The organism is Streptomyces sp. NBC_00224 (assembly GCF_041435195.1).
Lineage (GTDB): Bacteria > Actinomycetota > Actinomycetes > Streptomycetales > Streptomycetaceae > Streptomyces.
Map to the genome: position 1 here is coordinate 7972015 of NZ_CP108106.1, position 228841 is coordinate 8200855.

A 228841-nucleotide genomic window follows, 5' to 3' on the forward strand; every position below is an offset into this window, starting at 1 on the left:
CTTCGCCCCGGACGGCCACACCCTGGCGTCCGGCAGCGCCGACCGCACCGTACGTCTGTGGGACACCGCCGACGGCGCGGCGCGTGCGGCCCTCACCGGACACGGCGACGACGTCAACGCCGTGGTCTTCAGCCGCAGCGGGGACACCCTCGCCAGCGCCGGCGGCGACGGCACGGTCCGGCTGTGGGACCCGGTCAAACGCCGCCTGGCGGCGGTGCTCTCGGGCCACACCGACTACGTGCTGTCCATCGCGGCGGGCCCCGACGGCCGCCTCGCGACCGGCGGGTTCGACCAGTCGGTGGTGCTGTGGAACCCGGGCGGTCCCGCGCTGGTCGCACGGCCGTTCACCGAGGAGTGGCAGTCGGCCTTCTCGCCGGACGGCCGGCTGCTGGCCGCCGCTGCCGCGGACCACACGGTACGGCTGTGGGACGTGGCCCGGCGCCGCCCGCTCCCGCCGCTCACCGGACACGACGGATCGGTGTTCGCCGTCGCCTTCTCGCCCGACGGCCGGCTGCTGGCCTCCGCGGGCGCCGACCGCACGGTTCGGCTGTGGGACGTGGCCCGGCGTCGGCTCCTCGCCACGCTGACCGGGCACGCCGGTTCGGTGTTCGCCGTCGCGTTCTCCCCGGACGGGCGCACGCTGGCGTCCGGGAGCGCCGACCGCACGGTCCGGCTGTGGCGCGCGGCCGACGGTGCCCAGCGAGCGGTCCTGAGCGGCCATACGGACTTCGTCAACGCGGTCGCCTTCAGCCCGGACGGGCGCACCCTCGCCACCGGCAGCGACGACCTGACGGTCCGTCTGTGGGACCCGGTCGGGCACACGGTGCGCACGGTCCTGCGCGGCCACACCGGCTCGGTGCGCGGCGTGGCGTTCTCGCCCGACGGCCGCACCCTGGCCAGTGGCGGCAACGACGGGACGGTCCGCCTCTGGGACACCCGGCGCACCACCCCGCTCCGCTCGCTCACCGGGCACAGCGGTTCGGTGCGCGCGGTGGCCTTCAGCCCGGACGGGGCGGTGCTCGCGAGCAGCGGCAGCGACCGGGCGGTACGGCTGTGGCAGCCCGCCTCGGGGCACCTCGTCGCCACCCTGAGCGGACACGCCGGTGCCGTGTGGGGCGTGGTGTTCGCTCCCGGACGGCCGGGGACGCTGGCCAGCAGCAGCAATGACGGGACGGTCCGGCTGTGGTCGACGGACCTGCGGGCGCGCGACGCCGAGGTCTGCCGCCTGCTCGGGGACACCGGTCCCCGCCGCTGGGCCCGGCTGCTGCCGGGGCTGCCGTACGAACGCGTCTGCGGGCCGACGGTCTGACGACGCGTCAGACCGCTCCAGGACCCGGTGCTGTTTCCCTGGGCGTTTCCCGTTTCACGTCCGGACGGGCGACGCCCGCCTCCTCGACAGCGGCCCCGGGCGGCGGCCAGGCTCGAACCCGTCCCGACCAGCGGCGTAGGCACCCCCACCTCTCGCGAGAGCCGATCCCCGAGCCGCGGGACGCGCAAGGCACGTAAGACGCGCAGGACTCGTACGACGCGACCAAGGAGCACGCACACCATGAACGTACGCGACAAGCTCGCCCTGATGGCGTCCGCCACCATTCTGGCGGCCGGACTCACCACCGCCGTCCCCGCCGTGGCCACCACCCCGGCGAAGCCCGCCGCCGAGTGCGGGGTGCGCTCGGACGGTCGGCTGCACTGCGGCAACAAGGCGGGCGCGAAGGGCTACGCGGACCGCTCGTACCGCTCGGCGACCCGCGGCACGCTGGTCGGCACCTTCAGCTGGTTCCAGTGCTGGGGCCACGGCGACCCGCACCCGGGGCAGAACGACATCTGGTACTGGACGCAGCTCGACAACGGCGCCTGGGGCAATGTGCCCGCCGTGGACGTGAACACGGGCCAGGACCCGGCCCCCGGTCTGCGGGAGTGCTGACCGCCGGTCGTACGTGACGCCGTAGCCGCCCGCCGGACCCTCTCCGGCGGGCGGCTGCGGCGTGACGCCATTCACAGCGGAGCGATGGGTTCCAGACATCTACCGGCATTTGTTTTCAGTATGAAATAAACCTGGCTGGCGTGAAGCTTTTCGATTCAACCATGGTGTCGGTGCTGGAATTATCCATTCCAGCAAAATGAAACCGGTCACCCTCTTTTTGTTGAATGCGAATGTCACTGTTTGTGTAGTTCTCGGGGGATTGCCCGAGCTGTAGGTCGGCCCCTCGTGGCAGGTAAACGGGGGCGTTTTCGGCCCTGCGGGGAAAGATCCCCCGCGATGGACGGATGATCATGCCCCGTGAAAGCTTGAGAGTGAATTCCACGGGGCGCCCCCGAAATGAACCCTGACCAATCATTCGGAGGGTGAAATGCCGAAGACCATCGCTCTCATCACCGGTGCGAACAAGGGCATCGGATTCGAGATCGCGCGCCAGTTGCAGGACCGCGGTGTCACCGTGCTCCTGGCCGCTAGGGACGAGGGGCGGGGCAAGGTGGCCGCCGAGAAGCTGGGTGTGCCGTTCGTCCAGCTCGACGTCACCGACCCCGACAGCATCAAGAAGGCCGCGACCTGGGTCGACCTCGCCTACGGCAAGCTCGACATCCTCGTGAACAACGCGGGCATCTCCGTCCCCAATGACGGAAACCCGCCCAGCGCCACCTCCATCGACACCATGCGCGCCATCTACGACACCAATGTCTTCGGTGTGGTCGCGGTGACCAACGCGTTCCTGCCGCTGTTGCGTAAATCGCCGGCCGGCCGGATCGTCAACCAGTCCAGTGAAATGGGCTCGCTCACCTACGCATTGGACCAGGACCACCCGATCTGGCAGGTGAACAACCTGGCGTACAACTCGTCCAAGACCGCGCTCAACATGGTCACGGTGTCCTACGCCAAGGAGTTGTGGGACACCCCGATCAAGGTCAACGCCGTCGCTCCGGGCTGGTGCCGTACCGATATCACCGGCGGTGAAGGCTTCAAGTCCGCCGAGCAGGGCGCGGCGATCGCCGTGAAACTCGCCACCCTCGACGCGGACGGCCCGACCGCCACCTTCACGGAGGATCAGGGCACCGTCGCCTGGTAGCCGCATCGCGCCTCCCTTCCGCACCCCCGTCCCCAGGAAGGTCCTCCATGACACACGGCGTGTCCCGGGCGCCCGGCGAAGCGCCCAGGAGAGGTGGGCCGCCCGCCCCCGGGCTCTCCCGGCTGCCCTCGCTGACCGGACTGCGGTTCCCCGCCGCGTTCCTCGTCTTCGTCAGCCACATCGGACTCCCCGTCCCCCAAGTGCGCCTGTTCGAGGACGACAAGCTGGTTGCGCACCTCAACAAGGCCACCGAGAAGGCGGGCTCGTTGGGCGTCGCCTTCTTCTTCGTCCTCAGCGGCTTCGTGCTGACCTGGTCCGCCCGCCCGGCGGACACGGCCCGGGCGTTCTGGCGCCGCCGGTTCACCAAGATCTACCCGAACTACGCGATCACGTGGGGTCTGGCGCTGCTGCTGTTCGCCTCCGCCTACACCCCGACCCGGGTGGCGCTCGCGAACCTCTTCATGGTCCATGTGTGGATACCGGACTTCCAGTACCTCCTCAGCGTGGACGCGTCGAACTGGTCACTGGGCTGCGAGTTCTTCTTCTACGCCTCGTTCCCGCTGCTGCACCGGCTGTTCCTGCGCATCGACCCCGCGCGGCTCAAGCACTGGATCGGCGCACTGATCGCGGCGATCGTCCTCACCCCGCTGTTCACCTACAGCGTGCTGCCCGACGCGGGCGCCGTCGACCTGGCCACCTCGGGTTCCGCGGACGCCTCCGTGAAGCAGTACTGGTTCGCGTACTTCCTGCCGCCGGTGCGCATGCTCGACTTCGCGCTCGGCATGCTGGTGGCGCACGCGGTACTGAACGGACGCTGGCGGAACATCGGCGTCGTCTGGTCGAGCGTGCTCCTGGCGGGCAGCTACTGGCTCGGCCAGGAGTCGGACATGCTCTACGCCCAGCGCGCCACCTCGATCGTCCCGATCGTCCTGCTGATCGCCGCGGCCGCGACGGCCGACGTGAAGGGCGAGTTCACCCTTTTCCGCAACCGCGCGATGGTCTGGCTGGGCGAGATCTCCTTCGCGTTCTATCTCCTGCACTTCATCGTGCTGGCGTACGGCCGCAAAGTTCTGGGGCACGACCTCTACTCGACACCGGTGGCCAGTGCGCTGGTGGTCGTGCTGTTGGCGGTGAGCATTCTGACGTCCTGGGCCCTGTACGCACTCGTCGAACGGCCGATCACCCGCCGCTGGGCGACATCCCGGCGGGCCAAGGCCGCTACTGCCGTGGCGATCTGACGATCCCGGTCCCGTCGCCCCCGGCGGACTCTCCCCGCCGGGTCACACCCCCTGGAAGCTGCGCCGATACGCGTGCGGGCTGGTGCCGATGAGGCGTTTGAAGCGGTCCCGGAACGCGGTGGGGGAGCCGAAGCCGACTTGGAGGGCGATGCGGTCGACCGGGTGGGCGGTGGTCTCCAGGAGGTGCTGGGCCCGGCGGATCCGGGCCCGGTGCAGCCATTGCAGCGGGGAGGTGCCGGTCTGCTCGCGGAAGCGACGGTGCAGGGTGCGGGCGCTCATCCCGGCCCGGGCGGCGAGGTCGTCCAGGGTGAGGTCGTCGCCGGCGTTCTCCTCCATCCAGCGCAGCAGCGGTTCCATCGTCGAGCCGCGCGGGGTGGGCGGACGCTCGGCGACGATGAACTGGGCCTGCCCGCCCTCGCGTTCCAGCGGCATCACGGACAGCCGCGCCGCGTCGGCCGCCACCGCCGAGCCCAGATCGCGGCGGATCATGTGCAGGCACAGGTCGAGCCCGGCGGCGGCGCCGGCCGAGGTGAGCAGCTGCCCGTTGTCGACGTAGAGCACGGCCGGGTCGACGTCGACGGCGGGATGGCGTTCGGCGAGCAGCGCGGCGGCGGCCCAGTGTGTGGTGGCGCGGTGGCCGTCGAGCAGTCCGGTGGCGGCGAGGATGAAGGCGCCCGTGCAGATCGAGGCGATCCGGGCGCCCCTGGCGGCGGCCTGGCGCAGGGCGTCGAGGACGTCGTCCGGGACGGGTGCGACGGGGTCGGCGCAGCCCGGCAGGACGACCGTGTCCGCCTCGGCCAGCGCGTCCAGACGCCAGGGAGCCCGCAGGGTGAACGCCCCGGCGTCGACCTCCTCGACGGGCGCGCACACCCGGACGCGGTAGGCGGGGCGGCCGTCGGGCAGCCGGGTGCGCTGGAACACGTCGATCGGCGCGGACAGGTCGAAGGGGATGACTCCGTCGAGGGCGAGGACGGCCACGGTGTGCATGCCTCAACCTTAGAAGAGAACCCAGATCCCGGTCAGCCGCCTTCGATCGGAGCGCCACAGGCTGGCGCCACCCGCAAGAATCATCGTTTTCGGCCATGTGGACCGGTAGATGTTGCGGCCAACTTTGCGATTCGCGCTCCGATGTTCCATCATCGTGACCGCGCGTCAGTTCTTGGCGCGCCATCGAGGAGTCAGGGGCACGGGGAATCCCCTGTACACCGACCTATCCCGCAGGCGGCGAGCACGTGGTCTCGCCATGCCGCGGTGATTCCTGCCCTGTTCCGTACACCTAGGCAAAGGCCGCATGTCCGCCCAGCAGCTTTCGGACCTCATCCGGTTCGCCCGTCACAACTCGCCCTTCTACCAGGACCTTTACGCGTCCCTTCCGCCGGACGCCGACCGCCTCACCGACCTTCCGGTCGTGGACCAGGAGAAGTTCTGGGCGGCCAACACCCTCGAAGACAACCGCGTCCTGACCGGCCCCCTCAGTGAGGCGACCGTCTACAAGACCGGCGGCACCACCGGGGCGCCCAAGTTCTCCGTCTACACCCGCGACGAGTGGCGCACCTTCGTGACCGTCTTCGGTCAGGGTCTTGTGGACACCGGGCTGCGCCCGGGCCACCGCGTCGCGGACCTCTTCTACGCGGGCGAGCTCTACGCCAGCTTCCTCTTCGTCCTCGACTCGCTCGCCCACGCCCCCGTCGACAACGTACGGCTGCCCATCGGCGGCGCCGCGCCGCTGAAGTCGACGGTCCCGACCCTGCGCGACTTCGCGGCGCAGGTCGTGGCGGGCACCTCCACCACGCTGTGCCGCCTCGCCGAGCACATCCTGGCGGCGGGCCTGCGGCTCGACGCGGTGGAGCTGGTCCTCTTCGGCGGCGAGGCCCTCTTCGCCGACCAGCGGCGGCTCCTTGCCGCCGCGTTCCCCAACGCGGCGATCCGTTCGGTCGGTTACGCCAGCGTCGACGCGGGGCTGCTCGGCCGCCCCGTGCCCGGCCCCGACACCCGGGTCCACCGCGCCTTCACCCCGCACTCGATCGTCGAGATCCTCGACGACACCACGGGGGAGCCCATCACCGAGCCCGGACGGCCCGGCAGGGTCGTGGTGACCAGCCTCTTCCGCCGTCTGATGCCCGTCATCCGCTATCCCGCGGGCGACCGCGCCGAGTGGACCGACACCGAACTCGGCCACTTCCGCATCCTCGGCCGCGCCGAGGAGGGCGTCCGGGTGGGGCCGGTCTCCCTGTACTCGCAGGACGCCCAGGACGCCGTCGCCGAGGCGGACACCGAGGGCCGCATCGTCGGCATGCAGCTGGTCGTCCGCCGCTGGGAGGGCCGCGACGGGCTGGTGCTGCGACTCGCCACCGCCCCGGGCGACGACGACCCGGCCGCCCTCGAACTGCTCGCCAAGGCCGTCGTCACCGAGCTGGAGAGGGCCCGGCCGCTGTACCCGGACAGTGTGAGCACCGGATTCGTGCACCCGCTCTCCGTCGAGTGGGCGTGCCACCGCGACCTCGCCGTCAACCCGCGCTCGGGCAAGCTCGTCCGCGTCCTGGACGAGAGGCCGACCGCATGAGCGCCACCCTCGTGGACGAGGGCCGCCGCCGGCCGCTCGTCCTGCGCAACCGCGCCTTCGGCGCCGTGTGGCTGAGCCAGGTCCTGACCCAGGCCGCGGTCCGCATGTTCCAAGTCGGCGTCTCCTGGTGGCTGGTGGCCTACGCGGTCGACGGCGGCCGGGGTCTGGCCTCCGGCCTCTTCATGGCCGTCAGCACGCTGCCCGCCGTGGCTCTCGCCCCGGTGGTGGCCCGCGTCGTCGCCCGCACCGCCCATCGCTCCGTGCTGCGCACGGCCGCCGCGGTGGCCGGGGCCGTCGCCGTCGCCCTGGCCGCCTGGGCGTGGACGAGCGGTCTGCCGCTGCCCGCCGTCTACGCCGCGACCCTCGCCCTGGCCACCTGCCAGGCGTTCTTCGACCCCTGTCTGACCACCTCGGTGCCCGAACTCGTCGACGACGAGGACATCGAGACGGCCACCGGCTTCGAGCTGTCCACCCAGTCCCTCGCCGGTCTCGGCGGGGCGCTGCTCGGCGCCGTGACCGTCGACCGCGCGGGTGTGGCCGGTCTCGGCGCGGGCTGCGGGGCCGCCTACCTCGCCGCGGCGCTGCTCGTCGCGGGCGTCCGCTTCCGTACCGCCGCGCCCGGCGCCGACGGCGAGGCCGACGCGACGGCCGCGTCCGAGCGGCGCACGCTCCGCGACATCCTCGGCGGACTCCCGTACGTACGGCGGATCCTGATCTGCTTCACCGCGGCCAACCTCTTCACCACCGCCGTCTTCGTCGTCATCCCGCTCTACACCCGGACCGTCCTCGGCGACGGCGGCTCCACCGTGGCCCTCCTGGAGGCGTCCCTGGGGTGCGGCACGCTCATCGGCTCGTTCACCGGCGCCCGGGTGCCGGGGCGGCCCACCGTCACCGGCGCCTACTGCCTGGCGCTGATGGCGTTCGCCCTCGCGCTGCCGGGGCTCGTCGCGGGGCGACTGGTCTTCGCGGGCAGCCTGGTCGTGGCCGGCTGGTGCGTGGGGGTGATCGGGGTCCGCTTCGTGGCCCTGTTCCAGCGGCTGGTGCCCGCCGCCGACAAGCCCGGCTTCTTCGCGGTGATGCAGGCGGTCCTGGGCGCCTCCTTCCCGGTGGCCTCGCTGCTGTTCGGCCTGGCGGGGGACCACCTCTCGGCGCAGACGCTGTGCCTGGTGCAGGCCGCCGGCCTGCTGCCCGCCGCCGGTGCTCTGGCCCTGCTGGGATCCGATAACTCCCCTGAGAACAAGGTGAGTTCGGCCGAACGCATCCCCGAGCCCGTCGGGGGCGAGCGATGAGCGCCCGCGTCACACCGGCCACCGGCGCCGACATCGCCGAGCTGCGCCAGCTCTACTACGCCGTCTACGGGCCCCACTACCCGGCCGGGCTCGGCACCGACCCCGCCGAGATGGCCCGGCTCATCCAGGACCCCGACTCCCTGTGGCTGGTGGCCCGTTGCCCGGACACCGGCGCCCTGGCCGCGTCGGCCGCCATCCACGGCGAGCCGGGCAGCCGCATCGGCCGCCTCGAAGGCCTCGCCGTGCACCCCGACCACCGCTCCGGCGGCCTGGCCGCCACGCTCACCGAGGCGCTGTGCGCCGGGATGCTGGACAGCGGGCGCCTGGACTCGGTGTACGCGACGGTCCGCACGGTCAGCGCCGGACCCCAGCGCGTCGTCGCCCGCAACGGCTTCCGCCCGCTGGGCGTCCTGCCCAACGCCGTGGATCTCAGCAGCCGCGAAAGCCTCGCACTCTACGCGCGTCACTCGGCCGGTGTGCTGGAGCGCCGCGTTCCGGTGACCGAGGTGCCCGCCCCGCTGCTGCCGCTCCTGAAGGCCGTGGAGGGCTGTCTGGGCGTCAGCTACGGGGACGTCCGCGCCACCGGCCCGCTCCCGGCGGCCGGGCGCGGGCCCGTCGAGCGCCTTGAGATGATCGAGGCGCCCGCCTTCGTGCGCCGCCGCTTCCGCGAGCGCTTCCCCGACACGGCCGGGTGGTTCTACCCGCTGCACACGCCCAACGTGCTGCTCACCCCCGACGACGGCCGGTTCGAGGTCTACGCGTACTTCAACCGCACCGGCGGCTACTGCTCGCTCCTGACCGCCCACCCCGACCCCGCCGCTGCCGCCGACCACCTCGAACCCGTCACCCGGACCCTGACCCGGGCCGGGGCCGGCTATGTGGAGGCGCTGGTGCCGCTCGCGCACCACCAGGCGCTCTCGGCGTTCCTGGCCCAGGGGTTCGTCGCGGGCGCGCTCTACCCGGCGATGCGCGCGGACGGCGACGGCTTCCACGACTACGTCGTGCTCTCGCGCACCACCGAGCAGATCGACTTCCGCGGCGTCGTCGTCGAGCCGCCCCTCCAGCCCTATCTGGACTGTTACCTGTCGGCCTGGGCGTCGACCTACCTGCCCACACTTGAGGTTGCCTCATGAACCCCCATCTCGCCCCGGTCGGCGTCCCCGACCCCGCCCTCCTGCCCCGTGTGCAGGAACTGTGCGACCTGACCGACCCGTACGCCTGCGGGCCCGCCGAGGACGAGCTGTTCGCCGCGGCCATGGCGGAGACCAACGCCTGGCACGCCGAACGCTCCCCGTTCTTCCGCTCGCTGTACGAGGCGACGCCGCCCGCGCGGCCGTACCGCGCCCCGCTGGTGCACGCCAACTTCTTCAAGCGCCACGAAGTGCTGTCCATCCCGCGCGAGGACGTCGACCTGCACCTGACCTCCTCCGGTACCACCGGCCAGAAGTCGCAGATGTTCTTCGACCGCTGGACCATCCGCTCCGCCCAGCGCATGGTCGCCCGCATCTTCGAGCGCAACGGCTGGATCACCCCCGACCAGGAGGTCAACTACCTCCTCTACAGCTACGAACCGGCCCCCGCCCTCAACCTCGGCACCGCCTTCACCGACAACTACCTCTGCGACTTCGCCCCGGCCCGCACCGTCGAGTACGCGCTGCGCAACACCGGCAGCGGCCACGAGTTCGACCCGTTCGGCTGCGTCGCCGCGCTGCGCCGCTTCGAGAACGACGGCGCCCCGGTCCGCATCCTGGGCTTCCCCGCCTTCCTCTACTTCACCCTGGAGCGGATGCGCGCCATGGGGCTGCCGCCCCTGCGCCTGCCCGAAGGCTCCCTCGTGGTCCTGGGCGGTGGCTGGAAGGGGCACGCCGACCGGCGCATCGGCAAGGACGAGCTGTACGCCCGCGTCACCGAGCAGCTCGGCATCCCCGGCGACCGCATCCGCGACACCTTCGGCTCCGTGGAGCACTGCATCCCGTACATCGAGTGCGACCACCACCGGTTGCACGCCCCCGTCTGGTCCCGTGTCGCCATCCTCTCCACCAGCACCCTGGAGCCCCTGCCGTACGGCGAGACCGGCTATCTGCACCTCGTCTCCCCGTACATCACCTCCGTACCCGCGCAGAGCGTCGTCATGGGCGACCTCGCCTCGCTGCACCCGGGCGAGGAGTGCGGGTGCGAGCTGGGCACCGACTGGTTCGCCGTCCACGGACGCGCCGGAGTGAGCCGCAACAAGAGCTGCGCGGTGGCCGCCGCCGAACTGATGAAGGGCATGTCGTGACCGTGCAGACCATGGACCGTGCAGACCGACACCACTACTGGCAGGGCGCGTTCATCGGGGAGGAGGAGGCCGGGCGACGCCTCGCCGCGCTGCCCGCCGCCGTCGAGGAGGCGCTCGCGAGCCCGCTGGAGACCGAGACGGTCCTCGCCGCCTGCGACGCGCTCGCCACGGCTCTGCGCGATGTGCGGAACCCGGTACGGAACCGGCTCGCGCGGCAGCTGCCCGAGGGCGAGGACCCCGCCGTCCTGGGCGAGCTGGGCACCTACCTCAGCCGGACGGAGCTCACCCGCAAACTGCGCCGCGAACTCGGCGGCACCGCCCCGGGGCGGCTGAACCGGCCCGACGCCCGCGAGACGGTCTACGAGGCCTGGGCGCCGGTCGGCCTGGTCGCCCACATCGCGCCGGGCAACGCGGCCACCGTCGCCCCGCTCAGCATCGTCGAGGGCCTGCTCGCCGGGAACGTCAACATCCTCAAGACCAGCAGCGGCGACACCCTGCTCACCCAGCACCTGCTGGCCGAGCTCGCCGCGCTCGACACCACCGGCGCCCTCGCCGCCCGCGTCATCGTGCTGCGCTTCTCCTCCTCCCGCGAGGAGTGGCTGGAGCTGATGTGCGCGCCCGCCGACGCGGTCGCCGTCTGGGGCGGCGAGAGCGCCGTCGAAGGGGTCGCCGCCCATGTGCCGCCCGGCTGCCGCCTGGTGGAGTGGGGACACCGCATCTCCTTCGCCTACCTCACCCGCGACGCCTGGCACGAGCCCGCGACGCTGGAAGCGCTGGCGGCCGACGTGTGCCAGTACGAGCAGCAGGCCTGCTCCAGCCCCCAGGTGGTCTACCTCGACACCGAGGACGAGCAGGACGTCTTCGCCTTCGCCGAGCGCTTCGCGGACGTACTGGCGGCCCGGCCCGCCGCCGTGCCCGGCCCCGACGGTCCCGGCATCGCCGAGCAGGCCGAGCTCACCACCACCGAGCTCGTCGCCCGCCTTGAGGAACACCTCGGTCTGACCCGGGTGTTCGCCGCCCCCGACGGCTCCTGGCGGGTCATGGCCGACACCCGGCCCGCCCTCACCGCCTCGCCGCTGCACCGCAGCGTGTGGGTCAAGCCGCTGCCGCGCAAGAAGCTGATCGGCGCCCTGCGCCCCATGCGCCGGTATCTGCAGACCGCCGGTATCGCGGCGAGCCCGACCGACACCGCCGAGCTCTCCCGCGCCGCCTTCGCCGCGGGCGTCACCCGCGTCACCCCCGTCGGTGCCATGCTCAGCGGCTACTCGGGCGAGCCGCACGACGGTGTCTACGCGCTCCAGCGCTACAGCCGCCGCGTCGCGGTCCAGGCCGACGCCCGGTTCGCCACCACCGCCTGTCTGGACGATCTGGCCCGGCCGGTCGTCCTGCCTCGGCCCGGCGGCCCGCTGACCGGCAAGGAGGAGGTCCAGGAGCTCAACCGCCATGTCGCCAGGGCCGACGCCGAGCTGTACTTCCGCAGCGGCGGCAGCACCGGCGCCCCGGCGCTCTCCCTGTTCAGCTACGACGACTACGACACCCAGATGCACGCCGCCGCCCGCGGTCTGCTCGCCGCCGGCTACGACCCGATGGAGGACCGCACCGCCAACCTCTTCTACTGCGGCGGCATGTACGGCAGCTTCATCAGCTTCTTCTCCATCCTGGAGCGCCTCGGCGGCGTCCAACTGCCGCTCTCGGCCGGCCCCGACCACCGGGCCACGGCGCAGGCGCTGATCGACCACCAGGCGGACACCCTCTTCGGGATGCCCTCCTACCTGTGGCAACTGCTGCACGAGGAGGCGGACGCGCTGCGCGAGTACGGCGGCATCCGCAAGGTGTTCTACGGCGGCGAGCACTTCACCGACGCACAGCAGCGCACCCTGCGGGACGATTTCGGCATCGAGGTCGTCCGGTCCATCACGTACGGCAGCACCGACCTGGGACCGCTCGGCTACCAGTGCACCGAGAGCACCGGGGGCGTCCACCACCTCCACGCCGATCTGCACACCATGGAGATACTCGACCTCGCCGCCGACCGGCCGGTGGCGCCGGGGGAGACGGGCCGTCTGGTCTTCACCACGCACGCCCGGCGCGGCCAGCACCTCGGGCGTTACGTGATCGGCGACCTCGGCCGCGCGATCGACGGCCGCTGCCCCTGCGGCAGTCACGCACCCCGCTTCGAACTGCGCGGCAGGACCGGGGACGTGATGCGGGTGGCCACGTACTTCCTCAACCACCGCCGCTTCGCGGCCATCGCGCAGGAACGGGCCCGCTACAGCGGCGAACTCCAGACCGTCCTCGCCCGGCAGGACACCCGCGAACGGCTCACCGTCCGTGTGGAACGCTCCGGCGCGGTGAACACCGAGCTGCTGCGCGAGGCCTTCCTGGCCGACTACCCCGAGCTGCGCTCGGCCGTGACCGAGCGGCTGCTCGACCTCACGGTCGAGGCGGTCGACGGCGCGTCCCTGGACCGCAGCCCCACCAGCGGCAAGCTGCGCTCGGTGGTTGACCTGCGCGGATAGCCTCCCCGTTTTCCTCCTTTCCCTTCCCCCTTTCACCGTCGGCCCGGGCACGCACTGTGCCCGGGCCGACGGCATCAACCCGCGCCCCGCGCACCCGGCTCACCCTCGTGACCAGGCCCGTGCCCGGCGCCGCCGTGACGGCTCACAGGGCCCGGGTGTGAGCCGGTCATGATCCCGGTGCGCTCTTCGCGTGCTCCTTGCCGCCCCTATCCGCCGCGATACAGCGCCGACCATGCTCATACCTACCTTCCCGACGGCACCCGGCCCGGCTCTGTCCGCTGCTGCCGTACGCATTCCGACGCCGCACCCTGGGCCGCTTGCCCGGTCGCGACAGTCCGCGACGTTCCTTCCCTCCACTGACAGAACGGAACGCCATGACCACACGTCCAGCGCCGGCCCGTGTGCTGCGCACCGACTTCGCCGCGTCCCTCGTCGTCTTCCTCGTCGCCCTGCCGCTGTGCGTCGGCGTGGCGGTCGCCTCCGGCGTCCCCGCCGAACTCGGCCTGATCACCGGCATAGTCGGCGGACTGGTCGCCGGGCTGCTGCCCGGGAGCAGTCTGCAGGTGTCCGGTCCCGCGGCCGGTCTGACCGTCCTCGTCTACACCGCCGTCACCGAGTACGGCCTCGCCGCGCTGGGCGTCGTCGTCCTGACGGCGGGACTCATCCAACTCGCGCTCGGGGCACTGCGGATGGGCCGCTGGTTCCGTGCCATCTCGCTTGCCGTGGTGGAGGGCATGCTGGCGGGTATCGGCCTGCTCCTGATCGCCGGTCAGCTCTACATCCTCGCCGACCGCAAGGGCCCCGGCGCGGGGGTGGCGAACATCGCGGGCCTGCCGGGCCTGGCCGCCGAGGTCGCGCACTCCGCGACCGCACTCACGGCGCTCGCCGTCGGCGCGGGCACCATCGTCGTGATGGCGGGCTGGAAGAGGCTGCCCGGCCGGTGCCAACTGCTGCCCGGCGCACTGGCCGCCGTGGGCGGCGCCACCGCCCTGACGGTCCTGCTCGGTCTGCCGGTGGCACGGGTGCGGGTGAGCGGCCTCGCCTCCGCCGTCCAGCCGCCGGGCTCCTCGGAGTTCGCGAAGCTCGCGGACACGGGGCTGCTGGCCACGGTGCTCGCGTTCGCGCTGATCGCCTCCGCCGAATCCTTGTTCAGCGCGGCCGCGGTCGACCGGCTGCACACCGGGCCGCGCACCGACTACGACAAGGAGCTGATGGCGCAGGGGATGGGAAACACGGTGTGCGGGCTGCTCGGTGCCCTGCCCATGACCGCGGTCATCGTGCGCAGCGCCGCCAATGTGCAGGCAGGTGCCCGGACCAAGGCGTCGCGCGTGCTGCACGGCGTCTGGCTCCTGCTGTTCGCCGCGCTGCTGCCCGGCGCGCTCACCCACGTACCCACCGCCGCCCTCGCCGGTGTCCTCGTCCACGCCGGTTTCAAACTCCTGCCGGTGAAGGGCCTGTTGGGGCTGTGGCGATCCCACCGGGGCGAGGCGGTGGTGCTGGCGGCGACGGCGCTGGCGATCCTCCTCACCAACATGTTCGAGGGCGTCCTCATCGGTCTGCTGCTGGCCGTGGTCAAGGCCGCCTGGGAAACCTCCCACGTCCACATCGAGGTCACGGACGACGGGGCAGGGCTGGTCAGCGCCCATGTGATCGGCAACGCCACGTTCCTGCGGCTGCCCCGCATCCTGGAGACGCTGGAGAAACTCCCCAAGGACCGGGCCGTACACCTGCATCTGGCCGGACTGCGCCACCTGGACCACGCGTGTCTGAGCGCGTTGCGGAACTGGGCGGACGAACACAACCGGGCGAGCAGCGAGGAGGTCCGGCTGGTGCATCCCGCCTGAGAGGGCCACGCGTGCACCGCGGACCTGCCGACGTCTGAAACCGTGTCAGGGTGGTACGCGTCATGGTGATGTGCGGAGCGTCCCGTTCCGTGCGTCGTCGTGTCGAGTACGAGGGTGAGGAGCCCGCTGTGTCGCGTTCCCGATTTCGCTGGTCCGCCGTCGCCGTCGTGGCCGCCGGTCTGACGCTGAGCGGTTGCGGTGGCGACCACTCGGGGGAGGCGGCGGCCACCAGCGGCGTTCCGAGTGCGTCCGCCACCGGGGCCGTGCCGGACGGCGGGGGCAGCACAGGGCCGACGCCGTCGGGATCCGGCGGCGCCGCCTCCGGCGGGCGCTGCCGGACCGCCGACCTGGGCTTCGCGATCGTGCCGACCAGCCGCGCGAAGAACCCCAACATCCAGTACGCGCTGACCGTCACGCTCACCAACAAGGGCGCCAAGTCCTGTGTGATGACCGGGTATCCGGGCGTGGACCTCGCCGGGCCCCTGACGTGGTCGCTGGCCCGGCAGACCGCCGTACAGCCGCATCGGGTCACAGTGCGGCCGGGCGCCACCACCACCTTCAACATCTTCTATCTGCCCTATGCCCAGGGCAGCGGCGACGAGTTCAAGCCGACCCGCATCGTGGTCACCCCGCCGGGCGAGACCCACTCCCACACCCTGCCGTGGCCGGTCGGCTCGATCCTGCTGCAGGACGCGGCCACGCACCCCGGTACGTATGTGAGTCCGGTCGGCGCCAAGTAGGCCGGACGCGGGGGTTTCAGGAGAAGGGGCGTTGGTCCGGGGGGATCTGGACGATGATCGTGGCGCGCTTCTCCGCCGGGGTCGCCCCCTGGCGGCTGGCCCACGGCTCGTCGGAGCGCATCCACGCCGGGAGCCCCGGTGGGAGGTCCACCGAGGGAATGGTGGCGAGGTCGGCCGGGGTCAGGGTGCTGCCGTAGAGGGCGAGCGGGCGGCTCGTGTCGGGGGTGACCGTGCCGTGCAGCGCGTTGAGGGCTTCGTTCCAGTTCGCCAGCAGCTTGGCCATGGCCGCCACCGGGTCGGTCCCGGAGCCCGCCGCGCTGTCGGGGAAGGTGGGATGGATGATGTGCTGGTAGGCGCCTGTGAACGCGGCGCCTGAGGGGGTCTTCCGCCAGGTCTGGTACGCGGTGTCCGCGAGGCCGCCCAGCGCGATCACGGCCTCGATGGGCTGGTGGTCGACGAGGGCGTCCAGCCAGCCGTGCCGGTACGCGGCGATGTGCTCGTCCTTGGCGTGGGCGTTGCCGCCGCCCTGCCCGAACACGCTGTACACATACGTGTTGACCATCACGTAGCTCGTGTCGATGCCGAGTTTGGCCAGGAAACCCTGGAAGCGGCGGCCGGCGGTGCCGACGAGGATCCTGCGGGTGATGGCTTCGTGGGCGGCCGGGTCCTGCCCGATGACCAGCACGCGGGCCGTGCCGTCGAGGCGCCCGCGGTGGAAGATCGGGCCCCACTCCACGCGGAAGTCATTGGCCGGATAGACGTCGGCGCCGGGGTAGTCGCGTACGAGCGTGGCGTACGGCTCCTGTGCGTAACCGGGGTCGAAGGGGTGCATGCGCTGCTCCTACTCCATGCGGGCGATCAGTCATGACAGAAGGTGATCGCTGGATGACATTACGGCATGTTGTCTATTAAGTGATGTTCATCCGATATGCGGTGTTCATCTGTGCCTCTCGGGGGTGGCGGAAGGGATGACCGCATGTCGCCTGGAGCAGATGCCCCGGATACCGGCCGTTTCGCCCTGCGCGGCCGGATCGTCACCCTCGACGCGCCGGGCACCGTGATCGAGGACGGCACCCTCTATGTGGCCGGCGCACTCATCGAGGCGGTGCTCCCGGCCACCGCACCCGCCCCGCCGGGCTTCGAAGCGGTGGTGCCCGTGGACACCCGGGGCTCGGTCTACCCGGGGCTGATCGAGCTGCACAACCACCTGCCGTACGACGTGCTGCCGCTGTGGCAGGTGCCGAAGAAGTACGGCAACCGCTCGCAGTGGGGCGGCAGCGGCAACCCCGCCTACCGCACCCTGGTCACCGGGCCGATGAAGGTGCTCGGCCAGGACCCCCGCCTGATGCCCGCCGTCGTGCGGTACGTCGAGGCCAAGGCCCTGGTCAACGGCACCACCACCAGCCAGGGCATCGCCCTGTTCAGCAACGCGGGCGCCCGCCGTATGTACCGGGGCATCGTCCGCAACGTCGAGCAGACCGACACACCGGACCTGCCCGAGGCGGCCTCGCGCATCGCCGATGTGGAGGCGAGCGACGCCGAGAAGTTCCTGGCCCGGCTCAAGCAGCCGCACCGGCTGCTCCTCCATCTGGCGGAGGGCACCGACGCGGCCGCCCGAGCGCACTTCCAGGCTCTCCAGTTCAAGCCCGGTACATGGGCGATCACCGAGAACCTGGTGGGCATCCACTGCACCGGCCTGACGGCCGACGACTTCACCGTCTTCGCCGCACACGGCGGCTCCATGGTGTGGTCGCCGCTCTCCAACCTCCTGCTGTACGGAAAGACCGCGGACATCGCCGCCGCCAAAGCGGCCGGTGTGCTGATGGGGCTGGGCTCGGACTGGTCGGTGTCGGGGAGCAAGGGGCTGCTCGGCGAGCTCAAGGCCGCCCGGCTGGCCTCCACCGCCGCCGGATCGGTCTTCAGTGACCACGAGCTGGTCGCCATGGCCACCCGGGACGCGGCCCGGATCCTGCGCTGGGACACGGCCCTGGGTTCGCTGAGCGCGGGAATGCGCGCGGACCTCATCGTCGTCGACGGCGCCGACGGCGACCCGTACACCTCGCTCATCGACGCCCGCGACAAGGACATCCGGCTGGTCGCCATCGACGGTGTCGCCCGCTACGGGTCCCGTCGGCTCATGCACGCCCTGGACCCGGGCGAAACCCTGGAGCAGGCCCCCGGTATGTCGGCGGATCACGTACTGCATCTGCACGACGGCACGGCCGACACCATCGTGGCCGGGCTGACCATCGGCGACGCCACCGACCGGCTCACCGACGCGCTGGCCGACCTCCCGGCCCTCGCCGCCGCCCCCGTCCCGTCGATCACCGCGTCGCCCGACGGGAGTGTGCGGTGGCAGTTGGCCCTGGACGAGATCGAGCCCACCGGCGCCGAGCTGCGCCCCCGCCTGCCCCTGCTGAGCGCGAGCGGCGCGACGCACCTGTCCGGGCCCGGCATCGGCGTGCTCACCGCCGCACCGGTGGTGCTCGAACCGGTGGTGCTCGACGCTCTGACCGCCTCCGGCGACCGCACCTTCCTGGACACCCTGGCCGACGAGGCGAACCTGCCCGCCGAGTACGCCGACGCGCTGTCCCGCCTGCTGACCTGACCACCCCGTCCCCGTGGAAACCCGTTTCCGGTAGGCAAGGAGCCCCGCATGCTGGTCACCCAGCTCGCCCTCGTGTCCGAGACCGATGAGATCACCTCCTCACAGCTCACCCGGGTGGCCGCCGCCCTCCAGAAGCAGGCCATCCGGGACTTCACGCCGCTGTGGCGGATCCCCGCGTCCGTCGACGCCTTCGACAGCCTCCACGACGTGCCCGTCGGCTACTGGCCGATGATCGTCCGCGACGACATCGGTGAACCAGGGGCGGCCGGTATCCACCTGGACAAGAACGGTCAGCCGTTCTCCCTGATCCAGTACAGCGACAGCTGGTCGCTGACCGCCAGCCACGAAATGCTGGAGATGCTCGCCGACCCCTTCGGCAGCCGGGTGGTGGCGGGGCAGTCGCCGAAGAAGGACCAGGGAGTGGTGGAGTTCCTCGTCGAGGTCGCCGACCCGTCCGAGGCGCCCGAGAACGGCTACACCATCAACGGACTGCTCGTGTCGGACTTCTTCACCCCGCACTTCTACGACCCCGTCACCGCTCCCGGTGTGCGCTACAGCTTCACCGGCAAGCTCGACGGCCCGCGCAAGATCATCGAAGGCGGATACCTGAGCTGGCGCGAACCGGTCAGCGACCACTGGTGGCAGCAGATCTGGTTCGATACGAAGAAGCCCACCTTCCGCGACCTGGGCAAGCTGACCGCCCGTGCCGGCAGCCTCCGCTCCGCCATCGACGCGCATACGAGGACGAACGCCCGGATCGCCGCCAGCGGCCCGGCGTCCGACCGCTTCACCGCCGCGAGGACACTCACCGCCGCCGTCAAGGAGACCACCGCCTCCCGCGCCGACCTCTGGCGCGGCCAGATCGACGAGCTGAGGACCGGGCAGGTCATCGAGGGGACGTGGCAGGGCGGCAAGCACGACAATGGATAGCACTCCGCGTACCGGCCCGCCCGGCAAGGAGGGTTGAGATGGCCGACAAGGACAAGCGCCGCCCGTCCGGTGCGCACGAGGGCGACACGTCCGGCCAGGACGCGACCGGCCGAGAGGCCTCGGAGGACGGCCCGGCAGGGACCCCGGTGGAAGCGACCCGCCCGACACCGCCGGCACCCGGCCAGGAGAGCCTGCGCGAGGCCCTCCACCGCCGTATGCGCGAACTGGACGACCGCAGCGCCGAAGAGTCCGTCCCGGACGGCGAACTCGGACCGCAGGACGAACCTCCGGACTGACCCGCGCGCAGCGCCACGGTCCTCCACCACCGGGGGACCGTGGACCACCGAGACGCCGCGCACCACGACCGACCTCACGAGGTGACCCGATGCCTCACTCCTCGCCGCCGTCCCCGACGGCTGCCCGTCCCGCCCAGCCTGTCACGGCCAAGCGGGGGTTCCTGCGGGCCTGGGCAGCGCTCGTACCGGCGGCGCTCGGCATCGCCTACTTCCTGTGGCGCGCCCCGGACGTCGACATCGCCCGGCTCCAGCTCGCCGGTACGGCCACGGCGGCCGAGCAGGTGTACGACGGGCACGCCCCGGCTTTCCGGGAAGCGCTGGTGGCCCACATGGTGTGGGTCGCCTGCGGCAGCGCGACGCTGCTGCTCGTGTTCCTGATCGGGCACCACGCGTACTCCGGGCTGCGCGGCCGTCAGGTCTCCCACTGGGCGATGATCGCCACGTTCGCCGGTGCCGTGTTCGGGCTGGTCGAAAACGGTCTGCTCGTCGGCGCGTTGAGGGTGCACGGCCGCGTCGATGACTGGCCGTTCGCCACGGCGGCGGCGCTGGAGACCGTCAAGTGGCCGCTGCTGGGCGCCTCCACGGTCGTCGGCGCGATGGTGTGGGCCACCACGGTCTCCCGCTCGGGCAGGGGGACGTGGAAGGAGGTCGCGAGCGGGCGCGAGCAACCCGCGAACGCGGACGCCGACCACTCCACATCGGACGACGAGGCGCCCACCCCGTCGCCCCACCACGAACACCCCGCCTCCACCCCCCAGGTGGTTCCTCCGTGGCCCGTCGCGGAGGCCGACGGGCGGGTCTGGCCGACCGGGGTCGCCCATCCGCACACCGAGCCCGGCATCACCTCGGCGCACTGGCGCTACCAGAGCACGACGGCCCCCGGCCGACAGCACGCGAAGCTGGGCTTCTGCGTCTCCGGGGGCGGCATCCGCTCGGCCACCGTCACCCTCGGAGCCCTCCAGGCGCTGCGCCGGTCGCTGCGCGAGGCCCGGTACCTGGTCTCCGTCTCCGGCGGCGGTTACACCGTCGGCGCGATGCAACTCGCCCTGAACGACACCCTCACGTCCAAGGACGTGTTCGCCCCCGGCTCGCCCGAGGAGGACCATCTGCGGCGGCACTCCAAGTACGTCGCCGACGGCACCGGACAGTGGATGGTCGCCCTCGGGGTGCTGCTGCGCGGTCTGCTCGCGTCCCTGTTCCTGCTGGCCGCCGCCACCGGCACCATCGGGCTGGTGCTGAGCTGGGCGTACCACGAGGTACCGGTGACCGATCTGACCCACCTCGCCAAGCCCGGCATCCGCTTCTGCGCCCACTGCACCGCCACGCCACCGCGCCCGTCGTTCCGCGACCCGGCGGTGTGGACGGTCGCGTACGCGCTCGTCGCCGCCGCCGGGATCTGGCTGCTGTGGCTCGGCGTGTACGTCTGGGACCGCGCCGACCAGGTGGCCCGCTGGCTGGCGCGGGCCTTCCAGGCGTTCGTGGTGCTGACGCTCGCGCTGACCGCGGTGGTGGTCGTGCTCCCGCTGCTCGCCTGGTCGGCGGTCTACCTCCAGACCCGGCACCAGATCAGCCGCCCCGACGCCACGGTGGGTGCGGGCCTGACGGTACTGGTCACCTATCTCGCGGCGCTGGTGGGCACCTTGTGGCGGCGGCGCCAGACCGTGCGCTCGGGGCTGTCCAAGGTGATGGAGGTCGTGCGGGGGCGGTCGGGTCTGAGCCGTGCCGTGCCCAACGGCCTGCTGCAGTATCTGATGGTGTGGCTCGTGCTGGTCGTGCTCGTGGTCGTCTTCCTGTTCATCCTCGGCTGGACGACGGCCACCGGCTGGGCCTGGCCGCTGTGGATGCAGATCTGCGTCCCGGCCGTGCTGCTGTTCATCGGCTCGCTCCTGGACCAGACGTGGATGAGCCTGCACCCCTTCTACCGCCGCCGGCTCGCCTCCGCGTTCGCCGTACGCCGGGAGATCCTGCCCGGCACACACGGTACGCAGGTGGCCCGGCCGTACAACTTCGTCACCGAGACCACCACGCTCAGCGAGTACGGCGCGCGCAAGGAGCACTTCCCCCAGGTCATCTTCGCCGGCGCGGCGAACCTCTCCGGCAGCGACCGCACACCGCCCGGCCGCCGCGCGGTCTCCTACACGCTCTCCCACGACTACGTCGGCGGACCCGATGTGGGCTACGCCTGCACCGCCTGCCTGGAGCAGCGCTCCAAGCGGCACATCGCGCGGGACCTGACCGTCCAGTCCGCCGTCGCGATCTCGGGTGCGGCCTTCGCCTCGGCCATGGGGGCCCAGGCCCGCGCCTTCCAGACGCTGTTCGCCCTCTCCAACGCCCGGTTGGGCAGTTGGCTGCCCAACCCCGGCGCCCTTTCCGAGCAGTGGAACACCCCGCGCTGGCCGTCGCCCCCGGCGCCGCTGATCCGCCGACTGCCGTATCTGCTGCGCGAGGTGTTCGGCCGCTACCCGATGGACGACCGGCTGCTGCTTGTGACCGACGGCGGCCACTACGAGAACCTCGGGCTGGTCGAGCTCCTGCGGCAGGGTGTACGGACGGCGGTCTGCATCGACGCGAGCGGTGACATCCCGCCCTTCGCCACCACCCTCGCCCAGGCGATCGCGCTCGCCCACGAGGAACTGGGCATCACCATCACCCTGCACGAGCCGACCGGCCTGGTCCCCGGCAGCAGCGACCCGCTCCAGCCCCCCAGCGTCCTCTCCGAGCTCAACGCCCGTCTGTCCCGTACTTCGGTGGTCACCGGCGACATCACCTACCCCGAGGACCTCGACATCGACGGCCACCGGGGCCGCCACGGCACCCTGATCGTGGCCCGCACCACGCTGACGAAGGACCTGCCGTACGAACTGCTCTCGTACGCGGCGGCCAACCCGGTCTTCCCGCACGACAGCACCAGCGACCAGTGGTTCGACCACCGGCAGTTCGACGCGTACCAGACCCTCGGGCGCTGTATGGGGGAGCGGGTGCAGGAACTGATCGACGGGACGGAAGCGTCCTGAGGGGGAGCGGCTCCAAGACGGGGGAACGACGATGGTGGGCACGGCCGAACAGCAGGGCGGGCGACGTGGCACTGCGTGGCCGAGGTTGCGGGCGGAACACGTGGTGGGCGTGGGCGCGCTGCTGAGCGTCGCCGCCCTCGCCGAGCGCATACCGAGATTCGTGCCCGCACGTCAGTACGTCCTGTGCCACGCCTCACCGACCCTCGACCACCTGACCCTGACGGCGCTGGCCCTGGTGCTGGCGGCCGGGGTCGCCGCCGTGGCGGGCGGCATCATGATGCAGTCCCGGCGGACTCCGGGCAGGGTCCTCCCCGTCGTCTGGCTGGTGGTCGTCGCCGCCCTGCTGATCGCGGCGGACGGAGTCGACGCCCACGGCGAGGCGTTGGCCGCGAAGCAGGCGGCGACGGGGTTCACGGAAGGCCGGTGCGACTACGTACCGCAGGACTACACCGCGACGCCGGGATGGTTCTTCTGGTGATCCAGCGGGCCGCGTGGGTTCACGCGTGAGACCGAGGGGCTATCCGTCGCGGCGGCGCTGCCCCGCGTAGAAGATGGTGGCGATGGTGAGCAGCAACAGGCCCAGCGTGATGGCCACGGTGATCTCCGTGGTGTTCTCCTGGTCCGGGCTGTCCGGCAGCCGGGGCTTGAGCAGGCCGAGCGGGTCCTTGCGGATCTCGACGCGGTCGCCGACCTCGGCCTGGCCGAAGCAGTTCTGCTGCTGGGACACCTTGTGCACGGTGTGGTCGCCGCCGGTCTCGGTGACCGTGCAGAACATGCTCGGGCCGCGCCGGTTGTGCTCGTCGACGACCTGGGTGACCACCGCGGGCACCGGGTCCCCGGCCGTCTTCATATAGGCCTCGTACATCGCGGGCCCGGCGAAGAGCATGAGCGCGAAGCAGCTGACGGAGGCGAGCGTCGCGGCCCCGGCGCGGTGCCAGAAGCCGCCGATCAGACAGGCGGCGACGGCGGTGAAGCCGAGCATGACGATCGCGCCCGCCCAGACCATGTACTGCGCGATCGCGGCGCCCAGCGCTGTGCCACCGGGTATGAGAAGCGCCCACATCGCGGAGTTGAGCGCCCTGCGACCACGGGCACCTTCCCGCGACCGCTCCACCGCTACGACACTCATGCTGCCCTGCCCCCGTCTGTACCGTCGATCAACGGGGACAGCCTAGTCAGGGTCGCATGAGGATCCCGCGCGGCTCTGGGTGCGGGTCAGTACCCGGGTCGTACTGCCGTCGTCCTCCGTGACGTCCCGGACGTGCTCGAACCCCATCTTGTCCAGTACCGCCAGTGACGCCGTGTTCGGCGCGGCCACGGTGGCGTGCACCTCGGTCAGCCCGAGGGTGTCGAAGCCGTGGGCGACGATCGCCCGCGCCACCTCCAGGCCGAGGCCGGAACCCCACGCCTCAGGGGCCAGCGCGTAGATGATCTCGTGACCGTCGACCACATCGGTCGGCTTGATCTCGGCGTGCCCGACCAGCTGCCCGTTCCGACGAACGGCCCAGACGTCGAACCGCTTCTCCGCATACACCTTCGTGAAGATCCGCCCGAACAGGGCCCGGACGTCCGCTTCGGAAGCAGGCCCGTCCCCCATCCACCGGGACACCCTGGTGTCCTGGAACAAGGCGACGAAGTTCTCCTCGTCCTCGGGGGTGTACCGCTCAAGGAGCAGACGCTCGGTACGCAGCGTGGGCGTGGAAGCCGGAGTCGAAGTCACGAGCGGCGACGCTACGCGCGCGGCTCCCGGACGCCAAACGTTTTTCACGGCGGGAAATGCCGGTGCGTCGACCTCGGCGGTGGGATACAACGAGAGCATGGAAGAACAGCGGTTGCCCGGGGGGCGGACGGTCGGAGCGGTACGCATCGGTGACGCGGTCCACCGGGCCGCCCAGCCCTGGACACCCGCTGTGCACGCGGTGCTGCGGCACCTGGAAGCCGTGGGGTTCGACGGTGCGCCCCGGGTGCTCGGCACGGACGAGCACGGCCGCGAGATCCTGACCCATCTCGCGGGCGAGACGGTCGGGGAGGAGCTTCCCTGGCCCGGCTGGGCGTACTCGGACGCCGCGTTGGTGAGTGTCGGCCGGTGGGCCCGGCGGCTGCACGACGCCACGGAGACGTTCGTGCCGCCGCCCGGCGTGCGCTGGCTGGCCGGGCAGACGTGGCGGCCCGGCCTGGTCATCGGCCACCACGACGCCGCTCCGTGGAACGCGGTGTGGCGCGACGGCGATCTGGCCGGGTTCTTCGACTGGGACACCGCGGGGCCCTCGTCGCGCGAGTTCGACCTGGCGTTCATGGCGTTGACCTGGGTGCCGCTGCACGCCCGCGAGTTCGCCCGGCGAACCGGATTCATGGACTTCGACGACCGGGCGCGGCGCCTTCACCTGTTCCTCGACGCGTACGGCTACGACGGCGACCGGTCGGCCTTCGGGGCCGTCATGGCCCGGCGGGCCCGTACCAACGCCGAAGTGATCGACCGCATGGCGGCCGACGGCGACCCGGTGTACACAGCGCTGCTTCCCATCGCGGCCGACCTGCGCCAGGCGGCCCTCGAAGTCGAAGCGCTGCCGGATTCGTTCTGGCGTGAGCCGACGGCGTAGGGCGGGAAGCTGGTCCAGCGGGCTTTGCCGGACGGGCTTTTGCCGGATCGGCAAACAGGCTCGTGCCTGCCGTGACGTCCGCTGGATGATCGGTGGTGGCCGCCCGCCCACGACCCGGGAGAACCGATGCCGCCCACCGCACCCCCCGCCCACCGTCTCGTCCCCTCGCCCGCAGGCCGCATCCACCTGGTGGAGCAGGGCACCGGGCCCCTGGTCCTGCTGGTGCACGGCTTCCCCGAGTCCTGGTACTCCTGGCGCCGCCAGCTCCCGGCGCTGGCCGCGGCCGGGTACCGCGCGGCCGCCGTCGACGTACGCGGGTACGGGCGCTCCTCCCGGCCCGACCGCGTGGACGCGTACCGGATGCTGGAGCTCGTCGAGGACAGCGTCGCCGTGGTGCGCGCGCTCGGCGAGGAGAGCGCGGTGATCGTCGGCCACGACTGGGGCGCGACCATCGCCGCGAACTCCGCCCTCGTGCGGCCCGACGTCTTCCGCGCCGTCGCCCTGCTGAGCGTCCCCTACACCCCGCCCGGCGGGCCCCGCCCGAGCGAGGTGTTCGCGCGGATGGGCGTGGACGAGGAGTTCTACGTCTCGTACTTCCAGGAGCCCGGCCGGGCCGAAGCCGAGATCGAGCCGGACGTGCGCGGCTGGCTCGCGGGCTTCTACGCCGCGTTCTCCGCCGACACGATGCCCGCACCCGGCGCGCCGGACCCGCACTTCGTCGGCCGGGGCGGCAGGTTGCGCGACCGCTTCCCCGCCGGACGGCTCCCCGGCTGGCTCGGTGCGGACGAACTCGACGTCTACGCGGGCGAGTTCGAGCGGACCGGACTGAGCGGGGCGCTCCACCGCTACCGGAACATGGACCGGGACTGGGAGGACCTCGCCGCCTTCGAGGGCGCCGCCCTCACCCAGCCGTCACTGTTCCTGGGCGGCGCCCAGGACGCCTCCACCACGTGGCTGGCCGACGCGATCGAGGCGTTCCCCGACACCCTGCCCGGACTGCGCGCCTCGCACGTCCTCGACGGCTGTGGCCACTGGATCCAGCAGGAGCGCCCCGACGAGGTCAACCGGCACTTGACCGACTGGCTCGCCACGCTGCCCGCTTGACCCCGCCCGGTCATTGCCCTGCCCGGTCATGACCCTGCCCGGTCACAGGTGGGCGGCGGTCATCGCCATGGCGAGCACGATGGTCACCAGCGCCAGGCTCATCATGGCCGTCCGGGCGGGACTCATCCGGTCGCTCTCCCACCCCGTGCCCGAGGCGCCGGCCCGCCGTAAGGCCCGCTGGTCCGCCTCGCGCAGCCGGGTGCACCATTCGCAGTCGAGTCCCGGGCGGGCTGGTGTGGACAGCCAGTAGGCCCCGGTCAGTTCGGCCCGGTGCGCGGTTTCCGGGCCCTGTGCAGCGTCCCTGTCCATGCCGGGTTCAACGCCGGAGCGCGGCCGTGGGGAATGCGTGCGTCCGGTTTCGCGATCAAATCGTTGCCACCGCGCCTGATCGAGCGTGCGTACACGGGATCGCTCTCCGCGCCTTTGTGCGCCACCGGGGGAGCGATTGTGGCTGGCGGTTCACTGTCGGCGGGCGGGGTGCGCCTGCGATGCTGGCGGCAGGTCTTCGAAGCGGCCGCGCCTGTCCGTCGGTACGGCCGCTCGCGTGCCGGGGACGCAGGGTTCCCCTCCCCGTGCGTCCTCGACACCCGGTGCCCGCTCCGCCGTCCGCGGAGCGGGCACCGATGGCTTTCCCGGAGGTGTCAGTCCAGGAACGCGCCGGTGGCCGCCACGAACCGCTCGGCGTCGTCGAGCCAGGGGAAGTGCCCGGCCCCCGGCTGAACGACCAGCTCGGCGTGCGGGAACAACTCGACCAGCTCGGCCATCGCACGCGGCGGCGAATTGAGATCGACCTCCCCGGCCAGCAGCAGGACGGGCGAGGCGAGCCGCGCGAGCGCCGCCCGCGTGGCCTCGGGATCGAACGCGCCCTCGCCCCCGAAGGCCGCCGCGGCCTCCCCGTTCTTCTGCCCGTCCTCGGCGGCCTTGTGGGCCCGGGCCGCCTCGTCCCAGCGGCCGTACCAGAACGGCGCGACGGCAGGCCACGAGTCAGCCGTCGCCTTCCCGGCGAAGATCGCCTCCAGAGCCGCGAACGCCTCCGGGAACCACGGCTCCTCCCGGCGCAGCAGCGCCGTCTCGCGCCGAACCTCACCCGCCACCGCGATGCCGAGAGCCGTCACACTCGGCGTGATCAGGGCGAGCCTGCCGACGCGCTCCGGATGACGCTCCGCGTACCGCACGGCCAGATTGGTACCGGCGGAGTGCGCGAGCAGATCCACCCGGTCGAGGCCCAGGTGCTCGCGCAGCGCCTCGACATCGTCGACGAGCCGGTCGCAGCGGTACGAGGCGGTGTCCTCCGGAACCGAGGAATCTCCGGTTCCCCGAAGGTCCAGCATGATCAGTTGCCGATGTGCGGAGAGACCACCGAGCTCGCCGAGGTACACAGAGGCCTGCATCGGTCCGCCGGGCAGGCAGATCAGCGGGGGGCCGTCCCCGAATACGTGGTAGGCAAGCTTGGTCCCGTCGTAGGTGGAGAAGGTAGGCATGGCGGAGACTCTGTCAGGGGCGCCGGGGTCGGGCAACCGGGTTCCTCGTCCACCGGCCGTCGGCGCTTGCTGTCCGGCCCGCCGCGCCGATGGTGATCTCGCCCGGGCGGTACAGGCGCTCGTGCACCTTGCCCGCGAAGTCCAGCATCTGGGCCTGTAGGGCGCCCGTGGTCTCCCTGTACCTCAGGGTGTCGGCAGGTTCCCGTGTTCCGTCCGGCTCCCCGCGCGCCAGCCACTCGTCGACGTCCTCGATGAGCGCGAGGTGGCAGGTGTAGATCGCATTGATCAGGTGCGTCACCGCTGCCTGTTCGTCCTCGGCGAGCATGAGGCGCAGCACCCACTCGGCTGCCTGCGTGTCCCGTATGCGGTCGTGCACGGCCGCTCGGTTCGCTTCGAGGTCGTCTTCGGTGCCCCGGGGTGCCTGAACGTGTTGGCGCACGATCCGCATCTGGCGCCGGACGGTGTCCACGCACAGGATCAGGTCCGCGTACGCGGCCCGCTTGCGGGCGATCGTCTCGGCCTCCTGCTGCGAGACGAGCTGCAAACGTGCCACGTTGAGCTGCCCGCGGGCGGAAACGCGGGCACTGGCCCATGTGGTGAGGGCGCCGACGATCGCACCGCTGGCGCCCAGACCCGCGCCGACGACCACCGCCCACTGTCCGTTCATAGAGCAGACGTTAAGGTGCGGCGGGGCAGTCGCAGGGGTTGTTTGCGGACCTTCGCAGGCGTTCGGTGCCGAACGACGGGCCGCCGTCGCGGACGGCCCGCTCCCTGGACGGCCCCTACTTGTCCCCCTTGGCGTCCTTGTCCGCGGCCGCCGCTGCCGACTCCGCCGCGCCGACCTTCTGCTCCATCTGCCGCTCCGTGCCCGAGGGTGAGTCCGACCGGGCGTGGGAGTGGGAGCAGCCCGTGGCGAGCGCGGCGGTCAGAGCCACCGCCGCCACGGTGTGCAGGACCGGGCGGGCACGCATCACTTCGTTCCGTTGTTGTTGGCCTTGCACCAGGCGGCCACGTCGGTGAGGTCCTTCTGGCGTTGCTGAAGGGTCGTCACCAAACCCTTTCGGTAGGTGAGTTTGTCGCTGAGGTAGGTCTCGATGGCCGTGTGGCCCTCCTTCTTCGCGTTGTCGACCCGCTGTTGCAGCCGGGCCACCGAACCCACGGTGTTCACACCGCCGTTGAGCCGGTCGAGGGAGCGGTCCAGTCGCGCCGCCACCTTGGGTGCGCGCTTGCAGACGCCCTTGGCCCCGTCGGTGGTGGGCGCCTTGGCCGTGGTGCGCGGGGTCTTGGAGGGGGTGGCGTCCGCGAAGGCGCTCGGTGCGGTGACGGTCAGTACGGCTGTCGCGGCCAGCGCGGCCGCGGCCATCCGGCGGCGCGGCGAGAAGGGTTTGTTCATGGTTGGTGCCTCCCGGTCCAGAGGTTTGGTTCCTCAGGATTGGTTCCACAGGTTTGGTTCCACAGGGTTGGTCGAACGGCCGGAGGCTAGGAAGGCTCTTTGTGGAAACTCTGTGACCGGGCCGCCGTGAGCGTCAGCCAGTCCCGCTGGAGGGGGAGTGTGCCGCTCTGAGAGGGGGCCCGCGCGGGCAGCCGTACCGTGCAGCGGGTGCCCATGTTGCCCGGCCCCTCGCCCAGTTCGACGGTCCCGCCGTGCAGCGCCGCCTGCTGGGCGGCCAGTGTGAGGCCGAGCCCGGAGCCGGTGCTGCCGGGACCCCGGTGGAAGCGCCGGAACACCTCCTGGCGGGCTTCGGGCGGGATGCCCGGGCCCCGGTCGTCCACGGTGATCAGCACATGCGCGTCCTCCCTGCGGACGGCCACGGCGATCTCGGCCCGGCCCTGTGTGTCCCTGCCGTGCGCGCATGCGTTGCCGACGAGGTTGTCGAGCAGGATCCGGATACCGGGCTCCCAGCAGTGCACCGGCGCGGGCTCCGCGTCCAGGGTGATCCGGGCGTCCGGCGCCCGCCGCCGGGCCTCGGCCACCGCCGCGTCCGCCGTCTCCGCGACGTCGAGCAAGCGGAACGCGTCCGGCTCCACCAGATCGCCGCGCCCCAGCTCCCGCAGCGCGACCAGCATGCCGAGCAGCCGCGTGTGCTCCGCCCGCAACTCGTCGACGACCGTGGCGCGTTCGGCCTCGGGCACCCCGGGAAGGGCCAGGACGTCGAGGTTGGTGCCCATGCTCATCAGGGGATTGCGCAGCTCGTGCGAGGCGGCCGCGGAGAAGGAGCGGGCGGTGTCCAGGGCCTGCGCGGTGCGGGCGGCCTGTTCGTCGTAGCGGGCCAGCACGGTCTGGAGGGTGGCGGCCAGGTCGTCGACCTCGGTGACCCGGGTCGGCCGGTGTTCGAGCCGTACCGCGCTCGTACGGGGATCGAGACCCGCCGCACGTCGGCGCAACCGGCGCAGCGGGCGGGTCGCACCGCTCGCGACGGCCCAGGCGAGCAGCGCGGAGAGCGGGGCGGCGAGCAGGGCGGCGGTGACCGTCCGCCTTCGTACGACGCCGAGTTGGGCCCGGTTCGCGGCGTCCGGCGCGAACACCCACAGGGTGCCGGACACCTGCGCCCCCTTGACCGGCAGCGCGTACGCCCGCCAGCTGCGGCCCGCGCCCCGCACGGTCGCCGGCTCCTTTCCGGCGTCCGGCAGCGGGACGGATGCGTCGGGCTGCGGTCCGCCGCTGAACGTCCCGTCGGGCCCCGTCAGCCGTACGCCCACGTCGAGTGCCGCGTTGAAGAGCTTGCGCTGCCGGTTCTCCTCGGCGGTGGGTCGGTCGTTGGCCGCGGCGCGCAGCAGCGTGCGGGCGTCGTGGGCGATCGTGGTGGCCCGGGTCCGCAGATGGCTGTCCTCCGCGCGGTGCAGATCGCGGGCGACGAGCGTGAGCAGCAGCCAGCCGCAGGCCAGGACGAGTACCGGTACGGCCACGCCCACCGCGAGGGCGATCCGGGTGGACAGTCTCACGGCCGCTCCCGCAGGACGAAACCCACCCCGCGCACGGTGTGGAGGAGACGGGGAGCACCGTCCGCCTCCAGTTTGCGGCGCAGATAGCTGACGAAGGTGTCCACCGCGTCGGTGCGTACGTCGACGTCGTACCCCCAGACCCGTTCGAGCAGTTGGTCGCGGGTGAGGACGAGGCCGGTGTTGCGGGCGAGGACTTCGAGGAGTTCGTACTCGCGCCGGGTGAGGTCGAGGAGGCGTCCGTCGCGGTGGGCGGTACGGGCCGCCGGGTCGACGACGAGACCGCAGGCCCGGACCACGTCGTGCTCGGCGGGCGGGCGGCGGCGCAGCAGCGCGTGCAGCCGCAGCACCAGCTCCTGGAGTGCGAACGGCTTGACCAGGTAGTCGTCGCCGCCCGCCTGGAGCCCGGCGATGCGGTCGGCGGTCTCGTCGAGCGCCGACAGCATCAGCACGGGCAGGTCGTGCCCGGCGCTCCGCAGGGCCGTACACACCTCGATGCCGCTCATGCCCGGCATGGAGACGTCGAGCACCAGCACATCGGGGGGCACCTGACCGACGGCGGCGAGCGCGGCCCGCCCGCCGTCGGCGGTGCGCACCCGGAAGCCGCTGAGCCGCAGCCCCCGCTCCAGCGAGCGGCGCACCGCGTCGTCATCGTCGACGACCAGAACGTCCCCGGGACGGTTCGGACCGATCATCTGCCTCACCTCACTGCACGCTGTCGCGGGTCAGTCAGGGTACGGCCGCTTGCTGTGAGCCCCGGGCCGGAAGGCTCGACCTACAGGTCGAGCTGGTACTCGTGGGCTGCGTGCGTCGGCAGATAGCCGAGGGTGTCGTTGATGTGACGCATGTGCGGGTTGTTGTCCGCGGTGTCGGTGAGCAGGCCCGCGAGGTGGGGGTGGCTTTCACGGGCCTGGTGGATGGAGGCGGCCTTCATCCAGTGGGCGAGACCGTGGCCGCGGTGTTCGGGCAGCACGGCGGTGCCGTAGTGCTGGGCGTCGCCGGTGCCGTCGCCCGGGACCACGAGTTCGGTGAATCCGACGATCGAGCCGTCCGACTCGTCGACGGCCGCGACGGTGTGCAGTGTCTCGCCGCGCTTGGCGACGGCCGCGGCCGCCGCCTTCACCCGGTCGAGGTCCCAGACCACGGTGCCGAAGTCGGTGGTGCCCATCGGCATGTCGTCCATGGCCCGGCGCGAGGCCACGAAGGTGTCGGCGAGCTCGTCGGGCACCGTCCCGTCCCAGGACGTCAGCCGGTAGCCGGGGTGCGGCGTCCCGATGGCCTTGGTGAGCGAGGGGAGGTCCGCGTCGGCCAGCGGCAGCCGGGTGTAGGTCAGGGTCAGCACCTTGCCGAAACCGCGGGCGGCGAGGAACGCGTCGCCGGGGGAGTCCGCCGGCGCCTGCGCGATCACGCTGCGCCGGCCGTCCTGGCGCGCCGCCTCGACGGCCGCTTCGAGCAGCCGCGAGCCCACGCCCGCGCGCCGCTCGGCCGGGTGGACCTGGACGTCCAGTTCGGCGAGGTGGTCCTGCCCGGGCCGGGTGAAGAGCCGCAGGAAGGCGGATCCGACGGGCGCGCCCTCGGCCCCGGACGCCAGCCAGGCGAGCCGTCGGCCGGCGGTGTTCTCGTCGGGGTCGGTCAGAGCGGTGATGCGCAGCGACAAGGTGTCTCCATGGCGAGAAGGGGGGAAGGGAGCGCGGTCGGGGGTGCGTTGCCCGGCCGCGGGCAGGGCTCGGGCGTCCACGTCGGTCGTCCCCGTCCCTGACCTCTTATTGCCGTGCGTGCGAGGCGTTCCGCGGCCTACGCTCGCGGCCATGACATCACAAGATCAGCGGGAAGGCTCCTCAATTACCGCCCCGATTACCACCGGCGACGGTGAGTTGGTGATCCGTCACGAGACGGAAGCGGATCACCCGGCGGTACGCGAGGTCCACACGCACGCGTTCGGATCCGAGCGGGTGCCCGGCCTGGTGGAGGCGCTGCGCACGGCACCGGCGCCGCTGGCCCCGATGTCCTTCGTCGCCACCCTCGCCGGCCGGGTGGTCGGGCACGTCCTGCTGAGCGCGGTGCGCCTGGACGCCCCGCGCCGGATCGTGGACGTCATGTCCCTCTCGCCGCTCGGCGTGCACCCCGACGCCCAGGGCCGGGGCATCGGCACCCGCCTCATCGAGCACGCCCTCGCGGCGGCCGACGAGCAGGGTGTGCCGTTGGTGTTCCTGGAGGGATCACCGCTGTACTACCGCACGCGCGGCTTCGAGGCGGCGAGCCCGCTGGGCTTCCGCTCGCCGTCGCTGCGCATCCCCGACCCCGCGTTCCAGGTCGCCCGCCTTTCCGCGCACGAGCCGTGGATGACGGGCACCTTCGTCTACTCGGAGACCTTCTGGGCCTTCGACTGCGTCGGCCTGCGCGACCCCGACGCCTGACGGCGGCTGCCCAGGGCCCGCCGACCGGCGGGCCCTTTCGCGTGCCCGTGCCCGGGCGCCGATCCGCACAGAGTCACACACAACTGCCGAGGCACGTCTGGGGCCTTGACGCCTCACCGTGGCCTTCCTAGTGTTTGCTGCTGCTTACTTGAGTTCGCTTGTGATCGAAAATGTGCGTGCATGTAGTTGTTTCCCTGCCAGAAAGGGTCGCACCACGATGAGATCCCTTCCCCGCACCCTGCTCGCAGTCCTTCTGCTGTGTCTGTCGTTGACCACCGTCCCGCAGGCGGCCGCCGCGACGCGTGCCGCTCCCGGGACCGCCGCCGCCACCAACACCGACATCACCGTCGACGGCACCTCCCCCGGCCGTATCTTCGACGGCGTCGGGGCGATCAGCGGAGGCGGTGGCAACACGCGGCTGCTGCTCGACTACCCCGAGCAGCAGCGCGGCCAGATCCTCGACTACCTCTTCAAGCCCGGCTACGGCGCCGCCCTGCAGATCCTCAAGGTCGAGGTCGGCGGCGACACCAACTCCACGGACGGCGCCGAATCATCCATCGAGCACACCCGAGGTGCCGTCAACTGCTCCAACGGGTACGAGTGGTGGCTGATGGAGCAGGCCAAGGCCCGTAACCCCGGCATCAAACTCGCCGCACTCTCCTGGGGAGCACCTGGCTGGGTGGGCAACGGCAACTTCTGGTCCCAGGACATGATCGACTACCTGGTGTCCTGGCTGGGCTGCGCCAAGCAGCACCACCTCACCATCGACTACCTCGGCGGCTGGAACGAGCGCGGCTTCAACGCCGCCTGGTACAAGAACCTGCACGCGACCCTCGCCGCCAAGGGGTACGCCACCAAGGTCGTCGGCGCCGACGACGGCTGGCAGATCGCGACCGCCATGCGGGGCGACAGCGCGCTGAACGACGCGGTGGACATCGTCGGCGCCCACTACCCGTGCGGCTACATGTCCGCCATGACCAGCTGCTCGACCACCCCGGACGCGCTGGCCACCGGCAAACAGCTCTGGGCGAGCGAGAACGGCTCCGAGGACGCGGCGACCGGTGCCGCCCCGATGGCCCGTGCCATCAACCGCGGATATCTGGACGCGAAGATGACGGCGTTCATCAACTGGCCGGTGGTGGCCGCGCTCTACCCCAACCTCTCCTTCAACAGCATGGGCCTGGTGACGGCCAACCAGCCCTGGTCGGGCGCGTACAGCGTGGACCGGAGCGCCTGGGCGACCGCACAGACCACCCAGTTCACCGCCCCCGGCTGGCAGTACCTCGACACCGCCTCCGGCTACCTCGGCGGCAACCGCACCAACGGCAGCTACGTCAGCTATGCCGCGCCGGGCAAGTCCGCCTGGTCCACCGTGTTCGAGACGATGGACGCGACCGCCGCCCAGACCGTCACCCTGAAGGTCGCGGGCGGACTGCCGGGCGGCGCCCCGCACGTCTGGTCCACCGACTTCTCCAGCAACGGCGCCACCGCACACCTGGTGCCCGAACCCGACCTCACCGCTACCGCGGGGACGTACCGGCTGACCCTCCAGCCCGGTCACCTCTACACCGTCACCACCACGACCGGACAGGGCGCGGGTACCGTCGCCCCGCCGCAGCGCGCCCCGCTCGCCCTGCCGTACGCGGACTCGCTGGCCGGGAGCGCCACCGGGCAGGAGGCGCGGTACGTCGCCGCGATGAACGGCGCCTTCGAGACCGCGCCGTGTGCCGGCGGCCGCACCGGCCGCTGCCTGCGCCAGCAGGCGCCGACCACCCCCATCCGCTGGACCGACGAGTCCACGCCACAGCCCTACGCGCTGATGGGTGACGTCAACTGGACCAACTACACCGTCCGTTCGGACGCCCTGCTCGAACAGTCCGGCGCGGTGGAACTGCTCGGCCGGGTCGGCACCCAGGGCCGCAACAACAACGGCCTCAACGCCTACCACCTCCGCGTCGCGGACAGCGGCGCCTGGTCGCTGCTGCGCACCGACACGGCCTGGTCCTCCACCACTCTGGCGAGCGGTACGGTCACGGCTCCCGGTCTGAAGACCTGGCACACCCTGGCCCTCACCTTCCAGGGCGCCACCATCACCGCGAAGCTCGACGCGACCACCCTCGCCACCGTCACCGACAACAGCTACGGCGCGGGCCAGATCGGGCTCGGCACCGCGGGCTACTACGGCGCGCAGTTCGCCAACCTGAGCATCACCCCCGGCACGACGGCGCCGCTCGACGGCACGTACCAGCTGGTCAACACCCACAGCGGCCAGCTCCTTGACGCGTCCGGGCAGGGCACCGCCGACGGCACCCCGATCATCCAGTGGCCGGGCAACCAAGGCGCCAACCAGCAGTGGAAGCTCGCCTCCACGGGCGACGGCTACTACACCGTCACCAGCGTGGCCAGCGGGAAACACCTCGACGTCCCCGGCCGGAGCGTCGTGCCAGGCACCCAGCTGAACCTGTGGGCCGCCAACGGCGGGACCAACCAGCAGTGGCGGGTGACCCCGGGCGCACGCGACTGCTACGTCCTGGAGTCCCGGCTCGACGGCCATCTGGTGGACGTCAGCGGGGGCTCGCTCGCCCTGGGCGCCCAGGTGATCCAGTGGCCCGCGAACGGGGGTGCGAACCAGTGCTGGCGGCTGGTCAAGGTGGGCTGATTCGGGGGAACACTTGACCTCAACTTAACTAGAGGTCGTACGTTTCTCGTATGAGTATGGAAGCCACCGCGTGGACACAGCTCCACAACGTCATCACCGCGCAGCAGGACCGACGTCCTTTCAACCGAGCCACCCTGCGGCGCATCGCTGTGTTCGCGCGGCCCCACCGCCGCCGCATCGCCCTGTTCCTCCTGCTGAGCATCGCCACAGCACTCCTGGCGGTGGCCACCCCGCTCCTCGCCGGACGCGTCGTCAACGCGATCGTCGGCGGCGAGGAGACGGGGACCGTCACCCGTCTCGCCCTGCTCATCGCCGTGATCGCCGTCGCCGAGGCGGCCCTGGGCCTGGTCGGCCGATGGCTGTCGGCGACGCTCGGCGAGGGGCTCATCCTCGACCTGCGCACCGCGGTCTTCGACCACGTCCAGCGCATGCCGGTCGCCTTCTTCACCCGGACCCGCACCGGGGCGCTCGTCAGCCGCCTCAACAACGACGTCATCGGTGCCCAGCGAGCGTTCAGCAACACGCTCTCCGGCGTGGTCAGCAACCTCGTCACGCTCCTGCTCACCCTCGTGGTGATGCTCAGCATCTCCTGGCAGATCACCCTGCTCGCGCTGGTGCTGCTGCCCGTGTTCGTCCTGCCCGCGCGCCGCATGGGCACCCGGATGGCGCGTCTGCAGCGCGAGGCCGCCGAGCACAACGCCGCGATGGGCACCCGGATGACCGAGCGGTTCTCGGCGCCCGGCGCGACCCTGATCAAGCTCTTCGGGCGGCCCGCCGACGAGTCCGCCGAGTTCGCCGCCCGGGCCGGCCGGGTGCGCGACATCGGCGTCCGTACGGCGATGGCGCAGTCCGCGTTCATCACCGCCCTCACCCTCGTCTCGGCCCTCGCGCTCGCCCTCGTCTACGGGCTCGGCGGCTACTACGCCCTGCACGGCAAGCTGGAAGCGGGCGCGGTCGTCTCCCTCGCCCTGCTCCTCACCCGTCTGTACGCGCCGCTCACCGCGCTCGCCGGGGCGCGCGTCGAGGTCATGAGCGCGCTGGTCAGCTTCGAGCGGGTCTTCGAGATCCTCGACCTCAAGCCGCTCATCGCCGAGAAGCCGCAGGCCAAGGCGGTGCCGGACGGGCCGGTCGCGGTGGAGTTCGACGACGTGCGCTTCGGCTACCCCTCCGCCGACAAGGTCTCCCTCGCCTCCCTCGAAGAGGTCGCGAGCCTCGACACCCGAGGCGGCGCCGAAGTGCTGCACGGCGTCTCCTTCCGCGCCGAGCCCGGCCAGATGGTGGCCCTCGTGGGCTCCTCCGGCGCGGGCAAGTCGACCGTCGCCCAGCTGCTGCCCCGGCTGTACGACGCCGACGAGGGCGCGGTACGCCTCGGCGGCGTCGACGTACGCGACCTGACCGCCGACTCGATCCGCGACACGATCGGCATGGTCACCCAGGACGGCCACCTCTTCCACGAGTCGGTCCGCGCCAACCTGCTGCTCGCCCGCCCGGACGCCGGCGAGGAGGACCTCTGGGACGCCCTGCGCAGAGCCCGCCTGGACGGACTGGTCGCCTCCCTGCCCGACGGGCTCGACACCGTCGTCGGCGAACGCGGCTACCGGCTCTCCGGCGGCGAACGCCAGCGCCTGACCATCGCCCGCCTGCTCCTGGCCCGCCAGCGCGTCGTCATCCTCGACGAGGCCACCGCCCACCTCGACAACACCTCCGAGGCCGCCGTCCAGGAGGCCCTCACCGAAGCCCTGGAGGGCCGCACCGCGGTGGTCATCGCCCACCGCCTCTCCACGATCCGGTCCGCCGACCTCATCCTCGTGGTGGAGAACGGCCGCATCGTGGAACGCGGCACCCACGACGAACTGCTGGCGCTGGACGGCCGCTACCAGGAGCTGTACCGCACCCAGTTCGCACGGCCGGGAGGTACGCACGCGGAGCTCGGCTGAGGGCCGGACGCGGGTGGTGACCGTCAGAGGTGCCGCCGCCGGACACCATCGCCACGAGCGAGACGCACGTCACATGCGCGGATGTCACAGCCTGCCGGGCTGCCTTGTCATAGGGGTGACAGCGAACAACGTCCAAGGAGTACACGATGGAAGCCAGGCTGAACCTCTTCGCCAGCCCGATCGCGGCCAAGTTCGGGAAGCACCTCGTGGCCGCGGGCAAGGTGCTCGCGGACTCCACGCTGCCGGCCGCGACGCAGGAACTGGTGAAGCTCCGCGCCAGTCAGATCAACGGCTGCGGATTCTGCACCGACATGCACACCAAGGACGCCGCGCACGCCGGAGAGACCCAGACGCGCCTCAACCTGGTCGCCGCCTGGCGGGAGACCACGGTGTTCACCGACGCCGAGCGCGCCGCCCTGGAGCTGACGGAGGAGGCCACCCGCATCGCCGACGGGGCGGGCGGCGTCCCCGACGAGACATGGGCGAACGCCGCCAAGCACTTCGACGAGGAGGAGCTCGCCACGTTGGTGTGCGCCATCTCCCTGATCAACGCCTTCAACCGCGCGAACGTCATCATCCGGCAGCCCGCGGGCGACTACCGGCCGGGCCAGTTCGCCTGACCCGCAGAAGAGGCCCGTCGGCACCGCCCCGAGAGGGGGCGGTGCCGACGTGTGCTGCTACTTCGCGCTGTCCGGGTGGATGTGGCGCTGTACGAACTCGTAGGAGCGTTGGCCGAACTGCGGCCCCAGACCCGCCGAGGCCTCGACGGCCGACGGGAAGTGGACCCCGGCCCAGACCCTGGTCTTGCCGCAGGTCGTGGCGAAGTCCGTCCAGGAGTCGTACGTCAGCGTGAGGTCCTTCGCCGGTGTGACACCCGGCTCGATCACGGACGACCCCGCCTTGCGCGGAATCGCGATGTGCACCTTGTCGCTTCCGAGGAAGAGCCGCGCGGCCTGCGCATACGCATAGCAGGCGGCGGTGGAGCCGGACGGGTACTCGGGGTGGTTGGTGACGGGTAGATAGCTGCGCCACTGATTGCCCGTGATGTCGTGGACCGTTCCCTTGCCCGGGCCGCCCCAGGCGGTCACCGGTGTGTCGCCGTACAGGTAACGGATCGCGCTGAACGGCCGTACGGAGTCGTAGTTCGCCTTCTGCTGCCACACCGCGACGGTGCTGTCGAAGAGGGCGATCTCGATGGTCGCGATGAACTGCACGAACCCCTCGACGTCCAGGTGCGCGTCCTGGATCACGGCGTTGCCGGGTGCTTCCGCGAGGGCCATGAACTTGTCGCCGAAGAACTCGGCGGCCATCTTCCGGTAGTCGTTCAGCCCCGCCGACGCCGCGAGGACTTCATCGGCCTGGCGCTTGTAGCCGTGCCGGTTGTGGTGGTTGCTGTTGACCGGCGGGGGGATGTGGAACTGTGCCGGGTCCTTGTACGTGAACGGGGTGGTGAGGCGCATCTGCGGGGTGATGAACTTCTGGATCTCGAAGGTGCCGTCGTCGTGCGGGACGATGGCCGGCTGCCAGTGCGAGGGATCGCGGAGTTCGTACGCCGTGTTGACCGGCTCGTACCCGGTGTAGTCCGCGTACGGCGCCTGCTGCCGTCCGCCCTCGTCGCCGTAGCGGTTCATACCGTCGTGCCACCGGGCCTCCAGGACGCGCCGGGCCGCGAGGTTGCCGATGCCGGCCGCGGTCCGGGTGTTCTCCTGGTGGTCGTCCGGGTCGAGGCCGACCGAGGTCATCATGTCCCGCCAGGCCGCCGCGGCCTGCGGGATACGGGCGTTGAAGATGCGGTAGGAGGTGTAGAGGATGGCCGTGTTCTTGTTGCGGTTGGTGCGCTCGGCGACGGGACGACGGCCGAGATTCGCATGGATACCGACCGCTGTGCGGTGGTAGGGCGCGATGGAGTCGAACCAGGAGGTCTCCAGGAGCATGCCGTAGTCCACGATCAGCGTGATATCGGAGCCGTCCTTCGATATGACGGACCGCTCCTGCGCCTGGAGCCCCGGGTAGACCACTTCCAGCGCGGCGTTGCCGTGGTCGAAGTCGAACGAAGGTGTCTTGGCCGCGGGGTGGGATGCGGGGCGGTCCGGCGCGGGATCGGCCGACGCGACGTTGGCGAACGAGCCCAGTAACAGGGTTGCGCTGCAGGCGGCCGTCCATCGTCGCAAACGCGACCACCGCAGCCGCCTCTGGTCCCTCATGGGTCAGTCTCCCTTCGATGGGAATTGGCCAGCGAGGGAACGGTAGAACTCGGCCACTGCCCGTGGTACGGCGCTATCCGGTCGTGTTGGGGCCGCTCTCACGGCGAAGGTGCCCGGACACGTGTGCCGGAACGACGTCCAGCACGCGACTGCGCACTCCGGTTGAACCACTGGTAGGAAACCTTCCAGTCCGCTACGCTCCCCCGCGGCGGCTTGGCGCGGTGCCCGACCCCCGTGGGCATGACGCGCTCAGCGAGAGCTCTGACCCGGCTGCCGTGGCGCTGCCCTCTGCCCGCGCGGGCAGGGGCGGGGCCGCGCTCCGGTGTCCAGCTCTCGCCGTCACCAAGCCCCCCACGGAGTCCAGGTATGCGCCTGAACACCCCCGCTCAACTCCCGCTCCCGCGCGGCAGAAACCGCGCCCTCACCCTCGTCCTCGCCGCCGTGCTCGCGCTCCTCGGCGGGCTGCTGCTCGCCTGGCCCGGGCGGGCCGGGGCTGCCGCCGACCCGCTCATCTCGCGCGGGAAACCCGCCACCGCCTCCTCCGCCGAGAGCTCCTCGCTCGGCGCCAGGAACGCCTTCGACGGCGACACCGCCACCCGCTGGGCCAGCGCCGAGGGCAAGGACCCGCAGTGGATCCGCGTCGACCTCGGCGCGACGGCCACCATCAGCCGGGTCAAGCTCAGTTGGGAGGCCGCCTACGCCAAGGCGTACCGCGTCGAGGTGTCGCAGGACGGGGCGTCCTGGACCACGGTCGCCGAAGAGAAGGCGGGCAACGGCGGCACCGACGACTGGACCGCGCTCACCGGCAAGGGCAGATACCTGCGCGTCCACGGCACCGCGCGCGCCACTTCGTACGGCTACTCGCTCTACGAGGCCGAGGTGTACGGCACCGTCGACGGCGGCCCGCCGCCCGGCGGCGCCTTCACCGTGGTCGCGGCCGGTGACATCGCCGCCCAGTGCACCGCCGCCGACAGCGGCTGCGCGCACCCCAAGACCGCCGCGCTCGCCCGGCAGATCGATCCGAAGTTCTATCTGACGATGGGCGACAACCAGTACGACGACGCCCGGATCTCCGACTTCCGCGCCTACTACGACAAGACGTGGGGGGCCTTCAAGGCCAAGACCCGTCCGGTCCCGGGCAACCACGAGACGTACGACCCGGCCGGGGCCCTCGCCGGATACAAGGCGTACTTCGGGAACATCGCCTACCCGCAGGGCAAGAGCTACTACAGCTACGACGAGGGCAACTGGCACTTCATCGCCCTCGACTCCAACTCCTTCGACCAGTCCGCCCAGATCGACTGGCTCAAAGCCGACCTCGCCGCCAACGGCAAGCAGTGCGTGGCGGCCTACTGGCACCACCCGCTCTACTCGTCCGGCGGCCACGGCAACGACCCGGTCTCCAAGCCCGTGTGGAAGATCCTGTACGGCGCGAAGGCCGACCTCGTCCTCAACGGACACGACCACCACTACGAGCGGTTCGCCCCGCAGGACCCCGACGGCAAGGCGACCGCGGACGGCATCGTGGAGGTCGTCGGCGGCATGGGCGGCGCCGAGCCGTACCCCATCGAGCAGGTCCAGCCCAACAGCCAGAAGCGGATCAGTGGCCAGTACGGCGTGCTGAAGCTGGAGTTCACCGACTCCGGCTACGGGTGGACCTACGTCGGCACCGACGGGCAGGTCAAGGACACGAGCCCGAAGTACGGCTGCCACTGATGTATCTGGCCACCACCGGCCGTACGGACGCGCCGCCCCGCACCCCCGGGGCCGGGCGGCGCGTCCCCGGCACCGTCCTCGCGCTCGGCGCGGTCAGCCTGGTCACCGATGTCTCCTCCGAGATGGTCACGGCGGTGCTGCCGCTCTACCTCGTCCTGGGCCTCGGCCTCTCCCCGCTCCAATTCGGCTTCCTGGACGGCATGTTCAACGGGGCCACCGCGCTCGTGCGGCTGCTCGGCGGGCGGCTCGCCGACCGCGGCGGCCGGCACAAGCGGGTCGCCGGGGCCGGCTATCTGCTCTCCGCGCTCTCCCGGCTCGGACTGCTCCTCGCCGGGGGCGCCACCGCGGGCATCGCCGCCGCGCTCGCCGCCGACCGGCTCGGCAAGGGCATCCGCACGGCCCCGCGCGACGCCCTCATCTCGCTCAGCGGCCCGCCGGAGACGCTCGGCCGCTCCTTCGGCGTGCACCGCGCCATGGACACCACGGGTGCGCTCCTCGGGCCGCTCGCCGCGTTCGCCGTGCTCCGGGCGACCACCGACGCCTACGACGCGGTGTTCGTCGTCAGCTTCTGCACCGGGCTCCTCGGTGTGCTCCTGCTGGCGGTGTACGTACCGCCCGCGTCCGAGACGGTGCGCGTGCCCGTAACTCCCCGCCCGCGCACGGCATTTCGTGATCCCGCCTTCCGCCGCATCTTTTACGCGACCGCCCTGCTCGGCGCCGCCACGATCGGCGACTCCTTCCTCTATCTGCTGCTCCAGCGCGGCCTCGACCTGCCGACCGCCCTGTTCCCGCTGCTGCCGCTCGGCCCCGCCGCGGGCTATCTGCTGCTCGCCGTGCCGGTGGGCCGGATCGCCGACCGGACCGGGCGGCGGCTGCCGTTCCTGCTCGGGCACGCGGCCCTGCTCGGCGCGTATGCCCTGCTGTTCGCCCCGCTCGCCTGGCCGACCGCCGTGGCCGTACTCGTGCTGCTCGGCATCTTCTACGCCGCCACCGACGGAGTGCTCATGGCGCTCGCCGGGCCCCTGCTGCCCGCGCGCGGACGAGCGGGCGGGCTCGCGGTCCTCCAGACCGGCCAGGCACTGGCCCGGCTCCTCGGCGCGGCCGGGTTCGGGGCGGCCTGGACCCTCTGGGGGCAGCGGCCCGCCCTGTGGACGGCGGCGCTCGCACTGGCCGGTGCGCTCCTGGCCGCCTGGCGCGTCCTGCCCGCCACGGTCTCGGAGGCGTCGTGAAGGCCGCCCAGCGCCACCTCCGGCTCGCCGTCGTCGTGATCGCCGTGCTCCTGCTGGCGGGCGGCTCCCTCGGCTACGTCCTGCACGCCCGGCACCGCGAGCGCCCGCCCCAACAGGCCGACGCCGACGGCTCGTTCGGCCTCGACGAGCCCGGCCTGTACTTCCGGGACCCGGCCACCGGACGGGTCGCGCGGCTGCCCGCACGAGGGGCGCCGCGCGTCGGCGGCGGCCCGTCCTGCGACCGCTTCTACGCGGCGGGGGAGCGCGCCCTGTGCCTGCGCAAACTGCCGGGCCTCCCGGCCCGCACCAGGGCCCTCGTACTCGACCGGCGGCTGCGCGAAGTGCGCGGCGTGACCGTCCCCGGCATCCCCAACCGGGCCCGCGTCTCCGCCTCGGGGAACCTGCTGTCCTGGACGGCGTTCGCCGTCGGCGACTCGTACGCCACCTCCGGCTTCTCCACCCGGACCTCGGTCCTGGACCTGCGCACCGGCTATCTGATCAAGTCGATCGAAGGGATCCCGCTGACCGTCGACGGCGCCCGCTACCACGCACCGGACGTCAACTACTGGGGTGTCACCTTCGCCCGCGACGACAACCGCTTCTACGCCACCGTCTCGTCCCGGGGCCGCACCCACCTCGTCGAGGGCGACCTGCGGAACTGGTCGGCGAAGGCGTTGCGCGAGAACGTCGAATGCCCGTCGCTGTCGCCGGACAACACCCGCATCGCCTTCAAGAAGAAGGTATCCGGCGATCCCCGGGCGCCCTGGCGGCTGTACGTGCTCGACCTGGCGGGGATGCGCGAGCACCCGCTGGCCGAGCGGCACAGCGTCGACGACCAGGCCGCCTGGCTGGACGACTCGACCCTCGGCTACGCACTGCCGGGGCGCGGCGGGCGCGCGAGCGACATCTGGTCGGTCCCGGCGGACGGCACGGGCGAACCCCGCCTGGTGGTGCCGGGCGGCTCCTCGCCGGTGGCCGTGCGGTGACCGGCGCCGGGCGCGTCACGTCCCGGTGGGCGTGTACGGAGTGCCGTCGGCGGAGGTGACCGCGATGGTGGTGGTGCGGCCGCTCGGCTCGATGCGGATGACCGGGATGGCCTTGTCCCGGGGGCCGCCGTCGCCGTTGATCGTGATCCAGCCGCTCGCGCCCGCCACCCCGGTGCCCTCGCGCAGCGCGGCGAGGGTCCGGTGGACGTCGGTGGCCGTGGGATCGGACGCCATGGGGGCGCCGCGCAGCGCCCGGGCGGCGATCAGCAGCGTGTCGTACATCATGATCGCCCGTCCGTCGTCGAGGCCGGAGTGAGGGAACGCGGTGGTGAACGTGCCGTCGCGGAACGGGGCGATGGCCTGCGGGGCGAACGCCCGCGGTGCCACGTCCCAGGCCCCGGGGTGGGCGAGGCCGGTGTAGACGAGGTCGACGCGGCCCGTGCGCAGCACCGCGGCCAGGTCCCGCGGGCCGAAGCCGTCGGTGCGGGTGACCTGGGTGGCGTCGTCTCCGGAGACGACGGCCAGCGGGCGGTCCCGGCACGGCCGGTCGGCGAGTGCGGTCAGGAACGCGGGCAGTGAGGTGCCGCGGCCCGCGAAGTAGACGACGTCCGGCCGGGCGGCGCAGAGCTCGCCGACCTGGTGGCGGAAGGCGGCGGCCGGGCCGGACGCCTGCGAGTCGAACAGCACGGCGCCCGCCAGGCGGTCGGTGGGCATCCGGGCGCGGAACTGCGTGGCGAGCGTGCTGGTGTACTGGTCGCCCGCGGCGACGTCCTCGACGAGCAGGACACGGGCGCGGGCGTACGCGCCCGCCGACAGGAACCGTACGGCGGCCGCGGCCTGGTCGGCGTTGGCGGGCGCGACCCGGACCAGACCGGGCGTGCCCGCCCAGGAGTCGGCGGTGAGCACCGAGCCGAACGCGGGCAGGCCCCCGGCGGTCAGCTCGCCGACCATGTCCTGGCTGGAAGCCGTACTGCCGCCGAGGCCGACCGCGGCCACGATGTGCTCGGCGCCCCGGCGGTGGAGCACCTGCCCGACCGTGTAGGCGCGCTGCTCGGCGCTGCCGCCGGTCTGGGCGATCAACACTCTGATCCGCGGCCCGGAGGCGGAGTCGTGGTTGGCCCTGCGCTGCGCGAGATACGCGCCCTCCAGGTCGTGCCGGACGCTCGCCATCATGCTGGTGCCGTCGTACTCGGCGGTGATCGGCGTGAGGTAGACGACGGAGGCGTACGGCCGTCCGCCCGGCTCGGCGGATGCCTGGACGACCTGACGGTTCTCCGCGTAGATCAGCTCCAGGACCGGCGCGAGGTCGGTGTCGGAGGAGCCCGGGGGGCCTGGATCGCCAGCGGAGTTCGGGGAACGGGCGGAGGTTCCCGTCGGGAGCGAGGGGCCGGTCAGCAGGCCGACGCAGGTGCGCTTCGCGCCCTCACCGAGGGCGCGCTGGCCGTCGGCGCAGCCGGTGCGGCCCGACAGTACGCCGGAGGGCGGCACATCGCCCCGGACCAGCAGGGCGGCGAGTACGGCGAGGGCGACGGCCGGCGCCGTGACGCGCCACCGGCCGCGCACCCGGCACGGTGGCCCGCTGTCGCACCCGGTCTCCCCGGCCCGGGCGGCCAGGCACAGCACCTCGTCCAGGCGGGGCCGCCGGCCGGGCTCCTTGGCCAGACAGCGGGTGACGAGAGGGCGTAGCGGGCGGGGTACGCCGGTCAGGTCCGGCTCCTCGTGGACCACGGCGAAGGCGGCGGCGATCGGCTCCGCACCCGCGGCGTCGGCGTCCTCGAACGGGCTGCGGCCGATCGCCGCGAACGCCAGCACGGAGCCCAGCGCGAACACATCGGTCGCGGGGGAGATACGGTGCGGCCCGCTCAGCTGCTCGGGCGCCATGAACGCCGGAGTGCCGACCATCCCGCCGGTGTGGGTCAGCGCGCGGCTCTCCGTCACCGCTTTGGCGATGCCGAAGTCGATCACCCGGGCGCCGTCGTCCGCGAGCAGGACGTTGCCGGGCTTGAGGTCGCGGTGCACGATGCCCTGACGGTGGATGTCGCGCAGGGCCTCCGCGAGTTGGCCCGCGAGACGTGCGATGTCCGCCACCGGCAGCGGGCCGCCCGAGCGCACGCGCGCGGCCAGCGACTCGGCGGGTACGTACTGGGTGGCCAGCCAGGGCGGATCGCCGTCCGGGGCCGCGTCGACCACCGACGCGGTGAACGCGCCGCTGACCTTGCGAGCCGCCGCCACCTCGCGCCGGAAGCGGGCCCGGAAGTGCGGGTCGTCGGCGTACTCGGGCCGGATCACCTTCAGCGCGACCTGCCGTCCGGTCGGGCTGCACGCGAGGTACACCACGCCCATCCCGCCGGCTCCCAGCCGCCGTTCCAGGGTGAACTCCCCGATCTGCCGCACCTGGACAACATAGCGAAGCGGAACCCCGCGGCGGCCGGAGTCGCGGCGAGAGGTCTACGCCTCGCGCCCCGCGTCCGACTCCCCGGCATGGCCGGTCACCAGCGCGCGCCGACCTCGTCGACCTCGTCGCGGCGCAGGGCGTTCATCCGGGAGGTGCCGACGTAGTACTGGCGGATGAGCCCGGCCTCGCGCAGTACGTGGAAGTGGTGGGTGGCCGTGGACTTGCTGACCGGCAGTTCGATCGTGCCGCAGCTGAGGTCCTCGCGGGCGGCGTACAGCTCGCCGACGATCCGCCGGCGCACGGGGTCGACCAGGGCTTCGAGCACCAGCTGGGTGCTGATCGCCCGGAGGTCCGGGTGGGGCGGAATGCGCCCTCGCTCGCTCTGCCGTGCTGCTGTCATCGCGCCGTCGTCAACTCGCGGAAGGGGGAGGCGTGATGGCCAGGGCGGTGCGGTTCCATGAGCTCGGAGGACCCGAGGTGCTGCGGCTGGAGGACGTGGAGGTCGGCGTACCCGGGCCGGGTGAACTGCTGATCCGGGTGGACGCGATCGGCCTCAACCGTGCCGAGGCGCTGTTCCGCGGCGGCAACTACATCGAGAAGGTCAAGGAGTTCCCCGCCCGGCTGGGCGCCGAGGCCGCGGGAGTGGTCGAGGTCGTCGGCGCCGGAGTGACGGGCTTCGAGCCCGGTCAGGCTGTGAGCGTGGTGCCCGCGTTCTCGATGAACGCGTACGGGGTCTACGCCGAGCGTGCCATCGTCCCGGCGGCCGCGGTGGTGCACCGGCCCGCCTCGCTGGACGCGGTCGGCGGCGCGGCGGTGTGGATGCCGTATCCCACCGCGTACGGGGCGCTGGTGGAGGTCGGCGGGATGCGGGCCGGGGACACGGTCGTACTCACCGCCGCCTCCAGCAGTGTGGGCCTGGCCGCGATCAGGTGTACTGGACCTCGCCAGAGTGGTCGCCCCCGACGGCACGCTCATCGAGTTGACGAGATCGTCGAGGCCCACCGCTATATGGAGGCGGGCAGCCAGGTGGGCAAGATCGTGGTCACGGTCGACCACTGACGGGCTCGCGGCCCCACTGCCGAACGGGGGAAAAGACGGAAAATCCGGTCGGTGGGTGCGGGGGCGGTCAATGCCTCAAGGGGGTGCGTCGGCACAAGGACGCCATGCCACCGAAGGAGATCCCCATGCGCTCGTACAGGCGACCGGTCCTCACCTCCGCCCTGCTCGTCGCGGCGCTTCCGGCAGCGTTGCTCCCCGTGGCCGCCCAGGCCGCGTCCCCGCCGTCGCTGCCCTCGCGGCCGGAGGCCGACCAGCCGCGGAGCGCGGCGCTCAACTTCGACGAGCTCGACTGCGAAGGCCCGGAGGAGGACCGGCTGCCGTCGACCGACTCGGGCCAGGGGGCGGTGCACGAACCCGGCACCGCCGCGTTCGTCCCCGCCCCGCTCCCCACCGGTCTTCCTCCCGCCGTGGTGAAGTGGCCCAGGAACCTCCCCGACCTGGACGACGCCAAGCGCATGCTCGCCGAGCTGGACGTCGGGACCTTCGACAGCAAGGGATTCCAGCGGACCGCGTTCGGCGGCAAGAGCTGCTGGGTCCTGCACGGCGCCGAGAAGTGCTCCACGCGCGAACTCGCCCTGAAGGCCCTTTCCGACATCCCCGCGACCTTGAAGGACGGTTGCAAGGTGGTGGGCGGCCGCTGGCGCAGCGCGTACGACGACCTGACGGTCACCAACCCCCTGCGCGTCGACATCGACCACATCGTGCCGCTCAGAGCCGCGTGGGGCTCGGGCGCCCGGGACTGGCCCGAGTACAAGCGCCGCGCCTTCGCCAACGACCTCAGCGGCTCGCCGCAGCTCATCGCGGTCTCCACGTGGAGCAACCGCGACAAGGGCGACAAGGGCCCGGACAAGTGGCTGCCCAAGGGCTACGAGTGCACGTACAGCCGTGCCTGGATCGGTGTGAAGGACTACTACGGGCTGCGCGTCACGGCGGGGGAGCGGGGCAGCCTGGAGAAGGTGCTGGGTGGCTGCCGGGAGTAGCCCCCTGGCGCCGGGCAGGCGAGGGGGGCTCCGCCGGGCGCGCAACCCGTCCCGTGGCGCGAATACACTTCTGGGGTGAACGAGAACCTGCCCCCCTGCCCCGAGTGCTCCGGCGCGTACACCTACGAGATGGGCGCGCTGCTGGTCTGCCCGGAGTGCGGGCACGAGTGGTCGCCCGCGGGAACCGTCTCCGCGGAGGGCGAGACCGGCGGTGACGGGGTGATCCGGGACGCCGTCGGCAATGTGCTCGCCGACGGCGACACGGTGACCGTGATCAAGACCCTGAAGGTCAAGGGCAGTCCGGCCGGCATCAAGGCGGGCACCAAGGTGCGCAACATCCGCCTCGTCGACGGCGTCGACGGCCACGACATCGACTGCAAGGTCGAGGGCTTCGGCTCCATGCAGCTCAAGTCGAGTGTGGTCAAGAAGGCCTGACCGGGCGGGAAAGGTCTCCCGCGCAGTGCCCGGCCGCGCAGTGCCCCGCGCTCAGCCATGGGAGACCGTGAGCTTGTAGAAGCCGACGCGGGCGCCCTTGGTGGTGCTGTCGGAGGACGACTGGTTGTACGACCCGGCCTTGAAGTACTGCTTGTAGCCGTTGAAGGACGACGGGATCGGGTAGTGGGTCGTCGTGCCGTTGACCGTCAGGTCGATCGTGTGGCCGCCCGAGACACCGATCGTGTAGCTCCACGTCTTGCCGACCGGCACGTGACCCACCGTGTGCGGGGTCTGGCCGCCGGAGGGGGAGTTCTCCGTGCCGAGGACGATGTCGCCGCTCGACCGGTAGTACAGCTCCAGCAGCGGCTTGGTGGACGGGCCGCCCGTGCCGAGGTGGATCTGCCCGACGCAGACGTTGGACGTCACGGACACCACGCGCAGGGTCGCGTTCAGCCGGTGGGTGCCGCTGAGTGACCAGTTCGCGGGGCTGCCGTCGCGGTTCATCTCGCGCAGCTCGGAGCGGGCGTAGTGGGAGTTGGGCGTGGTGACGCCCTTCTCCGGCGCCCAGAACGTCATCGCGCCGTCGCGCGCGTCCGTGTAGAAGTACGCGTCCTGGAAGCCGTTGGCCCCCTTGAGCCGGGACGACGGGATCGTGGTCGGCGAGCCGGGGGAGCCCACCGGTTCCTGGAGCTCCCACACGGAGAGGTCGAAGTTGCCGCCCGGCGCGACCGACGGGCCGGCGAGGATCCCTGCCGTGGCCGGTGCGGGCGGGGTGGCCGACGCGGTGGGGGTGACGAAGGGCAGGCCGCCTGCGGCGGTCGCGGTGGTCACGTATATGAGCAGCGTGCGGATGCGCATGGGTGCTTCCCGTCGAGTCGGTGGGGGTCGAGGCTCGGGGCAGTGCTCTTGGTCGCGGGGTTTGGCCGCGACTGCGTGATGTTCATGTGCATGAACCTTGAGTTCTGACGTGAACTCGGAGAACCGTAGAGCTCTGGCGTGGCCGCGTCAATGGCTGGAAACAGCGGCTGTTCCGCTCACGGAACAGCCGATCGCCGGGCAGCTCGCCGTTCACTGCCAGGACAAGGCAGCCCGCGTACCCCGGCGCAAGATGGTGTTTCCGGTCTTTTCGCGGCCGGTTGGGTGCTTCGGTGCTTTCCGGTGGGGCGGGGGTTCTACCCTGCGGCTGTTCGTGACCGTCCGGCGGGTAGCGGGGCGGTTGGCCGGTGCGAGGGGGGATCGGTGTCCTACGGGGGAGTGCGGGCGGGTGAGGTCGCGGCGGGCCCGCCGGGGCTTGTCCCGGGGAGCGCGCCATGGCGGGGCGCGGCCGTGGAGTGCGCGCTGACCGCCGTCATGATGTTTCTCGTGGTGACGATGGTGCGCTGGCTGCTCGATCCGGCCTCGCCCGTCTTCATCGCCGATCTGCATCTCGCGCTGGGTGTGGTGGGGGCGCTGGTCGCGGTCCTGCTGGTGGGGCTGATCCTGAGCCCGCCGGGTCGCGGGTCGGGCGCGCACCTCAATCCGGCCGTCAGTGTGACCCTGTGGCTGATGCGAGCGTTCCCGGGGCGGGCCGTGGTTCCGTATGCCGTGGGGCAGTTGCTCGGAGGGCTGGCTGGAACGGCGCTGGCCCGGTTGGTGTGGGGGCCGGTGCTGCAGTCGGCGGCTCTCAGCGACGGACTGGCCCGCCCGGCTCCCGGCCGGTCCTCCGTGGCGGTGTTCGCCCTGGAGGCGGCGAGCTTCGCGGCGGTGGCCCTGCTCATCGGCTTCTTCGTCGCCCACCCCGGCCTTGCCCGGCCGATGCCCTATGCAGTGGGGCTGGTGGTCGGCCTGATCATCGCGCTGCTCGGCCCGGTGAGCGGCGGGGCGGCCAACCCGGCCCGCCAGCTGGGCCCGGCGGCCCTCTCCGGCACCACCACCGCGTTGTGGGCCTACCTGACGGCGCCGCTGCTCGGCGCCGCGCTGGGAGCCCTCGTGCACTACTGGTTCGTGTCGAAGCGCACGAAGTCAGCTGCGTACAGGCGCAGTTGACGGGCTCGGATTCGGACTGTGGCCGACGCTACCGTCCGTTCAGTGGCAGTACGGGCATGGCGTGGTCCTGCCAGATCCGGCGAGAGGTTTCCTCCGGGTACGCGGCGACGGATGGCCGGGTGTCGAAGAGCTGCACGAGGCGCTGCTCGGCGTCGTACGCGGGCCAGCCGGGGTCGCCGTGGGCGGCGAACGCCGTCCAGGCGGCGCGCATACGGGAGGACAGTTCCTCCGCCTCCGGTGGCGGGCCTTCGCCGATGAGCATGGCGGGTTGGCCACGGTCCAGGTTGCCGAAGACGAGCGGCACGTCGAGGCCGTGGCACGCGCCGAGGGCGCCGCCCATGCCCGGGGCAGGCCAAGTCAGCTCGTAGACGTGGGCACGGCCGCCGGCGGCGATCTGGGCCCGGGCGAGGTGGAGACTGGGCATGCGGAACAGGCAGTCGGACTGGACCAGTTCGTACAGTTCGTCCGGGGTAGCGGCCGGGAAACCGTCGAGGTATCGGCGTGCGCCGTCCTCGCCGGGGGCGAAGACGTCCAGCGCGGCAGCGGCCTGCTCCTGTGTCACCTGGCCGAGCAGACCGTCGAGCGCGGTGAGCAGCCGTTGTTCGTCGCGGGTGTGGCCGACGAGGAGTCCGATGTCCCGGCCGGCGCCGTCGGCCAGGGCCTGCCACGGGGTGACCGGCAGGGTGTCACCGCCGACGACCGGTGCGAACGGGATCGACTTGTGGGCGGCCGGGCCCCAGCGGTCCGCCCACTGGATCATCTTGGCGCCGACCGCGTCCCCGGCGGCGGACAGCCGGACCGGGTCCACCGCGGACAGGTCGGCCGCCGTGGGCCTCAGCCCCAGCTCGGCGGCGCACGCCGTGGCGATGTCGGCGGCGAGCTCCGGCGAGAAGAACGTGCCCTGCACGCTCTGCGCGACGGCCCGCCCGAAGAGCCCGGCCGCGCGGTCCATCGCCAGCAGCGCGGCGACCGATCCGCCGCCCGCCGACTGGCCGAAGACCGTGACGCGGTCAGGGTCGCCGCCGAAGGCCCGGATGTTGTCACGCACCCACCCCAGGGCGGCCACTTGGTCGAGCAGGCCCCGGTTGGCGGGCGCGCCCTCGAACTGCCCGAACCCCTCGAGTCCCACACGGTAGTTGAACGTCACCACGACGACCCCGCCCTCGCGCGCGAGGCGGCCGCCGTCGTACTCGGGAAGCCCGGACATGCCGATCACATACGCGCCGCCCTGGATCCACACCATCACCGGCAGCCCCGCGCCGGGGCCAGGCTCGGGCGACCAGACGTTGACGGTCAGCCAGTCGTTGCCCACCGTGTCCCGCGCCAGCGCGTCCATGCCGAAGTGGCCGCCCTGCGGGGGCGGCGGCCCGTACGCCACGGCCGTGCGCACCCCGTCCCATCCCCGCACCGGCCGCGGCGCGGCGAACCGCAGCGCGCCGACCGGCGGCTCGGCATACGGAATCCCCCGAAAGACCGCAACTCCCGCCTCCCGGCTGCCACGCAGCGCCCCGGCCGCCGTGCGGACCTCGGGCGCGGACTCGGACGGCTCGGACGCGGCAACGCTCATCACGGCTCCCTCTTTGGGGCAGGCGGAGCGCGATCGCAGGGATTCGCGTCGGCCCGGACGCTTCGGATGATGCCGCTGTGTGAGGGGGCGCGCCACCGATATAACGGATGGCTCGGCGAGCCCTGGCCGTCAAGGCTGGTCGGCCCGCGCGGAGACCAGAATGTCCGCCGCCAAGGACGCCAGTTCGAGGGCCTGGGTGCGGTTCAGGCGGGGGTCGCAGGCGGTGGTGTAGTGGTGGGGGAGGTCTGTGGTGGAGATGTGCTGGGGGCCGCCGAGGCACTCCGTCACGTCGGCGCCCGTGAGTTCCACGTGCAGGCCGCCGGGGTGGGTGCCCAGAGCGCGGTGCACCTCTACGAAGCCGCGCACCTCGTCGAGGACGCGGTCGAAGTGGCGGGTCTTGTATCCGCTGCGGGACTGCACCGTGTTGCCGTGCATAGGGTCGCACTGCCAGACGACCGCGTGACCGGACGCGGTGACCTTCTCCACGATCGGCGGCAGCACGCGCCGCACCTCCGCGCTGCCCATCCGGCTGATCAGGGTCAGTCGGCCGGGCTCGTCGTACGGGTCGAGGCGTTCGACGTACTCGACGGCCTGCTCCGGGGTGGTCGTCGGGCCGATCTTGACGCCGATCGGGTTGGCCAGGAGCTCGGCGAACGCGATGTGCGCGCCGTCCAGTTGCCGGGTGCGTTCGCCGATCCAGAGGAAGTGCGACGACAGGTCGTACGGCTGATGCCCGCCCCGGTCGTGGCCGTCCGCCACCCGTAGCATCGACCGCTCGTAGTCGAGCAGCAGGGCCTCGTGGCTGGTGAAGAACCCGCCCTCGTCCACCGGTCCGACCGCCCCGGTGGCGTGCAGCGCGCGTACCGCTGCCATCGCGGCCGCCGCGTTGACGTATGCGCGGAGCATGCGGTGCGGGTCGGGGGCGCGGGCCTCGGCGGTCGCCTCGCGGCCGTTGACGATGTCGCCCCGGTAGGTCGGGAGGCCCAGTGCGTCCACGGGTGAGGAGCGGGGTTTGGCGTACTGGCCGGCGAGCCTGCCGACGGTCACCACCGGCAGCCCGGCCCCGGAGGTGAGTACCGATGCCATCCGGTACAGGGTGTCGACGGTGCCCGCGATCGAGTGCTCGGTGGTCCCGGTAAAGGTTTCCGCGCAGTCGCCGCCCTGGAGCAGGAACGGCGCGCCGCCCGCCACCGAGGCCAGCCGAGTCCGCAGCCGGTCGACCTCCTCGGCGCTCACGACCGGTGCCACGGTCTCAAGGACGGCTCGCACCTCGCGTACGGCCTCGGGGTCGGGCCACTGCGGCTGCTGGGCCGCGGGGCGGGCGAGCGCGCGGTCCACGGCGGCGCGGAGGCGGTCCGGCAACGGCCCGTCAGGGGAGGGCTGGTCGGGAAAAGGCTGGTCCGGTAGCGGCTCGTCAGGAAGTGGTCGGTGCGGCGACGGCCGTGCGGGGCCGAGCCGAGGAGCCGCAGGCGCTTGTCCGTTCAACGATCCCCCTCGTACGGCTCCGCACGACTGGGTGCGGGCCGATGGCGTCATTACGGATTCGGGCGAGATGCGAGATGCGAGATGTGAGTGCGCGGCGTGGCGCGGGCGCGGAACAGTGGTGGGGTGTCGTTTCCGATCTTATCGCCTCCGCCTCGCACAACAAACGCCGTATGACCAGGCCGAGTTGGCACACCTGGACACGGTGAACAATGTCGTCCGCTTCGCTAGCGTGGGGCAGATCGGACCCGTTGTGAACCCTGGTGAAGCCTGTCGGGAAAGGACTTGTACGTGAGTGGACTGATGCGGGGCAAGGTTGTTCTGGTGACCGGCGCGGCCCGTGGGCAGGGCCGTGAGCACGTGGTGCGGATGGCGGGCGAGGGCGCCGACGTGATCGCCGTCGACCTGTGCGCGACGCTGCCGGGCGTCGCCTACGCCTCGTCGGAAACGACCGACCTCGACACGACCGTCGCCCTGGCGGAGGAGTCCGGGCAGCGGGTCGTGCCCCTGGTGGCGGACGTCCGTGACCTCGCCGGCCTGCGGGACGCCGTCGACGGGGCCGTGGAGAAACTGGGGCGCCTGGACGCCGTCGTGGCCAACGCGGGCATCTGCATACCCCGGGCCTGGGACGAGGTCACCGAAGAGATCTTTCGCGACACCATGGACGTCAACGTCACCGGTACGTGGAACACCGTGATGGCGACCGCGCCCCACCTCGTGACGGCGGGCGGCGGCTCTATCGTGCTGATGAGCTCCTCGGCTGGGCTGAAGGTGCAGCCGTTCATGATTCCGTACACGACCAGCAAGTTCGCGGTGCGCGGCATGGCGAAGGCCTTCGCCGCCGAGCTCGCGCGGTTCGGGATCCGGGTGAACAGCGTGCACCCGACCGGCGTCGACACCGCGATGGGCAGCCGTGCCATGCTCACCCAGGTCGCCAAGGCGAGCATGGCCGATCCGCGGCTGCGCGGCATGCTGGTCAACATGCAGCCGGTGGAGGGTATTTCGGTCGAGGACGTGGCCAATGCCGTGCTGTTCCTGGTGTCCGACGCCTCCCGCCATGTCACCGCGCACGCCATGGCCGTCGACGCCGGGGTCAGTGAGTTCTGAGCGGCGGAGGTTGCTCAGCCCCTCAGCTACTCAGCCTCTCAGCCCCTCGCTGACGGCACCAGGTTCTCGACGGTCTCCCGCAGATGGTTGCGCAGCACCTCGGGGCTGCTGACGTGCAGAGTGCGCATACCCAGGTCTCGCGCGACCGTGATGACGGTCGTCCGGTCGTCGATCATCAGCGCCTCGCGCGGATCGACCCCGCAGCGCTCCAGTGTTTCGGCGAAGTACTCGGCAGAGGGTTTGACCTGGCCGACTCGCCATGAGGAGCAGAGGTGGTCGAACAGCCGGTAGTGGCCGTGGCGTTGGTCCTTGAGGTGGTCCCAGTGCTCGGCCTCGTTGTTGGCCAGGACCAGGGTGAGCTCCGGACGGGCGCGGGCCACCTCGGCCAGTTCCACGACGTTGGAGCTGTAGCAGCGGACGTGGGTGGCGTACAGGCGGTCCACCCACTGTCCGTCGAACCACTCCCCGTCGGAGGCGTCCGCGAAGGGGCTGCCCGCTTCCTCCAGGAGCCCGCGCAGCACCTCGTGCGCATGGCAGGCGCCGCTCTCGTACGCATGGGCCGACGACAGTACGGCACCCAGCAGGCGGCTCTCGTCGACGCCATAGCGGCGTGCGACGTCCGGCACGAAAGAGGTCTCCTCATTGATGTTGTTGAACAGAACTCCACCTGCGTCCACCAGGAGTGCTCGAATCATTTTCTCAATCCCGTCTCGATAGTTTCGGGCCATGCGTAATTTTCGGCCATGTGTGGTGGCGGCTATTTCCGAAGTGGTGGAAAGGAGCGGAGCGATGGCGCTCTATCGCGATCTCGTCGGGCGGACCTGGGATTCCGGAACCCGGCAGTGGACATTCTCGGACACCTCCCTCTATGCGCTCGGAGTGGGCGCGGGCGGCGATGACCCGGCCCGCGAGCTGGAGTTCACCACGGAGAATTCCGGGGGAGTCATGCCCTCGGTGCTCCCGACCTTCGCGGCGACCCTCGTCTCCCGGCGCACCGAGCCCGCCCTCGGGGACTTCGACGTGTCGCAGCTGCTGCACACCCAGCAGTCCCTGACGCTGTACGGCCCGCTCCCCGTCGAGGGCACGGCGGCCACGACCTCGCGGCTGGCCGCGCTGAGGGACCGGGGGAGCAGTGCGCTCGCGGTCATCGAATCCTCCTGCGTGGACCCCGCCACCGGCCGGCCGCTCGCCGACATCCGCACCGGACTGACCATCAGGCGCGAAGGCGGCTTCGGCGGTGAGCGGGGCGAGGACGAGCCGTGGGAGCGCCCGGAGGGGGAGCCCGACCACACCGTGGACTACCGCACCGCGCCCAACCAGGCGCTTCTGTACCGGCTCAGCGGTGACCCGAACCCGCTGCACTCCGACCCCGCGATCGCCGCGCGTCTCGGCTTCCGACGGCCGCTGCTGCACGGGCTCTGCACGTTCGGCTTCGCGGGCCGGGCGCTGCTGCACGCGCTCTGCGGGGGTGACCCGGCCCGGTTCGGGACGATGTCGGCGTGCTTCACCGCACCCGTGTTTCCGGGCCAGGAGCTCTCCGTACGGATATGGGAGCGCGGCGAGTCGGCGCTCTTCGAGGTCCGCTCCCAGGGCAGGGCCGTCCTGGGCCGCGGCAGTTTCGTCCGGCGCGGCACCGGCCCGGCGGCGGGCTGAGCCGGGCGGCACCCCCGCGGGTCAGCGGCCATCGGGAGACCCACCCGGGTCGGCCAGGGTGTCGGCGTACCAGCGAACCGTGCTCCGTACACCCTCCGCCAGCCCGATTCGTGGCTTCCAGCCCGTGGCGAGCAGCCGGGAGACGTCGAGCAGCTTGCGCGGTGTGCCGTCGGGCCTGCTCGCGTCCCAGGTGATCCGGCCGGTGAAGCCGGTCGCCCCGGCCACGAGAGCGACGAGGTCCGCGATCGTGAGGTCCTCGCCGACACCGATGTTGACCGGTGACGGGTCGTCGTAGTGCGCCAGCAGGTGCAGGCACGCCGCCGCCAGGTCGTCGACGTGGACGAACTCCCGCCGTGGTGTACCGCTGCCCCAGACGACGACCTCCTCGGCGCCGGAGCGGACCGCCTCGTGGAAGCGCCGGATCAGCGCGGGCAGGACGTGCGACCGGGTCGGGTGGAAGTTGTCGCCGGGGCCGTAGACATTGGTCGGCATGGCGGAGATCCATCGGCGGCCGTACTGCCTGCGGTACGACTTCACCGCGATCACGCCCGCGATCTTCGCTATCGCGTAGGCGTCGTTGGTCTCCTCCAACGGGCCGGTGAGCAGCGCGGACTCCGGGATCGGCTGGGGGCTGTGCTTCGGGTAGATGCAGGAGGAGCCGAGGAACAGCAGCCGGTCCACGTCCGCCGCGTGTGCCGCCGCGAACAGGTTGGTCTGGATCCGGAGGTTGTCGTGGAGGAACTCCACGGGTTCGGCGTCGTTGGCGGCGATGCCGCCGACCCGCGCGGCCGCGTCGATCACCACGGCGGGCCGGAGCGAGGTGACGTGGTCGAGCGTCGCCCGGGCGTCGGTGAGGTCCACGTCCGAGGAGCGGATTCCGACAACGGAGGTGAAGCCCTCGGCTCGGAGGCGGCGCACGACGGCGGAGCCGACGAGCCCGGACGAGCCCGCTACGAGCACGGTCGCCGACGGGTCAAGGGCGGGGGAGACTGCGGGCATGGGCCTTCTCATCCTCGATCGGCTCGGGCTCGGTCGGCTCGGTCGGTGGGCGGGATGCGGTCGGTGGCGGGGATGACGCCGGCGAGCACGTGGTCGTCGAGCGCCGGGATATCCAGGCCCCGGCAGTGCAGCGCCCCCAGCAGGCGCAGCAGCGAGACCGGCTCGGGGGTCGCCCGCCGGCCGGAGGCGATCACCAGCGGATCGTCGACCCCCTCGGCCCGTAGCGTCTCGCGGATCGGCGGGATCAGGACCGGGTGCGGCCCGATCTCCACGTAAGCCCGGATGCCCCGGCGGGCCAGCGTCGACACGGCCTGGGTGAAGCGGACCGGGCGGCGCAGGTTGCGCGCCCAGTAGTCCGCGGTGGCGAGCCCGACCGGGTCCGGGTCGGCGTCGACCGTCGAGATCCATGGGATGCGGGGCGTCGCGGGGGCGAGATCGGCCAGCTCGGCGCGCAGTTGGGGCAGCACGCTGTCGACGAACGGGCTGTGCGACGCCGCGTTGATACGGATCACCCGGCACCGCACCCCCTCGGCCTCCAGCGCGCTCACCAGTGCCCGGGTGGCCTCGCTCTCGCCGGTGACCACCGTCTGCCTCGGTGCGCTGTGGGCGGCGACGACCACCGTCCCCGGGATCTGCTCGCACCGGCGCGCAACGGTGTGCCGGTCGAGGTTGACCGTCGCCATCGCCCCGCCGCCCGCGGCCTTCGCGAGCAGGCCGGAGCGTACGGCCACGACCCGCGCCGCCTCTTCGAGGGTGAGGGCGCCCGCGACATGGGCGGCGGCGACCTCGCCGAGGCTGTGCCCGACGACCGCCTCCGGCCGCAGGCCGAGGGACCACAGCCAGTGGGCGGTGGCGACCTGGACGGCGAAGATCAGCGGCTGTGTCGTGTCCGGCGGGCCGAGCTCCCCGTCGGCCGCGTTCATCAGCGGTTCGATCACTCCGCCCGGCAGCAGCGCGTCGAGTTCGGTCAGTACCCTCGCCGCCTCGGGCGCCCAGCTCAGCAGGGCGCGCCCCATGCCCGGCCACTGGCTGCCGTGGCCGCCGAAACACCAGGCGACCCGGGTGGCGGCGCCGTCGGCCCGCCCCGACACCCAGCGCGGGCTGGCCAGTCCGTCGGCGAAGAAGGACAACCCCTCGACCAGGCCCGCCGGATCGGCGGCCGCGACCGCCAGGCGCTCGATGTCGTGTTCGCTCGAAAGGAGTCGCGCGGGCAGCACCGCCTCGGGCCGGGCGCCATCGGCCAGTAATTCGGCGGCCGTTCGAGCCGTATCCGTCAGCGCGGCCCGGTCGGCGGCGGAAAACATCAGCAACCACGGCGGGGGAGGCGGCACCGCATTGGTGAGGGGCATGGGAACTCCCTGGTTCCGGAAAAGGGGATCGGACAGATCGTCGGTACTTGCTACGATCGCTGCGCTGGCAATATCGGGCCGTTGAACGGGCCGTTGGCCGATAACGCGATAAAGGAGTAGAGGAAGCATGCCGGAAACCTCCTTCCAGGGCCAGATCGTTGACACCGAACCCGCCTCCGACGTATTTCTCGTCATCGGCATTCCAGGATCGGGGAAGAGCTCGGTGTCGGCGGGCCTGGCCCGTCGGTTCCCCCTCGGTGCGCACATCGAGGGCGACCACCTCCAGGACCTCATCGTCGCGGGCGGGCATCTGCCCTCGCCGGAGGAGGACCTGGAGGCGGATCGCCAACTGCTGCTGCGGGCCCGCAACGCGTCGGTCCTTGCGCGCAGTTTCCACGCCGGGGGTGTCGTCGCGGTCATCGACGACGTGGTGGTCCGGCGCGCCCATCTGGAGTTCTATCTGGAGCAGTTGAAGGACCTGCCGCTGCGGCTGATCGTGCTGGCACCGGCGGCGGACGTCGTCTCCCGGCGGGTCGCCGAGCGGGACAAGGTGCTGGCCGACGACTGGTCGTTCCTGGACGACGCGCTGCGCAGCGAACTCGCAGGTGAGGGAACGTGGTTCGACAGCTCCGACCTGACCCTGGAGGAGACGGTCGACGCCATTCTGGCGAAGGGCTGAGCAGCTGACGGAGTCCGGCGCGGGCGATCCCGGAGGATCCCCGCGCCGGACTCCTGTTTCTCAGCCGTCATGGCCGTCGATGCGGCGCACCGCGCTCAGCCAGGTGCGCATGAGGTAGGCGCTGCGGTGCAGGAACGCCCGCGCCTCCTGCGACCAGGCCCCGCCCCGCGCCTGTTCGGCGAAGTCCTCCAGGCCGTGGCTGAGGGACTCGTACGCCTCGCGGTAGTCGCTGCCCTGGAGTGGGAACTCCCGCAGCCAGCCGAGGAGTTCGTCCATGAAGCGGATCGCGGGCAGCTCGATGGCGAGGTCGTTGAGCAGGTCGTGTTCGTTGCGCTCGTGGTTGACCAGGGGGCCGCCGAACCGGACCGCATGTCCGAGGTGTTTGGCGCACGCGGCGACGAAGTAGCCGCTGAAGATGTCACCGAACCGCTCGACCGCGGCCCCGCCGATGGGCTGGCCCATCCGCAGGAAGTAGTAGGCGGGCAGGGCGTCGTGGTGCACGGCGGTGTTCTGGGAGTTGACCGGGCACCAGGTGTCCCTGGCCAGTACGGCGGGTTGGCCGTTGTAGGCGGTCACCCTGGGCCGGACCGCGAGCCGGGTCACCGCGTCCACGTCGGGGTCGTCCAGCCACAACCCCGCGTTGACGCGCACATCGGCCACCTCTTCGGTGCTGGTGACCTCGGTCGGGCTCTCCCGGGGGCCGTACGGGAACCCGCGCGGGAAGACCCGGCAGGGGCTCACTTCGAGCAGGTCGCAGGCGTTGAACCAACCGTTGCCGGCCGACACCACGCGGTGCGGTACCGGGCCTTGCAGCACCACCCGGTGTTCGTCGAAGAAGGGGCTGTCGATCGGCAGGTTGTCGTCGTCCATGGAGACCGCCATCGCGCTGCCGTTGAGATAGGACAGCAGATAGCCGATGTTGCGGCGGTTGTCGGAGTCGTACGGGATCAGGTCGGGCACACCGAGCTTGGCCAGCAGCCGGTCCTGCTCCTCCACATCGGGGGAGACGATGGTGGCGCCGCGGCCGCGGGCCTTCTCGCAGGCTTCGTAGAAGGCCCTGGGGGTTTTCCTGTCGGGTATGACGACGAGCCGGGCGCCGGATTCGGCGAGGGTGTCGGCGTAGTGCTCCAGGAACGACCCGGAATTGATGGTTGTGATGACGATGTCGATCGTCTCAGACATGTGGTCACTCCACAGTAGGAATGTCCCGCCAGAACCGTAAGCGAGAGGACGCGGTGATGAGCGGGGCACTGAGCCAGAGGAACATCACGATGGCCAGCGCGGCCCGTGGGCCGAAGAGGGTGCCCAGGCCGCCGCCGACGAGGCCGCCGAAGAAGAGCATGCCCCGGCTGATGAACCGGACGCAGGCGACGGTCCGTTGCAGCAGATCGGGCGGTGTGAGCAGTTGTACGAGGGTGGCCTGGCCGACCGTGAACACGGAGAACCCGGCGTGGAAGAGCAGCGCGCCGCTGAAGAAGAGGAGCAGCCCCGAGCCCGGCCGGGTCATCGGCAGGAGCAGTCCCGCCGGTGCGAGGACGGCGGCGGGGATCCACACGGCGCGCGCGGTGCCGAGGCGGCGGCTGACGCGGCCCGCGCTGAACGCCCCGATCAGACCGCCGATACCCACCGACCCGAGCAGCATGCCCAGGGTGCCCGGGGCCACCCCGACGTCGTCGGCCAGGAAGATGACGACGAGGGCCTCGTACGCGGCGAAGCAGCAGTTCCCGACGGCCGAGCCCGCGATCGAGGCCAGGATGACCGGCCGCCGGGTGACGAACCGTACGGCCTCCGACAGTTCGGCCCACATACCCTTCGCGCCGGACGCCGACGAGGTGGCCTCGATGTGGGAGCGCATGAGGAGGTTGCACGTCACGGAGGCGGCGAAGCCCGCCGAGTTGAGCAGCGGAGCGTGCTCGGGGCCGAGCAACTGCACCGTGAAGCCCGCCAGTGTCGGCCCGAAGGCGAGCGAGACGGCGCGGGCGATCTGGAGGCGGATGTTGCCGTAGACGAGTTTGTCCTTCGGCAGCATCCGCGGGGGCATGGACAGATACACGATCTCGTAGAACACCGTCGCGCAACTGACCAGCACGTTGGACATGTACAGGTGCCACAGGGCCAGGTGCCCGGTCGCGGCGAGGATCGGCACCATGGTGACGATCAGCGCGCGGCCGAGGTCGGCCAGGAGCAGCATGGTTCTCGGGGGCAGTCGCCCGCTGTACACCCCGGCGGGCAGGGTGAGGATCAGCCAGGGCAGGTATCCGGCCGCCGTGATCAGACCGACCTCGCCGACCGACGCCCCGAGGGTCTGGGCGGCGAGCAGCGGGAAGGCGACCACTGTCGACATCCCGCACAGCTGGCTGATGCCGCTGCCGATCCACAGCAGACGGAAGTCCCGCTCGCGCACGGACTCGGTCGCCAGGGTGGCGGGACCGGACATGACTGGTGCCCTCTTCTTCCTCGGTCCGCGTGGGGTCCCGCTGCGGGAACCCACGGTGGGTCACGGATGTGCTTGTTCGTCAGGGGACGCGGCGATGAACGCCTCGACCGCGTCGAAGGCCTCCGAGTCGCGGTACTGCCGGGGCGGTGACTTCATGAAGTACGACGACGGCGCCAGCAGCGGCCCGCCGATCCCCCGGTCCAGCGCGATCTTCGCCGCGCGCACGGCGTCGATGATGACGCCCGCCGAGTTCGGCGAGTCCCACACTTCGAGCTTGTACTCCAGGGACAGCGGTACGTCACCGAAGGCGCGTCCCTCCAGGCGTACGTACGCCCACTTGCGGTCGTCGAGCCACGGCACGTGGTCCGACGGCCCGATGTGCACGTCGTCCTTGCCCAGGGTGTGGTCGATCTGGGAGGTCACCGCCTGGGTCTTCGACGTCTTCTTCGAGACCAGCCGCTTGCGTTCGAGCATGTTGCGGAAGTCCATGTTGCCACCGACGTTGAGCTGCATGGTGCGTTTGAGGTGGACGCCGCGGTCCTCGAAGAGGCGGGCCAGCACCCGGTGTGTGATGGTGGCGCCGACCTGCGACTTGATGTCGTCACCGATGATCGGCACCCCCGCCTCGGTGAACTTCGCCGCCCACTGCGGATCGGAGGCGATGAACACGGGGAGCGCGTTGATGAAGGCCACACCCGCGTCGAGGGCGCACTGGGCGTAGAACCGGTCCGCCTCCTCGCTGCCGACGGGCAGATAGGAGATGAGGACGTCGGCCTCGGTGGCGCGGAGTACGGCGACGACGTCGGCAGGGTCCTCGGCGGACTCCGTGATGGTCTCGCGGTAGTAGTGGCCGAGCCCGTCCAGGGTGGGCCCCCGCCGCACCGTGACGCCGGTGGGCGGGACGTCGCAGATGTGGATGGTGTTGTTCTCGGACTGGGAGATGGCGGAGGAGAGGTCCTGGCCGACCTTCTTGGCGTCCACGTCGAACGCGGCGACGAACTCCAGGTCGCGTACGTGGTAGCCGCCGAACTCGACGTGCATCAGGCCGGGGACGCGGAGTGCGGGGTCCGCGTCGGCGTAGTAGTGCACTCCCTGGACGAGCGAGGCGGCGCAGTTGCCGATGCCGGCGATGGCCACGCGGATCTTGCTCATGGTGTTCCCTTCGCAGAGTCGCCGTATCAAGGATCAAGGTTTCCATGGGGGTTGTTGGCTTGGGCCGGGTCCACCGGCCGCAGCCGTGTTCAGAGCGTCACCGGCACCGAACCCGTCCTGGCCGACCGTTCGGCCGCCAGGGCGCAGCGCAGCGCTTCGTGCGAGTCGCGCCAGCCGCCCGCCGCCGGGGTGGCGGCGCCGCCCGCGGCCATGGTCAGGAACGCCCGTACCTGTTCGCGGTAGGCGGTGGAGAACCGGTCCCAGTACCCCCGGAACCGCGAGGTCTCCACGCTGCCCGTGCCGGGTGTCTCCGCCCGGGTCAGACCGGCCTGCAAGTTGCCCTTCTCGCCCAGGACTTCGGCCCGTACGTCGTAGCCAACCGGCTGCCACCGGCCGGCCGAGAGCGCGGCCAGCGTGCCGTCGTCGAGGCGGACCGTCGCCGTGACCGTGTCGAAGTCACCGATGTCGGCGAGGTCCGGGCCGGACAGCGCCGAGCCGTCCGCGACGACCTGGACGATCCGGCGCCCGGTGAGCCACCGCACCATGTCGAAGTCGTGGAGCATGAGGTCGGTGAAGATCGAACCGCTCTCGCGCAGCCGCGCGACGGGCGGCATGGACACATCGTGCGAGACCAGCCGGAGCAACTGCACACGCCCCAGCTCCCCGCCCGCCGTACGGGCCCGCAGATCGGCGAAGCCCGGGTCGAAGTGGCGCTGGAAGCCCACCCACAGCGGCACACCGCGCTGCTCGGCCCGCGTGCCCAGCGCCTCCGTGCGGGCGAGGTCGATGGTGAGGGGTTTCTCGCACAGGGTCGGTATACCGGCGTCGATCAGCGCGCCCACCAGCTCCGGGTGGCTCGTGGTGGCGGACGTCACCAGCGCCGCGTCACAGCCGCCGGACACCAGCTCCTCGACCGAGTCCGCGACGCTCCGCGAAGGCGCGTCCTGCGCCAGCTTCTCGGCGCGGGCGCGGTCCGCGTCCACGCAGACCACCCGGTACGAGCCCAGCGCGTCGAGGTGGTCGGCGTACATCGCGCCGATCTGACCGCAGCCCACGACGCCCACGACCATCCCGGCGCTCACCGGCTCGCCTCCGTCACCGGCGAGAGGGCGGAGTGGGCCAGCGCGACCAGGTCCGTCGTCTCACGGCACTCCCGCAGCCGGGCACCCCAGTGCGCGGCCCGTTGGGTGAACGCGGGGTCGCCGAGCACCTCGGCGATGCCCTTGCGGACGTCGTCGGCGCGGACGCACGGCTGGTCGGACGGGCCGGAGTAGCGGTCGCTGAAGGTGAGGCGGCCGTACGGGGTGGTCTCACTGGTCCGCAGGAGTACGCCGGATCCGGTGTCCTCCACCAACTGCCGTCCGTTCATCTCCTGTTCGGACATGAACGGCATCACGACCTGCGGTTTGCCGTGCAGCAGGGTGGCCAGCACCGTGGCCGAGCCGCCGTGGTCGACCACCACGTCCGCCCACTCCAGCGGGGTGTCCAGGCCGGTGAAGCCCGCCACCACGACGTTGTCGGGCACCGCGAGGCCGCCCTCGAAGGCGAAGCCGCTGGACACGTACACACTCCACGGCTGGTCCGCGCAGGCGTCCAGTACGTTCTGCAGCGCCTGGCGGCCCACCGTGCCGCCGCTGCCGATGGTGACGTACACCCTCGGCCGGTCGGTGCGCGGGGGAGCGGGGCCGTCGGAGGCCACCGCCGGGTTCCAGTACATCGGCCCGACGAAGTGCAGCGCGCCCCGGTGCGGGGATCCGTCGACCGGTTCCAGGGCGGACAGGCTGGACACCAGGGTGACCTCGCCCCACAGCAGGTGCTCGGCGCGGGCCACCGGGCCGAGGCCCAGCTCGCGCGAGACCCGGTCCCACACCGGCAGGCTCGACGGGTGCGGCAGCAGATCGCGCGGCGCGACCGTGGACCACGGCATCCACCCGTTCGCCCGGGGGGTGATGAAGTCCGCGTCGGCGAGGGAGACCACGGGAATGCCCGCGGCCCGTGCGGCGAGGGCCGCGGTCGGGCACATGTCGATGACGACGAGCGTCGGCCGGTACGCCTCGATCAGGCGGGCGTCGGCGGCGATCCGGCGCTGGACGCGCTCGACGCGGTGGTAGGTCGCGGCGACCGCGAACACCCGCTCCACGTCCGCGAAGGGCAGATACGGCGGCATGGGGTGCCGGTCGGGCGGCCGCGGCGCCTCGGGCTCGGATTCCAGGACCGGGAACCCGGCCTCGCGCACCATGGCGTTGATGCCGCAGTCCGCGAACGCCACCTCGTCGCCCGCCCAGGCCAGTGCCGAGGCCAGGGCGAGACAGCGGCCGGTGTAGGCCGCGCCGCCTCCCCAGCCCCAGGGGAAGAACAACACTCGCTCGGTCACATGTCCTCCTGCTCGTCGGTCGTCCTCATACCGTCAACCCGCCGTCCACCGCGATCACTTGCCCGGACACGTAGGACGCCGGGGGAGAGCACAGGAAGCCCACCACCGAGGCGATCTCGTCGACGCGGCCCGCCCGGCCGAGCGGTGTGCGGTCGAGCACGCCGTCCCGCGCCTTGGCGGACAGGCCGTGGTAGGCGGGTGTGTCGGCGATCAGCCCGGGGGCCACGCAGTTGCAGGTGATCCCGTACCGGCCGTACTCCCTCGCGGTCGTCCAGGCCAGTCCGTGCAGGCCGGACTTGCTTGCCGCGTACGCCGCCTGGCCGGGCTGACCACGCAGTCCCGCCACCGACGAGACGAGGACGATCCGCCCGCCCCCGTGCCGCGTCATGGCCCTCACCCCGGCCTGGAGGCAGCGGAACGCGCCGCTCAGATTGACCGCGATCTGGTCGTCCCACTCGTCCTCGGCCACGTTCAGGACCAACCGGTCGCGGTGGACCCCGGCGTTGACCACCAGCGCGTCGAGCCGGCCGAACTCCTCCACGACCCGCCCGACCACGTGCTCGCCGCTGTGCGGGCGGGACAGGTCGGCGGTCACGGCGAGTGCCTCCGCGCCCGCCGCGCGCAGATCGTCGACCACGGCCACCGCGGCTTCCTCGTTGCGGTGCGCGTGCACGCCCACGGCGTATCCCGCCAGGGCCAGGGAGTGGGCGATCGCCCGGCCCAGGGGGCCGGACCCGCCGGTCACCAGGGCCACCTGCGCGCTCATGGCGCCGCTTCCTCGCGTACGGGGAAGCAGGTGCTCTCGATCTGCGCGAACCGGGCGCGCAGCCGGGCGGACGCGCCGGGGTCGGCCGGTCCCTCCCGGCCGCCCGCGGCGACCAGGGCCTCGCGCAGCCGGTCGAGCGCGGTGCGCAGCGGGCGGCCCAGCTCCAGGACGCGCGGATACACCGCGAGCGGGTCCGGCTTCTCGTGCGCCGCGATCAGCGCGATCCCGAGGCGCTTGGCGTGGACCCGGGCGTCGAGCGCGGCCGTCCGTACGGCGGCCAACTCCGGGGGCAGGGCGAGCGGTTCGCCGGGGGCGGGGGCCACGGCGAGCGCGTTGGCGTAGATGAAGAGCTGGGGCTGGATGTCGCCGAGGACCAGGACGTGCAGGGCTCTGGCACTCACCGCGCCCAGGCCGGTCCCGGTGAGTTCGTCGAGGAGGGTGCCGAGGGCGTCCGCGCCCACCGAGAGCAGTGCGGTGTCTCGGTGCAGCCGCTCGGCGAAGTACTCCCGCGGGTCCCGGTGATCCGGCGCGTCGGTGACGGTGACCGTGCCCACCCAGGTGAACAGGGCTTTGAGCGCGGGCGTCAGCCTCCAGCGCCGGCGAAAGCCGTCGGCCGGGTCGGCGTCGGTGTCCAGGACGGTCATGACGCTGTCCCGCGACGACCAGTCCACCGCGAGGACCGCGTGGTCGTGGAAGTGGAAGCGGCCCTCGTACACGTCGCCGGGAAGGTGGAAGCGGTCCGGCAGCACCATCACCGGCTCGCCCGCGCCGAGGCGCTCCAGGACGAACGGCACGTTGCGGCCGCCGTCGTCGAACTCGGTGCGGTAGTCCACCCGGCAGCCGTCGAAGTCCTTCGCCAGGTCGCGGCCGACCGGGTCGAGGGGGCCGTTGAGCGCGCGGGCGACCGCGAGCGGGTCGAGGCCCCGGAAGTGCAGGACGGATTCGACGCAGCGCAGTACGCAGTTGAGCCCGTCCAGCGCGCGGTCCTGCCACCCCAGCGCCCCCAGCTGATCGAACCGCGGGGTCATCGTGGCGGTCACCGCAGCTCTCGCCCGGCGGTCCGCGCGCGGGCGACCAGGGTGTCGGCCAGGTGCCCCAGGTTGTCGAAGGCCGTGCCGTCGGTCTCCTCGCCGCTGTAGGGCACACCCCACTTCTCCTCGAAGCGGGAGAGGACCACGATCAGGTCGAGCGAGTCCATCCCGATCTCGTCGAGCGTGGTGGTCTCGCTGAGCTGGTCGGGCAGATGGGGGCGTTCCGCGAGTACGGTCGTGATGAGCTCCATGACGTGCTCGCGGTCGATCGGCTGTGCGTCGGCACCGTTGGTCATGTCCTTCTCTTCCTGTTGCCGTTGGGTGTCTCGATGGGTCGGGTGCGAAGTGGCCCTGGTTGACGGTGTGTCAGGCGCCGTCCTCGATCAGCAGACCCCGGCGGATCTTTCCGCTGCCCGTCCGGGGCAACTGGTCGACCCGGCGGATCACCGAGGGGACCTTGACCGTCATGAGGAGTTCGCCCGCCCGGCGGCGCAGCGCCGCCGCGTCGAACTCGTCGGCGCGGGCCTCGACGAACGCCCACACCTGGCTCTCGCCGGAGGGCCCCGGCCGCCCCACCACGGCGCAGTCGTTGACCCCGGGCAGGGCGCGCAGGACGGTCTCCACTTCGAGGGGGGAGACCTTGTTCCCGCCGATGTTGATGATGAGGTCGCTGCGGCCGGTGAGCCGGAGCCCGCCGTCGTCGAGCACCCCGAGGTCGCCGGTGGCGACCCAGCCCTCGTCGTCGGCGAGCGGCACGGGGTGCCCCTCCTCCATCCGTACGGGGGACAGGCCGGGGAAGCACGCCACCACAGGCCCGGGCTCGTCCCCGCCCGCCTTGAGTTTGACGCCGGGCAGCGGGTGTCCGACGCTGCCGCCGCCTCCGGCCGGGTGGAGGGTGAGCTGGCCGAGTTCGGAGTTGCCGTAGTGGTCGTACACGGTGATGCCCGCGTCGTGCCAGGCGGTGACCGCCTGGGCCGGGAGGGCCTCGCCCGCGCTGACGCACCGCTGCCAGGAGCCCGCGTGCGGCACGCCGCCCCGGCCCCACCAGTCCAGGATCAGCGGAACGCTCTGCAGGACGGTGGGCCGGTGGCGCTCGGCGAGGGCCGCGGCCCGAGCCGGGGTGAGCGGCCCGGACGGTATGACCTGGCAGGCCCCGGCCGACAGGGCGGCCAGGGTGCCCGCCTCGATGGCGTAACTGTGGCCGAGCGGGCTGGTGGTGAGCACGACGTCGTCGGCGTCGATGCCGAGCCCGCGCGCGAAGGTGGCCGAGTTGTGCAGGGTGCCGGACCACTCGCGGGAGATCACCTTGGGGCGGCCGCTGGTGCCCGAGCTCGTCACCGCGAAGGCCGGGTCGCCTCGGCCGCGCCGGGGCGGCCGCAGCCGGGTCACCCCCATGGCGTCGATGCCCAGTTCGGCGCCGAAGTCGGTGAGCGCGGCCGAGCGTTCCGCCTCGCCCGCGCGCTCCTGGAGTACGAGCACGGCGGCGTGCAGGGAGGTCGCGGCGGCGAAGTCGACCACCGAGTCCAGTGACGACGTCAGGGTGATGCCGGTCCGGGTGCCCGGCCCGACACCCGTCGATCTCAACTCCCGTACCCGGACGGTGACGTCGCGCTCCAGCTCCGCGTACGTCACCGAGCGCCGCTGGTCCACCAGGGCGAGGCGGTCGCCCCGTCCGGCGCGGCGGTGCCCGGCGAGGACGTCCACCAGTGTGTCGTCCACGGTCATCCCTCCTTGTGCGCGGTGCAGCGGTAGCCGTGCCGCCGCCCGGCCACGGCCACCGTCGTCGTGGCGGGCGCGCCGTCGTCGGTGAGCACGGCGGCCAGCTCGGCCAGGGGAGCGGTCGCGCGGATGTCGGCCGCCCGCTCCAACGGGGGCGGACACGTCTGGACGGGGCCGAGCCGGGCCAGCACGCGGGCGCCCCGCTCACGGGCCCGGGCGGCCGTCTCCAGGACCAGGAAGGCGGCCCAGCCGGTCACCGGGTCGCTGCCCCGGGCGCGGGCGGCGGCCGGGCTGAGCATCTCGTACGCGCCGCACAGCACCGGGCCGTCGTCGGCGAGCCGGAGCCTGCGCTGCCCGAGGGCGAGGGCCTGGAGCCCCGCTCCCGGGCCGAGGACGGTGGCGCAGTAGCCGCGCAGCCGGTGACGGAGACAGATCAGCGACGTCACGCCGTGCGCGTTGAAGTACAGGAACGACTCGGGTGCCAGCGACGAGCGGGCGCCCGCGTCGAGCCGGGCGCGCATGGTCTCGGCCACGTGCCCCGCCCCGTACACCGAGCCGATGACGCAGGCGGTGTCGCCGGGGTCCGTACCGCCCGCCCCGGCGAGCGCGTGGCCCGCCAACTCCGCAATGCGCTCGGGCAGTTCCCGCGTCCACTTGTTGACGTCCTGCCAGCCGTCGGCGCCCGCCGTGTGCGCGTCCCACAGCTCCGCCGTGTCGACCTCTCCCGAGGCCACGGCGGTGATCACGACCGAGTCGTCCATCAGGGCCTCCGGAAGATGAGTGCGGTGTTCATCCCGCCCAGACCGCAGGACACGCTGAGCGCGGTCCGCAGGTCCGGCAGCTGCCGTGGGCCGTCCTCCAGGACCAGGTCCAGGTCGGCGCAGATCGGGTCGACCGGCTCGGCGCCCCAGGTCGGGGTGACCGCGCCGTGCGCCAGCGACAGCACGCAGGCCATGGCCTCCACCGCGCCCGCGCCGCCCTGGAGGTGCCACAGGACGCCCTTGACACTGTTGACCGGAATCGAGGACAGCCGGGGGCCGAACACCGCGCGCAGCGCCTCGATCTCGGCGGTGTCGCCGCGCCGGGTGCCCGGCCCGTGGGTGTTGACGAAGTCGATGTCCTCGGGGGCGAGGCCCGCGTCGGCCAGGGCGAGCCGTACGGCCAGCTCGATGCCGTCGGCTCCGGGGGCGGCGAGGTGGCCGGTGGCGTTGGTCAGCCCGCAGCCGGCCAGGACGGCCAGCGGTGCGGGGGCGTCCGGCCCGGCGTCGTCGAACGGTTCGAGCCGGAGCACCGCGGCTCCCTCGGACACGCCGATGCCGCGCCGCTCGGTGCTGAAGGGCCGGCAGCCCTCCGGGCCGAGCGTGCGCAGTGAGTTGAGGCCCAGGAAGGCCATGTCGGTCACGGCGTCGGCGCCGCCGACCACGGCCACCGGCGCCTCGCCGAGGGCCACCAGGTCGCGGGCGACCGCGATGGCAGCGGCGCCCGAGGCGGAGGCGTTGGCGATGGTCAGCGCCTCGCCGCCGAGTCCGGTCCGCTCCGCGCAGGCCCCGGCCAGGTCGCCGGTGAAGTGCCCGGGCCGGGGCGGGACCACCCCGGGGTCGGTGGTGCCCAGGACGAGGGCGACGCGCTCACGGTCGACGCCGTCGAGGGCTTCCCGTACGGCGGTCTCGGCGAGGTCGAGGGCCCGCCAGACGCCGTCCCCGCCGGTGTGTCCCGGGACTTGGCCCGCAGCTCCCAGGGTGGCCCCGGTGGCGTCGAAACCCGTGAGGGGCGGATGGTGGGCCCTGCCGGTGGCCAGTGCCTCCCACAGTGCGGATACGCCGACCCCGCCCGGGCCGCACACACCGAGACCGGTGACGGCGACCGTGGCGCGTGTGCCGCTCATCGGCGCTCTCCCCGGGTCAGTGCGGTGGCGAGCGAGCTGATGCTCGCCGATTCGAGGACGGCGTCGTCCGGCAGCGCCACGCCCAGTTCCTGTTCCAACTGGCCGACCACCGAGATGAGTTGCACCGAGTCGACTCCGGCGGGCGCCAGCGGCTCGGTGTCGCTCAGCCAGGGCAGACTCGGCTCCTCCTCCTGCAACTGGTACGCGAGTTTGGCCCGTACGCGGGCCCGCATCGCCTGCTGGGTGTCCACCACGCTCACGCCACCTTCGCCGCGGCGCGGAACGCCTCGTCGCAGGCCGCCAGGGTGTGGTCGAGGTCGGCGTCGGTGGTGGCGGCGCAGATGAACCAGTGGTGGGTCGGGTGCAGCAGCACGCCGCGGCGGGTGGTGTTGGTGAAGAACGTGTCCTGCATGAGGCGCGCGCGGGCCGGGTCGGGGTGGGAGAAGGTGAGGAACGGCATCTGCGGCACACCGCGCACCTGGGCCGGGACCCCGTGGCGGCGTATGAGCTCGTTGAGGCCGCTCTGGAGGCGGACGCCGAGCCGGCGCACCTTCTCCAGGACTGTCCCGTCCGCGAGTTGGTCCATCGTTGCCACCGCCGCGGCCATCGCCACGGTGTTGGAGTAGAACGTGGACGAGATGTGGGTCCGGCCGACCATCGCCATCACCTCGGCCCGGCCGGTCAGCGCCGACACCGCCCAACCGTTCGCCATCGCCTTGCTGAAGGTGGCCAGGTCCGCCTGTACGCCGAACAGCTCCTGCGCGCCGCCGAGGGCCACCCGGAAGCCGGAGCGCATCTCGTCGAAGACCACCAGCGCGCCGTGCTCGTGCGCCAGGTCGACCGCGCCCTGGAGGAACCCGGGCTCGGGGCTGTCGAGTTCGAACGGCATCAGCAGCAGGCAGGCCACCTGGCCGGGGTGGGCGCGGAAGACCTCCCGCAGGCTGTCGAGGTCGTTGTACCGGAAGGTGTCGACCTGGGTGCGCACCGTGTCGGGGATCCCGCCGGGGCGCTGCGCGGCCCAGTCGTGCCACCCGTTGTAGCCCCAGCGCACGACACGGTCGCGCTCGGTGTACGCGCGGGCCAGGCGGACCGCCGCGCTGGTGGCGTCCGACCCGGTCTTGAGCAGGAACACCCGCTCGGCTCCGGGGATGATCTGCACCAGCCGCTCGGCGAGCTCGATCTGCGTCCGCTTGCGGAGCGTGATCGAGAAGCCCTCCTCGATCTCCCGGAGCGCGGCCTCGGTCACCACCGGGTCCGCGTGCCCGAGGATGATCGTGCCGTACGCCAGGATGTAGTCGAGGTACTCGTTGCCGTCGGCGTCCCAGATGCGGGCGCCCTTGGCCCGCTCGCCGTAGACGGGGTAGGCGCCGTCCACCAGCCGGTCGCGCTCGATCACGTAGTCCTTCTCGGACAGTGTCGCGTCGACGAGGCGGCCGCGGGCGAGCAACTTCATGGAATTGTCGAGCCGGAGCGCTTCGGAAACGTCGGTCACGGCGTGGTCCCCTCTGTAGCTTGACGTCCTTCGTTCGCCTTGTCCGCCCGCCCTGCCGGTACGGGACGGGGGTGCGCCGTCACCGCGCGGCCCGGGCCGACCGGGTGCCGCGGACGAGCTTGCCGGGCAGTGCGCCGGTCGCCTCGCCGTCGCGGAAGGTGATCTCGCCCGCGACCACCGTCGCCGCGTAGCCGTCCGCCTTCTGGATCAGCCGTCCGCCGCCCGCGGGGAGGTCGTGGACGAACTCGGGGGAGCGCAGGCTGAGCCGGTCGAGGTCGATGACGTTGATGTCGGCCCGGTAGCCGGGGCGCAGCAGCCCCCGGTCGCGCAGCCCGTACAGCCGCGCGGGCTCCGAGGTCTGCTTCCTGACGACGTACTCCAGCGGGAGCCGCGCTCCCCGGCTGCGGTCGCGGGCCCAGTGCGTCAGCATCGACGTGGGTGTGCTGGCGTCGCAGATGAGCCTGCAGTGCGCGCCGGCGTCGCTGAGGCCGAGGACCGCCTGGGGGTGCAGCAGCATCTCGCGGATCGGGTCGAGCGTGTACTCGGTGTACCCGAGCAGCGGCCGGAAGATCATGCCGCTGGTCTCCTCGGAGGTGAGGAAGTCGTAGATCAGCGCCTCCGGGTTCTGCCCGGTGCGCTGGGCGAGGGCGTGGAAGGACCGGTCGGCCGCGGGCTCGTAGTCCGGTGCGGTCGCGTCCATCGGGAAGTGCCGCTCGTAGCCCTGCGGGAACAGCGCGGAGCGGGGGTCGGCGTTCTCCGGCTGCTCGGCGAGGATCCGCTCGCGCAGCGCGGGATCGCGCATCGCCACCCGGCGCTCGTGCGCGGGCAGATGGGCGATCTTCTTGTACGAGGGCCGTTTGTGGAAGGGGTGGGTGGAGTCGAGGCTGATGATGACGCTGAACGGGCGTCCGGCCACCTGCGGGTGCAGGTCGGCCCCGTCCGCCACCGCGTCCTCGGCGATCTGCAGCAACTCCCGCCAGCCGTCGGGGTCGTTGTCGTTCTGGAACAGCCCGAAGGTGACCGGGCGCCCGACCGCCGCCGACAGCCGGCGCATCCACTTGATCTCGCCGAGCGGGTCGTCGACCTTCTCGCCGCCCGCCCCCAGCGGCACCAGCTGGAACACCCCGGTCCCGGCCTCGCCGAGCACACCGCCGAGCGCGAACAGCTCGTCCTCGGCGGCGAAGGTGCCGGGCACCGGTGCGCCCGTGATGGCGAGATGGGTGAGGGTGCGCGAGGTGGAGAACCCGATGGCGCCCGCGTCAAGACCCTCGCGCACCAGCGCGCACATCCGGCGCAGGTCGTCCTCGGTGGGCGGCTCGTTGTCGGCGCCCCGCTCACCCATCACATACGCGCGCAGGGCGCCGTGCGGGACCTGCGCCGCCACGTCGAGCACCCGGGGTACGCGCTCCACGGCGTCGAGGTACTCGGGGAAGGTCTCCCACTCCCAGGTGATGCCCTCGGAGAGCGATGCGCCGGGGATGTCCTCGACGCCCTCCATCAGACCGATGAGCCAGTCGTGGCGGTCGGGCCGGGCGGGCGCGAAACCCACCCCGCAGTTGCCCATGACCACCGAGGTGACCCCGTGCCAGCTGCTCGGGGTGAGCTGGGGGTCCCAGCTGACCTGCCCGTCGAAGTGGGTGTGGATGTCGACGAAGCCGGGGGTGACCAGGTGGCCCTCGGCGTCGATCTCGGTGCGGCCCCGGTCGGTGACCCGCCCGACCTTGGTGATCACACCGTGGTCCACGGCGACGTCCGCGATGCGTGCGGGAATGCCGGATCCATCGCACACGGAGCCGTTTCGGATGATCAGGTCATGCATGGTGATGCGGACTCCTCGTGTCGGGTGAGTGCCACAGGCCCGCCGGTGCGAAGAGCAGGTTCTGGTACTCGTAGTGCTTCTGCGGCCGGTGGGGCACGGGGGTTCCGCCGCGCAGCTCCCACGGCTCGTACTCCGCGGCCGTCAGGGTGTCGACCAGCTCCCGGCTGGAGGGTGCGCCGGCCACGTCGAGGTCGCCCACCTCAAGGGAGATGACGGGCCGCTGTCCGGAGAGCAGGTCGCGCATGCCGGTCAGGACGTGCGCCTCCGCGCTCTCGGTGTCGATCTTGATGAAGTCGACGTCGATGCCTTCGGCGCGTACGTAGTCGTCCAGGCCGATGGCCTGCACGGTGAAGGGCTCGGAGGGGATCCGCGACCGGACGGCGTCGGGCAGCCGTGCCTCGAAGGCGGAGTTGTAGGCGCTGTAGCCGAGGCCGTGGTCGAAGAAGACGAGTTCCTCCTTCTTGGACCAGGCCGCCGCGGCCACCACCGACGCGTTGGGCAGGCGGGCGGCGTTCATCCGCAGCACCGAGAGCGTCGAGGGGGTCGGCTCGAAAGCGATCACCGTGCCGTCGGGGCCGACCAGGTCGCTCGCCCACATCGTGTAGTAGCCGATGTGGGCGCCGACGTCGAGCACGGTCGAGCCGGGGCGCAGATGGGAGAGGAGGAACGCGGTGAGGTCGTAGTCCACGAAGCCGTACCGGTGGAGGGAGATGGACACTTCCTCGGGGAGCGCGATGGACATCTCCCGGCCCCAGAAGGTCTTCGCGGTGGAAGGCGCGCCCTCGCCGCGGTGGCGTCGCGCGCGCAGTGCGCGGGTGGTCGGATACGTGGTCCTGACGGGGTGGCGCAGGCGCTGGGCGAGCCCGTGGATACCGGTCGTGCGCGAGCTCCGGTCGAGCGCGGTGCGCCAGGCGGTGCGGTCGGGTGGGGTCACAGACGGCTCCGAGTCTGCTCGTGATGGGCCCGGGAATCCGCGAAGGGGAGGGCGTTCGACGGTTCTCGGCCGTTCGCCCCGAGCCGGGCGAGCTCGGCGTCCACCATGATCTGGGCCAGCCGCTCCACCGAGGTGCGCGCGCTCCAGCCCAGTGCCGTACGCGCCTTGGAGGCGTCCCCGATCAGCGAATCGACCTCGGTGGGGCGCAGATACGCCTCGTCGTGCCGCACGTGGCTCTGCCAGTCGAGGCCGACGTGGGAGAAGCAGTGCTCGGCGAACTCCCGCACGGTGGAGCCGACTCCGGTGGCCAGTACGTAGTCGTCCGGCTCGTCGCGCTGCAGCATGCGCCACATGCCCTCGACGTACTCGGGGGCGTATCCCCAGTCGCGGACGGCGTCGATGTTGCCGAGGTAGAGGTGTTTCTCCAGCCCGCTCTTGATGCGCGCCGCCGCTCGGGCGATCTTGCGGGTCACGAACGTCTCGCCGCGCCGGGGCGACTCGTGGTTGAAGAGGATGCCGTTGACCGCGAACAGCCCGTACGCCTCACGGTAGTTGCGCGTCATCCAGTAGCTGTACACCTTGGCCGCGCCGTACGGGCTGCGCGGGTGGAAGGCGGTGTGCTCGTCCTGCGGCGGCGGGGTCGCTCCGAACATCTCCGAGGACGAGGCCTGGTAGTAACGGATGTCCCGCGCCGACATGAGGATGGCTTCGAGCAGGCGGGTGGTGCCGATCCCGGTGATGTTGCCGGTGTTCTCCGGCTCGTCGAAGCTCACCCGTACATGGGACTGCGCGGCCAGGTGGTAGACCTCGTCCGGCCGGATGCGTGCCAGCAGGGTCACCAGCCGGCTCGCGTCGCTGACGTCGCCGTAGTGCAGGATCAGCCGCCGCCCGGCGTCGTGCGGATCGCGGTAGATGTGGTCGAGCCGGCGTGTGTTGAAGGTCGAGCTGCGACGGACTATGCCGTGGACTTCGTAGCCCTTGTCCAACAGGAGGTCGGCGAGATAGGAGCCGTCCTGGCCGGTGATTCCGGTGATCAGCGCGCGCTTCACGCCGATTCGCTCCGGAGCGGGGGTGTGCTTCCGGAAGTCATCTGTATCAACCGTCCCTTTCCAGAGGCTCCAGGGTGTGACGAGGTTCCAGAGGCACGAACCTGGGGTTGAACCGTTCGTGTACGTACACCCGGCCCGCGCTGCCGCAGTCGATGATGTATTCCTTGCTCACGCACGCGGGCGAGCTGCCGCCGATCGGCCAGGTGTCCCGTGACACGGCGATCGGTTCGCGCTTCAGCGCCAGCCCCACCTTCTTCAGGTAGGGGCCCAGGAGTTCGTCCGGCGGGGGGACGAGGCGGTCGCTCTCACGACCGGCGATGACCACCCGGTTCACGCTGATGACTTCGTCGTCGGGGGTGAGGATCCTGGTCTGGCGGTCGACCACCAGGGCGTCGGGGGCGGCGCCGAGGATCTGGCACCCGATACGCCGGACGTGCGCGGCGGGCACCTGTTGCTGGTGGTCGATCCGTACGCTCAGCCGCTCGCCGACCAGGGCGTCGAGCAGCAGGGTCGTCGATCCGTCCGCGTAGACGAGCATTCTCGTCTGCGGCGGAGCCGAAGAGAATTGATTCAGCCGTTCTTTCATATCACGACCGTTCCACGCCGTAAGGCGGACCAGAAAACGTGAATCGCGCTGCCGATTTCTTCGATGATCATGTGCCGAAAGGCTAAGAGCCAAGGAAGTTGGGGGTCAAGCGGTGTTCGACTGCACAAAGTTGTGCAGTCGAACACCTGGAACGCCAACTCCTGGAACACCTACGAAAGGCCGGGGCCGGGCCTTTGTTCTACCGCTGCTCCAGCTCCGTCGCGAACTCTTCTAGATTGGCCATGCATACGCGCATGGCCCGCGCCGCGATCGCGGAGCAGTGCTCGGGGACGCTGTTCACTATGACAGTGTGGTTCTTGCTGACGGCCGCGGTCAGCCGCAGCCACTGCACCAGCATGCGGCCCGTGTCGGTGTGCCGCACGGACGGGTCGCGGGCCAGCAGTTCCAGATGGCGCAGCTGCTCCGGGCCGGAGCCCGGTCCTTCCACCGGGGAGAGGGCCGGCGGCTGCCGCGCCTGGGGGTCCGGGGAACTTCGCTGGAGCGTCGCGCGCCGGCGTACGTCCTGGGCGGTCGAAGGGGAGATGTTCGCCGCCCGTGCGATCTCCCGCAAAGAGGCGTGGGGGTTCTCCTGGAGATACTCTTCGGCAATCCTTCGGTTCTCCTTGGGGTTTACGGGTCGTGCGCGCCCGTCCACGCCGATGCGCGACGTGCCGGGCCTGGTGGGGGGAAGTTGCTGCCGAATTCTGGCGACGGTCTGCTGGGCGAGACCGGTGAACTTCGACAGCGCTCGGTCGGACATCGTCGGAAAGGCCTCGATAATCCTCTCCGCGGCGGCTCTTCGGTCCTCCCGGGTCAGGGGAAGACCGTGTTTCGTATTCGACTGGACGGCGAACAGAAACGCTTCGTTGTCGCTTCCGGTGAAGTAGCGGGCCCGGATGGTGGTGTCGCCGCGCTCGGCCCTGGCCCGCAGACGGTGCATCCCGTCGATCACCCGCATGGATTGCTGGTGCACGATGATCGGTTGCGGTTCGTCGTCCAGCTCCGCGATCAGCCGCACGTGCTCCGTGCTCTCCCCGTTGAGGCGAGGGGAATCGGCGGGGAGCAGCGATCCGATGGGCAGGGAGACACAGTGCTCACTGATGTACCGCTGGAGCGGAAGGAAGTGATCGGCGCGGTCCTCGTTCGCTAAGTCAGGAACTGTCGACATGATCCCCCATGCGTTGGTGACGTTGGTGAGAGTGTCATTTCGGCCATGGTCGGCGCCGGTGGCCGCCTTCCGGCGTGGTGGGACCGGGTGCCCTCGCACCGGTGCATGCCACGCCCGCGAGGGCGACCCGTGGAGGCAGTGGAGACCACTGAGCTCCCCTTTCGCATCGGTGAGTACTGCATTCAACTTTCGCGAGGGCGTAGAGGAGTCGCAAGTTCCGATTCGGACAGTCCTGATCATCAGGGCAACCGGATTATTTTCGGCCGGGGGTACGGACCAGAGCGGACCAGAACGGACCAGAGTCGTCCGGGGCTGTTCGGAACAGGGAACTGGACAACGGCCAAGGAGAGTTAATGTCTTTGCGGGACGCGCCAGACGCACTAGGTGGCGGAGCACGGCCTCCGTTCGACTCGAAGGGACGAGCCATGCCTCAAGCCCCCATCCGGACCGCGGTCGGCATAGTCGGCGCGGGCCCGGCCGGGCTCATGCTCTCGCACCTGCTCGCTCGCGCGGGGATCGACTCGGTGGTGGTCGACCACCGCACGCGCGCCGAGATCGAGGCCACCAGCCGCGCGGGCATGCTGGAGGCCGACAACGTCCGCCTGCTGACCGACTCCGGGGTGTCCGACCGGGTGCGCCGCGACGGCCGCCCGCACGACGGAATCGAGCTGCGCTTCGGCGGCGAGAGCCACCGCGTGGACTTCCGGACACTGGTCGGGGAGAGCGTGTGGCTCTACCCGCAGACCGATGTGTTTCTCGACCTCGCCGACGCCCGCGAACGCGACGGGGGAGACGTGCGCTTCGGCGTCTCGGACACCCGGGTGGTCGACCTGGCCGGCGAGCGCCCCGGCATCCTGTTCACCGACGCCGACGGAGTGGCGCGGGAGATACGCTGCGACATCCTGGTCGGTGCCGACGGGTCGCGCGGGGTGTGCCGATCCGCGGTGCCCGAGGCGGCGCGCACGCACTTCTTCCGCGAGTACCCGTACGCCTGGTTCGGCGTCCTCGTCGAGGCCCCGCCCAGCGCCCCCGAGCTCGTCTACACCCACTCCGAGCGCGGTTTCGCCCTGATCAGCCAGCGCACGGAGTCCGTCCAGCGCATGTACTTCCAGTGCGATCCGGACGAGGACCCGGCGGCATGGTCGGACGACCGGATCTGGGCGGAACTGCAGGCACGGGTGCGCGGCGCGGACGGCTTCAGCCTCAAGGAGGGCCCGGTCACCGACCGCTCGGTCCTGCGCTTCCGCAGCTTCGTGTGCGAGCCCATGCGCTACGGCAACATGCTGCTGGCCGGCGACGCCGCCCACACCGTCCCGCCCACCGGCGCCAAGGGCCTCAACCTGGCCCTGGCCGATGTGCGATTGCTCGCCGAGGCCGTGGAGACCGCACTGACCAAGCGCGACCGCAGCGCCCTCGACGAGTACGGCCCCCGCGCCCTGCGCCGCGTCTGGCGCGCCCAGCACTTCTCGTACTGGATGACCACCATGCTCCACCGCGCCCCCGGCACCACCGACTTCGACGTACGCCGCCAACTCGGTGAACTGGCGGCGGTGGTGGACTCCACGGCGGGCTCGACGTATCTCGCGGAGGCGTACACGGGGTGGTGCGAGAGTCGGCCGGTCGGCCGGTTCACCGCCCCGGTCGGCGGGCGCGGAGTGCAGGATGCGTGGCAATAGCAAGAACCAAGAGGCGCACCGTTGTTACACACGAATCCTAACGCGAGCTGCGGCTGCGCGGTGCGAAGTGCCTCGTCGCCTTCCGGGCGAAGAAGGGGAGCCTGGACGCCAGGATCACACTGGTTCGGGCCCGTGAGGGGGAGGGGGCAGGGGAGGAGTAGGCGGTTGACGGTCTTCCTGTGTGACGGCTGACCGGACCGCCGACTCCGCCAGGTTGACGGAAAGTCGACTTTGGCCCGGCGCGACGCCTCCGTAGATTCGTGGGGCGCTTCTGTCCGCAGTACCGCAGCAGGTTCTTCATCCTTCGCGTCGGCCGCGAGGGGGCAAGGGGACCAAGCCGGGATGAGTGACCGCGAGATCGTTGTGATGACGGATCACAGCTCGATGGAGGGCAGTCGTGCCGCTCTGGCCGCCGCGGTCGAGCTCCTGACGGGACGGCCGCCGGTGCTGGTCGACGCGCGGCACTTCCTGACCGGCGGACCCGGCCGGACGCACGTCGCGGACTCCGTGGTCCGCCTGGAGGTGCCGTCCGAGGGCCTGCTGGTCACCCCGTCGGCCGTGCTCGTCTACGAGGTCCAGCCGCCCGAGCGCCGCCGCTTCGAGCCGTTCCAGCGGCTGTTGCAGCGGTACGCGACGGTCTCGCTCGGGACGGACGCGAGCGCGTGGCGGGCGGCCACCGACAAGAACATCACGATGGCGCGGTTCGCGCTCCACGGCATTCCGCACATGGAGACCGTCACGCTGACGCGGCCGAGCGTGGACGCGGCCGCCACGGCGTTCGACAGGCTCGGCCGCAACGTCTGGGCCCGGCCCGCTCTGGGAACCTGCGGCAACGACGTCCTGCACATCACCACGTTCGAGCAGCTCTTCCAGGCGCTCGCCCGTTACGCCGACGCGGAGCAGGACTGGCTGATCTCGCGGGACGCGGAGAACTTCAACTCCGCCGGGCAGCGCCACCAGTTCCGCGTGTCGGTGCTGGACGGGCGCGCGGTGCAGGCGTGCGAACACGTCCAGGCGCGTCCCGACGCGCCCTGCAACGAGGCCCAGGGTGCGGCCTGCACCCCCCTGCCGGTGGACGACCTGCCCGTGGACCTGTGCGAGCTGGCGGTCGCCGCCACCAAGTCCGTGGGGCTGCGCTTCGGCGGCGTCGACCTCGCCGTCGAGAACGGCGGTGTGGTGTTCGAGGTCAACGTCCACCCGATGCTCGGCTCGGCGCACCCGGCGGAGTCGGTAGCGGTCCCGTACGTGGAGGCGCACCTGGCCATGCTGTGACCGGGCGGCGCGGTGCCGTCGCCCGGCAGCAGACACATCCGTACGCCATGGACAGACACCGACAGACACCGACAGTGCCGCACGGGCCCTTCAGGGCCGCCACCCATTGACCTGTGGAGGATCACTCATGGCAGCAACCGGCCCTGCGGCACCGGACGTCGACGCGATCTACTTCGACGGTGACATCGTCACCGTCGACGACGCCAGGCCCACCGCCGAGGCAGTGGCGGTCAAGGACGGCCGGATCGCGGCCGTCGGCCGCCTCGTGGATGTCCTGCCGCTGGCGGGCCCCGATACGGAGACGGTGGACCTCGGCGGGCGGACCCTGCTGCCCGGCTTCGTCGACGCGCACAGCCATGTGTCGCTGATCGGGTTCCAGGCGGGTGCGGCCAACCTGCTGCCTCCGCCCGACGGGCCGGTCGGCGATCTCGCCGCGCTGCGACGGGAGCTGGAGGCGTGGGCGGCGAGCGAGAGCGGCGGCCGGTGGGAGTGGATCGTGGGCTTCGGCTACGACGACGCCCAGCTGGCGGGCCGGGAGCACCCCACCCGCGACGACCTGGACGAGGTGTCGAGGGACCGGCCCGTGCTGGTCATCCACCAGTCCAGCCATCTGGGCGCCGTCAACAGCAAAGGGCTCGAACTCCTCGGCTTCGACGCGGACTCGCCGGACCCGGAGGGCGGAGTCATCCGCCGGCGGCCCGACAGCACCGAGCCCAACGGTGTCCTGGAGGAGTCCGCCTTCTTCCACGCCTGGGGGTGGTCGTCGAAGGACTTCGACGACGAGGAGCGGATACGGCTGGTCCTGCTCGGCCAGCGGGCGATGGCGGCCTACGGCTTCACCACCGCGCAGGACGGGCGGGTGATGTCCCTCAAGGACCTGGAGGTCCTCGAATCCGCGGCCGCGCGGGGGCTGCTGGACATCGACGTGGTGGCCTACCCCGACGTCTCGCTGGCCGAGCATCTGAAGGGCACGGACGTGTCGGTGCCCGAGTACCGGGGGCGGCTGCGCATCGGCGGGGTGAAGGTCGGCCTCGACGGCTCGCCGCAGGGGCGGACGGCCTGGCTGACCCGGCCGTATCTGACTCCGCCGGGGGACGACCCGAAATACCGGGGCTATCCGGCGATGACGGACGCCGCGGTGACGGAGGCGGTCGGTGGCGCGTACGCCAAGGGCTGGCAGGTGCTCGCGCACGTCAACGGCGATGCCGCGATCGACCAGTTCATCATGGCGCTGCGGCAGGCCACCACCCGCCACCGGCCCACCGACCCGCGCCCGGTGGCGGTCCACGCCCAGACCGCCCGGGAGGACCAGCTCGACGCGATGAAGGAGCTGGGCGTCATCCCGTCGTTCTTCTCCATGCACACGTTCTACTGGGGCGACTGGTACCGCGAGACCGTCCTGGGCGAGGAGCGCGCGGCGCGCATCTCGCCCGCCGCCTCGGCCCTTCGGCGCGGCATGGTCTACACCTCGCACCACGACGGCCCGGTGGCGCTCCCCAGCTCCTTGGCGATCCTGTCGAGCCAGGTCACCCGGACCACCCGCAGCGGTCACGTCCTGGGCGAGGACCAGCGGGTGGCACCGCTCGACGCGGTCAGGGCGACCACCCTCCACGCCGCCCACCAGTACTTCGAGGAGGCCACGAAGGGCTCGATCGCGGTGGGCAAGCTGGCCGACTTCGTGGTGCTGAGTGCCAACCCGCTCACGGTCCGCCCCGAGGAGATCAAGGACATCCGGGTGCTCCGGACCATCAAGGAGGGCAGGACGGTCTATACGCGACAGCGCTGAACCACCGCGCGGAACAGGTCAGTTGGTGATCGTGACGCAGGGCAGGCCCACGCTGTCGCCGCCGCGGAAGCCCTCCGCGCAGAGCCGGGTGCCCGCCGGGAAGTGGCGCTGGGGGTATGCCTGGTCCCGGTAGGTCCGGAACGCGGCGACGTCCTCCACCTTGGTGTTGGCGCTCCAGCCGTTGGTGGTCCAGACGCGCGCGCTGATGCGGTGCGGCTGGTTGGTGTTGATCACCGACACCTCGACCCGGCCCAGATAGGTGCCGATGTCGTACGTCTGGATGCAGACGGAGTTGTTGCACCACTTGCCATCCGCGGCGGCGGGCGGCCCGGCGGCGATGACACAGCCGAGAGCCGCGGCAGCGGTTCCGATTCCCGCGACGATCTTCTTGGTGATGGTGTGCACGGTGAGCGACCTCACGCATTCGTCTTGATCCGGCGATGGGCCGGGCACTCGGCCCGGCCCTGACCAACGCGGGAAAGGATCACGAGTTACGCGCGGGGGGCCGTCGTCATGCGCGGCGTCCGCCGTCGTCGGCGTCGCGCCCGGCCGATCTGCCTACGCCTCGGGCGGTACCCAGTAGTTGTGCACCTGGGAGATCTTAGGCTCGGGGCCCTGGGGCAGGTTGGCCTCGGCAGCCAGCGGCATCACGACGTCCATGAACTTGCGCATGGCCTGCTCGGACTCCCACAGGTCGGAGATCTGCAGGCCCCCGCCCACCGGGACGCAGATGTGCGCCAGACAGCCCTCGAAGGGGTTGCCCGGCAGGGCCTGGAGTTTGGCGTTGAGGGCGTCGTACTGGTCCGTCGTCACACCGGGCAGCTCGGCCTGCATCAGAATCGCCATCGGGTTCTCCTCCGCGGAACGGGTTTCCTGCCTCCCCACCGCCACGATGGCGGTCCGTACCCAGGGCCAGCAGAGCACGCCCGTCTCTCATGGGCATCCCGCCCGGCGCCGTACGAGTGGCCTGTCCTGCGGGGATAGCGGTGCGTGATCGTTCCGGATGCGGTGGGCACGCGGCGCTGATTCGCTGGTGGCGTCCGCTCCCCCCAGATCTCAGGAGTGATCATGAGCATTGCAGACGAGTCCGGCGGCCGTTCCCGGCAGATGCGCCAGAAGGCGGAGCAGCTGGAGCAGGCCGCCGAGCGCGCCAACGACCCCGCAGAGCGTGAGCGGCTGAAGGAGAAGGCGCGTCGGCTGCAGGAGGAGAGCAAGCAGGCGAACCAGACCGGCAGCGGCGGCATCGACCCCATGTGACGCTCCCCGCGAGGCATCAGGCCGGCCGGTGGGCACCACTCCCGTGAACGCGGGAGCGTGGTGTCACCGGCCGGCTTCTGGTGTGACGGGAAGGGTGAGCGTCGCGAGCGCGCCGCCGTCGGTGGGGTTGCCGAAGGTGAGGTGCGCGCCCAGCAGCGCGGTTTGGCCGGCCGCGATGGTGAGCCCCAGGCCGAGGCCCGTCCCCTCCGCGCCGGTACGGAAGCGCTGCGGGCCCTGCGCGATGAGGTGCTCCGGGAAACCCGTGCCGTGGTCCCGTACACGCACGGTCGGGCCGTCGACCTCGACCAGGACCGGCTCGGCCCCGTGCCGGAGGGCATTGGTGACCAGGTTGGTCAGCACGCGCTCCACACGGCGCGGATCGGTCTCCACCATGGCGTCGGTGACGACGTCGACGCGCACGTCCGGTGCGGTCCCGTCCGTGGCGGTGCGCCCCTCGGTCGCCGCTCGCACCACCCGCCGGGCCAGGGCGCTCAGCTCCACCCACCGTGGTTCGGCCGCTTCCGTGCCGCTGTCGAGCCGGGCCACTTCGAGTACGTCCTCCATCAGGTCCCGCAGCCGGCCGGCCCGCTCCTTGACCATGGTCTCGGCGCGGCCGTCCGGCAGCAGCGCGGCGGCCGCGATCAGTCCGGCGACCGGGGTGCGCAGCTCGTGGGCGATGTTCGCGGTCACCTCGCGCTCGGCCTGGAGGCGGGCGGCGAGCGCGTCGGCCATCGCGTTGACGGCGTGGGTGAGGGTGGTGATCTCGTCCCGGCCGGTCTCCGGCAGCCGTGCGGTCAGATCGCCGTCAGCGATCTCCTGGGCGCTTCGCGCGGACCGTCTCAGCCGCCGGGCGAACCGGGTGGCCAGGCCGAGCCCGATCACCGTCGCCACACCGGTGCCGACCGCGCCGGACTGCCACATGACGCGCTCGACCTCGTCGCTGAGGCCGTTGGAGGCGGTGTGCATGGCGAGCACGGCGCCGCCGTCCGACATTTCGGCGGCCCAGATCACGTTGCCGTGGCCGGTGCTCTGCACGTAGGTGGCCCGGTGGCCCCCGAGGATCTTCGCGCGCAGCGGGCCGGGCAGCTCGGGCGGGTCGACCGTCAGGCCCAGGGCGGGCCTGCCCTGCTGCTCGGTGAGCCGGGCCGCGTACTGCAGACGTTCGAGCTGTACGTCGCACTCGCGGTTGGTGAGCAGGACCGGCACCTGGCTCGCGGTCACCATCGCCGCGAGGGTGGCGGTCACGGTGATCGTGGCACCTATCTTGAGTCGCAGTCCCATGTGCCGGCCTTGTCCCCCGTGGAGCGGTAGTTCGCGGCCGAGCCTACGGAACCCGCTCCGGCGGCCTCATGGCGGGCTCGCCCCGTCCGCGGTGAACGCCAGGCGGGCGGCGCGACGCCAGCGGTTGGCGGGGAGGGAGGGGCGCAGCACGGCGAGGGCACCGCAGTACTTGGTGAAGACGGCGGGCCGCACGCGGTGGGTGTGCAGCAGGCGGTCCGCCTCGGTGAGGTGCTCGGCCGACTTCGTCTCGACGAGCACGAGGCCTCCGTCGCAGCGCACGGTCCGCCCGGTGTGGAGGTCGACGCAGATCAGCCCGGCGTCGCAGGTGATGCGCCGCCCGTCGGCCACGAACGTCGAGCGGAGGTAGTCGGTGCTGAGCGAGGGCCGCAGCACCGGCGGTGGGGCGATCTCGTAGGCGCGGCGCAGGGTGTCCGCGAGGAACGTCTGAGGGGCGGTGTCCAGCGGGGTGTCCGTGCCCGTCAGGGGGCTGCGGTGTTTGACGGTGTCGCCGCGGCCGCCCTTGAGTTTGATCTCGAACTGCCGCTCGCCGCTGTCCGCGTAGAGGCGTTCGCGGATCTTGAAACGGAGGCGGCGGCCCTGGCGGTGGTCGTGGAAGGAGCGGAGCCCGGGGGTGTCGTAGTAGACGGAGTGGTAACGGAAGGCGCGGCGGTCGTCGATGGTGCGCGGTGGGGGCCGTCAGCGGGACACGGGGGAGCGTGGGGTGGTTCTGGGCCCACTGCAGGAGCGTCTGCCCCTCGGCCCGGGCCGAGGGCGCGCTTCCCCGCAGGCGCAGCGCGTACGGAGGCGCGGGCTGGGCCTCCGCGTGGCAGCGGTAGACGAACTCGGAGCAGATCATCGGCTGTTGGCCGCGCTCGGCCATCGTGTTCAGGACTCCGGCGGCCTGGTCGAGGGCGGCGCGCACCATGCGCTTTCCGCCCAGCGGCGGCGGGATGCGGCGGGTGACGGCCAGCAGGGCGAGCAGCACGATCTGCTGGTGGGCGTAGGCGTGGCGGGCGCCGAGGTAGCGGTGGGCCACGTCGATGACCGGGGCCATGTCCGCCGGGCGGGTCAGCGTACGTCCGACGACGAGGTCGTGCTTGTCGAGTGCCTGCGCGTAGGTGATGGTGCGCAGGCCCTCGCCGACGGACTCGGCCAGGGTGTCCGGTCCGACGGCGATCGCGGCGTGGCTGACCTCGGAGCCGTCCAGCTCGGTCCCGCTCGCCAAATGGAGGCCGACCGATGGCCGGTGGAACCGTGGCTACCGTGTACGCGCCATGGCCACGAGCCGTTCGACCACCCGCACCAAGTCCGCGGGGCTGCCCGCGGTCTTGAGATCGGTCCTGTACTTCCCGTTGACGAGGAAGGTGGGGACGCCCTGGACACCGGCTCTGCGCGCCTGAGCCTTGGCGGCGGCCAACTGCCCCTGCACCCCGAAGGAGTTGAGGACCGCCAGATACCGTGCGCGGTCGACGCCGAGCCGGGCCAGGAAGTCCGCCTGCTCATCGGGCTCGGCCAGCCGCTTCCCCTCGTGCTGGACGGCCTCGTAGACGGCCCGCATCGTCTCGGTGTCGGCGTGCGCCAGGGCCTCCAGCGCGAAGTGCAGCCGTGCGTGGGCGTCCCACGGCCCGCCGAAGGGAGCCGGGGCGCGTACGAACGTCACCCCGGTCTGCCTCCCCGCCCAGCGGCGCACGGTCGGCTCGATGGCGTACGAGTGCGGATCCCCGTACCAGAAGAACTCCCACACCTCGACCGTGCCGGCCGTGGTCCTCGGGGCGGGTGGTGACAGCTCCACGTACTGCCCGCCCGTCGGAATCTCATCTGCCATACGTTGTTCTTCCTCACCAGTCCACTTGCGTTGGAGTGTGCTCCAGGATCTAGTTTCGGTCATATGGACAGCGCACAGAACTCCGTAACCACTTCCCCTGCCTCTCCCGCCGCGACCGACGCCGACGAGCGCTTCGAGCGCGGCCTCGCGCTGTTGCGGAAGGTCGGCGGCAGGGAGCGGCCCGCCGTGCTCGACAGCACCGCGGACATCGCCCCCGACCTCGGCCGGATGACGGTCTCCTTCGGTTACGGGGAGCTCATGGCGAACGACCGGCTCACCCTCCAGCAGCGCCAGGTCGCCACCGTGGCCGCGCTGTCCGCGATGGGGACGGCCGCCGCCCAGCTGCGCTTCCACATCGACGGGGCGCTGAACGTGGGCGTGACGCCGGCAGAGGTCGTGGAGGTGCTCATCCACACCGCCGTGTACGCGGGTGTGCCCGCGGCGCTCAACGGCATAGCGGTGGCGCGCGAGGCGTTCCGCGCCCGGCCCGGACTCGCCTACGAGCCGACCGGGACGGGCGAGCGCGGCCAGCGGTACGAGCGGGGGCTCGCCAAGCTCGCCGAAGTGGACGGGCACGCGGGGGACGCCGTCGTCGCCTCCCTCCAGGACATCGCCCCCGACCTGGCGCGCTACATCATCGAGTTCGCGTTCGGCGACGTCTACTCCCGGCCCGCCCTCGACCTCAAGTCCCGTGAGCTGGCCAGCGTCGCCATGTGCACGGCCCTCGGCACCGCCGCCCCGCAGCTGCGCGTGCACATCCACGGCCTCCTCAACGTCGGCGGCACCCGCGAGGAGGTCGTCGAGGTCATCACGCAGATGGCCGGATACGCCGGTTTCCCCGCGGCCCTCAACGGCATCGCCGCGGCGCGCGAGGTGTTCGCGGAGCGCGCCGAGGGCTGAACTGCCGTGTGAAGCAAGGGAGGTCAGCAGCCGGCCGGGGCCGCGCCGATCTGGAGGGTGTCGGGGGCAGCGCAGCAGCCGCCGCCCGACTCCTGGGCCTCGGGTTCGTCGAACAGGCCCGCGCCGCCGCAGACCCCGGTCTCCGGGAGGGTGAGCTCGACGCGTTCGGCGGCTTCCTGGTCGCCCGCCAGGGCCGCCGCGAGGGAGCGGACCTGCTCGTAGCCGGTCATGGCGAGGAAGGTCGGGGCGCGGCCGTAGGACTTCATGCCGACCAGGTGGATGCCGCTCTCCGGATGGGAGAGCTCCTTGACGCCGTGCGGGTACACGGTGCCGCAGGAGTGGACATTGGGGTCGATGAGCGGCGCCAGGCCGACCGGGGCTTCGAGGCGCTCGTCGAGGGCGAGGCGGAGTTCACGGAGGTACGAGAGGTCCGGTCGGAAGCCGGTCAGGCCGATGACCTCGTCCACCGGATCCAGCCGTCGGCCGTCGTCCCCGACCAGGACGAGCCCGTCGGCCGCCCGCTCCACGGCGGTGAGGCGGAACCCGGTGACCGCGTCGGCGTGCCCGTCGTCGACGGCGGCCTTGGCGGCGAGGCCCAGCGCGCCGCGCGCGGGCAGCTGGTCCGCCTCGCCGCCGCCGAAGGTGGAGCCGCCGATACCGCGCCGCAGGATCCATACGGCGTGCGTACCGGGGGCCTCCTTCGCCAGCTCCGCGAGGGAGGCGAGAGCCGTGAAGGCGGAGGCGCCGGAGCCGACGACGGCGGTGCGCCTGCCCGCGTAACGGGCGCGTACGGCAGGGTCCTTGAGATCGGGGACGCGGTACGAGATCCGGTCGGCGGCCGCACGCTCGCCCAGCGCCGGGAGGCCGTCGCCGCCGAGGGGGCCGGGCGTGGACCAGGTGCCGGAGGCGTCGATCACGGCGCGGGCGAGCAGGCGCTCCTCGGCTCCCTCGGCGTTCACTACGTACACAGTGAAGGGCTGCAGCTCGCGGTCGGCGTCGACCACGCGGTCGCGGCCGGTGCGCGAGACACCGGTGACGCGGGTGCCGTAGCGGACCCGGCCGCCCAGGACGTCGGCCAGCGGCTGGAGGTAGCGGGCGGCCCAGTCGCCGCCGGTGGGGTAGGCGGCGCCGTCCGGCTTGGTCCAGCCGGTCGGGGCCAGGAGCTTCTCGGCGGCCGGGTCGACGACCTCGGCCCAGGGGGAGAAGAGGCGTACGTGCGACCACTCACGCACCGCGCTGCCGGCGGTGGAACCGGCTTCCAGGACGAGGGGCTCGATGCCGCGCTCGACGAGTCGGGCGGCGGCGGCCAGGCCGATGGGTCCGGCTCCGATGACCACGGTCGGGAGGGCGGGGGTGGCGGGGTTCTCGCTCATCGGGTGCTCCAGTGACGGGCGGCTCGTCGATCTTCTGATTCGACGTTTATCGATGTCTTGGACATCTTCGAGCTTGCTCGATGCATCGACAGATGTCAATATTGGCGTATGTCGAATCAGGGTGTGGTGGAGCTGACGGTCCTCGATGAGCCGGTGGTGCCGTGCTGCCCGCCGCTGACCGAGCGACCGCTGACGGCGGAGGAGGCCGAGCGGACCGCGAAGATGTTCAAGGCGCTCGGGGATCCGGTGCGGCTGCGGCTCTTCTCGCTGGTCGCCTCGCATGAGGGCGGGGAGGTGTGCGTGTGTGACATCTCCGACGTCGGCGTCTCGCAGCCGACCGTCTCCCATCACCTGAAGAAGCTCAAGGACGCCGGTCTGCTCAGCTCCGAGCGGCGAGGGACGTGGGTGTACTACCGGGTCGAGCCCGCTGTGCTGGCGGCGATGGGGCAGTTGCTCACCGCCGCCGCACGCTGACCTCTTGATCAGTGGGTGGGGGTGGGCCGGGGCTCTGTGCCGGGCCGGACGAAGATGACCGCGACCAGGGCGAGCCCCACCGCCGCCCCCGCCAGCTGGGCGCCGATGAACGCCGGGACCGAGCCGGGTTCGATGCCCGCGAAGGTGTCCGTGAACGCCCGGCCCACCGTCACCGCCGGGTTGGCGAACGAGGTCGACGAGGTGAACCAGTACGCGGCGCCGATGTAGGAGGCGACCGCGACCGGGGCGAAGCGGAGGCGGTCGGTGCGGGCCAGGCCGAAGATCAGCAGGGCGAGCCCGGCCGTGGCCACCACCTCGCCGAGCAGCAGGTGCCCGGCGGAGCGGTCGTGCGTGGACCACTTCACCAGCGGCTCCCCGAACATCGCGTCCGCCAGGACGGCTCCCGCGATCGCGCCGGCGATCTGCGCGGGCAGGTAGACGGCCACCTCGCGGGCTGTGACTCCCGCCCCGTCGCGCCGGGCGGTCCACCACTCCGCCAGGGTGACGGCCGGGTTGAAGTGGGCGCCGGATACCGGGCCGAGGAGGGTGATCAGTACGCCGAGGCCGAAGACGGTGGCGATCGAGTTGGCCAGCAGCTGGAGCCCGACGTCCTGGGTGAGTTCGGTGGCCTGGATCCCGGAGCCGACAACGACCGCCACGAGGGCCGCCGTGCCGGTGAACTCGGCGGCGGCGCGGGCGGTGAGCGGGGCGCGGGGTGGGGTGGCGCCGGGCGCGGGCTGGGGTACGCCGGCGGCTATGGGCGCCTCCACGGGGGCGGCGCCGACGGGATCGATGGCGGTCAAGGTTCTCCTCGTGCGGTGTGGCGGAAGGTTATGGGCAGGACCGCTTGAGGTTCGCCTCGGCGGTGGTACGGGCCGTACGGGCCAGGTCGGCGAACTGGCCGGCGAGGGCCTCGATGACCTCCGGGCGCAGCCGGTAGTAGGTGAACCGCCCGCATGGCTCCGTGTCGACGATTCCGGCCTCGCGCAGCACCCTGAGGTGGTTGGAGAGGTTGGTCTGCTTGGCGCCGGTCTCCTCCACGAGGTGCGTGGTGCACAGCGTCTCGTGGGCGAGCAGGGTCACGATCCGGAGCCTGAGCGGGTCGGCCAGCACCCGGATCAGATCAGTGTCGACTGACGTCATCATGGGCTGATACTGTCACATCATTCGGAGCTGATACCAGTGCGTACTGATCTCCATGGGCTCCCGGACCCCGCCAGCGAACGAACGAAGTCGAAAGTAAACGAAGTCGAAAGTAGGCGTCATGTCCTCGGCCGCCCCGTCCTCCGGCAAGCCCTCCGTGCTGTTCGTCTGCGTCCACAACGCCGGCCGCTCCCAGATGGCCGCGGCCTGGCTGACCCACCTGGCCGGGGGCCGTGTCGAGGTCCGCTCCGCGGGCTCCGCGCCGGGCAGGGAAGTGAACCCGGCCGCCGTCGAGGCCATGCGTGAGGTCGGCATCGACATCTCCGCCGAGGTCCCGAAGATCCTCACCGTGGACGCGGTCAAGGAGTCGGACGTGTGCATCACGATGGGCTGCGGCGACACCTGCCCCGTCTTTCCCGGCAAGCGGTACCTGGACTGGAAGCTGGACGACCCGGCCGGTCAGGGCGTGGCGGCCGTGCGCCCCATCCGCGACGAGATCAAGGTCCTGGTGGAGGGGCTGATCGCCGAGATCGCGCCGGAGCCCACGGCTTGAGACCCGGGGTCCAGGACGTACGCTCACGCCGCCGGCAGGCCGGCGCCTGACAGGGTGACGTCACGCATGCGTCGGCCCCGGCCCCGAAGCAGCGGGGCCGGGGCCGGGGCCGACGGTTGGTGAACTCACCCGGGAGCGGGCCGCAGGCCTCAGCCTTCGGTGTCCGCGAACGCCACCCGCATACTCCGCTTCAGCGCCTTGCCCGTGACGCCCACGTGTTCGTCGGCGCCCTTGACGAGGACCCTTTCGACGGGCGGCCAGCCCCGCTCCGCCAGCAGGGCGTTGATACGTGACCGGAGATCCGCCAACTCCGCCTCGGAGGAGGGCACATCGATGGTCAGGACGGGCTCCTGGCTGTCGCTGCCGCCGTCACCGCTCTCCACTCCGACGACCGAGCAGTCGACGAGGTCGGGGAAGTGACGCAGTATCAACTCCTCCGTCTGTGCGCTGTAGAGGACGCCGTTCACGGTGGTGATCCGGTCCGTCGTCCGGTCCACGTGGTAGTAGAGGCCGTCCTCGCTGCGGTAGGCGAGATCGCCGGTGAGCCAGTATCCCTGGATCCGGTTCTTCTCGCTGAGCAGGCTGTTGTTCCAGTAACCACCCGTGATCGTGGGCGACTTGAGGGCGAGGCGGCCCACCGTCCCGTTGGCCACGGGCTCGTCGTCGGCGTCGAAGATCTCGACCTCCACCCAGGCGAACGGTCGGCCGATGCAGCGCTGGTAGCGGTCGCTCGTGGGCGTGTGAACCGTACGGAACATGGCGAAGCCGAACTCGGACGAGCCGAAGTTGTCGATGAACAGCGAACCGCCCTGAGGGTTCCCGTCCCGGTCGACATGGTTGCCGCGCGCCACCAGCTTGCGTATGTGTCGCTCGTGGTTGGCGTCGCCGGTCGACATCCACCGGGCGACCGAGGACAGGTCGTACGCGTCGAGGTCGACGCGGCACAGGTCGACGAAGGTCTTCGGGAAGCCCGCGACCAGGTGCGGCCGGAACTCCTGGATGGCGAGGGCGATGTCCTCGGGGCCCCGGCGGGTCGCAAGGAGCGTGGTGGCACGCCGGGCGACCGCCGACATCAGTACGGAGATCGCGGACGCGTGGCTCTGCGGCAGGGCGGACAGGATGCGCGTGCCGAGGTCGGCCCCGATCTGCTGCCTGACCCCGAAGAAGAACCCCATGTGGTTGAACTGCACGGCCTTCGGGATGCCCGTGGTCCCGGAGGTGTGCGCGATCAGCACCGGATCGTCGTCCTCGTGCGTGAAGAGCTTGAACGCGCCCTGACCGTACGGCTCCTCGCTGTAGTACGTGATCGGCAGCCGGTCCTCGGCGAGCCGCTCGGGGTCGGACACCACGGCTGCCGCCCCGACGTGCTCGATGAACCGCGCCGCGATCTCCGGGGGCAGCGAGCTGTTCACGAACACGGGGATCGCGCCGATCTTCGTCAGCGCGATGTAGTGCAGGAGGTAGCGCACGCTCTCCGTCACGAAGACCGCCACCGGGTCCTTGGGGCGGATGCCGTCGGCGTAGTACCCGGCGGCCACCCGGTCGGTGAGCTCGTCGAGCGCCGACAGCGAAAGTCTCTTGTGCAAGGCCCCGGAAGGAGCGCGATAGGGCTCATCGAGCTCGATCACGGTCTCGGTCGTCTCGCTCGCCGCTGCTGCCGCCAGGCGGAAGAAGTTGCCCGCGCCGAGCCCGTCGGTCTTGATCAGGCCGATCGGATCGGCCGCCCGCGCGGTGCCGGTGACGGTGCCGTCGACGCTCGTACGCGTGGGGTCCGTGCGGTCGGTCGTCATATGTAACGCTCCATCGCTGTGCGGATGTCCTGAGGGATGGGGATCGGGCCGTGGCCGTCGAGCGAGGTGGTCACCAGCACCGCGCGGATCCGGGCACGCACGTCCTGCCCCCGCGGCCCGGCGCACTCGTAACGCAGCTCGAACGACGACTTTCCGATGCGTTCGACGCTGAGCGTGATGTCCAGCGCGTCGCCGAGCCGGCTCGGGGCGAGGAAGTCGCATTCGAGACGGACGGTGGGAATGCCGATCCGGCGCTCCGCGAACAGCCCGGCATAGCCGACGTTCAGCCCCGTCTCGAACCAGTCCTGGAGCACTTCGTTGATGAGCAGCAGATACTGCGGGTAGAAGACGATTCCCGCCGGATCGCAATGATGGAAGAAGACACGCTTGTGCTGGGTGAAGCCGATCGGGCCGGGTTCAGGCGGAGGCAGGGTCACCGGTCACTCCTTCCAGCTCGGCCGACGGGCCGGAGCTGTCGGCGGTGGCGCCGCGCAGCCGGAAGCGCTGGACCTTCCCGGTGCCGGCCCGGGGGAGTTCGTCGCAGAAGGCGATGACGCGCGGATACTTGTAGGGCGCCATCTCGGCCTTGGCGAACTGCTGTAGTTCCAGGACGAGTTCGGGGGAAGGGGCGTGGCCCTTCGCCAGCACGACATGCGCCTGCACCACCGCACCGCGCTCGTCGTCGGGGGCGGCGACCGCCGCGCACTCCCGTACGGCCGGGTGGGTCAGGAGCGTGGCTTCCACCTCGACCGGCGAGATGTTGTACCCGGCCGACACGATCATGTCGTCCAGCCGGGCGTGGTAGTGGAGATAGCCGTCCTTGTCGGCCCAGCAGGCGTCGCCGGTGAGGTTCCAGCCGTTGCGTACGTAGTCCACCTGGCGGTCGTCGTCGAGGTAGCGGCAGCCCGTGGGCCCCTTGACGGCCAGCGCGCCGACTTCGCCGTACGGCAGTGGGCGGCCCGCGTCGTCGACGATCGCGGCGAGGTAGCCGGGCACGGGTCGCCCGAGCGCGCCGGGCCGGGTCGCCGCCTCGTCGCCGCGCATCGCGATGAAGATGTGCAGCATCTCGGTGGAGCCGAGACCGTCGATCAGGTCATGGCCGGTGGCCTGCTTCCACATTTTGCGCGTGACCGGCGGCAGCGGCTCGCCCGCCGAGACGCACTCGCGCAGCGAGGACATGCCGTACGGGGCCGGGTCCATGCACATGGCCCGGTACGCCGTCGGGCCACTGAAGCAGACGGTGGCGCGGAACTCGTCGATGGCGCGGGCCAGTTGCTGGGGCGAGGCGCGGTCGAGCAGCACGACGGAGGCGCCGATGTGCAGGGGGAAGAGCAGCAGCCCGCCGAGGCCGTACGTGAACGCCAGCGAGGGGGTGCCGATGAACCGGTCGTCGCTCGTGGCCCGCAGTACGTGCTGGGGGAAGGAGCAGCACACGGCCATCACGTCACGATGGGAGTGCACGGTCGCCTTCGGCATCCCCGTGGTGCCGGAGGTGAAGGCGATCAGGCAGGGGTCGGTCGCGGCGGTGTCGACGGGCGGGAACCAGTCGGAATGCTCGGCCATGGCCGTTTCGAGGTCCGCGCCCGGGTCCGCCTTCGCGTCCCAGTCCCCGCGCGCCCCGTCGAGGAAGTGCATCGTCCGCAGCGGGCGCCCGTCGGCCTCCGCCGCCTCCAGCTCGGCGCCGAGCGCGGACTCGCACAGGGCGTGGGTGATGCGCGCCTTGTCGATCACGTACGCGAGTTCCTTGGCGCGCAGCAGCGGCATCGTGGCCACGACCACCCCGCCCGCCCGCACCACCGCGAGCCAAATGGCCACCAGCATCGGGGTGTTGGCGCCCCGGAGCAGCACCCGGTTACCGGGCACCAGGCCCATGTCCTCGGTGAGCACGTGCGCGATGCGGGAGACGGTGGCGAGGAGTTCCGCGTACGTCCAGCGCACCCCGTGCGGCGAGAGCACGGCGAGCCGGCCCGCGCGGTCCGCCGGGCCCGAGGGGCCGTCGAGGAGCTCGGTCGCACAGTTCAGCCGGGGCGGAAAGCGAAGTGTGGGCAGGTCGAGCAGGGTGTCCGGCTGGAGGGACACGGGAGGCAAGTGGTCCTGGACGAAGGTGTCGAGGTGCGCGGTGCCGAGCTGGGGCGATACGGGAGGTGGGGAGGAGGACGAGGTGGAGGACGGTAAGGGAGAGGGAAAGGGGGATGGGGTGCTCAACTGCCTGCCCTTCAGTGTGACGTCCGGTCGGCGTGACTTCCGGTCTGCTGACGCCTTATTCAACGGCCGACGGCAGGTGGATTACCTTGACGATGCGTGCACGGTGCTGGCCTGATCGTGCACGGACGCGCGTACCTTCCCCTCGTGGCGTGGAGTTGCCGCTACGGGGAGTGGGGGGCAGGTGGTCGGGAGAGGGGGGCAAGTGCCGTCCCCGACACGCTAGGGCGCTTTGTACGCGGCGCGTAATCCCGCAGTTAAGGGATTGCAAAATGACGCGGAGCGTGAGGCCCTGGGGAGGGGTCCCTGGCCGAAACGCGGCCCGGAGAGGCGAGTTGACCACAGCGGCGGGTTGGCCGGAAGGGCGAATTGGCTGGAACGGTGAGTCGCCGGGAGCGGCCCGGAGCCGGGCACGGCGTGAGCCTGGAACGGTCTGGAGCCCGGTCGGCGATGCCGACCGGGCTCCAACCGCACGGAATCTGCTGCTCAGTTCGCCTTCTTGGCCGCCCGCCACTCCGGCGCGAGCACCGACCAGATCTCCTCGTCGTGCCGCTTGCCCCGGTACAGATAGCTCTCGCGCAGCACGCCGTCCTTGGTCATCCCGAGTCGCCGGGCCACGGCGATGCTCGGCTCGTTCTCGGTGGAGACCCACCATTCGACGCGGTGGACGCCCCGCTCCTCGACGGCCCAGTCGATAATCACGCGTACGGCCCGGGTCACGAGTCCCTTGCCCACCGCCGACGGCTCCAGCCAGCAACCCGCCTCGGCGGTGCCCTGGGCGATGTCCAGCTTCCGCAGCAGGACCGCGCCGACCAGCGTGCCGCCCGTCCAGATTCCGTACAGCCGTCCGGAGTCGGCCGCGGCCTTCTCCGCGTACGCCTGGAGGAACGCCCGGCTCGACTCCAGGTCGGTGACGACGTCGGGCAGGCCGTTGTGCTGCCCGATGAACTCCCGCCCCCGGTCCACGTGAGCGAGGAACTCCCCGGCCTGCCACGGCTCGACCGGGCGCAGCTCAGCGCCGTCGTCGCCCAGCGGTATCGCGTACATCGTCACCCTCCACATGGTTGGAACCGGCGCCCGTGGCGCAGTGGCCATGGCGCGAAAGCGATCCTCGCAGGTCGGTCCGGGCGGCTCCAGTGGCTTTCCGCCCGTAGGCAGTCCGAAATGGTGTGACAAACGATCAGTGGGTGCTCGACGGTGGGGGCATGAACGAACGCATCCACGTGTTCGGCGTCGGCGTCACGAGATGGCGGCTCTCGTCATGGTCGTGCGAGCTCGACCATGTCTGGGCGGAACTGGGGGATCCCGAACGCGTTCGCCTCTTGTTCACGCACTACCGGCGGGGAACGGACGGCACCATGTGCTCCGCCGGTGCGTTCGGGGCGTTCGGGCCGGTGACCGGCGAGGATCCCGCCGTACAGGCGGAGCGTCTGGCGGCCGAGTTCCTGTCGGGAGACCCGCGGGCAGCGGAGGGAGTGCGCGGCGACCCGTCCGTGGGGCCCCTCTTCGAGTGGCTGGGAACCGGATACGGCATCGGCGGACCGAGCGCGGTGCGCTGGTGAAAAGGCGCGGTGGGTGCGGTCCGGCCGAAGCCCCGATTGCCCGAAATGCGATCTTCGTACGTGTGTGCGAGCCTGGTGTCGTTCATCCTCCGGGACCCCTTGAAGGAGGCATCGTCGTGGGCAAGAAACAGACCCGACAGAACCGCGGCGCCCGCACCGGCGGCCACGAGCGCAGTACGACGGCGGAGGTCAGGGAGCCGACGAGGTCGCCCGCGGCGCAGGACATGGAACGTCCGGCCCCGCAGGAGGTCTCCCACAAGCAACCACGGAAGTTCGGGCACAACTGACCGATTGCGGGAGGAAGTGGGCCGGGGACCGGCCCCGCCGACGGGAGTTGGCGGGGGAGCCGGTCCTGCGTCTAGGCTCGCCTCCGCCAACAAACGATCATGTGGGGGGCCTACCGTGGTGGACGACAACAAGAAGGCAGTGCGGGGTTTCTTCGAGGCGGTCAGTGACCGTCGGCTGGAGGATCTGCCTCGGTTCATGGCGCACGACGTCGTGGACCACAACAAGATCATCCACGGTGAGGCCGACGAGCCGGGTGCCGCGTTCGATGGTCTGCGTCAGCAGCTCGCCGCGTTCGACCCGCTCACCGTCCGCGTCGACGAACTGATCGGCGAGGGGGACCGTGTGGTCGCCCGGGTCACCCAGCGCGGTGTCCATGGCGGGACGCACCCCAGGATGCCCGAGCCGACCGGCCGGAGCTTCGACGTCGAGGCGATCTGGATCTTCACGCTGGCCGACGGCAGGATCACCGAGATCCGGGCGGTCAGCGACCGCCTCGGCTTCTTCCTGCAACTCGGCTGGGAGTGGCCGCAGGTCTAGGGTCTGCGGGGCCGCCATGTCGGTCCTCGTAGGGTGGTGTGTCTGTCAGTGCGGCCGTATCGGGCAGCTACGCCTTGCGGCGCAGGCGCGCCGAGAGGTGGTGCTGGAGCGGCTGGCCGACCGTCGCGAGGTCGTGGACGAAGGTGAGGGTGTCGTCGTCGGTGAGGGTGTAGCGACGGCGGGTGGCGTCGACCTCCTTGGCGGTGGGGGTGAGGGCCACCTCGTGGGTGGAGAGGTCGACCGTGTTCTCGCCCGCGTAGCCGACCGCGATCTCCGCGATGCCGGTGGGCTGGGTGATCAGTGCCTCCACCCGGCCGTCGGGCTGGAGCCGCCACCAGCCGCTCTCCCGGGCGGACGGGCGCAGCGGGGTGTCGTCCGCGCCGAGCAGCCAGGCCCGGGCCTCGTAACGGAGGAAGGGGCGGCCGTCGTGGCTGAAGGTGACCTCCTGCGCGTAGGTGAAGTCCCCGCTGATCGTCGGGTACCCGCCCTGGCCCCGGCCGTGCCAGGTGCCGAGGAGCCCGAGCACCGGCGCGAGCAACTCGTGCGGTGCGGGCATGTCGTCGGGTCGGTGGCTGTCGGGGTACGGGTTCTCCGCTGCGGGGTCGAACACGGTGTGCGCTCCTGACGTCGGGATCGGCGGCCGGGCCGGTACCGGAAGCCTAGAGCGTCGCCCCCTTCGGAGACGGGCGGCCGTGCCTTCGGCCGCCACCGTCACGCAACGCTCCCGCTGCGCGTCGCGGTGACCGCCACCGTCGCGTAACGCATCGTGAAACCGCCGCCCACCGTGTCGATGGCGGCCCCGATGCCCTCCAGCACCTCGGCCAGCTTGTCCGGCGGGAGCCGGGTGAGGGCGCCGTGGGTGGGCACTTGGTCCAGCCAGGCGGCCCGGCTGTAGGACCACTCCCAGTCGAAGCGCCACTGCTCCGGTTCGCTGAACGCACCGGCCCCGCGCATTCCGTCGACGGCCTTGGCGAACAACCCCTGGTACGCGTCCAGAGGTTGCTTCGTCAGTGACTGGAGGTTGAACGGGGCGTCCGGCAACACCCGCCGGTAGACCGCGGCGAAGGCTTCCGCCACCTCTGGTGGAAGCTGGAATACGTTCCAGAACGCCGCCAGCCGACCGCCGCGCCGCAGCACCCGCGAGGCCTTGGCCGCTCCCGCCGCCGGGTCCACCCAGTGCCAGGCCTGTCCGGCGACGACCGCGTCGAACTCCCGGCCGCCGGGATCCCATGCCTCGAACGCTGCCACCTCGACCTCGACCCCGAGCCGGCGTGCCACATCGGCCATACGCGCGTCGGGCTCGACCCCGAGCACTTCGCAGCCCGCCGCCTGGAACTGCCGGGCGACGATGCCGGTCCCGCAGCCGACGTCGAGGACGCGGGCGCCCCGGGTATGGGCGGTGATCCGGTCCACCAGGGCGTCGGGGTAACGGGGTCGCGCCCGGTCGTAACGCTCTGCGTCGGAACCGAACGACTCGGCCGCTTGCCGCAGTTGATGTGTCTCGGCGGCGGAAGAACCCTGGGAACCGTGTGGCTCCGGCACTAAAGTGGGCATGCGCCCACTATGGTGGGCACGTGCCCACTCGTCAACGGGCGGGCATCGGTGAGGGAGTGAGGGGTACGGGTATGCCGACAGGCGTGGCCATGCGTGACGCGCGCCGGCAGCTGTTCGACGCCGCCGAGCGCGTCCTGCTCCGGGGCGGCCCGAACGCGCTGACCAGCAGGGCGGTCACCGAGGAGGCGGGCTGCGCCAAGGGGGTGCTGCACCGCCACTTCGCCGACTTCGACGCGTTCCTCGCCGAGCTCGTACGGGACCGCGTCGGCCAGGTCGGCCGCCAGTCCGACACCCTGCGCGAGTCCGTCGGGACCGGCACCGTCGCGGACCATCTCACCGGTGCGCTGACGGACCTGTTCGGTTCGGTCGCGGTGGCGATCGTCGGGCTCGTCACCTTCCGGGACGAGTTGCGGGCCCGGCTGCGCGGGACCACGCCGGGCGGCATCCCCGTACTGGCGGAGGCCACGTCCATGATCGCCTCCTACCTCGGCGCGGAACGCGCCTTGGGCCGCGTCGCGGCGGACGCCGACGTAGACACGCTCGCGCTCACGCTGATCGGAACCGGGCACCTGCTGTTCGCGGGGCGCGAGGGCGTCCCGCCCGAGCCGGAGGAGGTCCGCAGGGTGGTGACCACGGTGATCGCCGCGGTCGTACGGTAGAGGGCACCCGCCCCAAGGCCCGCGTTTCCGCACCCGGTACGAAGGGCTCGGCGACCTGCTGACCGTCCTGGCCCCAGCTCTCGCTGTCCCGGTGCCGGTCAAGTCCGACTGCGGTGAACCCTCCCCGTACGGGGAGGGTTCAGCCCGCCCCACCCCCGCACGGATCCACCGGCGTCAGCACGCCGAGCCGGTCCTCGACCGCCTGGGCCGCGTCCAGGCACAGGTCCTCGCGGAAGGGGCGCCCGATGATCTGCACCCCGCAGGGGAGCCCGTCGGTCAGGCCGGTCGGTACGGCCACCGCCGGTACGCCGACGAAGCTCGTCGCCGTGCACAGGCGCATCGCCGAGGCGACCCGGTCCCGGCCCGCCCGGTCGCGCGACTCCAGGCCGGGCTCGATCGGTGGCTCGGTGAACGACGGGCCGAGCACGAGCGGGTACTCGTCGAGGAACTCGGCCCATGAGCGGCGGATGTTCATCCACGTGCCCATCAGCCGCATGAGCTCGTCCGCATCGGCGACCGGCGGCGTCCGCTCCATCGCCATCTCGATGTAGCGGTTACCGCCCTTGCCGAGGAGCGTGCGTACCGTCGGCCAGTTCGGGGCGAACTCGGTCATGGTGATCCGGTCGTACGCTTCGAGGGTCTCGTCCAGCCTCGGTACGTCCGGCACCTCGCACACGTCGTATCCGGCGTCGCGGAGCGCGTCCGCCGCGGCCTGGAGGGACGCCGCGACGGTGGGGTGGACGCCGTGGCCGCCCGGGTCCGGCACGACGGCCACCTTCACCCTTCCCGGCAGCGGGTCGCCGTACGCGGGCACCGGAACCGCCCGCGGGTCGCGCGGATCGGTCCCGGTCAGCACCTCGTAGGCCAGGCGCAGGTCGGCCACGTTCCGGGCCAGAGGGCCGTCGGTGACCAGCATCTGGGAGGCCGGGCCCGGGTCGTCCGGCCCGAGGATGCGGTGGTCGGCGGGGAAGCGGCCGGTGGTCGGCTTCAGCCCCGCCACTCCGCAGAACTGGGCCGGGATCCGGATCGACCCGCCGGAGTCGTTGCCGAGGCCGATCGCCGCCATGCCCGTGGCGACGGCCACCGCGTCGCCGCCGCTGGTGCCGCCGGGCGTCCGGCCGCGGTCCCACGGGTTGACCGTGTCGCCGAACAGCTCGCTGCGGGTGTGCATTCCGGCCAGGATCAAGGTGGGTATGTTGCTGTGCCCGATCGGGATGGCACCGGCGGCGCGCAGTCGGGCCACCGGGGGCGCGTCGGCCGCCGCGACCAGATCGCGGAAGCGCTGCACGCCGAACGTGGTCGGCACGCCTTCGATCGAAGTGCTCTCCTTCACCGTGAACGGCACGCCCGCGAGCGGCCCCAGCACATCCCCGGCGGCCCGCCTGCGGTCCGTCTGCTCCGCGGCCTCGCGGGCGCGCTCGACCAGGAGCTGGGTGACGGCGTTCACCTGCGGGTTGACCGCCGCGATGCGCTCCAGATGGCTCTCGACCAGCTCGGCGGCCGACACCTCGCCACTCCGTACGGCTGCCGCCTGCGCCGCTGCCGTCCTCTGCCACAACGCGTCCTGCATGCTTCGCACTCTCCTCATGGTTGTTCCGATGCGCTTGCATCGGAACAATAGCCCGAGTACCGATGCGGGCGCATCGAATAGAATGGGCGAAGCGCGGCAGTCCGTGGCGGACGCGGCGGACACGGCAGAAGGAAGCGAGCGGGCATGCCCAGGCAGGTGGACCACGAGGGCCGACGCCGGCTCATCGCCGAGGCCGTGTGCCAACTTGCCGACGAACGCGGGCTGGAGGGCGTGACCCTGCGCGACGTCGCCGCCCAGGCACGGGTGTCGATGGGCGCGGTTCAGCGCTGCTTCCGCACCAAGGAAGAGATGCTGGTGTTCGCCCTCGGGGTCATCGGTGAGCGGATCATCGAGCGCGTACGGGCCCGCCTCGTCCGCAGCCCGGCCCAGTCGGCCGCATCCGCCCTGGGCCACGCGGCCACCGAGATCTCACTGCTCCGGGAAGAACACCGCGCCGAGGCCAGGGTGTGGCTCGCCTTCGTCGCCCAAGCGGCGGTCAGCGAGGCGCTCGCCGGCACGCTGAAGGCGAACTACGCGGCTCTGCACGAGGTGTTCGCGCGCCTTGTCGCGGAAGCCGACGAGAGCGCCGAGTACGTGGTGCCCCTCGATGCGCACCACGAAGCCCGCACCCTCCTCGCCCTGGCCGACGGCCTCACCGCACACGTCCTCATCGGCCACCTCACCGCGCGGCAGGCTCAGGACGTCCTCCACACCCACTTGGGGCGTCTGTGGGAGAGGGCTGAGCGGCCTTCCCGCTCAGGCTGAACCGGCCGGTGTGTTGCGTGGCGTGCACGTCATGTCGAGCGGGCCCGGTCCCAGCGTGCCGCGCACCTGTACGTGGAGGGTGGCCTCGGGGTCCGGGGTCAGGTCCCAGCGGGTGCAGACGGTGGCCAGGGCGAGGGTCATCTCGGTGAGGGCGAACTGGTCGCCGATGCACTTGCGGTTGCCGCCCCCGAAGGGCACGTGCGCGCCCCGGGGCAGGGCGTCGGCCCCGTCGGCGGCCCAGCGGTCGGGGTCGAAACGCTCGGGGTCGGGGAACAGGTCGGGCTGGTGTTGCAGGAGGTAGGCGCTGTAGAGGAGGGCGGTGCCCTTGGGGAGGGGGTGTCCGGCGAGGGTGGTGTCGGTCGTGGTGACGCGGGTGAAGAACCAGCCCGCGGGGTACATGCGCATCACCTCGTGGATGATGTGCTGGGTGTACGACAGGCCGTCGAGGTCGGCGGGTGTGGCGGTGCGCCCGGCCAGCGTCGCGTCCACCTCGGCGTGCAGCTGTTCCCGTACCTTCGGGTGCTGGCTGATCAACCACAGTGCGAAAGCAAGGGTGTTGGCGGTGGTCTCGAAACCTGCGCCGATCATCACCATCAGCTGGTCGCGGATGTCCTCGTCGGACATCGGCTCGCCCGTGTCGTCGTCGTGGGCGTTCAGCAGGATCGACACCAGGTCGTGCTCGCCGGGCGCGGCCCGCCGGGCGGCGATGATGTCGTCGATCGCGCGGTGCAGGCGCGTACAGGCGCGGCGGTAGCGCAAGTTGCCCGGGGTGGGCAGCCGGTAGAGCGGCCCCAGTGGCAGCATCACGCGCTGGTAGATGCCGTCGATGACCGTGTGCAGACTCTCCAGTACCTCGGCCACCGCCGAGTCCTCCGCCTCCGCGGCCAGCACGCTGCGGGTGACGATGCGCAGGGTCAGGGTGGTCAGCGCGGCGGTGACGTCCAACTGTTGACCGGGCTTCCAGGCGGTGGTCATACGGTCCACCTCCTCGCCCATGACCACCGCGTACCCGTCGATGCGGCCGGGCTGGAAGGCGGGCTGCATCTGGCGGCGCTGCCAGCGGTGTTCGCGCCATCCGGCCATCGGCAGACTGCTGCCGAACAGCACCCTCGCCTTGTCGAAGAACGGGCCGCCCTTGTCGAAGGTCCGCGAGTCGGTGAGCATCTGGTGCGCCGCGTCCGGGCGGCAGACGACATAGGCCGGCCAGGGCCCCATCCCGATCCGTACGAGGTCCCCGTGGGCCGGCAGGGAGGACAGGAACTCCAGCGGGCGGGCGTGGAGTTGCCAGGCGTGCCCGAGCAGCGGCAGGCCGCCGGGAGCCACACCGGCGCGCGGCCTTGAGGGGGTCGTGGTCACAACAGGACACCTCCATGAGGAACATGCCGGGCCCTGTGCGGGGCAGGCCGTCGGCTTCCGACTATCCTCCCCGCGCACACGTACGGGAACCCGGCGCGAAGCAGCCCGCGAGGGCGCGGCACGGACGGACAACAACCCCCGGCCGGCGGGTACGAAAGGCCGAGGTGGGAGGGCCCGGGAGCAGGTGCCCCGCACTCGCCTGGCAGGTTCACATCAGCAGGTCCCTATCCTCGCGGTATGAGAAATCGTCTGCGCATACCGCGGCTGCTGGCTGCCGCGCTGATCGGGGCGGTCCTGCCGGCCCTGTTCGGCGCGCCCGCCACGGCGGCCGCACCGACGCCCCCGAACACCTCGAAGTCGGCCGGACAGCAGTGGGAGCTGCTCTCGCTCGCCACCGGCAAGTACGTCTCGGTGGAGGCGTCCAGCACCAACGAGCTGTACGCCCGGGCGGACAGCCCCGGCATCCCGGAGCAGTTCACCCTGCACACCGACAACGCGGCCAAGGGGGCGACGGTCGCCCTGCGCTCGCAGGCCAACGGCGCCTATGTGGCGGCGGAGTTCGGTGCCGGGGCCGACGGCCGGTACGGGAAGCTGCGCGCCCGGACCGAGGGGCCGCCCGCCGGCTGGGAGAAGCTGGAGCTCGTGCCGCAGCCGCAGACCGGCGCGGCCGTCTACGCCCTGCGCTACCACCACGACGGGCAGGACCGCTATGTGTCCGCCGACGCGGGAGCGACCGGCGACGGGCTGCTCCAGGCCCGCGCCACGGCGGTGGGTTCATGGGAACGCTTCCGCCTGGTGCCCGTGGCCGCACCGGCCGACCCGACCCCGCCGCCGTCCGCGTCCCCGCGCGCCATCAAGGCGCTGACCTGGAACGTGTGCGCCGACAACAACAAGAACTGCGGCTTCTACCACACGACGGCGGGCCCGCTGGCGGACCAGATCGTGGCACGCGCGAAGGCCGCCGGAACCCCTGATGTGATCCTGCTCGAAGAGTTCTGCGAGAAGTTCGCCAAGCCCGTGGAGCAGGCGCTCGAAACACAGCTCGGCGGCGGCTGGGACGTACGGTTCGCGCCGGTTCAGTACCAGGTGCCCGGAACCGGCATCAAGGCGCGGAAGAACTGCCAACCCGACCCGTCGGGAGCGGACCGGGGAGCGTACGGCGTGGCGCTGGCCGTGCCGGAGGAGAACACCTGGTACCGGGCGTACGAGTTGCCCTCCCCGCCCGGTGTCGAGCAGCGCACCGCGCTGTGCGCCACGGTGGCCTCCTGGGCGGCGGAGGTGTGCGCCGCGCACTTCAGCACGGGCGGCCCCGGCTACGACGACCCCGACCGTACGTACCAGCCGCAACAGGCGGACACCCTGCGCCGGGCGGCGTCCCTGCCCGGCTACCGCCCGCTGCTCGGCGGTGATCTGAACGCCACGCCGTCGACGGGTGTGCTGGGCACGCTGTACTCCGCGTACGAGGAGTGCGACGCGCGTTCCGCGACGCCGAACCGGCCGACGGCGGGCACCATCAAGATCGACTACTTGTTCGGCGGGGGCACGTGGAGCGGCTGCGGCGTCGCACCGGACACCGGCTCCTCCGACCACCGGGCGGTGTGGGGCACACTCACTCTGCCCTGACGCCACTGTCCGGCGCGGGCGAAGCGGTGCTCCGCGCGGTGGCGGGCCGTGCGTGACGCAGTCGACCCGCCCACCGCGATGGCCGGTTACTTCTGGGGCGGGATGTAGTAGACGTTCTTCGGTGTGACGATGCTGGTGATCGCCTTGCCGAGGACGGTGCTCGGCTCCTCGCCCTTGTAGAGGATGTCCGTGTTGAGCAGCGCCACCAGCGTCGCCTTCTGCTCCGGCAGGTAGATGGTCAGGCTCTCGTACCCGGGCAGGGAGCCGTTGTGGCCCGTCCACCCGTTGACGTTGAAGATGCCGAGGCCGTAGCCCGCGCCGGGGACGCCGGTGGGCAGGACCTTCAGGCGCTTCGCCTGGGTGGCGGGCGAGAGCAGGGTGCCGGTGGCGAGGTCCTTGGCCCAGTGCTTGAGGTCGTGCAGGTCCGAGATCATCGCACCGGCCGCCCAGCCCCAGCTCGGGTTCCAGTGGGTGGCGTCCGCGACCTTCCCGGTGAGCGTCTGGTTGGTGTATCCGTGGGCGTGCGGGCGGGGGAACTCGGCCGCCTTCGGGAAGAGCGTGTGGTCGAGGTGGCTGGGCCGCAGGACCCGGTGCTCGATGACGTCCCGCAGGTTCTCACCGGTCATCTTCTCGACCAGCAGGCCGAGCAGGATGTAGTTGGTGTTGCAGTACTGGAACTTGGACCCCGGCGGGAACTGGTTGGGGTGCTTGAACGCGTAGGCGAGCAGTTCCTTCGGCGTGAAGGGGCGGTCGGGGTTGGTGAGGAACGCCTTGATGAACGCGTCGTCCGCGCTGTACGAGAACAGGCCGCTGCGCATGTCGAGCAGGTCGCGCACGGCGATGTGGTTGCCGTTGGGGACGCCCTTGATGTACTTGGAGATCGGGTCGTCGAGGCCGACCTTGCCGTCGTCGACGAGTTCGAGGACCGCCGTGGCGGTGAACGTCTTGGTCTCGCTGCCGATGCGGATCCGCATGTCGTCGGTCATCGGTGCGCCGGTGCGCTTGTCGGCGACACCGAACGCACGGACGTAGCTGCCCTTGCCGGGCATCCACAGGCCGACCTGCACCCCGGGGATGCCCGCCTTCTTCATGACGTCCCGCACCGCCTTGTCGAGCTTGGCCTGGAGTCCTGGGCTCAGCTCGTGGTGCGGGTAGTCGTGGTCGCCCCCCTTGGCCAGGGCGTCGACGGGCGGCGTGGCCTGCGCCTGGGTGACCGCCAGCGGCAGCAGCCCCGCGACGGCGAGCGTCGCCGCGGCGAGCGTGCGGGCCGCCGTCGACCGGCGGGACGGGGAGGGTTTTCTCATGATCGGGCCTCTCTCATTTTCCGTTCGTCTGCCGAGCCGATCGTGCGCGATGAGAGGCTCGCGTCAGGTCCGGCGGGCGTGCGGGCCGGGTGAAAACGGCACCGATCCACCCGATCGGCCCTGCTACGGCACCGGCGCGCCGGTGGGCACCGCCGCAGTGGCGGTGCCCACCGGTCGCGGATCAGCGCGGTGTCACGCGTGGGGGAGGGGGAAGTAGTTGAGCTCCTCCTCCGCCAGGGGGTGTGTGCGCCAGCCGAGGGAGACCGGCATGTCCTGGATGCGCCTGCGCCCCAGGAACGGGAAGGCCGCGGGGAAGTTGGGGACGAGACCGGGGATGAGGACGCGCAGGACGCGGAAGCCGGTCTTGGCGACGTCCTGGGTGGTGATGTCGACGTAGACGATCTCGTAGCCGCGTTGCTCGACGGTCTTCTGGTACGTGGCCAGGGTGCGGTCGGTGAGGCGGGGCAGGGAGTCGATGGGGCGGCTGGTGGGGGTGTCGACCCAGGGGCGCACGATGTCGGCGGCGCGCGGGTCGAGGAAGAGCTGCTCCTGGCAGAGCAGGTCGTTGACGTCGTGGAAGTCCTTGGCGTAGTCGTCGAGGTAGGCGCGGTCCTCGCGCCACGGCTTCACCCGGGCGCTGGTCCAGCCCGCCGCGACCGCCTCCCGGAACAGCCCGTCGGGGTCGTCGAAGTCGCGGGTGCCGTCCTGCAGGGTCAGACCCTCGCCCCAGGCCTTGCGGGCGGCCTCGACCGGGTCGGGGCGGGCGCCGAAGCCGATGGAGAACAGCTTCTCCACCTCGTTCTCGACGACTCCGGCCATGACCGGCACGTCGAACTCGTTGTCCAGGTGGATGAGCCAGCCCCGCTGGCCGAGTTCGGTGGGGCGGCCGGCCCAGAGCGCGGCGAGTTCGGGGGTGGGCTCGATCTTGGGCAGCGGGTGCCGGTTCATCCACCAGATCATGGTGGCGTCCCGTTCGATGATCTCCTCGATGCCGGAGACCAGGGCGTCCTCCACACTGCGTCCCGCGGCCAGGCCCGGGTAGTAGAGGAAGTTGGTGGGCGGCACCTCGGCGTACTGGTCCATGTACCAGTTGACGTAGACCAGGCTGGCCGGAACCCACATGGGCCGGTCCTTGGTGAGGGAGTGGCCGCGCACCCAGTGGGTGGTGCGGTCGTGGGTGAAGCGGACGAACGGGAAGCCGGGGCTGTCGTAGAGCCGGTCCGAGTAGAGCACCAGACGCTCGGGGTCGAGGGTGCGCTCGCCGGATCGCCGCATCTCGCGGTAGGAGGCCTCGCGCACCTCCACGGAGTCGGTGATGCAGTTCCCGCAGTACCGCTCGACCGCCTCGCCGATCGCGGCGCCGCGGGCGGCCCGGAAGTCGCGGAAGGCGGTGCCGCCGCAGACGACGTTGCTGGACCAGGTGTACAGGCGGCGCATGTCGGCGACGTTGGTCTGCACGGTGACCAACTGGTCCGGGATCGAGGGGTGGTGGTCGAAGACCTGGTGGGTGGCGATGAGCCCGGTGCGGTCGTCCAGCAGATACCGCTCGCTCAGGGGCGGGGTGTCGTCGTCGATGGGACGGTCCGGGAGCGGCAGCAGCGGATGCCGGGAGGTGGTCAGCTCCACCGGGTCCAGTTCGATCTCCGCCCACAGCGTCAGCGCGGTGACCCCCGCGATCCACCGCTCCACGTCGATGAGCAGGTACGAGAGCATCCACAGCAGTTCGGAGTGGGTGGGGCGGGCGGCCTCGCCGAACACCGCGTCACCGGTGAGCGCGGAGTACACGTCGGCGCGTTCGGCCACGGTCAGCCGACGGCCCAGCAGGTCCCGGTAGTCGGGGGTGCGCCCGGGCGCGACGGTGGGCCCGGCCCAGCCGCGGCCCTGACTGAGGTGGAACGAGGACCAGTTGACCGTACGCTCGGCGCAGAAGTCGTTCAGCGACTCCAGGTAGTCGAGGTCGAAGCGGTCGCGCAGCGCCAGCACCAGCGGCTCGCCGTCCGCGTACGCCTCCAGCGCCTGAGGCAGTCCGTCGGTGGTGGTGACCTCGACGGAGGCGAAGTGGGCGGCGGCCGGGCAGTGTTGGGCGATCGCGGTCAGCTCCGCGTCGCCGGTCAGGATCAACGGGGTGGCGGCCACCCGGTCGGGCTCGGGCCGGGTGCCATGGGCGAAGCGCAGCCAGCGTCCCTCGCCGTCGAGGGGGGTTCCGGAGCTGAGGGCGCCGAGCTCGGTCAGCTTGTCCAACACCTCCCGGTATCCGGCCGGGTCCGATGTGCCCTCGGTGACTTCCTCGGCCGTCCTCGTACCGTCGCAGCGGGCGAGGACCGCCGCGACGTTCTCGGGCGCGGCCTTGATCTCGAAGAGACCGCCCCTTGGGGCGATGGCCAGCGTGTGCCGTTCCGCACCCGGGCCGGGTTGCACGAGCGGCCGTAATTCGACGTTCACCAAGCGGAGCCCGCCGGCCCGCACGGAAGGACTGACTGTCACGACTTCCTCCAACCTCAAAGAGCCGGGAGCCGCCGAGACGACGGCTCCCGGAACCCGGCCACCTGGACGGTCAGTCCTTCTTCCAGGTGAAAACGGGAGCGATGCCGGAGTGGTGGTGGGCCGGGGGGTACATCCTGCGGGCCCGCTGGAACTCAAGCTGCACGATCATGGAGTTCTCCTCTCGGATACGCGGCTCACGTCAGATACGTATGCCGCCGCACGCTGCGAAGCGTCCCCGGCAGGCTATGGCAGCTCATATCGGGCCCCGTATCCCAAAATCTGGGGATGGCCAGGCCGTTGGGAGTCGACGTATACGCGAACGGATTCCGGTTCCCGCTCCCGCACGTCCACGGCCATGCCGCCGGGCCGTTCAGAGCCGGAAGACGACTCCCCGCCACGTCCATCCAGCGTCCAGGACCGCACCCCGCAGGGGGTTCTTCATCTCCGCGAAGTCGAAGCGCGCCCCCTCCGTCTTCTGGAGACGGCCGTCGGCGCCGCGCTCGATCGTCCAGTCACGGGCGACGCCGGTCACCTGCCCGCGTGAGTACTCGCGCGTCTGCGCGTCCCACTGCTCGTCGATCGCCCGCACTTCGTGCTGCGCCGGGACCAGCCGCATCCGGGTCCGCACGGTGATGCCCAGCTCCCGGACCCGCCACACCGCCACCAGGTCGGCGCGCTCGGAAGGGGCACCGTTGCGCACGGCGAACGGCACGCCCGGCCCGTTGACCGCGAGCAGCGCGGCCCGGACCTCCGCGGCCGAACGTGCCGCGACACCGGCGTCGGGGTAACGGGTGCCGGTCAGTCTGTCGAAAATGCCCATCGGGACAACTTACGGATGCCGGGTTGTCCGGCACAAGATCTCTCGTGTCGAGGAGATGAGGGAGGGGAGGTGGGCAGTGGCTGCCCTGGAGAGCGCGTCCCCGGTATCCCGGGCAACTCATCCATCCTGATGAGGCAGGTCCACCCGGACGGGGCATCCTTGCGGCGTTCCCCGGGCAACTCCTGTACGCCGCCGCTATGTTGGCCGCTCTCGTCGGCCCTTGTCGGCATCCCGGAGTCGCCTTGGAGGCGTCGTGAAACTCTTCTGGGTCCTCTTCGCCCTTCTGCTCACCGCGCTCGCGCTGGGCGGATTCATCAGCGCGGTGAAGGACGCCGACAAGGCGAGCCGCATCGGCGACCTCGTCACCAGCGCCCTGCTCGCTCTGGCGGCTCGGGGGAGCTGGAGGCGCGTCGGCGCGTGAGTGGCTTCGCCCGACGGGGGGTTCGCCGGCCAGGGGGAACGCCGTACCCGCCCTGGTCCCGGGGGAGTTGTCAGTGGCGGGTGTCACCATCGGGGCATGAGGCGATACGAATGGCGGCCGTTCCTTGAGCGCTGGAGCGCGGAGTGGGCCGATGTGTACGACGAGGATCTCGATGCGCGGGACGGCGACCGCGATGCCCACGCGGCGCGCTGGCTGGGGTTCGAGCCCGCCGACGAGGAGCGCCTCGCCGCGCTGGAGCGGCGGACAGGGCATCCGCTGCCACCGTCGCTGAGGTCGTTCCTCCAGGTCACCGACGGCTGGCGGTATGCGGGGCACTTCGTGTATCTGCTGGCCGGGACCGAGCACATCGACTGGTGCGGAGACCCCCACGGCCTGGGCGAGATCTGGCTGGAGGACCTCGACGAGGACGCGGACGACGAGGAGGTGAGGGAAGCCGGAGTGTGGGCACGGTCCCTCCAACTGGCGGTGGAGTCCGACATGGTGGACGTACTGCTGGACCCGGACGACGTGGACGAGCACGGCGAGTGGGCCGTCTACACGTATGCCAGCTGGCGCGCGGCGCCGCCTCGGCGGTACGCGTCGTTCAGGCACTTCATGGAGGACATGTACCAGGAGTTCCTCCGCATGTCCGCCGACCGGCCCGGCTTCGCCAACGACACGACGCGTTCCGTGGACGCCGGGGTGGAGCGGGCGCTGGCGGACGCGCTGAGCGGTGAGTACGAGGCGGCGGCCGAGGTGCTGGCCGAGGCGGTGGCGTGCGGGCGCCCCCGGGCCGGGCGGCTGTTGGCGCAGATACGGGCGCTGTCGGGCGCCGGCGACAGCACCGAGCGGGTGGGTGCCTCGCTGCGGGACCCGTACGTCGCCCGCGAAGCCATGCCCCTGAGCTGCGCGGAGGAGGGAGGCTCGGGACGCGACGACGACACGTGGTTCCTCGGTCGGTATCCCGAGGAGGACCGCGAGACGGTGGCGGGCGTGCTGGAGCGGATACGGCAGGGCACGTTCGCATACGAGGCGTCCGGAGCGTTCGGCGAAGCCGTCCGGGTGGCCCGCGAGCTGGCAGTACGTGCCCGGCCGGAGGCGGCATGGCGGACTCTGCTGGAGGCCGCTCCCTCATGGGTGCCCCTGACCTCCGACCACATCGCGCCGGTGGGCCTGCTGGCCGACTCCGTTCTGGGCCCTCTGCTCACGCCCGAACGGGGGCGTGCTCTGCTGGCCACGCCGCGCGGCGCCGCGGCGACCCCCGCACAGACCATGGCCGCGGAGACCGCGGCGCCGGACACCGACGGCCTGGGCTGGCTGGCCGCCCCCGGGCACACATGGCGCGGGTGCCGACTGGTGCTGGTGGAAGGGGTGCAGCCCGACGAACTGCATCGGCGCATGGGGGCGGGCGGGCCGCTGCTGCCGGCCCTGAGGGCCTGGAACGCCGACACCCGGCATTGCTCACCGGATGCCCAGACCTGGGAGAGCAGGGTGGTCGTACGCACCGGCTGCGCGGGAGCCGACTGGACCTTCGCCTACTCCGGAGCCGGGCTGGACGCGAGGGCGGACAGGTTCGTCTCCCCGGCCGTGGCCGCCTCCCACGGCACCAGGGCGCTGACTCTCGCCATCGACCACGGGTTCGCGCACCGTGACGGTGAGGGTCGAGCGGAGTCCTTCCACTTCTCGCTCGCCGAGGACGGCAAGGTCGTCCATTCCCTCACCGTCCACGGCGACGAGGTGACCGTCACGGGAGAAGTCCCCGTGTTCCTCGAACCCTGCCTCCGCCTCTTCGGTACGGATCCCAGCGGCCCGGAGGACGAGCCCGCCCCCGACCCCGTACGGCAAACCCTCGATGCGATCGCCGCCGCATTCGGTGTGACGCTTTCCGAGGAGGCTCTCGTCGACGGACGGCTGGACGCCTTCGAAACGGTCTCCTGGCTGCGAGAGCCCAGGGCCGGAGAGTCCTGGGCCTACATCACGATGGGACGACCGCCGGAGTGAGGCCGACCGCCGGACCGACCGGGGGCCGGACCGACTGCCTCGGCCGCGTCGGGCACCCCGCACCCGCTAGGTAGGGTGGGCGTACCAGCACATCGTGAAGTGGAACAAGGAGCAGACGTGAGCGAGCCGGCGTCCACCGCCCTGCAGCAGGAGATCGCCCGGGAACTCCAGGTCGCCGAGACCTTCGAGGCCGAGCGGGAGATCGAGCGCCGGGTGGCCTTCCTCGCCGAGCGGCTGACCTCCACCGGCCTGCGCTCCCTCGTGCTCGGCATCAGCGGCGGCGTCGACTCCACCACCACCGGCCGCCTGTGCCAGCTCGCCGTCGAGCGGGCCCGGGCCGCCGGGCACGAGGCACAGTTCTACGCGATGCGGCTGCCGTACGGGATCCAGGCCGACGAGCACGACGCCCAGCTCGCGCTCTCCTTCATCCAGGCCGACCACGTGCTGACCGTGGACATCAAGCCCGCGAGCGACGCCGCCCTCGGGGCCGCGCTCACCGCCGACGTGAGCTTCCGCGACGCCCACCACCAGGACTTCGTGCACGGCAACATCAAGGCGCGCCAGCGCATGATCGCCCAGTACGCGGTGGCCGGCGCGCACAACGGCCTGGTCGTCGGCACCGACCACGCCGCTGAGGCGGTCTCCGGGTTCTTCACCAAGTTCGGCGACGGCGCCGCCGACCTGGTCCCGCTGACCGGCCTGACCAAGCGCCGGGTGCGCGCCGTCGCGGACGCCCTGGGCGCGCCCGCCGAGCTGGTGTGGAAGACCCCGACGGCCGACCTGGAGACCCTCGCCCCGGGCAAGGCCGACGAGGACGCGCTCGGCGTCACGTACGACGACATCGACGACTTCCTGGAGGGCAAGCCGGTGGGCGAGCGGGCCTTCGAAACGATCGTCCACCGCTACCGCCTCACCGAGCACAAGCGCCGGCTGCCGGTCGCGCCGTAGAAGGAGCGTGTGGCCCCGGGAGTGCCCCCAGGCATTCCCGGGGCTTTTCGCATTTCTGCGCGGGAACGACGGGGCACCCGCGAAGCACACCCCAGGCACACGACAATCCTTGCCCGGCCGCGCGCCCCGAGGGTTTGATCGGAGTGCCTGGTCAGCCCGCCCATGACGGGAATGGGTCACGGGCCACCCCACGGGCTCGGCCGTCGCCGTACGGAGGCAGCCGTGGCGATCACGCCTGACCAGTCGAAGGGTGCGTCAAGAGCGGATGCCGCCGGATTCCCCGGTGCCCGCTGACGGCTTCCCGGTATGCCACCGGAGTTCGTGACGCGCCGCACGCTCCGACCGAGAGGCATCCCATGCTCGACAAGCTGGCCGCGCTGGTGACCGTACGCCGGAAACTGGTCCTTGTACTCAGCCTCCTCTTCTGCGTCGTGGCCGGTGGCCTGGGCGCCTCCGTCACGACGAAACTCTCCGCGGGCGGATTCGCCGTGCCGGGCGCCGAGTCCACCCGGGCCACCGAGACCCTCAGTACACGGTTCGGGACCGGTGAACCCAATCTGGTGCTGCTCGTCAAGGCCCCGGACGGCGTCGACGACCGGGACACGGTTCGCAGGGGCGAGGAGCTGACGGGCCGGCTCGCCGCCGAGCCCGGCGTCCAGGAGGCGGTCTCCTACTGGACCCTGGGCAAGGCCCCCTCGATGCGCGGCGAGCACGCCGACTCGGCCCTCGTCCTCGCCCATATCAAGGGCGACGAGGACCAGGTGGGCCGGTATCTGGAGAAGATACGGCCTCGGTACGAGGATGGTTTCCGAGGACTGACGGTGGAGTTCGGCGGGCGCGCCGAAGTCGACCGGGAGCTCAACGAGCAGATCCAGAAGGACCTCGTGCTCGCCGAGGCCCTGGTCCTGCCCCTCACGCTCATCCTGCTGGTCCTCGTCTTCCGCGGTGTGATCGCGGCCCTGCTGCCGCTCGCCCTCGGGGTCGTCGCGATCATCGGCACCTTCGCCGTGCTCCGGCTGCTGACGGAGGTCACCGACGTCTCGGTGTTCGCGATGAACCTGACCACGGGCCTCGGCCTCGGCCTGGGGATCGACTACAGCCTGTTCGTCGTCAGCCGGTACCGAGAGGAACTCGCCGCCGGTGCCACGGTGAGCGATGCCATCGCCACCAGCCTGCGCACCGCGGGACGCACCGTTCTCTACTCGGCCATCACTGTTGCCCTCTCCCTGTCTGCCCTGCTGCTGTTCCCGATGTACTTCCTGCGCTCGTTCGCGTACGCGGGCATCGCCGTCGTCGCCTTCGCCGCGCTGTCCGCCCTGGTGCTGTTGCCCGCGCTGCTCGCCGTCCTCGGAACACGCGTCAACAAGTGGTCCTGGACCAGGCCCAGGAGCGAGCCCGCCGGGAGCGGCCCCTGGTCCCGTCTGGCCGCCTTCGTCATACGTCGGCCGGTGCCGATGGCCACCGGCGCCATCGCCGTCCTGCTGCTGCTCGGCTCCCCCTTCCCGGGGATCAGACTCAACCTCGCCGACGAGCGGACCCTGCCCGTCGGCGCCGAGGCGCACCGGGTCAACACCGTCCTCCTGCACGACTACTCGGCCCGTGAGATGGATCCGCTCCTGGTCGTCGCCGACGGCTCGGGTGCGCCGCGCGGCCGCACCGCCGACATCGACGCGTACGCCAGGCGCCTCTCCGCGCTCGACCACGTCTCGCGGGTGGACGCCCTGACCGGTTCCTACACCGACGGCCGCCTGATCGCCCCGGCGACCACCCTCCACCGGCGCTACGCGGCGGAGAACGGCACCTGGCTGTCCGTAGTGCCCACCGCCGACCCCTACAGCGACGAGGGGCAGGCCCTGGTCCGTGACATCCGTACGGCCAAGGCGCCGTTCGACGTCAGGACGGCCGGAACGGCCCCGGCCTTCCGTGACACGCTGGACGCCCTGACCGACCGGATGCCCTACTGCCTGCTGCTCATCGCGGTCACCACGTTCATCCTGCTCTTCCTCCTCACCGGCAGCGTGGTGATGCCCGTCAAGGCGATCGTGCTCAACCTGCTCAGTCTGACGGCCACCTTCGGCGCCGTGGTCTGGGTCTTCCAGGAGGGCCATCTGCGCTGGCTCACCGGCGACTTCACCGTCACCGGGGGCATCGTCGCCACCACGCCCATCATGGTGTTCTGCCTGGCGTTCGGGCTCTCGATGGACTACGAGGTGTTCCTGCTGTCCCGCATCAAGGAGGAGTACGACGCCACCGGCGACACCGCCCGGTCCGTCGTCCGGGGTCTGGAGCGGACCGGCGGGATCGTCACCGCCGCAGCTGCCCTCATCGCCCTGGTCTTCCTCTCCTTCCTGACCTCCGGCATCACGCACATGAAGCTGCTCGGCCTGGGTCTCGCCCTCGCGGTGGTCGTGGACGCCACCTTGGTGCGCGGTGTGCTGCTCCCCGCCTTCATGCGGCTGGCGGGCCGGTTCAACTGGTGGGCTCCCGGCCCCCTCGCCCGGCTGCACCGGCGCATCGGCCTCAAGGAAGGCGGTCCACCGAGGTAGGCCGCTGACTCGTTGACGTGCTGTGCGGACATACGCAAGGGGACCGCCGCCGAGTTCATCGGCGGCGGTCCTGTGTGCTGCGGACGTCGTGGTCAGCGCAGGGACGGGCAGTCCCGGCACACACTCTTGTGCCGTCCGGTACGGCCCGCGCGGCGCCGGCCCCAGAGACGCATGGCGGGGCGTTCCACCGCGACGTACAACAGCCAGGCCAGCAGCAGCGACACGGCGAACATGGGGGCCAGGACGGTGATCTGGTCCACCAGGGCCAGGCCGCTGAAGTGCGGGATGCCGAGCACCTTGGCGCCGTAGTCGATGACCGGTTTGTGCACCAGGTACAGGGCGAAGGAGATCTCACCGAGCCGGACGAAGTACGGGTGGCGCAGCGGGGAAGGGCGCCCCTCGATGTCGGCCACCGCTGCCGCGCAGATCAGCATGCCGATCGGGACGACCGTGGCGGCGGCGAAGGAATACAGTCCGGATCCCATCGACATCCAGTAGCCGAGAACGAGCAGGACGGTGGCCGGCGCCATGCCGAGTTGGACCCACTTCCCGGCCGCGACGATGTGGGCGAGCACCATCCCGAGGGCGAATTCGAGGGCGCGCGCGAGCGGGAAGAAGTCGACGAACCAGGCGTCGTTGTCGAGGTAGGGCAGCAGCGGGGACATCGGCTGCCCGTTCGGGATGTAGTGCTCGGCGATGACCGGCAGGGTGAAGATGACCGCGACCAGGACCGCTGCCGTGCACCACAGGAATCTCGGGGGGATGCGGCGTATCCACGTCAGCATCAGGGGGAACGAGAGGTAGAAGAACACCTCGCAGGAGAGGGTCCAGCTCACGGGGCTGACGGCCGTCGTCAGGTTGAAGCCGGGAATCCACGACTGTGTGAGGGTCGCCGTGGGAAGGATCTGGGCCGCGACGATCGCTTTGCCCGTCAGGAGCATCAGACCCGCGTGGGCCGCTCCGACGACCAGGTGATTGGGGAAGATCTTCGCCGCTCGCGCGCGCCAGACGGCCCGTGCCGGAGTGCCGGGCTTGGCCGACCAGGTGAGGACGAAGCCGCTGAGGACGAAGAAGAACGAGACGGCCACCTGGCCGAGGTTGCGCCAGAAGTCCGGGTTGCCGCGGATGTAGAGGGAGAAGTGGCAGAGCAGAACGGCGGTCGCGGCCAGGAAGCGCATTCCGGTGAGACTCGGAAGCTTGTCCCAGCGGCCTTCGTGCGTCGCCGCGGCCGAGGTGCTCGGCCGTGAGAGTTCGGGTGTGGTGGACATGGGTTTCCCCCTGTCTTGTTGGACGGTCGCTTGGTTGGTTGCTGTGTGGTGTGGTGCTGAATCCCGTTCCTGTGCCGCGTATGCGCACGCGGCGCGGGAACGGGACGTCATGGGGAGGCCGACGGGCGCCGCAGCCGCCTGCGCGGACGGGGCGGGGTGGCCCACCGGCTGTTCTGGACGGCGATCGCCTCCTGGACGGTGGCGGCCAGTCCGGCGCGCGTGCACGCCGGGCCGTCGGTATCGAGGTGGTGCCGGAGGGTCCGCCGCAGCTGAGCCGCGGGGTCGTGGGCCGCGCTCGCGGGCCGGGTCGGCAGGCGCAGTACGGCGGCGACGGCCGCGGACAGCCCGGGCGCTTCGCCGCACACGACGTGCCGGATGGACGCCAGGCCGCGGGAGTGCAGCCCGGTGAGGAGACGGGACCAGGAGGCGGAGGCGTCGGAGCCCGCCAGCTCGAAGCCGATGACCTCGCGGCGCCCGCGCGCGCCGACCCTGATCGCGGTGAGGATCTGTACGGCCCCGTAACCATGGCTGCCGTGGACGACGACGGGCAGGGTGTCCAGTCGTAGGAACGCTGTACGGCGTGGGCGCTGACGGCGCGGGAGACCGGCTGCAGGGGCGAGGGCAGCCGCGGAGATGGCGGCGAGGAAGAGGACGCCCGTGGTCAGGAGGGTCGTCGTGTGCAGTGCGGAGGCGTAGTCGGCTGCGGCCGTTGCCGCGCCGGTGGCGTGGCCGGATCCGGCCGACGGCGTGGCGGCTGAGGTGGTCTGACGGGTGATCAGAGCTCCGACGGCGGCGCCGCCGAGGATGCCGCCGATCTGACGGCTGGTGTTGAGCACGCCGGAGGCGGGACCGGCGTGCCGGCTGTCGACCGCGGCCATCGCGAGGGTGGTGAGCGGGGCCAGCGCGGCGCCGATGCCGAGGTCCGCCAGGAGCATCGCGGGCAGCAGCTCCCACGGGTCCATCCCCGGCCGGGCCTGCGATCCCAGCAGAGCGAGTCCGTACGCGTAGGTCAGCAGGCCGCCGATGACGAGGGGTTTGCCGCCGATGCGGTCGGCGAGGCGGCCGGAGACGTGCGCGGCCGCCGCGGCGGCCAGCGGGGTGGGGGCGGTCAGGAGGGCGGATTGCAGCGCGGTGCGGCCGAGCTGCTGTTGCAGGAAGAGCGCGATGGGGGTGGCACTGCCGATGACCGCGAAGTGCAGGGCGGCGCCGATGCCGTTGGCCAGGACGAAGTCGCGGCGGGCGAACAGTGTGCGGGGAAGCAGCGGGGACCGGGTGTCGCACCGCTGCTGCACGAAGAACAGGACCAGGCACCCGAGTCCCGCGCAGAGCGCCTGCCCGCGCAGGGGGTGGCCGGTGCCCAGCAGGGCGAACGTGAGGGAGGTGAGTCCGACGGTCACCAGGGCCACACCGAGCGGGTCGGCTCCTCGACGGCCGCTCGGTGGTGGCGCGGGCAGCAGTACGAAGGACAGGACCAGCACGGCGATTCCGGCGGGAACGTTGATCGCGAAGATCCACTGCCAGCCGATCCCGGTCACCAGCAGACCGCCGAGCAGGGGACCGGCGACGATCGACAGGCCCATCACGCTGGTGAGCGCGCCGAAGGCCGCCCCTCGGCGGTGGGAGGGAAACAGGACGGCGACGAACGCGCCGATCTGCGGGGTGACGAGCGCCGCCCCCAGTCCTTGGAGCGCTCGCCAGGCCAGGAGTTGGCCGATGCTCCCGGCGCAGCCGCACAGGGCCGAGGAGAGGGTGAAGAGGGCGAGTCCCGTGAGGTGGATCCGTTTGGGGCCGTAGCGGGTGCCGAGCCGCCCGGCCGGGATCATGAACACGGCGTAGCTGATCAAGTAGGCGTTGACGACCCAGAGGACGTGGTCCAGGTCCGTGGCCAGGCCGTGCATCATCGCCGGAAGGGCCACGTGCACGATCGTCGTGTCGAGCACGGTCATGAAGAGGCCCGTACCGAGGACGCTCAGCGCGACCCAGGGCGCCCGGCCGTGGACTTGCTCCATCACGACTCCTTGCAGAGAGGTGTCACAGGGCGGTGAAGCCGCCGTCGACGACGATTTCGGTGCCGGTGATGAAGGACGCGCTGTCGCAGGCCAGGAACCGCACCGCGGCCGCCACTTCGTCCGGGCGCGCCGGTCGGCGCAGCGGGGTGCGCGCGGTGACGTCGGTGATGAACTCCTGCGGTGCGGCGGCCGTCATGGGGGTGGCGACCATGCCGGGGGAGACGGTGTTGACCCGTATGCCGTCGGGAGCCAGCTCGATGGCCGCCGCGCGGGTCATGGCCCGCACGGCGCCCTTGGCGGCGTGGTAGGCGAAGGAGGCGCCCGAGCCGACCATGCCGTAGATGGAGCTCACGTTGACGATGGCGCCGCCCCCGGCCGACCGCAGACAGGGGGCGGCGGCTCGCATGCCCAGCCAGGCACCGCGCTGGCAGGTGTCCACCACGCGGTCCCACTCCGAGGCGGTGCAACTCTCCAGCCCGTGGATGCCGAGCGTGCCGGCGTTGTTGACCAGTACGTCGAGATGGCCGAAGCGGCGTCGGGCGAACCGGGTCACCCGCTGCCAGGAGTCGGGGTCGGTCACGTCGAGCACGTGTCCCACCGCGTTGCCCGTGGTGGGGCCGCCGTTGAGCTTGCTCGCCGCCGCTCGGCAGGCGTCGCCGTCCAGGTCCGTGACCACCACGCCCATGCCCTCGTCGAGCAGGGCCCGGGTCACGGCCTGTCCGATGCCGCCGAGCGCCCCGGTGACCAGCGCCACCCGGCCGTACGGTCGGTGCGCGTCCATCACCGCTCCCCGTCGGCGGGGAACCAGGCGAGGGCCGCCGCGTACCCCCGAGCGTGTGTCAGCGAGACCCGGGGTGTCGCCAGGCCGTGCTCGCCCATCCAGCGCGCGAGTTCACCATGGACGCGCAGGACGGGGGCCTCGTCCGAGCGGCGCCGGATCTCCATGTCCTGCCAGGGCGGCGGGCCCGGCCAGCCAAGGAGGCGCGCGACCGCCTCCTTGGCGGCCTTGCGGGCGGACAGGTGCTCCTCGGCGCGGGCCAGGGAGAGCGCGTAGGCGCGTTCGGCGCCGGTCAGCCAGTCGCACCAGCGGGGATCGTGCCGCTCGGGGCAGTGCTGCGGCGGGCTGATGCGTACGACCGGCCCTGCCGTGCCGGGGGGATTCATGCCGCCTCCTGTGACGTGGCCGCCTCGTGCCAGGGGGCGAGGACGAGCGAGACGTAGGTGCCTCCCCAGTTGGCGGCCGTCACGACGCACGCCTTGCCGCCGGTGTGAGGGGCGGAGTCGAGATACGGGCGCACCCCGTCGAGGGGGTGGGAGAGGCTCGGGACGGAGGGGCTCCAGCCGGTGCGCAGGGTCTCGGTGGCGCAGACGGCCGACATCAGCGCCGAGGTGCTGGGCACGTGTCCCGTGTACGGGCTGAGGTTGCTCAGGCGGACCGTGCCCGGCTCCCACACCTGAGCGATCGCGGCCGCCTCGGCGCGGTCGATCGCGGCCGTGCCGCGGGCGTCGCCGAAGACCGTGCCCACGTCCGAGGCCGGCACGCCGCCGTCGGCCAGGGCCCGCCGGAAGCTCTCCGCCCAGGCCTCGCCCGAGGGGTCGTTGCCCGCGACGCGATGGCCGTCGCTGGTGATGGCGTGCCCCTTCACCTCGGCGAGGATGGTCGCGCCCCGGGCCAGCGCGTGCTCCAGGGACTCGACGACCAGGGCCGTGCTGCCGGCCCCGAGGGCGGCGCCGGTGGGGGTGGCGCTGTAGGGACGGGGGCTGTCCTCGGCGAGCAGGCCGACGCGGTCGAACCCGAAGTGCAGCAGCGGGGTGAGTTCGTCGGCGCTGACGGCGAGCATGACGTCCGCCTCGCCCCGGCGGATGAGGTCGGCTGCGTAGCCCAGGCCGCTGAGCCCGGAGGCGCAGCCGGTGGCGAGGGTGGAGAGCGGGCCGCGGATCTGGAGGGCGAGGCAGGCGTGTCCGGCGGCGGCGTTCATCACCGAGTTGGGGAACAGCCGGGGGTTGACGCGATGGGGGCCCTGGGTGCCGATGGTCTCGCTGAGCTGCTCCACGGTCTCGACCGGTCCGCTGAACGTGCCGAAGACCATGCCGATCCGGGCCGCCTCCGCCTTGGTGACGCGCAGTCCGGCGTCGTCGAGGGCCAGTCGGCTCGCGGCGAGGGTGAGCAGGCCGATCTGGTCCAGTCGGCGGGCGTAGGCGCGGTCGACGTGGCGGCGGCACTCGGTGGTGTCGACCTCGGCGGCCAGGCCCGTACGGGAGAGGCTCAGGTCGTTCAGCCGGGCCGGACCCACTCCGGTGCGGCCTTCCCTGAGTGCGTCGAGGAACACCTGGCGGCCGCTGCCGAGCGCGGTCACCGGCCCCGCGCCGGTGATGACGACGCGGTGGGCGGCGGGGGTGCGCGGCGGGGCGGGGCGGCGGCCCAGGACCAGGGAGCAGTTGTTGCCCCCGAACGCGAAGGAGTTGGAGACCACCACGTTCAGTTCCTGCGGCCGGGACCGGTTGGGAACGATGTCGCGGGGCAGTTCGCGGGTCTCGTCGACGTTGACCGTGGGCGGCAGCACGCCGTCGCGCAGCGCCATCACACAGGTGGCCGCCTCCATGGCCCCGGCGGCGCCGAGCATATGGCCCACCTGGGACTTGGTGCTGCTCATCGGGGCGGCGGTACGGCCCGCGAACAGGGCGTCCACGGCCTTGGTCTCGGCGCTGTCGTTGGTCGGCGTGCCGGTGCCGTGGCCGTTGACGTAGTCGATGTGCTCGGGACCCAGGGCGGCCTGGGCCAGGCCCGCGCGCATCGCTCGGCTGGCCCCGTCGCCCGCCGGGTCGGGGGCGGTGGCGTGGTAGGCGTCACTGGTGAGGGCGTAGCCCAGGAAGTAGCTGAGGATGTCGGCGCCGCGCCTGCGGGCGTACGACTCCGATTCGAGCACCAGGAAGGCCGCGCCCTCGCCGAGGTTGAGGCCGGTGCTGCGGGAGTAGGGGGCGCAGGGTTCGGAGTCCAGCGCGTTGAGGCTGTCGAAGCCGGCGAGCGAGAGGATGTCGAGCACGTCCACTCCGCCCGCGATCATCACGTCCGCGCGGCCCTCGCGGATCGCGTCGGCCGCGAATCCGATGGAGTTGGAGCCGGCGGCGCAGGCGTTGGAGATCACCACCTTGGGCCCCTTGAACCGGAACGCGATGCTTAGCGCGTCCGCCGAGGTGTACAGGGGGTAGTTGAAGAGCAGGTCGGCGCGCGTCGACTCGGGGCCGCCGCGCAGCAGTTCCCAGTGGAACTGCTCACCGTGGTCCAGGCCGCCCACGGAGGTGCCCACCGCGATACCCATGCGGTACGGATCATGGTCGTCCTGCGGCAGTCCCGCACTGTCGACCGCCTCCTGGGCGGCGGTCAGGGCGAGGGAGGTCGCCCGGTCGACGCGTCCGCGCAGCCGTGGGTGGGAGGAGGGGAGCGAGGCCGCCTCTCCCGTGTACTGGCAGCTGAGCGCCGACACGTCGAGGCGCTGGGTCTTGGCGATGCCGCTCTGGCCGGCGCGGATCCCGCGCCAGACGTGCTGCGCACCGTTGCCCAGCGCACAGCTGAGGCCGATTCCGGTGATGGCCACGCCTTCGAGGCGGTGGTTGCTGAGGCTCATGACTTCTCCTTGCGTGCCGAGGGGTGTGTGCCGAGGGCTCGGCGTGCTCGTGAGCGGAGGGCGCCGCGGCGGGGGCGGGGCGGGCGGGCGCCCGCCCCGCGTGCCGGGTCAGTCCAGCGAGACGTCGAGGCTGGTGGCGGTGAGGAAGGGGGCGGATATGGTGCGCAGCGCGGTGCCGCCGTCGGCGAGGGCGAACTCCTGACCCGAGGCGGCCACCGCCGCGTCGACCTGGGCGGTGCCGATCACCCTGTTGAGGCGGGGGGACCAGACGGCGTGGGTGACCACGCCCACCGCCGCGTCGCTCGCCGTCAGGGCGGTGCCGCGCGCGGGGCGGTCGGTCATCTGCTCGGCGCCCACCCAGCACACCGGCCGGCGCGGCTGGTCCGCGGCGCCGGCGGGCTCCTTGCCGGGCTCGATCATCCACTGGAGACCGAGGTCGGACGCGGTGGCCCGGCCGTCCGCGGCCTCGTGCTCCACGCTGGCGAAGCGGACTTCCATGCGGCACACGTCGACTGCGTCCTTGCCGCACTCCACGGCGCCCAGCGCGGTGAACTCGGCCCGCAGTTCCTCCCCGGCACCGGCAGGGGCGAAGAACTTGTAGCCGTACTCACCGGTCACGCCGGTGCGCGAGACGGTCAGCGGCCGGCCGTCGTGGTCGGCGGTGACGAAGCTGCGGTATCCCATGGAGGCCACCGGGAAGGGGAGGTACTTCTGCGCGATGCGGAAGGACGCGGGTCCCTCGACGGCCAGCACGTCGTACTCGGCGCTCACGTCCTGCACGGTGGTGTCCGGGGCGAGGGCGCCGCGAGCGAGGAGGTGCTCGGTGGCCTCGCTGGCCTGCGCCGGCCAGATCTCCACCAGGTAGTGGCCGGCGTGGCAGTGGACGAGCACTTCGGACAGGAGCGTGCCGTCGGAGCGCAGCAGCAGCGCGGTCATGCTCTGGCCCTCAAGGAGGAACTCGACGCCACGGGTGGCCACTTGGCCGAGGAAGTCGGTGGCTCCGGAGCCGGACACCCGCACCAGGCCGATGTCCGTGTAATCGAGCAGCCCGCACGACTCCCGCAGTACGGCGTACTCGTCGTGGGTGTTGGTGTATGCGGTCTTCATGGATTCTCCTGGTGAAGTAAGGGGTGGCGGAGGGGGATCAGGCGTCGCGTTCGGTGACGGCCAGGCGGGCGGTGAGCACCGTGTCGCGGCCGACGGACGCCTGGCCGGTGACCGAGATGAGCCCGCCGACGCGGGGGCCGCTCTGGAGGCGGAAGACCACCTGGTCGCCGGGGACGACGGGCTTGAGGAACTTCGCCTGGCGGATCTCGGCGAGGTAGCCGACGCGCTCGGCGACGTCGCCGACGATCTCGCCGGTGGCGCGCAGGGCTCCCGCGGTGCCGTAGACGACGGCGGCGAGCTGGGCCACGCATTCCACCAGCAGGACGCCGGGGTAGATCATGCGTCCGGGGAAGTGTCCGGCCAGCACGGCGTCGGACGAGGTGATGTTCTTGATCGCTTCGGCGCTCGTGCCCGGTTGCAGGGCGGTGACCCGGTCGAGCAGGAAGAACGGGTGGCGGTGGGGCAGCAGCCGGGCGATGTCGTCGGCGCTCAGGACTGCGCCGGGCGCCGCTGTGGAGTGGTCGGTCATGACTGCTCCGCCTGGATGTGGTCGAGCAGGCGGTTGAGCGAGAGCAGGCTGTGGGTGTCGTCGTCGGTGATGACGACACCGAAGGTGTCCTCGACGGCCATCGCGAGTTCGAGGGTGTCGATCGAGTCGAGCTCCAGGCCGCGTCCGAACAGCGGCTGGTCGTCGCCGATGGCCGCCGGATCGACGTCGAGCGCCAGCCGGTCCACCAGAAGTGTCTTGACCTCCAGCGCCAGCTCGTGCCGTCGTGCGGCGTGGGTGGTGGCTTCTTCCAGGGACATGACCATGAGGTGTCTCCTTTTTCGGTGAGGCGGGTGTGAGGGTGGGGGGTGTGGTGTGGGCGGGGGATCGTCGGTGGGCGGACCGCTGGTCAGCTGATGAGTCCGCCGTCGACGACGAGTGAGGTGCCGGTGATGTACGAGGCGGTGTCGCCGAGCAGGAACCGCACGGCGGAACCCACCTCCTCGGGGCGGCCGATGCGGCCCAGGGGGATGCCGTTGAGGCTCTCCGTGAGCCGGTCGGGCGGCATCTGCCGGGTCATCGCCGTGTCCACGAAACCGGGGACCACGGCATTGACCCGTACGCCGTAGCCGCCGAGTTCCTTGGCCATCGACTTGACCATCGCGAGTACTCCCGCTTTGGAGGCCGCGTAGTTGGCCTGGCCTGCGGGCGGGTTGAAGGCGCTGGTGGAGCAGATGGTGACGATGGATCCGCTGCGGCGGCTCGCCATCATCCGGCCGGCGGCCCGGCAGCACAGGAAGGCGCCGGTGAGGTTGGTGTCGATCACCTGCCGCCACTTGGCCTCGCCCATCATGACCGCGTAGCCGTCCTGGGTGATGCCGGCGTTGTTGACCAGGGCGTCGAGGCGGCCGTGCCGGCGGCGGATATCGCGGTACATCCCGTCCACCTCGTCCGGCCGGGAGATGTCGGCCCGGACGAGTTCGGCGTCCGGCCGTATGGACTGCACGGTGCGCAGGGCGGCCTGGGCCTGTTCGGGGTTGCCGCGGTGGTTGAGGAGGACGGTGGCGCCCGCGCGGGCCAGGTCGGTCGCGACGGCGAGTCCGATCCCCTTGGTGGCCCCGGTGACGAGCGCGATGCGTCCTTCGAGTTCGGTCACGAGCTGTCCTTCGTTGTGGCGGTGGTCAGGAGGGTGTCGGTGGTGCCGGGGGGTGCCTCGGGGGAAGGGGTGCGCAAGGCGTCCTGGACGCCCAGGTGTTCGGCCTCGCGGACGATCTCGCGCCCCAGTCCCGCCAGCACCCGCCCGGGTCCGGCCTCCAGGAAGAGGCCGACTCCCTGACGGCGCAGGGTGGTGACGGTGCGCCGCCACTGCACGGGGCGCAGCATCTGCCACGGCAGTTCGTCGTGGTACTCCTCGATGTCCTCGACCACCTGGCCGGTGGTGCTGGAGACGAGGGGGATACGGGGCGGGTGGAGCCGGACCCGGGCCAGTGCGGCGGCGAGGGGCGGAAGGGCCGGTGCCATCAGGGGCGAGTGGTAGGCCCCGCCGACCGCGAGCTGCCGTGCCCGCAGCGCACCGAGCGCCTGCGCCCGCTCGACGACGCGCCGCACCGCCGGTGTGCTGCCGGAGACGACGGCCTGGCGGGGGGAGTTGACGTTGGCGACGGTCACCAGGTCCGTGCCGTGGCACGCTTCGCGGCACATCCCGCGAACCAGGTCCAGGGGCAGTCCCACGATCGCGGCCATGGAACCCGGGGACAGCCGAGCCGCGTCGCGCATGGCCCGTCCCCGGCAGGAGACGAGCTCCAGTGCGGTGTCCAGGTCCAGGCTGCGGGCGGCGTACAGGGCGGTGAACTCGCCGAGGCTGTGTCCGGCGACGTACCAGGGGCGCCACCCCTGGCCGTGCAGCCGGGCCAGCGCGGCTGCCGACCAGACGAAGACCAGGACCTGGGCGATCTCGGGGTCCGCGAGCGTGTGGGCGTCGGCCGCGGCCATCAACTCCGCGACCGGCAGGCCCGTCACGTCCTCGGCGCGGGCGACCACCTGCCCGCCCTCGGCCCCGAACCGGCCGATCTCCCGGCCCATGCCGGGAAACTGGCTGCCCTGCCCGGGGAAGACGAAGGCGGTCGGGCCGCCGCTCATGGCGTGCCGCCTTCGGGCTCGTCCGGCGTGCGCGCGACGGCCCAGGCGGCGGCCATGTCGTCGCCGAGTTCGTGTGCGCCCCCCACCATCTCCACACTGTGGTCGGCTGCCCAGCGCTCCAGTTCGCCGTGGAGGCGGACGGGCCAGGCTGCCTGTCCGGGCACGGCATCGACCTCGATGTCCTTGAAACCGGTGTCCATCGGCAGGCCTCCGACGGCCTTGATGACGCCTTCCTTGACGCCGAACGCCTGGCCCAGCAGCCGCTCGTGCGGTGTGCCGGGGGCGGCGCGGCTCTCGGCGGCCCGGCGTTCGGCGAGGGTGAAGACGCGTTGCAGGAGCTCACCCTTGGTCCGGGCGACCGCCAGGTCCCAGCGGCACAGATCGACGAGGTCGAGGCCCGCGGAGTGGACGTCCCGGGGCATCGAGGCGTGAAGAATCTCTGAGATTTCCATCGACGACTCCTGTCGCTGCGCGATGGTCGGAGGAATTGAAACAACGGGACAAGGGAAATGGTGCCCGAAAAGGAAATCAGGGGTTTCGGGTGAAGCCGAGTCGCTCGTCCCGATGACGAAGTTAGATTCCGTCCGGCATTCCTGTCAACCGATCTTTCGCGGTTGTCCCTTTCTCTTACCGGGCATGAAAGTCCTCTTTTCCGGAGCGGTAAGGAATGAAAGAAGTATGCAAGATTTGGCAGCTCAACGTCATGGTGGAAGGCGCTGAGTAATGCTTTCGAAGCCTTGTTGACGGTTTGCTGTGCACCTGCATAGCCTGCGTGTGCCGATGCGGCTCGGTTCCGCATTTCGGGGCCCGTCGAGGAATTCGGAATTCCTCCGGGCGTGCCTTTTCTGAACCCCTGTGAGAGAAGAGAGGCGTCATGCCGCGCTGGGTTGAAACGGTTCGGGCCATCGAAGGCTGGAACCACATCGATACGACTGCCCGTGTCCGCTGGGGCGAATGCGATGTGCAGGGCCATGCCTACTACGCCAGCTACGTTCCCTGGTTCGACCTGGGGCGCGAGGCGTTCGCCCTCGCCGTGGGCGTCGACTTCTGGAACTACACCATCACCACGACGAACTTCCGGGCGCGCTTCCACGAGCCGGCCAAGTACCTGGACGACCTGACCATCCGGACCTGGGCGCTCACCCCGCGGCGCCATCTGGAGTGCCACTACGAGATCTACCGCACCAACGGCGGACGCCTCCTCGCGGAAGCCCACTCGGTGCACTCGCTCGTCGATCCCGCCACCGGCCGTCTGATGCGCGCCACGGACGAACTCCACGACAAGTTCGAGGAGTTCATGGAGCGCCGCCGTGCCGAGGCGGCCGCCGCCCTTGCCTGACCGTCACATCGGCGGGCAGCCGTGCCGCCCGCCTTCTCGACCCACCGCCGACAGCCACAGGAGGCAAGGCATGCGTTCCCCCGCCCTTGAGGATTCCCCCGCCATCGAGCAGCTGCGTACCGCACTGCGAGGACAGCTGATCACTCCGGCGGACCCGGAGTACGACACCGTGCGCCGCGTCTTCAACGCGATGATCGACCGCCGCCCCGCGCTCATCGTGCGCTGCCTGGACACCGCCGACGTGCTCGCGGCCCTGGCCCACGCCCGTGAGGCAGGTCTTCCCATCGCCGTGCGCGGCGGCGGGCACAGCATCGCCGGCCACGGCACCTGCGACGGCGGACTCCTCGTCGACCTGTCCCTGATGCGGGGGGTGTACGTCGATCCCGCGCGCCGCACCGTGCGCGCCCAGGCCGGGGCGACGTTGGGCGATGTGGACCGCGAGTCCCAGGTCCACGGGCTCGCCGTGCCCAGCGGCCAGGTTTCCGAGACCGGCATCGCGGGCCTCACCCTCAGCGGCGGCATGGGCATGCTGCAGAGGAAGTACGGCCTGACCTGCGACAACCTGCTCTCGGTGGACATGGTCACAGTGAACGGGGAGCTGGTGACCGCCAGCGCGGAGCAGAACACGGAGCTGTTCTGGGCCGTGCGCGGCGGCGGGGGGAACTTCGGCATCGTGACCTCCTTCGAGTACCAGGCCCACCCCGTGGGACCGATGATGCTGGCGGGCATCGTCGCCTACCCGGTCGAAGAGGCCCCCGCGGTCCTGGAGTTCCTGCACCAGGAGATCGCGGACACCCCGGACGAACTGAGCACCGACGTCGTCTTCCTGCGCGTTCCGGACCTGGAGTTCTTCCCCTCAGAGCACCGCGGCCGGCCCGTCGTGGCCTTCTTCCTGCGCTACGCGGGCGACGTCGAGGAGGGCTGGGAAGTGGTGCGGCGCTTCCGCGAGTTCGGCGAACCGCTCATCGACGTCGTCGCCCCGATGCCGCTCGTGCACGTTCAGTCCATGCTGGACCCCGCCAACCCGCGCGACCACCAGCAGTACTGGACCAGCGAGTTCCTGCCGGAGTTCGGCCCCGACGAACGGGAGACGGTGGCGCGTATCGGTGCGGACCTCCCCTCGCCCGAGACCGTCCTCCAGGTCATCCCCTTCGACGCGGCGCCCACCCGGGTGCCCGCCGACGCCACCGCCTTCGCCCACCGCGAGGAGAGCTGGCTGATCCACGTCGTCGGCCAGTGGGCGGACCCCGCGGACAACGACCGGTGCCGGGGCTGGGTGCGCGAGGCGGGGGCACAGCTGCGCGCCTTCGGGACGGGCGCCGCCTACCTCAACCTGCTGAGCGAGGACGACGCGGACATGCGGGTCAACGCGTTCTGGAACGACGCCCGCCTGCGGCGCCTGTCCCGGGTCAAGGCCCAGTACGACCCCGACAACCTGCTCCGCTTCAACCACAACATCCCGCCCACCCCGGCCGAGGACGAGCGGTGAGCACGCGGACCGCCGGGCGGCGCGTACGGGTCGCCGTCGTGGGCGCGGGATTCGGTGGACTGGGCATGGCCATCGCCCTCAAGCGCGCCGGCCACCACGACTTCGTCGTCCTCGACAAGGCGCCCGGGATCGGCGGCGTCTGGCGGGACAACACCTACCCGGGGGCGGCCTGCGACGTACCCGCCTCCCTGTACTCGTACTCCTTCGGCCCCCGCCACCCCTGGTCGCGCAGGTACGCCCCGCAGCCGGAGATCCTCGACTACCTGCGCTCATGCGTGGAGACCCACGGCCTCGGCCCCCATCTGCGGTTGGGGGAGGAAGTCACCGACGCCGTCTTCGACGACGACCGCATGCTGTGGCACCTGCGCACGGCGGCCGGGGAGACGATCGAGGCGGAGGTGTTCGTCGCCGCCTGCGGCCAGCACAGCCGGCCCGTCGTCCCCCGGATACCCGGTGCCGAGCGGTTCACCGGACGCGCCTTCCACTCGGCACGGTGGGACCACGGGCACTCCCTGAGCGGCCGGCGGGTGGCCGTGGTCGGCACCGGCGCGAGCGCCCTGCAGATCGTTCCGGCCATCGCCGACGAGGTGGAGCACCTCACCGTCTTCCAGCGGTCGGCTCCCCATGTCGTCCCCAAGTGGGACCGCGCCCTGCCCGCCCCGCGCCTGCCCGGCCGGGTGCGGGACGTGCGGCACAAGGCCGCGCGGCTGGGCTGGTGGCTGTTCAACGAGTCACTGGTCAGCGGACTGACCCGGCGCTGGCCCACCGTGGGGCTGACCCGGCGCGGCAGCGAGGCGCAGCTGAGCAAGCAGCTGACCGACGACGGGCTGCGTACACGGCTCAGGCCCAGCACCGCCATCGGGTGCAAACGGGTGGGTATTTCCAGCACGTACTACCCGGCGCTGCAGCGGTCCAACGTCACCCTCGTGACCGAGCCCATCGCGGAGATGACCGAGACGGCGATCCGCACCACGGACGGCACGCGGCACGAGGTCGACACGGTCGTCTACGCGACCGGGTTCGCCGCCACCGACTTCCTCGGACCACTGCGGGTGAGCGGACGGCGCGGCGCGGACCTGGCCCGGCTCTGGAGCGACGGAGCCCGCGCCCACCTGGGCATGACGGTGCCGGGGTTTCCCAACCTGTTCCTCGTCTACGGCCCGAACACCAACATCGGCGCCGGCTCGGCCATCTACATGATCGAAAGCCAGATCCGCTACATCAGGGCGGCGGTCCTCGAACTGGCCAAGGGCACCCGGGCCTTCCTCGAAGTACGTCCCGAGGTGGCCGAGGCCTTCGACACCGAGATGGCCCGGCGCACCCGACGCTCGGTGTGGGCCTCCTGCACCAGCTGGTACCGGCACCCCTCGGGCCGGGTGACCAACAACTGGCCCGGCCAGACGGTGGAGTACCGCCGCAGGACCGCGCGCCTGAACCTGGCCGACTTCCGCCCCGCCCTGCCCCGGCAACGCCGCCCGTGACCCCGCGGCTGCCTGCCCCACCGCAAGGAGCGCCATAGCCATGCAACCGCAATCCCATCCGAGCTCGGACTCGGAAAGCATTCTGAAAACGCTGCGGGAGCAGGGGTTCCCGCCGCTGGAGAGCGCCGACATCCCCGAACTGCGCCTGCTCGTCGGCCGGCTCCGCCAGGCCCAGGGGCCGCCGGAACCGGTGGCCCGCGTCGTCGACACCCTCGTGCCGGGACCGGCGGGCATGCTGCCGGTGCGCGTGTACCAGCCAGAGCCGCGGCCCGGGCCACGCCCGCTCCTGGTGTTCTTCCACGGCGGCGGCTGGGCGGCGGGCGACGTCGACCTGGTCGACCGGCCGCTGCGCCGGCTGGCCAACGCGACGGGCGCCGTCGTCGCCAGTGCCGGATACCGGCTCGCCCCCGAGACCCAGTTCCCCGGGCCGCAGCACGACGCGTACGCGGCCCTGTGCGCCCTCGCCGCACGGCCGGCCGAACTGGGCGCGGACCCCGGCCATTTGATCGTCGCGGGGGAAAGCGCCGGGGCGAACCTGGCCGCCGCCGCGTGCCGGACGGCGGTGGACGAGGGCGGTCCCCGCCCCGCGCTGCAGATCCTCATCTGCCCTCCGCTGGCGCCCGCGCGGAACACCCCGTTCGCGTCCTACCGCGAGAAGGCCGTCGGTTATCTGAACACCCGCGCGGCGATGGAGCGCTTCTGGGAGCTGTACGTGCCCGATCCCGGCGCGGCACGCAGCCCGCTGGCCGCCCCGCTCCTCGCCGACGACTTCTCCGCTCTGCCCCCGGCGCTCGTCCTCACCGCCGAGCACGACCCGCTGCGCGACGAGGGGGAGGAGTACGCGCGCCGCCTGGAGCGGGACGGGGTGCCCGCCACGGTGAGCCGTATGCCCGGGGCCCTGCACATCTTCTTCCTGCTCCCGCACCTTGCCGCCTTCGGTACGGCACTGCGCGACATCGAGCACGCCGTGCGGGCCCATCCGCCCACCGCGCCGCGAAGCCGCCCCGGCCCCCGGTGCGAAGTCGCTCCGTCATGACCACTCCCACCCGGCCCTCAGGAAGGGGCGACGGCATGCACCACCGCCACATCTACCTCGACGGCACCTGGACCGCCTCCACTTCGCACACCGTCATCGACGTCATCGAGCCGGCCACCGAGAAGGTGATCGGTTCGGTACCCGGCGGCACGCCCCAGGACGTGGACGCCGCGGTGCGCGCGGCCCGGCGCGCCTTCGCCGGCTGGGCGGACACCCCCGCGGAGCGCCGGGCCGCGTATCTGCGCGAGGTGGCCGACGCTCTGGAGCGCCGCGGCCCGCACCTCGCCGAGCTGATCGCCCGCGAGGTGGGGACGCCCATCGGGTTCGCCCGCATGGCGCAGGTGGGCCTGGCCGTGCTGGCCTTCCGTACCGCGGCCGAGGTGGGCGCGTCCTACCCGTACGAACACAGCCAGGCCAACTCGCTCGTCGTGCGCGAACCGTTCGGGGTCGTGGGCGCGATCACACCGTGGAACTATCCGCTGTACCAGGTCGCCGCGAAAGCCGCCTACGCGCTGGCGGCGGGCAACACGGTGGTGCTCAAACCCAGCGAAGTGGCACCCCTCAGCGTCTGGGAACTGGCCGCGGCCATGGACGAAGTCGGGCTCCCCGCCGGTGTCTTCAACCTGGTCAGCGGGGTCGGCCCAGTGGTGGGGGAGGCGCTCGCCGCCCACCCGGATGTCGACTTCATCTCCTTCACCGGTTCCACCGAAGTCGGCAAGAAGGTCAGCCGGACCGCCGCCGGCACGGTCAAACGGGTGGGCCTTGAGCTGGGCGGCAAGAGCCCCACGGTCATGCTTCCGGACGCCGACCCGGCCGACGTCGTGCCCCGGGCCGTCGCCGCGGCCTTCCTCAACAACGGGCAGACGTGCTGCGCCCTGACCCGCCTCGTGGTGCCCCGCGGCCGCAAGGAAGAGGTCGAACAGGCCGCCGCGCGGGCCGCCGAGGCGACCCGGGTGGGCGATCCCCTGGAGCCGGCCACCCAACTCGGCCCGCTGGTCTCCGCCGCGCAGCGCGAACGGGTGCGGCGCCACGTCCAGCGGGCACAGGACCAGGGCGCCACGCTGATCACCGGCGGCGTGGAGTCCCCCGAGGACCAGCCGTGCGGGTACTACGTACGTCCCACGGTCCTGTCCGACGTCACCACCGCCATGGACGTCCAGCACGAGGAGGTCTTCGGCCCGGTGCTGGTGATCGAGTGCTACGACGACGAGGACGAGGCCGTCGCGCTGGCCAATGCCACGCCCTACGGGCTCGCCGCCGCGGTGTGGTCCGCCGACCGGGACCGCGCCGTCGCCGTGGCCCGGCGCATCCGCGCGGGGCAGGTCGAGGTGAACGGCGGCGGCTTCAACCCCCGTGCCCCCTTCGGCGGTTACAAGCAGTCCGGCAACGGCCGTGAACACGGCGTCTTCGGGCTGGAGGAGTTCCTCGAAGTCAAGTCCGTCCAACTCTGACCCCTTTCCCTCCCCTTCACACCTCCGCACAGACAGGAAACCGATCCCATGCTCCGGACCATGTTCACCTCCAAGATCCACCGTGCCACCGTCACCCAGGCGGACCTCCACTACGTCGGCTCCCTCACCCTGTGCGCCGACCTCATGGACGCCGCCGGCCTGCTGCCGGGCGAGAAGGTGGACATCGTCGACATCAACAACGGCAACCGGCTGTCCACCTACCTCATCGAAGGGCCCCGGGGCTCCGGCGTGGTCGGCATCAACGGAGCCGCGGCCCGGCTCATCAGCCCCGGCGACCTGGTGATCATCATCGCGTACGGGATGGTCGAGGCGTCGGAGGCCACCAAGGTGGAGCCCAGGGTCGTCTTCGTCGACGCGGACAACAAGGTGGTCTCCCTCGGATCCGATCCGGCCGAGGCCACGCCCGACGGCACGACCGTCCGAGGCGACCACGTCTTCGTCGACTGACCCCCTGCCACCGCAACCGTCCACCGGGGCGGGGCCGCCCCCGACGCCGCCCCGCCCCGGTGGCCCTGCACCACCACCCGGAGACAAAGATGTGCGGAATCACTGGATGGGTGTCGTACGACGGTGACCTCACCGGACGGCGTCACCTGCTCGAACGGATGACGGCCACGATGACCGGCCGCGGGCCCGACGCGGGCGGCACCTGGTCCGACCGCCACGCGGCGCTCGGCCACCGCCGGCTGTCCATCATCGACCTGGCCGGCGGCGCCCAGCCGATGACCGCCACCACCGCCGACGGCACGGTGGCGCTGACCTACAGCGGCGAGGTCTACAACTTCCGCGAGCTGCGCGCCGAACTGCGCGCCCGCGGCCACCGGTTCACCACCGCGAGCGACACCGAGGTGGTGCTGCGCGGCTACCTCGAATGGGGCGACGCGCTCGTCGACCGCCTCACCGGCATGTACGCCTTCGGCCTGTGGGACGGCCGCACCGAGCGGCTGCTCCTGGTCCGTGACCGGCTCGGGATCAAGCCCCTGTACTTCCACCCCACGCCCGACGGAGTGATCTTCGGGTCCGAGCCCAAGGCGCTGCTCGCCCACCCGGACGTCCGCGCCGTCGTGGAGCTCGACGGACTGCGGGAGATCATGCTCGGCGTCAAGACACCCGGCGCCGCCGTCTGGAAGGGCATGCGCGAGCTCCCGCCGGCCCATCTGGCCGTGCTCGACCGCGCGGGGCTGCGCGAGCGGTCGTACTGGCAGCTGCGGGCAACCGAGCACACCGACGGCCGTGAGGTGACCGGCGGCCACCTGGCCGCGCTGCTCGAAGGTTCCGTGAGCGAGCAGCTCGTCGCCGACGTACCGCTGTGCACCCTGCTGTCCGGGGGACTCGACTCCAGCGCCATCACCGGTCTTGCCGCCCGTGAACTCGCCTACGGCGGCGAGCCGCTGCGCTCCTTCTCCGTCGACTTCGTCGGCCACCAGGAGCACTTCGTCCCCGACGGACACAACGTGAGCCCCGACACCGCTTACGCCCAGGCCGTCGCCGATCACGTGGGCGCCCGCCACACCAACCTCGTCCTGGACCCGGCGGCCCTCGCCGACGAGGAGGTCCGGCGCGCCTGTGTGGCGGCCCGGGACCTCCCTGTGGGCCGGGGCGACATGGACCACTCGCTGCTGCTGCTCTTCCGCGCGGTGCGCGCGCACTCGACCGTCGCGCTGTCCGGTGAGGGCGCCGACGAGATGTTCGGCGGGTACTGGTGGTTCCACGACCCGGCGATCAGCGCGAGCACGGGCTTCCCCTGGCTGACCGCCGCCACGGGCCGTGCCCGGCAGGACCGCGGGTTCCTGCGGGCCGATCTGCAAAAGGCCCTGGAGATACCGGAGTTCGCCGAGCAGCGCTACCGCGAGGCGATCGCCGCGGCGCCCGTCCTCGACGGCGAGAGCGCGGACCGGCGCAGAGCACGTGAACTGCTGTACCTCCACGTCACGCGCAGCCTCGGCGGGATGCTCGACCGCAAGGACCGGCTCAGCATGGCCGCCGGGCTGGAGGTCAGGGTGCCCTTCTGCGACCACCGGATCGTCGAGTACGCGTACAACATCCCCTGGCCCCTGCACGTCTTCGACGGGCGGGAGAAGAGCATCCTGCGCGAGGCCACCCGCCACGTCGTGCCGGAGGTCGTCCAGCGCCGCACCAAGAGCCCGTACCCCATGACGCAGGACATCCGCTATGTCGAGGCACTGCAACGCCAGGCCCGGGACGTCCTGGCGGAGCGGGACGCCGCGGTCTTCGCCCTGGTGGACCGGCAGGCCGCGATACGAGCCGCCGGCACGCCCTGGAACACGTCCGCGAACGCACCGGGACAGCGCCTGCTGCTGGAGAAGCTCCTCGACCTGCACGTCTGGCTCGACCTGTACAAGCCCGAGCTGAAGATCTGAGGCGGGATCCGCTCGCCCAACGGGCATGGAGAAGGCCCCGGTTCGGTCACACCGAACCGGGGCCTTCCCCATGTGCTGCGGGTTCTACTCGTAGAGGGATTCGTACAGTTCGCGGAAGCGGGCGTGCACGACGGGGCGCGCGACCTTCATGGAGACCGTCAGCTCTCCGGTCGCCATGCTGAGGTCGCGGTCGAGCACGTGGAACGCCTTGGCGCGGAAGTACTCCTGCAGCGTGGCGTTGGCGGCCTCCAGCGCGCGGCCCATCTCCTCACGCAGGAGCGGCTGGGCGGCCAGGGTGCGCACATCGGTGGGCAGACCCCGTTCGGCGGCCCACTGCGCGGCCCGCTCCGCGTCGAGCGTGAGAAGCGCGACCAGGTGCGGTTTGGTCTCGCCGTAGAGCACGGCCTGGGAGACGAGGGGGTGGGTGCGCAACTCCCGCTCCAGCGGATGGGGCGTGACGGCCATGCCGTTGGAGAGCTGGATGAGCTCCTTCTTGCGGCCGGTCAGGCGCAGATAGCCGTCCTGGTCCAGCTCGCCGAGGTCGCCGGTGTACAGCCAGCCGTCGCGGACGGCGCCGAACTCGCCCTCGTCGTAACCCCAGTAACCGCGGAAGACGTGGTCGCCCTTGATGAGGACCTCGCCGTCCTCGCTGATGGCTATCTCGACCCCGGGCAGGGGTTTGCCGACGGTGCCCAGACGGTTGTCGCCGGGGGAGTTGGAGGTCGCGGCGGCCGCAGTCTCGGTCATTCCATAGCACTCGACCAGGGGAAGCCCGCAGCCGACGAAGAAGGACAGGATGTCGGGGGAGACCGGTGCGCCCGACACGGTCGCGCGGCGCAGATTGCCGCCGAAGCGCTCGCGCACCGCGGCGAAGAGGGTGCTGTCGGCGTGGTCGAACCACCTCTGGAGGTCGTCCGGCACCGGTTCACCCGCGGCGCGCATCCGGCGCACGCGCAGCCCGGCACGCGCCGCGTCGATCAGCTCGGCACGCCCGGCGGCGGAGCGCGAAGCCAGGACCGACCGGTAGACCATCTCCAGTGCGAGGGGAACGAGCGGGACGATGGCGGGCGAGGCCGCCCGCAGTTCCGCCGGCATCCGGTCGGGCGAGCTCCCGCTGAAGCTGGAGAAGGTATAGCCGGACCACCAGCTGAGCAGTTGCATGAGCAGGGCGATGGTGTGGGGGCCGGTGACGACGAAGACGGTGCCGTGCGAGGTGTCCGGCTCGTCCGGTGCGCGCTGTGGTGGCGCGGGATGGGCCCGCAGGACCGCCACGTAGTTGCGGTGGGAGAGTGCACACCCCTTTTTCGGGCCGGTGGTTCCCGAGGTGTAGATGATGACCAGCAGGTCGTCGGGTGTGACTGCGGCGCGCCGCCGGGCGAGTGCGGCGGCGGGCACCGCGTGGGAGCCGGCGGCGCGCAGTTCGGCGAGCGTCGTCGGCGGGATGTCAGTGCCGGGCTCCTGGTCGATCACGATGATGTGGCGCAGCCCCGGCAGATCGGGCAGGGCGGTGCGCAGCTTGGCGAGTTGCTCGTCGTCCTCGCAGATGATCGCTTTCGCGTCGCAGTCGTTGACGACGTGGACGATCTCTTCGGGGACCGTGGTGGGCAGCAGCGACACCAGGACCAGGCCGCAGGAGGCGGCGGCCAGGAGGGTGAGGGTCCACTCGGGGCGCAGCCGGCTCTGGATCGCCACCCGGTCGCCGGGGGCGAGGCCCAGGGCCATCAGGCCGCGAGCGATCTCGTCGGTGGCTTCGCGGGCCTCGGTGAAGGTGAGCTGCCGCGGGGTTCCCCCGGCGGTGCGCCAGCGCAGGGCCGGGGCGTGCGGCCATCGTTCGGCGCCACGGGGCGCGAGGTCCGCGAGGGTGAGGGGTGTGGTGGGTGTCATTGGCGTCGGCGGTGTCGTCGGTATCGGCGGCGTCTTCATCGGGTCCACTCCCCGCCCGGCGCACAGCGGTTGGCGGCCTGGGCGTCCGGCTGGGTGTCGAGCATGTAGCCCTTGCCCCACACCGTCTTGATCACCAGGCCGAGCGGGGCGAGGCGGCGGCGCAGGCGCAGGACGCGCACGTCCAGCGCGTTGCGGCGGGGCATCTCGCCCGCGGGCCACATCCGCCGTGTCAGGTCCTCGCGGCCGACGGTCCCGCGGTACGAGGAGAGCAGCACCGCGACCAGATCGGCCTCGCCCTGCCCGAGCGGCACGGCCTGATCGGCGAAGTGCAGGATGCCGTGCTGGTCGAGCACCGGGTCGCGGGGCGCCGCCCGCACTTGCAGCGCGGCCTGCCGCGCGTGGACGTCCTGGGGATCGGCGGGAGTGCGGATCCAGTCCTCCAGCTGGTCGACGCAGTGCGGGGGCGGTGCGGTCGGCGCGACCAGCAGCAGACGGGGAACCCCTTGGGCGCGGCACTGGTCGAGCTGGTGCGCCTGCTCGGGCCAGCGCAGGATGCGGACGGGCCCGAGCGAGGTGTGCGAGGGCGCGCCGGGGGCGGGGCGGCCATAAGGCGGCAGGCGGTGGGGGCGGGGCGGGCTGGGGAGGGTGAGCGGGAGAGTCACGGTTGCCTTCCTTGGATGAGGGAGGTGATCGGCTGGGTCCGTGAAACGGGGGAGGCTGCCCGGGGCGATACCGGGCGGGGAGAGGGGGTGCGCGGCACGGACTTCACACAATCCGTTCGCGGGCGCGGATTCCAGAGGAACGGCTGTGCCCTGGGTGTGCCTGCGTGGGCACGGCCCCGGTCGGTGTGGTGTCGTACGTGAACGCGTGGCGAATGAGGGTTTCCAGCTCGGTGAGCTCCTCGTGGGGCGAGGGGTGTCCCGAGGGCGTGGGGGTGTGGCCGGGCCGTTGGCGGGGTGCGTCGTGAGCTCGCCCCAGCAGCGTGCGGGCCGCCCTGCGGCCGGCGTCCACGAGGGACGGCAGCGGGGAGTCGGTTCGCGAGGGCGGGTGGGGCGGCAGATCGGCCGGGGCCAGCAGCCGCAGGGCGTTGGCCGGGGCTCCCTGGCCCATCTGCTGGGCGGCCAGGAGCACCAGGGCCCAGCGGCCGAGCTCGTGGTCGTGGATCAGGGCGGCGGCCCTGAGAGCAGCGACGTAGGCCGCTTGTGCGCGTGCCTGGTCGTCGAGTTCGTACGCGAGCAGTCCGCTCAGACACGCGGCGCGGGCCGCGGCCGACAGCAGCCGGGTGCCCAACTCCGGTCCGTAGCAGGCGGTGTGGAGCAGCTCGGTGACCACGCGCAGCTCCGCGTCCGCCAGGAGACGGTTGGTCGAGGGCGCCTCGGTGGGACACAGCCGTCGGAGCTGGCGGTGGCGGGCTTCCAGGGCGGCCACGGTGGCGTCGGCCAGCGGGTGGCCCTCGCGTTCCGGCGGCGACGGCGGTGTACGGGTCAACTCCTGCCAGTGCACGACCAGTTGGTCCAGTGGAGCCGCGCAGACGGTGAAGAGGCCGTCGTCGAGGGCGAGGCCCTGCTGGGAGCGGGCCAGGGCGCGCAGGGAGCGCAGGGTTTCCTCGGCTGTCCAGGGGGCGCAGAGCGGCACGGACGATCCCCCGGCGATGTGCAGCCAGTGCGGCCAGCCGAGGCGGAGCACCTCGGAGCGGGGCACACCGTGGAGGCGGGCGATCGTGAACTGCGCGGTCAGTTCCGGGGTCACCTTGCCCGACTCCCAGCGGGCGACCTTCTCGCGGCGTGCGGCCATGCTGCCGAAGCCGAGTTCCGCGTGCTTGCGTGCGACGAGCTGGGCGTAGCCGGCGTGGGAGAGGCCCTCCTTCCTGCGCAGCGAGGAGAGCGGGTGGGCGAGCGGGCTCTTGCGTGTGGGGCACATCGGCAGGCACATCTCGTGGGGGGTGGGGGATGGGCTGCCGGTGGGAGGCGCTGTGCCCGGCCCGTTCGGCAGCCCGTGTCTTCGAGACTGGCAGCGGCCGTACGCCGTGTCCCTACGGTCCCCACCACAGAGATTCGCGGGGCGGCGCCGCGGCGAGGCTTCGGTACCGAAGGTGTGCGCCGCATGGGAAGGGCCCGGTCCGGCCCTGTCGCAGGCCGGTCGCGGTCGCGGCCTTGTCCGGATTACCCGCGGGTACGGAGACGTGCTGTCCGCAGCGGCCGCAGGCAGCCAGGGCCCTGCTGACCAGGACCGGAGCAATCCGGATGACGGCGCCGCGCCCCCGGCCGCACCCGCCCGGTGATCCCCCCGGGCTCTGTGCCGCTGTCAACCCTGTCGGTGCCCATCGGCCGAGGAGACGGTGAACTGCATGATCAGACCCGCTCGTTCGGCGAGTACGGCGGCCTGGACACGGTTGACCCCGCCGAGTTTGCCGAGGATCGCGCTCACATGGTCCTTGACCGTGCCGTGGGCGAGGTGCATGTGCTCGGCGATCTCGGCGTTGGACAGACCGTGCCCGAGCAGGGCGACCACTTCCCGCTCGCGGTCGGTCAGCCGGTGTATGGCGCGCTTGGCGGCCTGGGCGTGCCCCACGACCCCCGTGAAGCCCTCGACAACGGTGCCGGTGATGCGCGAGGCCCAGGGGTGCCGTGCTCCGGCCATGGTCAATGCCTCCGGCGGGGGCTGCCCGGCCTCGGGATCTCTGAGCCGGACGTTCAGCAGCAGCACATCGGGGCGGCGCGGCGGAGCGGTGTTGCCGCAGGAAGGGGTGGTGGTGTCAGCGGCTGTCACCTCCATGGAGGTGACAGCCGCCAAGACCGCCCGTAGTCCCGATTCGACCAGTTGCCCGTCATTGACGACGACGACCCGGATGATCTCTTCGTCTGCTGGCTCCACGTACCGACTCTATGGCGGGCCCCGGTGGACCGCCTGTGCTGGAAGCACCTGGTGACCCCGCCGACCGGCGGGGCGATTGCCGCCGCTGGGCGGATTCAAACGGTGCCTGCCGCGCGTGACAGTGGTGTCTGGGGGGCGAACACGGCGCGTCGGCCCATCGGCAGGCGCGGACTCCGGAAGAAAGAGTGCCCCCCCATGGCGCGTGAGCTCACCGCTCCCCGTGTGGCCATCGACCGCAGACGAAAGACACTGATCGCACGCAACGGCGCGTTCGCCCGTGCCTGGGCGGCACAACTGCTGAGCCAGAGTGCGACACGCATGTACCAGATGGGCGCCCTGTGGTGGCTCCTGGGACAGGTCGCCACCGGTGACCGGGGGCTCGCGTCAGGGCTGTTCCTGGTGTGCGCGGCTCTCCCACCCGTGGTCTTCGCCCCCCTCGTGGCGCGGGCGATGGCCACCCACCCCAGCCGCAGCGTGCTGGGCGCCGCGGTGCTCGGCGGTACGGCGCTGATGACGGTGCTGGCGGCCTGCGGGCTGCTGGTGGACATCCCCACACTGGCCGTGTATCCCGCGATGTTCGCGCTGGCTTCCTGCCAGGCGTTGTTCGACCCGTGTCTGACCAAGGCCATACCGGAACTGGTCGAGGACGAGGACATCGAGGACGCCACCGCGTTCGAGCAGTCGAGCTACTCCCTGGTCGGCATGGCCGGGGCCTTGTTCGGGGCGGTTCTGGTCGACTGGATCGGCCTGACCGGTGTGGTGCTGGTCAGCGCCTGCGCCTACGCGGCTGCGGCCGCCTTCGTGGCCACCGTCCGCCCGCGGCCCCAGGAAACCGGCTCGGGCGACAGCGTGGAGTCCGGCATCCTCCGGACGTGGCGCCGCCTCGCAGGCCTTCCGTTCGTCAGACTCGCCCTGATCTGCTTCGCGGCGGCCAACTTCTTCATCACAGCCACCTTCGTCGTCCTCCCGCTGTACACGAAGAACGTGCTGCACGCGCCGGCCCTCACCCTGGGGCTCCTTGAGGGCGCGCTGTGGCTGGGCCTGCTGGTCGGTGTGTTCACCGGCAAGTACCTGCCCGGGCACCCCCGCCTCATCGGCAGCGGGTGCGTGGCGCTGTTCGGGACCGCGGTCCTCGTGCCGGCGCTCACCGCCGAGCGCGGCGCGGTGCTGGCCGCCCTGGCCGTCGCGGGCTGGGCCGTGGGGGCGACCAACGTGGTGTTCGTCGCGGCCTTCCAGCGCGCCGTGCCGGCCGAGGCCAAGGCCGCGTTCTTCGCGGCGATGCTGGCCCTCCTCGGCGCCGGCTTCCCGGTGGCCGCCTTCTTCTTCGGCCTGGCCGGAGATCTGGTCCCGCCCCAGGCCCTCTTCCTCATCCAGGCCGCCGGTCTGCTGCCCATCGCCGCCGTCCTGGCGCTGCGCGGCCGCTCGGCCTCCCATCCCGTCCCCGGGCACTCCCACCTCCACGAGCAGGACCCGAGCACCCAGAACCAGAAGGAATCGCGATGACCGCCACACTGGCCCGGCCCACTCCGCGCACCAGGGTCCTCGTCGACACCGCCGCCGTCGGCGACGTGGCCGCGCTGCGGAGTCTGTACCAGGCGGTATACGGCGACTGCTATCCGCTGCGGCTGGGCACGGACCCGGTCGCGATGGCAGCCGCCATGACCGATCCCGCCGTGGAGTGGCGGGTCGCCCGCGACATGGCGACCGGTGAAGTGGTCGGCTCGGCACTGCTGCGCAGCGATGTGCCGCTGCGTATCGGCAAGGTCGAGGGGATCGCCGTACACCCGGGCCACGCGGGCGCCGGGATCGCCGGTTCGCTGCTGGAGGCGCTCCTGGAGTCGGCGTTCGGCGCCGAGGGCCGCCTGGACTCGGTGTACGCCACCGCCCGGTGCGTCTCGTCGGCCCCGCAGCGGCTGCTGCTGCGGCACGGCTTCCATCCGCTGGGCGTGCTGCCAGGTGCGGTCACCCTGCGCGAGGTGGAGACCCTGGCCCTGCTGGTCCGCTACCGCGACGGGATCCCGGCCAACCGCCGGGCGCCGGGAAGGGTGCCCAGGGAATTGGCGCCCCTGCTGGAAGCCGCTCGGAGCCACGGTGTCGCCTTCGACGACATCCACGCGGAGCCCGCGCCGGTCCCCTCGCGCACCCGGGCAGGCACCGACCTCCAGGTGAGCCACGACCCCGGGCTCGTCCTCCAGAGCTATGCGCGGACCCCCTCCGGGACGGCGCCCACCCTGCCGCTGCACCTCCCGAACACCCTGCTCACCTCGCCTGACGGTCGTTTCGAGGCGTACGCCGTCATCGACGCGATCGCGGGCAACGGCCTGCTTCTGGACGCTCACCCTTCGTCCGAGGAGCCCGAGGAGGCTCTCGGTGACGTCCTGCGGGCGATGGCCGACCGTGGAGCCGCGTACATCGAGGCGGTGCTTCCTCTGCACGACAGGAACCGGATAGAGCAGCACCTCGCGCACGGATTCACCCCCACCGCCCTCTACCCCGCGATGCGCCTCGAAGACGGGGTGTGGCACGACTACGTCCTGCTCAGCCACACGGCCGCCCGGGTGGACGCGGACTCGCTCCGCGTCGATGACCGGTTCTCGCCGTACGTGAGACGGCACAGCCATGTCCGGGCCCCCGAGTGCCCGGATCCTTCCGACACCACGAAGCGAGGGTGAGCCATGACCATGTCCTTGGCCCCGGACGCGCGACCCGCACACCTGAAGTACTTCGACCCGCTGCCCGTGCCGGATGCGACGGCGCTCGGACACCTCCAGCGACTGGGTGATCTGCGCGACCCGTACGCCACGGGCCCCGCCGTCGACGAACTGTTCGCCGCCGCCGTCAACGAGGTCACCGCCTGGCACGCGGAGGGCTCGCCGTTCTACCGCCGGGTGTGGCAGGAGCACGTACGGCGGGGTGCCACGGCGCTGCGGACGGCGGACGACGCCGCCACCCTGCCGCTGATCCACGCCAACTTCTTCAAGTCCCACGAGGTGACGTCCATCCCGCCGGAACACGTCGTCGCCCATCTGACGTCCTCCGGCACCAGCGGCCAGAAGTCGCAGATGTTCTTCGACAGCTGGTCCATCGGCTCGGTGATGCGGATGGCCGCGTTCGTCCTCGACCACTACGGGTTCGTCACCCCGGATCAGCCCAACAACTACCTGCTCTACAGCTACGAGCCCACCGACCGGCTCCAGCTCGGCACCGCCTTCACCGACAACTTCCTGTGCGACCTCGCCCCGGTCAACCGCCGCGCCTTCGCCCTGCGCGCGGTCGGCGACGAGCACGTCTTCGACGCCTTCGGCTGTGTCGACACGCTGCTCCGGTACGCCGAAGAGGACGTACCCGTACGGCTGTTGGGGTTTCCCTCCTTCCTGTGGTTCACCCTCGAACGGATGCGGGCGATGGGAGTGCCCCCGCTCAACCTCCGCGCCGACTCCTTCATCTACCTGGGAGGCGGCTGGAAGGGCCACTCAGGGCGCCAGATCGGCAAACACGAGCTGTACGACCGCGTCGAGGAGCAGCTCGGTATCCCGCACCACCGCGTCCGCGACAGCTACGGGGCGGTGGAGCACGGTGTCACCTACGCCGAATGCGCCCGCCACCACCTGCACGCCCCGGTGTGGTCACGCATCTTCGCCCGCGACGTGACCACTCTGCGGCCCTTGCCGTACGGGGAGAAGGGCTATCTCCACTGCGTGGCCCCGTTCATGACGTCGGTGCCGGTGCACAGCGTCGTGATGGGCGACCTGGTGTCGATCCACCCGGGCGAGGAGTGCGGCTGCGGCCTGGACACACCGTGGTTCGAGATCCACGGCCGGGCCGGGACCAGCACCAACCGCAGCTGCGCCGTGGCCGCAGCCGAACTGCTCAACAAGGAAGCGTCATGAACGAGATGAGCCACCCGAACGGCATCGCGCACGACCACCTCTGGCAGGGCGCCTGGATCGGCGACACGGAGGCGGGCAAGCGCCTGGTGGACCTGCCGGCCCTGGTCGCCGACGAACTGACCCGGCCGCTCTCCGCCCGCCAGGTCATCGCGGCCTGCGACCGGTTGAGCACTGTGCTGGGCACACCGGAGCACCCCACCCGCACGGCTCTGGCCGACCATCTGGTGGCGGCGGGTCAGGACCTCGCCTCGGCCGAGCGGAGCCTGGCCGAGATCGCGGACTTCCTGCGCCGCGACGGCCTGGAGAGAAAGGTCGTGGCAGAGCTGGGCGGCACCGCCCCGCAGAGCCTGACGCGCACCGACTTCCGCACTCCCGTCTTCGAGTCCTGGCAGCCGGTGGGTCTGCTGACGCACATCACGGCCAGCAACGACCCGATCGTGGGGATCTTCAGCGCCGTCGAGGGGCTGCTCGCGGGCAATGTGAACGTCATCAAGGTGAGTGGCGGCGATTCACTGTTCACCCACCACCTTCTGCACGCGCTGGGCACGCTCGACCCGGACGGCCGCATCGCCGACCGGCTCATCGTCCTGCGGTTCCCCTCGTCACGCACCGACTGGCTCCGGCGTGTCTGCCAGGCGGCCGACGCGGTCGCCGCATGGGGCGGAGAAGAGGCGATAACCGGAGTCGCCGCCCACGTACCGGCGGGGTGCCGGCTCATCGCGTTCGGCCACAAGATCTCCTTCGCGTATGTGACGTCCGCGCTGTGGAGCGACGAGCAGACGCTGAGCGGCATCGCCGACAGTGTCTGCCGGCTCGACCAGCAGGCCTGCTCCAGCCCCCAGGTCGTCTACCTGGACACCGCCGACCGCGAGGAACTGTCCGCCTTCGCCCGACGTCTGGGCGACGCCCTGGACCGGCGCGCCGACGCCGCGTCCGACCCTTCCGTGCACGAACAGGCCGAGATCACCACGACGGTGCTCGTCGCGAAGACGGAGGAACACCTGGGCCTCACCCGCGTCCACGAGAGCCCCACCGGAGCCTGGCGGATCCTCGTCGACCACCGCGGCGCACTGCGCGCTTCCCCGCTGTACCGCACGGTATGGGTCAAGCCGCTACCCCGTGACGAGATCATCAGCACGCTGCGTCCCATGCGCCGCTTCCTGCAGACGGCCGGTCTCGCCGCCGCACGCGGCGACGTCCCGGGCCTCGCCGCCCGGCTGTTCACGGCCGGAGCCCTGCGCGTCACTCCCGTCGGCTCGATGCTGGACAGCTACCCCGGCGAACCGCACGACGGCCTCTACCCCCTGCAGCGCTACAGCCGTCGGGTCAGCACCCGGCTCGACGACCGCTTCACCCACGACACCTGCCTCGACGACCTGCGCCGACCCGCCGACGGCGAGCCCGTGCCCCCGCTGTGGCAACGCCCCGACCCCGCGGACCCCGTTCTGGGCAAGGCCGATGTGCAGAGGCTCAACGCCTCGATCCCGCCCGAGAAGGCCCAGCTCCATCTGGCCAGCGGCGGCAGCAGCGGAACCCCGGCCGTGTCCCTCTACACGTACGCCGACTTCCGCACACAGACGCGCCGCGCCGGCGAGGGACTGGTGGCCGCCGGCCTTGACGTACGCACCGACCGGGTGGCGAACCTCCTGTACGCGGGTGACATGTACGCCAGCTTCCTCTACGGCCATGGGCTGCTGGAGGCGGTAGACGCGGTCCAACTGCCCATCTGCGCGGGCAGTGACTACGAACGCGACGCCCGGCTCATCGTCCGGCACCGCGCCAACACCCTGCTCGCGATGCCCTCGTACCTCTGGCAGCTGTTCCAGAACGCCGGTGACGTCCTGGACGCGTACGGCGGCGTCAAGAAGATCTTCTACGGCGGCGAGCACTTCAGTGCCGAGCAGCGCGCCCAGCTCCGAGAACGCCACGGCGTCGAGCTGATCCGCTCGTTCGTGTACGGCGGGACGGACCTCGGCACCATGGGCCACCAGTGCGGACACGCCGAAGGCAGCGTCCACCACCTCTTCAGCGACCTGTTCACCCTGGAGATCCTCGAAGTCGACTCCGACCGCCCGGTCGCGCGAGGGGCCACCGGCCGCCTGGTCTTCACGCCGCACACCCGCAGCGCGCCGCCCATCACCCGCTACGAGCAGGGTGACCTGGGACGGTGGGTCGAGGGCACGTGCGACTGCGGTCGCACCACCCCCCGCTTCGAACTGCTCGGCCGCACCGGGGACGTGGTCCGAGCCGGAACGTACTTCGTCAACTACCGGCGCATCGCCCGTATCGCGGCGGAACACCTCGGGTACTGCGGCGAACTCCAGATGGTAGTGGAGGCGGCCCCGAGCCGTGAGCGGATCACCGTCAGGATGGACGAGGACGGCGTGAGCGACCCGGCGGCAGCGACCCGCACCCTGCTGGCCCACTACCCCGAACTGTACGAAGCGGTCACCGCTGAGGGGCTGCTCGACCTGTCGGTCCAAGCGGTCGCTCCTGGCGACTTCGAACGCAGCGCGGCGAGCGGGAAGTTGCGCACGGTGGTGGACCGGCGACTGCCGGGGTAAGACATCGCGGGCACCGCCGGTCCGGCGGTGCCCGCGATGCTCTGGGACCTCAGCGACTGCCCGCCCCGGCCATCTCCGGGGCTTTCGGGGTTTCCGGGGCGGCGCCGATCAGGAGCAGCGGGCCGAGGCCCTGCCGCTTCACTCCCAGCTTGCGATAGGCGCTGGAGAGGTGGAACTCCACGTTGCGGACGCTGACGCACAGGTTCTGGGCGATCTGCCGGTTCGTGGCGCCGCGTGCCGCGGCGAGGCCGATCTGGTGCTCCTGCGGGGTGAGACCGTGCGGAATGTGCGCACGGCGTCCCTTGCGCCGCCCGCCACGGATCCCGGCGAGCAGCTCCTCCCCGCGCCGCGCCAGCGGCTCGGCGCCGCACTCGGACGCCAGGGGGATCGCCTGGTCCAGGATGGCGCGGGCCTCGTCGTCGCTGCCCTCCGCGTGAACCAGCGCCGCCAGGTCCAGCAGCGCCGCGGCGTGGCCGAGGCGGTAGGGGGAGGCGGCGAGCCGCGCCACCGCGGCCTTCAGCAGTTCGTGTCCCTCGCCCGCGCCCACAGCCATGGCCAGCGCGTGCTGGGCGACGCCGATGACGCGGTCGGTCCCCCAGACGAATGCCAGGGCCAGGTCTTCCTCGGCCAGCTCACGGGCGCGCTCGCGCTGCCCGAGTGCGGTGTGGGCCGCCGCGGCCCGTGAGCGCCAGGGCAGAATCGCGGGGTTGCGCATCTGCCATGCCTCCGCCCGCCGACCGCACTCCTCCAGGTCCTCGACGGCACCCTGGGGGTCCCCTTCGGCCAGGCGCAGGCGGCCTCGTGCGTAGAGGAGGAACGTGTATTCCAGGATCTGCGGCACATCGTCCTCCGCGCTCATGTGGCGGGAGAGGAGTTCGCGGGCCTCGCCCATCCGTCCGAGCGAGACGAGGACGTCGGTGAGCCAGACGGCGCAGGTGACGGCGCAGTGGTCGCGGCGCACATCGATGCCGTAGTCCTCGAACGACTTCAGAGCGGTGGAGAAACGCCGGGCCGCCTCGTGCAGGTCTCCCGAGTGGGTGGCTTTCAGGCCGTGGGCCATCTCCATGATGGCGACGGCGCGGGGCCACCCGCTGCCCTGGGCGATGCGGTCGGTGACGGCGTACACCTCGTCGATGGCGGCCGAGGCGTCGGTGCGGGCCAGGGCGAACAACGTGTAGTAGGAGGGCGGGCGGAAGAAGTTCTGGTCGGCGCCGAGGATCGCCCCACGTGCGCAGCGCACCACCTTCTCGCGGTCCTCCCCGCGCCAGGCCGTCATGGTGGCGAGCATCCCCTGCTGGTGGCGGCGCACATCGAGGTCGCCGCGGGCCGGCCGGGCCATGCGCTCCGCTCGACGCCAGGCGGTGGACACGGTCGGCAGCCGCAGGAACGCCGGCATCATGGCCGCCGCCTCCAGCCGCCAGGCGAGGTCGCGGTCCTCGCCGCCGAGGTCGGCGAGGACGGTGTCCGCGATCTGCGAGGCCTCCTCGTGGGCCGAGAGCATGCACAGCGCGGGCACGAGCTTGAGCGCCGCCTGTGCCGCCTGGCGGGCGTCGGTGGCGGCCGCCAGCGCCTCCCGCAGATGAGCGATGCTGTCGTGCGGTGCGTACGACAGCTCGGCGCTGCCGAGGTCGCACAGCACGGCGCTGTGCTCGTCCGGCGACAGCGGCTGCTTGAGGGCGTGGCGCAGATAGGTGGCAGCGACGTCCGGGGCGCCGCGGCCCGCCGCGAGCTTGGCCGCGCGACGCAGCTCCTCGCACGCCCAGGGTGCGGCGGAGGAACGGGAACGCAGGAGATGGGCGGCGACCTGCTCGGACGGGGCGTGTGCGGCGCGGAGCAGGTGCGCGGCCCGGCCGTGCGCGGTGATGCGCGCGCCCATCGGGATGCTCTCCAGGACGGCGTTGCGCACGAAGGAGTGGGAGAAGCCGAGCGGGTGGGAGTTGGGCACCACGGACATCGCCGCGAGGGCGTCCAGGGCGCGCGCGGCGTGGGCCGGTGCCAGGCCCGCGAGGTCGGCCGCGACGTCGAACTCGGCACCGTCGCCGAGGACGGCCACGGCGTGTGCCAGGGCTTCGGTGTCGGGACGGGCCCGGAACCGTGCGCGCAGCCGTGCCGCCACCGCGGGGGAGCCGAGTCGGCGCACCTCGTCGGGGCCGAGCTGCTCCGCGGGGGTGCCCGACTGACCGAGTACGCGCAGCAGCTCGGCCAGCAAGAAGGGGTTACCCCGGGTTACCTCGGTGCAGGCCGCGACCACGTCCGCGCCCGTACGCCCCAGCGACCTGTGCACGACCTCCGCCACGGTCTCGTCGCTCATGGGGGCGAGCCGCAGTTCACGGGCCTGGCTGCTCAGGGCGAGGAGGGGCTCCTCCGCGTAGGGCTGCTCACCGTCCGTGGTGGACAGGAGCAGCGTGATGGGGCGGCCGACGAGCCGGTGCGCCGCGTAGGAGAGGAAGCGCATCGAGGGGGCGTCGGCGGCGTGGGCGTCGTCGACGACGAGGAGGAGGGGCGAGCGCTCGGCGAGCTTGGTGATCAGCCGGTACAGGGCGTGGTGCGTCGCGTACGTACTGGTAGGGGGCGCGTCGAACGACGCCTCGTCCACCACGAGCCGCGCCGGCGGGCCGGCCAGGTCCAGCAGCGACTGACGGGTGGGCTCGTCGGTCTTCGCGAGGAGGTCGCCGAACATCTGGCGCACCACCCCGAAGGGGAAATCCCGCTCCAGCGGAGCACCGCACGCGCTGCCCACGAGGACGGGGACGCCGAAGCCCGCGCCGGTGAGGGCCCGGATCAGCGACGTCTTGCCGATGCCCGACTCGCCGACGAGGTGGACCAGCGCCGGGTGGCCGGCGGCCGAGGCGCGCACGGTCTCACACAGTGTGTGCAGTTCCCCCGCGCGTCCTGCGAGGGGGAGCGTGTCATACCGGTGTTCTGTCGCCGTATAACCACCTGTGTGCGACATACGGGAGCTGCCTTTCGTCGCCGGGAGGAGAGCGGGATGGCCGGGAGGGCGGCAGGCTGCGAGCACCCGGGGAGGCGGGCGGCGGTGCCTGAGGTGTGGGGAGGGACCGCCGATGAGGGGCCGTGCCGGGATGCGTACGGCGCTGCGGGGCCACGGAAACAACCATGGCCCGGGCCCGCCCGCCGACGGACCCCTCCCGTGTCGGCCCCTGCCCCCGCCACCCGGTGGGGGTAGTGCCCCGCACCTCACGGGGCGCCGTGGGCGCGGGCGCCCTAGAGTCGGGTACGTGGGATCGGAACGGGAAGATCGGGCGATCCGCGTAGTGGTCGTCGACGACGAACAGCTCGTTCGCTCGGGCCTGCGGATGATCTTGGGTGCGGCACCGGACATCGAGGTGGTCGCGGACTGCGCCGGTGGCCAGGCGGTGGACACCGTCCTCGCGCAGCGGCCCGACGTCGTGATGCTGGACATCCGGATGCCGGACGTGGACGGGCTGACCGTACTGAACCAGCTCGCCGCCGCTCTGGGGGAGCGGCTACCCGCTGTCACCATGCTCACCACGTTCGACACCGACGAGTACCTCGCCACCGCGCTCCGCGCCGGCGCGTCCGGCTTCCTGCTCAAGGACACCGAGCCCGAGCAGCTCGCCCAGGCCGTCCGTGTGCTGGCCGCCGGAGGAAGCACCCTGGACCCCACGGTGGCCCGTACGGTGATCGGTGGCTATGTGGACGGGACCGATGGCGCCCAGCCGGCGAAGCGGGCGGTGGAAGGACTCACCGACCGGGAGCGGGAGGTACTCGTGCTGCTCGGGCAGGGGCTCTCGAACGCGGAGATCGCGGCCCGCCTCCACCTCGCGCACGGCACCGTCAAGGACCACGTGAGCGCGCTGCTCGGGAAACTGGGCGGCCTCAACCGCGTACAAGCGGCCGTCATCGCCGAGCGGGCCGGGCTGGTGGAGAACCGCACGGACGAGCCCCGGCATCCCGTATGACGCTCACTCCGGCACAGTGGCGCCTGTTGTGCCTCCTCGGACCGGTGATCCTGGGCGTGGGCGACACCTTCATCTCGGACGTCCCGCTGAGCGCTGTCGAGCGGACGCTCTCGGTGGGGGCCGGGCTGGCGCTGATCTTCCGGCTGCGGCTGCCGGTCACCACGCTGCTCGTCACCCTGCCCGGTGTGTACATGGGCAGCGCCTGGCTGGCAGGGCTGATCGCCCTGTACACCATCAGCCGCCTCAGACCGGACCGTCTGCTGCTCACGACGTGCGCCCTGCTGGTGACGGCCGTGGAGGTCCTGCCCCACCCACTGGGAGCGGCAGAGCTGCGGGGCAGGCTCGCCGACCTGGTCTGGGTGGAGAAGGTGCTGGGGTCGCCCATCGCCGCGATCGCCCTGGGGCGGGCGGTCGCGTTGCGCCACGAGCTCGCGGCGCGGCTGAGGGAACTCACCGAAGGGCGAAGCAGGGAGGACCACCTGCTGGCCGAGCGGGTGCTCGCCACGGAGCGCGCTCAGCTGGCCCGTGAGATGCACGATGTCGTGGCCCACCAGGTGAGCCTCATCAGCCTGCAGGCCGGCGCGCTGCGTATGAGTACCACGGACACCGCGTCGCGGGAGACCGCCGACACCATTCGCATGCTCTCCGTCAGGACCCTGGAGGAACTGCGCCACATGGTCGGCGTGCTGCGCGCCGCGGGCGGCGGCCCCGTGGAGCGCAGACCACAGCCCCGGCTGTCGGACCTGCCCCGGCTCATCGGCGAGAGCACCCTCGACGTCGATGCCGACATCGACTACGAGGAGTGCACCGCCTGTCCGGAAGGCGTGGAGAGAGCGGCGTTCCGGATCGTCCAAGAAGCCCTGACCAACGTCCGCAAACACGCCCCTGGAGCCAAGGTCCGCATCCGTCTGCGGTGTGCGGGCCACGAGCTGCGGGTGGAGATCCGCAATGCCGCGGCCGCCCCCGGGGCCGCCCCGTTGGACCTGCCCAGCGGCGGGCACGGCCTGATCGGCCTCAGCGAGCGTGTCTACCTGCTGGGGGGTTTCTTCAGCGCGGGCGCGGATGACGCCGGTGGCTTTTCGGTCAGCGCCACCATCCCGACGGCGACGGGACAGTCCTGACCGCACACCCCGTCCCATGCGCCGGGGAGGGAGTTTGGATCCTTACGTTCGTTCCGTCAGCAACCCCGCCAACTGGTCCGCGAATTCGGTGAACCGGTCCAGCATGGGCCCGTTGCGGGCGATGCGGAATCCGTGGCGGCGGCCCCGGAACGCGGTCTGGACGGCGTGGAACTGGGCCCACCGCCGGGTGCGTTCGCGGTCGAGTTCCGCCGCCTCGGCGAAGACGTCGAGGCCGTCGGTCAGGGCGTACGAAGTACGCTGACCGCGTGACCACGCACAAGAGTGTTGATGTGAGTGTTGACGCGATGATCGAGGACCTCAGGACACTCGTCGAAGTCGAGTCTCCCTCGCGCGATGTCGATGCCTTGACGGCGTCGGCCAAAACCGTCGCCGGAGTCATCGAGAGCCGCCTCGGCGGGAAGGCCGTCCTCGTCGAGAGCGCGGCCGGGCCGCACGTCCACTGGTCGGGCGGTGGCGATCCCCGCGTACTGATCCTCGGTCACCATGACACGGTGTTCCCCCTAGGCACGCTTGCCCGCCGCCCGTTCCGGGTCGAGGACGGGCAAGTGACCGGCCCGGGTGTGTTCGACATGCTGGGCGGTTTGGTGCAGGCCATTCATGGGCTGGCGGCGCTCGACGACCTGTCCGGCGTCGAGATCCTGGTGACCGCCGACGAGGAGGTCGGCTCCCGTTCCTCTCGGGCCCTCATCGAAGAACGAGCCCTGGCCTGCGGCGCCGTACTCGTCTTCGAGGGCGCCGCTGACGGCGGAGGTCTGAAGACCGGCCGCAAGGGCTGCGGCACGTTCCGGGTCTCGATCGCGGGCCGGGCGTCGCACGCCGGACTCGAACCCGAGGCCGGGGTCAACGCCCTGGTCGAAGCGGCACACCAAGTGCTGCACATCGCGGCGCTCGGTCGCCCCGAGATCGGCACGACCGTCACCCCGACCGTCGCGTCCGCGGGAACCCTGGACAACGTCGTTCCCGCCGAGGCGACCGTCGTCGTCGACGTCCGGGTCGAGTCGGCCGAAGAGAAGGAACGTATCGAATCGGCGTTCGCGGCTCTGGCTCCGCACCTCGACGAGGCGGAGATCGCGGTTGAGGGGGGCGTCGGCCGGCCCCCGATGCCCGAGTCGGCATCGGCCGAACTCTTCGCGGTGGCGAAGACGTTGCATCCGGAGATCGAGGGTGTGGCGGTGGGCGGTGGCAGCGACGGCAACTTCACGGCCGCACTGGGGGTGCCGACGCTTGACGGCCTGGGGGCGGTCGGGGGCGGGGCCCATGCCGACCACGAGTATGTGGTGGTCGAGGCGATGGCCGAGCGGGCGAACCTTGTCACGGGGCTGGTGAAGGCGATTCGGAGCGCCTAGCGGGAGGGCGACGCAGCCTGGGCGAGGGAGGTCGGAGGTAAAGGGAAGGTCAACGTCCACTTATGATGTGGGCGACCTTGTCTTACTTGTCTGATTTCTTGAGAAACCGGGGGAACAACATGAAGTTGACCCGCATGTCGACTCTTGTCGTATCCGCTGCCATCGCGCCGGCCGTTCTGCTCGCCTCTCCGGCGTTCGCCGCCGGCACCGCCAAGGCTCATGTCGTCTCGGGGCCGGGTGCGGGTGCGAAGGCCTCTGCTCGGACTCCTGAACAGCAGGAGAAGGACGACCGGTTCGAGATCCTCCGGCTGATGGGGGCCAAGGACGCGGGCCCCGGCCTCAAGGCGGCCGGGAGCAAGGCGCTCGACGGAGGGGCGGCGGCGATGCGCCACTTCCTTGAGGTCGACCAGTTCACCGCGCGCGACGCGGACAACGAGGTGCTGATCTCGAAGATCATCAACAAGGGCGGCCCCGGGGTACGGGAATGGGGCAAGAAGGCGCTTGAGGGCACTCCTCAGGACCGCGTGAGGTTCCTTGAGGAGGGCCAGTTCATCGCCCGCTTCGACGATGACCGAGTGCGTACCGCGCAGATCTTCAGCGCGGGCGGACCGTCGGTCCGGGAGGCCGCGCGCAAGGCACTGCGTGAGGACACCCCCGAGGCGATCAAGCGGTTCCTCGAAGTGGACCAGTTCGAGGCCCGCGCCATCGACAACCGCGTCCTGGTCAGCAAAATCATCAACGACGGCGGCCCGGCGGTGAAGGCGGCCGGGAAGAAGGCGCTCAGGGGTACGCCCGAGGACGTCCAGGCCTTCCTCGACAAGGGGCAGTTCGAGGCGCGCAAGAAGGACGAGGCCGACGCCGCCGCGGGGAAGAGCAAGCCGACTCCGAAGCCGAAGCCGAAGCCGGAAACGGGCAGGACCGGCGACGACAAGGGCGGCAAGCCGGCCCCGGGCGACGAGAAGAAGACGGGCGGCGCCGAGCCCGCCGCGGCGAAGCCGTCGCAGCACAAGACCACGGCCGACGACGGCAGCACCGCCCTCGCCTCCACCGGCGCCGGTTCCGTACTGCCGTGGGCGGCGGGCGGCACCGCTCTCGCACTCGTCGGAGGGGCGGGCCTGCTCATCACGGCCCGGCGTCGCCGGTCGGCCGAGGGATAGCGGCACCCGGTATTCGCGCGGCCCCATGCCACGCCAACAGGCTTGGGCATGGGGCCGAATGGCGTTGCACCGGCCTGTGACCAGCCACTAAGGTCCATGAGATGACTGCCGGGTCGGCCTTGGGCCATGCACGAGTGGGGTTCCCGGCCTCGGCGTGAGCACGAGGCGGCCAAGAGGCCCGCCTTTCTCCGCGTCTTCCTGTCCGGTGCCCGCGCACGGCGCCGTATCCCAGCGGATCCCGAGGATTCGCAGACTCGGAAACGCCCCGGAGAACCTCACTGATGTCGCACGACCAGTACCACCCGCACTCCTCACCGCGAGGGACAGGAGCTTCATCCGTGGACAGCATGGAGATCGATGCGGGGTTGGTGCGATCCCTCCTGCACGCGCAGCATCCGGACCTTGCCGGGCTCAGCCTGCGTCCGGTGGAGGGCGGCTGGGACAACCAACTGTGGCGGCTCGGCGACGAGTTGGCCGTACGGATGCCGCGCACGGCACGCGCGCCGGGACTCCTCCGCAAGGAGTATGAGTGGCTGCCCCTGCTGGCTCCGGGCCTTCCGCTCCCGGTTCCGACCCCGTTGCGGCTCGGTGAGCCGTCGGCCCTGTTCCCGGCGGTCTGGACCGTTGCGAGATGGGTTCCCGGCGAGCCGGGTGACCGTGCCCCGATCACCGAGGGCCGCCGTGCGGCCGACACTTTGGCGGGCTTCCTGAAGGCACTCCACAGGAACGCGCCCGCCGGGGCGCCGACCAACCCGATGCGCGCCGTTCCGCTCACCTCGCTCACGCACCCTTTCGAGGAGCAGTTCCAAGCCGTCGCCTCCCGCGTTCCCGTCGAGATCCGGGATGTGTGGGAGGAGGTGGTATCGGCTCCCGACCGGGAGGGCCCGCCGGTATGGGTCCACGGGGACCTTCATCCTGCGAACGTCGCCGTCTCGGACGGGACGCTCGCAGGCGTGTTCGACTTCGGCGAGCTCTGCGCCGGTGACCCGGCGACGGATCTCGCAGCCGCGTGGCTGCTTCTTCCGTCGGGCTCGGCTGCGCGGTTCTTCGAGACGTACGCCGATGCGGACGAGGCGATGATCCGGCGGGCGCGCGGCTGGGCTGTGCTGCGAGGCCTCTCCCTCGTAGGTATCGGGCAGGCTTGGGAGCGGGGACTGCCCGGCGGAAAGCAGACATGGGGACCGGCAGGCCGAGCGGCGCTGGATCGGGTTCTGGCCTCCAGCTGAGAGGTCGCCCCCGCGCGGAGGTATGCGGCCTCACTGAAAGCCCGTTGAGATGCGGCCGTACGTCGGGGAGACTCCGTGGCCATGGAGTTCTTCTGCTACCACCGCGATCGGCCCGATTCCGTCAAACTGCGCGAGGACCTGCTGGAAGCCCACTGGTCCTACATGGACGGGTACGCGAAGGAGCTGATCGCCCGCGGCCCGACCTTCGGCGACGACGGTGAGACGCCCAGCGGAAGCGTACACATCGTCGGCCTGCCGGATCCGGCCGCGGCCCGCGCGTTCGCCTTCGACGAGCCCAACTACCAGGCAGGAGCGTACCGGGACGTACTGGTACGACGGTGGCGCAACCTGCTGGGGCGCACCATGTGGGACTTCCCCGGCGGCCGCGACGGTGGCAACCGCTACCTGGTGCTCGGCCTCGGCTCGGGGGAGCCCGCCGACCTCGTCGTGCCGCCGGACCGGGACGACCTGATCGCGTACGGGCCGCTGCTGTCCGACGACGCGGCCACCTGGGTGGGTACGGCGGCGCTGGTCCGGGCCCCGGACCCGGACACGGCACGCGCCGTACTCACCCCGGAACGGTATGCCGACATCGAGGTCCACGACTGGCAGTTCGGCGGGCGGCGGTAGCGAGGCACGGGCGCGGACGCGGTACGCCGACAGGGGTTGGCGGGTGGCGCAAGGTGGGGACCTGGGCCACGGCTGCCGACGGGGCCCGGCGGATGTGCACCGAGTGCGCACGGCGTTCGCGCCCGTGGTGATGGCTCGGCGGCATCACCGCTCGGCCTCATATCCCCCTGGCGCCGTCGATCCGCTCGCGGAGCAGGTCGGCGTGCCCGTTGTGGCGCGCGTATTCCTCGATCATGTGGATGAGCACCCACCGCAGCGACACCGTCCCGCGCCACGCGTCGTCCTCACCCTCGACGTCGAGGTGCGGAGCCTGTCGTGCGAAGTCGTCGGCGTACGCGACCTCGTCCCGCCAGGTCTGCCACGCCTCCGCGATCGCCTCCGGGCTTTCGGACACGGCGTCGTCGAAGTCACCGTCGGGGTTCTCGGCGGAGGAGAAGAGGAGTGGAACATCCTGCCCGGCCAGCACCTGGCGGAACCAGCGGCGCTCCACATCCGCGAGGTGCCGGACCAGGCCGAGCAGGGAGAGCGTGGACGGTTCGACGGCCCGCGACGACAACTCCGCCTCAAGGCCCGCACACTTCAGCTCCAGGGTCGCGCGCTGATCCCCCAGGAAGCCGAGGAGCATGCGCCGCTCATCACCGGTCGCAGGTCCGTTGAACCGACGCTCAGGTCCGTCTCCGTCCGCGGCAAACAGCTCGGCTCTTCTGGTTGAGGTAGTCATGCTCGCAATCATCACCCCTGGGCGTGGAGCGGCGGTTGCCGCCCCCACCGACCTCTGGGACGGCCGGTGTTCCTCCCTCACCACCATGGTCTGTTGACCCTCACACCGTGTCAGGCGCTGAACTCGGAGACATCATGTTCACCATCGGAGACTTCGCCCGGCACGGTCGTGTCTCGGTCCGGATGCTGCGTCACTACGACGCGACCGGCCTGCTGCGGCCCGCCCATGTCGACCCTGCCAGCGGCTATCGCTACTACACGGCCGCCCAACTGGCGCGCCTCAACCGTGTCATCGCGCTCAAGGACCTCGGGTTCACCCTTCAGCAGGTCCAGGAGATCCTGGACGGGAAGGTCACCACCGAGGAGCTGCGCGGCATGCTGCGGCTGCGGCAGGCCGAGTTGGAGGCCGCGATGGCCGCTGCGGCGGCGCGGTTGGTGCAGGTCGAGGCGAGGCTCCGGTCGATCGAGAGCGAGGGGCACATGCCCACGAACGACGTTGTCATCAAGACCGTCCCCGCGGTCCGGGTGGCGGAGCTGACCGCGACCGCCGCGAGCTTCGAGCCGCAGGACATCAGCTCGGTCATCGGGCCGCTCTACGACGAGCTGTTCCGGCGCCTGGGCGAGGCGGGCGTCACGCCGACGGGGCCGGGTGTCGCCTATTACGAGGACGCCGCGGAGGGCGACGGCAGGATCATCGTCCACGCCGGCGTCCAGGTCGCGGCGCCGCTCCAGGACGGCGCCTTCAGGGTGCTCGACCTGCCGCCCGTCGACCGGGCGGCGACGATCGTGCACCGCGGCTCGATGGACGCGGTGCTGCCCACGGCGCAGACCCTGGCCCATTGGATCGACGGCAACGGCTACCGCTCGGCCGGCTACCCCAGGGAGATCAACCTGGAGTGCCCGGACAACCGCGACGAGTGGGTGACCGAACTGCAGACGCCGGTCGACAGGCCCCTGGCGCCGAAGGAATGATCGCTTTTCCAGTGACAGAGGGCCGTGCCGAAGGGGCGCGGCCCTCGCCCGAGTTCTCCGTCAAGGGGCGGGGCGGTAGCGGGCGAGGAACATGTCCACGCCGCCGGTGATCAGCCGTTGGGTGAGGTCGGGGTCGGGTGCGGCGCCGGCCGAGCCGTACGCGATGTGCGGCATCAGGACCAGGCCGGAGAGCTGGATGGCCGCCAACTCGATGTCGTCGACGGCGAGTTCGCCGCGCTCGACGAGTGAGGTGAGCGCGGCGCGGACGATGAGGTGGAAGCGTTCGGGGCCCTGCTCCTGCCAGGTGCGGCCCAGGTCGGGCAGTTGCGGCATGGAGCCCATGACGGCGTTGTGGAGTGCGAGCACCTCGGGGGTGGCGTGGCCGGCCACCCAGGCCTCGCAGATCGCGACGAGGTCGGCGCGTACGTCGGTGGAGGAGCCGAGGCGTTCCTCGATCAGCCTGGTCGATTCCGCGAGCGCGGCGTCGAGGACGTCGCCGACGATCGCCGTGAAGAGGGCTTCCTTGCTGCCGAAGTGGTTGTAGACGGTGACCTTCGCGACGCCCGCTTCGGCGGCGATGGTGTCCATACCCACGCTGTAGCCGTCCCGCAGGAACGCCTCGGTTGCTGCCGCCACGATCGCCTTGCGTTTGGCCGCGGCCCGGTCGCCCGAGGGGATCCGCTTGGGGGCCCGTTCGCTTGCGCGCACTCTCGCCGTCTCCTTATGTCGCCTCGCACCGCAGTCTAGACAGTGCTGAACCGGTCCGTTGAGTTCAGTTCAACTGAACCGTTGAGTACAGGTGAACTGTACTGTATGGTTCAGTTAATCGAAGGCGGGGCTTCCCGCCGCCGCTTCCCCTTCCTTGCCGTGCAGAGGAGTTCGTCACCATGACCACGACTGCTTGGGTCGCAGGCTTCCGTTCCGCCGTGCTCAGCCCGCACGAGACCATCCAGATCAAGCCGTCCCGTGGCTTCCGCGACCAGACGCTGCGTCAGATCCTGCACCTCGACGGCGGCGGCGAGGCCGTACGGGTCCAGCTCAGCAACGAGTACGGCAAGGAGCCGCTGGTCATAGCCGCCGCTCGGGTCGCGCTCCGAGCCGAGCGCGGCGACGCTGTCGATGCCGCCGCCGACACCGCCCTCCTGCCCGGGACCGACAGGCCGCTGCGCTTCGGCGGTGCGGACGAGGTGACCGTCCCGGTCGGTGAGGTGGTCCAGAGCGACCCCGTGGACCTGGCGGTGAGCGCCGGCATCGACCTCGTACTGAGTCTGTACCTGCCCGAGGACACCGGGTTGGCGACGTTCGCCCACACCGCGTCGCAGAATGCCTACGCGGTGTCCGGGGACCATGTCTCGGCGGGTGTGCTGGACGGCGCCGAGGAAGTGGACAGCCGCTTCTACGTCACCGGTGTCGACGTCCTGGCCCCTCGGGGCACCGCGATCGCCGTCGCGTTCGGCGACTCCTGGTTCGAGGGTACGGGCACCTCGACGGGCGCCAACCACCGCTTCCCCAACCACCTCAACCGCCGTATCGCCCGGGGTTGGGTGGTCAACCAGGGCATCGGCGGCAACCGGCTGCTGACCGACGAGGTCGGCCCGCACGGTCTGGCCCGCTTCGACCGCGACGTCCTCGGCGTGCCCGGCGCCACCCACGTGCTCTTCCACTTCGGCCTCAACGACCTCGGGCTGCCCGGCATGACCGGCGAGCCGCCCGCCACCGCCGAGGACCTGATCGCGGGCTACACCGCGCTCGCCGCGAAGGCCCGCACCGCGGGGCTGACCACCATCGGCATGACCATGGGCCCGTACGCCGGCACGATCTACCCCGGGGTCGACAGCCCCGAAGGCCGGGCGATCCGCCGTCAGGTCAACGACTGGATCCGCACGTCGACCGTCTTCGACGCGGTCGTCGACATCGCCGCCGCGGTCCAGGACCCGGACGCACCGGACTTCATCCGCCCCGATCTCGACAGCGGAGACCACCTCCACCTCAACGACGAGGGTGCTCGCAGGATGGCCGACGCGGTCGACCTCGCCCACCTGGGACTGTGACGGCGTACGTTGCCCCGCCCCTCGGGCCGGGGCCTCGGCAGCCTCGGCGCCGGACGAAAACACGGTGTCGCGGGGCCTACGCGTCCGCCACAATGTCGCGATGATCGGCAAAGCGCGCACCCACCGCATGGCGGACGGCATACGAGTACCCGGAACCTGGCGGCACGCGTTCATCCGCAACGGCGACTACCACCTCACCGACCTGTTCATCTAAGCGGACGGCCTCATCGACTGCTGGGGCCTGGTCACCCTTGAGGAGTTCGAGGAGAAGCTGCGCTGCGGCTGGGTCGCCACCGAACTCCCGGAAGGCGCCAGGGCGTCCGGCCACGAGTTGGCCTCCTGGAAGTTCAGCGAGCCGTACACCTGGCTCACCCCTGAGCTGTTGCTCGCCGAGGTGCGCGACACCATCGAGCAGCTCAACGGGCGGCCGGACTCGACGGATCGGTGTCTGGCCGCCGTTGACGCCTTCCTCGCCGACCGCACCGAGGAGCGGCGGGCCGCCGCCCGCGCCGCCTACCTCGCCATCCCGGAAACGCAGCGCCACTACGCGCTCGGCGACATGGACCGCAAGGACGGGCCGCTGCAGGTGCTGGTGCTCGGGCCGGGCGGGCACACGGAGGACTGGCCGGACGACGCGATCACGCAGGAGGAGTACGACGAGGCGGTCGCCTACTTCGAGGACCGGGCGAAGTGGATCGCCGAACGGCCCTCGCGGGCACCGGCGGACGGACCCGCGACCTGCGTCGCCCCCGCGATCCACCTCTACCAGAGCTATCCGCTGAAGCCGTCCGACGATCCGGGCACGAAGGCCCTGCGCAACGACTACCCGGCACCTGTCGACGTGGACGGCACCACCTACCTCTCCGTCGCGCACGCGTACTGGGCCCTCTCGACCGCCGACCCCGACGCCCGCGCCGCGATCACCGAAGCGGACAGCTCGTTCGAGGCGAAGAAGCTCGCCGCCGAGGCCGGCCGGCGCGACGGCTGGGAGCAGGCCCGTCTGGCTGTGATGACCCGTCTGCTGCGGGCCAAGTACACCCAGCACCCGGCCCTGGCCGAAGTGCTTCTGGCCACCGACGACGCGACCCTCGTCTACGACGACGTCGACTCCGCCTTCTGGGGCGACAGTTCGGGCCGCGGTCGGAACTGGACCGGCCGCCTCCTGGAACTCATTCGTTCGGAACTGCACGCGGAGCGCCGCGGCTGACCGGGGCGAGCAGCGGCAGTGTGCGGGTGACGGTCAGCAGTCTGCGTACGGCGCTGCTCGCGGCGTGGACGCAGAGTGTCTTGCCGTCCCGGAGTGCGCGTTGACGGATGCGCAGCAGGATGTTGAGGCCGGAGCAGTCGCAGAAGTCGACCTTGCTCAGGTCGAGGTCGACACCGTGACGCGACCGGTCGAGAGCCGCACGCAGCGTGCTGTGCAGGAGGTGGTCGGCGTCGATGTCGATCTCGCCGGTGACCGCGACCAGCTGACGGTCGCCTGCTGGGCGGACCTCGATCTCAAGGCGCGGCAGCGGCCGGCCACTCGGCGAGTAGGCCGGTGCCGCGTAGGTGGTGCACCCGCGATTGATCTGTGCGGGTATCGCATGCTCTGGCATGGCATTGGCTCCCCAGGCGTCCGCCGGTGCCCTGCTTGGCTTCCTTCAGGTTCCGCCTCCATCCCTGGCACGTCAAGAGATACCTGAAAAGTATTTCGCCTATTTGTATGCGCGAAAGGTGCGTCATACCCTGAGGGGATGGGTGCTGTACCTGAACCGCACGCGGGCTGGACGTTCTTGACCAATCACGCCCGCGTGCTGGCCGCGATCGCCGATGATCCTTCCGTCCGTATACGCGACATCGCCGCGCACTGCCGCCTCACCGAGCGTGCCGTCCAGAGAATCATCTCCGATCTGGAGGAATCCGGATATCTCTCCCACACCCGGCAGGGCCGTTCCAACACCTATCGCATCGAACCGGGCACCCCTCTGCGGCACCCGGCGGAGGCCGGGCTGACCGTGGCGACGCTGCTCGCGGTCCTGGCCCAGCACGACGAGCAGCGGGGGCAGCAGCCTCAGCATCTGTGAACGCCGCCGGCGGGTGACGCACGTGGGGCGATGAGTTTTCGCGGGCCCGGGATGAGCGGGCCCGGCCCACGCCTCGCCGCCGCCCCGACCCCCGCTGATCAGCCCTGTTCCACCTGGTGGGTGAGGTCGCCGAGGTCGGTGTTGGCGCCGCAGAGGACGACGGCGACCTTCTCGCCGTCGCCGGGCCGGTAGCCGAAGCCCGCCGTGCCGGGCAGGTCCCGGTCGGACGCGTGGTGCCGCGGCGTGGTGAGGGCTGCGAGCGCGGTCGCGGCGGCGTGCTCCACGGCGATGCGACGGTGGTCCCACAGCGCCTGTCGGGCGCGGACGATCTCGCTGTCGGGTACGAGTGCGGAGTGCACGTCGGCCTGCTGGGCGGCGTGCAGGGCCATCGCCGAGGCGCGGCGCGCGCCGAGGGCGTCCGCGGCGATCGAGTCGACCGTGACGTCGACCGGACGACCGGCCCCGATCGCGGCGTTCAGCGCCCGGCAGTTCTCCGGCTCGACCGCGACGACGCGTACGCCGTGGTGCTGGGCGGCGGTGGCGACGCCCGCGAACAGGCCCCCGCCGCCCACCGCGACCACCACGGTGTTCAGGTCGGGGACCTGTTGGAGGATCTCCTCCAGCAGGGTGCCGGCCCCGGCGGCGATGAGCGGGTGGTCGTACGCGTGCGAGGCGAGCGCGCCGGTCGTGGCGGCGAAGTCCTCGCACGCGGCCAGGGCGTCCGCGTACTCGGCGCCGACCAGCCGGACGTCGGCGCCGAAGCCGCGCAGCCCGGCGACCTTGACGGCGGGCGCGGTGGTGGGCAGGAAGACGGTGGCGGTGACGCCCTGCTGCTGGGCGGCCCATGCGCAGGCGAGCCCGGCGTTCCCGCCGGAGGCGATCGTCACCCCGGCGTCCGGGAGGGTCCCGGCCTCGCGGTGGGCCTGGATGAAGTTCTGCGCCCCACGGGCCTTGAACGAGCCGGTGTGCTGCATGAACTCCAGCGCCAGCCACACCTTGGAGGCCTCTTCGGGGCGGTCGCCGAGCGGGCCGCGACGGGCGGCGCGGACCTCCCCGGGATCGGCCGGGGCGAGGGCGACGGGCCGGACGCGTCCGGCGATGCGGTCGGCGGCCGCCTTGACGTCGCCGTACGTGAGCTGGTGCATGTCGGGGACTCCCATGCGGAGGGGGCGCTCAGGACGAGGCGTGGCCCCGGGCGGTGACGATGACGATGACGTTCGATACGCTGTACCGTACGCTGGCTCACATGCCCAGGCAATCCGCATCCCTCGACCTCGCGACCCCCGAGCGCATCGCCGAGGCCGCCCTGCTCATCGTGGACCGGGAAGGCTCCGCGGCCCTGAGCTTCCGGACCCTGGCCGCCCGGCTCGGTATCGCCCACGCCACGCTCCAGCGCCGCTGCACGGACCTGGCCGGGCTCCTCGACCTGTGCGTGGACCACCTCGCCGCATCTCTGCCCGACATCGGACCCGGCACTGCCTGGGCGGATGCCACCGAAGCCCGCTTCCGGCGCCTGTACGAGCTGCTGGCCGCCCATCCGGGCCTGATCGCCCTGCGCGGCGCCCGCCCCTGGCTCGGCCCCCAGATCCTCAAGCGCCTGGTCGAGCCGCAACTGGCCGATTCCCTCGCGGCCGGGATGACGCCCCAGGAGGCGATCACCTGCTACCGGCGGATGTACCTGCTGACCCTGGGCAGCGCGAGCTTCGTCGACCACCACGACCCCGGCGCCGCCCAGGCCGCCACCCGCACCGCGCTGGCCGCGCTGGACCCCGCCGAGTTCCCGGTGCTGACCGGGCACCTTGCCGCCATCCTGCCCGCCGTGGTCGACCACGAGGTCTTCTTCGGGGCGCTCCGCCAGCTCATCGACGCGGCCGACCCGACCCGGACTGCCGTGACTCCGGGCGGCGTTCGGTAACGGCCGCTCGGCACCGCCTGAGCCCGCACGTGCTCCCGGATCTTGCCCGGGAGCACGCATCGGCGGTCGGGTTCCCCGTCGTACTTCTGCCCTGACGGGTGGTCAGAAGCGGCCGTGGACGGCCTCCGGGTCCGTGGGTGAGACCGCGGCCACGGAGGCCTTCGCGGCCGGGGTGGGCTCGACGTAGGTCGGTGCCGGGTCGGCCTCCGGGGCGCAGGTCTTGGCGATGGATCCCTTGCCGGTGGGCAGGGTTCCGTCGCGGAGGTAGGCGACGAAGGTGTCGTCCAGGCAGGCGTTGCCGTGGAAGAGGACCTCGTGGAAGCTGCCGCCGTTCTGGACGACCAGCTTGGAGCCGGGCAGCGCCTTGTGCATCGCGACCGCGCCGGGGTAGGGCGTGGCCGCGTCCTCGGTCGCCTGGAACAGCAGCACCGGCGGAAGGCCCTTGCCGGTGACCTTCAGTCGGCCCGGGCCGCCCTGGTAGGGCCAGAACATGCAGGCGGCGTTGTACCACATGTTGTTGTACGTGTAGAACGGCGCGACCGCGTTGACCTTGGCCTGGTCCTTCTTCCAGAACTCCCAGTCCCGGGGCCAGGCGCTCTCCGTGCACTGCGTGGCGTTGTAGTTCGGGAAGGCCCCGTCGTCGGCGCCCGGCGCGGCGTACCGGTTGTAGGCGATGTTCAGCGGCCGGGTGTCGTGCCGGGTGAGGTAGCCCGAGAGCACCGTGGCCATCCGGGGCCAGCGCAGGAAGTTGTAGCCGCCGCCGTAGAAGGTGTCCTCGAACTCTGCCGGGCCGATCTTGCCGGGAGCGGGCGCGGCGGACACCGGGGCGGTGCGCAGCGCGTCCTCCATGGCGTAGTACTTCTTGATCACGGCGTCCGCGTCGGTGCCGAGGTGGTAGACCGAGTCGGCTTTGGCCGTCCACTCCGCGAAGGCGCGGAAGCGCCGCTCGTGCTCCTTGTCCTGGAGGATGTTGTGGTCGTACCAGGAGATGGTGGGACCGACGATGCTGTCCAGGACCATGCGCCGTACATGGGACGGGAACAGCTGGCCGTAGGTGGAGCCCAGCGAGGTGCCCCACGAGCCGCCGTAGAAGTTGATCTTCTTGGCGCCGAGCGCGCCGCGGATGCGGTCCATGTCCCGTGCACTGTCGACCGTCGTCATGTGCGGCAGGATCCAGCTCCAGTCCGCCGCGCAGTCGGCGGCGTACGTCGCGGCCCTGCCGAGCCACGCCTTCTCGGTGCCGTGGCCGACCTGGTAGTCGGGCCGTTCGCCGTCGAAGTAGTGCGCGTCGCAGACCACATGGGGTTCGCTGCCGTTGGTGCCACGGGGGTCGAAGCCGATCCAGTCGTACGTCGAGGCGACGTCGGCCGGGATCTGGCCGGTGATGTACGCGGGCATCCACAGCCCGCTGGCGCCGGGGCCGCCGGGGTTGAGCAGGATCGGACCCTGCTGCTTGGCCTTGGGGGCGGTGGCGGGCAGCCGGTTGAGCTTGATCTTGATCTTCCGCCCGTCCGGGTGGGCGTAGTCCACCGGGACCTCCAGCATCGCGCACTGCAGCGCCGGGGTCGTGGTGTCACCGCAGGACGTCCAGGCGATCCGGCCCGCGCCGGTCTCGTGGCTTTCGCTGTCGGGGGCCGCGGCGACCGGGACCGCGCTGCCCAGTAGGACGGTCGAGACCGCAACGGCCAGCAGTGCCAATGGTCTTCGCATGTGCCCTCCTCAGTCGGCGCGCCATGGCGGCGCGACGGGGTCAGGCAAATCATGTGACATGTGCAATGGCACATGTCACGTAGTGGAATTACTCGTTATGCAACCGTGATTGAGCGCCGGAGGAAGTACGGAAGGGGCGACCGCACCCCACTCGGTGGGTGCGGTCGCCCCTGGCTGTCGACCGGTCGTCGGCCCGGTCCGTGGCTCGCGTGTCAGTGGACCGTGACGCGGTCCTCGTGGGGCAGGGAGCCGGCCGGCTGATCGGCGTGGTGGCGGCCCTTGGTGCGGCCCGGGCGGACCGGCCACCAGATGCTCCGGCCGAGGAGGGCGGCGAGCGCGGGCACCAGCACGATGGACAGGACGAAGGCGGAGAGGAGGATGCCGAGCCCGGTCGCGAAGCCGATCTGCTGGGTGGCGGGCGCCGCGTTCACCGCGAGGCTGCCGAAGGAGGCGGCGAGGACCACACCGGCCGTGGCGATGGCGGGAGCGGTGTGGCGTACGGCGCGGGCGACGGCGGCCCGGGCCGGTCCCGGGCGTTCCATCTCTTCGCGGATCCGGTCGCTGATGAGGATGTTGTAGTCGGTGCCGAGGGCGACCACGAAGAGGAACAGCACCAGCGGCAGGACGAAGTTGACGCCCGGCTTGTCGAGCAGGTGCTGGAAGAAGAGCGCGGAGGCGCCCAGCGTCGCGGCGAAGCCGAGCCCCACGGCGATCATCAGGACGGCCGGGGCGAGCAGGCTCCTCAGCAGGACGATCAGGATGAGGGCGATCAAGCCCGCGGCGACCGGGAACACGGTCTTCAGATCGTGGTCGACGGCGGTGGAGATGTCCGCGAAGATCGCCGCCGTACCGCCGACATGGGCCTCCATACCGGCAGGCGTGTGGAGGGCGACGGTGTCGCGGACCGGCCCCGAGACGAGGTCGCGGGCCTTCTTGCTCTGGGTGTCGGCGGTGAGGTAGACGTCGATGCGGGCCGCCGTACGGTCCTCGTTCAGCACGGTCTGGCCGACCTGGCCGACGCCTTGGACCTTGGTGAGGGCCTTGGGCAGTGCGTCGACGCTTCGGGTGGTGAGGGTACGGCCCCGGTCGGCCGTGACGTAGACGGTGGTCGGATCCGACACCCCGGCAGGCAGGGCGCGGTTGATCTCGGCGGCGGTGGCGGCCGCCGGGGTGTCCTCGTTACCGCCCGTCTGGTCGAAGTCCATGCGGATACCGGCGACTCCGGCCGCCAGCGCACCGAGCAGGGCCACGGAGGCCACCACGAGGGTGAGCGGGCGGCGGGCAACCAGGTCACCGACGCGCCCGGCGGTGCCCGGGCGGGGTTCGCGCCGCAGCGCCCGGGAGGGCCAGAACATCTTGCGCCCGCTGACCGCGAGCAGCGCGGGCATCAGGGTGAGGCTGGCGAGCAGCATGACGAGCACGGACAGGGCGATGGCGGGGCCCAGGACGCGGAACTGCCCGAAGGTCGCGATGCCCAGGGTGGCGAAGGCGGCGACGATGGTGAGGGCCGCCGAGGTGATCGCGGTGCCGACCCGGCCGGTGACCTCCGCGGCCACGGCACGGGCGGGCAGGTCGGGATGGGCCCGCAGCTGTTCGCGGAAGCGGAAGAGAAGGAAGAGGAAGTAGTCGACACCGATGCCGATCAGTACGACGCTGATCAGGTTCGGAGTGGAGGTGTCGAGGTCGATGCCGGTGAGCAACGCGGCGCCCACGACCGCCCCGAGCGCGGCGCCGCTGATGATGGCGACCGCCAGCAGGGGCACGAACGCGGCCAGCACACTGCGGAACACCAGAATGTTGACCAGCACGATCAGGCCGACCATGAGCGCGCCGACGACGGTGGTGGTCGTCTCCTCCGCCTCCGTGGTGTCGACGAGGTCGGCGAGTCCGCCGGTGAAGCCGGTACGCATCTGGGCACCGGCGAACTCGTGCTTCACGTTGTCCCGGAAGGCCCGGTAGAGGTCGTGCATACCGGGGTCGGTGGAGTTGCCGGTCAGCTGCACGGAGAGCAGTTCGAAGCCCCGGTCGGGAGCGACCATGGCGGGACTGACCTTGGGCGTCTGGGAGTAGTCCTCGGCCAGGAACGCCGGCTTGTCCCCGCTGGGCTCGGGCATCTTGACGTGCCGTCGGCCCAGCTCCGCCGCGATGTCGCCGACGCGCCGCTGGTCGGCTCCGGTCAGCGCCTCGCCGTCCGTCCGGGCGACGAGCACGGTCACCGCGTTGGCGTCGGGCTTCGCCCCGAACTTCTCCTCGGCGACCTTGAGCGCGGCGGCCGAATCGTACTTCGCGGGCAGGAAGTCCCCGCTCTGGCTCTGGGTGACGCGGAAGAGCAGCGACTGGCCGAGCAGGGCGAGGAAGATGCCCACCACGGCCCAGAGGGCGATGACCTTCCATGGGCTGCGGGTGGAGAACCCGGTCAGGGCGCGGATCACTTTGTCCTCCGACGGTGGCTGGGGTGCGGCGCTTTCGGCCGATGACCAGCACATCAGCGCGGCGGGGCGCAGTCGTCCGAGCGCGGGAGGAGATACGGCCTGGGAGCTCGGGGTGGGCGTGGGCGAGGACTGGGACCCTGGTCCCAGGGCGGGATCGGACCGCGGGCCCGGTACGGGCCCGGTCCGCGATGCGAGACTGGGATCATGGAACGAGGGCCACTGACACACCGTCGGCGGCCCGGATCGCCACTCACAGAATCAGGACCCTCATGGTGACCACGCGCCCCGCGCCCCGGGCCCCCGCGACCCGGCAGGGCGGCGACGCGCCCTGGACGCGCAACGACGGCCTGGTCGCGGTCGGCGCCGGGGTCATGGACCTGCTCAGTTTCACCTTCGCCAGCCTGGCGGGACAGGGCGACGTTCCCGTGGTCGGATGCGTGCTGCTGGTGGTCGCCGCGCTGCCGCTGCTGGTGCGGCGCCGTGCGCCGGTGCTCGTACTCGCGGCCGTGCTGCTGCTGGGACTAGGGCTGAACCTGACCGTGCCCACGGCACTGCACTTCGGCGCCGCCGTGGTGGTCGCGCTCTACTCCGTCGTACGGTTCAGGAGCGCGCCCGTGGTGGTGGCGGCATCGCTGGCCGCGGTGGCGACGCTGGTGGACTGGACGAAGTGGCCGCGGCTGTCGCTGATGGAAATGGTGGGCAACGTGCTCGCCGCCGTGACCGTGATCATCGCGGGGGCGGTGATGAAACGCTGGCAGCGGGACATCGAGGCCAACCGCCGGCTGCTCGCGGACCGGGCCGTGGCGGCCGAACGGCGCCGCATCGCACGGGAGTTGCACGACATCGTGGCGCACCACATCACCACCATGCAGCTGATGGCCGGGGGCGCCCGGGCCAACCTCGCCCGTGACCCGGAGGTGGCCAGGGAGGCGCTGGTCGAACTGGAGGGCTCCGGGCGCATGGCGCTGCACGAGATGCGTCAACTCCTGGACGTACTGCGGGCCGGGGACGAGGCGGAGGACGAGCCGATCGCCCCGCAGCCCGGCATCGCCGACCTGGAGCGCATCGTCGCCGAGTCGTGCCGGGCCGGTCTCCCGACCGCACTCGACGTACGGGGCGGCGAGCGTCCGCTGCCGCCGAGCGTGGGTCTGACGGTGTTCCGGATCGTGCAGGAGTCGCTCACCAACGCGCGCAAGTACGCGGGCGAGGCGCGGGCCCAGGTGCGGTTGACCTACGAGCCGGACGGGGTGGCGGTGGAGGTCTCGGACGACGGGACGGGCGCCTGCGAGGGGCTCGTGCGGGCGGGCACCGCATCGGGTTCCGGCTACGGCCTGGTGGGGATGCGGGAGCGGGCCGCGCTGCACGGCGGGACGTTCGAGGCCGGTCCGCTGGACGAGGCCGGATTCAGGGTGGCGGCACGGCTGCCGCTGACGGCCGACGAGGGGGCGCTGCGGTGAACGGGACGACGGACGACGTGACGCGAACACAGGCCATCAGAGTGCTGATCGCGGACGACCAGCCGCTCGTACGGCGCGGACTCGCTCTGATCCTCACCCCCGACCCGGCCTTCGAGGTGGTGGGCGAGGCGGGCAACGGCGAGGAGGCCGTCGCCCTCGCCCACCGGCTGCGGCCCGACGTCGTGGTGATGGACATCCGGATGCCGGTGCTCGACGGCGTCGCCGCGACCGGCCGGCTCGCGGCGGAACTGCCCGGCTGCCGGGTGCTGGCGCTGAGCACCTTCGACATGGACGAGTACGTGGTGGCCGCGCTGCGCGCCGGGGCCTGCGGATTCCTGCCGAAGGACATCTCACCGGAGGAACTCGTGGCGGCGGTACGGGTGGTGCACACGGGCGAGGCGGCCGTCGCACCCCGGCTGCTGACCCGGTTGATCTCCACGTACGTCAGGGCCCCGGAGCGCCCCGGGCCGCCCCTCGCGCAGATCGGCGATCTGACCCCGCGCGAGGCGGAGGTGTGGCGGCTGATGGCCACGGGCCTCGACAACGCGGAGATCGCCGAGGCGATGAGCGTCAGCGGCTCCACCGTCAAGAACCACATCACCAGCCTCTTCGGCAAACTCGGCGTCCGCGACCGCGCCCAGGCGGTGATCGTGGCGTACGAGACGGGAGTGGTCGAGGTCGGTCGTACGGGCTGAGCGTCGACTCGTCGACTCGTCGGTTCCTCGATCAGATGACGTGAGCGGCGATGGCGTGGGCGCACGTCAGGGACTCCGTGTGCGTCGTGTCCACCTCCACGTCGTAGACGACGCCCTCGTGCGCCATGTGCGCTTGGGATGCGGCCATTCCCCGGGTCCGGTCGCCCCGCGCGGTCTCACGGGCCGCCGCGACCGCGCTCTCGCACCGGACGCCGACCCACAGCACGGCCAGGTCGCCAACAGCCTCGCGCCAGCGCTGCTGGGAGGCGGCTCCGCCGAGGAAGACGTCGTCGACGACGACCCTGGCGCCCGCCCGGGCCGTCGCCGCGACGCCTTCCATCCAGGCCGCCTCCAGCGCCCGGAAGTCGGCCCCGACGTTGACCGTGCCGTCCGCCTCGAACCCGATGCCGTCAGCTGACGTCTGCATGCTCACGGGCATGGCGTCGATGAGCGAGTCGATTCCGAACGCCAGCCACGGATGGGGCAGTACGGCCTGCAGGCACCGTACGATCCCGGATTTACCAGAGCTGGAGCCGCCGTTGAGAATGATCATCTGAGTCGTCACCGCGACACAGTACGGTGCCTGCCCCCGCGGTACGGAATGAGTTTCCGGCCCGTCGTCACGCCGCGCGACGATGTTGCCGAGGCGGCGGGGCCATGATGCGGACATGAGCGACCGTGACGATTTGGTCCGGGTCCGTGGTGAGCTCCGCCCGGCACCCGCATGTCCGGATGTGACAGGGAACCGTCATTGCGGTCGTCGGTGGTGGCAGTGAGGATGGGTGCATGCCCCTCACCCACCGGGTCGTCATCGCGGTCTTCCCCGATGTCGACCTCCTCGACGTCACCGGCCCGGCCGAGGTGTTCGCCCTGGCCAACCGGGAGACCGCGGGCCGCGCCGGCTACCAGGTCCGGCTGGCCGGGCCGGTCGCGGGCGAGGTGCGGACGTCGGCGGGCGTGCGGCTGCTGGCCGATCTGGGCTTCGCTGAGGTCGGCGGGCAGGTGGACACCCTGCTGGTGCCCGGCGCGGTCGACATGACCGACGACGGTCCCGTCGCCCGTATCGACACCGACGTGGTGGCCTGGGTGAAGGAGACCGCCCCGTACGCCCGGCGGGTCGCGTCCGTGTGTGTGGGCGCGCACCTGCTGGCGGCGGCCGGGCTGCTCGACGGGAAGACCGCGACCACCCACTGGTCGACCGCCGCCCAGCTCGCCGCCGATCATCCGGCCGTCACCGTCGACCCGGACCCGATCTTCGTACGCACCGACCGCGGCCGGGTGTGGACCGGGGCCGGGATCAGCGCGTGCCTGGACCTCGCGCTGGCCCTGGTGGCCGAGGACCTGGGGGAGGACGTCGCGCTGGCGGTGGCCAGGCAGCTGGTCATGTACCTCAAACGGCAGGGCGGGCAGAGCCAGTTCTCCGTCCCGCTCAGTCGGCCCGCCGCCTCCCGCCGTGACATCGACGAGCTGCGGCTGTGGATCTCCGAGCACCTCGACGAGGATCTGTCCGCGCAGGCCCTGGCTGCCCGGATGTGCCTGAGCGAGCGGCATTTCGCGCGTGTCTTCAAGCAGGAGACCGGCGCCAGCCCCGCCACGTACGTCGAGGCGGCCCGGGTGGAGGCGGCCCGGCGCCTGCTTGAGACCACGGACTGCCCCCTCGACCAAGTCGCGGCCACAGCCGGGTTGGGCTCGGCCGAGACCCTGCACCGGGCGTTCAAGCGACAGCTGGCCACCACGCCCGCGGCGTACCGCCGCCGCTTCCGTACCACCTGACCGAGTCCCGTCCCACTCACCCCGGACCCCGGCGCGCGAGCGCGACACGGCGCTTCGCCATGCCCGATTCACCCATGAAAGGCACCCGATGAACCCGAACCAGCCCGCAACTCGGCCCGAGACGGCTCAGCCCTCCACGACCCTGCGCGACGTGATCGGCCTGGACGACCAGCCGCCCCGGCTGAGCGAGTCCGTCCTCATCATGATCGACTTCCAGAACACCTACCGCACCGGGGTGATGGCCCTCGACGGCGCGGACGAGGCCGTCGCGGCCGGTGCCCGCCTCCTGGCGCGTGCCCGCGCCGCCGGTACCCCGGTCGTCCACATCGTCAACGACGGCGGCGAGAACACCCCGTACGACATCCGCGCCCACATCGGCGCCATCAGCGACGAGGTCGCTCCGGTGGACGGCGAGCCGGTCGTGGTCAAGCAGTTCCCCAACGCCTTCCACGCCACCGAACTGGAGAAGACCCTGGCCGACTTGGGCGCGGCCGCGGGCGGCGGCAAGGACCTGATCCTGGCCGGGTTCATGACGCACATGTGCGTCAACTACACCGCCCAGGGCGCCTTCAACCTCGGCTACCGCCCCACGGTCGTCGCCGAGACCACCGCGACGCGCGCCCTCACCACGCCCGACGGCACGGTCCTGCCCGCGCCGACCCTCCAGGCCGCAGCCCTGACCACGATCACGGACCTGTTCGGCACGGTCGTCCCCACGGGCGAGGCCCTCCCTGTCTGACCCCCATCCGGCGGTGCGCGGCAGAACCTGCTTCCCTGCCGCGCGCTCGCCGTGCCAGGAGGCTCGGGGGTGTCCGAGCGCGCCGTATGGTGCGCTCCGGTACGGCAGGGAGCCCGGCGCGCATGCCTTCGCGCCCTGTCCGGCACCACGGCCCATCTGGTTGATTCACAGGGTGAATTCGGCAGCCGATACCGCCCTGCCCTATCCCTCCGGCTGGTTCTGCCTGGCCCCGTCCCACGAGCTGGCCGCGGGGGCCGTGCTGACCCGCAGGCTGGCCGGTGAGGACGTCGTCCTCTACCGGACCCGGCCCGGTGCGGCCCACGCCGTACGGCCCTACTGCCCCCATCTGGGTGCCCATGTGGGCGTCGGCGGGACGGTCGAGGGTGAAAACCTCCTCTGCCCCTTCCACCGCTTCGCGTTCGCCCCGGACGGTACGTGTGTGAGCGCACCCGGCAGCCTGCCGCCGCGCGCCCGCCTCGCGCACCTGCCCGTACGAGAACGCAACGGCATGCTGTTCGTCTGGTACGGCCACGGTGGAGCCGCGCCCGGTTGGGAACTCCCGGACGAGCTCGGCACCGCGGCCCCCACCTCCTGGTGGACCCGCGACGTGGCCACCCATCCGCAGGAGGTCATCGAGAACATCGTCGACTACCGGCACCTGGCCGCCCTGCACGGCGCGTCAGCGCAGGAAGTGGCCCCGCCGGAGATCCAAGGGCCGTTTCTGCGCCTGCACTTGCGCTTCGGTGTGGAACGCCACCGCAGGGCGGAGCGCCTCTTCGACGGTACCCAGCAGGAGGTGCTCATGGGCGGACTCGGCATCCTGCTCACCCGGCTCCCGCTGCCCCGTTTCGGCCTGCTGTTCCACCTGTGGAGCCTGCCGACCCCCATCGGCCCCTGGGAGTCCCGGCTTCGCTGCGCCGCCTCCTGCACCGTGACCGACCGACGCCGCTTCCCCGGCCCCGGTCTCCTGCGCAGCCCACTCACCGGGATCGCGGCCCATGCCATGCGCAGGGCCGCGGTCGAACTGCTGGAGCAGGACATCCCGATCTGGAACCACAAGCGGTACCAGCCCCACCCCCGGCTGGCCCGCGGCGACGAGATGATCAGCCGTTTCCGGCGCTGGGCCCGGCAGTTCTATCCGGACGGCTTGTCGTAGGGCCGGCGAAGCCGGGCGGACGCCTCCCCATGGCTGCGCCGGTGACATATCACGGCACCCGCCGGGAGCGGGCGTTTCCCGGCCGGTGCCGTAGCGCGGGAGGAAGGGAGGTCCTGCTGCCGCTACGGTGAGAGCCGGAGCTCTGGTTCTTTTGGCGGATCCGCAGGGAGGAACCAATGGGTGGGGTCGGGCGGGACGGGGCGCGGCCGCTGTCGCGGCTGAGGCTGGATCAGCTGCTCGATGAGCTCCAGGTGCGCATCGACACGGTGCGCAACACGCGTGACCGGTTGCACGCGCTGCTGGAGTCCGTTCTGGAGGTCGGCCAGGAGCTGGATCTGCCGCAGGTGTTGCGGAGGATCGTCGAGGCCGCGGTGGTGCTGGTCGACGCGGAGTACGGGGCGCTCGGCGTCATCGGACAGGGGCGGCGGCTGGCGCAGTTCCTGCCGGTGGGGATCGGCGACGAGACGCAACGCAGGATCGGTCATCTGCCGTCGGGACACGGGCTGCTGGGCGAGCTGATCCGCCACCCCGTGGCGCTTCGGCTCGCCGAGTTGTCGCAGCATCCGGCGTCCTCCGGCTTTCCGGCCGACCATCCGCCGATGCACTCGTTCCTGGGGGTCCCGATCCGGGTGGGGGAGGAGGTCTTCGGCAACCTCTATCTGACGGAGAAGCGCGGTGGCGCCGAGTTCGACGAGGAGGACGAGGCCGTCCTGTCGATGCTGGCGGTGGCCGCCGGGGTGGCGATCCAGAACGCCCGCCTCTACGAGGAGGTGCGGCTGAGGGAGCGGTGGCTGGAGGCCGGTGCCGAGGTCACCAGTGCACTGCTGTCGGGGGTGCCGGAGTCGCAGGTTCTGGAGGTGCTGGTCGAGCGTGCGCGTGAGATCACCTCGGCCGAGCTGGGCGTGGTGGACCTGGTGGAGGCGGCGACCGGCGAACTGCAAGGCGCCCTGGCCCTGGGCCGCGGGGCGGCGAAGCACCAGGGACTGGCCCTGCCGGTGGACGGGACGCTCGCGGGCGCGGCCATGAGCTCGGGTTCGGCCGTCGTCACCGCGGATGTGCGGAAGGACCCACGGGTGACGCACGGGCCCGACCGGTGGGAGGGGCTCGGGCCCGCGGTGGCGGTGCCGATGAGCACCCGGGACGGTGTGCGGGGGGTGCTGCTGCTGGCGCGCGGGGCGGGGCAGCCGCCGTTCAGCGAGGCGGAGAGCAAGCCCCTGCGCGGGTTCGCCGACCAGGCGGCGCTCGCGCTGGAACTCTCCGACCGGCGCCGGGACGCGGAGCAGGTGAGCATCCTGGAGGACCGCGACCGTATCGCGCGGGACCTTCACGATCTCGCGATCCAGCGGCTGTTCGCCACGGGGATGACGCTGCAGAGCGCGCAGCGTTTCGTCCAGCATCCGGAAGCCATGGAACGGGTCGGCCGGGCGGTGGACGACCTCGACACCACCATCAAGATCATTCGCTCGACGATCTTCGGGCTGCGTGCGCACGACGGGCCCGGGACGGGGCCGGGGCTGCGGATACGGATGGTGCGGGCGCTGGAGGGCGTCGCGCCCGCGCTCGGCTTCACGCCCGCACTGCGTATGGAGGGGCTGATCGATGTCGATGTGCCCGGCGACGTCGCCGAGGACGTGCTGGCGGTGCTGGGGGAGTCACTGACCAATGTGGCCCGCCACGCGAACGCCACGGCGGCCGAGGTGGTGCTGGTGGTGCGCGGCGGGGAGGTCGCGCTGACCGTCACCGACAACGGGATCGGGATCCCCGTCGGGGCCGGGCGGCGCGGCGGTCTGCGCAACCTCGCGGAGCGGGCCGACGGGCGGGGCGGGACGTGTGTCGTGGACGCGGCGGAGGGAGGGGGCACACGGCTGGAATGGCGAGTTCCGCTGGGTGGCCGGCGCCCCGGGGTCAACGGTGCCGGGCGTCCGGAGGGAGCTGGGCCGCGATGACCGCGGCCTGGACGCGGCGCTCGACGCCCAGCTTCGACAGGAGCCGGGAAATGTTGTTCTTGACCGTCTTCTCGGAGAGGTAGAGGTGCTTTCCGATCTGGCGGTTGGTGAAGCCCTCGCCGATCAGATCGAGGATCTCGCGTTCGCGCTCGGACAGGCCCGCGAGCCGCTGGTCCCCGGCGGGAACATCCTCCGCCGAGGGGCCCCGCAGCGTGCTCATGAGCCGCGCGGTGGTGGCCGGATCGAGCATCGACTGCCCCGAGGCGACCGTACGCACCGCCGCGACGAGGTCGGTTCCCTTGATCTGCTTGAGGACGTAACCGGCCGCCCCCGCCATGATCGCGTCCAGGAGAGCGTCGTCGTCATCGAACGACGTCAGCATCAGGCAGGACAACTCCGGTGTGCGGGACCTGAGTTCGCGGCAGACGGTGATGCCGTCGCCGTCGGGCAGGCGTACGTCCAGGATCGCCACGTCCGGCCGCAGGGCCGGGCCGCGCGCCAGGGCCTGCTCGCTGGTCGAGGCTTCGCCGAGGACGGTGATGTCGGGCTCGGCGTCCAGCAGGTCGTGCAGCCCGCGGCGCACCACCTCGTGGTCGTCGACCAGGAAGACCCCGATGGTAGGCCTGGAGTCGTGTTCCCTTGCGGCCATGCCGCCCCCTGATGCGGTGTGGTTGCCTCTGTGTCCGATCGTGACGTACAGGGCGGTGCGGGGAACAGGGCCGAACGGTCCACACGGCGTGGTCACCGTGCGGGTCCGCTTCCGTGGGGTGCGTACAGGTCGAGCAGCCGCATCCGTGCCTGTGTCAGCCGGTGGGCGAGGACCTGACCGACCCACTGGGCGACGGCCGCGCCCAGCTGGGGATCGTTGTCGCACATCAGCCGCACGGACAGGGCGTCGAACTCGTACGCGCGCACCGGTGTGGTCGCCTCGCCGCCGAAGTGCCACACGTGGGGAGCGAACAGCCAGGACCAGCCGACGAGTTCGCCGGCGACCAGGCTCTCGATCGCGGCCGAGCGGCGGCCCGGGACGTGCATGTCCAAGGTCACCTGGCCTGTGCGCACGACCCAGAAGCGGTCGGCCTTGCGGCCCTCTTCGAACAGGCGGGTGCCCACGTGGAAGCTCACCTCGCGAGCGGTGTTCATCAGCCGGCTCCGGTGCTTCGCGGGCAGCGCGACCGTCATCCGGACGGCTTGTTTGGTGTCCATTGCCGTGGTTCCTCTCGGGAGGTGGGCAACTCCGCCTGGAAGGCTGCCACTTCATGGGTGATGTCGATGCCGGACGGACGCCGGGAGCGGGGAGCCAGGGGCCGAACGGCCCTCGCGCCGGGTTGGGCAGGTCGGATTACCGCCGCGCGGGCGGCGGTAATCACCGCCCCTCTCAGAGCTTGCGCAGCCAGTCGTCGGCGATGCCGTGCACGGCCGGTTCGTCCGGGTGCAGATGCGAATCGTCGAGCTGGTAGCCGAGCTCGTCGACGACGGCGACGACTCCGTCCACCATGCGCGACATACGTACCGCGAGGGGGATCTCACTGCGCCGTTCCAGCTGCCCGGACAGGGTCACCACGCCCTCCCGCACGGTGATGTCGATCGTGCCGTGCGACAGCCACAGGGTCCCGACCAGCACGTCCCGGACGACCTCGGCGCGGATCTCGTCGTCCGAGCGCAGGAAGACCTGGAGGAGGTCGTGGCGGGTCACGATGCCGACGAGCCGGTCCTCGGCGTCCAGCACGGGGAGGCGTTCGACGCGGTGCGCCGCCATGGTCCGGGCGGCGACGGCGATCGTGCCGTCGGCGCGCACGGTGATCGGCGGGCGGGACATCAGCTCACCCGCCGTCCGGGCCCGGGCCTTCTTCCTTCGGGCGCGTGCACCGCGCCCGAAGGAGGCGGGCCGGAACCGGCGGGGCGGCTCGTACGGGTCCTCCGCCTCCGTCTGCCGGGCCATCAGGTCGGTCTCGGACAGGACGCCGACGACCTTGTCGTCGTCGTCCACCACCGGAAGCCCGCTGATGTGATGCTCTGCCAGCAGCCGGGCGATCTCCTTGAAGGGGACCGATGTGCGCGTGCTCACGACGTCGCTCGTCATGACCGAGCCGACCTTGGCGTGTTTCACGACTTCCTCCTCATCGCGGCCTTCGCGGGTACGGGTCGTGCGGACATCGAGGGCGGTCACCCCGCTCGGCCGGGCGAGAACCGTGTGGCCATGCGAGCAGCCTGTCCCGCCGGCACCGCGGCGGGACAGGGGCCGAATGACCCCTCCGCAGGGCCGGTTCGCCCCTGTATCCCGCCACCGGCCCGGTGCCAGTCTCCGGGAGCGGGGCCGCGACGGCCGCCCACCCCGAGGTGAGCCGGACGACTGAGCACCCCCGTACGCGGTACCCCTACCGACGGCACGCCCCCGACGAAGCCGGAGACACCATGACGAAGCACCGTCCGCCGAACCCGGCCGCCCTCGACGCCCACTGGCGCGCCGCGAACTACCTGTCCGCGGGGCAGATCTATCTGCTGGACAACCCGCTGCTGACCGAGGAGCTGCGGCCCGAGCACATCAAACCGCGCCTGGTCGGCCACTGGGGCACCTCACCCGGCCTCAACCTCGTGCACACCCATCTGAACCGGGTGATCAGGGAGCGCTCGCTCGACGCGATCTGCGTGTGGGGTCCGGGGCACGGCGGCCCGGCGGTGCTGGCGAACTCCTGGCTGGACGGCTCGTATTCGCGCACCTATCCCGACGTCGGCCGGGACGCGGCGGGCATGGCGCGGCTGTTCCGGCAGTTCTCCTTCCCCGGCGGCGTGCCCAGCCATGTGGCTCCCGAGACCCCCGGCTCGATCCACGAGGGCGGCGAGCTCGGCTACTCCCTGGCGCACGCCTACGGGGCCGCGTTCGACAACCCCGGCCTGCTGGTCGCCTGTGTGATCGGCGACGGGGAGGCCGAGACCGGGCCGCTCGCCGCGTCCTGGCACTCGAACAAGTTCCTCGACCCCGTCCACGACGGCGCCGTACTGCCGATCCTGCACCTGAACGGCTACAAGATCGCCAACCCGACGGTCCTCGCCCGGCTGCCCGAGGCCGAACTCGACTCGCTGCTGCGGGGATACGGCCACGAGCCGCTCCACGTCACCGGCTCGGACCCGCTCAAGGTGCACGAGGCGATGGCCCGCGCCCTGGACCACGCCCTGGACCGTATCGACGAGATCAAGCGGACCGGCGTACGGGCGTCCTGGCCGATGATCGTGCTCCGTACGCCGAAGGGCTGGACGGGCCCGGCTGTGGTCGACGGCGAACCGGTGGAGGGCACCTGGCGCTCGCACCAGGTGCCGCTCGCCGCTGTCCGCGAAGACGCCGACCACCTGCGGCAGTTGGATGCGTGGCTGCGCTCCTACCGGCCTCGGGAGCTCTTCGACGCCGACGGCCGCCCCACCGAGCAGGTGCTGGCCTGCGTCCCGGACGGCGAGCGCCGGCTCGGCGCGAATCCGCACGCCAACGGCGGCCTGCTCACCCGCGACCTGCCGCTGCCGCCGCTGGAGCACTTCGCCGTCCCCGTCGACAAGCCGGGCGCGACCCTGCACGAGCCCACCCGGGTCCTCGGCGGTCTGCTGGCCCAGGTGATGGCCGACACCGCCGAGCGGCGCGACTTCCGCGTGGTCGGCCCCGACGAGACCGCCTCCAACCGGCTGGGCGCCCTCTTCGAGGTCACCGGCAAGGCGTGGCAGGCGGAGATCCTGGAGACCGACGAGAACCTGGCCCGCGACGGCCGGGTGATGGAGATCCTGTCCGAACACCTCTGCCAGGGCTGGCTGGAGGGCTACAACCTCACCGGCCGCCACGGCCTGTTCTCCTGCTACGAGGCGTTCGTCCACATCGTCGACTCGATGGTCAACCAGCACATCAAGTGGCTGAAGACGTCGCGGGGCCTGTCGTGGCGCGCCCCCGTCCCCTCCCTCAACTACCTGCTCACCTCGCACGTCTGGCGCCAGGACCACAACGGCTTCTCGCACCAGGACCCCGGCTTCGTCGACCATGTGCTGAACAAGAGCCCCGAGGTCGTACGGGTCTACCTCCCGCCGGACGCCAACACCCTGCTGTCCGTGGCGGACCACGTCCTGCGCTCGCGCGACTACGTCAACGTGGTCGTCGCCGGCAAGCAGCCCTGCTTCGACTGGCTCTCCCTGGAGGAGGCCCGCGGCCACTGCGCGCGCGGCGCGGGCATCTGGGAGTGGGCCGGTACCGAGGGCCGCGACCGCGAGCCCGACGTCGTTCTGGCCTGCGCCGGAGACGTGCCCACCCAGGAGGTCCTGGCCGCCGCCGGGCTGCTGCGCCGCCACCTCCCGGACCTCGCCGTCCGCGTCGTCAACGTCGTCGACATGACGAAGCTGCTGCCCCACGAGGAACACCCGCACGGAATGGCCGACTTCGAGTACGACGCGCTGTTCACCCGCGACAAGCCGGTGATCTTCGCTTACCACGGCTACCCGTGGCTGATCCACCGGCTCACCTACCGCCGCGGCGGCCACGGCCAGCTCCATGTGCGCGGCTACAAGGAGTCCGGCACCACCACGACGCCCTTCGACATGGTCGTCCGCAACGACCTCGACCGGTACCGGCTCGTCATGGACGTCATCGACCGCGTCCCCGGCCTCGCCGTGCGCGCGGCCGGCGTCCGCCAGACCATGGCCGACACCCGCACCCGCCACCACGCCTGGATCCGCGACCACGGCACCGATCTGCCCGAGGTCGCCGACTGGACCTGGACCGGCTGACCCCCACTGGAGGTGGATCATGCATCGCCACATCACGGCCGGTATCGACGGCTCGCGCGAGAGCCTCGACGCCGCCGACTGGGCCGCCCGCGAAGCCGTACTGCGCGGCCTTCCCCTGCACCTGCTCCACGTGGACGAGGAACCCGCGGACCGGACCTTCCTCCCCGAACCGGACGTGCCCGCCGAGCGCGGGCACACGGCCCTGGACCGGGCCGCCGTCCAACTCGCCTACTGCCACCCCGCCTTGGAGATCCGGCCCGCCCACGCCCTCGGCCGGCCCGCCGACACCCTGGTGGAGGCGGCCGAGACCTCCGAGGCCCTGGTCCTGGGCTCGCGTGGCTTGACCGGACTGGCCGCGTTCATGGTCGGCTCGGTCGCCCTCGACGCCACCGCGCGGGCCGCGTGCCCGGTCGTTCTGGTGCGCGCGGGGGAGCGGCCCGAGGACGAGCGGCAGGGGTTGGCGGGCAACGGCCCGTACCGGCCCGTGGTCCTCGGACTCGACCTGGGCCGCCCGTGCGACGAACTGCTCGCGTACGCCTTCGACGCGGCGGCGAGCCGGCACGCGGCGCTGCACGTCCTGCACGCCTGGAGCGTGCCGCTGGTGCCGTCGGCGGACGCGGACGACCCGGCGGAGGAGAAGGCCCGCGCACTGTCCGGGATGCTGTCCGCGTGGCGGCACAAGTTCCCCGACATCGACGTACTGGAGCACGCGCTCCACGGCCGGGCGGGCCACCACCTGCTGCTGGCCTCCACCCGGGCCGGCCTGCTGGTCATCGGCCGCCGCACCGGCATGGGCGACCACCTGGGCCCGGTCGCCCACTCGGTGATCCACCACGTGCTGTGCCCGGTGGCCGTGGTGCCGCACTGCTGACCGGAGGAGAGAGGCCCGGGCGGACAGACACGGTGTCCGCCCGCGATCGAAGCCGCCGCCGGTGCCTACAGGACGGTGCTGCCAAGCGGCCGGTCCGGGCCCCCGCCCGGCGGGACGAAGAACAGGGCGGAGCCGAAGTGTTCGACGAACGGGCCGAGTGCGTCGTGGCCCGCGAGGCGGCGTTGTACGCGGGTGAACAGGTTGGGGTCGTTCATGTACGCGAGGAAGAGCAGACCCTGGTCGTCGGGGGCGTTGTCGTAGGAGTATCCGCGGCGCAGCATCCGGGCCCCGCCGTCGAATCGGGGGTGGGCGAGGCGGACGTGGGCGTCGGCCGGGAGCAGGTAGCTGCCCTGTGACGTCTTGGCGAAGAGATCGGCTTCGGTGTGTTCGGGGCCGCCCTGGAGGGGGCCGCCGTGCGGTTTGCGGCGGCCCATGACGCGTTCTTGGCGTTCTACGGGCAGATTGCCGAACTCGGCCGTCGCCAGCCGGATGCGGCGCACCACCAGGTAGGTGGCGTTGTGGTGGGGCCCGGGGCCGAGCCACACCCATCGTTCGGCCTCCTTGGCGCTCGGGTTGGCGGTGCCGTCCTTGAAGCCGAACAGGTTGCGGGGGGTCTCTCCTGGCGTCGTCGCGGGCAGGAAGCCCGCCTGGTGCCAGCGCGGGCGCAACACGCCCGGCACGGCCCGCTCCAGCCGCCGCGCGAGATCGGTGCAGACGGCCGGGGTGCCGGCGCAGATCTGCAGGAACACCTGGCCGCCCCCGGCTTCGGGGCGCAGCCGGTCACCGGCGAAGGCGGGGAGGTCGCGGAGCGCCTCCGGTGTCCGTGAGCCGAGGCGGGTGAAGAAGGCGGGGCCGAAACCGACCGTGACGGTCGGGCCGTCGCGCGCGGTGGACGGGCGGGCGGTGAGCAGGGGCGTCCACGCGGCGAACATACGCCGGACGGCGTCCCGGCCCGACGGACCGTGGGTGCCGGGGCTCAAGTCGTAGGAAAGCAGGAGCACACGGGGAGGCTGCGGGTCCGTCACGCCCGGCTGGCGGCCGGGCTGGGAGGACGGGGCGGGGGCGGGGGTGCGGGATCCCTGGCAGCCGGTCACGGCGGCGGCCGTGCCGAGGGCGGCCAGCCCGCCGAGCAGGCCGCGCCGGGCGGGCCCGTTCATGTCGGGGCCCCCGGCGGGACCGCCGTCCGACGAGCTTCGTGCGGAAGAGGCACGCTGTTCATCCCCCTTCATGCCCCTCGCGGGGCAAGTAGTCGTATAAGGGGCGTAGTTCGCATTCGCGGCGCTTCGCACGATACACCTGGCGCCGTGCTCGCTCTCGTTTCTCGCCTTCTGCCGCGGCGTCGGCTCGGCCTGCCCGTCGCCGCGCTGCTCCTGCTCGTTCCGGCGTGTTCCGGCCCGGTGGACGACTCCGCCCCGCCCGGTCGCGGCCCGGCCGCCACCCTGCGCGTGCCGCGGGACTTCGGGTCCATCCAACAGGCGGTGGACCACGCGCGCCCCGGCGATCTGGTGCTGGTCGCGCCCGGCGTCTACCGGGAGAGCGTCACGGTCGCCGTGCCCCGCGTCGTCCTGCGCGGCGCGGATCGCAACGGCACGGTCATCGACGGCGAGTTCCGCCGCGCCAACGGCGTCACCGTGACCGGGGCGGGGTCGGCCGTGGAGAATCTGACGGTCCGCAACCACCTCGCCAACGGCGTGCTGTTCACCGGCGTGACCGACGCGTCCCGGCACACCGGCGGCGCCGGGGGAGCGGGGTACGAACGGCTCGACACCAAGGCGTACCCCCCGCTCAAGGGCTTCCGGGCGTCCTACGTCACGGCTCACAACAACGCGCTGTACGGCATCTACGCGTTCGACGCCCGCGAGGGGATCATCGAGGACTCGTACGCCTCCGGCCAAGCCGACTCCGGGATCTATGTGGGCCAGTGCCGTCCGTGTCTCACCACCGTGCGGCGCAACACCGTCGAGCACAACGCCGTGGGCATCGAAGTCACCAACGCCTCCGAGGAGTTGTACGTCCTCGGCAACACGGCCCGCCACAACCGCGTCGGGGCGACCGTGAACTCCAACGACCTGGAGGCCCTGGCCCCCCAGCACCGCGCGATGTTCACCGGCAACGCCTTCACCGACAACAACGACGACGGCAGCCCCGAGCAGGCCGACGGCGGCTACGGCATCGGGATCGGCCTGGGCGGAGGCACGGACAACACCGTCGAGCGCAACCTGATCAGCGGCAACCGCCGGGCCGGGGTGCTGCTGACCGATGTCGCCGGGTATCCGGCGGCCCGTAACGCGGTCCGGGACAACCGGGTCACCGGCAACGGGACCGACCTGGTGCTCGCCACCTCCGCCGTCGCGGGCAACTGCTTCGACGCCAACACGCCCGACCGGGTGTCCCCGGCGGACCTCACCGACGCGGCGCGCTGCGGGCGGCCGGCGGGGCGGTGGCGGGTGCCCGGGTCGGTGCCCGTCGTCGCCGCACCGGCGGGACTGTCCTTCCGGCTGGTGCCCGCTCCGCCGCCGCAGCCGTCCATGCCCCGGGCGTCCTCCACGCCCGCGCGGGCGGCCGTGGGTCTGCCCGGGCGCCCGGAGGCGCAGAGCTATCCGCTGCCGTCCGGGTCCGCGTAGCCGCGCGTCACGCCCGTGTCGAGGCCGCCGGGGAGGGCCACGGGCCCGGCGGCAGCGGTGAGCGGCGCCCGGTGAAGTCGACCGTCACGGGGTCGCCCCCGCTGGTGAGCACCGCCTCGACCCGGCCGAGCACGCCCGTCTCGTCGATCCAGTACGTCACCGGCGAGGTGGGCGGGCCCGACGGCTTCGCGCCGCCGGCAGTACGGGTGGTGGGGCGGGGCCCGGCGAACAGCGTGTAGGTGTGGCCCCGCAGCCGCTTCTCGCCCAGCCACTGGGGGCCCGACTGCGCCAGGAGCTGGGCGTTCTCGGGGCGGTCGCTGCCGAGGGCCAGTACCAGGCGCAGCGCGCGGTCCACCGGGTCGCGGGTGTAGGAGCGCCTGGACCAGCGGGATGCGGCGCCCGGCCGTTCCAGGTGGCCCCCGCCGGGCGCCACCGATACGCCGGCCGCGTCCCAGGCGACCCGGCCGTCCCGGCCGAGGGCGCGGTAGCTGCCGAGAGCACGGTGGGCGGCGTAGTCGACCACGGCCTCGACACCGACGTCGGTGTCCGCCGCGGGCACCCGCAGCCGGACCGAGGCCGGGCCGCTCTCGTACACCGACAGGCGGGCCAGAGCCAGCCGCTGGGCCTCCTCCAGGGTGACCGGCCGACGCCGGTCCGGTGCACCGCAGGCCGTCGTCCCCATGAGCAGCGCCGCCGTGAGCAGCGCGGCGCAGCCGCCGTGGCGCAGCGCCCGGCGTGCCGTATGTCCCATCACCGGGTCAGCACACCACCGGCCGGGCGCGGCGGACGGCCGTGACACGGTCGGGTGGGCCGTTCAGGCGCAGCAGTCGTTGCGGCGGTGACACCCGGATGGCCCCTTCGCCACGGTGGGCCCCGGCCCGACGTGCTCGAATGGCGGCCAGGGCGCCGGTGCCCGATGCCGTCGCCGCAGCCAGCAGGAGCCGCCGTGACGCCGCTCATACGCCGCCCGCGTTCGCCGATACTCGTGGGCGCCCTCGCCGCCCTTCTGGTCGCGGTGGCCGCCCCGACCCCCGCCGCCGCGCCCGCACCCGCGTGCACCGTGGACACCGGCCCGTACCAGTGGCAGCTGGAGCAGTATCTGCGCCTGCCCGCCGACGGACGTCAGTCCAGCGCCGACTGCGTGGCGATCCGCGCCTTCCAGGAACTCCACGGCATCCTCCCCGCCGACGGCTCCGCGAGCCTGGCCACCTATCGCACCACCCTGGTGATCGAGGAACGCCGCGCCCCCAACAAGAACGGGACCTGTCCGCACCGGGAGGAGCGGCTCGTCTGCGTCGACCTCGCGCGCCAGCTCCTGTGGGTGCAGCGCGACGGCCAGGTCGTCTACCCGGCGGTCGCGGTCCGCACCGGGCGCTGGGGCCAGCAGACCCGCAACGGCTGGCACGAGATCACCGAGCGCCGCATCGACGACCACTCCGAGCTGTACGACAACGCGCCCATGCCGTACTCCCAGTACTTCTCCGGCGGCCAGGCCTTCCACGGCGTCTACGGCGACCTGTTCAACGGCGGCGGCTCGGCCGGCTGCATCAACCTCCGCCTCCAGGACGCCCAGCTCCTGTGGAACACCACCGACCTCGGCGACCCCGTCTTCATCTGGGGCCGCAAACCCGCGACGTGAAGGACCGCCCGGGTGAATCCGCCGTGGCGCACGGGTGAGTCCTCGGCATGATCACTTCTGTCGATCACGAGGGACCGGCGGTGTGATGTTCATTCAATTCGTCGTATCAGGTGACGGCGGAAATGAGACATCACCATGCACCATCCCCCACGGCCCCCCTCGGGCCGGATCCGATTCTGGGCGGCAGGCGGCGCCGCCCTCATGCTGGCCGCGCCCCTCATCGCCGCCACCACGGCGGCGCACGGCCCGTCGGCCCGCGCCGACGGCACGGTCGACGTCACCGTGGTACGGGACGTGGACTCCGACGGCAGCTGGACCCCGGCGCTGGAAGTCGGGGAGAGGGGCATCCCCGTCACGATCACCGATGCGGCGGGCACGGCCCGTACCTCGGTCACCGCGGACGACGGCAAGGCGCGGTTCGCGCCCTCGGCCCTCGGGCTGACCGGCGGGCGCTACCGGGTCGAGGCGGTCATCCCGCCCGACAAGCGGTTCCTGCGCCCGGCGCAGGCGGGCGGGCCCGCCCCGTCGCTGTCGTCCCTGGTCGAATTCGTCGACGTGACCGACGGGAAGAACGCCTCCGTCGTGACCGGCGTCCACGTCCCGGCCGACTACTGCCAGGCCAACCCGACCCTGGCCACGCCCTGTTCGCATCAGAGCGCACCCGGCACGGTGGGCACCAAGGCCCTGGTGTCCTGGCCGTACGACCGCACCGGCGACGGCCCGGCACCGGACGACGAAGCAACCTTCGAGCAGATCGGCGCCACCTACGGCCTCGCCCACAAGCGCGACACCGACCAGCTCTTCGTCGGCGCGCTCACCAAGCGTCTGATGCCGTACGGGCCCGCCGGACCCGGCGGCATCTACGTCGTCGACCGCAAGACGAAGCAGACCTCGCTGTTCGCGACCGTCCCGGACGCCGGGGACGCCAAGCACTCCGCGGACCTCACCCGCGACACCCTGGAGATCAACAACGCGGTCGGCAAGGAGGCCCTGGGCGACCTCGACCTGGCCGACGACGGCCACACCCTGTACGCGGTGGGGCTCAAGGCCAAGAGCCTCTACGTCTACGACACCACCGGCGCCGGACCCGGCAAACCGGCGGCCCAACCCCAGCGGACCATCGCGATCCCGGACCCCGGCTGCCCGAGCGGCGCGGACGACTGGCGCCCCTACGGTCTCGGCTTCCACGACGGCGCCCTGTACGTGGGCGGCACGTGCAGCGCCGAGTCGTCCCAGAAGGACGCGGACCTGCGCGCGTACGTGCTGAAGCTGGGCGGCACCTCGTTCTCGACCGTCGTCTCCCACGACCTCGCCTTCGAGCGGGGCATGGGCTACTCGTCGGTCAAGGGCGACACCCACTGGCGGCACTGGCTCAGGAGCTGGGACCCGTACGCCTGGTTCCTCCAGGCCAACTACCCCCAGCCGATGCTGTCCGACATCGTCTTCGACCGCGACGGCTCGATGATGCTCGGCTTCCGGGACCGGCTCGGCGACCAGGCCGGCTACGAGGCCCTGCCGCCCGAGGGCGCCACCAACGACACCGCGCAGCGCTCGCTGTTCCCGGCGATGGGCGACATCACCCGGGTGTGCAGGAAGGGCGCCGAGTGGGTGTGGGACAGCACCTCGGCGGACTGCCCCAACCACTTCGTCAACGGCAGTGCGCCGCCGCAGCAGGACGGGGTGAAGGAGTACTACTACGGCGACTCCACGCTCGGCCAGCTCGCGGAGTCGCTCCAGGGCGGCCTCGCGTTCGCTCCCCGCTTCACCAAGACCGTGGCGACCATCGTCGATCCGCTGACGATCTTCTCCGGCGGTGTGCGGAAGCTCGACAACACCACGGGCGCGGGCTCCGACGACTACCAAGTGGACGGCGGAACCGGCTCCTTCGGCAAGGCCAACGGCCTGGGCGACCTGGAGCTCCTGTGCGACGAGGCGCCGGTGCAGATCGGCAACCGGGTCTGGTTCGACCGCGACCGCGACGGCATCCAGGGCCCGGCGGAGGAGCCCATCCCCGGCGCTACGGTGACGCTGCTCGACAAGGACGGCAAGGTCGTCCACAGCACGAGGACCAATGAGCGCGGCGAGTACTACTTCCAGGTCGAGCCGCACACCGAGTACCGGATCAAGTTCGATGTGACCACGGCCGACACCGGCGGCATCCCCGAGAAACCCGCACCCGGGGACCTCGTGCCCACGGAGAGGGACCAGGGGCGCAACCGCTCCATCGACTCCGACCCGGACCCGCGCACCCAGATCGACCGGCTCACCACCGGGGCGGCGGGCGACAACGACCACACCCACGACGCCGGTTACTACATCCCGCCCAAGGGGCAGGTGAGCGTCGTCAAGCACGACGCCAGGACGGGCAGGCCGCTGCCCGGAGCGGTCTTCCAGCTGTGGCGGGAGACCAACGGACACGACGGTCTGCAGACCACCGGGGACAGGCCCGACACCCGGCAGGGCGCCGCGTGCACGACCGGCGCCGACGGCACGTGCACGGTCGAGGATCTGCCGCTCGGGTCGTACTACTGGCAGGAGACCAAGGCCCCGGACGGCCATGTCCTGCCCGTACCAGGCGTCTTCGGACCGCTGCGCCTGACGGCCGGTGACGCCGAGAAGGGGGTCTCGGTCACCGTCGACAACCAGCCCGTCCAGGGCAAGCTCAAGATCCTCAAGCGGGACGCCACCTCCCACGAGCCCCTGCGGGGCGCGGTGTTCGAGCTGTGGCAGGAGACGAACGGGACGGGCGGCCTGCAGACCGGCGGAACCACCCCGGACACCAAGCACGGTGCGGCGTGCGCCTCCGACGGGCAGGGCCACTGCACCTTCACCGGCCTCCCGCTGGGCACCTACTACCTGCGGGAGACCGCGGTGCCCGAGGGCTACCGTCTGCCCGCGCAGCCGGTGACCGGCCCGTACTCGGTGACGGCCGCCAACGCCGAGCAGGGCATCGAGATCAGCCTCGTGAACCAGAGAGGCGAACCGGACAAGGGAAAGGGCAAGGGAGGCAAGGGCGGGCCCCGTTGACCCGACCCACCTCGTCTGACCTGACCTGACCTGACCCGGGCCGTACCGGTCCGCCGACCGCACGGGCCCCCGAGCGCATCCGCGCCCCGGGGGCCCGTCGTCATGGCTCCACCGGCCCCGGCGCCTCGCACGACCCGTGCTTCAGCCACCGCGTGTACGCCGGGCTGTCGGCGCGGGCGTTCGCGTAACCGGTCTGCACACGGCGGAGGATCTCGGTGCCGTGCGGGGCGAGCGGCCCGTCGCGGCGCCAGGCCAGAACATGGCGGTAGTGGAGGGGATTTCCGGTCAGTGGGCGCACGGCGACACCGGGAACCTCGATGAACGTGGCCTGGCACAGGCTGACGGCCAGTCCGGCCCGCACGATCTCGATCAGCTGGCGCCCCTCGGCCTCGTACGGGGCCGAGGGGCGGCGGTGTGTCAGGGCGCAGACCGACGACCAGTACTCGCGGGTGCGGTCCCGGTCCGGGCCCGGCACCGCCCAGTCCTCGTCGAGGAGCTGGGCCAGGGCCACTTCCCGCTGGGCGGCCAGCGGATGGGCAGCGGGCAGCAGCGCGAACACGGGCTCGGTGGCGAACGGGACGAGGACCACCCCGTCACGCGGCAGGAGCTCGTCGTGGGGGTTGTCGCCGAGGACGGCGGCTTCCAGGCGGCCCGCGACCACGTCTTCCAGGAGCGCCACGGGGGAGGGGTGCGAGCGGGCGGTGACCTCGGTGCCGGGCAGCGACTCCCGTACCGCCAGGATGAGATGGCCGAGGAGGGGGCCGCCGACGGAGCCGAGGCGGACGCGGTGGGGGGCCGACATCCGGCGGGCGGCGCGGGTGGTGTCCGCGAGCAGGCCGTCGACTCCGGGCAGGATCGACTGGGCGCGGGTGAGGACCAGTTCACCGAAGCCGGTGGGGACCGCGCCGTCCCGTCTGCGGTCGAAGAGGGCGCCGCCGAGCATGGTCTCGATACGGCGGAGCTGCGCGCTGAGCCCGGGCTGGGTCATGCGCAGCGCGGCGGCCGCCTTGGTGAGGCTCCCGGCCTCCGCGATCGCGCACACCACCCGCAGGTGCCGCAGCTCCAGATCCATGGCGCGGATGTTATGGAGCGACGACATCTTTCGGACAGGGCTGGGACCCCTCCACTCTTATGTGAAATGTCACATGCCATTCATCTGGAGGTCGCGAGTCCATGAGAAGCACCGCTCCTGTCCCTTCCCCCAAGTCCGCGCGCGCCGCGCGCCGGACGCTGCCATTGCCCGTCCTGGCCCTCACCGTGCTGCTCCTCCTGCTTGGCGTGGCGCCGGCCCCCGCGCAGGCCGACGCCGCCTCCGACTGCGCACTGCGCGGCACCACCGGCTGGTCGGACGAGGGGCACAGCACCGACCGCACTGTCTTCCAGCGCTCGACCGGCACCCGCAAGGTCGCCATGATCTTCGTGGACTTCCCGGACGCGGCGGCCACCGAGGCTCCGGCCGATGACGCGGCGCAGCTCACGCCTGGCGCGAACTGGCTGTGGAACGCCTCGTACGGCAAGGCGTGGCTCGCCATCAGCCAGCACCGGTGGTGGGTGCGCATGCCGCACGACTCCACCTCGTACGGCTTCGCGCGCGGACTGAGCCACGAAGCCCACGAGGCGTACCTCAGGGACGCGGTGAGGGCCGCCGACCCGGCGGTGGACTTCTCCGGGTACGACATGGTCTACGTCGTCCCCACCAGGAATGCGACGGCCATCTCTTTCACGCCGACCTATGTGTACCAGCCGGGCACCGCGGGCGTCGTCGCCGACGGTACGACCGTGAAGTGGGCGGTCACGTTCGGCCAGGACATGTGGAACTGGGGCCCCAAGCTGGTCGGCCACGAGACGGCGCACACCTTCGGCCTGCCCGACCTGTACGCCTTCGAGGCGGGCAGCGACGCACACCGGTTCGTCGGCGGCTGGGACGTCATGGGCCTGATAGGCGGGAAGGCGCCGCAGTACTTCGGGTGGGAGTCGTGGAAGCTCGGCTGGACCGACGACGGCCAGGTCGCCTGCCAGGCGTCGCGCGGCACCCGCACGGTGGACCTCACCGCCGTCGAGTACGGCGGCGGGACCAAGATCGCCGTGGTGCCGACCGGGCCGACGACCGCGTACGTCGTCGAATCGCGCCGGGCGGTCCAGGCGGATACGGCGGTCTGCTCGACCGGCGCGCTCATCTACAAGGTCGACACGTCCGTGCCGACCGGATACGGGCCGATCCGCGTCGTGGACGCCAAGCCCGCCGCCACTCCGGCCGGCGGCTGCCGTCCGCTGGACGACGCGCCGTACTGGTCCGGCGAGTCGTTCACGGACCCCGCGGCCGGGGTACGGATCGACGTGCTGAGCGCCGACGGGTACGGGGAGCGGGTCCGGATCACCAAGTCGTAGACGGGGGAGAGGATCGCAAGGGTGTGCCCCGGAACCGTTCGTGGTTCCGGGGCACACCCGCCGTCAGGCCGCCTCGGGGAAGTGACAGGCGACCTGGCGTGCCTCGCCCGGCGCGGCGATCCGCAGCACGGGCGCCTCGCTGCGGCACCGTTCCTGTGCCTTGGGGCAGCGGGGGTGGAAGGAGCAGCCCGGTGGGGGCGCGGCCGGGCTCGGCGGGTCGCCCAGGAGCGTGATGCGCTCGCGGGCCCGCTCGGCGGCCGGGTCGGGCAGCGGGACGGCGGAGAGCAGTGCGCGGGTGTAGGGGTGGGCCGGGGCTGCGTACACCCGCTCCTTCGCGCCGATCTCCACGATCCGGCCCAGGTACATGACTGCGACCCGGTCGCAGACCCGCTTGACCACCGACAGGTCGTGGGCGATGAAGAGGTAGGCCAGCCCCAGTTCCCGCTGCAGGCGTTCCATCAGGTTGACGATCTGGGCCTGGACGGAGACGTCGAGGGCCGAGACGGGCTCGTCCGCGATGACGAGCCGGGGCCGGGTGGCCAGCGCGCGGGCGATGCCGATGCGCTGGGCCTGGCCGCCGGAGAACTCGTGCGGGAAGCGGTCGATCTGCTCGGGTATGAGCCCCACCAGCTCCATCAGCTCGGCGGCCCGCCGACGCGCGTCCGCCGCCGAACTCCCTTGCACAAGCAGGGGGTCGGAGATGATCCGTGCGACGGTCTGGCGCGGGTTGAGTGAGGAGTGCGGGTCCTGGAAGACCATCTGGATCTCGCGGCGCAGCGGCTTGAGCTCGCGCTGGGAGAGATGGCTGATGTCGTGGCCGTCGTAGGCGATCGACCCGCTTGAGGGCTCCAGCAGACGCACGATGGTGCGGCCGGTGGTGGACTTGCCGCAGCCGGACTCGCCGACCAGGCCGAGCGTTTCGCCGGGTGCCACGTCGAAGCTGATGCCGTCGACCGCCCGTACGGGAGCCGAGCCGCGCCGCCGGGCGGGGTAGACCTTGGTCATGTCCCGTACGGACAGCAGGGGTTGGGTCGCTGTGGTCATGAAGGGGCGCCTTCGTACGTGGGGAGGTGGCAGGCGGACGCGTGGCCGGCGGGCCCCGACAGCAGGGGCAGTTCGGTCTCGCAGCGCAGCCGCTCGCTCGCGGCGGCCGACGCGGCCCGGGAGCAGCGGGGCGCGAACGCGCAGCCGGGAGCCGGGGTGAGCAGGGAGGGCGGGCTGCCGGGGATGGCCCGCAGCGGTGCGTCGTCGGGGTCGTCGAGCCGGGGCAGTGAGTCGAGCAGGCCGCGGGTGTAGGGGTGGGCCGGGGCCGCGAACAGGGTGTCCACGGGGGCCTGTTCGACGGCCCGGCCGCCGTACATCACCAGGACCTCGTGGGCGACGCGCGCCACCACCCCCAGATCGTGGGTGATCATGACGACGGCGAGCCCCCGCTCCTGCTGCAGGCGGGCGATCAGTTCCAGGATCTGGGCCTGCACGGTGACGTCGAGCGCGGTGGTCGGCTCGTCCGCGATCAGCAGCTCGGGCTCGCAGGCCAGCGCCATCGCTATCATCACGCGCTGGCGCATACCGCCCGAGAACTGGTGCGGGTACTCGCCCACCCGGCGCCGCGGCTCCGGGATGCCGACCTCGGCGAGCATCTCCACCGCACGTCGGCGGGCCACCGCGCGGCCGGAGCGGAAGTGGACGCGGTGGTGTTCGGCGATCTGCTCGCCGACCGTGTAGTAGGGGTGGAGGCTGGAGAGCGGGTCCTGGAAGATCATCGCCATCCGGCGGCCGCGCAGCCGGTTCAGCTCACGCTCCGTCAGGCCCACCAGCTCCTCGCCGTCGAGCGCGATGGAGCCGGTGACCTGGGCGCCGGTGTGCAGGCCGAGGACGGCCATGGAGGTGACGGACTTGCCGGAGCCGGACTCTCCCACGATGCCCAGGGTGCGGCCCCGGTGGACGTCGAAGTCGAGGGAGTCGACGGCCCGTACGGGACCGTGCCGCGTGGGGAAGGTGACGCTCAGGTTCCGCACGGACAGCAGGGGCTCGCGCGCGTCCCGCGGGGGCGCGGCTGGGGGTGCGAGTGCGGGCGAGGTGGGGCGGGGCGCGTCCATCAGTACCTCACTCGCGGGTCGACGACGGCGTAGAGCAGGTCGACGGCCAGGTTGGCGACGACGATGAAGGCGGCGGCGAGCAGGGTCACGCCGAGGATGACGGGCTGGTCGCCGCTGGACAGGGCGCCGTAGAAGAGCCGTCCGATGCCCGGCAGCCCGAAGATGGACTCGGTGATCACCGCGCCCGCGAGCAGTCCGCCCAGGTCCATCCCGAAGATGGTCAGGATCGGCGTCATCCCCGCCCGCAGCCCGTGCTTGACCACGACGGTGCGGCGGGGCAGGCCCTTGGCGCGGGCGGTGCGGATGTACGGCTCCGCCATGGTCTCGATCATCGAACTGCGGCTCTGGCGCGCGTACATGGCCGCGTACAGGACGGCGAGCGCCAGCCAGGGCAGGAGCAGGTTGGACGCCCAGTGGACCGGGTCCGAGCCGAAGGACACGTACTGCGGATAAGGCAGCAGTCCGGCGGTTCTGATCAGGCCGTAGATCAGCATGATGGAGGTGAAGTAGACGGGCAGTGAGGCCGCGGCGACCGCGCCGACCATCAGGACCTTGTCGGTGAGGGTGTCCTTGCGCAGCGCCGCGGTGACTCCGGCGGACAGACCGAGCACCAGCCACAGGACCGCCGAGCCGAGTGCGAGCGAGGCGGAGACGGGCAGGCGGTCCATGAGCAGGCCCCACACCGATTCGCTGTTCTCGTACGAGTAGCCCAGGCACGGGAAGTCGCAGTGCAGCGCGTACTGGCCGCTGCCCATGGTGCGGCCGGTGAAGATGCCGGAGGCGAACTCCCAGAACTGCTTCCAGATCGGCTCGTCCAGACCCATGTGGGTGCGGATCGCCGCCAGGCGTTCGACGCTGCACGACTTGCCGCACGCGGCGGCGGCCGGGTCGGAGGGCAGGACGTAGAAGATGGTGAAGGTGACGGCGGCGATCGCGATCAGGACGCCGGTCACCCCGAGCAGCCGGCGGCCGATGTAGAGGATCATGAGCGGCTTCCCCTCGGGTCGAGGATGTCCCGCAGCGCGTCGCCGAGCAGGGTGAAGGCGAGCACCGTGAGGAAGAGGCAGGTGCTCGGGATGACGAAGTACATGGGGTCCGTGTCGTAGAAGGCGACGCTCTCGGCGATCATCTGGCCCCAGGAGGGGGTGGGCGGGCGGACACCGACGCCGAGATAGCTGAGGGCCGCCTCGGTGGCGATCATGCCGGGGATGATCAGGGTGGTGTACGCGATGACGGGCCCCGCGACGCCCGGCAGGATGTCCCGGGTGAGGATCCGCCAGGAGCCCGAGCCGTTGACCCGCGCCGCGTCGACGTACTCGCGGTGCTTGAGCGAGAGGGTCTGGCCGCGGACGACCCGGGCGATGCCCGGCCAGCCGAACAGGCCGATCACGGCGGTCATCAGCGCGATGCGGTTGACGTCCTTGGCCACCGACATCATCGCGATCATGAAGATGAGGGAGGGGAAGGACATGGTGAGGTCCATGAGCCGGCTGAGGACCGCGTCGGTGCGCCCGCCGAAGTAGCCGGCCGCGATCCCGGCGGCCGTGCCCGCGACCACGACGATCGCGGTCGCGGTGAAGGCGATCAGGAGGGAGACCTGGGCGCCGTGCACGACCCGGGCGAACAGGTCGCGCCCGGTGACGGGTTCCACGCCCAGCCAGTGGTCGGCGGAGACGCCGCCGAGGGTCCCGAGCGGCTGACCGCCCAGGTACGGGTCGACGGCGGTCTTGTCGAACTCCTCGGGCGACCAGCCGCCGAGCCTGCTCAGCAAGGGGGCGGCGGCCGCCATGACGACGAAGAGCGCCACGACGGCGAGGGAGATCTTGACGGAGGTGCGGCGGCGCAGTTCCGCGCGGGCCAGCTGCCAGGGGCCGCGGCCCGTCGGCGCGGCCGCCGGTGCGAGGGTGGTGGTCATGATCCGGCAGACCCTCAGCCCTGGCTCTTCGAGGGGTCCTTGAGGCCGGCCGTGGCGTAGTCGAGCTGACCGCCGAAGGAGGTCTGGCCGTAGGCGCCCGCGATGTTGGTGCCGAGCACCAGCGGCCAGCGGCGCACCAGGACCGGTACGGTCGGGGCCTTGGCGAGGATCTCGCCGTCCAGCTGCTGCCATGCGGCGTTGGCCTGCTTGGCGTCCGTCATGGCGGCGATCTCGTCCATCTTCTTCATGGTGGCGTCGTCGCGGAAGAGCGAGTGGTTGCCGGAGTTGCCCTTCTCCTTGATGTAGCGGCCGTCGAAGACGAAGGGCAGGAAGGTGGATCCTGACGGGTAGTCAGGACACCAGCCCGTGTAGACCATGTCGGTCCGGTTCTTGGTGTCACCGATCGTCGCGTAGAACGCGGACGGGTCGACGGTCTCGATGGTGACCTTGATCCCGGCCTTGCCGAGCGCCTGCTGGATCGCCTCGGCGCGGCCCTTGTCGCCGGTCGAGACGGTCATCTTGGTCGTGAACCCGTCCGGCTTGTCCGCCTCCTTGAGGAGCTGCTTGGCCTTGGCCACGTCGCCGGCCACGGGCACCTTCACAGTGTCGGGCTGCTTGCCGCCGAAGAGGGAGGCGGGCATGTACGCGGTGGAGGGGTCGTTGAAGGCGGGGCCGCCGGACGCGGTGAGGACGGAGTCCTTGTCGAGGGCGTACTGCACGGCCTGACGGACCTTCACGTTGTCGAACGGGGCGTGCCCGGTGTTCATCTGGACCATGTCGGTGCAGTTGGTGGACTCGGCGATCAGCCGCTTGCGGATCTCGGCGCTGGGCAGCACCTTGGCCGCGCTCTCCGGCCGCAGGGCGCCCCAGGAGACGGCGGAGGCGTCGGCGCCCTGGGAGGCGATGAGCCGGTCGTCGATCTGGTTGGGCTTGAGCCCCATGACCACAACGAGCTTGTCCGGGTACGCCTTGCGCACCTGGTCGGTGGCGGCGTCCCAGTGGGTGTTGCGGACCAGCACCATCTTCTTGCCGCGCTCGTACGACTCGATCTTGTACGGGCCCGAGGAGTACGGCCGGTTGTCGTACTGGGGTCCCTTGTCCTGGGCCTGGGGGACCGGCGCGAAGGTCGGCATCACGGTGGCGTTGGGGAACTCCGCGAAGGGCTTGCGCAGTTCGAAGACGATCGTGTGGTCGTCCGGCGTCTTGACGGAGTCCAGGTGCTTGCCCTGGGCCGGGCCCTGGTAGCCCTCGGCGCCGGCGAGGTAGCGGGCCGCGTAGTCGGCGCCGCCGGGCAGGTCGGGCGAGAAGGACCGCTCCACGTTGTACTTGACGTCCTTGGCGGTGACGGGGCTGCCGTCCTCGTACTTGACCCCCGGCTTGAGGTGGAAGGTCCAGGTCTTCGCGCCGTTGGAGGAGGTGCCCAGATCGGTGGCCAGGTCGGGTACGAGCTCACCGCCGCCGGTGCCGGGGGCGGCCTTGTAGGTGACCAGGGTGCGGTAGAGCAGCCGGGTGCCGAAGTCCATGTCGTTCATGACCCAGTTGCGGGCCGGGTCGAGGTGGGTGAAGTCCTGGTTGGACAGGACGGTCAGGGTGCCGCCCTTCTGGGGAGTGCCGCCCACGACGGTGCCCGCGTTGGCGGTCGCCGGGTTCTTGCCCCCGGCGTCCGGGCCCGCGTCCGAGTGCTTGGTCTTCGAGCAGCCGGTCGCCCCGAGGGCGAGGGACGCCGCCAGGGCGGTGGCGAGGGCGGTGAGGGTGCGCTTGTTCATCAGTGGTCACTCCGAGAGCGCGAGGCAGTCTGACAGCCAGCTGACAGCCGGGGCTGGCTGGAATGTGACCTGTAACATAGTAATGTGAAATTGTACTGACAACCCATTGGCCACTCCTTTACCTACTCGTGTCCCAACGGGCCGCCAGGAAGTACCTCTTGGCTTCTCCTGGCTCACCTCTTGGCCAACGCAGTGCAATGTGAAATATTACTGCTGTGCCCACGAGAACATCCTCGGACGTCATCGTCATCGGTGCGGGCGTGGTCGGCGCGGCCTGCGCCTACTACGCCGCACGCGCCGGCCTCACCGTCACCGTCGTCGACCGCGGCCCCGTCGCGGGCGGCACCACCGGCGCCGGCGAGGGCAACCTCCTGCTCTCCGACAAGGAGCCCGGCCCCGAACTCTCCCTCGCCCTCGCCTCCGCCGAGTTGTGGCGCGAGCTGGCCGAACTGCTCCCGCCGCAGATCGAGTACGAACCCAAGGGCGGCCTGGTCGTCGCCTCCGGCGAGGCCGGGATGGCGGCCCTGCGCGGCTTCGCGGCCCGGCAGGAGAGCGCCGGTGTACGGGTCAAGGAGGTCCCGGCGGACCGCTTGAACGACCTGGAGCCCCACCTGGCCCCGGGCCTGGCGGGCGGCTACCACTACCCGCAGGACGCCCAGGTCATGCCCGCCCTCGCCGCGGCCCATCTGCTGCGCGCGGGCGGCGACCGCATCCGCCTGCGGCTAGGCGAGGACGTCACGGATCTGCTCACCGGGGAAGGCGGCGAGGTGAGAGGGGTGCGCACGGCGAGCGGCGCGCGGATCCACGCCCCGTACGTGGTGAACGCGGCGGGCACCTGGGGCGGCCAGATCGCCCGGCTCGCGGGCGTGGAGCTGCCCGTCCTGCCGCGCCGCGGCTTCGTCCTGGTCACCGAGCCGCTGCCCCGTGTGGTGCGGCACAAGGTGTACGCGGCGGACTACGTCGCCGACGTCGCCAGCGACTCCGCGGCGCTCCAGACCTCGGCGGTGGTCGAGGGCACCGCCGCGGGCCCGGTCCTGATCGGCGCCAGCCGGGAGCGGGTCGGCTTCGACCGCACCCTGTCCACCGAGGCGCTGCGTCGTCTCGCCGCCCAGGCCGTCGCCCTCTTCCCGGTCCTGGGCACGGTGCGGGCGCTGCGTACGTACGCGGGTTTCCGCCCCTATCTGCCCGACCATCTGCCCGCCATCGGCCCCGACCCCGCGGTGCCCGGCCTCCTGCACGCCTGCGGCCACGAAGGAGCGGGGGTCGGGCTCGCCCCGGTCACCGGGCTGATCGTGGCGGCGTGCGTGACGGGCGGCCAACTGCCGCTGGACATCGCCCCGTTCGCCCCCGGCCGGTTCGCGTCGAAGGGCTGAGCCGAGCCCGGCTCGCCCTCCGCGCGAGCCTCCTCCCGGACCTCCCGGACCTCCCGGACCTCCCGGACCTCCCGGGCTTCCCGGGCTTCCTGGAGGAGCGCCCCTGCCATCCCCCTTGTCCGTCCGCTCCGTACTCCTGCGGATGGACCGACCCCGCCCGCCGCACAAGGAGGCTTCCCGTGGCCCGAACCCCCGCCGACCTGGTCGGGACGCGCACCGGCCCATCGTTCGAGATCACCTTCGAGGACCAGCCCGTGCCCGCTCTGCCCGGCCAGTCCGTCGCCGCCGCGCTGTGGGGCGCGGGCATCCTCGCCTGGCGGACCACCCGCACCACCGGCCGCCCGCGCGGCGTGTTCTGCGGCATCGGGCAGTGCTACGACTGCCTCGCCACCATCAACGGGCAGCCCAACCGCAGGGCCTGTCTGGTGCCCGCCCGTCCCGGAGACACGGTGGTCACCCAGGAAGGACACGGACATGCGTCCCTCGGCTGAGACGCCCGCGGCGCCCGAGGCGAGCGACCCGTACGATCTCGCGGTGATCGGCGCCGGCTGCGCCGGGCTCGCCGGCGCCGTCACCGCCTCCGAACTCGGCCTGTCCGTCGCCCTGCTGGACGCCTCGCCGCAGATCGGCGGGCAGTTCTTCCGGCACCCGGCACCGGCCACCGGAGCGGCCCGCCCCGAGGCCCTCCACCACGACTGGTCCCTCTTCACCGGGCTCCGCCGTCGCCTGGAGGCGAGCGCGGTGGACCGTCTCGGCGGCCACCACGTGTGGACCGTCACCCGCGACGGCGACGGCGGCCCCTGGGCGGTGCACGCCGTCACCGGGGCCGACGGAGGCGAGGAGCGCGCGGTGCGGGTGCGAGCCCGGGCGGTGCTGCTGGCGACTGGCGCGTACGAGCGCCAACTGCCCTTTCCCGGCTGGACGGTGCCCGGTGTCGTGGGCGCCGGAGGGGCCCAGGCCATGCTCAAGTCCGGCCTCGTGCTCCCCGGCCGACGCGTCGTCGTGGCGGGCAGCGGCCCCCTGCTGCTCGCGGTCGCCTCCTCGCTGGCCGCCGCCGGGGCGCGGGTGCCCGCCGTCATCGAGGCGTCCGGCTACCTGGGTTACGCCCGACACCCATACGCGCTCGCGGCCAACCCGCGCAAACTCGCCGAGGCGGCCGTGCACGGCGGAGCGCTGCTGCGCCACCGGGTACGGCTGCGCACCCGCAGCGCCGTCACCGAGGTGCACGGCACCGACCGCGTGGAGGCGGTCACCGTGTCCCGGCTCGACCGCGACTGGCGGCCCGTGCCCGGCAGCGGCCGCCGGATCGAGTGCGACGCGCTGGCCGTGGGCCACGGCCTGGCACCGCAGATCGAACTCGCCACGACCCTGGGGTGCGCCACCCGCACCACCCCCGACCGGACCACCGCCCTGGCCCTGGACGCCTCCCAGGAGACCTCGGTACGAGACCTGTGGGCGGCGGGGGAGCCCGGCGGCGTCGGCGGGGCCCGACTGGCGGGCGTGGAAGGGGAGTTGGCCGCACTCGCGATCGCCGCCCGGCTGCGCGGGCGCCCCGCCCGTCGCGGCCGCGTCCGGGAACTGGAGCGCCGCCGGGACCGGATGCGCGTCTTCGCCGACGCCATGGCCGCCGCGCACGCGCCGGGTACCGGCTGGCAGCAGTGGCTCGCCGACGACACCGAGGTGTGCCGGTGCGAGGAGGTGACCGCGCGGAGCGTCCGCGCGGCGGTCACCGACCTCGGGGCGCGCGACGCGCGCAGCGTCAAGCTGTTCACCAGGGCCGGGATGGGCTGGTGCCAGGGCCGGATGTGCGGTGCGGCCGTGGCCTGTCTGGCCGCGCCGCACGGCGACGCGGACCCGCTCGCGGATCCGGCCCCCGAGCGGCGGCCCTTCGCCGTGCCGGTACCGCTCCGCGCACTCGGCTCGCTCGACGCCCCCGATTCCGCCCCGCACACGGACTGACCCAGGTGCGGGCCCCTCCAGGGGCTCCCCGCACCACCTGCTGCCCCTTGCGCCCATCAATGAAATGTCACATCACATAGAGAGGTTGCCGACATGGCCACCACCACCTGGAACCCCACCCGTCCCTGGCGCGGCATCATGGTCGCCACCGCCCTGCCCCTGCGTGACGACCTGTCCGTCGACTACGACGCCTACGCCGCCCATGTGCGCTGGCTGATCGACAACGGCTGCGACGGTGTCGTGCCGAACGGCTCCCTCGGTGAGTACCAGACCCTCACCGACGAGGAGCGCGCCCGGGTGGTCCGCACCGCCGTGGAGGCGGCGGGCGACGGCGCCCGGGTGATGCCCGGCGTCGCCGCGTACGGCAGCGCCGAGAGCCGCCGCTGGGCCGAGCAGGCCGCCGAGGCGGGCGCGGGCTCGGTCCTGCTGCTCCCGCCCAACGCCTACCGGGCGGACGAACAGTCCGTGCGCGCCCACTACGCCGAGGTGGCGCGGGCCGGAGTGCCGGTCGTCGCTTACAACAACCCCATCGACACCAAGGTCGACCTGACGCCCCCGCTCCTCGCCGCGCTGCACCAGGAGGGCAGCATCGTCGCGGTCAAGGAGTTCAGCGGCGATGTGCGCCGGGCGTACGAGATCGCCGAACTCGCCCCGGAGCTCGACCTGTTGATCGGCGCCGACGACGTGCTCCTCGAACTCGCCCTCGCGGGCGCGGTCGGCTGGATCGCCGGATACCCCAACGCCTTCCCCGCCTCCTGCGCCGAGCTCTACCATGCCGCCGTCGCCGGTGACCTGGCCACGGCCGTGCCGCTCTACCGCTCCCTGCACTCGCTGCTGCGCTGGGACTCGAAGACCGAGTTCGTCCAGTCCATCAAGCTGTCCATGGACATCGCGGGCCGGCCCGGCGGCCCGGTCCGCCCGCCGCGCGCCCCGCTCTCCGGGGAGATCGAGGTGGGGGTGCGGCTGGCCACCGAGAAGGCCGTGGCCGACGGCCACCGCTGATCCGTCCGGCGCGCCGCCGGTCGGGCGTTGCCAGCTCGCGGGCAGGCGGCGCGGTTCTCCCGCCGCCTGCCCGCGCGCCGCGGCGCCCGTCACCGGCCGGGCCCGGCTCACCTCAACTGCCCAGTACTTCCTCGGCAGTTCCCCGACCCGCACGTCCGTCCCTTTCCTTGGAGGACCCCTCCCGTGACCGCTGACGTCACTCACCTCATCTCCCGCAACCCGGCCGACCCCGCCGACGTCCTCGTCCGGATCCCGGCTCCCGGGGCACGTGCCGCCGCCGACGCCGTGGAGCGGGCCCGTGCGGTCCAGCCGGGATGGCTGCTCGGCGGGGCGGCCGCGCGTTCGGCCGCGCTCGGCGCCGCCGCCGGCGCGGTCGAGGCCGCGGCGGACGAACTGGCGGCGCTCGCCGTGCGCGAGGTGGGCAAGCCGCTCACCGAGGCCCGGGCCGAGGTCGCCCGTACCGTCGCCATCTGGCGGTACTACGCCCAGGCCCCCTACGAACCCGTCGGCGCGGTCCACGAACCCGCCGCCGGATCCGGGCTGCTGCTCACCCGCCGCAGGCCGCACGGCGTCGCCGGGCTCATCACCCCGTGGAACTTCCCCTTCGCCATCCCGAGTTGGAAGGCCGCCCCCGCGCTCGCCGTGGGCAACACGGTGGTGCTCAAGCCCGCGCCCGAAGCCACGGCCTGTGCCCAGCGCCTGGCCGAGATCCTCCAACACGCCCTTCCGGCCGGGGTGTTCACGGTGCTGCCCGGTGGGGCCACTGAAGGAGACGCGCTCGTCCGCTGCGCCGATGTCGTCTCGTTCACCGGCTCGACCGGCGTCGGCCGGGCGGTGGCGCGTGCCGCCACCGAGAGGGGCATCGCGGTCCAGGCGGAGATGGGCGGCCTGAACGCCGCGATCGTCCTGCCGGACGCCGACATCGCGCGGTCCGCCGCCCACATAGCCGCCGCCATCGCCGGATACGCGGGCCAGAAGTGCACCGCCACCAGCCGTGTCATCGCCGTCGGCGCTGCCCTCGACCCGCTGCGCGAGGCCCTCGCCGAAGCGCTCCGGGCGCTCCCGGTCGGCGACCCGGCCTCGGCGGACACCGTATGCGGGCCGCTCATCAGCGAGCGCGCCCGCGACCGGGTGGGCGAGGCCTCCCGCGGCCTGGACGTGCTCGCGGGCGGGACCGCGCCCCGGCACCCCGGCTGGTACACCGCCCCCACCCTGGTGGAAAAGGTCTCCCCGGCCCATCCCCTGCTGCGCGAGGAGGTCTTCGGCCCCATCGCCGCCCTGCTGCCCGCCGACGACCTCGCCCACGCGGTACGGATCACCAACTCGGTCCCGTACGGCCTGGTCACCTCGGTGCACACCGCCGACCTGGACACCGCCTTGCACGGATTCGACCGGCTCGACACCGGGATGATCCGCGTCAACGCCCCCTCCACCGGCGTCGACTTCCACCTCCCGTTCGGCGGCACCAAGGAATCCAGCCACGGGCCGCGTGAACAGGGCCGGGCCGCCCTGGAGTTCTACACCTCCAGCCGCACCTACACCCTGTCGCCCTCACGAGCGATGTGACCTCGTACGCGCGCGGTCCGCTCCGGCGGGACCAGCCCCCGGCCTCCATAACGCGACGTTATGCGGGAACGAGGGCTCCTCGCCGGGGGGCCGCCCGCGCCATGCTCCCTCAAGAAACGTCACACAGCACACGGCGGCGCCCGCGCCGCGAAAGGCATCCATGAACCCGGCGTACGCAACCGTCGACCACGTCTTCACCGTCCCCCTCGACCACGCGGCCCCGCACGGCCCGACCCTCCAGGTCTTCGCCCGCGAGGTCGTCGACCGCGCCCGGGCGGGCGAGCGACTGCCCTGGCTCCTGTATCTCCAGGGCGGCCCGGGCGGCAAGTCGCCCCGCCCGTCCGCCGGTTCGCCCGGGTGGCTGGACCACGCCCTGAAGACCCACCGGGTGCTCCTGCTCGACCAGCGCGGCACCGGCCGCTCCACTCCCGTAACGGGTCGGACGGCCGCGAAGTTCCCGTCCCCGGCCGCCTTCGCGGACCACCTGGCCCACTTCCGCGCCGACGCGATCGTCGCCGACGCCGAGCTGATCCGGCGCCGCCTGTGCGGCGACGAACCCTGGGAGACCCTCGGCCAGAGCTACGGCGGCTTCCTCACCCTCACCTATCTGTCGCAGGCCCCCGAGGGGCTGCGCGCCTGCTACGTCGCCGGTGGACTGCCGGGTCTCGCGGCCACCGCCGACGACGTGTACGCCCGCACCTACCCCCGGGTGCGCGATCGCGTCCTCGACTTCTACGCCCGCTACCCCGACGACGCCGCCCGTCTGCGCGAGATCGCGGACCTCCTCTCGGCCACCGACGTACGGCTGCCCGACGGGGACCGGCTCACCCCCCGTCGCCTGCGCGCCCTCGGCCTCGCCCTCGGCATGGGCGACGGCCACGAGCGGATCCACTGGCTGCTCGACGAAGCCCTGGACGCGGAGGGGGAGTTGACCGACACGTTCCTCCACCAGATGATGAGCATGACCGGCTTCACCGGCAACCCCCTCTTCGCCGTTCTGCAGGAGACCCTCTACGGCCAGGGCGCCTCGGCCACCGGCTGGGCCGCCGCCCGTGCCCTCGGCGACTTCCCCGAATTCGCCGACGACGCCGACCCGTTCCTCCTCACCGGCGAGATGATCTACCCCTGGATGTTCCAGGAGATCGCGGCCCTGCGTCCCTTCGCCGGGGCCGCGGACCTGCTGGCCCGACGCACCGACTGGCCGCCGCTGTACGACATGGACCGCCTCGCCGCCAACGAGGTCCCGCTCGCCGCGATCGTCTACCACGACGACATGTACGTGGACGCGGGGCTCTCACTGCGCACCGCGCGCGAGGTCGGAGCCTGCCGCGTCTGGGTCACCAACGAGTGGGAGCACGACGGGCTCACCGCCTCGGGCGGCCGGGTCCTCGCCCGCCTGATGGACCTGGCCGCCGGCCGCGCCTGACCGGCCCCACCCCTTCCGCCCGCCTCCAGGAGGAGAGCCATGTCCGCCCCCTCGCTCCGACCGCGCCCCCTCGCCACCGCTGCCGTCGCCCTCACCATGTGCCTGGCCGGGAGCAGCGCGGCGAGCGCCGCACCCCGGCCGCACCCGGCCGCCCCCGCCGCCTGTGCGCTGCCCGGCCGGACGGGCTGGACCGACGAGGGCCACGACACCGACCGCACCCAGTTCCAGCCGTCCACCGGCACCCACCGCGTCCTCACCCTGTTCGTCGACTTCCCCGACGCACCGGAGACCGGCTCCACCGCGCCCTACGCGGCCCAACTCGCCCCGGCCGCCCAGTGGATGCGAGCGGCGAGCTACGGCCGCTCCCGTCTCGCCCTCACCCCACTGCGCCGCTGGATACGGATGCCCGCCGCCTCCACCTCGTACGACTTCGCGCGCGGCATCACCTTCGAGGCGCACGAGAAGTACGTACGCGACGCGGTCACCGCAGCCGACCCCTACGCCGACTTCTCGCGCTACGACATGGTGTACATCGTCCCCACCAAGGCGGCGACGGCCGTCCCCTTCTCCCCGACCTACCTCTACGACCCGGCCACCGCGGGCATCACGGCGGACGGCACCCGGGTGAAGTGGGGTGTCACCTTCGGCCAGGACATGTGGCGCTGGGGCCCCAAGGTCGCCGACCACGAGACCGCCCACACCTTCGGTCTCCCGGACCTGTACTCCTTCACCGGGGACACCCATCAGTACGTCGGCGGCTGGGACGTCATGGGCAACATCGCCGGGGCCGCCCCCCAGTACCTCGGCTGGCACTCCTGGAAACTCGGCTGGATCCGTGACGACCAGGTCGCCTGCCTGGCCGCACCGGGGCAGCGCACCGTGCGCCTCACCCCGGTGGAACGCCCCGGCGGCACGAAGATCGCCGTCCTGCGCACCGGCGGGACGACCGCGTACGTGGCGGAGTCGCGCCGCGCCGAGGGCAACGACACGGCCGCCTGCTCCACCGGCGTCCTCGTCTACAAGGTCGACTCGGCCGCCGCGACCGGCGAGGGCCCGGTCCGGATCGCCCCGACGCACCCCACCACCGTGCCCACCGGCTGCACCGCCCTGGACCTGGCGGCCCGGACCGCAGGACAGAGCTTCACCGACCCCGACACCGGCGCCCGCATCGACGTCCTCGCGGGCGGTCCGGCGGGGGACACGGTACGGATCAGCAAGGGGTGAGCCGCCGACGAGGCAAGGCTGTACGTCCTTATGACCCGATCGGGACGCGGAGGACCTGTCCGGGCACGATCTTGTCGGGGTCGGAGATCTGTGCCGGGTTGGCCCGCACGATGCGCGAGTAGAGGGAGGCGTCGCCGTAGTACGACTTGGCGATGGCCGACAGCGTGTCGCCCTTCACCACCTTGTGCTCGCGGTAGCCGTAGTAACCGGGCACGATGCGCGGCCCGTAGATGACCGGAACGGTGACGGCGTTGATCTCGCTGCCGTCCCTGGCGCTCGCTTCGAAGACCTGGACGAGCAGTCGGTCGACCTGGAAGGACGCGTGGCCGACGTCGACGGCGAGATGGAACTGCCCGTGCTCACCGGTGCCGCCTCCCACGCTGAACGTGCCGGTCACCTGGTGGTGGCCGTCACTGATGCGGTACTCCAGGGCGGCCTCGAATCCGGTGGCGACCCCGCCGACGTGGATCGGGTTGCCGACCAGATCGAGGGCGCGCGGTTGGTCCATGCGGTTGGTCATGAAGCCTCCCAGGTCGTGAATCGTTCGGCACTCGCAGCTTCGGCGGCCGAACGGCGGAAGACAATGGCACCCGTCGGCCGATTTCGCGGGCGTCGCGCATCCCGGCTGCCCACTACGCGCCGGAATGCAGATGGGCCGCCCACGTGTCGGGGCGGTCGGGCATACGGTCGCGCAGGTGGCGGACCGCGTCGTGCAGTGCCCGGGCGGCCCGGTCGGGAGTGAGGCCGGACGGGCTGCCCAGGGCCGTGTAGAACAGCCGGGCGAGTTCGGACGCGTGGCTGTCGTACACGGGCCAGAGCGTGGCCACCACACCGCGGAAGCCCGCGAGTTGGAACGCGGTGGCGAGGTTGACGAACTCGTCGGCCAGGTGCGGCACGCCCGTGGAGGCGGTGCTGCACGCGGAGAGGAAGGCCAGCCCGGCATGGTCGAGGTCCAGGGCGGCCAGGCCACTCACCGTGAGCGGGGCGTCCTGCAGCAGGAGACGGCTGCGGGACGGGTCGACGGGGTCGCTGACGGCGTGACAGGCGAAATGGACCAGGGAGCAGTCGCCCATCGCCGACATCACGTCCTCGCGCATGCTCGGGGCGGTTTCCTGCGTCGAGGCGTCCGGGTGGCTGCGCCGCCGCGCGGTGAGCACCAGCGGATCCGGCGTATGGGTGCGTACGTACCCCTCCTCCTCGGCCGTGTGCGGCAGCGGAGGGGCGCCGGGGGTGAGCGGCATCGTGACGACGAGCGCGCGGTGCGGGGAGCGCGGGGGCAGGGGACGGCGGGCATGGCGCAGTGCGCGCAGGGTCGGCGTGTAGGAGGAGACCACGCGGTCCATGACGGTCGCCCCTGAACTGCCCGTGGCGCCCCGGTGGTATCCGGCGGCGTGCAGCGGGAGCAGGCCGAGCAACCCGCCGGGGCTCCACCACACGCGGGGAGCCCGGTGTCCCGGAGGCGGGGGAGAGGTGAGACCGAGCGCGGTCAGGACGGGCTCCGCCGCGACGTCCCACAGCCACTCCAGGGTGGAGTTGAGGGTGTGCAGGGCCGGTTCGCTGCGGGCGGGAGTGGGACTCGGCGCCCACCTCAGCGCCGCGGTGAAGTCCTGAGCCCTCTGCCTCACGGTGTCCCGGTCCAGGCCGGGCAGGGGCAGCGCGGTGACGGCGTCGGGGCGGATCAGCAGGGCGTGGCTGCCGTGGCCGCTCACGGCGAAGACCACCACCGGCCCGTACGCGGCCTGGGCCAGCAGGTCCGGCAGCTCCATCGGCAGCAGGAACCGGTCGAAGCCGGGCCGGGACCTGATCTCGTCCAGGACGGCGGAGAACCGCGCGGCGAGGTCGCGGCGGGCTTCCGTGGCCGGGTACCAGGGCTCGGCGGACGCCCATACGCCGGGGGCGTCGTCCGCGTAGGCCGCGTTGAGCCGTTCGCGTATCGCGAGGAAGCGCGTGGCGAGTTCGGGCAGTCGGCGGCGCAGGTCGGTGACCTCGCCCCGGGTGTCGAGTGCCTGGCCGAGCATGACGCCGCGCCCCGCCTCCGTCAGCCGCAGAGCCCTGGACGCGGCCGGGTCGGCGGCCGGGGGAGGCGTCGTCGGTTCGTCGCCCGCGGTGAGGACGAGCGCGGCGGCGTCGGCGGCGAGTTCGAAGCAGGTGCCGAGCAGACTCTGCTGATCGGTACGGGCCAGCATGCGCGGGGTGAGCGCGGGCAGAACGTCCACGGCCGCCTCCAGCAGCTCCGCCGCCCGGGCCGGCTGCCGGTGGGACAGCAGGCGTGCGGCGGCGCGTACGGCGCTGAGGCGGCGCAGGGGCGCGGTCCCGGTCAGCTCCCAGGCCTCGGTGAACGCGCTGACGGCCGCCGACTCGGCGGGTTCCGCTTCCTGGTCCGTGGCAGCGGTCAGGACGAGCAACTGCCCGAGGTTGACGAGCGGATAGGTCCGTGAGGGAGCGCCTGCCGGAAGGATGTCCAGGACTTCGCGGAAGGCGCGGGCGGCTTCGTCGCGTACGGCGGTGTCCGTGGGGTCCTGGAAGGCCCGGGCCAGCAGACTGTAGCCGAGGTTGTTGAGGTGGGTGGCACGCGCCGGATTGCCTGAGGCAGTCGCCGCGACGGCTCGGCGGCCGACGGCGATCGCCTCGTCCAGGTCGGCCGGTGCGGCCGTGAGGTCGAAGCGGTCGCGCAGCGCCAGGCACAGATTGGACAGGCATCCGGGCAGCCGGGGGTCGACGGGTGCCATCAGTTCCGCGGCGCTCCGGGTGCTGTCGATGGCCGCGTCGAGCTCGGCGGCCGACCGGGTGCGGTGGTACCGGGTCAGCAGCGCGTACCCCTCGTTGTTGAGCAGTTGGGGGTGGGCGGGATGGCCGGGCTCCAGTCGGCTGCTCGCGTCGCGTACCGAGGCGAGGCACGCGTCGATGTCCTCCAGTGCGCCGCTGTGCTCGTACCGGGTGAGGAACGCCAGCGCGTTGTTCGCGATGATCGTCACCCAGTCGGGATGGTCGCGCGGAGTGTCGGCGAGGGCCGCGCGGCCCAGTTCGACGGCCTCGTCCAGATCGTCCGGGCGGCCCTCGGCGGATGAACGCCTGACGAGGCAGAGCGCGAGCTGCTGCCGGGCCCGGGCACGGTGACGCGGGTCGGCGGCGTGTACGGCGGCCGACTCGGCGGCCTCGATCGCCCGGGCGATGTCGGCGGGCTCACCCGAGCGCAGGAAGCGGGCGCGGTACATGAGGCTCAGGTTGGACAGATCGAGGGAGGGAGCGTGCCCGGCGCCCGGCGCGTCATGGAGCTCACGGCTGAGAGCGAGCGCGCGGTCGAGGTCTTCGAGGTGTCCGTCGCTCTGGAAGCGATGGGCGAGCGCGCCGCCGAGGGCGCGCAGCGCCATGTCCCGGTCGGCGTGTCCGGCGGGCGCCGCGGCGAGCGCCGTCTCGCCCAGTTCGACGGCGACGTCGAGGTCGTCGCGAATACCGGTGTGCGCATGGGCGGAGAGCGCGGTGAGGGAGGCGTTGGCCAGGTGGCGGGCCCGCCCGGCGGACTCGGGGGACAGCGCGCGGGCGTGCCGTACCGCGAGATCCCTCGCCGTCTTGAGAGCCGTCGGATCCCCGGTGTGCTCGAAGAGCGTGTGCCAGACCCCCGCGACGGCGAGCTGGGCCTGCGCGTCGTCGTCCGGCGCCGCGGCGGCGGCGCGTCGCGCGGTCTCGGCGGCCTCGTCCATGACCCGGGTGTCCTGGGTCCGCGCCGCGCGGATGGCGAGCCACTCGCCCAGCATGGCCAGCAGCCGGGCGAGCAGAGGATCTTCGGGGACGGTCGCCGCGACCAGCCGGCGCATCCAGTTGATCGACTCGTCCAGATCGCCGAGTGACCGCGACCGCTCGTAGCGCAAGTGCAGGAGCTGTGCGGCGAGTTGCACGCCGTTCGGGTGCAGGGGGTCCTCGGAGTGGCCGGCGCGTGCACAGGCGCGTGCGGCCTCCACTGCCGCGTCCAGGTCCTCCGGGGCGGCCGTGTACTCGTACCGGGACCACAGGGCGGTCGCCATGATGCCCATCGCCGCCGGCCGCTGCGGTTCGTCGTCGGCCATCGTCGTGACGGCGTGGCGGGCGGTGTCGACGGCCCGGTCGAGGTTTTCGGCGCCACCGCCCCGCTCGCCCGACAGCCTTAGGGCAACGCTCAGATTGGCGAGTGCGCCCGCGCTCGCGGGGCCCACCGGGAGGTGGCCGACGATACGCATCCAGGCCCAGGCGGCCCTGGTGGCCGGATCCAGGGTCGCCTTGTCACCGGCGTCCTGAAGCATCCGTATAGCCGGCTGCATCGCGGCCTCTGCCAGCTTCGGGAGCAACTCCTGGGGCAGCGACGCACTGGGCACGTATGCCTCTCCGGCGAGGAAGGCGGGCAGGAGGCACAGCACAGCGAACGTCTCATGGAACTGCGCGACCTCGCCCGCGGAGGCCCGCGCACGGTGCCATTCCACCCACCCCAGGGCGAGGACGCCGCCCATCGTCCGGTTCCCGGGGAACTGCTCCTCCAGACGTGCCACGTCGGCCGCCACGTCCCGGCCGAGGATCGAGGACGGATCTCCCGTGTCGGCGATCGTCTTGAGGTGCCCCTGTACCGCGCCGAGCGCTTCCGGCTCGCCCGGCCCGTTCTCCGCCGCCCCGTTCTCCGCCACCCGGCCCGCCCCTCCGCTGCCCGCCCCGGTTGCTCCTGCGTCTTCGAGTGTCATGAAGCCGGACGCTCCTCGCAGGGGTTCGCGTGGATTGCCCTCGGCGGGCCGGATGATGCAGCAGCGGGCCGATCAGGTACCGGCCGCAGGCCGCTCGACCGCTTGCTGTCCACGTCATGGAATCCCCCGCCCCGTACCGCGCCGGGCAACAGGGTGTAGCAGCATGTGAGGCCTGTTGTGCGGAGTGATAGAAAGAGCCCCGAGTGGTCAAGGTAGTGATTTCGTTAGCGAATTCGGGGGGAATGTCGCTGTGAGCCAGCCGCCCAGTCAACAGCCGTCGCAGGAGCCGGTTCCGGGCAACCCGTATGCACAGCCCGGCGGTTACGGTCAGCCAGGGCCGGTGCAGCCCGGTGGCTACGGCCAACCCCCGGGCGGCGCCGGCTACCCGCCGCAGCCGCCGTACCCCGGTGGCTACGGCCCGCCGAGCCCGGCACCGTACGCCCAGACTCCGCCACCTGTCCCGCCGACCCCGCCGACCCCGCCGGGCAACGGCGGTCAAGGCCCCTTCCGCCGCAAGCCCGTGGTGATCGTGGCTGCGGTGGTCGCGGGCCTCCTGGCCATCGGCGGCGGTGTGTACGTCGCCACTGGCGACGACGACAAGCCCGCCAAACCTGCCGCGCGGGCAAGCGACCCCGCCACGCCCTCCACTTCCCCCTCGGCCGACCTCGGCGACGGCACCGGCAGCGGCAATGGCGGTGCGAGCGGCGGTGACGGATTCAACGACGGGATCAAAGCGGGCGAGGCACGCGTCTGGGTGCGCGAGAACGAGACCCAGCTGACCTCGGCGGGCGGCAAGCAGTTCGGCCCGTGGCGGCTCGGCGACCTCGTGGCCAGGGCCATGTACAAGGAGGTCACCGGTCACGCGGTGGCCGACGGCGCGCCGAAGTGGAGCGTGTCGCTGGAGACACCCGTGTGCGGCGCCGCGCAGGCACCGACCGCCCACGGCAAGCTGGTCATCGCGACCTTGGAGAACAACACCGCCCGCGCCCACTGCAAGTACCTCCAGCAGATCGATCTGGCCACGGGCAAGGTGGGCTGGAAGATCGAGGTGCCGCAGGAGTCCTCGTACGACACCACGAACGAGTTCCGGCTCGCGGTCACCGGCGATACCGTCGCCGTCAGCCACAGCGCCTACGCGAGCGGTTTCTCGGCCGTCGACGGCAAGAAGCTCTTCGGCACGTGGAAGACCGTCGGTTGCAGCCCCTACTCCGTCGGCGGCGGCACCAGGCTGATCGGTGTCGGCCTGTGCCCGGGCTCCGGTGACGTCACCAAGACGCAGCAACTGATCGAGGAACTCGACCCGGCCACCGGCAAGTCCAAGTGGAACTACAAGTTCGCGCCGGGCTGGACGGTCGGCCGGATCTACTCCACCGACCCGTTGGTCGTCGCCGCCCGCAACAGCGACACCAAGGCGTGGAACATCACGACGTTCGCGCCGGACGGAAGGGTCCGCTGGCAGGTCGAACCGAAGTTCAAGGTCACCGGCGCGTGCGACGGCTTCGGCGACGGCAGCGGAGACCTCCACGCCTGCACCTTCGCGGCGACCGACGCGGCCACCCTCTACCTCGGCACCGCGGGCTCGGAGGGGGCCGTGCTCGGCGAACCGGAGACCAACGAGGTCGTAGCCGTCGACCTTGGCAACGGCAAGGAGAAGTGGCGTACGAAGGAGTCCCACGGCCGTGCCATGCGGCCGCTGGCCGTCGAGGGCGGCAAGGCCGTGGTGTACGTCCAGCCCGGCAAGGGTCCGGACGACTCCGCCGCGGTCGCCACCATCGCGGCGACCGGAGGCGCTCCCCAGACCCTCCTGCAGACCCCGGCAGCGGCGGCCGGCGCCGAACGCACCTTCTACCTCACCCCCCGCATGATCTGGTCCGGCGGCCGTTTCTTCCTGCTCAACGGCCGTGTCCACAGCCCCACGGCCCAGAAGAAGGACCGCACGCTCCTGTCCTTCGGCAAGTGACGACAGGGCTGACCCGGGGTGGCTTCGTGTGAATCAGTTTCAGGGGGTGGGCGGCCCGTACGGCGACGCCGGCAGCCGGGAGTTCACGGCGTCGCCTTCGGTGTGTGCCACCCCGCCATCTGCTCCCGGAACTTCGGGCACCTGACGATGTCGTCCTCGCTGCACTTGACGGCATGCGTCAGGAGCTGGTGGGCGTGGTCGAGATCGACCATGCGCTGCTCGATCTCGGTGATCTTGGCGCGGATCATCGCCTCTCTGTGCGGCTGGTCCCGCTGGAACTCGCTGATCTCGGCCAGGGTCAGCCCGGCTTGCTGGCACTTGCGCAGCACCGTGATCCGCTCGGCGGCCTCCGGCGGATAGCGCCGCTGCCTGCTCTCGCGTTCGGGTGCGGGCAGCAGGCTGTGCCGCTCCCAGTACCGGATGGCCGAAGCGGGCACTCCGGTGATCTCGGCGAGTTGGCCGATCGTCATGCGCACGTTCCGCTCCTCGTGCTTCTCGTCGGTGCCGGCATTTGACTTGAACCTTAGTTCAAGTTGGAGAGTGGTCGGCACGTGGACAGCGGCGAACGAGCCGCCGCTGGCAGCACACTTGGGAGATGCGGTATGAGCGACACGTACCTGGTGAAAGAGCGGGCCGACCAGCTGGTGGAGGCCGCGGAGAAGCTCTTCGCGGCCGGGGTGATGTCCCACTCCGGGCACGCCAACCTGAGCGCCAGGCTCGACGGTGAAAGCCTCCTGCTGACGCCGGGGTTCGTCCACGGACTGCGGCCCGAGCAACTGGCGACGGTGAGTTTCGACGGGCAGGTCCTGGCGGGCGAACTGCAGTCCGTCAGCGCCGAGATCATCGCGATGCACAGCGCCGTGTACAGGGCCCGGCCCCACGTGGGCGCGATCATCCACACCCACTCGCCCTCCGCCACCGCCTTCGCCGTCGCCCACCGGCCGCTGCCGTGCCGCACCGAGCCGATGCTGCGCTTCGGGCAGGCCGAGGACGTCCCGGTGGTTCCCTGGGGACCTCGTGGGTCGGACGTGTCGGTGCGCGGAATCGCCGACGTCCTGGAGCGGTGCCCGACGACGTCCGCGGTCCTGCTGGCCAACCACGGCCTCCTGGTGTTCGGCCCGGATTCGGCGGCCACCGCCCACCTCGTGGTGGCGATCGAGGAGAGCGCCGAGGCCGAGATCGCCGCGGCGGCGATCGGCGGAGCCGTGGACTTCCCTCCGGGCGCCCAGGAGGCGGTACGCGCCGCGATCGCGAAGGCCACGGCATGACCGACGAGACCCTCGCCTCCCGTACGGAAGCCGTACGCGACCGCTACCGCTCCACCCTCGGAACCGTTCCGAGCGGGGTACAGGAGCGGCTGCGCCTGGCCCAGGAATTCGACCGGCTCCCGACCGAAGAGGCGATCGCGGCACTGCGCCACATCGTGCTGACCGACAATCCGCTGGGAGCGCGGGTGCAGCAACTCGTCCACTTCGGACAGCTGCTGGCCCTCGGCCGGGCACACCCCGCCCGGATCCACGCCCAGGGCGCACTCCACGCCGGAGCCGGCATCGCCGACCTCATCGGCGTCGCCGAGACCGCGCTCATCACCGCGGGCGTGCCGGCGTACGCACTCGGCACCGAGATCATCGCCGAACTCCTGCCGCCTGGCGAGGGTGACGAGGACGGGCCAACCCATCCACCCGGTGGCCGGGTTCCGCTCTGAACCACGACTCGCTCCGCAACGGGCGGGGCCGTCACCGCGGTATGCGCGCGGTGACGGCCCTCGGTCGTGCGACGTGTGGCTGTGGCCAGGTCGGATATACGTGCCCGAGATGAACACCAGCGGAAACAGGACGAACTGCACGACCGACACCGCGCCGTACCGCTTGTGCAGGTCTTCGACCACGACCGGGCTGGACAAGGCGGACTGCCGCGCGCCGGTGCACATCTGACGGTGTTACGCGAGTACGCACGTGACGTCCAGCGTCAGGCCGAGATGACGCCCCGCCAGCCCGCGGGCGGCGGTCACCGCGAAGTCGGTGCGGTCCACCCGGGTGGTGGCACGGACGGTCAACGAGGCCGTACGTATCTCCGTGCGCACGATCGCAAGGCTCGCGGGCCGGGAGATCCCGCACACGGTGAGCGTGCCGGAGACGGACGTGGTGTCCACCCGCTCGGCGACGAACGTGATCAGCGGGTGCCGGTCGGTGTCCAGGAACCTCGCCGACCGTACGTCGGTGTCCCGGCGGTCGTTGCCCGTGCCGAAGCTCGCCGCCTCGACCTCGACGCGCACCCGCGAACCGGACAGCGGCTCGGCCACGTCGACCGTGCCGCCGAGGATCGCGAACGTGCCGCGCACGGGCAGGAGACCGAAGAGGTGTCGGCTCTTGAAGGTGATGGACGAACGGTCCGTGCTGATCGTGTAGCGGCCGAGCCGGGGAGTCGTCGGCGTGGGTTCGGCGGTGGGTTTGTCTGTCGCATCCATGGCCCCATTCCACGGCAGCGGGCCCGTGATCCGGCAGGGCGAGCGGTCGGCTCCCGAAGCGACCAACGGCTGGTCGTCGCGCTCGGCATACGACTTTCGTAGGGTCCGTACGGGCCGGAAGCAGGGCCTGATCCGGGCGCGGGCGGGGCGGCGGGACGCATGCCCTACCGTAAGCGTCATGACAGACGGACCGTGCCACCGTCGGCACCGGGTGGCCGTGGACGTGGCGATCGCGGTCGCCTTCGTCGTACTCGACACCGGCGCCACGCTGATCGGCCTCAGCTGGTGGCCGGACCACCCGGGCGCCCTCGCCTGGGTGATGCTGGGCGCGCAGGCGCTCGCCTGTGCCTCGCTGGCCTTCCGCCGCGTCGCCCCGCTCGCCGTCGTCGGGGTGCTCGGCGCGTTCACGCTCGCGGTGACGCTGCTGAACTCACCGGCCGGCGCGCTGACACCCGCCACCGACACGAACGTATGGGCCCCCTACGCGACCATGGTGGCCGCCTACGGCCCGTTCTTCTGCCGCAACGACCGCCGCACGGCGTTCCTCGTACTCGCCGCCTTCACCCTCGTCATCATGCGGCCCTGGGAGCCGTCGGTCACCGTCATGACGAACGGGTTGCTGCGCACCGCGGTCGGACCGCTGCTGGCTCTGTACTTCGACGCCCGCCGGCGGATGGTCCTGGCCCTGGTCGAACGCGCCGAGCGGGCCGAGCGGGAACGCCACCTGCTCGCCGAACAGGCCCGCGCCGAGGAGCGCGCCCGGCTCGCCGGGGAGATGCACGACGTCGTCACGCACCGGGTGAGCCTGATGGTGCTGCAGGCCGGAGCCCTGCGGGTGACAGCAGGGGACGAGGCGACCCGGCAGGCGGCGGAGGAACTGCGTGCCGCGGGCTGCCAGGCCCTGGAAGAACTGCGGGACCTGGTCGGCATTCTGCGCACCGCGCCCGAGGGCGACCACACGCCCTCGGTGGCGGCGTTCGCCGACCTGGTCGCCGAGTCCGTCGCGGTGGGCACACCGACAGAACTGATCGAGGACGGCGACCCGGCCCTCGCCTCACCGGTGGTCGGCCGCACCGCCTACCGCGTACTGCGCGAGGCGTTGACCAACGTACGCAAGCACGCGCCCGGCGCCCGGGTGACCGTACGGGCGCGGTACGAGGAGACGCGGGTGCGCATCACGGTCCACAACACGGCCCCGACGGGCAGCCCCCGCAGCGCCCTCGCGGCCACCGGCTCCGGCCTGGGCATCGAGCATCTGCGCCGACGCATCGATCTCGTCCAGGGCACACTGCGCGCGGGACCTGCCCCCGACGGCGGCTTCAGCGTCGAGGCAATGCTGCCCGCATACGTCCCGACGCCTGAACGGGCGGTATGACCGTGGTGCGCATAGTGGTGGTGGACGACGAACCCATGGTGTGCGTGTTCCTGCGCACCATTCTCGACTCGGCCGATGACCTGGAGGTCGTCGACCAGGCACACGACGGCGCGTCCGGCGTCGAGGCCGTCCGGCGCAGCCGCCCGGACGTCGTCCTGATGGATCTGCGCATGCCGGGCATGGACGGGCTGACCGCGATCGAGCACATCAACGCGTTCGCGCAGCCACCGCACATCGTGGTGCTGACGACCTTCGACGCCGACCAGTACGTGCTGCGCGCCCTGCGGGCCGGGGCTTCGGGCTTCTTGGTCAAGTCGACCCCGCCGGAGGAGCTGATCGGCCTCGTACGGACGGCCGCCCAGGGCCACACCGTCCTCTCCCCGTCCGCCGCCCGCCGCCTGATCGCCGCCTCCACGGACAGCCTCTCGACCCGCGACCGAGCCCGCGACCTGGTCGCCACGCTCACCGAACGCGAACTCCAGGTCCTGACCGGCCTCGGCGAGGGCCTCTCGAACGCGCAGATCGCGTCCCGCCTGTTCCTCTCCGAGGCCACGATCAAGGGCTACGTGTCGCGAACGCTGGACAAACTCAACTGCACCAACCGCACCCAGGCGGGCCTGCTGGCCCATGACGCGGGGATCGTGGGGGCGTAGGGACCTGGCGTGGCACCTGGCATGGCGGACGGGCATGCTCAGGTCGCTCGGTACGTTTCGGGGAAGCACGCGGCGTTGCCCGCGTGAGGGCAGGGTTGGGCCTCAGTCCTGACGGGCCGCCCCCAGGGTCACAGTCGCGCCGCTGTGGGTACGGCCCAGACAGGGACTCACACCGGATCGGGCAGGTCCATCAGTCCATCAGTGCGAGCTTGGCCGGGTCGACCACGGCCGTGATCTCCGTGAGCGGGGCGGGACGCCATACGCCGGGCTCCGATCGAGGCGATGGCATCCCCCGCGAGGTATGAACTCAAGCCTCGGCCAGGGTGCTTGGGGTGGTCAGGTGTGGCTGGCTGGGTGCTGGCGGAGGTGGGCGGGTGTTTGGCTGATGCGGACGAGGCGGTCGAAGTCGACTGCCGCGCCGCGCAGGAGGAGGTCGACGGTGTCGGCTGCGGACGGACGGGCCGTGGTGGTGTCGCCCAGGAGCGCGCGCTGGTAGACGGAGGCGGCGAGGAGGTCGACGAGAACGTGCGGGTCGACGTCGGGGCGCAGGTCGCCGCGGCTGACGGCCTGTTCGACGGCTGTGGTGGCGGCCTGCCTGCTGGGTTGGACGAGCACCTCCATCAGTCGCCGGTGCAACTCCGGTACGCGGGCGCAGTCGGCGACCAGCGGTGCCAGGACGCCGCGTGGCAGCCGCTCGTGCAGGGCCTCGTCCAGCAACCTCACGCTCTGCATGAGGTCGCAGCGGGTGCAGTTGTTGTCCGGCACGGGCGGGATGGCGAGTATCGAGGCGAGCGCGTCGATGAGGAGGTTCTGGCGCAGCGGCCAGCGGCGGCGCATGGCCGCTTTGGTCGTGCCCGCCCGTGCGGCGACCGCCTCCAGGGCGAAGCCCGTGTAGCCGTCCGTACGCAGGATCTCCAGAGTGGCGGCCAGGACGGCGGCGTCGATCGCCGGGTCGCGCGGGCGCCCGGCCGCACTCACTCGGCGTCCTGCGGGTACCACCGCAGCTCGACGGTGTTGCCTTCCGGGTCCTGGACGTACACGGAGGTGGCACTGCCCCGCGCGCCGAAGCGCGGCACGGGGCCCTCCAGCACGGTGAAGGTGCCCGAGTCGATGACCTGCTGCCAGTCCAGCGGGTCCACGACGAGGCAGATGTGGTCGACGTTCGACTCGCCGCGCGGACGGTCGAACAGGTCGATGATCATCGTGGGGCTGACCCGGACGGAGGGGAAGGGCACCTTGCCGGCCCGCCATTCCTCGACGCGGACCGGTTCGAGGCCGAGGGGGCCGGTGTAGAAGTCGAGGGCGCGCTCGACGTTCTGGACGTTGAGGACGAGGTGGTCGAAGTCCTTGACGCGCAGCATGAGGTCGGAGCCTTTCGGTCAGGGGTTGGTGGGTCAGCGGGGCCGGTCGTTATTTCGATTCGGTCCGGATCGGATCGTAACAGGGGGAGAGGTTGTTGGGGAAGGGGGTTCGGTGCCTCATCTGCTCTGTGGGGAGAGCTGGTTGGGGATTTTTTGTTGCGCATGGCGGGGGCTCGGGTTTGGTCCGGCGGCGGGGTGCGCATGGAGGTGCTGGCCGGTTTGGGGGCCGGGGTGTTTCTTCGGGTTACGGTGTGCAGCCACTGTCCGGGGCTCGCGGGCGGCCTTTCGGGTGTGACCGGCTGTCCGGTGTCGCTGGCGTCGGGCCGGGCTGGGGGCGTCGGGGTGCGTGCCGCGCCCACGGGCTCAGGCGGCGTTCGCCCGCCCACCGGGCTTCCCATCCGATCCCGCATTTGCCCGACCTCGCATTTGAACGCGTTCAAGTCCTGCTCTAGGCTCAGACTCAAGGCAACAGAGGGAGGGGAAGTCGATGAAGGTAGTCATTCCCGGCGGAACCGGGCAGGTCGGCGCTGTGCTGGACCGTGCTCTGACCGCCGCGGGCCATGAGGTCGTGATCCTCACCCGGCGGCCCGTGCGCGAGCGCGAGGTCTATTGGGACGGGGAGAGCGCGGGGCCGTGGATCGAGGAGATCGACGGCAGTGACGTGGTGATCAACCTGGCCGGCCGAAGTGTCAGCTGCCGGTACACCCCGGCCAACCTGCAGGCCATGATGGACTCGCGCGTGCGCTCGACGGAGGTCGTGGGCCGCGCGATCGCGGACGCCGCCCGGCCGCCCCGCCTCTGGCTGCAGATGAGTACCGCCACCATCTACGCCCACCGCTACGACGCGGCCCACGACGAGGCCACCGGTGTGATCGGCGGCGCCGAAGCGGGCGCTCCGGCCTACTGGGGCTACAGCGTCGAGATCGCCAAGGCCTGGGAGCAGGCGCAGCAACAGGCCGACACCCCGCACACGCGCAAGGTCGCGCTGCGTTCCGCCATGGTGATGAGCCCCGACCGAGGCGGGGTCTTCGACGTGATGTCGTGGATGGTACGGCTCGGCCTCGGCGGGCCCGTCGCGGGCGGCGCGCAGTACGTGTCGTGGATCCACGAGTACGACTTCGTCCGCGCGGTCCAGTTCCTGGTTGACCGGGACGACATCTCAGGCCCGGTCAACCTCGCCGCCCCCGCCCCGCTTCCCCACCGCGCCTTCATGCGCGCCCTGCGCGCCGCCTGGCGGGTCCCGGTGGGCCTGCCCGCCACGAAGGGCATGGCCGAACTCGGCGCGTTCGTACTGCGCTCGGACACCGAACTCCTGCTGAAGAGCCGCCGCGTCGTCCCCGGCCGCCTCCTCGATACGGGCTTCACCTTCGACCACGGTGAGTGGCCGGATGCCGCCCGGGACCTTGCCGAGCGTCGACGTCAGCGCCGGCGCGAGGGGTGACGCCGGGCCTGGGTTACAGGTGTGGTGGTGTCACCGGTCGGCCGGGGCGGTCCCGTCTGGCTGATGAGCGGTTTGCCGATGATGAGTGGTTTGACGATGAGGAGTTGTGCGGCGGCGAGGGCCAGGGCGAGGCATGCGGTGGCCGCCCATAGGGTCGTGACGCCGGTGTGTTCGAGTATCTGCGTGGCGGTGACGGGGGCGGCGGTGGTGGCGATGCCCCAGCTGATGCCGTACGCGGCGAGGTAGCGGTCGGTGGCGCCGGCCGGGGCCAGGTCGGCCACGACGCTGATGGCCCGGCCCAGGATGATGACGTCCCCCAGGCTCCAGACGGCGGTCGCGATCAGGAACGCGGGCAGGGTGTGCGCGATCGCGTAACCGGCCAGCCCGATGGCCAGCAGGGTGTAGCCGAGGGCGAGGGCAACTGGGGCGGCAAGCACTGTGAGGCGGCGCAGGCGCAGTGCGGGCTGGGCCGCTATGACGGTCACGGCCGAGGCGGTGAACAGCAGCCCGGCGTCGGCGGCCTCGTGGCCGCGCCGGTCCAGGGTGAGTGGCAGCGCCATGACGATCTGCATGGAGATGAGCGCGAACGCGGTGCCGGACGTGAACATCGCCCACAGCGCGCGGTCGCGCCAGGGGCGGACCGGTGCGCCGAGTTCGCGGTCGTGGGCGGCGGGAGGGTGAGGATGGTCCGTGGCCGGAGGAGGTAGCTGGTCCGCCGCCGGTGGGTGGGGGTGGTCCGCGGGCAGCGCGATGCGCAGCGCCAGCGCGCAGGCCAGGCAGGTGAGTGCGTCGACGACGAAGAGCCAGCGCAGGTCGTAGCGGCCCAGAGCGGCCGCGATGAGGCCGGCGCCCGTGCCGCCGGCGGCGAGCGCGGCATTGAGCAGGCCGTACGCGCGTACTCGCTCGGCGGGAGGAACGGTGTCGGCGATGATCGCCTGGCTCGGCGGCTCGTAGAGCTCGAAGGCAAGGCCGAGCAGGATCGCGAAGCAGGCCACCGCGACCAGGGAACCGGCGGCGGCGATGCCCAGTTGTGCGAGGGCGCAGCCGGTGAGGCCGACGACGATCGTACGGCGGCGTCCGAGGCGGGCCGCCAGGTGGCCGCCCGCGAGCCGGGAGGGGATCGTCGCGAGGCCGAAGGCTGCCGAGAGCAGGCCCGCCGTCGTGGTGCTCGCACCGAAGTCGGCGCTGATCAGGACCGTCAGGAAGGGCAGGGAGAAGGCACCCAGCCGGTTGATCGCCCGTGCCGCCACCAGCAGCCATACGGTCCGCGGCATGGCCGCCACCCCTCGTGTAACTGTCGAATCGAGTAATGTCAGTCACGCACGCTAACCATCGAAGGAGTGACTGGTCAAGTGATGTTCGACAGTCACGTCGCGGTGCTGCTGGACCAAGCCGTATCGCTCGTGAACACGTTGACCGACGGACAGGCGCGCGGTCGCCCCTACGCCGCGCCACGCGGCGCGGAGCTGGCGGACGCCATCGACGCCGCGATACCGCGCACCGCGTCCTCGCTTCCGCGCGCCATCGACGCCGAACAGGCCGCATACCTGGCCAGGATGGCACGGCGTATGCGCGAGGTCTTCCAGGCCATGCAGGACGGCAGGACGGATGCCGCCGCCGAAGTCGTCAATGCCCTACTGCGCGACACCGGCGCCCGGCCTCGGCTGGACCGGAGCGGGGCCGATCCCTGGCAGATGCACTTCCACGGCGCCAACGACTCGTTCGCGGCAGGCTGTAGCGCCAGCTGCGCCACCGCACTCGCCCTGGCGGTGGGCGGCGGTCTCGCGGGCCGGCTGGGCGTGTGCCGGGCCGAGCGCTGCGACCGCGTGTACGTCGACACGTCCCGTAACGCCGCCCGCCAGTTCTGCTCCACCGCCTGCCAGAACCGCACCAAAGCCGCGGCCTTCCGCGCCCGCAAAGACGCCGACGGCTGACGCCAACGCAAGATCCTCCAGGGGCTCCAGGGGCTCCAGGGGCTCCAGGGGCTCCAGGGTCTTGAATGACCAGCGACCTTGCCGGCCCTTGTCACCCCTCCAGCAGCGGGCGCAGATGGGCATGCGCCCAGCCACTGAGCGGCGTGGGCGTGGTGGTGAGCAGGTCGCGGGGCTGTTCGGGCACCAAGTCGCGCGATCCGGCGGTCATTCCGACCATGCCCTCCACCGCCGATGGCGGCAGCCCGGCCGCGCGCAGCGCGTCCCGCGTCGCGTCGTCGCTGACGTGGTTGAGCCGAACCGGGCGCCCGAGCGCCTCGGTGAGGATTTGTGCGACCTGACGGAAGGTGAGGTCCTCCGGCCCGTGTACGGCCTGCACCACCCGGCCCTGCCAGGCGTCGCTCAGCAGCCGGGCCGCGACCACGTCTCCGATGTCGCGCGGATCTGCCCAGGGCATCGGGTGGTCGGGGTCGAACGCTGTGGTCAGGACGCCTTGGGCGAGTCCTTCGAGGTCGAACAGCAGGTTGGTGAAGAAGTACGCGCACCGCAGATGCAGTACGTCCGCTCCGGTGACGTCGAGTTGTTCCTCGATCCCGGCCAGGGCGTCGATGTGCCCGACCCCGTGCCGCTTCTCCGCCCCGATACTGCTCAACAGCACCACCCGCCCCACATCACCGGCCCGGGCGGCCTCTGTCAACGGCGCCGCAGTCCGCAGCGAGGTCTCGATCGGATCTGCCGTCGTGTGGGGCGTGGGATCCACCCATAGGACAGTCCCTGTCCCCGCCACCGAGTCGCGTACGAACTCGGCGTCCGTCAGGTCACCCCGGCGCACATCGACCCGCGCCCGGGTCGCGTCGTCCAGGCGGGCAGGGTCACGAACCAGAACGCGGGGACGGACGCCGGCCTGGAGCAGCAGCCGCACCACGCGCGATCCCACGTGTCCGGTCGGTGTAGTGACCACGATGGTCATCGGGGCGTCCCTTTCGTGGACTCCACTGGCACATCGCACTCTAGGACCCCGCGTGTACGCAGTCGCCTCATCGAGTCAGCCAAAAAAGTGACCTGCACCGGCTTAGACGCTCTCCTCACCCGCGCCGCCGAGGCCGAGACCTGTGCCGACCCGAGCAGCGTGATGACGCTGTTGGCCGACACGGACGCGCCGGGCGGCGGATTCACCGCCTACCGCTCCACCTTCGCCAAGGCAGCCGTCGGTGCTCCCGCGCACCTCCACACCAAAGCCACGGAGCTCTACGTCGACAGCCCCGCCCGGCACGACGCACTCGCCGCGTCGTCGTGAGCCGGCAGGCACGCCACCCGGGTCGTTGCTGAGCCCCGTTGTCAGTGCCCCCGGTTAAGGTCCCCTTCAAGAGCCGCACATCATGGTCCTCAAGGGGTAGATGCGTCATGAGCAGCACCGACAGCAGTGGGTACGAGGGGTTCACGGCCGAGGAGCGGGCCGCGATGAAGGATCACGCCAAGGAGCTGAAGGCGGCGGGGCGTCGCAAGTCGCGCGCGGACAAGGCGGCGGAGGCGGAGCAGGACGTGCTCGCGAAGATCGCCGAGATGCCGGACCCGGACCGGATCATGGCCGAGCGCGTCCACGCCGTCATCACCGCCAACGCCCCGGCGCTCGCGCCGAAGCTCTGGTACGGGATGCCCTCGTACGCGCTGGACGGAAAGGTCGTCTGCTTCTTCCAGAGCGCGGAGAAGTTCAAGACGCGCTACGCCACCCTCGGCTTCAGCGACCAGGCCAAGCTCGACGAGAGCCCGATGTGGGCGTCCGCCTTCGCCCTGACCGAGGTGACGGCTGAGGTGGAGGCACGGATCGCCGCGCTCGTGAAGCAGGCGGTGAGCTGATCGCCGCGACGATCCGGTCCATGGCGAGCCTCTACGGCTGAAGCCCGCCGGTCTCAGCCCGTCGGCCCATGGCCTCTGCGCCCGTTACCGCTGCACGACCAACAAGTCCACGACGTACGTCTCTTCGACCATGCCGTCCGGGAAGAGCGCGCCGAGCAGCGCGCGTTCCTCTGCCAGGAAGTCCTGGGTCCTGGCCTCGCCCAGAACCAGAAACGCCGAGTGGCTGGTGATGTTCGCCAGGTGCGTGTCGAGTGGCACGGTCCGGCTCCAGCGCAGCAGGCGGCGGGTGTAGGGGAGGCCGGACAGACCCGCGAGGCGGCCGGCCCGGATGTCGTCGGGGCGAGGGCGGTCCGCGGGGGCGACGCCGCACCAGTGCGCGACGCGCTCGTCCTGGGCCTCGGCCCAGGGAACACCGGCGGCACCGGTGTTCCACCACAGGGCGAGCGCGCCGTCGGGCCGCAGCACCCGGAGTGCCTCCGGCACGGAGCGGCTGGTGTCCGTCCAGTGCCAGGACTGGGCGTACGCGATCAGATCGCAGGAGCGGTCGGCGAGCGGCAGGGCGTTGCCGTCGCCCCGGACGATCGGCACTTCGGGCAGGGCGCGTTGGAACTCGGCGGCCATGCCGTCGCCCGGCTCCACGGCGATGACATCGGCGCCCCGCTCCCGCAGCAGCGTGGTGGCGATGCCCGTGCCCGCGCCGACATCCGCGACGCGGGCTCCCGCGAGCGGGCGCCCGGTGATCTCCTCGATGGTGCTGAAAAGGCTGGGCGGGTAGGAGGGGCGATTCGCGGCGTACTGGGCGGCGGCCGCGTTGAAGGAGAGGGCGCGGGAGGCAGAAGTCATGCGTTCATCCTCTCCCGCACGGCCCCACGGCACCCCGCCCGGCCAGGATTTGCCCCTGCGGTGCCACGTCCGCCACGCGCAGCGCGACGCGGGCGTGAGCCCCGGCTCCGCGTCGGCACGGATGAGCGGCGGCACCCGGCGCGCGTCGGCCACGGTCGGGGATTTGTTGGCTGAGGGGGTGCTGTTTAGCCGGGGGCAGCGGCTGTCACGCTCGTTTCAGCCCTTGTGGCTCCGGCGAAGCGGCTTTCTCCTGGCCCGGTCGCCGGTGCGGTGAACGCGGAGGTCCCCCGTCTCGGCGTCCACCGCGGGTGTCTGCCCGCCCATCGGGCGGCGGGCAGACACCCCCTCCGCGTAGCGCGTATCGAGGCGATGCCGCTGCTCACGCCCGCTCTGGCCGGGGCAGTTGGGTCAACGCCGCGTCGGCGGTGTCGAGGATGTTGCGGAAGGTGCGAGTGATGATCGGCCGTGCGAGGTGTCGGGTCAGGAAGGCACCGACGAGCGGGACGGGGATCTCGGCGCGGGTGGTCCAGCGCACCAGGGTGCCGCCGTCGACCTCGCTGAGCTCCACACGGCCCAGTTCGTGCCGCGACGGCGGCAGGCTGCGCTCGACGACGTACTCGGTGGCGTACGGCGGGTCGTAGCGCGTGATGCGCTCCCGGAACCAGCCGATCAGCCAGAGGTGACTGCGCACCGCGCCGACGCCGTAAGGCGCGCCCTTGCCGTGGACGGCCAGACGGCAGCGCAGCACGAGGGGGGAAGCGGTGTAGTTGGTGGTCGTGGTGAGCCAGGCGAACACCTCGTCGATCGGCGCGTCGATGACGCGTTCAACGGTCATGGTTTCCACGGCTGGTGACCTCCTCTGGTCAGCGGGTGCGCCGCGTCGGCGCTGTGCGGCTTGTCCGGGACGTCCATGGGGACAACCCGCACAGGTGAACCGTGACAGTTCGCCACTGTGATCCACTTCACGCCCGCGTGGTGGTTCCAGCATGACCTGACTGCCGGGCGGGGGTCGGTGGCGGCCGGCCGGCGCGGGGCCCGCGGGTTGGCCTTCGGCCACTGCGGAGGGCAGGGTGAGGGAATGACGTGGAGAGCACCGCAGGTGGAACGTACGACGCAGTTGGGTGGCCTGGGCGTCGAGCCCGAGCGGCGGATGCTGGAGGGCTGGCTGAACTGGCACCGGGAAACACTGCTGGCCAAATGCGCCGGGCTGGAGCCGGGCGAGTTGGCGCGGGCGACCGTCGAGCCGTCGAACCTCACCCTTCTCGGTCTGGTGAGGCACATGGCGGAGGTGGAGCGCTGGTGGTTTCGGCGGAGCTTCGCGGGCGAGGAGATCGGCGGGGTGTTCACCGGTTCGGCGGACGGTGACGAGGGACTCGTCGGTGTCGATCCGGCCGGCGCCGAGCGGGACTTCGCCCTGTTCCGGGCTGAGGTACGAGCGTGCGACGCGGCGGTCGCGGGACACGGTCTCGACGAGACGTTCGTGTCCACGGGGGGCAAGCCGCTCAGTTTGCGGTGGGTCCATGTGCTGCTGATCCAGGAGTACGCCCGGCACAACGGCCACGCCGACTTCCTGCGGGAGCGGACCGACGGGGCAACAGGTGACTGACGTACACGATCCCGGGTCGCCTGCCATCGCGGAGCCCGGTCCGAACGTCAAGGCGCAATGCAGCCACGCGACTGGATCAAGTTGCGGCCGATAAACCCTTCTTGAGGCACGTGGGGCAGCCCCCTCGCTCGGCGTGGTGCCGTAGACCGTCGCCCCACGCAGCTCGATACCGCGCACGAACACCCCAGGACTGTGGCTGGATTAGTCGTCTGACAGGTGTTCGGATCCGGCAATACTCGGGACTGGGCAATCCGTCCCAATTCCTATGTCCGGAGGCCGCAGATGCCCCAGACCAGTGTTCCCGCAACCGCCGTGCTCAACGCCTGGCTGTCGGGCGCCGAGAGTGCGTACGGTCAGTCCAACCCCGCCGGGCCGCTCTACGTCGGCGGCGCCGCTGCCGAGGCCGCGCTCACGGACCCGAGCGACGCCCTCTACGGCTTCTGCTCCAGCCCCAGCGGGTCGCGCGGCAGCTGGTGTTGCTGATCACCGACGGCTGTTGACCGTCCTGCGGAGTGCGCCTGTCGGGGGCACCGCCGCTGAGTGACGTTCGCAGACAGGAGAGTACGGACACACGAGTGGGGAACCGCTCACCAGGCCACGGCGCGCGTGCCGCGTCCGGAGGCTGGTCGCGCGGTTCCCCACGCCCTGTGCAGGCACCCAGCACCCTGTGGAGCGCCTCGATGGCGCCAACGTGCGACGGATTGGGGAGGGGCGGACCGTGGACGGATCGGCGCCGGACAACAGGGACGAGGCGGAGTGGTTCGACCGCCCGGTACGTAACATCGCCCGCCCATGGCGGGAGGAGCTGGCCCGGCGGCTGGGCGCCGTGGACGCGCTGGAGAGCGCGGAGCGGGACGCGGTGCTGGACGCCGGGCACACCGCCCTGATCAGGTCCTTGCACGCGAAGCTGTCCCGTCTGTTCTTGATCGAACTGCACGCACTGCGCATGGCGGAAGGCGCTGGGCGGCCCGGCGCCGCTGCCGGGGCCGGGCGGGCCGGGCCCGACACCGCGACGTGGGCCGCGTTCATCGAACAGGCCGATGACGAGGGCTATCTCGACCGGCTGGCCGACCGGTACCCGACCCTCGGGCGGCGGATCGCGTCGGTGGCACGGCTGTCGGTGGCGGCCACGGCCGGTTTCGCCGCACGGCTCGCCTCGGACCGCGAACTGCTGCGGCCGCTGCTGGGAGCACCCGCGGGGGAGCTACGGGCCGTCGCGTTCGGGGCGGGCGACAGCCACCGCGGCGGTCTGACGGTCAGCAGGGTCGACTTCGACGGCGGCAGCGTCATGTACAAGCCCAGGCCGTCGCAGGCCGACGTGGCTCTGGGCGCGCTGCTGGAGGAACTGTTCGCGGACTTCCCCGGTGCCCCGGCGCCCGACGAGCGCATCCGTGTGCCGCAGACGTTGGTGCGTGAGGGGTACGGCTGGTCCGAGTTCGTCCACCACCGCTACTGCGCGGGCGATGCCGAACTCGCCGCGTTCTACCGCAACGTCGGACACTGGCTGGCCGTCCTCCGCTTCACCGGCGGCACCGACATGCACGCCGAGAACATGATCGCGGCGGGCCCGGTACCGGTGATCGTGGACGCGGAGACCCTCTTCGACGCCCCCGCGCCCTTCCCGGCAAGCGGCCGGGGCGACGCGGTGGACGTGGCGGCGGCGGCCATCCGCCGGACGGTGCTGCGCACCGGACTGCTGCCCGTGCGCGGCACCGGCTTCGCGCTCGGCGGGGTGGACATCTCCGGGGTCGGGGCACTGCCCGGCCAGCAACCGCTGATCCCCAACCCCGTGATCGCGGACGGCGGCACCGCCGCGGCCCGCTTCGAGGTGGACCTGGTGGCCATGCCCACCGCCGGCAACCACCCCAGCCCCACCCCGGTGCTGAGCGCGTACTGGGACCGGATCCTGGCCGGGTTCCGTGAGATGACCGCGCAGCTGCGCCGACCGGGGACCGATCCGTACCGGCTGCTGCGGCGCTTCGAGGGCGCCCAGGCGCGGCGGATCCTGCGGCCGACGCAGGCGTACGTGGACATCGGCCGGATGCTGTGGCATCCCGCGTCGCTGCACGACGAGGCGGCGGCCGTCGAGCGGGCCCGCGACATCCTGCGGCGCAACGCCGAGGTGCTGCCCGGAGCCCCGACCGACCGTGCGGCCATCGACGGCGAGATAGCCGACCTGCTGGCCGGAGACGTGCCGATGTCCACCTTCACCGTGGACACGGCCGCCGTACGGGCCACCATCGAGGACTGGCGCACCACCGACCTGCCGTTGGAGGAGTCGGTGATCCAGGACGCGCTGGTGGGCGCGTACCTCAACGAGCGTTCACTGCCCCAGCGGGTGCAGGCGGGCGCCCGCGACCCGCATGCCCGTGACCGCGAGCGGCGGCGCCGCGACCTGGCCGTGCAGATGGTACGGCGCCTGTGCGACGGCGCGGTGCGCGGCGAGGACGGAACGGTCACCTGGATCAGCCCGGTCTTCACCCCGGCCGGGTGGTCCATCAGGGTGCTGCCCGCCGACCTCTACACCGGGCAGGGCGGTGTGGCGCTGACACTCGCGGAGTACGTGACCGAGGCGCGGGCTGGGCGGGTGGACGAAGTCCCCGGTGTCACCGAGGCGTTCGAGGGCGCGCTGCGGGTACTCATCGGCACCGAGGACAAGACGCCGACGCCGTCGGCCGGGGCGTTCAGCGGTGCGGCGTCGCAGGTATGGACGTGGTTGGCGCTGCACCGGGTGCTCGGTGAGGACTGGCTGGTGGAGCGGGCGGCCCAACGAGCCCTGCTGCTCGCGCAGGGGCGTCTGGTCGAGGACGACGTGGAGGTGGACCTCCTCAACGGCGCGGCCGGGGGAGTGGTTCCGCTGCTCGATCTGGCCGAGGCGACCGGACAGGACCGCTGGCTCGCCGCCGCCGCGCACATCGGCCGCCGGCTGTCCGGGCTGGCGATCGTCGACGCGAGCGGCGCACGCTGGACGACCCGGCTCAACCCCGAGGGCATCGGCGGCTTCGCCCACGGCGCCACCGGCATCGGCTGGGCGCTGACCCGGCTCGCCCTGAGCGACGCGGGCTCCGCGGCCGAACGCCGCGACTGGACCCACCTCGCCGAGCGGGCCTTC

General features: G+C 71.7%; 204 protein-coding genes and 2 pseudogenes (2 of these 206 running past the window's edge). 102 read left to right on the top strand and 104 right to left on the bottom strand.

Annotation, left to right across the window (positions count from 1 at the left end):
- Together OG965_RS35625 and OG965_RS35630 are read left to right on the top strand one after the other, a co-directional pair.
- Positions 1 to 1309, top strand: partial view of a helix-turn-helix domain-containing protein gene (locus OG965_RS35625; RefSeq protein WP_371656192.1) — the 3' end only. The gene continues 2498 nt to the left of window position 1, outside the view; the window shows 1309 of its 3807 coding nt (coding positions 2499–3807); the start codon falls outside the window, past its left edge; it ends in the stop codon at positions 1307 to 1309.
- Between the two features lie 240 nt (positions 1310 to 1549).
- Positions 1550 to 1924, top strand: a complete 375-nt coding sequence (locus tag OG965_RS35630; RefSeq protein WP_371656193.1) for a hypothetical protein — start codon at positions 1550 to 1552, stop codon at positions 1922 to 1924.
- 115 nt (positions 1925 to 2039) lie between these two features.
- Here the strand turns inward: OG965_RS35630 and OG965_RS35635 are convergent, their stop codons facing one another.
- Positions 2040 to 2306: a hypothetical protein gene (locus tag OG965_RS35635; protein WP_371656194.1), complete on the bottom strand. Its 267-nt coding sequence runs from the start codon at positions 2304 to 2306 to the stop codon at positions 2040 to 2042.
- 45 nt (positions 2307 to 2351) lie between these two features.
- Here OG965_RS35635 and OG965_RS35640 point away from each other — a divergent pair, with 45 nt between their 5' ends.
- Both OG965_RS35640 and OG965_RS35645 read left to right on the top strand, forming a co-directional pair.
- Positions 2352 to 3065: an SDR family oxidoreductase gene (locus tag OG965_RS35640; protein WP_371656195.1), complete on the top strand. Its 714-nt coding sequence runs from the start codon at positions 2352 to 2354 to the stop codon at positions 3063 to 3065.
- Between the two features lie 47 nt (positions 3066 to 3112).
- Positions 3113 to 4303 carry an acyltransferase family protein gene (locus OG965_RS35645; protein ID WP_371656196.1) on the top strand — a complete coding sequence of 397 codons (1191 nt, stop codon included), beginning with the start codon at positions 3113 to 3115 and terminating at the stop codon, positions 4301 to 4303.
- Positions 4304 to 4345: 42 nt separating this feature from the next.
- On the opposite strand, the gene OG965_RS35650 is transcribed toward OG965_RS35645, so the two are convergent.
- A complete protein-coding gene (locus OG965_RS35650; protein ID WP_371656197.1) occupies positions 4346 to 5290 on the bottom strand; it encodes a GlxA family transcriptional regulator in 945 nt (314 codons plus the stop codon).
- Positions 5291 to 5594: 304 nt separating this feature from the next.
- Between OG965_RS35650 and OG965_RS35655 the strand changes: the two genes are divergently transcribed.
- The 7 genes from OG965_RS35655 (at position 5595) to OG965_RS35685 (ending at position 15536) form a co-directional block, all read left to right on the top strand.
- On the top strand, positions 5595 to 6866 hold the full coding sequence (locus OG965_RS35655; protein ID WP_371656198.1) for a phenylacetate--CoA ligase family protein: 1272 nt from the start codon (positions 5595 to 5597) through the stop codon (positions 6864 to 6866).
- The gene (locus OG965_RS35660; protein ID WP_371656199.1) at positions 6863 to 8155 is read left to right on the top strand and encodes an MFS transporter; all 1293 of its coding nucleotides are present in this window, start codon (positions 6863 to 6865) and stop codon (positions 8153 to 8155) included. Before OG965_RS35655 ends, OG965_RS35660 begins: the two co-directional genes overlap by 4 nt.
- Positions 8152 to 9288 (top strand): GNAT family N-acetyltransferase, encoded by a 1137-nt coding sequence (locus OG965_RS35665; RefSeq protein ID WP_371656200.1) that lies wholly within the window; start codon positions 8152 to 8154, stop codon positions 9286 to 9288. The genes OG965_RS35660 and OG965_RS35665 overlap by 4 nt, the downstream gene beginning before the upstream one ends.
- Positions 9285 to 10433 carry an acyl-protein synthase gene (locus tag OG965_RS35670; RefSeq protein WP_371656201.1) on the top strand — a complete coding sequence of 383 codons (1149 nt, stop codon included), beginning with the start codon at positions 9285 to 9287 and terminating at the stop codon, positions 10431 to 10433. Before OG965_RS35665 ends, OG965_RS35670 begins: the two co-directional genes overlap by 4 nt.
- An 11-nt stretch (positions 10434 to 10444) precedes the next feature.
- Positions 10445 to 12952: an acyl-CoA reductase gene (locus OG965_RS35675; protein WP_371656202.1), complete on the top strand. Its 2508-nt coding sequence runs from the start codon at positions 10445 to 10447 to the stop codon at positions 12950 to 12952.
- Between the two features lie 374 nt (positions 12953 to 13326).
- Complete coding sequence (locus tag OG965_RS35680; protein WP_371656203.1) at positions 13327 to 14796, top strand: SulP family inorganic anion transporter; 1470 nt, start codon at positions 13327 to 13329, stop codon at positions 14794 to 14796.
- A 128-nt stretch (positions 14797 to 14924) separates the two neighbouring features.
- Positions 14925 to 15536, top strand: coding sequence for a DUF4232 domain-containing protein (locus tag OG965_RS35685; protein ID WP_371656204.1), 612 nt, complete (start codon positions 14925 to 14927; stop codon positions 15534 to 15536).
- A gap of 16 nt (positions 15537 to 15552) precedes the next feature.
- Here the strand turns inward: OG965_RS35685 and OG965_RS35690 are convergent, their stop codons facing one another.
- Positions 15553 to 16368, bottom strand: a complete 816-nt coding sequence (locus tag OG965_RS35690; protein ID WP_371656205.1) for a uracil-DNA glycosylase family protein — start codon at positions 16366 to 16368, stop codon at positions 15553 to 15555.
- A 144-nt stretch (positions 16369 to 16512) separates the two neighbouring features.
- Between OG965_RS35690 and OG965_RS35695 the strand changes: the two genes are divergently transcribed.
- The 5 genes from OG965_RS35695 (at position 16513) to OG965_RS35715 (ending at position 22862) form a co-directional block, all read left to right on the top strand.
- Positions 16513 to 18144 carry an amidohydrolase family protein gene (locus tag OG965_RS35695; protein ID WP_371656206.1) on the top strand — a complete coding sequence of 544 codons (1632 nt, stop codon included), beginning with the start codon at positions 16513 to 16515 and terminating at the stop codon, positions 18142 to 18144.
- A 48-nt stretch (positions 18145 to 18192) separates the two neighbouring features.
- Entirely contained in the window at positions 18193 to 19074 is an 882-nt protein-coding gene (locus OG965_RS35700) for a hypothetical protein (protein ID WP_371656207.1), read from the top strand.
- Positions 19075 to 19112: 38 nt separating this feature from the next.
- Entirely contained in the window at positions 19113 to 19370 is a 258-nt protein-coding gene (locus OG965_RS35705) for a hypothetical protein (protein WP_371656208.1), read from the top strand.
- 89 nt (positions 19371 to 19459) lie between these two features.
- Positions 19460 to 22384, top strand: a complete 2925-nt coding sequence (locus OG965_RS35710; protein ID WP_371656209.1) for a hypothetical protein — start codon at positions 19460 to 19462, stop codon at positions 22382 to 22384.
- A gap of 31 nt (positions 22385 to 22415) precedes the next feature.
- A complete protein-coding gene (locus OG965_RS35715) occupies positions 22416 to 22862 on the top strand; it encodes a hypothetical protein (RefSeq protein ID WP_371656210.1) in 447 nt (148 codons plus the stop codon).
- A gap of 39 nt (positions 22863 to 22901) precedes the next feature.
- Here the strand turns inward: OG965_RS35715 and OG965_RS35720 are convergent, their stop codons facing one another.
- Entirely contained in the window at positions 22902 to 23513 is a 612-nt protein-coding gene (locus tag OG965_RS35720; RefSeq protein ID WP_371656211.1) for a hypothetical protein, read from the bottom strand.
- A gap of 42 nt (positions 23514 to 23555) precedes the next feature.
- Positions 23556 to 24104: a GNAT family N-acetyltransferase gene (locus OG965_RS35725; RefSeq protein ID WP_371656212.1), complete on the bottom strand. Its 549-nt coding sequence runs from the start codon at positions 24102 to 24104 to the stop codon at positions 23556 to 23558.
- 97 nt (positions 24105 to 24201) lie between these two features.
- Between OG965_RS35725 and OG965_RS35730 the strand changes: the two genes are divergently transcribed.
- On the top strand, positions 24202 to 24984 hold the full coding sequence (locus OG965_RS35730) for a phosphotransferase (RefSeq protein ID WP_371656213.1): 783 nt from the start codon (positions 24202 to 24204) through the stop codon (positions 24982 to 24984).
- A gap of 126 nt (positions 24985 to 25110) precedes the next feature.
- A complete protein-coding gene (locus OG965_RS35735; protein ID WP_371656214.1) occupies positions 25111 to 26088 on the top strand; it encodes an alpha/beta fold hydrolase in 978 nt (325 codons plus the stop codon).
- Between the two features lie 42 nt (positions 26089 to 26130).
- Here the strand turns inward: OG965_RS35735 and OG965_RS35740 are convergent, their stop codons facing one another.
- The 8 genes from OG965_RS35740 to OG965_RS35775 all read right to left on the bottom strand — a co-directional run bounded on the left by OG965_RS35740 (position 26131) and on the right by OG965_RS35775 (position 32166).
- Positions 26131 to 26397: a hypothetical protein gene (locus OG965_RS35740; RefSeq protein ID WP_371656215.1), complete on the bottom strand. Its 267-nt coding sequence runs from the start codon at positions 26395 to 26397 to the stop codon at positions 26131 to 26133.
- Positions 26398 to 26729: 332 nt separating this feature from the next.
- Positions 26730 to 27569: an alpha/beta fold hydrolase gene (locus tag OG965_RS35745; protein ID WP_371656216.1), complete on the bottom strand. Its 840-nt coding sequence runs from the start codon at positions 27567 to 27569 to the stop codon at positions 26730 to 26732.
- Positions 27570 to 27582: 13 nt separating this feature from the next.
- Positions 27583 to 28236, bottom strand: coding sequence for a hypothetical protein (locus tag OG965_RS35750; protein ID WP_371656217.1), 654 nt, complete (start codon positions 28234 to 28236; stop codon positions 27583 to 27585).
- Between the two features lie 115 nt (positions 28237 to 28351).
- The gene (locus OG965_RS35755; protein WP_371656218.1) at positions 28352 to 28540 is read right to left on the bottom strand and encodes a hypothetical protein; all 189 of its coding nucleotides are present in this window, start codon (positions 28538 to 28540) and stop codon (positions 28352 to 28354) included.
- On the bottom strand, positions 28540 to 28962 hold the full coding sequence (locus OG965_RS35760; protein ID WP_371656219.1) for a hypothetical protein: 423 nt from the start codon (positions 28960 to 28962) through the stop codon (positions 28540 to 28542). Before OG965_RS35760 ends, OG965_RS35755 begins: the two co-directional genes overlap by 1 nt.
- A gap of 86 nt (positions 28963 to 29048) precedes the next feature.
- Positions 29049 to 30512 carry a sensor histidine kinase gene (locus tag OG965_RS35765; RefSeq protein WP_371656220.1) on the bottom strand — a complete coding sequence of 488 codons (1464 nt, stop codon included), beginning with the start codon at positions 30510 to 30512 and terminating at the stop codon, positions 29049 to 29051.
- On the bottom strand, positions 30509 to 31204 hold the full coding sequence (locus tag OG965_RS35770; protein WP_371656221.1) for a response regulator transcription factor: 696 nt from the start codon (positions 31202 to 31204) through the stop codon (positions 30509 to 30511). Before OG965_RS35770 ends, OG965_RS35765 begins: the two co-directional genes overlap by 4 nt.
- An 80-nt stretch (positions 31205 to 31284) precedes the next feature.
- Positions 31285 to 32166 (bottom strand): GNAT family N-acetyltransferase, encoded by an 882-nt coding sequence (locus tag OG965_RS35775; protein ID WP_371656222.1) that lies wholly within the window; start codon positions 32164 to 32166, stop codon positions 31285 to 31287.
- Between the two features lie 151 nt (positions 32167 to 32317).
- On the opposite strand from OG965_RS35775, the gene OG965_RS35780 reads away from it, so the two are divergent.
- From OG965_RS35780 to OG965_RS35795, 4 genes are all read left to right on the top strand, one after another.
- Positions 32318 to 32926 carry a GNAT family N-acetyltransferase gene (locus tag OG965_RS35780; protein WP_371656223.1) on the top strand — a complete coding sequence of 203 codons (609 nt, stop codon included), beginning with the start codon at positions 32318 to 32320 and terminating at the stop codon, positions 32924 to 32926.
- 217 nt (positions 32927 to 33143) lie between these two features.
- Complete coding sequence (locus OG965_RS35785) at positions 33144 to 35585, top strand: RICIN domain-containing protein (protein WP_371656224.1); 2442 nt, start codon at positions 33144 to 33146, stop codon at positions 35583 to 35585.
- A gap of 50 nt (positions 35586 to 35635) precedes the next feature.
- Positions 35636 to 37522: an ABC transporter ATP-binding protein gene (locus OG965_RS35790; RefSeq protein WP_371656225.1), complete on the top strand. Its 1887-nt coding sequence runs from the start codon at positions 35636 to 35638 to the stop codon at positions 37520 to 37522.
- Positions 37523 to 37668: 146 nt separating this feature from the next.
- The gene (locus tag OG965_RS35795; RefSeq protein ID WP_371656226.1) at positions 37669 to 38142 is read left to right on the top strand and encodes a carboxymuconolactone decarboxylase family protein; all 474 of its coding nucleotides are present in this window, start codon (positions 37669 to 37671) and stop codon (positions 38140 to 38142) included.
- A gap of 57 nt (positions 38143 to 38199) precedes the next feature.
- On the opposite strand, the gene OG965_RS35800 is transcribed toward OG965_RS35795, so the two are convergent.
- A complete protein-coding gene (locus OG965_RS35800) occupies positions 38200 to 39726 on the bottom strand; it encodes a DUF6851 domain-containing protein (protein WP_371656227.1) in 1527 nt (508 codons plus the stop codon).
- 366 nt (positions 39727 to 40092) lie between these two features.
- Here OG965_RS35800 and OG965_RS35805 point away from each other — a divergent pair, with 366 nt between their 5' ends.
- The 3 genes from OG965_RS35805 to OG965_RS35815 are packed head-to-tail and all read left to right on the top strand — an operon-like array spanning position 40093 to position 43657.
- Positions 40093 to 41442 (top strand): discoidin domain-containing protein, encoded by a 1350-nt coding sequence (locus tag OG965_RS35805; protein WP_371656228.1) that lies wholly within the window; start codon positions 40093 to 40095, stop codon positions 41440 to 41442.
- Entirely contained in the window at positions 41442 to 42671 is a 1230-nt protein-coding gene (locus OG965_RS35810) for an MFS transporter (protein WP_371656229.1), read from the top strand. The genes OG965_RS35805 and OG965_RS35810 overlap by 1 nt, the downstream gene beginning before the upstream one ends.
- Positions 42668 to 43657 carry a TolB family protein gene (locus OG965_RS35815; protein WP_371656230.1) on the top strand — a complete coding sequence of 330 codons (990 nt, stop codon included), beginning with the start codon at positions 42668 to 42670 and terminating at the stop codon, positions 43655 to 43657. Before OG965_RS35810 ends, OG965_RS35815 begins: the two co-directional genes overlap by 4 nt.
- Before the next feature lie 15 nt (positions 43658 to 43672).
- On the opposite strand, the gene OG965_RS35820 is transcribed toward OG965_RS35815, so the two are convergent.
- Positions 43673 to 46051, bottom strand: coding sequence for a protein kinase (locus OG965_RS35820; RefSeq protein WP_371656231.1), 2379 nt, complete (start codon positions 46049 to 46051; stop codon positions 43673 to 43675).
- A 95-nt stretch (positions 46052 to 46146) separates the two neighbouring features.
- Positions 46147 to 46452: an ArsR/SmtB family transcription factor gene (locus OG965_RS35825; protein ID WP_371656232.1), complete on the bottom strand. Its 306-nt coding sequence runs from the start codon at positions 46450 to 46452 to the stop codon at positions 46147 to 46149.
- 35 nt (positions 46453 to 46487) lie between these two features.
- Between OG965_RS35825 and OG965_RS35830 the strand changes: the two genes are divergently transcribed.
- From OG965_RS35830 to OG965_RS35840, 3 genes are all read left to right on the top strand, one after another.
- The gene (locus OG965_RS35830) at positions 46488 to 47111 is read left to right on the top strand and encodes an alcohol dehydrogenase catalytic domain-containing protein (protein WP_371656233.1); all 624 of its coding nucleotides are present in this window, start codon (positions 46488 to 46490) and stop codon (positions 47109 to 47111) included.
- 125 nt (positions 47112 to 47236) lie between these two features.
- The gene (locus OG965_RS35835) at positions 47237 to 48091 is read left to right on the top strand and encodes an HNH endonuclease family protein (protein ID WP_371656234.1); all 855 of its coding nucleotides are present in this window, start codon (positions 47237 to 47239) and stop codon (positions 48089 to 48091) included.
- Positions 48092 to 48166: 75 nt separating this feature from the next.
- A complete protein-coding gene (locus OG965_RS35840; protein WP_371656235.1) occupies positions 48167 to 48526 on the top strand; it encodes a zinc ribbon domain-containing protein YjdM in 360 nt (119 codons plus the stop codon).
- Positions 48527 to 48577: 51 nt separating this feature from the next.
- Here OG965_RS35840 and OG965_RS35845 read toward each other — a convergent pair whose 3' ends face one another.
- Entirely contained in the window at positions 48578 to 49384 is an 807-nt protein-coding gene (locus OG965_RS35845; RefSeq protein ID WP_371656236.1) for a polysaccharide lyase family 7 protein, read from the bottom strand.
- 381 nt (positions 49385 to 49765) lie between these two features.
- Here OG965_RS35845 and OG965_RS35850 point away from each other — a divergent pair, with 381 nt between their 5' ends.
- On the top strand, positions 49766 to 50551 hold the full coding sequence (locus OG965_RS35850; protein ID WP_371656237.1) for an MIP/aquaporin family protein: 786 nt from the start codon (positions 49766 to 49768) through the stop codon (positions 50549 to 50551).
- Between the two features lie 28 nt (positions 50552 to 50579).
- Here the strand turns inward: OG965_RS35850 and OG965_RS35855 are convergent, their stop codons facing one another.
- A complete protein-coding gene (locus OG965_RS35855; RefSeq protein WP_371656238.1) occupies positions 50580 to 52118 on the bottom strand; it encodes a carboxylesterase/lipase family protein in 1539 nt (512 codons plus the stop codon).
- Between the two features lie 129 nt (positions 52119 to 52247).
- On the bottom strand, positions 52248 to 53480 hold the full coding sequence (locus tag OG965_RS35860) for a 3-deoxy-7-phosphoheptulonate synthase (protein WP_371656239.1): 1233 nt from the start codon (positions 53478 to 53480) through the stop codon (positions 52248 to 52250).
- Positions 53481 to 53891: 411 nt separating this feature from the next.
- On the opposite strand from OG965_RS35860, the gene OG965_RS35865 reads away from it, so the two are divergent.
- Positions 53892 to 54707, top strand: a complete 816-nt coding sequence (locus OG965_RS35865; RefSeq protein WP_371656240.1) for a mycofactocin-coupled SDR family oxidoreductase — start codon at positions 53892 to 53894, stop codon at positions 54705 to 54707.
- A gap of 38 nt (positions 54708 to 54745) precedes the next feature.
- Here the strand turns inward: OG965_RS35865 and OG965_RS35870 are convergent, their stop codons facing one another.
- Positions 54746 to 55402 (bottom strand): HAD family hydrolase, encoded by a 657-nt coding sequence (locus tag OG965_RS35870; protein ID WP_371656241.1) that lies wholly within the window; start codon positions 55400 to 55402, stop codon positions 54746 to 54748.
- A 94-nt stretch (positions 55403 to 55496) separates the two neighbouring features.
- Here OG965_RS35870 and OG965_RS35875 point away from each other — a divergent pair, with 94 nt between their 5' ends.
- Complete coding sequence (locus OG965_RS35875) at positions 55497 to 56360, top strand: MaoC/PaaZ C-terminal domain-containing protein (RefSeq protein ID WP_371656242.1); 864 nt, start codon at positions 55497 to 55499, stop codon at positions 56358 to 56360.
- 21 nt (positions 56361 to 56381) lie between these two features.
- Here the strand turns inward: OG965_RS35875 and OG965_RS35880 are convergent, their stop codons facing one another.
- On the bottom strand, positions 56382 to 57359 hold the full coding sequence (locus tag OG965_RS35880; protein WP_371656243.1) for a GDP-L-fucose synthase family protein: 978 nt from the start codon (positions 57357 to 57359) through the stop codon (positions 56382 to 56384).
- A gap of 8 nt (positions 57360 to 57367) precedes the next feature.
- Positions 57368 to 58708 (bottom strand): acyltransferase domain-containing protein, encoded by a 1341-nt coding sequence (locus tag OG965_RS35885; protein WP_371656244.1) that lies wholly within the window; start codon positions 58706 to 58708, stop codon positions 57368 to 57370.
- Between the two features lie 127 nt (positions 58709 to 58835).
- On the opposite strand from OG965_RS35885, the gene OG965_RS35890 reads away from it, so the two are divergent.
- Positions 58836 to 59387, top strand: coding sequence for an AAA family ATPase (locus tag OG965_RS35890; protein ID WP_371656245.1), 552 nt, complete (start codon positions 58836 to 58838; stop codon positions 59385 to 59387).
- A gap of 60 nt (positions 59388 to 59447) precedes the next feature.
- Here the strand turns inward: OG965_RS35890 and OG965_RS35895 are convergent, their stop codons facing one another.
- From OG965_RS35895 to OG965_RS35980, 18 genes are all read right to left on the bottom strand, one after another.
- On the bottom strand, positions 59448 to 60569 hold the full coding sequence (locus OG965_RS35895; RefSeq protein WP_371656246.1) for a hypothetical protein: 1122 nt from the start codon (positions 60567 to 60569) through the stop codon (positions 59448 to 59450).
- Positions 60570 to 60573: 4 nt separating this feature from the next.
- Complete coding sequence (locus OG965_RS35900; protein WP_371656247.1) at positions 60574 to 61824, bottom strand: MFS transporter; 1251 nt, start codon at positions 61822 to 61824, stop codon at positions 60574 to 60576.
- Between the two features lie 60 nt (positions 61825 to 61884).
- A complete protein-coding gene (locus tag OG965_RS35905) occupies positions 61885 to 62976 on the bottom strand; it encodes an inositol-3-phosphate synthase (protein ID WP_371656248.1) in 1092 nt (363 codons plus the stop codon).
- 89 nt (positions 62977 to 63065) lie between these two features.
- Complete coding sequence (locus OG965_RS35910; protein ID WP_371656249.1) at positions 63066 to 64058, bottom strand: Gfo/Idh/MocA family oxidoreductase; 993 nt, start codon at positions 64056 to 64058, stop codon at positions 63066 to 63068.
- Positions 64055 to 65350 carry a glycosyltransferase gene (locus OG965_RS35915; protein WP_371656250.1) on the bottom strand — a complete coding sequence of 432 codons (1296 nt, stop codon included), beginning with the start codon at positions 65348 to 65350 and terminating at the stop codon, positions 64055 to 64057. The genes OG965_RS35910 and OG965_RS35915 overlap by 4 nt, the downstream gene beginning before the upstream one ends.
- Positions 65351 to 65375: 25 nt before the next feature.
- The gene (gene fabG, locus OG965_RS35920; RefSeq protein ID WP_371656251.1) at positions 65376 to 66116 is read right to left on the bottom strand and encodes a 3-oxoacyl-ACP reductase FabG; all 741 of its coding nucleotides are present in this window, start codon (positions 66114 to 66116) and stop codon (positions 65376 to 65378) included.
- On the bottom strand, positions 66113 to 67156 hold the full coding sequence (locus OG965_RS35925; protein ID WP_371656252.1) for a hypothetical protein: 1044 nt from the start codon (positions 67154 to 67156) through the stop codon (positions 66113 to 66115). The genes fabG and OG965_RS35925 overlap by 4 nt, the downstream gene beginning before the upstream one ends.
- The gene (locus OG965_RS35930; RefSeq protein ID WP_266986571.1) at positions 67153 to 67443 is read right to left on the bottom strand and encodes an acyl carrier protein; all 291 of its coding nucleotides are present in this window, start codon (positions 67441 to 67443) and stop codon (positions 67153 to 67155) included. Before OG965_RS35930 ends, OG965_RS35925 begins: the two co-directional genes overlap by 4 nt.
- Before the next feature lie 70 nt (positions 67444 to 67513).
- Positions 67514 to 68872, bottom strand: coding sequence for a class I adenylate-forming enzyme family protein (locus OG965_RS35935; protein ID WP_371656253.1), 1359 nt, complete (start codon positions 68870 to 68872; stop codon positions 67514 to 67516).
- Positions 68869 to 69627, bottom strand: a complete 759-nt coding sequence (locus OG965_RS35940) for a 3-oxoacyl-ACP synthase (protein ID WP_371656254.1) — start codon at positions 69625 to 69627, stop codon at positions 68869 to 68871. Before OG965_RS35940 ends, OG965_RS35935 begins: the two co-directional genes overlap by 4 nt.
- Positions 69627 to 70751: a beta-ketoacyl synthase N-terminal-like domain-containing protein gene (locus tag OG965_RS35945; protein ID WP_371656255.1), complete on the bottom strand. Its 1125-nt coding sequence runs from the start codon at positions 70749 to 70751 to the stop codon at positions 69627 to 69629. Before OG965_RS35945 ends, OG965_RS35940 begins: the two co-directional genes overlap by 1 nt.
- Positions 70748 to 71011 (bottom strand): acyl carrier protein, encoded by a 264-nt coding sequence (locus OG965_RS35950; RefSeq protein WP_371656256.1) that lies wholly within the window; start codon positions 71009 to 71011, stop codon positions 70748 to 70750. Before OG965_RS35950 ends, OG965_RS35945 begins: the two co-directional genes overlap by 4 nt.
- Positions 71008 to 72243, bottom strand: a complete 1236-nt coding sequence (locus OG965_RS35955; protein WP_371656257.1) for an aspartate aminotransferase family protein — start codon at positions 72241 to 72243, stop codon at positions 71008 to 71010. Before OG965_RS35955 ends, OG965_RS35950 begins: the two co-directional genes overlap by 4 nt.
- 79 nt (positions 72244 to 72322) lie before the next feature.
- A complete protein-coding gene (locus OG965_RS35960) occupies positions 72323 to 74062 on the bottom strand; it encodes an amidohydrolase family protein (RefSeq protein ID WP_371656258.1) in 1740 nt (579 codons plus the stop codon).
- Positions 74055 to 74996 carry an FkbM family methyltransferase gene (locus tag OG965_RS35965; RefSeq protein WP_371656259.1) on the bottom strand — a complete coding sequence of 314 codons (942 nt, stop codon included), beginning with the start codon at positions 74994 to 74996 and terminating at the stop codon, positions 74055 to 74057. Before OG965_RS35965 ends, OG965_RS35960 begins: the two co-directional genes overlap by 8 nt.
- Complete coding sequence (gene gmd / locus OG965_RS35970) at positions 74993 to 76045, bottom strand: GDP-mannose 4,6-dehydratase (protein WP_371656260.1); 1053 nt, start codon at positions 76043 to 76045, stop codon at positions 74993 to 74995. Before gmd ends, OG965_RS35965 begins: the two co-directional genes overlap by 4 nt.
- Before the next feature lie 46 nt (positions 76046 to 76091).
- A complete protein-coding gene (locus OG965_RS35975) occupies positions 76092 to 76631 on the bottom strand; it encodes a hypothetical protein (RefSeq protein WP_371656261.1) in 540 nt (179 codons plus the stop codon).
- Positions 76632 to 76830: 199 nt separating this feature from the next.
- Positions 76831 to 77799, bottom strand: coding sequence for a winged helix-turn-helix transcriptional regulator (locus OG965_RS35980; protein ID WP_371656262.1), 969 nt, complete (start codon positions 77797 to 77799; stop codon positions 76831 to 76833).
- Positions 77800 to 78224: 425 nt separating this feature from the next.
- On the opposite strand from OG965_RS35980, the gene OG965_RS35985 reads away from it, so the two are divergent.
- The 3 genes from OG965_RS35985 to OG965_RS35995 all read left to right on the top strand — a co-directional run bounded on the left by OG965_RS35985 (position 78225) and on the right by OG965_RS35995 (position 82533).
- A complete protein-coding gene (locus tag OG965_RS35985) occupies positions 78225 to 79475 on the top strand; it encodes a 4-hydroxybenzoate 3-monooxygenase (protein ID WP_371656263.1) in 1251 nt (416 codons plus the stop codon).
- 342 nt (positions 79476 to 79817) lie between these two features.
- Complete coding sequence (locus tag OG965_RS35990) at positions 79818 to 80747, top strand: RimK family alpha-L-glutamate ligase (RefSeq protein WP_371656264.1); 930 nt, start codon at positions 79818 to 79820, stop codon at positions 80745 to 80747.
- 127 nt (positions 80748 to 80874) lie between these two features.
- Positions 80875 to 82533, top strand: a complete 1659-nt coding sequence (locus OG965_RS35995) for an amidohydrolase (protein WP_371656265.1) — start codon at positions 80875 to 80877, stop codon at positions 82531 to 82533.
- A gap of 18 nt (positions 82534 to 82551) precedes the next feature.
- On the opposite strand, the gene OG965_RS36000 is transcribed toward OG965_RS35995, so the two are convergent.
- Positions 82552 to 82953 carry a hypothetical protein gene (locus tag OG965_RS36000; RefSeq protein ID WP_371656266.1) on the bottom strand — a complete coding sequence of 134 codons (402 nt, stop codon included), beginning with the start codon at positions 82951 to 82953 and terminating at the stop codon, positions 82552 to 82554.
- A 138-nt stretch (positions 82954 to 83091) separates the two neighbouring features.
- A complete protein-coding gene (locus tag OG965_RS36005; protein WP_371656267.1) occupies positions 83092 to 83379 on the bottom strand; it encodes a hypothetical protein in 288 nt (95 codons plus the stop codon).
- A 222-nt stretch (positions 83380 to 83601) separates the two neighbouring features.
- On the opposite strand from OG965_RS36005, the gene OG965_RS36010 reads away from it, so the two are divergent.
- A complete protein-coding gene (locus tag OG965_RS36010; protein ID WP_371656268.1) occupies positions 83602 to 83790 on the top strand; it encodes a DUF6381 family protein in 189 nt (62 codons plus the stop codon).
- 63 nt (positions 83791 to 83853) lie between these two features.
- Here OG965_RS36010 and OG965_RS36015 read toward each other — a convergent pair whose 3' ends face one another.
- The 3 genes from OG965_RS36015 to OG965_RS36025 all read right to left on the bottom strand — a co-directional run bounded on the left by OG965_RS36015 (position 83854) and on the right by OG965_RS36025 (position 86896).
- A complete protein-coding gene (locus tag OG965_RS36015) occupies positions 83854 to 85071 on the bottom strand; it encodes an ATP-binding protein (protein WP_371656269.1) in 1218 nt (405 codons plus the stop codon).
- 66 nt (positions 85072 to 85137) lie between these two features.
- On the bottom strand, positions 85138 to 85749 hold the full coding sequence (locus OG965_RS36020; protein WP_371657152.1) for a VTC domain-containing protein: 612 nt from the start codon (positions 85747 to 85749) through the stop codon (positions 85138 to 85140).
- A gap of 580 nt (positions 85750 to 86329) precedes the next feature.
- Entirely contained in the window at positions 86330 to 86896 is a 567-nt protein-coding gene (locus OG965_RS36025) for a thiol:disulfide interchange protein DsbA/DsbL (protein WP_371656270.1), read from the bottom strand.
- 63 nt (positions 86897 to 86959) lie between these two features.
- Here OG965_RS36025 and OG965_RS36030 point away from each other — a divergent pair, with 63 nt between their 5' ends.
- The gene (locus OG965_RS36030; protein WP_371656271.1) at positions 86960 to 87796 is read left to right on the top strand and encodes a carboxymuconolactone decarboxylase family protein; all 837 of its coding nucleotides are present in this window, start codon (positions 86960 to 86962) and stop codon (positions 87794 to 87796) included.
- A gap of 23 nt (positions 87797 to 87819) precedes the next feature.
- Here the strand turns inward: OG965_RS36030 and OG965_RS36035 are convergent, their stop codons facing one another.
- Positions 87820 to 89169: an NAD(P)-binding domain-containing protein gene (locus tag OG965_RS36035; RefSeq protein ID WP_371656272.1), complete on the bottom strand. Its 1350-nt coding sequence runs from the start codon at positions 89167 to 89169 to the stop codon at positions 87820 to 87822.
- Positions 89170 to 89277: 108 nt separating this feature from the next.
- Between OG965_RS36035 and OG965_RS36040 the strand changes: the two genes are divergently transcribed.
- Entirely contained in the window at positions 89278 to 89643 is a 366-nt protein-coding gene (locus tag OG965_RS36040; protein WP_371656273.1) for an ArsR/SmtB family transcription factor, read from the top strand.
- A gap of 8 nt (positions 89644 to 89651) precedes the next feature.
- Here the strand turns inward: OG965_RS36040 and OG965_RS36045 are convergent, their stop codons facing one another.
- Together OG965_RS36045 and OG965_RS36050 are read right to left on the bottom strand one after the other, a co-directional pair.
- Positions 89652 to 90437 (bottom strand): aquaporin, encoded by a 786-nt coding sequence (locus tag OG965_RS36045; RefSeq protein WP_371657153.1) that lies wholly within the window; start codon positions 90435 to 90437, stop codon positions 89652 to 89654.
- 37 nt (positions 90438 to 90474) lie between these two features.
- Complete coding sequence (locus tag OG965_RS36050) at positions 90475 to 90789, bottom strand: ArsR/SmtB family transcription factor (RefSeq protein ID WP_371656274.1); 315 nt, start codon at positions 90787 to 90789, stop codon at positions 90475 to 90477.
- A 118-nt stretch (positions 90790 to 90907) separates the two neighbouring features.
- Here OG965_RS36050 and OG965_RS36055 point away from each other — a divergent pair, with 118 nt between their 5' ends.
- Positions 90908 to 91339: an arsenate reductase ArsC gene (locus OG965_RS36055; protein WP_371656275.1), complete on the top strand. Its 432-nt coding sequence runs from the start codon at positions 90908 to 90910 to the stop codon at positions 91337 to 91339.
- A gap of 149 nt (positions 91340 to 91488) precedes the next feature.
- Here OG965_RS36055 and OG965_RS36060 read toward each other — a convergent pair whose 3' ends face one another.
- From OG965_RS36060 to OG965_RS36075, 4 genes are all read right to left on the bottom strand, one after another.
- Positions 91489 to 93129, bottom strand: a complete 1641-nt coding sequence (locus OG965_RS36060; RefSeq protein WP_371656276.1) for a class I adenylate-forming enzyme family protein — start codon at positions 93127 to 93129, stop codon at positions 91489 to 91491.
- Positions 93126 to 93566 carry an acyl-CoA thioesterase gene (locus tag OG965_RS36065; RefSeq protein ID WP_371656277.1) on the bottom strand — a complete coding sequence of 147 codons (441 nt, stop codon included), beginning with the start codon at positions 93564 to 93566 and terminating at the stop codon, positions 93126 to 93128. The genes OG965_RS36060 and OG965_RS36065 overlap by 4 nt, the downstream gene beginning before the upstream one ends.
- Positions 93547 to 95334 (bottom strand): AMP-binding protein, encoded by a 1788-nt coding sequence (locus tag OG965_RS36070; RefSeq protein WP_371656278.1) that lies wholly within the window; start codon positions 95332 to 95334, stop codon positions 93547 to 93549. The genes OG965_RS36065 and OG965_RS36070 overlap by 20 nt, the downstream gene beginning before the upstream one ends.
- 483 nt (positions 95335 to 95817) lie before the next feature.
- Positions 95818 to 96378, bottom strand: coding sequence for a GNAT family N-acetyltransferase (locus tag OG965_RS36075; RefSeq protein WP_371657154.1), 561 nt, complete (start codon positions 96376 to 96378; stop codon positions 95818 to 95820).
- 158 nt (positions 96379 to 96536) lie between these two features.
- Between OG965_RS36075 and OG965_RS36080 the strand changes: the two genes are divergently transcribed.
- From OG965_RS36080 to OG965_RS36090, 3 genes are all read left to right on the top strand, one after another.
- A complete protein-coding gene (locus OG965_RS36080; RefSeq protein ID WP_371656279.1) occupies positions 96537 to 96893 on the top strand; it encodes a hypothetical protein in 357 nt (118 codons plus the stop codon).
- A 116-nt stretch (positions 96894 to 97009) separates the two neighbouring features.
- Complete coding sequence (locus OG965_RS36085; protein WP_371656280.1) at positions 97010 to 97180, top strand: hypothetical protein; 171 nt, start codon at positions 97010 to 97012, stop codon at positions 97178 to 97180.
- 115 nt (positions 97181 to 97295) lie between these two features.
- Entirely contained in the window at positions 97296 to 97718 is a 423-nt protein-coding gene (locus tag OG965_RS36090; RefSeq protein ID WP_371656281.1) for an ester cyclase, read from the top strand.
- Positions 97719 to 97785: 67 nt separating this feature from the next.
- On the opposite strand, the gene OG965_RS36095 is transcribed toward OG965_RS36090, so the two are convergent.
- Both OG965_RS36095 and OG965_RS36100 read right to left on the bottom strand, forming a co-directional pair.
- Positions 97786 to 98328, bottom strand: coding sequence for an FABP family protein (locus OG965_RS36095; protein ID WP_371656282.1), 543 nt, complete (start codon positions 98326 to 98328; stop codon positions 97786 to 97788).
- 101 nt (positions 98329 to 98429) lie between these two features.
- Positions 98430 to 99272 carry a class I SAM-dependent methyltransferase gene (locus OG965_RS36100; RefSeq protein WP_371656283.1) on the bottom strand — a complete coding sequence of 281 codons (843 nt, stop codon included), beginning with the start codon at positions 99270 to 99272 and terminating at the stop codon, positions 98430 to 98432.
- Between the two features lie 71 nt (positions 99273 to 99343).
- Between OG965_RS36100 and OG965_RS36105 the strand changes: the two genes are divergently transcribed.
- Positions 99344 to 99931: a TetR/AcrR family transcriptional regulator gene (locus OG965_RS36105; protein WP_371656284.1), complete on the top strand. Its 588-nt coding sequence runs from the start codon at positions 99344 to 99346 to the stop codon at positions 99929 to 99931.
- Between the two features lie 139 nt (positions 99932 to 100070).
- Here the strand turns inward: OG965_RS36105 and OG965_RS36110 are convergent, their stop codons facing one another.
- Positions 100071 to 101501 (bottom strand): amidase, encoded by a 1431-nt coding sequence (locus OG965_RS36110; protein ID WP_371656285.1) that lies wholly within the window; start codon positions 101499 to 101501, stop codon positions 100071 to 100073.
- Positions 101502 to 101645: 144 nt separating this feature from the next.
- On the opposite strand from OG965_RS36110, the gene OG965_RS36115 reads away from it, so the two are divergent.
- Complete coding sequence (locus OG965_RS36115) at positions 101646 to 102266, top strand: TetR/AcrR family transcriptional regulator (RefSeq protein ID WP_371656286.1); 621 nt, start codon at positions 101646 to 101648, stop codon at positions 102264 to 102266.
- On the opposite strand, the gene OG965_RS36120 is transcribed toward OG965_RS36115, so the two are convergent.
- Complete coding sequence (locus OG965_RS36120; RefSeq protein WP_371656287.1) at positions 102258 to 103622, bottom strand: cytochrome P450; 1365 nt, start codon at positions 103620 to 103622, stop codon at positions 102258 to 102260. The genes OG965_RS36115 and OG965_RS36120 overlap by 9 nt on opposite strands.
- A gap of 237 nt (positions 103623 to 103859) precedes the next feature.
- Between OG965_RS36120 and OG965_RS36125 the strand changes: the two genes are divergently transcribed.
- Positions 103860 to 105245, top strand: a complete 1386-nt coding sequence (locus OG965_RS36125; protein WP_371656288.1) for an endonuclease/exonuclease/phosphatase family protein — start codon at positions 103860 to 103862, stop codon at positions 105243 to 105245.
- An 86-nt stretch (positions 105246 to 105331) separates the two neighbouring features.
- On the opposite strand, the gene OG965_RS36130 is transcribed toward OG965_RS36125, so the two are convergent.
- The 3 genes from OG965_RS36130 to OG965_RS36140 form a co-directional block, all read right to left on the bottom strand.
- Entirely contained in the window at positions 105332 to 106549 is a 1218-nt protein-coding gene (locus OG965_RS36130; RefSeq protein ID WP_371656289.1) for a serine hydrolase domain-containing protein, read from the bottom strand.
- Positions 106550 to 106741: 192 nt separating this feature from the next.
- Entirely contained in the window at positions 106742 to 109033 is a 2292-nt protein-coding gene (locus tag OG965_RS36135; protein WP_371656290.1) for a YcaO-like family protein, read from the bottom strand.
- Positions 109034 to 109403: 370 nt separating this feature from the next.
- A complete protein-coding gene (locus tag OG965_RS36140; RefSeq protein ID WP_371656291.1) occupies positions 109404 to 109853 on the bottom strand; it encodes a hypothetical protein in 450 nt (149 codons plus the stop codon).
- Between the two features lie 253 nt (positions 109854 to 110106).
- On the opposite strand from OG965_RS36140, the gene OG965_RS36145 reads away from it, so the two are divergent.
- The 4 genes from OG965_RS36145 (at position 110107) to OG965_RS36160 (ending at position 115769) form a co-directional block, all read left to right on the top strand.
- Positions 110107 to 110274 carry a hypothetical protein gene (locus tag OG965_RS36145; RefSeq protein ID WP_371656292.1) on the top strand — a complete coding sequence of 56 codons (168 nt, stop codon included), beginning with the start codon at positions 110107 to 110109 and terminating at the stop codon, positions 110272 to 110274.
- A 96-nt stretch (positions 110275 to 110370) separates the two neighbouring features.
- The gene (locus tag OG965_RS36150; protein WP_371656293.1) at positions 110371 to 112275 is read left to right on the top strand and encodes an SMI1/KNR4 family protein; all 1905 of its coding nucleotides are present in this window, start codon (positions 110371 to 110373) and stop codon (positions 112273 to 112275) included.
- Between the two features lie 117 nt (positions 112276 to 112392).
- Positions 112393 to 113223 carry an ammonia-dependent NAD(+) synthetase gene (gene nadE / locus OG965_RS36155; RefSeq protein WP_371656294.1) on the top strand — a complete coding sequence of 277 codons (831 nt, stop codon included), beginning with the start codon at positions 112393 to 112395 and terminating at the stop codon, positions 113221 to 113223.
- Positions 113224 to 113579: 356 nt separating this feature from the next.
- The gene (locus OG965_RS36160; RefSeq protein WP_371656295.1) at positions 113580 to 115769 is read left to right on the top strand and encodes an MMPL family transporter; all 2190 of its coding nucleotides are present in this window, start codon (positions 113580 to 113582) and stop codon (positions 115767 to 115769) included.
- 92 nt (positions 115770 to 115861) lie between these two features.
- On the opposite strand, the gene OG965_RS36165 is transcribed toward OG965_RS36160, so the two are convergent.
- The 11 genes from OG965_RS36165 to OG965_RS36215 form a co-directional block, all read right to left on the bottom strand.
- Positions 115862 to 117037: an acyltransferase family protein gene (locus tag OG965_RS36165; protein ID WP_371656296.1), complete on the bottom strand. Its 1176-nt coding sequence runs from the start codon at positions 117035 to 117037 to the stop codon at positions 115862 to 115864.
- A 107-nt stretch (positions 117038 to 117144) separates the two neighbouring features.
- Entirely contained in the window at positions 117145 to 119046 is a 1902-nt protein-coding gene (locus tag OG965_RS36170; protein ID WP_371656297.1) for a DHA2 family efflux MFS transporter permease subunit, read from the bottom strand.
- Between the two features lie 22 nt (positions 119047 to 119068).
- Positions 119069 to 119827 (bottom strand): SDR family NAD(P)-dependent oxidoreductase, encoded by a 759-nt coding sequence (locus OG965_RS36175; RefSeq protein ID WP_371656298.1) that lies wholly within the window; start codon positions 119825 to 119827, stop codon positions 119069 to 119071.
- Positions 119827 to 120210, bottom strand: a complete 384-nt coding sequence (locus tag OG965_RS36180) for a holo-ACP synthase (RefSeq protein ID WP_371656299.1) — start codon at positions 120208 to 120210, stop codon at positions 119827 to 119829. The genes OG965_RS36175 and OG965_RS36180 overlap by 1 nt, the downstream gene beginning before the upstream one ends.
- On the bottom strand, positions 120207 to 122672 hold the full coding sequence (locus OG965_RS36185) for a beta-ketoacyl synthase (RefSeq protein WP_371656300.1): 2466 nt from the start codon (positions 122670 to 122672) through the stop codon (positions 120207 to 120209). Before OG965_RS36185 ends, OG965_RS36180 begins: the two co-directional genes overlap by 4 nt.
- Before the next feature lie 108 nt (positions 122673 to 122780).
- Entirely contained in the window at positions 122781 to 123779 is a 999-nt protein-coding gene (locus OG965_RS36190) for a glycine cleavage T C-terminal barrel domain-containing protein (RefSeq protein WP_371656301.1), read from the bottom strand.
- Between the two features lie 37 nt (positions 123780 to 123816).
- Positions 123817 to 124308, bottom strand: a complete 492-nt coding sequence (fabZ, locus tag OG965_RS36195) for a 3-hydroxyacyl-ACP dehydratase FabZ (protein ID WP_371656302.1) — start codon at positions 124306 to 124308, stop codon at positions 123817 to 123819.
- The gene (locus OG965_RS36200) at positions 124305 to 124586 is read right to left on the bottom strand and encodes a phosphopantetheine-binding protein (RefSeq protein ID WP_371656303.1); all 282 of its coding nucleotides are present in this window, start codon (positions 124584 to 124586) and stop codon (positions 124305 to 124307) included. The genes fabZ and OG965_RS36200 overlap by 4 nt, the downstream gene beginning before the upstream one ends.
- 89 nt (positions 124587 to 124675) lie before the next feature.
- On the bottom strand, positions 124676 to 125422 hold the full coding sequence (locus OG965_RS36205) for an SDR family NAD(P)-dependent oxidoreductase (protein WP_371656304.1): 747 nt from the start codon (positions 125420 to 125422) through the stop codon (positions 124676 to 124678).
- Positions 125419 to 126405: an ACP S-malonyltransferase gene (locus tag OG965_RS36210; protein ID WP_371656305.1), complete on the bottom strand. Its 987-nt coding sequence runs from the start codon at positions 126403 to 126405 to the stop codon at positions 125419 to 125421. The genes OG965_RS36205 and OG965_RS36210 overlap by 4 nt, the downstream gene beginning before the upstream one ends.
- Positions 126402 to 126857, bottom strand: a complete 456-nt coding sequence (locus OG965_RS36215) for a 4'-phosphopantetheinyl transferase superfamily protein (RefSeq protein WP_371656306.1) — start codon at positions 126855 to 126857, stop codon at positions 126402 to 126404. The genes OG965_RS36210 and OG965_RS36215 overlap by 4 nt, the downstream gene beginning before the upstream one ends.
- Before the next feature lie 422 nt (positions 126858 to 127279).
- Between OG965_RS36215 and OG965_RS36220 the strand changes: the two genes are divergently transcribed.
- The 7 genes from OG965_RS36220 to asnB all read left to right on the top strand — a co-directional run bounded on the left by OG965_RS36220 (position 127280) and on the right by asnB (position 135603).
- Positions 127280 to 127744, top strand: a complete 465-nt coding sequence (locus tag OG965_RS36220; protein WP_371656307.1) for an acyl-CoA thioesterase — start codon at positions 127280 to 127282, stop codon at positions 127742 to 127744.
- A 70-nt stretch (positions 127745 to 127814) separates the two neighbouring features.
- Positions 127815 to 129233: an FAD-binding protein gene (locus OG965_RS36225; RefSeq protein WP_371656308.1), complete on the top strand. Its 1419-nt coding sequence runs from the start codon at positions 127815 to 127817 to the stop codon at positions 129231 to 129233.
- Entirely contained in the window at positions 129230 to 130714 is a 1485-nt protein-coding gene (locus OG965_RS36230) for a flavin-containing monooxygenase (RefSeq protein ID WP_371656309.1), read from the top strand. Before OG965_RS36225 ends, OG965_RS36230 begins: the two co-directional genes overlap by 4 nt.
- Before the next feature lie 40 nt (positions 130715 to 130754).
- Positions 130755 to 131750: an alpha/beta hydrolase gene (locus OG965_RS36235; protein WP_371656310.1), complete on the top strand. Its 996-nt coding sequence runs from the start codon at positions 130755 to 130757 to the stop codon at positions 131748 to 131750.
- Positions 131751 to 131785: 35 nt separating this feature from the next.
- Positions 131786 to 133201: an aldehyde dehydrogenase family protein gene (locus OG965_RS36240; protein WP_371656311.1), complete on the top strand. Its 1416-nt coding sequence runs from the start codon at positions 131786 to 131788 to the stop codon at positions 133199 to 133201.
- 48 nt (positions 133202 to 133249) lie between these two features.
- A complete protein-coding gene (gene panD / locus OG965_RS36245) occupies positions 133250 to 133669 on the top strand; it encodes an aspartate 1-decarboxylase (protein ID WP_371656312.1) in 420 nt (139 codons plus the stop codon).
- 89 nt (positions 133670 to 133758) lie between these two features.
- On the top strand, positions 133759 to 135603 hold the full coding sequence (asnB, locus tag OG965_RS36250; protein WP_371656313.1) for an asparagine synthase (glutamine-hydrolyzing): 1845 nt from the start codon (positions 133759 to 133761) through the stop codon (positions 135601 to 135603).
- A gap of 84 nt (positions 135604 to 135687) precedes the next feature.
- Here the strand turns inward: asnB and OG965_RS36255 are convergent, their stop codons facing one another.
- The 4 genes from OG965_RS36255 to OG965_RS36270 form a co-directional block, all read right to left on the bottom strand.
- Positions 135688 to 137487, bottom strand: a complete 1800-nt coding sequence (locus OG965_RS36255) for a long-chain fatty acid--CoA ligase (protein ID WP_371656314.1) — start codon at positions 137485 to 137487, stop codon at positions 135688 to 135690.
- A 35-nt stretch (positions 137488 to 137522) separates the two neighbouring features.
- The gene (locus tag OG965_RS36260) at positions 137523 to 138149 is read right to left on the bottom strand and encodes a winged helix-turn-helix domain-containing protein (protein ID WP_371656315.1); all 627 of its coding nucleotides are present in this window, start codon (positions 138147 to 138149) and stop codon (positions 137523 to 137525) included.
- A 103-nt stretch (positions 138150 to 138252) separates the two neighbouring features.
- Positions 138253 to 139407 (bottom strand): hypothetical protein, encoded by a 1155-nt coding sequence (locus tag OG965_RS36265; protein WP_371656316.1) that lies wholly within the window; start codon positions 139405 to 139407, stop codon positions 138253 to 138255.
- A gap of 384 nt (positions 139408 to 139791) precedes the next feature.
- Complete coding sequence (locus OG965_RS36270) at positions 139792 to 140361, bottom strand: response regulator transcription factor (RefSeq protein WP_371656317.1); 570 nt, start codon at positions 140359 to 140361, stop codon at positions 139792 to 139794.
- Between the two features lie 195 nt (positions 140362 to 140556).
- Between OG965_RS36270 and OG965_RS36275 the strand changes: the two genes are divergently transcribed.
- From OG965_RS36275 to OG965_RS36290, 4 genes are read left to right on the top strand one after another with little or no spacing between them, the layout of a single operon-like run.
- Positions 140557 to 141864, top strand: a complete 1308-nt coding sequence (locus tag OG965_RS36275) for an MFS transporter (RefSeq protein WP_371656318.1) — start codon at positions 140557 to 140559, stop codon at positions 141862 to 141864.
- A complete protein-coding gene (locus OG965_RS36280) occupies positions 141861 to 143033 on the top strand; it encodes a GNAT family N-acetyltransferase (protein ID WP_371656319.1) in 1173 nt (390 codons plus the stop codon). Before OG965_RS36275 ends, OG965_RS36280 begins: the two co-directional genes overlap by 4 nt.
- A gap of 3 nt (positions 143034 to 143036) precedes the next feature.
- Entirely contained in the window at positions 143037 to 144251 is a 1215-nt protein-coding gene (locus OG965_RS36285) for an acyl-protein synthase (RefSeq protein WP_371656320.1), read from the top strand.
- Complete coding sequence (locus OG965_RS36290) at positions 144248 to 146815, top strand: acyl-CoA reductase (RefSeq protein WP_371656321.1); 2568 nt, start codon at positions 144248 to 144250, stop codon at positions 146813 to 146815. Before OG965_RS36285 ends, OG965_RS36290 begins: the two co-directional genes overlap by 4 nt.
- Positions 146816 to 146864: 49 nt before the next feature.
- Here the strand turns inward: OG965_RS36290 and OG965_RS36295 are convergent, their stop codons facing one another.
- Positions 146865 to 150158: an AAA family ATPase gene (locus OG965_RS36295; protein ID WP_371656322.1), complete on the bottom strand. Its 3294-nt coding sequence runs from the start codon at positions 150156 to 150158 to the stop codon at positions 146865 to 146867.
- Between OG965_RS36295 and OG965_RS36300 the strand changes: the two genes are divergently transcribed.
- Positions 150055 to 150759, top strand: a complete 705-nt coding sequence (locus tag OG965_RS36300) for a response regulator (protein WP_371656323.1) — start codon at positions 150055 to 150057, stop codon at positions 150757 to 150759. The genes OG965_RS36295 and OG965_RS36300 overlap by 104 nt on opposite strands.
- Entirely contained in the window at positions 150756 to 151880 is a 1125-nt protein-coding gene (locus tag OG965_RS36305) for a sensor histidine kinase (protein ID WP_371656324.1), read from the top strand. Before OG965_RS36300 ends, OG965_RS36305 begins: the two co-directional genes overlap by 4 nt.
- A gap of 42 nt (positions 151881 to 151922) precedes the next feature.
- Here the strand turns inward: OG965_RS36305 and OG965_RS36310 are convergent.
- Positions 151923 to 152111: pseudogene (locus OG965_RS36310) on the bottom strand (kinase); the annotation flags it as partial.
- Positions 152112 to 152185: 74 nt separating this feature from the next.
- Between OG965_RS36310 and OG965_RS36315 the strand changes: the two are divergent.
- The 4 genes from OG965_RS36315 (at position 152186) to OG965_RS36330 (ending at position 156260) form a co-directional block, all read left to right on the top strand.
- Complete coding sequence (locus tag OG965_RS36315) at positions 152186 to 153247, top strand: M20 family metallopeptidase (RefSeq protein WP_371657155.1); 1062 nt, start codon at positions 152186 to 152188, stop codon at positions 153245 to 153247.
- Between the two features lie 134 nt (positions 153248 to 153381).
- Positions 153382 to 154404 (top strand): hypothetical protein, encoded by a 1023-nt coding sequence (locus OG965_RS36320; protein WP_371656325.1) that lies wholly within the window; start codon positions 153382 to 153384, stop codon positions 154402 to 154404.
- Positions 154405 to 154751: 347 nt separating this feature from the next.
- A complete protein-coding gene (locus OG965_RS36325; protein ID WP_371657156.1) occupies positions 154752 to 155630 on the top strand; it encodes an aminoglycoside phosphotransferase family protein in 879 nt (292 codons plus the stop codon).
- An 81-nt stretch (positions 155631 to 155711) separates the two neighbouring features.
- Positions 155712 to 156260: a YciI family protein gene (locus OG965_RS36330; protein WP_371657157.1), complete on the top strand. Its 549-nt coding sequence runs from the start codon at positions 155712 to 155714 to the stop codon at positions 156258 to 156260.
- A gap of 157 nt (positions 156261 to 156417) precedes the next feature.
- On the opposite strand, the gene OG965_RS36335 is transcribed toward OG965_RS36330, so the two are convergent.
- Positions 156418 to 156981, bottom strand: a complete 564-nt coding sequence (locus OG965_RS36335) for a DinB family protein (RefSeq protein WP_371656326.1) — start codon at positions 156979 to 156981, stop codon at positions 156418 to 156420.
- A 134-nt stretch (positions 156982 to 157115) separates the two neighbouring features.
- On the opposite strand from OG965_RS36335, the gene OG965_RS36340 reads away from it, so the two are divergent.
- Positions 157116 to 157952: a MerR family transcriptional regulator gene (locus tag OG965_RS36340; protein ID WP_371656327.1), complete on the top strand. Its 837-nt coding sequence runs from the start codon at positions 157116 to 157118 to the stop codon at positions 157950 to 157952.
- 60 nt (positions 157953 to 158012) lie between these two features.
- Here the strand turns inward: OG965_RS36340 and OG965_RS36345 are convergent, their stop codons facing one another.
- Positions 158013 to 158660, bottom strand: a complete 648-nt coding sequence (locus tag OG965_RS36345; protein WP_371656328.1) for a TetR/AcrR family transcriptional regulator — start codon at positions 158658 to 158660, stop codon at positions 158013 to 158015.
- 179 nt (positions 158661 to 158839) lie between these two features.
- Here OG965_RS36345 and OG965_RS36350 point away from each other — a divergent pair, with 179 nt between their 5' ends.
- Together OG965_RS36350 and OG965_RS36355 are read left to right on the top strand one after the other, a co-directional pair.
- Positions 158840 to 160003: an SGNH/GDSL hydrolase family protein gene (locus OG965_RS36350; protein WP_371656329.1), complete on the top strand. Its 1164-nt coding sequence runs from the start codon at positions 158840 to 158842 to the stop codon at positions 160001 to 160003.
- A gap of 331 nt (positions 160004 to 160334) precedes the next feature.
- The gene (locus tag OG965_RS36355; RefSeq protein ID WP_371656330.1) at positions 160335 to 161210 is read left to right on the top strand and encodes an NADAR family protein; all 876 of its coding nucleotides are present in this window, start codon (positions 160335 to 160337) and stop codon (positions 161208 to 161210) included.
- Here the strand turns inward: OG965_RS36355 and OG965_RS36360 are convergent.
- Positions 161173 to 161601, bottom strand: a complete 429-nt coding sequence (locus tag OG965_RS36360) for an STAS domain-containing protein (protein ID WP_371656331.1) — start codon at positions 161599 to 161601, stop codon at positions 161173 to 161175. The genes OG965_RS36355 and OG965_RS36360 overlap by 38 nt on opposite strands.
- Before the next feature lie 138 nt (positions 161602 to 161739).
- On the opposite strand from OG965_RS36360, the gene OG965_RS36365 reads away from it, so the two are divergent.
- Positions 161740 to 162069: a helix-turn-helix transcriptional regulator gene (locus OG965_RS36365; RefSeq protein WP_371656332.1), complete on the top strand. Its 330-nt coding sequence runs from the start codon at positions 161740 to 161742 to the stop codon at positions 162067 to 162069.
- A 98-nt stretch (positions 162070 to 162167) separates the two neighbouring features.
- On the opposite strand, the gene OG965_RS36370 is transcribed toward OG965_RS36365, so the two are convergent.
- Entirely contained in the window at positions 162168 to 163214 is a 1047-nt protein-coding gene (locus OG965_RS36370) for a serine/threonine dehydratase (RefSeq protein WP_371656333.1), read from the bottom strand.
- 101 nt (positions 163215 to 163315) lie between these two features.
- On the opposite strand from OG965_RS36370, the gene OG965_RS36375 reads away from it, so the two are divergent.
- Entirely contained in the window at positions 163316 to 163984 is a 669-nt protein-coding gene (locus OG965_RS36375; RefSeq protein WP_371656334.1) for a TetR/AcrR family transcriptional regulator, read from the top strand.
- A gap of 102 nt (positions 163985 to 164086) precedes the next feature.
- Here OG965_RS36375 and OG965_RS36380 read toward each other — a convergent pair whose 3' ends face one another.
- Complete coding sequence (locus OG965_RS36380; RefSeq protein WP_371656335.1) at positions 164087 to 165694, bottom strand: alpha/beta hydrolase; 1608 nt, start codon at positions 165692 to 165694, stop codon at positions 164087 to 164089.
- Positions 165695 to 165906: 212 nt separating this feature from the next.
- Complete coding sequence (locus tag OG965_RS36385; protein ID WP_371656336.1) at positions 165907 to 168126, bottom strand: MMPL family transporter; 2220 nt, start codon at positions 168124 to 168126, stop codon at positions 165907 to 165909.
- Between the two features lie 269 nt (positions 168127 to 168395).
- Here OG965_RS36385 and OG965_RS36390 point away from each other — a divergent pair, with 269 nt between their 5' ends.
- Complete coding sequence (locus OG965_RS36390; RefSeq protein ID WP_371656337.1) at positions 168396 to 169583, top strand: sensor histidine kinase; 1188 nt, start codon at positions 168396 to 168398, stop codon at positions 169581 to 169583.
- On the top strand, positions 169580 to 170278 hold the full coding sequence (locus OG965_RS36395; RefSeq protein ID WP_371656338.1) for a response regulator: 699 nt from the start codon (positions 169580 to 169582) through the stop codon (positions 170276 to 170278). Before OG965_RS36390 ends, OG965_RS36395 begins: the two co-directional genes overlap by 4 nt.
- A gap of 31 nt (positions 170279 to 170309) precedes the next feature.
- Here the strand turns inward: OG965_RS36395 and cpt are convergent, their stop codons facing one another.
- The gene (cpt, locus tag OG965_RS36400; RefSeq protein WP_371657158.1) at positions 170310 to 170831 is read right to left on the bottom strand and encodes a chloramphenicol phosphotransferase CPT; all 522 of its coding nucleotides are present in this window, start codon (positions 170829 to 170831) and stop codon (positions 170310 to 170312) included.
- 233 nt (positions 170832 to 171064) lie between these two features.
- On the opposite strand from cpt, the gene OG965_RS36405 reads away from it, so the two are divergent.
- The 4 genes from OG965_RS36405 (at position 171065) to OG965_RS36420 (ending at position 175892) form a co-directional block, all read left to right on the top strand.
- Entirely contained in the window at positions 171065 to 172051 is a 987-nt protein-coding gene (locus tag OG965_RS36405; protein WP_371656339.1) for a GlxA family transcriptional regulator, read from the top strand.
- Between the two features lie 88 nt (positions 172052 to 172139).
- Positions 172140 to 172790: an isochorismatase family protein gene (locus OG965_RS36410; protein WP_371656340.1), complete on the top strand. Its 651-nt coding sequence runs from the start codon at positions 172140 to 172142 to the stop codon at positions 172788 to 172790.
- Positions 172791 to 172962: 172 nt separating this feature from the next.
- The gene (locus OG965_RS36415) at positions 172963 to 173946 is read left to right on the top strand and encodes an aromatic ring-hydroxylating dioxygenase subunit alpha (RefSeq protein WP_371656341.1); all 984 of its coding nucleotides are present in this window, start codon (positions 172963 to 172965) and stop codon (positions 173944 to 173946) included.
- Between the two features lie 176 nt (positions 173947 to 174122).
- Positions 174123 to 175892 (top strand): GAF domain-containing sensor histidine kinase, encoded by a 1770-nt coding sequence (locus OG965_RS36420; protein ID WP_371656342.1) that lies wholly within the window; start codon positions 174123 to 174125, stop codon positions 175890 to 175892.
- On the opposite strand, the gene OG965_RS36425 is transcribed toward OG965_RS36420, so the two are convergent.
- The 3 genes from OG965_RS36425 to OG965_RS36435 all read right to left on the bottom strand — a co-directional run bounded on the left by OG965_RS36425 (position 175852) and on the right by OG965_RS36435 (position 178002).
- On the bottom strand, positions 175852 to 176541 hold the full coding sequence (locus OG965_RS36425) for a response regulator (RefSeq protein WP_371656343.1): 690 nt from the start codon (positions 176539 to 176541) through the stop codon (positions 175852 to 175854). The genes OG965_RS36420 and OG965_RS36425 overlap by 41 nt on opposite strands.
- A 92-nt stretch (positions 176542 to 176633) precedes the next feature.
- Positions 176634 to 177098 carry a Crp/Fnr family transcriptional regulator gene (locus OG965_RS36430; protein WP_371656344.1) on the bottom strand — a complete coding sequence of 155 codons (465 nt, stop codon included), beginning with the start codon at positions 177096 to 177098 and terminating at the stop codon, positions 176634 to 176636.
- A 172-nt stretch (positions 177099 to 177270) separates the two neighbouring features.
- The gene (locus OG965_RS36435) at positions 177271 to 178002 is read right to left on the bottom strand and encodes a CBS domain-containing protein (RefSeq protein ID WP_371656345.1); all 732 of its coding nucleotides are present in this window, start codon (positions 178000 to 178002) and stop codon (positions 177271 to 177273) included.
- A gap of 305 nt (positions 178003 to 178307) precedes the next feature.
- Here OG965_RS36435 and OG965_RS36440 point away from each other — a divergent pair, with 305 nt between their 5' ends.
- Together OG965_RS36440 and OG965_RS36445 are read left to right on the top strand one after the other, a co-directional pair.
- Positions 178308 to 180650, top strand: coding sequence for a phosphoketolase (locus tag OG965_RS36440; RefSeq protein WP_371656346.1), 2343 nt, complete (start codon positions 178308 to 178310; stop codon positions 180648 to 180650).
- Between the two features lie 19 nt (positions 180651 to 180669).
- The gene (locus OG965_RS36445; protein WP_371656347.1) at positions 180670 to 181521 is read left to right on the top strand and encodes a universal stress protein; all 852 of its coding nucleotides are present in this window, start codon (positions 180670 to 180672) and stop codon (positions 181519 to 181521) included.
- A 65-nt stretch (positions 181522 to 181586) separates the two neighbouring features.
- Here the strand turns inward: OG965_RS36445 and OG965_RS36450 are convergent, their stop codons facing one another.
- Positions 181587 to 182678, bottom strand: coding sequence for a Dyp-type peroxidase (locus OG965_RS36450; protein ID WP_371656348.1), 1092 nt, complete (start codon positions 182676 to 182678; stop codon positions 181587 to 181589).
- Positions 182679 to 182825: 147 nt separating this feature from the next.
- Between OG965_RS36450 and OG965_RS36455 the strand changes: the two genes are divergently transcribed.
- The gene (locus tag OG965_RS36455) at positions 182826 to 184145 is read left to right on the top strand and encodes a nitrous oxide reductase family maturation protein NosD (RefSeq protein WP_371656349.1); all 1320 of its coding nucleotides are present in this window, start codon (positions 182826 to 182828) and stop codon (positions 184143 to 184145) included.
- 7 nt (positions 184146 to 184152) lie between these two features.
- Here OG965_RS36455 and OG965_RS36460 read toward each other — a convergent pair whose 3' ends face one another.
- The gene (locus OG965_RS36460; RefSeq protein WP_371656350.1) at positions 184153 to 184899 is read right to left on the bottom strand and encodes a hypothetical protein; all 747 of its coding nucleotides are present in this window, start codon (positions 184897 to 184899) and stop codon (positions 184153 to 184155) included.
- Between the two features lie 192 nt (positions 184900 to 185091).
- Here OG965_RS36460 and OG965_RS36465 point away from each other — a divergent pair, with 192 nt between their 5' ends.
- Entirely contained in the window at positions 185092 to 185784 is a 693-nt protein-coding gene (locus OG965_RS36465) for a L,D-transpeptidase family protein (protein ID WP_371656351.1), read from the top strand.
- 135 nt (positions 185785 to 185919) lie between these two features.
- Complete coding sequence (locus tag OG965_RS36470; protein WP_371656352.1) at positions 185920 to 188811, top strand: collagen binding domain-containing protein; 2892 nt, start codon at positions 185920 to 185922, stop codon at positions 188809 to 188811.
- A gap of 100 nt (positions 188812 to 188911) precedes the next feature.
- Here the strand turns inward: OG965_RS36470 and OG965_RS36475 are convergent, their stop codons facing one another.
- A complete protein-coding gene (locus tag OG965_RS36475) occupies positions 188912 to 189883 on the bottom strand; it encodes a LysR family transcriptional regulator (protein ID WP_371656353.1) in 972 nt (323 codons plus the stop codon).
- Between the two features lie 101 nt (positions 189884 to 189984).
- Between OG965_RS36475 and OG965_RS36480 the strand changes: the two genes are divergently transcribed.
- Positions 189985 to 191199, top strand: coding sequence for a M6 family metalloprotease domain-containing protein (locus OG965_RS36480; RefSeq protein ID WP_371656354.1), 1215 nt, complete (start codon positions 189985 to 189987; stop codon positions 191197 to 191199).
- Between the two features lie 63 nt (positions 191200 to 191262).
- Here the strand turns inward: OG965_RS36480 and OG965_RS36485 are convergent, their stop codons facing one another.
- The 5 genes from OG965_RS36485 to OG965_RS36505 are packed head-to-tail and all read right to left on the bottom strand — an operon-like array spanning position 191263 to position 196979.
- Positions 191263 to 192243, bottom strand: a complete 981-nt coding sequence (locus tag OG965_RS36485; RefSeq protein WP_371656355.1) for an ABC transporter ATP-binding protein — start codon at positions 192241 to 192243, stop codon at positions 191263 to 191265.
- Positions 192240 to 193298, bottom strand: coding sequence for an ABC transporter ATP-binding protein (locus OG965_RS36490; protein ID WP_371656356.1), 1059 nt, complete (start codon positions 193296 to 193298; stop codon positions 192240 to 192242). Before OG965_RS36490 ends, OG965_RS36485 begins: the two co-directional genes overlap by 4 nt.
- A complete protein-coding gene (locus OG965_RS36495; RefSeq protein ID WP_371656357.1) occupies positions 193298 to 194284 on the bottom strand; it encodes an ABC transporter permease in 987 nt (328 codons plus the stop codon). The genes OG965_RS36490 and OG965_RS36495 overlap by 1 nt, the downstream gene beginning before the upstream one ends.
- On the bottom strand, positions 194281 to 195213 hold the full coding sequence (locus tag OG965_RS36500) for an ABC transporter permease (protein WP_371656358.1): 933 nt from the start codon (positions 195211 to 195213) through the stop codon (positions 194281 to 194283). The genes OG965_RS36495 and OG965_RS36500 overlap by 4 nt, the downstream gene beginning before the upstream one ends.
- A 14-nt stretch (positions 195214 to 195227) precedes the next feature.
- Entirely contained in the window at positions 195228 to 196979 is a 1752-nt protein-coding gene (locus tag OG965_RS36505) for an ABC transporter substrate-binding protein (protein WP_371656359.1), read from the bottom strand.
- Positions 196980 to 197194: 215 nt separating this feature from the next.
- On the opposite strand from OG965_RS36505, the gene OG965_RS36510 reads away from it, so the two are divergent.
- From OG965_RS36510 to OG965_RS36540, 7 genes are all read left to right on the top strand, one after another.
- Complete coding sequence (locus OG965_RS36510; protein ID WP_371656360.1) at positions 197195 to 198352, top strand: NAD(P)/FAD-dependent oxidoreductase; 1158 nt, start codon at positions 197195 to 197197, stop codon at positions 198350 to 198352.
- Positions 198353 to 198531: 179 nt separating this feature from the next.
- Positions 198532 to 198843, top strand: a complete 312-nt coding sequence (locus OG965_RS36515; RefSeq protein WP_371656361.1) for a (2Fe-2S)-binding protein — start codon at positions 198532 to 198534, stop codon at positions 198841 to 198843.
- A complete protein-coding gene (locus OG965_RS36520) occupies positions 198827 to 200311 on the top strand; it encodes an NAD(P)/FAD-dependent oxidoreductase (RefSeq protein ID WP_371656362.1) in 1485 nt (494 codons plus the stop codon). The genes OG965_RS36515 and OG965_RS36520 overlap by 17 nt, the downstream gene beginning before the upstream one ends.
- A 93-nt stretch (positions 200312 to 200404) precedes the next feature.
- Positions 200405 to 201313 carry a dihydrodipicolinate synthase family protein gene (locus OG965_RS36525; RefSeq protein ID WP_371656363.1) on the top strand — a complete coding sequence of 303 codons (909 nt, stop codon included), beginning with the start codon at positions 200405 to 200407 and terminating at the stop codon, positions 201311 to 201313.
- 183 nt (positions 201314 to 201496) lie between these two features.
- On the top strand, positions 201497 to 202879 hold the full coding sequence (locus OG965_RS36530; protein ID WP_371656364.1) for an aldehyde dehydrogenase: 1383 nt from the start codon (positions 201497 to 201499) through the stop codon (positions 202877 to 202879).
- Positions 202880 to 203039: 160 nt separating this feature from the next.
- Positions 203040 to 204305, top strand: coding sequence for an alpha/beta fold hydrolase (locus OG965_RS36535; RefSeq protein WP_371656365.1), 1266 nt, complete (start codon positions 203040 to 203042; stop codon positions 204303 to 204305).
- A gap of 39 nt (positions 204306 to 204344) precedes the next feature.
- Entirely contained in the window at positions 204345 to 205529 is a 1185-nt protein-coding gene (locus tag OG965_RS36540; protein WP_371656366.1) for a M6 family metalloprotease domain-containing protein, read from the top strand.
- A 28-nt stretch (positions 205530 to 205557) separates the two neighbouring features.
- Here the strand turns inward: OG965_RS36540 and OG965_RS36545 are convergent, their stop codons facing one another.
- Positions 205558 to 206049, bottom strand: coding sequence for a Gmad2 immunoglobulin-like domain-containing protein (locus OG965_RS36545; RefSeq protein ID WP_371656367.1), 492 nt, complete (start codon positions 206047 to 206049; stop codon positions 205558 to 205560).
- 112 nt (positions 206050 to 206161) lie between these two features.
- Complete coding sequence (locus tag OG965_RS36550) at positions 206162 to 210235, bottom strand: CHAT domain-containing protein (RefSeq protein WP_371656368.1); 4074 nt, start codon at positions 210233 to 210235, stop codon at positions 206162 to 206164.
- Positions 210236 to 210485: 250 nt separating this feature from the next.
- Here OG965_RS36550 and OG965_RS36555 point away from each other — a divergent pair, with 250 nt between their 5' ends.
- The gene (locus OG965_RS36555; RefSeq protein WP_371656369.1) at positions 210486 to 212195 is read left to right on the top strand and encodes a PQQ-binding-like beta-propeller repeat protein; all 1710 of its coding nucleotides are present in this window, start codon (positions 210486 to 210488) and stop codon (positions 212193 to 212195) included.
- Positions 212196 to 212278: 83 nt separating this feature from the next.
- Here the strand turns inward: OG965_RS36555 and OG965_RS36560 are convergent, their stop codons facing one another.
- Positions 212279 to 212746, bottom strand: a complete 468-nt coding sequence (locus OG965_RS36560) for a MerR family transcriptional regulator (RefSeq protein ID WP_371656370.1) — start codon at positions 212744 to 212746, stop codon at positions 212279 to 212281.
- A 51-nt stretch (positions 212747 to 212797) separates the two neighbouring features.
- Here OG965_RS36560 and OG965_RS36565 point away from each other — a divergent pair, with 51 nt between their 5' ends.
- Positions 212798 to 213463 (top strand): class II aldolase/adducin family protein, encoded by a 666-nt coding sequence (locus OG965_RS36565; RefSeq protein WP_371656371.1) that lies wholly within the window; start codon positions 212798 to 212800, stop codon positions 213461 to 213463.
- Positions 213460 to 213900: a carboxymuconolactone decarboxylase family protein gene (locus tag OG965_RS36570; protein WP_371656372.1), complete on the top strand. Its 441-nt coding sequence runs from the start codon at positions 213460 to 213462 to the stop codon at positions 213898 to 213900. The genes OG965_RS36565 and OG965_RS36570 overlap by 4 nt, the downstream gene beginning before the upstream one ends.
- 234 nt (positions 213901 to 214134) lie before the next feature.
- On the opposite strand, the gene OG965_RS36575 is transcribed toward OG965_RS36570, so the two are convergent.
- On the bottom strand, positions 214135 to 214662 hold the full coding sequence (locus tag OG965_RS36575) for a YceI family protein (protein ID WP_371656373.1): 528 nt from the start codon (positions 214660 to 214662) through the stop codon (positions 214135 to 214137).
- A gap of 178 nt (positions 214663 to 214840) precedes the next feature.
- Here OG965_RS36575 and OG965_RS36580 point away from each other — a divergent pair, with 178 nt between their 5' ends.
- Both OG965_RS36580 and OG965_RS36585 read left to right on the top strand, forming a co-directional pair.
- The gene (locus OG965_RS36580) at positions 214841 to 216037 is read left to right on the top strand and encodes a sensor histidine kinase (protein ID WP_371656374.1); all 1197 of its coding nucleotides are present in this window, start codon (positions 214841 to 214843) and stop codon (positions 216035 to 216037) included.
- On the top strand, positions 216034 to 216690 hold the full coding sequence (locus OG965_RS36585; protein WP_371656375.1) for a response regulator: 657 nt from the start codon (positions 216034 to 216036) through the stop codon (positions 216688 to 216690). Before OG965_RS36580 ends, OG965_RS36585 begins: the two co-directional genes overlap by 4 nt.
- 336 nt (positions 216691 to 217026) lie before the next feature.
- On the opposite strand, the gene OG965_RS36590 is transcribed toward OG965_RS36585, so the two are convergent.
- Entirely contained in the window at positions 217027 to 217668 is a 642-nt protein-coding gene (locus tag OG965_RS36590) for a TetR/AcrR family transcriptional regulator C-terminal ligand-binding domain-containing protein (RefSeq protein ID WP_371656376.1), read from the bottom strand.
- Positions 217665 to 218051: a VOC family protein gene (locus OG965_RS36595; RefSeq protein WP_371656377.1), complete on the bottom strand. Its 387-nt coding sequence runs from the start codon at positions 218049 to 218051 to the stop codon at positions 217665 to 217667. The genes OG965_RS36590 and OG965_RS36595 overlap by 4 nt, the downstream gene beginning before the upstream one ends.
- A gap of 487 nt (positions 218052 to 218538) precedes the next feature.
- Between OG965_RS36595 and OG965_RS36600 the strand changes: the two genes are divergently transcribed.
- Positions 218539 to 219492, top strand: coding sequence for a TIGR01777 family oxidoreductase (locus OG965_RS36600; protein ID WP_371656378.1), 954 nt, complete (start codon positions 218539 to 218541; stop codon positions 219490 to 219492).
- On the opposite strand, the gene OG965_RS36605 is transcribed toward OG965_RS36600, so the two are convergent.
- On the bottom strand, positions 219471 to 220766 hold the full coding sequence (locus tag OG965_RS36605) for an MFS transporter (RefSeq protein WP_371656379.1): 1296 nt from the start codon (positions 220764 to 220766) through the stop codon (positions 219471 to 219473). The genes OG965_RS36600 and OG965_RS36605 overlap by 22 nt on opposite strands.
- Before the next feature lie 81 nt (positions 220767 to 220847).
- Between OG965_RS36605 and OG965_RS36610 the strand changes: the two genes are divergently transcribed.
- Entirely contained in the window at positions 220848 to 221426 is a 579-nt protein-coding gene (locus OG965_RS36610) for a CGNR zinc finger domain-containing protein (protein WP_371656380.1), read from the top strand.
- Positions 221427 to 221517: 91 nt separating this feature from the next.
- Here the strand turns inward: OG965_RS36610 and OG965_RS36615 are convergent, their stop codons facing one another.
- Positions 221518 to 222393, bottom strand: a complete 876-nt coding sequence (locus OG965_RS36615; RefSeq protein ID WP_371656381.1) for an NAD(P)H-binding protein — start codon at positions 222391 to 222393, stop codon at positions 221518 to 221520.
- Between the two features lie 87 nt (positions 222394 to 222480).
- On the opposite strand from OG965_RS36615, the pseudogene OG965_RS36620 reads away from it, so the two are divergent.
- Both OG965_RS36620 and OG965_RS36625 read left to right on the top strand, forming a co-directional pair.
- Positions 222481 to 222675, top strand: a pseudogene (locus tag OG965_RS36620) (cupin domain-containing protein); the annotation flags it as partial.
- Positions 222676 to 222827: 152 nt separating this feature from the next.
- On the top strand, positions 222828 to 223280 hold the full coding sequence (locus OG965_RS36625; protein ID WP_371656382.1) for an iron chaperone: 453 nt from the start codon (positions 222828 to 222830) through the stop codon (positions 223278 to 223280).
- Between the two features lie 84 nt (positions 223281 to 223364).
- Here the strand turns inward: OG965_RS36625 and OG965_RS36630 are convergent, their stop codons facing one another.
- Positions 223365 to 224123, bottom strand: a complete 759-nt coding sequence (locus OG965_RS36630; protein ID WP_371656383.1) for a class I SAM-dependent methyltransferase — start codon at positions 224121 to 224123, stop codon at positions 223365 to 223367.
- A gap of 379 nt (positions 224124 to 224502) precedes the next feature.
- Complete coding sequence (locus OG965_RS36635; protein WP_371656384.1) at positions 224503 to 224967, bottom strand: SRPBCC family protein; 465 nt, start codon at positions 224965 to 224967, stop codon at positions 224503 to 224505.
- Positions 224968 to 225201: 234 nt separating this feature from the next.
- Between OG965_RS36635 and OG965_RS36640 the strand changes: the two genes are divergently transcribed.
- The 3 genes from OG965_RS36640 to OG965_RS36650 all read left to right on the top strand — a co-directional run.
- Positions 225202 to 225729, top strand: coding sequence for a DinB family protein (locus OG965_RS36640; RefSeq protein WP_371656385.1), 528 nt, complete (start codon positions 225202 to 225204; stop codon positions 225727 to 225729).
- Positions 225730 to 226011: 282 nt separating this feature from the next.
- Entirely contained in the window at positions 226012 to 226212 is a 201-nt protein-coding gene (locus OG965_RS36645) for a DUF6229 family protein (RefSeq protein WP_361373810.1), read from the top strand.
- 235 nt (positions 226213 to 226447) lie between these two features.
- Positions 226448 to 228841: the 5' portion of a type 2 lanthipeptide synthetase LanM family protein gene (locus tag OG965_RS36650; protein WP_371656386.1), read on the top strand. Its footprint extends 450 nt past the window's final position; 2394 of the gene's 2844 nt are visible here — the first part of the coding sequence; its start codon is at positions 226448 to 226450; its stop codon lies beyond the right edge, outside the window.

Coding starts and splice junctions, on each gene's coding strand:
- OG965_RS36030 (WP_371656271.1), top strand. CDS start 86,960: ATGGACAGCGCACAGAACTCCGTAACCACTTCCCCTGCCTCTCCCGCC.
- OG965_RS36295 (WP_371656322.1), bottom strand. CDS start 150,158: ATGTCCGGTGCCGCACCCAAGATCATCCGCAGGCCCGAGCGAACGAGC.
- OG965_RS36080 (WP_371656279.1), top strand. CDS start 96,537: ATGAACGAACGCATCCACGTGTTCGGCGTCGGCGTCACGAGATGGCGG.
- panD (WP_371656312.1), top strand. CDS start 133,250: ATGCTCCGGACCATGTTCACCTCCAAGATCCACCGTGCCACCGTCACC.
- OG965_RS36630 (WP_371656383.1), bottom strand. CDS start 224,123: ATGACTTCTGCCTCCCGCGCCCTCTCCTTCAACGCGGCCGCCGCCCAG.
- OG965_RS36215 (WP_371656306.1), bottom strand. CDS start 126,857: ATGGAAATCTCAGAGATTCTTCACGCCTCGATGCCCCGGGACGTCCAC.
- OG965_RS35695 (WP_371656206.1), top strand. CDS start 16,513: ATGTCGCCTGGAGCAGATGCCCCGGATACCGGCCGTTTCGCCCTGCGC.
- OG965_RS35890 (WP_371656245.1), top strand. CDS start 58,836: ATGCCGGAAACCTCCTTCCAGGGCCAGATCGTTGACACCGAACCCGCC.
- OG965_RS35800 (WP_371656227.1), bottom strand. CDS start 39,726: ATGAGGGACCAGAGGCGGCTGCGGTGGTCGCGTTTGCGACGATGGACG.
- OG965_RS36280 (WP_371656319.1), top strand. CDS start 141,861: ATGACCGCCACACTGGCCCGGCCCACTCCGCGCACCAGGGTCCTCGTC.
- OG965_RS36365 (WP_371656332.1), top strand. CDS start 161,740: ATGGGTGCTGTACCTGAACCGCACGCGGGCTGGACGTTCTTGACCAAT.
- OG965_RS36185 (WP_371656300.1), bottom strand. CDS start 122,672: ATGAGCCTCAGCAACCACCGCCTCGAAGGCGTGGCCATCACCGGAATC.
- OG965_RS36570 (WP_371656372.1), top strand. CDS start 213,460: ATGACCGACGAGACCCTCGCCTCCCGTACGGAAGCCGTACGCGACCGC.
- OG965_RS36360 (WP_371656331.1), bottom strand. CDS start 161,601: ATGCCAGAGCATGCGATACCCGCACAGATCAATCGCGGGTGCACCACC.
- OG965_RS35690 (WP_371656205.1), bottom strand. CDS start 16,368: ATGCACCCCTTCGACCCCGGTTACGCACAGGAGCCGTACGCCACGCTC.
- OG965_RS36105 (WP_371656284.1), top strand. CDS start 99,344: ATGCCGACAGGCGTGGCCATGCGTGACGCGCGCCGGCAGCTGTTCGAC.
- OG965_RS36370 (WP_371656333.1), bottom strand. CDS start 163,214: ATGCACCAGCTCACGTACGGCGACGTCAAGGCGGCCGCCGACCGCATC.
- OG965_RS35750 (WP_371656217.1), bottom strand. CDS start 28,236: ATGAACGGACAGTGGGCGGTGGTCGTCGGCGCGGGTCTGGGCGCCAGC.
- OG965_RS36210 (WP_371656305.1), bottom strand. CDS start 126,405: ATGAGCGGCGGCCCGACCGCCTTCGTCTTCCCCGGGCAGGGCAGCCAG.
- OG965_RS35785 (WP_371656224.1), top strand. CDS start 33,144: ATGAGATCCCTTCCCCGCACCCTGCTCGCAGTCCTTCTGCTGTGTCTG.
- OG965_RS36420 (WP_371656342.1), top strand. CDS start 174,123: ATGGGTGGGGTCGGGCGGGACGGGGCGCGGCCGCTGTCGCGGCTGAGG.
- OG965_RS35735 (WP_371656214.1), top strand. CDS start 25,111: ATGCCGCCCACCGCACCCCCCGCCCACCGTCTCGTCCCCTCGCCCGCA.
- OG965_RS35935 (WP_371656253.1), bottom strand. CDS start 68,872: ATGACCGTGGACGACACACTGGTGGACGTCCTCGCCGGGCACCGCCGC.
- OG965_RS35810 (WP_371656229.1), top strand. CDS start 41,442: ATGTATCTGGCCACCACCGGCCGTACGGACGCGCCGCCCCGCACCCCC.
- OG965_RS35900 (WP_371656247.1), bottom strand. CDS start 61,824: ATGTCCGGTCCCGCCACCCTGGCGACCGAGTCCGTGCGCGAGCGGGAC.
- OG965_RS35885 (WP_371656244.1), bottom strand. CDS start 58,708: ATGCCCCTCACCAATGCGGTGCCGCCTCCCCCGCCGTGGTTGCTGATG.
- OG965_RS35650 (WP_371656197.1), bottom strand. CDS start 5,290: ATGCACACCGTGGCCGTCCTCGCCCTCGACGGAGTCATCCCCTTCGAC.
- asnB (WP_371656313.1), top strand. CDS start 133,759: ATGTGCGGAATCACTGGATGGGTGTCGTACGACGGTGACCTCACCGGA.
- OG965_RS36485 (WP_371656355.1), bottom strand. CDS start 192,243: ATGACCACAGCGACCCAACCCCTGCTGTCCGTACGGGACATGACCAAG.
- OG965_RS35760 (WP_371656219.1), bottom strand. CDS start 28,962: ATGAACAAACCCTTCTCGCCGCGCCGCCGGATGGCCGCGGCCGCGCTG.
- OG965_RS36005 (WP_371656267.1), bottom strand. CDS start 83,379: ATGGCGATTCTGATGCAGGCCGAGCTGCCCGGTGTGACGACGGACCAG.
- OG965_RS35740 (WP_371656215.1), bottom strand. CDS start 26,397: ATGGACAGGGACGCTGCACAGGGCCCGGAAACCGCGCACCGGGCCGAA.
- OG965_RS36275 (WP_371656318.1), top strand. CDS start 140,557: ATGGCGCGTGAGCTCACCGCTCCCCGTGTGGCCATCGACCGCAGACGA.
- OG965_RS36125 (WP_371656288.1), top strand. CDS start 103,860: ATGAGAAATCGTCTGCGCATACCGCGGCTGCTGGCTGCCGCGCTGATC.
- OG965_RS35845 (WP_371656236.1), bottom strand. CDS start 49,384: ATGCGCATCCGCACGCTGCTCATATACGTGACCACCGCGACCGCCGCA.
- OG965_RS36600 (WP_371656378.1), top strand. CDS start 218,539: ATGAAGGTAGTCATTCCCGGCGGAACCGGGCAGGTCGGCGCTGTGCTG.
- OG965_RS35940 (WP_371656254.1), bottom strand. CDS start 69,627: ATGGACGACTCGGTCGTGATCACCGCCGTGGCCTCGGGAGAGGTCGAC.
- OG965_RS35795 (WP_371656226.1), top strand. CDS start 37,669: ATGGAAGCCAGGCTGAACCTCTTCGCCAGCCCGATCGCGGCCAAGTTC.
- OG965_RS36405 (WP_371656339.1), top strand. CDS start 171,065: ATGCCCCTCACCCACCGGGTCGTCATCGCGGTCTTCCCCGATGTCGAC.
- OG965_RS35710 (WP_371656209.1), top strand. CDS start 19,460: ATGCCTCACTCCTCGCCGCCGTCCCCGACGGCTGCCCGTCCCGCCCAG.
- OG965_RS36575 (WP_371656373.1), bottom strand. CDS start 214,662: ATGGATGCGACAGACAAACCCACCGCCGAACCCACGCCGACGACTCCC.
- OG965_RS36055 (WP_371656275.1), top strand. CDS start 90,908: ATGTCCTCGGCCGCCCCGTCCTCCGGCAAGCCCTCCGTGCTGTTCGTC.
- OG965_RS35730 (WP_371656213.1), top strand. CDS start 24,202: ATGGAAGAACAGCGGTTGCCCGGGGGGCGGACGGTCGGAGCGGTACGC.
- OG965_RS35655 (WP_371656198.1), top strand. CDS start 5,595: ATGTCCGCCCAGCAGCTTTCGGACCTCATCCGGTTCGCCCGTCACAAC.
- OG965_RS35870 (WP_371656241.1), bottom strand. CDS start 55,402: ATGATTCGAGCACTCCTGGTGGACGCAGGTGGAGTTCTGTTCAACAAC.
- OG965_RS36100 (WP_371656283.1), bottom strand. CDS start 99,272: ATGCCCACTTTAGTGCCGGAGCCACACGGTTCCCAGGGTTCTTCCGCC.
- OG965_RS35680 (WP_371656203.1), top strand. CDS start 13,327: ATGACCACACGTCCAGCGCCGGCCCGTGTGCTGCGCACCGACTTCGCC.
- OG965_RS36285 (WP_371656320.1), top strand. CDS start 143,037: ATGACCATGTCCTTGGCCCCGGACGCGCGACCCGCACACCTGAAGTAC.
- OG965_RS35670 (WP_371656201.1), top strand. CDS start 9,285: ATGAACCCCCATCTCGCCCCGGTCGGCGTCCCCGACCCCGCCCTCCTG.
- OG965_RS36025 (WP_371656270.1), bottom strand. CDS start 86,896: ATGGCAGATGAGATTCCGACGGGCGGGCAGTACGTGGAGCTGTCACCA.
- cpt (WP_371657158.1), bottom strand. CDS start 170,831: ATGATCATTCTCAACGGCGGCTCCAGCTCTGGTAAATCCGGGATCGTA.
- OG965_RS36315 (WP_371657155.1), top strand. CDS start 152,186: ATGATCGAGGACCTCAGGACACTCGTCGAAGTCGAGTCTCCCTCGCGC.
- OG965_RS36410 (WP_371656340.1), top strand. CDS start 172,140: ATGAACCCGAACCAGCCCGCAACTCGGCCCGAGACGGCTCAGCCCTCC.
- OG965_RS36520 (WP_371656362.1), top strand. CDS start 198,827: ATGCGTCCCTCGGCTGAGACGCCCGCGGCGCCCGAGGCGAGCGACCCG.
- OG965_RS35645 (WP_371656196.1), top strand. CDS start 3,113: ATGACACACGGCGTGTCCCGGGCGCCCGGCGAAGCGCCCAGGAGAGGT.
- OG965_RS36580 (WP_371656374.1), top strand. CDS start 214,841: ATGACAGACGGACCGTGCCACCGTCGGCACCGGGTGGCCGTGGACGTG.
- OG965_RS36040 (WP_371656273.1), top strand. CDS start 89,278: ATGTCGAATCAGGGTGTGGTGGAGCTGACGGTCCTCGATGAGCCGGTG.
- OG965_RS36180 (WP_371656299.1), bottom strand. CDS start 120,210: ATGAATCCCCCCGGCACGGCAGGGCCGGTCGTACGCATCAGCCCGCCG.
- OG965_RS36640 (WP_371656385.1), top strand. CDS start 225,202: ATGACGTGGAGAGCACCGCAGGTGGAACGTACGACGCAGTTGGGTGGC.
- OG965_RS36625 (WP_371656382.1), top strand. CDS start 222,828: ATGAGCAGCACCGACAGCAGTGGGTACGAGGGGTTCACGGCCGAGGAG.
- OG965_RS35830 (WP_371656233.1), top strand. CDS start 46,488: ATGGCCAGGGCGGTGCGGTTCCATGAGCTCGGAGGACCCGAGGTGCTG.
- OG965_RS35985 (WP_371656263.1), top strand. CDS start 78,225: ATGCCTCAAGCCCCCATCCGGACCGCGGTCGGCATAGTCGGCGCGGGC.
- OG965_RS35975 (WP_371656261.1), bottom strand. CDS start 76,631: ATGAAAGAACGGCTGAATCAATTCTCTTCGGCTCCGCCGCAGACGAGA.
- OG965_RS36200 (WP_371656303.1), bottom strand. CDS start 124,586: ATGTCCCTGGAAGAAGCCACCACCCACGCCGCACGACGGCACGAGCTG.
- OG965_RS35835 (WP_371656234.1), top strand. CDS start 47,237: ATGCGCTCGTACAGGCGACCGGTCCTCACCTCCGCCCTGCTCGTCGCG.
- OG965_RS36130 (WP_371656289.1), bottom strand. CDS start 106,549: ATGAGAAAACCCTCCCCGTCCCGCCGGTCGACGGCGGCCCGCACGCTC.
- fabG (WP_371656251.1), bottom strand. CDS start 66,116: ATGAGCGCGCAGGTGGCCCTGGTGACCGGCGGGTCCGGCCCCCTGGGC.
- OG965_RS36220 (WP_371656307.1), top strand. CDS start 127,280: ATGCCGCGCTGGGTTGAAACGGTTCGGGCCATCGAAGGCTGGAACCAC.
- OG965_RS36060 (WP_371656276.1), bottom strand. CDS start 93,129: ATGACGACCGACCGCACGGACCCCACGCGTACGAGCGTCGACGGCACC.
- OG965_RS35980 (WP_371656262.1), bottom strand. CDS start 77,799: ATGTCGACAGTTCCTGACTTAGCGAACGAGGACCGCGCCGATCACTTC.
- OG965_RS36545 (WP_371656367.1), bottom strand. CDS start 206,049: ATGACCAACCGCATGGACCAACCGCGCGCCCTCGATCTGGTCGGCAAC.
- OG965_RS36010 (WP_371656268.1), top strand. CDS start 83,602: ATGAGCATTGCAGACGAGTCCGGCGGCCGTTCCCGGCAGATGCGCCAG.
- OG965_RS36540 (WP_371656366.1), top strand. CDS start 204,345: ATGTCCGCCCCCTCGCTCCGACCGCGCCCCCTCGCCACCGCTGCCGTC.
- OG965_RS35995 (WP_371656265.1), top strand. CDS start 80,875: ATGGCAGCAACCGGCCCTGCGGCACCGGACGTCGACGCGATCTACTTC.
- OG965_RS36380 (WP_371656335.1), bottom strand. CDS start 165,694: ATGCGAAGACCATTGGCACTGCTGGCCGTTGCGGTCTCGACCGTCCTA.
- OG965_RS36605 (WP_371656379.1), bottom strand. CDS start 220,766: ATGCCGCGGACCGTATGGCTGCTGGTGGCGGCACGGGCGATCAACCGG.
- OG965_RS36240 (WP_371656311.1), top strand. CDS start 131,786: ATGCACCACCGCCACATCTACCTCGACGGCACCTGGACCGCCTCCACT.
- OG965_RS36565 (WP_371656371.1), top strand. CDS start 212,798: ATGAGCGACACGTACCTGGTGAAAGAGCGGGCCGACCAGCTGGTGGAG.
- OG965_RS36265 (WP_371656316.1), bottom strand. CDS start 139,407: ATGTGCCCCACACGCAAGAGCCCGCTCGCCCACCCGCTCTCCTCGCTG.
- OG965_RS36175 (WP_371656298.1), bottom strand. CDS start 119,827: ATGGACGCGCACCGACCGTACGGCCGGGTGGCGCTGGTCACCGGGGCG.
- OG965_RS35855 (WP_371656238.1), bottom strand. CDS start 52,118: ATGAGCGTTGCCGCGTCCGAGCCGTCCGAGTCCGCGCCCGAGGTCCGC.
- OG965_RS35825 (WP_371656232.1), bottom strand. CDS start 46,452: ATGACAGCAGCACGGCAGAGCGAGCGAGGGCGCATTCCGCCCCACCCG.
- OG965_RS36255 (WP_371656314.1), bottom strand. CDS start 137,487: ATGACACCCACCACACCCCTCACCCTCGCGGACCTCGCGCCCCGTGGC.
- OG965_RS36075 (WP_371657154.1), bottom strand. CDS start 96,378: ATGTACGCGATACCGCTGGGCGACGACGGCGCTGAGCTGCGCCCGGTC.
- OG965_RS36305 (WP_371656324.1), top strand. CDS start 150,756: ATGACGCTCACTCCGGCACAGTGGCGCCTGTTGTGCCTCCTCGGACCG.
- OG965_RS36615 (WP_371656381.1), bottom strand. CDS start 222,393: ATGACCATCGTGGTCACTACACCGACCGGACACGTGGGATCGCGCGTG.
- OG965_RS36350 (WP_371656329.1), top strand. CDS start 158,840: ATGACCACGACTGCTTGGGTCGCAGGCTTCCGTTCCGCCGTGCTCAGC.
- OG965_RS35805 (WP_371656228.1), top strand. CDS start 40,093: ATGCGCCTGAACACCCCCGCTCAACTCCCGCTCCCGCGCGGCAGAAAC.
- OG965_RS35675 (WP_371656202.1), top strand. CDS start 10,445: ATGGACCGTGCAGACCGACACCACTACTGGCAGGGCGCGTTCATCGGG.
- OG965_RS36525 (WP_371656363.1), top strand. CDS start 200,405: ATGGCCACCACCACCTGGAACCCCACCCGTCCCTGGCGCGGCATCATG.
- OG965_RS35790 (WP_371656225.1), top strand. CDS start 35,636: ATGAGTATGGAAGCCACCGCGTGGACACAGCTCCACAACGTCATCACC.
- OG965_RS35660 (WP_371656199.1), top strand. CDS start 6,863: ATGAGCGCCACCCTCGTGGACGAGGGCCGCCGCCGGCCGCTCGTCCTG.
- OG965_RS36480 (WP_371656354.1), top strand. CDS start 189,985: ATGAGAAGCACCGCTCCTGTCCCTTCCCCCAAGTCCGCGCGCGCCGCG.
- OG965_RS35875 (WP_371656242.1), top strand. CDS start 55,497: ATGGCGCTCTATCGCGATCTCGTCGGGCGGACCTGGGATTCCGGAACC.
- OG965_RS36035 (WP_371656272.1), bottom strand. CDS start 89,169: ATGAGCGAGAACCCCGCCACCCCCGCCCTCCCGACCGTGGTCATCGGA.
- OG965_RS36050 (WP_371656274.1), bottom strand. CDS start 90,789: ATGATGACGTCAGTCGACACTGATCTGATCCGGGTGCTGGCCGACCCG.
- OG965_RS36390 (WP_371656337.1), top strand. CDS start 168,396: ATGGTGACCACGCGCCCCGCGCCCCGGGCCCCCGCGACCCGGCAGGGC.
- OG965_RS36150 (WP_371656293.1), top strand. CDS start 110,371: ATGAGGCGATACGAATGGCGGCCGTTCCTTGAGCGCTGGAGCGCGGAG.
- OG965_RS35945 (WP_371656255.1), bottom strand. CDS start 70,751: ATGAGCGGCACACGCGCCACGGTCGCCGTCACCGGTCTCGGTGTGTGC.
- OG965_RS36335 (WP_371656326.1), bottom strand. CDS start 156,981: ATGACTACCTCAACCAGAAGAGCCGAGCTGTTTGCCGCGGACGGAGAC.
- OG965_RS35780 (WP_371656223.1), top strand. CDS start 32,318: ATGACATCACAAGATCAGCGGGAAGGCTCCTCAATTACCGCCCCGATT.
- OG965_RS36450 (WP_371656348.1), bottom strand. CDS start 182,678: ATGAACGGGCCCGCCCGGCGCGGCCTGCTCGGCGGGCTGGCCGCCCTC.
- OG965_RS35755 (WP_371656218.1), bottom strand. CDS start 28,540: ATGCGTGCCCGCCCGGTCCTGCACACCGTGGCGGCGGTGGCTCTGACC.
- OG965_RS36320 (WP_371656325.1), top strand. CDS start 153,382: ATGTCGACTCTTGTCGTATCCGCTGCCATCGCGCCGGCCGTTCTGCTC.
- OG965_RS35715 (WP_371656210.1), top strand. CDS start 22,416: ATGGTGGGCACGGCCGAACAGCAGGGCGGGCGACGTGGCACTGCGTGG.
- OG965_RS35640 (WP_371656195.1), top strand. CDS start 2,352: ATGCCGAAGACCATCGCTCTCATCACCGGTGCGAACAAGGGCATCGGA.
- OG965_RS36500 (WP_371656358.1), bottom strand. CDS start 195,213: ATGACCACCACCCTCGCACCGGCGGCCGCGCCGACGGGCCGCGGCCCC.
- OG965_RS36170 (WP_371656297.1), bottom strand. CDS start 119,046: ATGGAGCAAGTCCACGGCCGGGCGCCCTGGGTCGCGCTGAGCGTCCTC.
- OG965_RS36110 (WP_371656285.1), bottom strand. CDS start 101,501: ATGCAGGACGCGTTGTGGCAGAGGACGGCAGCGGCGCAGGCGGCAGCC.
- OG965_RS36585 (WP_371656375.1), top strand. CDS start 216,034: ATGACCGTGGTGCGCATAGTGGTGGTGGACGACGAACCCATGGTGTGC.
- OG965_RS36140 (WP_371656291.1), bottom strand. CDS start 109,853: ATGGGCATTTTCGACAGACTGACCGGCACCCGTTACCCCGACGCCGGT.
- OG965_RS36425 (WP_371656343.1), bottom strand. CDS start 176,541: ATGGCCGCAAGGGAACACGACTCCAGGCCTACCATCGGGGTCTTCCTG.
- OG965_RS35700 (WP_371656207.1), top strand. CDS start 18,193: ATGCTGGTCACCCAGCTCGCCCTCGTGTCCGAGACCGATGAGATCACC.
- OG965_RS35770 (WP_371656221.1), bottom strand. CDS start 31,204: ATGATCGGTCCGAACCGTCCCGGGGACGTTCTGGTCGTCGACGATGAC.
- OG965_RS35930 (WP_266986571.1), bottom strand. CDS start 67,443: ATGACCAACGGTGCCGACGCACAGCCGATCGACCGCGAGCACGTCATG.
- OG965_RS36475 (WP_371656353.1), bottom strand. CDS start 189,883: ATGGATCTGGAGCTGCGGCACCTGCGGGTGGTGTGCGCGATCGCGGAG.
- OG965_RS36235 (WP_371656310.1), top strand. CDS start 130,755: ATGCAACCGCAATCCCATCCGAGCTCGGACTCGGAAAGCATTCTGAAA.
- OG965_RS35665 (WP_371656200.1), top strand. CDS start 8,152: ATGAGCGCCCGCGTCACACCGGCCACCGGCGCCGACATCGCCGAGCTG.
- OG965_RS35720 (WP_371656211.1), bottom strand. CDS start 23,513: ATGAGTGTCGTAGCGGTGGAGCGGTCGCGGGAAGGTGCCCGTGGTCGC.
- OG965_RS36470 (WP_371656352.1), top strand. CDS start 185,920: ATGCACCATCCCCCACGGCCCCCCTCGGGCCGGATCCGATTCTGGGCG.
- OG965_RS36340 (WP_371656327.1), top strand. CDS start 157,116: ATGTTCACCATCGGAGACTTCGCCCGGCACGGTCGTGTCTCGGTCCGG.
- OG965_RS35960 (WP_371656258.1), bottom strand. CDS start 74,062: ATGCATGACCTGATCATCCGAAACGGCTCCGTGTGCGATGGATCCGGC.
- OG965_RS35905 (WP_371656248.1), bottom strand. CDS start 62,976: ATGAGCAAGATCCGCGTGGCCATCGCCGGCATCGGCAACTGCGCCGCC.
- OG965_RS36445 (WP_371656347.1), top strand. CDS start 180,670: ATGCATCGCCACATCACGGCCGGTATCGACGGCTCGCGCGAGAGCCTC.
- OG965_RS35895 (WP_371656246.1), bottom strand. CDS start 60,569: ATGTCTGAGACGATCGACATCGTCATCACAACCATCAATTCCGGGTCG.
- OG965_RS36535 (WP_371656365.1), top strand. CDS start 203,040: ATGAACCCGGCGTACGCAACCGTCGACCACGTCTTCACCGTCCCCCTC.
- OG965_RS36190 (WP_371656301.1), bottom strand. CDS start 123,779: ATGAAGACCGCATACACCAACACCCACGACGAGTACGCCGTACTGCGG.
- OG965_RS36165 (WP_371656296.1), bottom strand. CDS start 117,037: ATGTCCACCACACCCGAACTCTCACGGCCGAGCACCTCGGCCGCGGCG.
- OG965_RS35880 (WP_371656243.1), bottom strand. CDS start 57,359: ATGCCCGCAGTCTCCCCCGCCCTTGACCCGTCGGCGACCGTGCTCGTA.
- OG965_RS35745 (WP_371656216.1), bottom strand. CDS start 27,569: ATGCCTACCTTCTCCACCTACGACGGGACCAAGCTTGCCTACCACGTA.
- OG965_RS35630 (WP_371656193.1), top strand. CDS start 1,550: ATGAACGTACGCGACAAGCTCGCCCTGATGGCGTCCGCCACCATTCTG.
- fabZ (WP_371656302.1), bottom strand. CDS start 124,308: ATGACCGACCACTCCACAGCGGCGCCCGGCGCAGTCCTGAGCGCCGAC.
- OG965_RS36160 (WP_371656295.1), top strand. CDS start 113,580: ATGCTCGACAAGCTGGCCGCGCTGGTGACCGTACGCCGGAAACTGGTC.
- OG965_RS36330 (WP_371657157.1), top strand. CDS start 155,712: ATGGAGTTCTTCTGCTACCACCGCGATCGGCCCGATTCCGTCAAACTG.
- OG965_RS36505 (WP_371656359.1), bottom strand. CDS start 196,979: ATGAACAAGCGCACCCTCACCGCCCTCGCCACCGCCCTGGCGGCGTCC.
- OG965_RS36495 (WP_371656357.1), bottom strand. CDS start 194,284: ATGATCCTCTACATCGGCCGCCGGCTGCTCGGGGTGACCGGCGTCCTG.
- OG965_RS36225 (WP_371656308.1), top strand. CDS start 127,815: ATGCGTTCCCCCGCCCTTGAGGATTCCCCCGCCATCGAGCAGCTGCGT.
- OG965_RS36325 (WP_371657156.1), top strand. CDS start 154,752: ATGGAGATCGATGCGGGGTTGGTGCGATCCCTCCTGCACGCGCAGCAT.
- OG965_RS36290 (WP_371656321.1), top strand. CDS start 144,248: ATGAACGAGATGAGCCACCCGAACGGCATCGCGCACGACCACCTCTGG.
- OG965_RS36610 (WP_371656380.1), top strand. CDS start 220,848: ATGTTCGACAGTCACGTCGCGGTGCTGCTGGACCAAGCCGTATCGCTC.
- OG965_RS36550 (WP_371656368.1), bottom strand. CDS start 210,235: ATGACACTCGAAGACGCAGGAGCAACCGGGGCGGGCAGCGGAGGGGCG.
- OG965_RS36645 (WP_361373810.1), top strand. CDS start 226,012: ATGCCCCAGACCAGTGTTCCCGCAACCGCCGTGCTCAACGCCTGGCTG.
- OG965_RS36440 (WP_371656346.1), top strand. CDS start 178,308: ATGACGAAGCACCGTCCGCCGAACCCGGCCGCCCTCGACGCCCACTGG.
- OG965_RS36595 (WP_371656377.1), bottom strand. CDS start 218,051: ATGCTGCGCGTCAAGGACTTCGACCACCTCGTCCTCAACGTCCAGAAC.
- OG965_RS36375 (WP_371656334.1), top strand. CDS start 163,316: ATGCCCAGGCAATCCGCATCCCTCGACCTCGCGACCCCCGAGCGCATC.
- OG965_RS36015 (WP_371656269.1), bottom strand. CDS start 85,071: ATGGGACTGCGACTCAAGATAGGTGCCACGATCACCGTGACCGCCACC.
- OG965_RS36490 (WP_371656356.1), bottom strand. CDS start 193,298: ATGGACGCGCCCCGCCCCACCTCGCCCGCACTCGCACCCCCAGCCGCG.
- OG965_RS35990 (WP_371656264.1), top strand. CDS start 79,818: ATGAGTGACCGCGAGATCGTTGTGATGACGGATCACAGCTCGATGGAG.
- OG965_RS36430 (WP_371656344.1), bottom strand. CDS start 177,098: ATGGACACCAAACAAGCCGTCCGGATGACGGTCGCGCTGCCCGCGAAG.
- OG965_RS35705 (WP_371656208.1), top strand. CDS start 19,113: ATGGCCGACAAGGACAAGCGCCGCCCGTCCGGTGCGCACGAGGGCGAC.
- OG965_RS36115 (WP_371656286.1), top strand. CDS start 101,646: ATGCCCAGGCAGGTGGACCACGAGGGCCGACGCCGGCTCATCGCCGAG.